Origin of the sequence: Pseudomonas svalbardensis, from assembly GCF_030053115.1 — a bacterium.
Lineage (GTDB): Bacteria > Pseudomonadota > Gammaproteobacteria > Pseudomonadales > Pseudomonadaceae > Aquipseudomonas > Aquipseudomonas svalbardensis.
In genome coordinates this window covers 1670748-1899175 of record NZ_CP125619.1, presented here as the reverse complement: position 1 = coordinate 1899175, position 228428 = coordinate 1670748, and the positions used below count along the sequence as shown (strand labels likewise).

Annotated in this window: 211 protein-coding genes and 13 pseudogenes; 88 read left to right on the top strand and 136 right to left on the bottom strand. The window is 57.4% G+C overall.

Annotated features, from left to right (window positions below; genetic code table 11):
* Window positions 1–38 precede the first annotated feature (38 nt).
* Window positions 39–497 carry an REP-associated tyrosine transposase gene (locus QFX16_RS08690; protein ID WP_283183603.1) on the bottom strand — a complete coding sequence of 153 codons (459 nt, stop codon included), beginning with the start codon at window positions 495–497 and terminating at the stop codon, window positions 39–41.
* Window positions 498–695: 198 nt separating this feature from the next.
* A complete protein-coding gene (locus QFX16_RS08685) occupies window positions 696–1136 on the bottom strand; it encodes a GlcG/HbpS family heme-binding protein (RefSeq protein ID WP_283183602.1) in 441 nt (146 codons plus the stop codon).
* 266 nt (window positions 1137–1402) lie between these two features.
* Here QFX16_RS08685 and gcl point away from each other — a divergent pair, with 266 nt between their 5' ends.
* The 9 genes from gcl to QFX16_RS08640 all read left to right on the top strand — a co-directional run bounded on the left by gcl (window position 1403) and on the right by QFX16_RS08640 (window position 12473).
* Window positions 1403–3178 carry a glyoxylate carboligase gene (gene gcl / locus QFX16_RS08680; protein ID WP_283183601.1) on the top strand — a complete coding sequence of 592 codons (1776 nt, stop codon included), beginning with the start codon at window positions 1403–1405 and terminating at the stop codon, window positions 3176–3178.
* 143 nt (window positions 3179–3321) lie between these two features.
* On the top strand, window positions 3322–4104 hold the full coding sequence (hyi, locus tag QFX16_RS08675) for a hydroxypyruvate isomerase (RefSeq protein WP_283183600.1): 783 nt from the start codon (window positions 3322–3324) through the stop codon (window positions 4102–4104).
* A gap of 67 nt (window positions 4105–4171) precedes the next feature.
* A complete protein-coding gene (locus QFX16_RS08670) occupies window positions 4172–5062 on the top strand; it encodes a 2-hydroxy-3-oxopropionate reductase (protein WP_283183599.1) in 891 nt (296 codons plus the stop codon).
* 173 nt (window positions 5063–5235) lie between these two features.
* Window positions 5236–6516, top strand: coding sequence for a glycerate kinase type-2 family protein (locus QFX16_RS08665; RefSeq protein ID WP_283183598.1), 1281 nt, complete (start codon window positions 5236–5238; stop codon window positions 6514–6516).
* The gene (pyk, locus tag QFX16_RS08660) at window positions 6506–7921 is read left to right on the top strand and encodes a pyruvate kinase (protein ID WP_283183597.1); all 1416 of its coding nucleotides are present in this window, start codon (window positions 6506–6508) and stop codon (window positions 7919–7921) included. The genes QFX16_RS08665 and pyk overlap by 11 nt, the downstream gene beginning before the upstream one ends.
* A 150-nt stretch (window positions 7922–8071) precedes the next feature.
* Complete coding sequence (locus QFX16_RS08655) at window positions 8072–8995, top strand: urea transporter (RefSeq protein WP_283183596.1); 924 nt, start codon at window positions 8072–8074, stop codon at window positions 8993–8995.
* Between the two features lie 21 nt (window positions 8996–9016).
* Window positions 9017–9841 (top strand): ion transporter, encoded by an 825-nt coding sequence (locus tag QFX16_RS08650; RefSeq protein ID WP_283183595.1) that lies wholly within the window; start codon window positions 9017–9019, stop codon window positions 9839–9841.
* 114 nt (window positions 9842–9955) lie between these two features.
* The gene (locus tag QFX16_RS08645; protein WP_283183594.1) at window positions 9956–10954 is read left to right on the top strand and encodes a sulfate ABC transporter substrate-binding protein; all 999 of its coding nucleotides are present in this window, start codon (window positions 9956–9958) and stop codon (window positions 10952–10954) included.
* Between the two features lie 313 nt (window positions 10955–11267).
* Window positions 11268–12473 carry an MFS transporter gene (locus QFX16_RS08640; RefSeq protein ID WP_283183593.1) on the top strand — a complete coding sequence of 402 codons (1206 nt, stop codon included), beginning with the start codon at window positions 11268–11270 and terminating at the stop codon, window positions 12471–12473.
* Between the two features lie 60 nt (window positions 12474–12533).
* Here QFX16_RS08640 and QFX16_RS08635 read toward each other — a convergent pair whose 3' ends face one another.
* Window positions 12534–12938, bottom strand: coding sequence for a type II toxin-antitoxin system HicB family antitoxin (locus QFX16_RS08635; protein ID WP_283183592.1), 405 nt, complete (start codon window positions 12936–12938; stop codon window positions 12534–12536).
* A complete protein-coding gene (locus QFX16_RS08630) occupies window positions 12938–13150 on the bottom strand; it encodes a type II toxin-antitoxin system HicA family toxin (RefSeq protein WP_283183591.1) in 213 nt (70 codons plus the stop codon). Before QFX16_RS08630 ends, QFX16_RS08635 begins: the two co-directional genes overlap by 1 nt.
* A 280-nt stretch (window positions 13151–13430) precedes the next feature.
* On the opposite strand from QFX16_RS08630, the gene QFX16_RS08625 reads away from it, so the two are divergent.
* The 4 genes and pseudogenes from QFX16_RS08625 to QFX16_RS08610 all read left to right on the top strand — a co-directional run bounded on the left by QFX16_RS08625 (window position 13431) and on the right by QFX16_RS08610 (window position 16564).
* Window positions 13431–14150, top strand: coding sequence for an SDR family oxidoreductase (locus QFX16_RS08625; RefSeq protein ID WP_283183590.1), 720 nt, complete (start codon window positions 13431–13433; stop codon window positions 14148–14150).
* 313 nt (window positions 14151–14463) lie between these two features.
* Window positions 14464–15393 carry an IS110 family transposase gene (locus QFX16_RS08620; RefSeq protein WP_283180508.1) on the top strand — a complete coding sequence of 310 codons (930 nt, stop codon included), beginning with the start codon at window positions 14464–14466 and terminating at the stop codon, window positions 15391–15393.
* 132 nt (window positions 15394–15525) lie between these two features.
* A pseudogene (locus tag QFX16_RS08615) lies at window positions 15526–16014 on the top strand (LysR family transcriptional regulator); the annotation flags it as partial.
* Window positions 16015–16096: 82 nt separating this feature from the next.
* Window positions 16097–16564 carry a helix-turn-helix domain-containing protein gene (locus tag QFX16_RS08610; protein WP_283183589.1) on the top strand — a complete coding sequence of 156 codons (468 nt, stop codon included), beginning with the start codon at window positions 16097–16099 and terminating at the stop codon, window positions 16562–16564.
* Between the two features lie 220 nt (window positions 16565–16784).
* Here the strand turns inward: QFX16_RS08610 and QFX16_RS08605 are convergent, their stop codons facing one another.
* From QFX16_RS08605 to ccmA, 10 genes are all read right to left on the bottom strand, one after another.
* Window positions 16785–17189: a hypothetical protein gene (locus QFX16_RS08605; protein WP_283183588.1), complete on the bottom strand. Its 405-nt coding sequence runs from the start codon at window positions 17187–17189 to the stop codon at window positions 16785–16787.
* Window positions 17190–17203: 14 nt separating this feature from the next.
* Window positions 17204–18406 (bottom strand): c-type cytochrome biogenesis protein CcmI, encoded by a 1203-nt coding sequence (gene ccmI / locus QFX16_RS08600; RefSeq protein WP_283183587.1) that lies wholly within the window; start codon window positions 18404–18406, stop codon window positions 17204–17206.
* Window positions 18399–18872, bottom strand: a complete 474-nt coding sequence (locus QFX16_RS08595; protein ID WP_283183586.1) for a cytochrome c-type biogenesis protein — start codon at window positions 18870–18872, stop codon at window positions 18399–18401. Before QFX16_RS08595 ends, ccmI begins: the two co-directional genes overlap by 8 nt.
* Complete coding sequence (locus QFX16_RS08590; RefSeq protein ID WP_283183585.1) at window positions 18869–19405, bottom strand: DsbE family thiol:disulfide interchange protein; 537 nt, start codon at window positions 19403–19405, stop codon at window positions 18869–18871. The genes QFX16_RS08595 and QFX16_RS08590 overlap by 4 nt, the downstream gene beginning before the upstream one ends.
* Window positions 19402–21390, bottom strand: coding sequence for a heme lyase CcmF/NrfE family subunit (locus QFX16_RS08585; RefSeq protein ID WP_283183584.1), 1989 nt, complete (start codon window positions 21388–21390; stop codon window positions 19402–19404). Before QFX16_RS08585 ends, QFX16_RS08590 begins: the two co-directional genes overlap by 4 nt.
* A gap of 3 nt (window positions 21391–21393) precedes the next feature.
* Complete coding sequence (gene ccmE, locus QFX16_RS08580; protein WP_283183583.1) at window positions 21394–21849, bottom strand: cytochrome c maturation protein CcmE; 456 nt, start codon at window positions 21847–21849, stop codon at window positions 21394–21396.
* Window positions 21846–22022: a heme exporter protein CcmD gene (gene ccmD, locus QFX16_RS08575; RefSeq protein ID WP_007894243.1), complete on the bottom strand. Its 177-nt coding sequence runs from the start codon at window positions 22020–22022 to the stop codon at window positions 21846–21848. Before ccmD ends, ccmE begins: the two co-directional genes overlap by 4 nt.
* Window positions 22019–22774: a heme ABC transporter permease gene (locus QFX16_RS08570; RefSeq protein ID WP_283183582.1), complete on the bottom strand. Its 756-nt coding sequence runs from the start codon at window positions 22772–22774 to the stop codon at window positions 22019–22021. Before QFX16_RS08570 ends, ccmD begins: the two co-directional genes overlap by 4 nt.
* Before the next feature lie 95 nt (window positions 22775–22869).
* Complete coding sequence (gene ccmB, locus QFX16_RS08565) at window positions 22870–23538, bottom strand: heme exporter protein CcmB (RefSeq protein ID WP_008155797.1); 669 nt, start codon at window positions 23536–23538, stop codon at window positions 22870–22872.
* A complete protein-coding gene (gene ccmA, locus QFX16_RS08560; protein WP_007894233.1) occupies window positions 23535–24170 on the bottom strand; it encodes a cytochrome c biogenesis heme-transporting ATPase CcmA in 636 nt (211 codons plus the stop codon). Before ccmA ends, ccmB begins: the two co-directional genes overlap by 4 nt.
* A 197-nt stretch (window positions 24171–24367) precedes the next feature.
* Here ccmA and fliK point away from each other — a divergent pair, with 197 nt between their 5' ends.
* The 3 genes from fliK to QFX16_RS08545 all read left to right on the top strand — a co-directional run bounded on the left by fliK (window position 24368) and on the right by QFX16_RS08545 (window position 27443).
* Window positions 24368–25942, top strand: a complete 1575-nt coding sequence (gene fliK / locus QFX16_RS08555; protein WP_283183581.1) for a flagellar hook-length control protein FliK — start codon at window positions 24368–24370, stop codon at window positions 25940–25942.
* The gene (locus QFX16_RS08550) at window positions 25939–26268 is read left to right on the top strand and encodes an EscU/YscU/HrcU family type III secretion system export apparatus switch protein (protein ID WP_283183580.1); all 330 of its coding nucleotides are present in this window, start codon (window positions 25939–25941) and stop codon (window positions 26266–26268) included. Before fliK ends, QFX16_RS08550 begins: the two co-directional genes overlap by 4 nt.
* A gap of 245 nt (window positions 26269–26513) precedes the next feature.
* Window positions 26514–27443 (top strand): IS110 family transposase, encoded by a 930-nt coding sequence (locus QFX16_RS08545; protein ID WP_283181028.1) that lies wholly within the window; start codon window positions 26514–26516, stop codon window positions 27441–27443.
* A gap of 204 nt (window positions 27444–27647) precedes the next feature.
* Here QFX16_RS08545 and QFX16_RS08540 read toward each other — a convergent pair whose 3' ends face one another.
* From QFX16_RS08540 to QFX16_RS08295, 50 genes are all read right to left on the bottom strand, one after another.
* On the bottom strand, window positions 27648–28040 hold the full coding sequence (locus QFX16_RS08540; RefSeq protein ID WP_283183579.1) for a DUF2802 domain-containing protein: 393 nt from the start codon (window positions 28038–28040) through the stop codon (window positions 27648–27650).
* Entirely contained in the window at window positions 28041–28526 is a 486-nt protein-coding gene (locus tag QFX16_RS08535; protein WP_007946765.1) for a chemotaxis protein CheW, read from the bottom strand.
* A 73-nt stretch (window positions 28527–28599) separates the two neighbouring features.
* Window positions 28600–29484 (bottom strand): CheW domain-containing protein, encoded by an 885-nt coding sequence (locus QFX16_RS08530; RefSeq protein ID WP_283183578.1) that lies wholly within the window; start codon window positions 29482–29484, stop codon window positions 28600–28602.
* Window position 29485: 1 nt separating this feature from the next.
* The gene (locus QFX16_RS08525; RefSeq protein ID WP_283183577.1) at window positions 29486–30274 is read right to left on the bottom strand and encodes a ParA family protein; all 789 of its coding nucleotides are present in this window, start codon (window positions 30272–30274) and stop codon (window positions 29486–29488) included.
* 43 nt (window positions 30275–30317) lie between these two features.
* Window positions 30318–31208, bottom strand: a complete 891-nt coding sequence (motD, locus tag QFX16_RS08520) for a flagellar motor protein MotD (RefSeq protein WP_283183576.1) — start codon at window positions 31206–31208, stop codon at window positions 30318–30320.
* A 15-nt stretch (window positions 31209–31223) separates the two neighbouring features.
* Entirely contained in the window at window positions 31224–31964 is a 741-nt protein-coding gene (locus QFX16_RS08515; protein ID WP_283183575.1) for a flagellar motor protein, read from the bottom strand.
* A complete protein-coding gene (locus QFX16_RS08510) occupies window positions 31964–33094 on the bottom strand; it encodes a protein-glutamate methylesterase/protein-glutamine glutaminase (RefSeq protein WP_283183574.1) in 1131 nt (376 codons plus the stop codon). Before QFX16_RS08510 ends, QFX16_RS08515 begins: the two co-directional genes overlap by 1 nt.
* 49 nt (window positions 33095–33143) lie before the next feature.
* Window positions 33144–35393: a chemotaxis protein CheA gene (locus QFX16_RS08505; protein WP_283183573.1), complete on the bottom strand. Its 2250-nt coding sequence runs from the start codon at window positions 35391–35393 to the stop codon at window positions 33144–33146.
* Window positions 35394–35407: 14 nt separating this feature from the next.
* The gene (locus tag QFX16_RS08500; RefSeq protein WP_046046370.1) at window positions 35408–36196 is read right to left on the bottom strand and encodes a protein phosphatase CheZ; all 789 of its coding nucleotides are present in this window, start codon (window positions 36194–36196) and stop codon (window positions 35408–35410) included.
* Window positions 36197–36226: 30 nt separating this feature from the next.
* Window positions 36227–36598 carry a chemotaxis response regulator CheY gene (locus tag QFX16_RS08495; protein ID WP_003183998.1) on the bottom strand — a complete coding sequence of 124 codons (372 nt, stop codon included), beginning with the start codon at window positions 36596–36598 and terminating at the stop codon, window positions 36227–36229.
* A gap of 167 nt (window positions 36599–36765) precedes the next feature.
* Complete coding sequence (gene fliA, locus QFX16_RS08490; RefSeq protein WP_007894214.1) at window positions 36766–37506, bottom strand: RNA polymerase sigma factor FliA; 741 nt, start codon at window positions 37504–37506, stop codon at window positions 36766–36768.
* A complete protein-coding gene (gene fleN, locus QFX16_RS08485) occupies window positions 37503–38333 on the bottom strand; it encodes a flagellar synthesis regulator FleN (protein WP_008001746.1) in 831 nt (276 codons plus the stop codon). The genes fliA and fleN overlap by 4 nt, the downstream gene beginning before the upstream one ends.
* A gap of 116 nt (window positions 38334–38449) precedes the next feature.
* Window positions 38450–39778: a flagellar biosynthesis GTPase FlhF gene (gene flhF / locus QFX16_RS08480; protein ID WP_283183572.1), complete on the bottom strand. Its 1329-nt coding sequence runs from the start codon at window positions 39776–39778 to the stop codon at window positions 38450–38452.
* Window positions 39779–39789: 11 nt separating this feature from the next.
* Window positions 39790–41919 carry a flagellar biosynthesis protein FlhA gene (gene flhA, locus QFX16_RS08475; RefSeq protein ID WP_283183571.1) on the bottom strand — a complete coding sequence of 710 codons (2130 nt, stop codon included), beginning with the start codon at window positions 41917–41919 and terminating at the stop codon, window positions 39790–39792.
* 235 nt (window positions 41920–42154) lie between these two features.
* Window positions 42155–42814 (bottom strand): hypothetical protein, encoded by a 660-nt coding sequence (locus tag QFX16_RS08470; protein ID WP_283183570.1) that lies wholly within the window; start codon window positions 42812–42814, stop codon window positions 42155–42157.
* Window positions 42815–42991: 177 nt separating this feature from the next.
* Window positions 42992–44131: a flagellar biosynthesis protein FlhB gene (gene flhB, locus QFX16_RS08465; RefSeq protein ID WP_283183569.1), complete on the bottom strand. Its 1140-nt coding sequence runs from the start codon at window positions 44129–44131 to the stop codon at window positions 42992–42994.
* 3 nt (window positions 44132–44134) lie between these two features.
* Window positions 44135–44917 (bottom strand): flagellar biosynthetic protein FliR, encoded by a 783-nt coding sequence (fliR, locus tag QFX16_RS08460; RefSeq protein ID WP_283183568.1) that lies wholly within the window; start codon window positions 44915–44917, stop codon window positions 44135–44137.
* A gap of 3 nt (window positions 44918–44920) precedes the next feature.
* On the bottom strand, window positions 44921–45190 hold the full coding sequence (gene fliQ / locus QFX16_RS08455) for a flagellar biosynthesis protein FliQ (RefSeq protein ID WP_007948918.1): 270 nt from the start codon (window positions 45188–45190) through the stop codon (window positions 44921–44923).
* Window positions 45187–45945 (bottom strand): flagellar type III secretion system pore protein FliP, encoded by a 759-nt coding sequence (gene fliP / locus QFX16_RS08450; RefSeq protein ID WP_283183567.1) that lies wholly within the window; start codon window positions 45943–45945, stop codon window positions 45187–45189. The genes fliQ and fliP overlap by 4 nt, the downstream gene beginning before the upstream one ends.
* Window positions 45945–46391, bottom strand: a complete 447-nt coding sequence (gene fliO / locus QFX16_RS08445) for a flagellar biosynthetic protein FliO (RefSeq protein WP_283183566.1) — start codon at window positions 46389–46391, stop codon at window positions 45945–45947. Before fliO ends, fliP begins: the two co-directional genes overlap by 1 nt.
* Window positions 46392–46850, bottom strand: coding sequence for a flagellar motor switch protein FliN (fliN, locus tag QFX16_RS08440; RefSeq protein ID WP_129442187.1), 459 nt, complete (start codon window positions 46848–46850; stop codon window positions 46392–46394). It abuts the gene before it with no gap.
* A gap of 72 nt (window positions 46851–46922) precedes the next feature.
* Window positions 46923–47891 carry a flagellar motor switch protein FliM gene (gene fliM, locus QFX16_RS08435; protein ID WP_008024584.1) on the bottom strand — a complete coding sequence of 323 codons (969 nt, stop codon included), beginning with the start codon at window positions 47889–47891 and terminating at the stop codon, window positions 46923–46925.
* A 9-nt stretch (window positions 47892–47900) separates the two neighbouring features.
* Complete coding sequence (gene fliL / locus QFX16_RS08430) at window positions 47901–48401, bottom strand: flagellar basal body-associated protein FliL (RefSeq protein WP_033055987.1); 501 nt, start codon at window positions 48399–48401, stop codon at window positions 47901–47903.
* Between the two features lie 205 nt (window positions 48402–48606).
* Window positions 48607–49977, bottom strand: a complete 1371-nt coding sequence (locus tag QFX16_RS08425) for a flagellar hook-length control protein FliK (RefSeq protein ID WP_283183565.1) — start codon at window positions 49975–49977, stop codon at window positions 48607–48609.
* A gap of 83 nt (window positions 49978–50060) precedes the next feature.
* Window positions 50061–50429 (bottom strand): Hpt domain-containing protein, encoded by a 369-nt coding sequence (locus QFX16_RS08420; RefSeq protein WP_283183564.1) that lies wholly within the window; start codon window positions 50427–50429, stop codon window positions 50061–50063.
* A gap of 30 nt (window positions 50430–50459) precedes the next feature.
* Window positions 50460–52166 carry an ATP-binding SpoIIE family protein phosphatase gene (locus tag QFX16_RS08415; protein ID WP_283183563.1) on the bottom strand — a complete coding sequence of 569 codons (1707 nt, stop codon included), beginning with the start codon at window positions 52164–52166 and terminating at the stop codon, window positions 50460–50462.
* A gap of 5 nt (window positions 52167–52171) precedes the next feature.
* Window positions 52172–52477, bottom strand: a complete 306-nt coding sequence (locus QFX16_RS08410) for an STAS domain-containing protein (RefSeq protein ID WP_283183562.1) — start codon at window positions 52475–52477, stop codon at window positions 52172–52174.
* Between the two features lie 96 nt (window positions 52478–52573).
* The gene (fliJ, locus tag QFX16_RS08405; protein WP_033055981.1) at window positions 52574–53023 is read right to left on the bottom strand and encodes a flagellar export protein FliJ; all 450 of its coding nucleotides are present in this window, start codon (window positions 53021–53023) and stop codon (window positions 52574–52576) included.
* A 6-nt stretch (window positions 53024–53029) separates the two neighbouring features.
* Window positions 53030–54388 carry a flagellar protein export ATPase FliI gene (gene fliI, locus QFX16_RS08400; RefSeq protein ID WP_046046383.1) on the bottom strand — a complete coding sequence of 453 codons (1359 nt, stop codon included), beginning with the start codon at window positions 54386–54388 and terminating at the stop codon, window positions 53030–53032.
* Window positions 54378–55187 (bottom strand): flagellar assembly protein FliH, encoded by an 810-nt coding sequence (gene fliH / locus QFX16_RS08395; protein ID WP_283183561.1) that lies wholly within the window; start codon window positions 55185–55187, stop codon window positions 54378–54380. Before fliH ends, fliI begins: the two co-directional genes overlap by 11 nt.
* Before the next feature lie 7 nt (window positions 55188–55194).
* Entirely contained in the window at window positions 55195–56214 is a 1020-nt protein-coding gene (gene fliG, locus QFX16_RS08390) for a flagellar motor switch protein FliG (RefSeq protein ID WP_282377484.1), read from the bottom strand.
* Window positions 56207–57994: a flagellar basal-body MS-ring/collar protein FliF gene (fliF, locus tag QFX16_RS08385; protein WP_283183560.1), complete on the bottom strand. Its 1788-nt coding sequence runs from the start codon at window positions 57992–57994 to the stop codon at window positions 56207–56209. Before fliF ends, fliG begins: the two co-directional genes overlap by 8 nt.
* A 14-nt stretch (window positions 57995–58008) precedes the next feature.
* The gene (fliE, locus tag QFX16_RS08380; protein ID WP_283183559.1) at window positions 58009–58338 is read right to left on the bottom strand and encodes a flagellar hook-basal body complex protein FliE; all 330 of its coding nucleotides are present in this window, start codon (window positions 58336–58338) and stop codon (window positions 58009–58011) included.
* 146 nt (window positions 58339–58484) lie between these two features.
* Window positions 58485–59870 (bottom strand): sigma-54-dependent transcriptional regulator, encoded by a 1386-nt coding sequence (locus tag QFX16_RS08375; protein ID WP_283183558.1) that lies wholly within the window; start codon window positions 59868–59870, stop codon window positions 58485–58487.
* Window positions 59871–59875: 5 nt separating this feature from the next.
* A complete protein-coding gene (locus QFX16_RS08370) occupies window positions 59876–61081 on the bottom strand; it encodes a sensor histidine kinase (RefSeq protein ID WP_283184535.1) in 1206 nt (401 codons plus the stop codon).
* A 128-nt stretch (window positions 61082–61209) separates the two neighbouring features.
* Entirely contained in the window at window positions 61210–62685 is a 1476-nt protein-coding gene (locus QFX16_RS08365; protein ID WP_283183557.1) for a sigma-54 dependent transcriptional regulator, read from the bottom strand.
* Between the two features lie 174 nt (window positions 62686–62859).
* Window positions 62860–63156 (bottom strand): flagellar protein FliT, encoded by a 297-nt coding sequence (fliT, locus tag QFX16_RS08360; protein WP_283183556.1) that lies wholly within the window; start codon window positions 63154–63156, stop codon window positions 62860–62862.
* Window positions 63157–63180: 24 nt separating this feature from the next.
* Entirely contained in the window at window positions 63181–63570 is a 390-nt protein-coding gene (gene fliS, locus QFX16_RS08355) for a flagellar export chaperone FliS (RefSeq protein WP_283183555.1), read from the bottom strand.
* Window positions 63571–63725: 155 nt separating this feature from the next.
* Window positions 63726–65111 (bottom strand): flagellar filament capping protein FliD, encoded by a 1386-nt coding sequence (gene fliD, locus QFX16_RS08350; RefSeq protein WP_283183554.1) that lies wholly within the window; start codon window positions 65109–65111, stop codon window positions 63726–63728.
* Window positions 65112–65192: 81 nt separating this feature from the next.
* Complete coding sequence (locus tag QFX16_RS08345; RefSeq protein ID WP_283183553.1) at window positions 65193–65543, bottom strand: flagellar protein FlaG; 351 nt, start codon at window positions 65541–65543, stop codon at window positions 65193–65195.
* Between the two features lie 74 nt (window positions 65544–65617).
* Complete coding sequence (locus tag QFX16_RS08340; protein ID WP_283183552.1) at window positions 65618–67063, bottom strand: flagellin N-terminal helical domain-containing protein; 1446 nt, start codon at window positions 67061–67063, stop codon at window positions 65618–65620.
* 255 nt (window positions 67064–67318) lie between these two features.
* Window positions 67319–68248, bottom strand: coding sequence for a ketoacyl-ACP synthase III (locus QFX16_RS08335; RefSeq protein ID WP_283183551.1), 930 nt, complete (start codon window positions 68246–68248; stop codon window positions 67319–67321).
* 311 nt (window positions 68249–68559) lie between these two features.
* Window positions 68560–70137, bottom strand: coding sequence for a flagellar hook-associated protein 3 (locus QFX16_RS08330; RefSeq protein WP_283183550.1), 1578 nt, complete (start codon window positions 70135–70137; stop codon window positions 68560–68562).
* 13 nt (window positions 70138–70150) lie between these two features.
* Window positions 70151–72160: a flagellar hook-associated protein FlgK gene (flgK, locus tag QFX16_RS08325; RefSeq protein WP_283183549.1), complete on the bottom strand. Its 2010-nt coding sequence runs from the start codon at window positions 72158–72160 to the stop codon at window positions 70151–70153.
* Window positions 72161–72182: 22 nt separating this feature from the next.
* Window positions 72183–73484 (bottom strand): flagellar assembly peptidoglycan hydrolase FlgJ, encoded by a 1302-nt coding sequence (gene flgJ / locus QFX16_RS08320; protein WP_283183548.1) that lies wholly within the window; start codon window positions 73482–73484, stop codon window positions 72183–72185.
* Window positions 73485–73495: 11 nt separating this feature from the next.
* Window positions 73496–74584 carry a flagellar basal body P-ring protein FlgI gene (locus tag QFX16_RS08315; protein WP_283184534.1) on the bottom strand — a complete coding sequence of 363 codons (1089 nt, stop codon included), beginning with the start codon at window positions 74582–74584 and terminating at the stop codon, window positions 73496–73498.
* A gap of 27 nt (window positions 74585–74611) precedes the next feature.
* Window positions 74612–75307 (bottom strand): flagellar basal body L-ring protein FlgH, encoded by a 696-nt coding sequence (gene flgH / locus QFX16_RS08310; protein WP_149418667.1) that lies wholly within the window; start codon window positions 75305–75307, stop codon window positions 74612–74614.
* A gap of 52 nt (window positions 75308–75359) precedes the next feature.
* Window positions 75360–76145, bottom strand: coding sequence for a flagellar basal-body rod protein FlgG (gene flgG, locus QFX16_RS08305; RefSeq protein WP_283183547.1), 786 nt, complete (start codon window positions 76143–76145; stop codon window positions 75360–75362).
* Between the two features lie 45 nt (window positions 76146–76190).
* Window positions 76191–76931, bottom strand: a complete 741-nt coding sequence (locus tag QFX16_RS08300; protein WP_283183546.1) for a flagellar basal body rod protein FlgF — start codon at window positions 76929–76931, stop codon at window positions 76191–76193.
* A 222-nt stretch (window positions 76932–77153) separates the two neighbouring features.
* Window positions 77154–78719, bottom strand: a complete 1566-nt coding sequence (locus tag QFX16_RS08295) for a sigma-54-dependent transcriptional regulator (RefSeq protein ID WP_283183545.1) — start codon at window positions 78717–78719, stop codon at window positions 77154–77156.
* Window positions 78720–78999: 280 nt separating this feature from the next.
* Between QFX16_RS08295 and phhA the strand changes: the two genes are divergently transcribed.
* The 6 genes from phhA (at window position 79000) to QFX16_RS08265 (ending at window position 83438) form a co-directional block, all read left to right on the top strand.
* The gene (gene phhA / locus QFX16_RS08290; RefSeq protein ID WP_283183544.1) at window positions 79000–79785 is read left to right on the top strand and encodes a phenylalanine 4-monooxygenase; all 786 of its coding nucleotides are present in this window, start codon (window positions 79000–79002) and stop codon (window positions 79783–79785) included.
* A gap of 103 nt (window positions 79786–79888) precedes the next feature.
* Complete coding sequence (locus QFX16_RS08285; protein WP_008030478.1) at window positions 79889–80245, top strand: 4a-hydroxytetrahydrobiopterin dehydratase; 357 nt, start codon at window positions 79889–79891, stop codon at window positions 80243–80245.
* Window positions 80245–81438 (top strand): amino acid aminotransferase, encoded by a 1194-nt coding sequence (locus tag QFX16_RS08280; protein ID WP_439900109.1) that lies wholly within the window; start codon window positions 80245–80247, stop codon window positions 81436–81438. The genes QFX16_RS08285 and QFX16_RS08280 overlap by 1 nt, the downstream gene beginning before the upstream one ends.
* Window positions 81439–81715: 277 nt before the next feature.
* Window positions 81716–81847, top strand: coding sequence for a hypothetical protein (locus QFX16_RS08275; protein ID WP_008156098.1), 132 nt, complete (start codon window positions 81716–81718; stop codon window positions 81845–81847).
* A gap of 74 nt (window positions 81848–81921) precedes the next feature.
* Window positions 81922–82119, top strand: a complete 198-nt coding sequence (locus tag QFX16_RS08270; RefSeq protein ID WP_046046420.1) for a hypothetical protein — start codon at window positions 81922–81924, stop codon at window positions 82117–82119.
* Between the two features lie 104 nt (window positions 82120–82223).
* Entirely contained in the window at window positions 82224–83438 is a 1215-nt protein-coding gene (locus QFX16_RS08265) for an MFS transporter (RefSeq protein WP_283183543.1), read from the top strand.
* Here the strand turns inward: QFX16_RS08265 and arfB are convergent.
* Window positions 83435–83848: an alternative ribosome rescue aminoacyl-tRNA hydrolase ArfB gene (gene arfB, locus QFX16_RS08260; protein WP_008010994.1), complete on the bottom strand. Its 414-nt coding sequence runs from the start codon at window positions 83846–83848 to the stop codon at window positions 83435–83437. The two genes, QFX16_RS08265 and arfB, sit on opposite strands and share 4 nt — an antisense overlap.
* Window positions 83849–84069: 221 nt before the next feature.
* Entirely contained in the window at window positions 84070–85491 is a 1422-nt protein-coding gene (locus QFX16_RS08255) for an amino acid permease (RefSeq protein WP_283183542.1), read from the bottom strand.
* Window positions 85492–86421: 930 nt separating this feature from the next.
* Between QFX16_RS08255 and QFX16_RS08250 the strand changes: the two genes are divergently transcribed.
* Together QFX16_RS08250 and QFX16_RS08245 are read left to right on the top strand one after the other, a co-directional pair.
* Complete coding sequence (locus QFX16_RS08250) at window positions 86422–86559, top strand: hypothetical protein (protein ID WP_008156111.1); 138 nt, start codon at window positions 86422–86424, stop codon at window positions 86557–86559.
* Window positions 86560–86628: 69 nt separating this feature from the next.
* The gene (locus QFX16_RS08245; protein WP_283183541.1) at window positions 86629–87594 is read left to right on the top strand and encodes a M29 family metallopeptidase; all 966 of its coding nucleotides are present in this window, start codon (window positions 86629–86631) and stop codon (window positions 87592–87594) included.
* Between the two features lie 148 nt (window positions 87595–87742).
* Here the strand turns inward: QFX16_RS08245 and rluB are convergent, their stop codons facing one another.
* The 5 genes from rluB to QFX16_RS08220 form a co-directional block, all read right to left on the bottom strand.
* Window positions 87743–89041, bottom strand: coding sequence for a 23S rRNA pseudouridine(2605) synthase RluB (rluB, locus tag QFX16_RS08240; RefSeq protein WP_283183540.1), 1299 nt, complete (start codon window positions 89039–89041; stop codon window positions 87743–87745).
* A 309-nt stretch (window positions 89042–89350) separates the two neighbouring features.
* Entirely contained in the window at window positions 89351–90325 is a 975-nt protein-coding gene (gene scpB / locus QFX16_RS08235) for an SMC-Scp complex subunit ScpB (protein WP_283183539.1), read from the bottom strand.
* Window positions 90326–90336: 11 nt separating this feature from the next.
* On the bottom strand, window positions 90337–91158 hold the full coding sequence (locus tag QFX16_RS08230; RefSeq protein WP_008156118.1) for a segregation and condensation protein A: 822 nt from the start codon (window positions 91156–91158) through the stop codon (window positions 90337–90339).
* Window positions 91159–91788: an L-threonylcarbamoyladenylate synthase gene (locus tag QFX16_RS08225; RefSeq protein ID WP_033056081.1), complete on the bottom strand. Its 630-nt coding sequence runs from the start codon at window positions 91786–91788 to the stop codon at window positions 91159–91161.
* 13 nt (window positions 91789–91801) lie between these two features.
* Window positions 91802–92665 (bottom strand): PHP domain-containing protein, encoded by an 864-nt coding sequence (locus tag QFX16_RS08220; RefSeq protein ID WP_283183538.1) that lies wholly within the window; start codon window positions 92663–92665, stop codon window positions 91802–91804.
* A gap of 87 nt (window positions 92666–92752) precedes the next feature.
* On the opposite strand from QFX16_RS08220, the gene QFX16_RS08215 reads away from it, so the two are divergent.
* The 6 genes from QFX16_RS08215 (at window position 92753) to QFX16_RS08190 (ending at window position 96961) form a co-directional block, all read left to right on the top strand.
* Window positions 92753–93349 (top strand): septation protein A, encoded by a 597-nt coding sequence (locus QFX16_RS08215; RefSeq protein WP_283183537.1) that lies wholly within the window; start codon window positions 92753–92755, stop codon window positions 93347–93349.
* A gap of 1 nt (window position 93350) precedes the next feature.
* Window positions 93351–93650: a YciI family protein gene (locus QFX16_RS08210; protein WP_008156126.1), complete on the top strand. Its 300-nt coding sequence runs from the start codon at window positions 93351–93353 to the stop codon at window positions 93648–93650.
* A 110-nt stretch (window positions 93651–93760) separates the two neighbouring features.
* The gene (locus tag QFX16_RS08205) at window positions 93761–94174 is read left to right on the top strand and encodes an SH3 domain-containing protein (protein WP_283183536.1); all 414 of its coding nucleotides are present in this window, start codon (window positions 93761–93763) and stop codon (window positions 94172–94174) included.
* A 7-nt stretch (window positions 94175–94181) separates the two neighbouring features.
* Window positions 94182–94859 carry a response regulator transcription factor gene (locus QFX16_RS08200; RefSeq protein WP_008010984.1) on the top strand — a complete coding sequence of 226 codons (678 nt, stop codon included), beginning with the start codon at window positions 94182–94184 and terminating at the stop codon, window positions 94857–94859.
* 250 nt (window positions 94860–95109) lie between these two features.
* On the top strand, window positions 95110–95559 hold the full coding sequence (locus QFX16_RS08195; protein ID WP_017337134.1) for an LTXXQ domain-containing protein: 450 nt from the start codon (window positions 95110–95112) through the stop codon (window positions 95557–95559).
* Window positions 95560–95626: 67 nt separating this feature from the next.
* Complete coding sequence (locus QFX16_RS08190) at window positions 95627–96961, top strand: sensor histidine kinase (RefSeq protein ID WP_283183535.1); 1335 nt, start codon at window positions 95627–95629, stop codon at window positions 96959–96961.
* Window positions 96962–97004: 43 nt separating this feature from the next.
* Here the strand turns inward: QFX16_RS08190 and QFX16_RS08185 are convergent, their stop codons facing one another.
* Window positions 97005–97568, bottom strand: a complete 564-nt coding sequence (locus QFX16_RS08185) for a nitroreductase family protein (protein WP_283183534.1) — start codon at window positions 97566–97568, stop codon at window positions 97005–97007.
* 386 nt (window positions 97569–97954) lie between these two features.
* On the opposite strand from QFX16_RS08185, the gene QFX16_RS08180 reads away from it, so the two are divergent.
* Window positions 97955–99409 (top strand): TrkH family potassium uptake protein, encoded by a 1455-nt coding sequence (locus QFX16_RS08180; protein WP_283183533.1) that lies wholly within the window; start codon window positions 97955–97957, stop codon window positions 99407–99409.
* On the opposite strand, the gene QFX16_RS08175 is transcribed toward QFX16_RS08180, so the two are convergent.
* On the bottom strand, window positions 99366–100427 hold the full coding sequence (locus tag QFX16_RS08175; RefSeq protein ID WP_283183532.1) for an AraC family transcriptional regulator: 1062 nt from the start codon (window positions 100425–100427) through the stop codon (window positions 99366–99368). The two genes, QFX16_RS08180 and QFX16_RS08175, sit on opposite strands and share 44 nt — an antisense overlap.
* Window positions 100428–100587: 160 nt before the next feature.
* On the opposite strand from QFX16_RS08175, the gene QFX16_RS08170 reads away from it, so the two are divergent.
* Window positions 100588–100899: an Mpo1-like protein gene (locus QFX16_RS08170; protein WP_283183531.1), complete on the top strand. Its 312-nt coding sequence runs from the start codon at window positions 100588–100590 to the stop codon at window positions 100897–100899.
* 27 nt (window positions 100900–100926) lie between these two features.
* Window positions 100927–101517, top strand: a complete 591-nt coding sequence (locus QFX16_RS08165; RefSeq protein ID WP_283183530.1) for an HD domain-containing protein — start codon at window positions 100927–100929, stop codon at window positions 101515–101517.
* Window positions 101518–101653: 136 nt separating this feature from the next.
* Here QFX16_RS08165 and QFX16_RS08160 read toward each other — a convergent pair whose 3' ends face one another.
* A complete protein-coding gene (locus QFX16_RS08160) occupies window positions 101654–102469 on the bottom strand; it encodes a UDP-2,3-diacylglucosamine diphosphatase (RefSeq protein WP_283183529.1) in 816 nt (271 codons plus the stop codon).
* Between the two features lie 136 nt (window positions 102470–102605).
* Between QFX16_RS08160 and QFX16_RS08155 the strand changes: the two genes are divergently transcribed.
* Entirely contained in the window at window positions 102606–103370 is a 765-nt protein-coding gene (locus tag QFX16_RS08155) for a helix-turn-helix transcriptional regulator (protein ID WP_283183528.1), read from the top strand.
* Between the two features lie 95 nt (window positions 103371–103465).
* The gene (locus tag QFX16_RS08150) at window positions 103466–104359 is read left to right on the top strand and encodes a DMT family transporter (RefSeq protein ID WP_283183527.1); all 894 of its coding nucleotides are present in this window, start codon (window positions 103466–103468) and stop codon (window positions 104357–104359) included.
* On the opposite strand, the gene QFX16_RS08145 is transcribed toward QFX16_RS08150, so the two are convergent.
* The 4 genes from QFX16_RS08145 to recQ all read right to left on the bottom strand — a co-directional run bounded on the left by QFX16_RS08145 (window position 104353) and on the right by recQ (window position 109272).
* Window positions 104353–104640 (bottom strand): Rdx family protein, encoded by a 288-nt coding sequence (locus tag QFX16_RS08145; RefSeq protein ID WP_283183526.1) that lies wholly within the window; start codon window positions 104638–104640, stop codon window positions 104353–104355. The genes QFX16_RS08150 and QFX16_RS08145 overlap by 7 nt on opposite strands.
* A 32-nt stretch (window positions 104641–104672) precedes the next feature.
* On the bottom strand, window positions 104673–106463 hold the full coding sequence (locus QFX16_RS08140) for a motility hub landmark protein FimV (RefSeq protein ID WP_283183525.1): 1791 nt from the start codon (window positions 106461–106463) through the stop codon (window positions 104673–104675).
* A gap of 128 nt (window positions 106464–106591) precedes the next feature.
* On the bottom strand, window positions 106592–107026 hold the full coding sequence (locus QFX16_RS08135) for a MarR family transcriptional regulator (RefSeq protein ID WP_283183524.1): 435 nt from the start codon (window positions 107024–107026) through the stop codon (window positions 106592–106594).
* A 119-nt stretch (window positions 107027–107145) separates the two neighbouring features.
* Window positions 107146–109272, bottom strand: coding sequence for a DNA helicase RecQ (recQ, locus tag QFX16_RS08130; protein ID WP_283183523.1), 2127 nt, complete (start codon window positions 109270–109272; stop codon window positions 107146–107148).
* Window positions 109273–109685: 413 nt separating this feature from the next.
* Here recQ and QFX16_RS08125 point away from each other — a divergent pair, with 413 nt between their 5' ends.
* From QFX16_RS08125 to QFX16_RS08105, 5 genes are all read left to right on the top strand, one after another.
* Window positions 109686–110273, top strand: coding sequence for a UPF0149 family protein (locus QFX16_RS08125; protein WP_008156162.1), 588 nt, complete (start codon window positions 109686–109688; stop codon window positions 110271–110273).
* A 10-nt stretch (window positions 110274–110283) separates the two neighbouring features.
* Entirely contained in the window at window positions 110284–110679 is a 396-nt protein-coding gene (locus tag QFX16_RS08120) for a YbaN family protein (RefSeq protein WP_283183522.1), read from the top strand.
* A gap of 231 nt (window positions 110680–110910) precedes the next feature.
* Window positions 110911–111618: a cysteine protease LapG gene (gene lapG / locus QFX16_RS08115; protein WP_283183521.1), complete on the top strand. Its 708-nt coding sequence runs from the start codon at window positions 110911–110913 to the stop codon at window positions 111616–111618.
* A 22-nt stretch (window positions 111619–111640) separates the two neighbouring features.
* Complete coding sequence (gene lapD, locus QFX16_RS08110) at window positions 111641–113581, top strand: cyclic di-GMP receptor LapD (RefSeq protein ID WP_283183520.1); 1941 nt, start codon at window positions 111641–111643, stop codon at window positions 113579–113581.
* 125 nt (window positions 113582–113706) lie between these two features.
* On the top strand, window positions 113707–116130 hold the full coding sequence (locus QFX16_RS08105; protein WP_283183519.1) for an immunoglobulin-like domain-containing protein: 2424 nt from the start codon (window positions 113707–113709) through the stop codon (window positions 116128–116130).
* A gap of 1000 nt (window positions 116131–117130) precedes the next feature.
* On the opposite strand, the pseudogene QFX16_RS08095 reads toward QFX16_RS08105, so the two are convergent.
* Window positions 117131–118030: pseudogene (locus QFX16_RS08095) on the bottom strand (type I secretion C-terminal target domain-containing protein); the annotation flags it as partial.
* Between the two features lie 22 nt (window positions 118031–118052).
* Here QFX16_RS08095 and QFX16_RS08090 point away from each other — a divergent pair.
* Window positions 118053–118553, top strand: a pseudogene (locus tag QFX16_RS08090) (EAL domain-containing protein); the annotation flags it as partial.
* Between the two features lie 130 nt (window positions 118554–118683).
* Window positions 118684–121866: a hypothetical protein gene (locus QFX16_RS08085; RefSeq protein WP_283183518.1), complete on the top strand. Its 3183-nt coding sequence runs from the start codon at window positions 118684–118686 to the stop codon at window positions 121864–121866.
* A gap of 535 nt (window positions 121867–122401) precedes the next feature.
* Here QFX16_RS08085 and QFX16_RS08080 read toward each other — a convergent pair.
* A pseudogene (locus QFX16_RS08080) lies at window positions 122402–122926 on the bottom strand (type I secretion C-terminal target domain-containing protein); the annotation flags it as partial.
* 459 nt (window positions 122927–123385) lie between these two features.
* Here QFX16_RS08080 and QFX16_RS08075 point away from each other — a divergent pair.
* Entirely contained in the window at window positions 123386–123745 is a 360-nt protein-coding gene (locus QFX16_RS08075; protein ID WP_283183517.1) for a DUF6124 family protein, read from the top strand.
* A 220-nt stretch (window positions 123746–123965) separates the two neighbouring features.
* Here QFX16_RS08075 and QFX16_RS08070 read toward each other — a convergent pair whose 3' ends face one another.
* A complete protein-coding gene (locus tag QFX16_RS08070) occupies window positions 123966–129659 on the bottom strand; it encodes a retention module-containing protein (RefSeq protein ID WP_283183516.1) in 5694 nt (1897 codons plus the stop codon).
* A 591-nt stretch (window positions 129660–130250) separates the two neighbouring features.
* On the opposite strand from QFX16_RS08070, the gene QFX16_RS08065 reads away from it, so the two are divergent.
* From QFX16_RS08065 to QFX16_RS08055, 3 genes are read left to right on the top strand one after another with little or no spacing between them, the layout of a single operon-like run.
* Window positions 130251–131609, top strand: a complete 1359-nt coding sequence (locus QFX16_RS08065) for a TolC family outer membrane protein (protein WP_283183515.1) — start codon at window positions 130251–130253, stop codon at window positions 131607–131609.
* Between the two features lie 18 nt (window positions 131610–131627).
* Window positions 131628–133787 (top strand): type I secretion system permease/ATPase, encoded by a 2160-nt coding sequence (locus tag QFX16_RS08060; protein WP_283183514.1) that lies wholly within the window; start codon window positions 131628–131630, stop codon window positions 133785–133787.
* 9 nt (window positions 133788–133796) lie between these two features.
* Window positions 133797–135176 carry an HlyD family type I secretion periplasmic adaptor subunit gene (locus QFX16_RS08055; protein WP_283183513.1) on the top strand — a complete coding sequence of 460 codons (1380 nt, stop codon included), beginning with the start codon at window positions 133797–133799 and terminating at the stop codon, window positions 135174–135176.
* Window positions 135177–135313: 137 nt separating this feature from the next.
* Here the strand turns inward: QFX16_RS08055 and QFX16_RS08050 are convergent, their stop codons facing one another.
* Both QFX16_RS08050 and QFX16_RS08045 read right to left on the bottom strand, forming a co-directional pair.
* Entirely contained in the window at window positions 135314–135910 is a 597-nt protein-coding gene (locus QFX16_RS08050) for a tRNA-uridine aminocarboxypropyltransferase (protein WP_283183512.1), read from the bottom strand.
* 4 nt (window positions 135911–135914) lie between these two features.
* Complete coding sequence (locus QFX16_RS08045) at window positions 135915–136808, bottom strand: LysR family transcriptional regulator (protein ID WP_007945995.1); 894 nt, start codon at window positions 136806–136808, stop codon at window positions 135915–135917.
* A 405-nt stretch (window positions 136809–137213) separates the two neighbouring features.
* Here QFX16_RS08045 and speB point away from each other — a divergent pair, with 405 nt between their 5' ends.
* The 6 genes from speB to QFX16_RS08015 all read left to right on the top strand — a co-directional run bounded on the left by speB (window position 137214) and on the right by QFX16_RS08015 (window position 142824).
* Window positions 137214–138164, top strand: a complete 951-nt coding sequence (gene speB / locus QFX16_RS08040) for an agmatinase (RefSeq protein ID WP_283183511.1) — start codon at window positions 137214–137216, stop codon at window positions 138162–138164.
* A gap of 9 nt (window positions 138165–138173) precedes the next feature.
* Window positions 138174–138596 (top strand): YybH family protein, encoded by a 423-nt coding sequence (locus tag QFX16_RS08035; protein ID WP_283183510.1) that lies wholly within the window; start codon window positions 138174–138176, stop codon window positions 138594–138596.
* 55 nt (window positions 138597–138651) lie between these two features.
* Window positions 138652–140163 carry a purine-cytosine permease family protein gene (locus QFX16_RS08030; RefSeq protein WP_283183509.1) on the top strand — a complete coding sequence of 504 codons (1512 nt, stop codon included), beginning with the start codon at window positions 138652–138654 and terminating at the stop codon, window positions 140161–140163.
* Between the two features lie 164 nt (window positions 140164–140327).
* On the top strand, window positions 140328–141707 hold the full coding sequence (locus tag QFX16_RS08025; protein WP_283183508.1) for a sodium:solute symporter family protein: 1380 nt from the start codon (window positions 140328–140330) through the stop codon (window positions 141705–141707).
* A gap of 84 nt (window positions 141708–141791) precedes the next feature.
* Window positions 141792–142517, top strand: a complete 726-nt coding sequence (locus QFX16_RS08020) for an MBL fold metallo-hydrolase (RefSeq protein ID WP_283183507.1) — start codon at window positions 141792–141794, stop codon at window positions 142515–142517.
* 55 nt (window positions 142518–142572) lie between these two features.
* Window positions 142573–142824 (top strand): acyl carrier protein, encoded by a 252-nt coding sequence (locus tag QFX16_RS08015; protein ID WP_283183506.1) that lies wholly within the window; start codon window positions 142573–142575, stop codon window positions 142822–142824.
* 207 nt (window positions 142825–143031) lie between these two features.
* Here the strand turns inward: QFX16_RS08015 and QFX16_RS08010 are convergent, their stop codons facing one another.
* Both QFX16_RS08010 and QFX16_RS08005 read right to left on the bottom strand, forming a co-directional pair.
* On the bottom strand, window positions 143032–143160 hold the full coding sequence (locus tag QFX16_RS08010) for a PA1414 family protein (protein WP_007914492.1): 129 nt from the start codon (window positions 143158–143160) through the stop codon (window positions 143032–143034).
* 139 nt (window positions 143161–143299) lie between these two features.
* Window positions 143300–143536, bottom strand: a pseudogene (locus tag QFX16_RS08005) (LysR substrate-binding domain-containing protein); the annotation flags it as partial.
* On the opposite strand from QFX16_RS08005, the pseudogene QFX16_RS08000 reads away from it, so the two are divergent.
* Window positions 143527–143793 (top strand): annotated as a pseudogene (locus QFX16_RS08000) (YbfB/YjiJ family MFS transporter); the annotation flags it as partial. The pseudogenes QFX16_RS08005 and QFX16_RS08000 sit on opposite strands and share 10 nt — an antisense overlap.
* Here QFX16_RS08000 and QFX16_RS07995 read toward each other — a convergent pair.
* Window positions 143738–144670, bottom strand: coding sequence for a DMT family transporter (locus QFX16_RS07995; protein ID WP_283183505.1), 933 nt, complete (start codon window positions 144668–144670; stop codon window positions 143738–143740). The pseudogene QFX16_RS08000 and the gene QFX16_RS07995 overlap by 56 nt on opposite strands.
* A 129-nt stretch (window positions 144671–144799) precedes the next feature.
* Window positions 144800–145636: a CvfB family protein gene (locus QFX16_RS07990; protein ID WP_283183504.1), complete on the bottom strand. Its 837-nt coding sequence runs from the start codon at window positions 145634–145636 to the stop codon at window positions 144800–144802.
* A 351-nt stretch (window positions 145637–145987) separates the two neighbouring features.
* On the opposite strand from QFX16_RS07990, the gene QFX16_RS07985 reads away from it, so the two are divergent.
* The 3 genes from QFX16_RS07985 (at window position 145988) to QFX16_RS07975 (ending at window position 148062) form a co-directional block, all read left to right on the top strand.
* Complete coding sequence (locus tag QFX16_RS07985) at window positions 145988–146176, top strand: PFL_1563 family small protein (RefSeq protein WP_017337097.1); 189 nt, start codon at window positions 145988–145990, stop codon at window positions 146174–146176.
* Between the two features lie 219 nt (window positions 146177–146395).
* The gene (locus QFX16_RS07980) at window positions 146396–147112 is read left to right on the top strand and encodes a TorF family putative porin (RefSeq protein WP_283183503.1); all 717 of its coding nucleotides are present in this window, start codon (window positions 146396–146398) and stop codon (window positions 147110–147112) included.
* An 80-nt stretch (window positions 147113–147192) separates the two neighbouring features.
* Complete coding sequence (locus tag QFX16_RS07975; RefSeq protein ID WP_283183502.1) at window positions 147193–148062, top strand: DUF6279 family lipoprotein; 870 nt, start codon at window positions 147193–147195, stop codon at window positions 148060–148062.
* Between the two features lie 126 nt (window positions 148063–148188).
* Here the strand turns inward: QFX16_RS07975 and QFX16_RS07970 are convergent, their stop codons facing one another.
* On the bottom strand, window positions 148189–148581 hold the full coding sequence (locus QFX16_RS07970; RefSeq protein ID WP_283183501.1) for a transcriptional regulator: 393 nt from the start codon (window positions 148579–148581) through the stop codon (window positions 148189–148191).
* 177 nt (window positions 148582–148758) lie between these two features.
* Between QFX16_RS07970 and QFX16_RS07965 the strand changes: the two genes are divergently transcribed.
* Window positions 148759–149493: a DUF899 domain-containing protein gene (locus tag QFX16_RS07965; protein WP_283183500.1), complete on the top strand. Its 735-nt coding sequence runs from the start codon at window positions 148759–148761 to the stop codon at window positions 149491–149493.
* 308 nt (window positions 149494–149801) lie between these two features.
* Window positions 149802–150077, top strand: coding sequence for a hypothetical protein (locus QFX16_RS07960; RefSeq protein WP_283183499.1), 276 nt, complete (start codon window positions 149802–149804; stop codon window positions 150075–150077).
* Window positions 150078–150147: 70 nt separating this feature from the next.
* On the opposite strand, the gene QFX16_RS07955 is transcribed toward QFX16_RS07960, so the two are convergent.
* A complete protein-coding gene (locus QFX16_RS07955) occupies window positions 150148–151494 on the bottom strand; it encodes a DEAD/DEAH box helicase (RefSeq protein ID WP_064679181.1) in 1347 nt (448 codons plus the stop codon).
* A 193-nt stretch (window positions 151495–151687) separates the two neighbouring features.
* On the opposite strand from QFX16_RS07955, the pseudogene QFX16_RS07950 reads away from it, so the two are divergent.
* Window positions 151688–152392: pseudogene (locus QFX16_RS07950) on the top strand (mechanosensitive ion channel domain-containing protein); the annotation flags it as partial.
* A gap of 278 nt (window positions 152393–152670) precedes the next feature.
* Here QFX16_RS07950 and QFX16_RS07945 read toward each other — a convergent pair.
* The 12 genes from QFX16_RS07945 to QFX16_RS07890 form a co-directional block, all read right to left on the bottom strand.
* On the bottom strand, window positions 152671–153099 hold the full coding sequence (locus QFX16_RS07945; RefSeq protein WP_283183498.1) for a hypothetical protein: 429 nt from the start codon (window positions 153097–153099) through the stop codon (window positions 152671–152673).
* A gap of 48 nt (window positions 153100–153147) precedes the next feature.
* Entirely contained in the window at window positions 153148–153354 is a 207-nt protein-coding gene (locus QFX16_RS07940; protein WP_283183497.1) for a hypothetical protein, read from the bottom strand.
* A 49-nt stretch (window positions 153355–153403) separates the two neighbouring features.
* Window positions 153404–153910 (bottom strand): hypothetical protein, encoded by a 507-nt coding sequence (locus tag QFX16_RS07935; RefSeq protein WP_283183496.1) that lies wholly within the window; start codon window positions 153908–153910, stop codon window positions 153404–153406.
* Window positions 153911–153954: 44 nt separating this feature from the next.
* On the bottom strand, window positions 153955–155382 hold the full coding sequence (locus tag QFX16_RS07930; protein ID WP_283183495.1) for a hypothetical protein: 1428 nt from the start codon (window positions 155380–155382) through the stop codon (window positions 153955–153957).
* Window positions 155379–157277, bottom strand: a complete 1899-nt coding sequence (locus QFX16_RS07925; RefSeq protein WP_283183494.1) for a hypothetical protein — start codon at window positions 157275–157277, stop codon at window positions 155379–155381. Before QFX16_RS07925 ends, QFX16_RS07930 begins: the two co-directional genes overlap by 4 nt.
* Window positions 157249–158673: a site-specific integrase gene (locus tag QFX16_RS07920; protein ID WP_283183493.1), complete on the bottom strand. Its 1425-nt coding sequence runs from the start codon at window positions 158671–158673 to the stop codon at window positions 157249–157251. The genes QFX16_RS07925 and QFX16_RS07920 overlap by 29 nt, the downstream gene beginning before the upstream one ends.
* On the bottom strand, window positions 158657–159268 hold the full coding sequence (locus QFX16_RS07915) for a hypothetical protein (RefSeq protein ID WP_283183492.1): 612 nt from the start codon (window positions 159266–159268) through the stop codon (window positions 158657–158659). Before QFX16_RS07915 ends, QFX16_RS07920 begins: the two co-directional genes overlap by 17 nt.
* Window positions 159269–160175: 907 nt before the next feature.
* Complete coding sequence (locus QFX16_RS07910; RefSeq protein ID WP_283183491.1) at window positions 160176–160673, bottom strand: hypothetical protein; 498 nt, start codon at window positions 160671–160673, stop codon at window positions 160176–160178.
* Between the two features lie 4 nt (window positions 160674–160677).
* Window positions 160678–161274: an MbcA/ParS/Xre antitoxin family protein gene (locus QFX16_RS07905; RefSeq protein WP_283183490.1), complete on the bottom strand. Its 597-nt coding sequence runs from the start codon at window positions 161272–161274 to the stop codon at window positions 160678–160680.
* Entirely contained in the window at window positions 161267–161680 is a 414-nt protein-coding gene (locus tag QFX16_RS07900; protein ID WP_283183489.1) for a hypothetical protein, read from the bottom strand. The genes QFX16_RS07905 and QFX16_RS07900 overlap by 8 nt, the downstream gene beginning before the upstream one ends.
* A 798-nt stretch (window positions 161681–162478) precedes the next feature.
* A complete protein-coding gene (locus QFX16_RS07895) occupies window positions 162479–162796 on the bottom strand; it encodes a hypothetical protein (protein ID WP_283183488.1) in 318 nt (105 codons plus the stop codon).
* 358 nt (window positions 162797–163154) lie between these two features.
* A complete protein-coding gene (locus tag QFX16_RS07890) occupies window positions 163155–164147 on the bottom strand; it encodes a hypothetical protein (protein WP_283183487.1) in 993 nt (330 codons plus the stop codon).
* Window positions 164148–164899: 752 nt separating this feature from the next.
* Here QFX16_RS07890 and QFX16_RS07885 point away from each other — a divergent pair.
* Complete coding sequence (locus tag QFX16_RS07885; RefSeq protein ID WP_283183486.1) at window positions 164900–166030, top strand: sensor histidine kinase; 1131 nt, start codon at window positions 164900–164902, stop codon at window positions 166028–166030.
* Between the two features lie 422 nt (window positions 166031–166452).
* On the opposite strand, the pseudogene tnpC (QFX16_RS07880) reads toward QFX16_RS07885, so the two are convergent.
* The 3 genes and pseudogenes from tnpC (QFX16_RS07880) to tnpA (QFX16_RS07870) all read right to left on the bottom strand — a co-directional run bounded on the left by tnpC (QFX16_RS07880) (window position 166453) and on the right by tnpA (QFX16_RS07870) (window position 168691).
* Window positions 166453–167979: pseudogene (gene tnpC, locus QFX16_RS07880) on the bottom strand (IS66 family transposase).
* Window positions 167980–168041: 62 nt separating this feature from the next.
* The gene (gene tnpB / locus QFX16_RS07875; RefSeq protein WP_010465920.1) at window positions 168042–168377 is read right to left on the bottom strand and encodes an IS66 family insertion sequence element accessory protein TnpB; all 336 of its coding nucleotides are present in this window, start codon (window positions 168375–168377) and stop codon (window positions 168042–168044) included.
* The gene (tnpA, locus tag QFX16_RS07870; protein WP_010465922.1) at window positions 168374–168691 is read right to left on the bottom strand and encodes an IS66-like element accessory protein TnpA; all 318 of its coding nucleotides are present in this window, start codon (window positions 168689–168691) and stop codon (window positions 168374–168376) included. Before tnpA (QFX16_RS07870) ends, tnpB (QFX16_RS07875) begins: the two co-directional genes overlap by 4 nt.
* Window positions 168692–168947: 256 nt before the next feature.
* Here tnpA (QFX16_RS07870) and QFX16_RS07865 point away from each other — a divergent pair, with 256 nt between their 5' ends.
* Both QFX16_RS07865 and QFX16_RS07860 read left to right on the top strand, forming a co-directional pair.
* On the top strand, window positions 168948–169175 hold the full coding sequence (locus QFX16_RS07865; RefSeq protein WP_283183485.1) for a hypothetical protein: 228 nt from the start codon (window positions 168948–168950) through the stop codon (window positions 169173–169175).
* Window positions 169176–169765: 590 nt separating this feature from the next.
* A complete protein-coding gene (locus QFX16_RS07860; RefSeq protein ID WP_283183484.1) occupies window positions 169766–170425 on the top strand; it encodes a carbonic anhydrase in 660 nt (219 codons plus the stop codon).
* Window positions 170426–170631: 206 nt separating this feature from the next.
* On the opposite strand, the pseudogene QFX16_RS07855 reads toward QFX16_RS07860, so the two are convergent.
* From QFX16_RS07855 to QFX16_RS07840, 4 genes and pseudogenes are all read right to left on the bottom strand, one after another.
* Window positions 170632–171922 (bottom strand): annotated as a pseudogene (locus QFX16_RS07855) (IS110 family transposase).
* 339 nt (window positions 171923–172261) lie between these two features.
* On the bottom strand, window positions 172262–173293 hold the full coding sequence (locus tag QFX16_RS07850; protein WP_283183483.1) for a hypothetical protein: 1032 nt from the start codon (window positions 173291–173293) through the stop codon (window positions 172262–172264).
* A gap of 302 nt (window positions 173294–173595) precedes the next feature.
* Entirely contained in the window at window positions 173596–174042 is a 447-nt protein-coding gene (locus QFX16_RS07845) for a hypothetical protein (RefSeq protein WP_283183482.1), read from the bottom strand.
* Window positions 174043–174081: 39 nt separating this feature from the next.
* Window positions 174082–175131, bottom strand: coding sequence for a hypothetical protein (locus tag QFX16_RS07840; RefSeq protein ID WP_283183481.1), 1050 nt, complete (start codon window positions 175129–175131; stop codon window positions 174082–174084).
* A 27-nt stretch (window positions 175132–175158) separates the two neighbouring features.
* Here QFX16_RS07840 and QFX16_RS07835 point away from each other — a divergent pair, with 27 nt between their 5' ends.
* Window positions 175159–175464: a helix-turn-helix domain-containing protein gene (locus QFX16_RS07835; RefSeq protein ID WP_283183480.1), complete on the top strand. Its 306-nt coding sequence runs from the start codon at window positions 175159–175161 to the stop codon at window positions 175462–175464.
* A gap of 184 nt (window positions 175465–175648) precedes the next feature.
* Here QFX16_RS07835 and QFX16_RS07830 read toward each other — a convergent pair.
* Together QFX16_RS07830 and QFX16_RS07825 are read right to left on the bottom strand one after the other, a co-directional pair.
* A pseudogene (locus QFX16_RS07830) lies at window positions 175649–175991 on the bottom strand (CinA family protein); the annotation flags it as partial.
* Between the two features lie 174 nt (window positions 175992–176165).
* Window positions 176166–176348, bottom strand: coding sequence for a hypothetical protein (locus QFX16_RS07825; protein ID WP_439900108.1), 183 nt, complete (start codon window positions 176346–176348; stop codon window positions 176166–176168).
* Window positions 176349–176554: 206 nt separating this feature from the next.
* Here QFX16_RS07825 and QFX16_RS07820 point away from each other — a divergent pair, with 206 nt between their 5' ends.
* Window positions 176555–176812 (top strand): DUF6555 family protein, encoded by a 258-nt coding sequence (locus QFX16_RS07820; RefSeq protein WP_283183479.1) that lies wholly within the window; start codon window positions 176555–176557, stop codon window positions 176810–176812.
* Window positions 176809–177054 (top strand): hypothetical protein, encoded by a 246-nt coding sequence (locus QFX16_RS07815; protein ID WP_283183478.1) that lies wholly within the window; start codon window positions 176809–176811, stop codon window positions 177052–177054. The genes QFX16_RS07820 and QFX16_RS07815 overlap by 4 nt, the downstream gene beginning before the upstream one ends.
* Window positions 177055–177306: 252 nt before the next feature.
* Here the strand turns inward: QFX16_RS07815 and QFX16_RS07810 are convergent, their stop codons facing one another.
* Together QFX16_RS07810 and QFX16_RS07805 are read right to left on the bottom strand one after the other, a co-directional pair.
* The gene (locus QFX16_RS07810; RefSeq protein ID WP_283183477.1) at window positions 177307–177681 is read right to left on the bottom strand and encodes a histone-like nucleoid-structuring protein, MvaT/MvaU family; all 375 of its coding nucleotides are present in this window, start codon (window positions 177679–177681) and stop codon (window positions 177307–177309) included.
* A gap of 414 nt (window positions 177682–178095) precedes the next feature.
* Window positions 178096–178413 (bottom strand): hypothetical protein, encoded by a 318-nt coding sequence (locus QFX16_RS07805; RefSeq protein WP_283183476.1) that lies wholly within the window; start codon window positions 178411–178413, stop codon window positions 178096–178098.
* A gap of 248 nt (window positions 178414–178661) precedes the next feature.
* Here QFX16_RS07805 and QFX16_RS07800 point away from each other — a divergent pair, with 248 nt between their 5' ends.
* Entirely contained in the window at window positions 178662–179468 is an 807-nt protein-coding gene (locus tag QFX16_RS07800) for a TIGR02391 family protein (RefSeq protein WP_283183475.1), read from the top strand.
* Window positions 179469–179527: 59 nt separating this feature from the next.
* Here the strand turns inward: QFX16_RS07800 and QFX16_RS07795 are convergent, their stop codons facing one another.
* Window positions 179528–180169: a DUF1109 domain-containing protein gene (locus QFX16_RS07795; RefSeq protein ID WP_283183474.1), complete on the bottom strand. Its 642-nt coding sequence runs from the start codon at window positions 180167–180169 to the stop codon at window positions 179528–179530.
* A complete protein-coding gene (locus QFX16_RS07790; protein ID WP_283183473.1) occupies window positions 180166–180738 on the bottom strand; it encodes a sigma-70 family RNA polymerase sigma factor in 573 nt (190 codons plus the stop codon). Before QFX16_RS07790 ends, QFX16_RS07795 begins: the two co-directional genes overlap by 4 nt.
* 75 nt (window positions 180739–180813) lie before the next feature.
* On the opposite strand from QFX16_RS07790, the gene QFX16_RS07785 reads away from it, so the two are divergent.
* The 7 genes and pseudogenes from QFX16_RS07785 (at window position 180814) to QFX16_RS07760 (ending at window position 184594) form a co-directional block, all read left to right on the top strand.
* On the top strand, window positions 180814–180951 hold the full coding sequence (locus tag QFX16_RS07785; RefSeq protein ID WP_172792167.1) for a hypothetical protein: 138 nt from the start codon (window positions 180814–180816) through the stop codon (window positions 180949–180951).
* A gap of 36 nt (window positions 180952–180987) precedes the next feature.
* The gene (locus tag QFX16_RS07780) at window positions 180988–181260 is read left to right on the top strand and encodes a BufA1 family periplasmic bufferin-type metallophore (RefSeq protein ID WP_172792166.1); all 273 of its coding nucleotides are present in this window, start codon (window positions 180988–180990) and stop codon (window positions 181258–181260) included.
* A gap of 28 nt (window positions 181261–181288) precedes the next feature.
* A complete protein-coding gene (gene bufB, locus QFX16_RS07775; RefSeq protein ID WP_283183472.1) occupies window positions 181289–182143 on the top strand; it encodes an MNIO family bufferin maturase in 855 nt (284 codons plus the stop codon).
* On the top strand, window positions 182140–182907 hold the full coding sequence (locus QFX16_RS07770) for an HvfC/BufC N-terminal domain-containing protein (RefSeq protein ID WP_283183471.1): 768 nt from the start codon (window positions 182140–182142) through the stop codon (window positions 182905–182907). The genes bufB and QFX16_RS07770 overlap by 4 nt, the downstream gene beginning before the upstream one ends.
* 20 nt (window positions 182908–182927) lie before the next feature.
* Complete coding sequence (locus tag QFX16_RS07765; protein ID WP_283183470.1) at window positions 182928–183401, top strand: DoxX family protein; 474 nt, start codon at window positions 182928–182930, stop codon at window positions 183399–183401.
* Between the two features lie 79 nt (window positions 183402–183480).
* Window positions 183481–183606: pseudogene (locus tag QFX16_RS29685) on the top strand (hypothetical protein); the annotation flags it as partial.
* A 64-nt stretch (window positions 183607–183670) separates the two neighbouring features.
* On the top strand, window positions 183671–184594 hold the full coding sequence (locus QFX16_RS07760; protein ID WP_349294211.1) for a YeeE/YedE thiosulfate transporter family protein: 924 nt from the start codon (window positions 183671–183673) through the stop codon (window positions 184592–184594).
* 6 nt (window positions 184595–184600) lie between these two features.
* Here QFX16_RS07760 and QFX16_RS07755 read toward each other — a convergent pair whose 3' ends face one another.
* The 5 genes from QFX16_RS07755 to QFX16_RS07735 all read right to left on the bottom strand — a co-directional run bounded on the left by QFX16_RS07755 (window position 184601) and on the right by QFX16_RS07735 (window position 189129).
* The gene (locus tag QFX16_RS07755) at window positions 184601–184978 is read right to left on the bottom strand and encodes a hypothetical protein (protein WP_283183469.1); all 378 of its coding nucleotides are present in this window, start codon (window positions 184976–184978) and stop codon (window positions 184601–184603) included.
* A gap of 298 nt (window positions 184979–185276) precedes the next feature.
* Window positions 185277–186566 carry a sensor domain-containing diguanylate cyclase gene (locus QFX16_RS07750; RefSeq protein WP_283183468.1) on the bottom strand — a complete coding sequence of 430 codons (1290 nt, stop codon included), beginning with the start codon at window positions 186564–186566 and terminating at the stop codon, window positions 185277–185279.
* Complete coding sequence (locus QFX16_RS07745; protein WP_283183467.1) at window positions 186563–186931, bottom strand: hypothetical protein; 369 nt, start codon at window positions 186929–186931, stop codon at window positions 186563–186565. Before QFX16_RS07745 ends, QFX16_RS07750 begins: the two co-directional genes overlap by 4 nt.
* A gap of 393 nt (window positions 186932–187324) precedes the next feature.
* Window positions 187325–188068: an abortive infection family protein gene (locus tag QFX16_RS07740; protein ID WP_283183466.1), complete on the bottom strand. Its 744-nt coding sequence runs from the start codon at window positions 188066–188068 to the stop codon at window positions 187325–187327.
* A gap of 200 nt (window positions 188069–188268) precedes the next feature.
* Entirely contained in the window at window positions 188269–189129 is an 861-nt protein-coding gene (locus tag QFX16_RS07735; protein ID WP_283183465.1) for a hypothetical protein, read from the bottom strand.
* A 384-nt stretch (window positions 189130–189513) separates the two neighbouring features.
* Between QFX16_RS07735 and QFX16_RS07730 the strand changes: the two genes are divergently transcribed.
* From QFX16_RS07730 to QFX16_RS07715, 4 genes are all read left to right on the top strand, one after another.
* On the top strand, window positions 189514–191433 hold the full coding sequence (locus tag QFX16_RS07730) for a hypothetical protein (protein WP_283183464.1): 1920 nt from the start codon (window positions 189514–189516) through the stop codon (window positions 191431–191433).
* Between the two features lie 331 nt (window positions 191434–191764).
* A complete protein-coding gene (locus QFX16_RS07725) occupies window positions 191765–192514 on the top strand; it encodes a hypothetical protein (protein ID WP_283183463.1) in 750 nt (249 codons plus the stop codon).
* A 48-nt stretch (window positions 192515–192562) separates the two neighbouring features.
* The gene (locus QFX16_RS07720; protein ID WP_283183462.1) at window positions 192563–193426 is read left to right on the top strand and encodes a ComEC/Rec2 family competence protein; all 864 of its coding nucleotides are present in this window, start codon (window positions 192563–192565) and stop codon (window positions 193424–193426) included.
* 74 nt (window positions 193427–193500) lie between these two features.
* Window positions 193501–194892 (top strand): ComEC/Rec2 family competence protein, encoded by a 1392-nt coding sequence (locus QFX16_RS07715; protein WP_283183461.1) that lies wholly within the window; start codon window positions 193501–193503, stop codon window positions 194890–194892.
* A 38-nt stretch (window positions 194893–194930) separates the two neighbouring features.
* On the opposite strand, the gene QFX16_RS07710 is transcribed toward QFX16_RS07715, so the two are convergent.
* Genes QFX16_RS07710 through mblB form a run of 3 tightly spaced genes read right to left on the bottom strand, consistent with a single transcriptional unit; the run spans window position 194931 to window position 199466 of the window.
* Window positions 194931–196148, bottom strand: coding sequence for a patatin-like phospholipase family protein (locus tag QFX16_RS07710; protein WP_283183460.1), 1218 nt, complete (start codon window positions 196146–196148; stop codon window positions 194931–194933).
* Window positions 196135–198360: an anti-phage 6A-MBL system cap2_3 protein gene (gene cap2-3 / locus QFX16_RS07705; RefSeq protein ID WP_283183459.1), complete on the bottom strand. Its 2226-nt coding sequence runs from the start codon at window positions 198358–198360 to the stop codon at window positions 196135–196137. Before cap2-3 ends, QFX16_RS07710 begins: the two co-directional genes overlap by 14 nt.
* Window positions 198361–198362: 2 nt before the next feature.
* Window positions 198363–199466, bottom strand: a complete 1104-nt coding sequence (gene mblB, locus QFX16_RS07700) for an anti-phage 6A-MBL system MBL-fold protein (protein WP_283183458.1) — start codon at window positions 199464–199466, stop codon at window positions 198363–198365.
* 405 nt (window positions 199467–199871) lie between these two features.
* On the opposite strand from mblB, the gene QFX16_RS07695 reads away from it, so the two are divergent.
* Window positions 199872–200303, top strand: coding sequence for a hypothetical protein (locus QFX16_RS07695; protein WP_283183457.1), 432 nt, complete (start codon window positions 199872–199874; stop codon window positions 200301–200303).
* A 131-nt stretch (window positions 200304–200434) separates the two neighbouring features.
* Window positions 200435–200791 (top strand): nuclease-related domain-containing protein, encoded by a 357-nt coding sequence (locus QFX16_RS07690; RefSeq protein ID WP_349294210.1) that lies wholly within the window; start codon window positions 200435–200437, stop codon window positions 200789–200791.
* A gap of 111 nt (window positions 200792–200902) precedes the next feature.
* On the opposite strand, the gene QFX16_RS07685 is transcribed toward QFX16_RS07690, so the two are convergent.
* On the bottom strand, window positions 200903–202435 hold the full coding sequence (locus QFX16_RS07685; RefSeq protein ID WP_283183456.1) for an MFS transporter: 1533 nt from the start codon (window positions 202433–202435) through the stop codon (window positions 200903–200905).
* 169 nt (window positions 202436–202604) lie between these two features.
* On the opposite strand from QFX16_RS07685, the gene QFX16_RS07680 reads away from it, so the two are divergent.
* Complete coding sequence (locus tag QFX16_RS07680; protein ID WP_038997926.1) at window positions 202605–203492, top strand: LysR family transcriptional regulator; 888 nt, start codon at window positions 202605–202607, stop codon at window positions 203490–203492.
* A 155-nt stretch (window positions 203493–203647) separates the two neighbouring features.
* Here the strand turns inward: QFX16_RS07680 and tnpC (QFX16_RS07675) are convergent, their stop codons facing one another.
* The 3 genes from tnpC (QFX16_RS07675) to tnpA (QFX16_RS07665) are packed head-to-tail and all read right to left on the bottom strand — an operon-like array spanning window position 203648 to window position 205899.
* Window positions 203648–205174 (bottom strand): IS66 family transposase, encoded by a 1527-nt coding sequence (gene tnpC / locus QFX16_RS07675; RefSeq protein WP_283183455.1) that lies wholly within the window; start codon window positions 205172–205174, stop codon window positions 203648–203650.
* Window positions 205175–205234: 60 nt separating this feature from the next.
* Complete coding sequence (gene tnpB / locus QFX16_RS07670) at window positions 205235–205570, bottom strand: IS66 family insertion sequence element accessory protein TnpB (RefSeq protein ID WP_283183454.1); 336 nt, start codon at window positions 205568–205570, stop codon at window positions 205235–205237.
* Window positions 205567–205899, bottom strand: coding sequence for an IS66-like element accessory protein TnpA (gene tnpA, locus QFX16_RS07665; RefSeq protein WP_283183453.1), 333 nt, complete (start codon window positions 205897–205899; stop codon window positions 205567–205569). The genes tnpB (QFX16_RS07670) and tnpA (QFX16_RS07665) overlap by 4 nt, the downstream gene beginning before the upstream one ends.
* Window positions 205900–205959: 60 nt before the next feature.
* On the opposite strand from tnpA (QFX16_RS07665), the gene QFX16_RS07660 reads away from it, so the two are divergent.
* Window positions 205960–208284: an AAA family ATPase gene (locus tag QFX16_RS07660; protein ID WP_283183452.1), complete on the top strand. Its 2325-nt coding sequence runs from the start codon at window positions 205960–205962 to the stop codon at window positions 208282–208284.
* A 71-nt stretch (window positions 208285–208355) separates the two neighbouring features.
* Here the strand turns inward: QFX16_RS07660 and QFX16_RS07655 are convergent, their stop codons facing one another.
* On the bottom strand, window positions 208356–208886 hold the full coding sequence (locus tag QFX16_RS07655) for a hypothetical protein (protein WP_283183451.1): 531 nt from the start codon (window positions 208884–208886) through the stop codon (window positions 208356–208358).
* Here QFX16_RS07655 and QFX16_RS07650 point away from each other — a divergent pair.
* Window positions 208804–209412, top strand: a pseudogene (locus QFX16_RS07650) (mechanosensitive ion channel family protein); the annotation flags it as partial. The gene QFX16_RS07655 and the pseudogene QFX16_RS07650 sit on opposite strands and share 83 nt — an antisense overlap.
* A gap of 47 nt (window positions 209413–209459) precedes the next feature.
* Here the strand turns inward: QFX16_RS07650 and QFX16_RS07645 are convergent.
* From QFX16_RS07645 to QFX16_RS07630, 4 genes are all read right to left on the bottom strand, one after another.
* Window positions 209460–209960, bottom strand: coding sequence for a MepB family protein (locus QFX16_RS07645; RefSeq protein ID WP_283183450.1), 501 nt, complete (start codon window positions 209958–209960; stop codon window positions 209460–209462).
* Entirely contained in the window at window positions 209957–210835 is an 879-nt protein-coding gene (locus QFX16_RS07640) for a carboxylate/amino acid/amine transporter (protein WP_283183449.1), read from the bottom strand. Before QFX16_RS07640 ends, QFX16_RS07645 begins: the two co-directional genes overlap by 4 nt.
* A gap of 359 nt (window positions 210836–211194) precedes the next feature.
* Complete coding sequence (locus tag QFX16_RS07635; RefSeq protein WP_283183448.1) at window positions 211195–211794, bottom strand: FMN-dependent NADH-azoreductase; 600 nt, start codon at window positions 211792–211794, stop codon at window positions 211195–211197.
* A gap of 150 nt (window positions 211795–211944) precedes the next feature.
* Complete coding sequence (locus QFX16_RS07630; protein ID WP_056742660.1) at window positions 211945–212274, bottom strand: hypothetical protein; 330 nt, start codon at window positions 212272–212274, stop codon at window positions 211945–211947.
* A 49-nt stretch (window positions 212275–212323) separates the two neighbouring features.
* On the opposite strand from QFX16_RS07630, the gene QFX16_RS07625 reads away from it, so the two are divergent.
* The 4 genes and pseudogenes from QFX16_RS07625 (at window position 212324) to QFX16_RS07610 (ending at window position 216543) form a co-directional block, all read left to right on the top strand.
* Complete coding sequence (locus QFX16_RS07625) at window positions 212324–213247, top strand: PA3225 family LysR-type transcriptional regulator (protein ID WP_046048083.1); 924 nt, start codon at window positions 212324–212326, stop codon at window positions 213245–213247.
* A 14-nt stretch (window positions 213248–213261) separates the two neighbouring features.
* Window positions 213262–214067 (top strand): annotated as a pseudogene (locus QFX16_RS07620) (alpha/beta fold hydrolase).
* A gap of 3 nt (window positions 214068–214070) precedes the next feature.
* Window positions 214071–214628, top strand: a complete 558-nt coding sequence (locus tag QFX16_RS07615) for a peptidylprolyl isomerase (RefSeq protein WP_046048081.1) — start codon at window positions 214071–214073, stop codon at window positions 214626–214628.
* An 82-nt stretch (window positions 214629–214710) separates the two neighbouring features.
* Window positions 214711–216543 (top strand): ABC transporter ATP-binding protein, encoded by a 1833-nt coding sequence (locus QFX16_RS07610; protein ID WP_149630928.1) that lies wholly within the window; start codon window positions 214711–214713, stop codon window positions 216541–216543.
* A gap of 42 nt (window positions 216544–216585) precedes the next feature.
* On the opposite strand, the gene QFX16_RS07605 is transcribed toward QFX16_RS07610, so the two are convergent.
* Window positions 216586–217710 (bottom strand): GNAT family N-acetyltransferase, encoded by a 1125-nt coding sequence (locus QFX16_RS07605; protein WP_283183446.1) that lies wholly within the window; start codon window positions 217708–217710, stop codon window positions 216586–216588.
* A gap of 282 nt (window positions 217711–217992) precedes the next feature.
* On the opposite strand from QFX16_RS07605, the gene QFX16_RS07600 reads away from it, so the two are divergent.
* The gene (locus tag QFX16_RS07600) at window positions 217993–219306 is read left to right on the top strand and encodes a putative porin (protein WP_283183445.1); all 1314 of its coding nucleotides are present in this window, start codon (window positions 217993–217995) and stop codon (window positions 219304–219306) included.
* Window positions 219307–219460: 154 nt separating this feature from the next.
* Here QFX16_RS07600 and QFX16_RS07595 read toward each other — a convergent pair whose 3' ends face one another.
* From QFX16_RS07595 to aceK, 3 genes are all read right to left on the bottom strand, one after another.
* A complete protein-coding gene (locus tag QFX16_RS07595; protein ID WP_283183444.1) occupies window positions 219461–220582 on the bottom strand; it encodes a beta-ketoacyl-ACP synthase III in 1122 nt (373 codons plus the stop codon).
* Window positions 220583–220893: 311 nt separating this feature from the next.
* Window positions 220894–224805 (bottom strand): ATP-dependent RNA helicase HrpA, encoded by a 3912-nt coding sequence (hrpA, locus tag QFX16_RS07590; RefSeq protein WP_283183443.1) that lies wholly within the window; start codon window positions 224803–224805, stop codon window positions 220894–220896.
* A gap of 186 nt (window positions 224806–224991) precedes the next feature.
* Entirely contained in the window at window positions 224992–226710 is a 1719-nt protein-coding gene (gene aceK, locus QFX16_RS07585; protein WP_283183442.1) for a bifunctional isocitrate dehydrogenase kinase/phosphatase, read from the bottom strand.
* A gap of 130 nt (window positions 226711–226840) precedes the next feature.
* On the opposite strand from aceK, the gene QFX16_RS07580 reads away from it, so the two are divergent.
* Window positions 226841–227749 carry a DMT family transporter gene (locus tag QFX16_RS07580; protein WP_283183441.1) on the top strand — a complete coding sequence of 303 codons (909 nt, stop codon included), beginning with the start codon at window positions 226841–226843 and terminating at the stop codon, window positions 227747–227749.
* A 97-nt stretch (window positions 227750–227846) separates the two neighbouring features.
* Here QFX16_RS07580 and QFX16_RS07575 read toward each other — a convergent pair whose 3' ends face one another.
* Window positions 227847–228134 carry a fructose-bisphosphate aldolase gene (locus QFX16_RS07575; RefSeq protein WP_283183440.1) on the bottom strand — a complete coding sequence of 96 codons (288 nt, stop codon included), beginning with the start codon at window positions 228132–228134 and terminating at the stop codon, window positions 227847–227849.
* Window positions 228135–228428: the final 294 nt, after the last annotated feature.

Below are 228428 nucleotides of genomic sequence, written 5' to 3'. Positions count from 1 at the left end.
GCCAGCCTGCTGGCGATGGGGAGGACTCGGTTTTTGGATCAAACCCAGATCGCATCCCACAGCGGATAGTCGCCAAGCCGCTCGACCAACCCGGCCCGCAACGGGTTAGCCACAACATACCGGGCAACCTTTACCAAGTCCTCTTCACGACGCAGCGCTCGATCATGAAAACTTCGCTGCCAAAGACTGGCCCTACGGCCGGCAGACAGATTCACTGCCTTGGTACTCAAAGACTTGGTCTTTTGCATCAGTCCGCACAGCGACCCCCGCTGCAATTCGATCAGCCAATGAAAATGATCCGGCATGACGACCCAGGCCAGTGAGTTTGCACAACCTTGGTCCTGCGCAGCGCGAAATTGCGAGACGACTAATCTGCCCAAGGTGAAGTCCTTGAAAACAGGTTCTCGCTCGAGTGTGTTTGTCGTTAAGAGATAGATGCGGTTTTGCTCGGCATAGCGGCCGATGCGCAGACGGTTTGAAGCTGGTAAATCCGGCATTCCATTGCCCTTTTCATGATGAAATCAAAAAAAGCCTAGTCTTGTGATGACTAAAAGGCGGGGGCAGACTTTTGGCAGGATGTGTCTGGCAGAGCACCATCGCCAGCAGGCTGGCTCCCACAGTGGATCTCTGACACGCAGATAGTCCCCTGTGGGAGCCAGCCTGCTGGCGATAGCGGTAGATCAATCACCCAATAATCAAGCAGTCACCCCAGCATCCGCCTGCAACCCCAACGCCTCAATCGCGTTGATCGCACATTGCTCATCAACATCAGAAAGATCACCGCTGATACCAACAGCCCCCAGCACGTTTCCGTCCTGATCCCGAATCAATACACCGCCCGGTGCCGGCACAACGCTGCCCTGCCCCAGACTGTTCAAAGCGGCGATAAACGCCGGTCGTTGCTGTGCGTCCAGCGCCAGCAGGCGTGAACCTTTGCCAAGGGCGATGGCGCCCCAGGCTTTGCCGATGGCGATCTGCGGGCGCAGCAGGCTGGCGCCGTCTTCACGCTGCAGGGTGACCAAGTGTCCACCCGAATCCAGTACTGCGATGGTCAATGGAGCCGCCGAGATTGCACGCCCGGCGGAGATAGCCTGATTGGCCAGGTTAACTGCGACTTTCAAGGTTAAAGCGCTCATGGTGCCGTCCTCATTTTGTTATAGGGAAAGCTGCTGGACTGCGTTTTGTTCAGAAGTCCGATGCAACAAATAGAACACAATGAGTTATTTTTTTGTATACAATAATTCTCGAAAAGCGCCACATGCGACGAAACGCCACAGTAGATCTGGCTTCCGACGAATGAAACGGCCGCTTGAGAAAATGGATTGACCTGCGCCGTCCGCCGTGAATACACTCTGCGCAAAGCCACTTGTATACAATTACAAAACGTAAGAGGCACAAAACAATGAGCAAAATGAGAGCAATCGAAGCCGCCGTTCTGGTGATGCGCCGTGAAGGAGTTGATACCGCTTTTGGCATCCCGGGCGCCGCGATCAACCCGCTGTACTCCGCCTTGCAGAAGGTCGGTGGCATCGATCACGTCCTCGCTCGCCACGTTGAAGGCGCCTCGCACATGGCCGAGGGCTACACCCGCACCAAGGCCGGCAACATCGGCGTGTGCATCGGCACTTCGGGACCTGCCGGTACCGACATGGTCACCGGGCTCTACAGCGCCTCGGCCGACTCGATCCCGATTCTTTGCATTACCGGCCAGGCCCCCCGCGCCCGTATGCACAAGGAAGACTTCCAGGCTGTCGACATCACCTCGATCGTCAAGCCAGTGACCAAGTGGGCAACCACCGTCATGGAACCGGGTCAGGTGCCTTACGCGTTCCAGAAAGCCTTCTACGAAATGCGCTCCGGCCGTCCAGGCCCGGTGCTGATCGATCTGCCGTTCGACGTGCAGATGGCTGAAATCGAATTCGACATCGACGCCTATGAACCACTGCCGCTGGCCAAGCCAACCGCTAACCGCGTGCAAATCGAGAAGGCCCTGGCCATGCTCGATCAGGCCGAGCGTCCGTTGCTGGTGGCCGGTGGCGGCATCATCAATGCCGACGCCAGCGAATTGCTGGTGGAATTCGCCGAGCTGACCGGTATCCCGGTGATCCCGACCCTGATGGGCTGGGGCACCATTCCGGACGATCACCCGTTGATGGTCGGCATGGTCGGTCTGCAAACCTCGCACCGCTACGGCAACGCGACAATGCTGAAGTCGGACGTGGTGCTGGGCGTCGGTAACCGTTGGGCCAACCGTCACACCGGTTCGATCGACGTCTACACCGAAGGCCGCAAGTTCATCCACGTTGACATTGAACCGACCCAGATCGGCCGTGTGTTCACCCCGGACCTGGGCATCGTGTCCGACGCCGCTGCCGCGCTGACCGTGTTCATCGAAGTCGCTCGCGAATGGCAAGCCGCCGGCAAGCTGAAAAACCGCAGCGCCTGGCTGCAAGACTGCCAGCAGCGCAAGGCCAGCCTGCACCGCAAGACCCACTTCGACAACGTGCCGGTCAAGCCGCAGCGCGTGTACGAAGAGATGAACCAAGTGTTCGGCAAAGACACTTGCTATGTAAGCACCATCGGTCTGTCGCAGATTGCCGGCGCGCAGTTCCTGCACGTCTACAAACCGCGTCACTGGATCAACTGCGGTCAGGCAGGTCCTCTGGGCTGGACCATTCCGGCAGCGCTGGGCGTGGTCAAGGCTGATCCGACCCGTAAAGTTGTGGCGCTGTCGGGCGACTATGACTTCCAGTTCATGATCGAAGAGTTGGCGGTGGGCGCGCAGTTCAAGCTGCCGTACATCCACGTGGTGGTGAACAACTCGTACCTGGGGCTGATCCGTCAGGCTCAGCGCGGTTTCGACATGGACTACTGCGTGCAGCTGTCCTTCGACAACCTGAACGCTCCGGAACTCAACGGTTACGGTGTCGACCACGTCGCGGTTGCCGAAGGTCTCGGCTGCAAGGCGCTGCGTGTGTTCGAACCGGGTCAGATCCAGCCTGCCCTGCGCAGGGCTCAGGAGCTGATCGAAGAGTTCAAGGTGCCGGTGATCGTCGAGATTATTCTGGAGCGTGTGACCAACATTTCCATGGGCACCGAGATCAACGCCGTCAACGAATTCGAAGACCTGGCGCTGGTCGGCAACGATGCGCCAACCGCGATTTCGTTGCTCGATTAAGACGACCTGATACCTGTAGCAGCTGCCGAGGTACGAGGCTGCGTTGCGTGTCCGCAGGACCGCCGTCGGGGGCCGCTTCGCAGCCCAACGCAGCCTCGTCCCTCGGCAGCTGCTACAGGCACCTATTTTTACAGGAGACCACCATGCCGCGTTTCGCAGCCAACCTGTCCATGCTGTTCACCGAGCAGGATTTTCTTGCCCGTTTTGAAGCCGCCGCCAAGGCCGGCTTCAGTGGTGTCGAATACCTGTTCCCTTACGACTTCAGCTCCGCCGAGATCAAAGCCACGCTCGACGCGAACGGCCTGACCCAGGTGTTGTTCAACTTGCCGGCCGGTGACTGGGCCAAGGGTGAGCGCGGTATCGCGTGCCTGCCGGACCGGGTTGAAGAGTTCCGCGCCGGTGTCGACCTGGCGATTGCTTACGCAAAAGTGTTGGGCAACACCCAGGTCAACTGCCTGGCCGGTATTCGTCCACAAGGCGTCGACGATGCCACCGTGGAAAAAACCTTCGTCGCCAACCTCACGTACGCCGCCGACAAGCTGCAAGCGGCGGGCATCAAACTGGTGATGGAAGCGATCAACACCCGCGACATCCCGGGTTTCTACCTGAACAACACCGCGCAAGCCCTGTCGATTCGCGAACAGGTCGGCAGCGCCAACCTGTTCCTGCAATACGACATCTACCACATGCAAATCATGGAGGGCGACCTGGCCCGCACCCTGCAATCACACCTGGGCGAAATCAACCACGTGCAATTGGCGGACAACCCAGGGCGCAACGAACCAGGCACCGGTGAAATCAACTACCGCTTCCTGTTCGAACACCTGGACCGCATTGGTTATCAGGGCTGGGTCGGCTGTGAATACAAGCCGCTGACCACCACTGAAGCGGGTCTGGGCTGGTTGAAAACCCATAACGCGATCTGACACAGATCCCACCCAAAGCAGCACTCCCCTATTTGCTTGAGCAACACAAAAACAAGAGGATTTTCTCATGGCTAAAATCGGATTTATCGGCACCGGCATCATGGGCCACCCAATGGCGTTGAACCTGCAGAAAGCCGGTCACAGCCTGTTTCTGTCGGCGCACCACGACCCTGCGCCTGCTGACCTGATTGCCGGTGGCGCCGTCGCCCTGGCGAACCCGAAAGAAGTCGCGCAAGAAGCCGAATTCATCATCGTCATGGTGCCGGATACCCCGCAGGTCGAAGACGTGCTGTTCCGCGCCGACGGTGTTGCGGCCGGTGTTGGCAAAGGCAAAGTCGTGATCGACATGAGCTCGATCTCGCCGACTGCCACCAAAGCCTTCGCTGCCAAAATCAACGAAAAAGGCGCTCAGTACCTCGACGCGCCAGTGTCCGGCGGTGAAGTCGGCGCCAAGGCCGCGACCCTGAGCATCATGGTCGGCGGTGATGCCGATGCCTTCGAACGCGTTCTGCCGCTGTTCCAGGCGATGGGCAAAAACATCACCCTGGTGGGCGGCAACGGCGACGGTCAAACCGCCAAAGTGGCGAACCAGATCATCGTGGCGCTGAACATCCAGGCCGTGGCCGAAGCCCTGCTGTTTGCTTCGAAAAACGGTGCCGATCCAGCCAAGGTCCGTGAAGCGCTGATGGGCGGTTTCGCATCCTCGAAGATCCTCGAAGTGCACGGCGAGCGCATGATCAAAGGCACCTTCGACCCAGGCTTCCGCATCAGCCTGCACCAGAAGGACCTGAACCTGGCCCTGGCCGGCGCACGCGAACTGGGCATCAACCTGCCGAACACCGCCAACACCCAGCAAGTGTTCAGCACCTGCGCAGCGATCGGTGGCAGCAACTGGGACCACTCGGCGCTGATCAAGGGCCTGGAACACATGGCGAATTTCTCGATTCGCGATAAGTAACATCCGCGCTACAGAGGGCCGACCTGTCCCTCTGTAGGAGCGAGGCTTGCCCGCGAAGGGATCGCCTCGGTGCAGCAGAAACACCGTGGTGTCCGGTTCGCGGGCAAGCCTCGCTCCTACGGGGGCGATGCAAGGCCCGACATCTCCAATAACAAGAAATCCGGGAGCCCGCCATGTCGGTCAATCCGCAACAATTCCTGCGCGAGCTGTTTGCCACAGCCATCGACGCGGCCCATCCGCAGCAAGTTCTCGAAGCCCATCTGCCCAAAGACCGCAGCGGTCGGGTGATCGTCATCGGCGCTGGCAAAGCCGCGGCCGCCATGGCTCAAGTGGTCGAGCGTTGCTGGCAGGGTGACGTCTCGGGTCTGGTGGTGACGCGTTACGGTCACGGCGCCCCGTGTGAAAAAATCGAAGTGGTTGAAGCCGCTCACCCGGTACCTGATGCTGCCGGTCTGGCGGTCGCCAAACGCGTGTTGGAACTGGTCAGCAATCTGACTGAAGACGACCGCGTGATCTTCCTGCTCTCGGGCGGCGGCTCTGCCCTGCTGGCGTTGCCCGCGGCCGGCATCACCCTGGCCGACAAGCAGTCGATCAACAAAGCCCTGCTCAAATCCGGCGCCACCATCGGCGAGATGAATTGCGTGCGCAAGCACCTCTCGGCGATCAAGGGCGGCCGCCTCGGCAAAGCCTGCTGGCCTGCCACTGTTTATACCTATGCGATTTCCGATGTACCGGGCGACCTCGCCACGGTCATCGCTTCCGGTCCCACCGTGGCCGACCCAAGCACCTCCGCCGAAGCCCTGGCGATCCTCAAGCGCTACAACATCGAAGTCCCGGCCTCGGTGCGCAACTGGCTGCAGAGCCCGGAATCAGAGACGGTCAAACCCGGCGACCCGAGCCTGGCGCGCAGTCACTTCCAGCTGATCGCTCGTCCACAACAGTCGCTTGAAGCCGCGGCGGTGAAAGCGCGTCAGGCCGGTTTCAGCCCGCTGATCCTCGGCGACCTGGAAGGCGAATCCCGCGAAGTGGCCAAGGTTCACGCCGGTATCGCCCGTCAGGTCGTGCTGCACGGTCAGCCATTGGCGGCGCCCTGCGTGATCCTCTCGGGCGGTGAAACCACGGTCACCGTACGCGGCAATGGCCGTGGCGGACGCAACGCCGAATTCCTGCTGAGCCTGACCGACAGCCTCAAAGGCCTGCCCGGCGTCTACGCGCTGGCCGGCGACACCGATGGCATCGACGGCTCCGAAGACAACGCCGGCGCAATCATGACCCCGGACAGCTACGCCCGCGCTGTCGCACTCGGTCTGAGCGCCAGCGACGAGTTGGACAACAACAATGGCTACGGCTATTTCGAGGCACTGGACGCTCTGATCGTCACTGAGCCGACCCGCACCAACGTCAACGACTTCCGTGCCATCCTGATTCTCGAGAGCCCTAAAAATGACGCCTGACAAGAAGGTTAAAATCCTCGCCACCCTCGGTCCTGCCACTAACGGGATCGACGACATCCGTGAGCTGGTGCAGGCCGGGGTCAACATCTTTCGCCTGAACTTCAGCCATGGCGATCACGCCGACCACGCTCAGCGCTATCAGTGGATTCGTGAAGTCGAGCGTCAGCTGAATTATCCGCTGGGCATTCTGATGGACCTGCAAGGCCCGAAACTTCGGGTCGGCAAGTTCGCCGAGGGCAAGGTGCAACTGCATCGCGGTCAGGCACTGCGCCTGGACCTGGACCCGACGCCGGGCGATGAACGCCGGGTCACCTTGCCTCACCCGGAAATCATCGCGGCGCTGAAGCCGGGCATGGACCTGCTGCTGGACGACGGCAAGTTGCGTCTTCGCGTGGTGACAAAGTACTCCGACGCCATCGACACCACCGTGCTCAATGGCGGCGAGCTGTCGGACCGCAAAGGTGTGAACGTGCCGCAAGCGGTGTTGGAACTGAGCCCGCTGACCGCCAAGGACCGTCGCGATTTGAGCTTCGGTCTGGAGCTGGGCGTGGACTGGGTCGCGCTGTCGTTTGTGCAGCGTCCGGAAGACATCCGCGAGGCCCGCGAACTGATCGGCGACAAAGCGTTTTTGATGGCCAAGATCGAGAAGCCTTCGGCCGTGACGCAACTGCGCGAGATCGCCGAATTGAGCGACGCGATCATGGTCGCTCGCGGTGACCTGGGCGTGGAAGTGCCGGCCGAAAGCGTGCCGCAGATTCAGAAAAACATCATCAGCATCTGCCGTCAGCTCGGCAAACCGGTGGTGGTGGCGACGCAGATGCTGGAGTCGATGCGCTTCTCCCCTGCCCCGACCCGTGCCGAGGTGACCGATGTTGCCAATGCCGTGGCCGAAGGTGCGGATGCGGTGATGTTGTCGGCGGAAACCGCGTCCGGTGAGTACCCGCTGGAAGCCGTGCAGATGATGAGCAAGATCATTCGTCAGGTGGAAAACGGCCCGGACTATCAGGCGCAACTCGACGTGAGCCGGCCGAAGGCTGAAGCGACTGTTTCTGATGCGATCAGCTGCGCGATTCGCCGTATCAGCAATGTGCTGCCGGTGGCGGTGCTGGTGAATTACAGCGAGTCCGGCACGTCGAGTTTGAGAGCCGCGCGGGAACGGCCGACGGTGCCGATCCTCAACCTGACGCCGAACCTGCAAACCGCTCGCCGGTTGACGGTGGCATGGGGCGTGCACTCGGTGGTCAATGATCGGCTGCGGCAGGTGGATGAGGTGTGCTCGACGGCGCTGGAAATTGCCCAGGCGCAGGGCATGGCCAAGCGTGGCGACACCTTATTGATCACGGCGGGTGTGCCGTTTGGGCAGCCGGGGTCGACTAACTCTCTGCGCATTGAGACGCTGATTTAGCGCCCATACCGGCCCCTTCGCGAGCAGGCTCGCTCCCACAGTCGATTTGTGTTGTTCACAAATCTGGCGACTGAACACAGATTCAGTGTGGGAGCGAGCCTGCTCGCGAAGCAGGCGACACGGTTTAACTGAAACACCACAGATTCCATCATGCCTGCCAACCACTTCAACACCCACTGCCCCGACTGGGCCACTGCCCTGCTCAACGGCTTCAGCCAGATCTTTCTCCAGCGCCATCCGCTGTGCGGTCTGCTGTGCCTGTTGGCCATTCTTTTCACCGCGCCCGCCCTGCTCGGCGGTGCACTGCTGGGCGGTGTCGCCGGGCTGCTCACCGCGCAACGACGCGGCTATGCCAAGGCCGATCGACAGGCCGGGCTCTTCAGTTACAACGGTGTCTTACTCGGCTTGCTGCTGAGCCTCTATTTCCCGTGGTCGGCGATGTTGCCGCCGCTGATCATTGCAGCGGGAGGCCTGAGCGCGATGCTCACTCAACAGTGGCTCAAACGCTCCCGGGTCAGCCAATACCTGCCCGCCTACACCGCGCCCTTCGTGGGGCTGGGCTGGTTGCTGCTGTGCTTCGCCACGCCGTTGACCAAGGCGCATTTGATCGAAATCAACACACTGAACATGCTCGTCGCACCACTCAAAGGTCTGGGCCAGGTGATGTTCCTCGGTCATCCGCTGGCCGGTGCGATGATTGCCATGGGTTTGCTGATCGCTGATCGCCGCGCATTCTGCTGGGCGTTGTTCGCGTCTGTCGCGGGCATGGGCTGGAGCCTGCTGCACCAAGACTTCTACAGCGCATTGATCGGCCTCGGTGGCTATAACGCCGTACTCGCCGCCCTCGCCTTCAGCTCGCAGCACCAGAAGCCTTGGCTGCCGTGGCTACCGCTCATTGGTATTGCATCAGCGCTGTTACTGACGCCGGTGTTTGCCGCCATCGGTCTGCCCACGCTGACCGCGCCTTTCATCCTCTCCTGCTGGCTGATCCGCACGGTTGTTCAAATGCTCGGCAAGACCACTGTCACCCGTCCGCCTTGCGCTCTGGAGGAGAATCAACCTAGGCTTCGCTGATCATTGGTTCAGGCGGTATCCATGGACAGCAGCAAAAACTGGCGTGAAGAGCTTTACGTCATGGTTTTCCAGAGCGACACCAAGGCCGGTCAGCGCTTCGACGGCATTCTGCTGTTGATCATCCTCGCCAGCATTGTGATCGTGATGCTCGACAGCATCGACTCCATTCACCAGAACTACGCCAATGTGCTGGCGTACATCGAGTGGGGCTTCACGGTCATCTTCGCCATCGAATATGGCCTTCGTTTGTACTGCTCGCCCAAGCCGCTGCGCTATGCGTTCAGCTTTTATGGGCTGGTGGATTTGCTGGCGATCGTGCCCGGCATTCTTGCGCTGTATTACGCCGATGCGCAGTACCTGCTGATTATCCGGATCATTCGGATGCTGCGGATTTTCCGTGTGCTCAAGCTCAGCCCGTACCTCAAGCAAGCCAACTATCTGATGTCCGCATTGCGCGGCAGCAAGCAGAAGATCGTGGTGTTTCTGCTCAGCGTCTGCACCTTGGTGACGGTGTTCGGTACGCTGATGTACGTGATCGAAGGCCCGGAGCACGGCTTCACCAGCATTCCCAAAGGCATCTATTGGGCTATCGTCACGCTGACCACCGTGGGCTTCGGCGACATCGTGCCGAAGACACCGCTGGGTCAGGTGATTTCGTCATTGGTGATGATCACCGGTTACTCGATCATCGCCGTGCCAACGGGGATTTTTACCGCCGAACTGGCTAACGCGATGCGCGGTGAACAACTGCAACATGACTGCCCGGTGTGCAAGAAAAACAACCACGAACATGGCGCAGCATTCTGCTCACGGTGCGGTAATCAGCTGTTTAAGAAACTGGAATAAGCAAAGAGCTTTTTAATCTTTAAAGGACTATGCGAGCCCCGTTATAGTCGCTGGCAAATTGCCGCTTTTAAATAAAAACTTTATGAACACTCTTTTTAAAACAAGGACTGCGCAGTGAAAAAACTCTTTGGCGCCTCATTTCTGGCCGCTGGCCTGGCACTGACCAGCATGGCTCAGGCCGCACCGACCCTGCTCAACGTTTCCTACGACGTGATGCGCGATTTCTACAAGGACTACAACACTGCCTTCCAGAAACACTGGCAAGCCGAGCACAACGAAAACATCACCCTGCAAATGTCCTTCGGCGGCTCCAGCAAACAGGCGCGTTCGGTGATCGATGGACTGCCGGCTGACGTCATCACCATGAACATGGCCACCGACATCAACGCCCTGGCGGACAACGGCAAACTGGTCCCGGACAACTGGGTCACACGCCTGCCGAACAACAGCGCGCCGTTCACCTCGGCCACCGTGTTCATCGTCCGCAAAGGCAACCCGAAAGCCCTGAAAGACTGGCCCGACCTGCTCAAGGACGGCGTGCAGGTGATCGTGCCAAACCCGAAAACGTCGGGTAACGGCCGCTACACCTACCTCTCGGCCTGGGGTTATGTGCTGAAAAACGGTGGCGACGAAAGCAAAGCCAAAGACTTCGTCGGCAAGCTGTTCAAACAAGCGCCGGTCCTCGACACCGGTGGCCGTGCGGCCACTACGACCTTCATGACCAACCAGATTGGTGATGTGCTGGTGACCTTCGAAAACGAAGCGGAAATGATTGCCCGTGAATTTGGTCGTGATCAGTTTGAAGTGATCTACCCAAGTGTTTCCGCCGAAGCGGAGCCGCCAGTGTCGGTGGTCGATAAAACCGTCGACAAGAAAGGCACCCGCGCTGCGGCCGAGGAATACCTGAAGTACCTGTGGTCGCCGGAAGGTCAGGAGATTGCTGCGGCGAACTACCTGCGTCCGCGTGATCCGGCGGTGCTGGCCAAGTACACCGATCGTTTCCCGAAAGTGGATTTCCTGTCGGTGGAGAAGACCTTTGGTGACTGGCGGACTGTGCAGAAGACCCACTTCAATGATGGCGGGATCTTTGATCAGATCTACAGCGGTCAGTAATTCCTGAATCCAATGAAAAAGGCGACCTGAGAAGGTCGCCTTTTTTGTGGTCGAACACAAAACTCTTGTTCGCTGAAGATCCCCTGTGGGAGTGAGCCTGCTCGCGATGACATTTACCCATTCGATAAATTTGTTGCCTGACACGCCGCTATCGCGAGCAGGCTCGCTCCCACAGGGTTTGCGCCAATCAGTTACATCGGCGGTGTCACGCCGTCCTTGCCCGCCGAAATCGACTGAGCCGTCAGCGTCCCTTCTGCCCATTCCGATAGCCCTTTAGCCTGCGCGCATTCTCTTTTGCTCAGCGAAACCCGTTATGACCCCAGCGACCCAAGCGCCCCAAGGCACCGCGACAATGACCCGAGGCATGGTGCTGCTATTCGCCTTCTGCTGCGGCGCTATCGTTGCCAACATCTACTACGCCCAACCGATCATCGGCCTGATCGCACCCGACATCGGCCTGACCAGCACCATGGCCAGCCTGATCGTTTCACTGACCCAGATAGGTTACGCGTTAGGTTTGTTCTTCCTGGTGCCGCTGGGTGATCTGCTGGAAAACCGCCGCTCGATGATCATCACGACCGTGGTGGCGATTGCCAGTCTGTTGGGCGCCGCGTTTACCGATCAGCCAAACGTGTTTTTGCTGATCTCGCTGCTGGTGGGATTCAGCTCGGTGTCGGTGCAGATCCTGATTCCACTGGCCGCGCATCTGGCGCCAGAGGAATCGCGTGGCCGTGTGGTCGGCGGCATCATGGGCGGTTTGCTGCTGGGGATTCTGTTGGCGCGACCGGTGTCCAGTGTGGTGGCTGAGCATTTTGGCTGGCGTGCGATGTTTGTGATTGCAGCGGTGTTGATGTCGGCGATCAGCATGGTGTTGGCGCTGACGATTCCCAAGCGTCAGCCTGATCACAGCGCTTCTTATGGTCAGTTGCTTGGGTCTCTGTGGACCCTGTTGCGTCAACAACCAGTGTTGCGTCAGCGCGCGTTTTACCAGGGGTGCATGTTCGCCACCTTCAGCCTGTTCTGGACTGCCGTGCCGCTGGAACTGGCGCGCAATCATGGCTTGTCGCAAACCCAGATCGCGATCTTCGCCCTGGTCGGAGCCATCGGCGCCATCGCCGCTCCCATTGCCGGTCGACTGGACGATGCCGGCCACACTCGCATTGCTTCACTGCTGGCCCTGCTGTTCGCCAGCCTGAGCTTCCTGCCCGCCTTCATCCACCCGGTCTACAGCGTCATCGGCCTCGCGGTCACCGGCGTGGTGCTCGACTTCTGCGTGCAGATGAACATGGTCCTCGGCCAACGCGCTGTCTACGCCCTCGACGCCAAAAGCCGCAGCCGCCTGAATGCGCTGTACATGACCAGCATCTTCATCGATGGCGCATTTGGTTCTTCGGTGGCCAGTGGGGTGTATGAACATGGCGGCTGGTTGTGGATCGTGATTGTGGGTAGCGCGTTTCCGCTGTTGGCGTTGTTGCGGTTCTTGAATGTTTCGCCGAAGCGTTCGCTGGCGACGGCATAGACACCAATAGCTTCGCGGGCAAGGGTTAGGCGCCCGCGAAGGCAATGGGTTTGATATCACTCAGTGTCGAACCAACTTCTCCATCGCCGCATCTGCCAGAAAGGAAGAGCGGCTTTTGACATTGTGCTCGCGCACATATCGATCAATGCGCTGAATCACATAGCCGGGCAGCGTCACATTGACCTTCTCGGTTTTGCCCATGTACGGCGCGATGTCCAGCTCAAGCATTCCCCAGCCCATGTCGGCAAAGTCGGGATTGCCACGGTGAACGGCAGCAGACGTAGGCATGGGAATCGACTCCCCGTCAGCCGCAATCTCCTGAAGCATGATGTGAGCAATCTCGACCGCCGCGTTATAGGCGTCTTCAAACGTATCCCCGGCCGTTACGGCGCCTGGAATATCGGGGATCTGAATACCGATGGCGGTGTTCTCGTCGCCCCACTCGATACAGATTGGATATTGCATTATGGATCTCCTGCATAACTGGCTCCCGGGCAATACAACCCGGCTCGCCTCCTGATGCTTTTGACCGTCCCTATCGGCAAATCCTTTTTCGGATGAGGGACGGGTATCGTGTACGGGTTGTATCGGTGTTTGAAGAGGTGATGGCTCCCGGTAATCCGATCCAGTATCCACCCGGCCTCCTCCAACTCCTTGATCAATAGCCTGCTCTGCACCACTCGCCTCCTTGCTCAGGCCCAAACAAAAATAACCCTAGAGTTATCTTTACTCAAGCACAAAAATCCGGAACGCGACGCTCGGTTGTCTTACAAAGTGTGATTGCGGGCCGCGGCATTCTTCCCAGGAATGAATACTTTCGCTCAGCCTGATCCGTTACCCCGCGGTCAACACGGATTACACTCAGCGTCCTGAGCCTGACGCGATGCTGGATGCGATTCGCGGCTGAACCGATCAAATGCCGCCTGACCCGCGGCATGTTCTTTCAAGGAGTGTGTAATGACCCGACGTACCTTTCTCATCACCGGCGCCAGCAAAGGCATCGGCCGCGCGGTCGCGGAGCACCTGGACCGCGCGGGTCATCGGGTGGTCGGAGTCGCCCGATCGCCCGACCTGAGCTTTCCCGGCATTCTGTTTCCGCTGGATCTGAGCGACAGGGCACTGACTCAGGAAGTGCTGGCGGATCTGGCCAGGACTTATGAGTTCGACGGGCTGGTGAATAACGTCGGTCTGGTGCGCCCGCAGGTGCTGGGCGAAATCGACCTCGATACCTTCGACGACGTAATGCGGGTCAACCTGCATTCGGCGTTGCAGGCTACTCAGGCGCTACTGCCGAACATGCGCGCCAAGGCCTGGGGTCGGGTGGTGAATATTTCCAGCCTGACTGTGCTGGGTATCACGCAGCGCACCGCCTACGCGGCGGCTAAAGCGGCGCTGATCAGCTTCACTCGATCCTGGGCGCTGGAACTGGCGCAAACCGGCGTGACAGTAAACGCCGTGGCCCCGGGACCGACCGAAACCGAACTGTTTCGCGCCAACAATCCGCCGGGCAGCGAAGGTGAAGCGCGTTATCTCGCCGGCGTGCCGATGGGGCGGTTGGGGCAGCCGCAAGAGATCGCTGCGGCGATTGCGTTTTTGTTGTCCGAGCAGAGCGGATTTATCACCGGGCAAACCTTGTTTGTAGACGGTGGCGCGTCCGTGGGCAAAGCAGCTTTCTGATAAACAACACCAATCAAATGTGGGAGCTGGCTTGCTCGCGAAGACGGACTGACATTCACCATTGATGTCGACTGATACACCGCTTTCGCGAGCAAGCCCGCTTGTGTCTTGCGCAGGAATTAGACTGAGGATGAGAGCGGTGAATGGCAAGCTGAATGCCCGGAGTGCTTAAAGCACGTGTGGGAGCCCATGCTGCCATTCACCTCTCCACTCTGGTTATTGAGCCCGAACAGTTGAACGAGCCGACCTCGAACATTACAAGCGTGGTGCCCAGCCAGAGCGCTCTCACCTTTGAGTGTAAGAGGGATCGGCTATGTTTTCCTGCGCAGGCATCGATGTTTCCAAAGATACCCTTGAAGTTCGGATTAACCCGCAAGACGTTGGCGCGAGTCACCTCAATACCGCCAGTGATTTCCTTGCGCTGATTGACTGGTTAAAGCGCTATCAGGTCAGCCGCGTATTGCTGGAAGCCACCGGCGGCTATGAGCGAGAGGTCATGAAAGCGCTTCAGGCTGCCGGCTTCGAAGTCTTGCGGATCAACCCTCGCCGAGCCAGGGATTTTGCCAAGGCCATGGGGCAGCGCGCTAAAACCGACCCGATAGATGCGCGGCTGCTCGCGCAGTTTGCCGAAGTCATAAAGTCGCCAAGCAACCGAATCACCAGCCCTGAACAGGACAATTTGCGTGCGCTGGTACAGCAGCGCGAAAATTTTGTTCAGCAGCAAGGCGACGATATACGGCGCCTTAAAACAGCCTCTGCTGACACGGTAAAACCCTGTCTGCGAAGTCATATCGACTATTTATGCCAAGCCATAAAGTCGATAGAAAAGCTGATCCGTCAAACTGCTAAAGACCTGGACAGTGATAAAACGGCCCGTTTGTGCTCGGTCAAGGGTATAGGGCTCGTGACGGCAGCCAGCTTGATGGCCTACTTACCCGAGCTGGGCGAGGTTGGACGGCACGAGATTGCAGCGCTGGCAGGCATAGCCCCCTACAACGACGACAGTGGCAAGCATGAAGGCCCCCGCCACATTAGCGGCGGCAGGTTTGCTGCGCGTCGGGCAATGTACATGGCGTGCTGGGTGGTGATTCAGCGACAGCCTGAGTTCAAAGCGCGGTATGACGCACTGCGTCATAAGGGTAAATGCGCAAAAGTAGCGCTCATCGCCTGTATGCGTGTGTTGTTGATACGGCTGAACGCCATGATCCGAGACCGAACCGAGTGGAAAGAACCCTTGGCCTAAACGGGTCGCGGTGTTCCTGTAGGGCATCGCATGGCCTAAAGCTGTGGGAGTTCAGCCGTCTATCAATATGCTTTCAAAATAAAGGTCATCAAGACAGTTGCTCCCACATTTTGATCTTCACAAGGACTTCGGATGGACCGCCTCGCCGCAATGGAAACCTTCGTCTATGTGGTGGAAACCGGCTCGTTTTCCGCCGCCGCCCGGCGCTTGAATATCGGCCAGCCCGCCGTCTCGAAAGCCATCACGCAATTGGAGGCGCGTCTCGCGGTCAGCCTGCTGTTGCGCTCGACCCGAGTCCTGACACCCACCGAAGCTGGCCTGGCCTTTTTCGAACGGTCCAAGCGTGCCATCGAAGAAGCGGACGAGGCCGACAACGCCGCTCGCGGTGCCGCCAGCGGCCTGAGCGGTAACCTACGCATCTGTGCCGCCGTGACCTTCGGCCGGCTGCCTATCGTTCCGCACCTCGGGCCTTTCCTTGATCAGAACCCGGACCTGAACATCGATTTGATGCTGGACGATCGCAACGTCAACCTGGTGGAAAAAGGCGTCGACATCGCCCTACGGATGGGCGCCCAGAGCGACTCCGGCCTCACCACCCGCAAGATCGCGAGTATGTGCAGGGGTTGCTGATAAAAGAGGTCTGATATTTCGATTAATTCGAATAGCCTGCCAACTTCGATTACTCAGAATATTGGAAACCGCCATGTCGCCTGTCATCCACCCGCCGATTACCTTGCCTATGGAGCGCGAAGTACAAGCTGCCATCGAGGGGCAGCGCGCCTTGGCGGCCTATCTTGCGACTCAATTTGAAACTCAGCACATCCAGATTTTCGACGAGCAGAATGAAGCTCACACTGTCGAATTGCCCACCTCAGCCCTCAGGTTGCTGGTCGACATTCTGGCTGAGCTAGCAGCGGGCAACGCCCTCAAAGTGGTCCCGGTTCACGCTGAGTTGACCACCCAGGAAGCCGCCGACCTGCTTAACGTCTCACGCCCGCACCTGATCAAACTGCTGGAATCCGGCGAGTTGTCCTACCACAAAACAGGCAAGCACCGACGTGTGCGCTTTGCCGATTTAATGGACTATAAAAACCGGCGCGACACTGCCAGCGAGCAAGCAATGACGCTTCTCGCCGAGCAGGCACAAGCGTTAAGGACAGGATACGAGTGAGGCAATCCTCTTTTACCGCTGTATATGACGCATGTGTTCTGTACCCCGCGCCCCTGAGCTACACAATCAAGATCAAAAGATCGCAGGCTTCGCCAGCTCCTACCTTTATCGAGTACACCCGCCGGTCATTGTCGTACACGATCCTGTAGGAGCTGGCGAAGCCTGCGATCTTTTCAGACTCCAAAAAGCAAAACGGCGATCCTTAGATCGCCGTTTCTGTTTACTGCCCGAATTGCCGTCCCAACCCGCCTGGCACGCCTTGGATGTCTGTCTCTTCCCATGGCCCGTTGGGGCTGATCGACCGGCTCCAGCCGTTGTTCCAGCGATAGTACGTGCGCTGGCGGTAGAAAGTGTTGGTCTGATCATCGAGAACGTACACGCCGAGTTTGGCGTCCCAATGGCTGTTGCCACCCGGTGGCGGCGCGAAGCTGGCGGAGGTGCGTGGCAGCGGTTTGGCGGGCTTGGCCGGGATGCTCGGCTTGCCCGGTGTCGGTGTCGGGGACGGCGTCGGACGCGGCTGCGACGGCGGGATCGGTGGCAGCCGTTCAGGCTGCTGCGGTTGGACCACACAAGCGCTTAACCCCAAAACCATACTGAGCAGGGTGATACGAGCGATGGCGGTCATAGTGGCGTTTCCTGTCATTTGTCCGGGCTGTCGATGGTCAGTGTTTGCTGCGTCGTTGTGCTGCTGGCCAGAGGCTGGCTGCGGCCGATCCATTCGCCGGCAGTGGGTTTGCCGGCGCGGGAGATGCGCGCAACCAGTTGGACTTCAGGGAAGTTCGACAGTTTCAACTGCGGCATCATTGCGTCGGCATCGCCCAGCTCGACGGTCGCCGGCAAGTCGGCCACGGTCAGGCGCTTGGCGGCCAATGGCGCAGGAGGCCCTGCGGTGGCGCGGGCGAAGATGAATACGCTGTCGCCCGGCTGGACTTTGGCTTTCAGCTCTGGTGCCAGATCCACGCGCACCTTGAGCAGTGCCGCAACCTTGGCGGCGGGCGCCTGGGCAACCTTGCCGCCGCTGGCTTCGAGTTTCTCGGTGGCCCGAGTGATGCCGCCTTGCAGCGCGGCGCGGGAACTGTCCTCCGGTGGCAGTTGCACCAGCAGGCGATTCCAGTAGTCGATGGCGTCCTGATAACGCTGACTTTCAAAGGCAGCAATACCGAGCAAGCCAAGGCTGGTGACTTCTTTCGGATCGGCTTTGAGTGCTTCGTCGGTCAGCGCCTGAACCTTGTCCGACCACTTTTTGCCGTCGGCGAAGTACTGGGCCTGCGCCCATTGACCCAACAGCTCCGGCTGACGACCAGCCAGATTCACCGTGCGCTCGAAGATCTTCGCCGCATCGCCAGGGCGATCCTGAGCCATGTACGTGCGACCGAGGAAATACAGGCCTTCAGCCGAATCCGGCTGAGCCGCGACCGCACGCTCCAGACGACGGGTCATCTCTTCCATCGACTGCGGCGCCTGGGAGAATTCGCGGGTCAGTTCGACCTTGTCGCTTGCCCCAAAATGCAGATAAAGGCCAAGACCCAGCACCGGCACCAGAATCGCCGCCAGCAAGGGCCACGGTTTGCCCAGGCGGGACACGCGTGGCGCCTCGACGCCTTCGGTGTCGGCGAGCAACTCACGGGCGGCTTCGGCGCGACCGGTGTCCATTTGCGCGGCATCGAGAACGCCCTCTTCCTGCTGAGTCTGCAACTCAGCCACGCGCTCCTGATACAGCGCGACGTTCAGGGCCGTACGATCTTCCTCAAGCTGGGCGCGACGACCACGCAGAACGGGAATCAGCAGAAAACTCAGGGCAACCAGAAGTAGCAGACCTGCAGCGAGCCAGAAATCAATCATTCTTGGTTTTATCCAACAGGTGGTCGAGGCGCTCACGCTCCTCGGCAGAGAGCTCATCCTTGGTGTCAGCGCGTTGCACGCGACGACGGCGGACGATCACGGCGATGATCACAAAACCGCCCAGCAGCAGGCCGGCAGGGCCGAACCAGAGCACAGCAGTCTTGGCGTTCAGAGCAGGTTTGTAGCGAACGAAATCACCGTAGCGGTCGACCATGAAGTCGATGATCTGCTGATTGTCCTTGCCCTCGCCGAGCATGCGAAAAATCTCTTTGCGCAGGTCGGCGGCGATCGGTGCATTGGAATCGGCAATGTCCTGATTCTGACACTTGGGGCAACGCAGCTCTTTGGTCAGCTCGCGAAAACGCTCGCGATCACCTTCTTTGGCGAACTCGTAGGTGTCGATGGCCGCGTGCGCCACGCCGACCATGCTCAAACCCAATACCGCGGCGGCTATCCAGCGCTTCATGGCTTGGCCTCATCGACCAGCGCCTGATACTTGGCCGCCAGTTTTTCGCGCCAGACCTGTTCGTCGATCACGCCAACGAATTTGTCGCGGATGATGCCCTTGGCATCAATGAAGAAGGTTTCCGGCGCACCGTAGACACCGAGATTCAGACCCAATGTGCCTGCGTCGTCACGGATATCCAGCTGGTACGGATTGTGGAATTCGTCCAGCCACTTCAACGCATCCGCGTTGATGTCCTTGTAGTTGATGCCGTAGATCACCACACCCTGCTTCGCCAGTTTGTTCAGCACCGGGTGCTCGACCCGGCAAGAGATGCACCAGGTGCCCCAGACGTTAACCAGCGCTGGTTTACCCAGAATGTCGGCCCTGGTCAGGGTCTTGTCACCCTGCACGGCCGGCAGGGAAAACTCCGGGAATGGCTTGTCGATCATCGCCGAGGGTAACTCGGCCGGGTTCAAGAACAGACCGCGATAAAGGAAAACAGCCACCACCAGAAAAATCACCAGTGGCAACAGCATCAACCAACGTCTCATGCCGTGGCTCCCGTCATGCCCAGTGCGTCACGCACGCGGCTTTTCACCTTGACCCGATAACGGCGATCGAATGCCGCCAGCAACCCGCCCAAACCGGTGAGCAGACCACCGAACCAGATCCAGCGTACGAACGGTTTAACGTGGACGCGAACGGCCCAGGCGCCATCGCCCAACGGTTCGCCGAGTGCGACGTAGAGGTCGCGGGTGAAACCGGCGTCGATCCCGGCTTCGGTCATCACCGAGTTCTGCACGGTGTAGAGGCGTTTTTCCGGGTGCAGCACGCTGATTTCCTTGCCATTGCGGATCACCCGAACGGTGCCCTTGTCGGAAGTGAAGTTCGGGCCTTCGAAATGCTTGGCGCCTTCGAACACGAACTGGTAACCGCCCAGGTCCATGGACTCGCCCGGCGCCAGACGCAGGTCGCGCTCGGCACTGTTCTGACTCGACAGCACGACGCCGAGGGCACACACGGCAATGCCGAGGTGAGCGACCTGCATGCCCCAATAACTGCGGGTCAGAGTCGGCAGGCCTTTGATCAGGCCTTTGTGGCGAGTCTTGTCGAAGATGTCACGCACACCGGCCAGCAACACCCAGGCGGCGAGCATGAACGTCGCAATCACTGCCCAATTGAAATCGCCATAAGCGACACCGGCGACCACGGCCAGCGCGGCGCTGCCGAGCAACACCGGGGTCAGCATGCTCAACAGCCATTTGACCGGGGTGTCTTTCCAGCGCACCAGCATGCCGACCGCCATCACCATCATCAGCAAGGCCATCAACGGAATGAACAGTGCGTTGAAGTACGGCGGGCCGACCGACAGCTTGGCGCCGGTCATCGCATCGAGAATCAGCGGATACAACGTGCCCAGCAGAATCATCGACGCCGCCACCACCAGCACCAGGTTGTTACCCAGCAGCAGGGTTTCCCGGGACCAGAGGTTGAAGCCCACGTGGCTCTTCACCACGGGAGCGCGCAGGGCAAACAGCGTCAGCGAGCCACCGACCACAAACAGCAGGAAGATCAGAATGAACACACCCCGTTCAGGGTCGGACGCAAAGGCGTGAACCGAGGTCAGCACACCGGAACGCACAAGGAAGGTCCCCAGCAAGCTCAACGAGAACGCGGCGATGGCCAGCAACACGGTCCAACTCTTGAACACGCCACGTTTTTCCGTGACCGCCAACGAGTGAATCAACGCCGTACCCACCAGCCATGGCATGAAGGAGGCGTTTTCCACCGGGTCCCAGAACCACCAGCCGCCCCAGCCGAGTTCGTAGTACGCCCACCATGAACCAAGGGTGATACCAATACCGAGGAAGGCCCAAGCGACGATGGTCCACGGACGGGACCAGCGAGCCCACGCCGCATCAAGACGACCGCCCAGCAGTGCAGCGATAGCGAAAGCGAAGGCCACGGAGAAACCGACATAGCCCATGTACAGCATCGGCGGATGAACGATCAGGCCGATGTCTTGCAGCAGTGGGTTGAGATCACGACCGTCCGCAGGAATCTGCGGCAGGATCCGTGCAAACGGATTAGAGGTGAGGATCAGGAACAGCAGGAAACCGGTGCTGATCATGCCCATCACCGCCAGCACACGAGCCAGCATCACTTGCGGCAACTGCCGGGAGAACACCGACACCGCGAAGGTCCAGCCGCCGAGGATCAACGCCCACAGCAGCAATGACCCTTCGTGAGCGCCCCACACCGCGCTGAACTTGTAGTACCACGGCAACGCGCTGTTGGAGTTGCTGGCAACGTAGGCGACGGAGAAATCGTCGGCCATGAAGGCGTAAGTCAGGCAACCGAAGGAGAACAGCAGAAACGCGAATTGCCCCCAAGCCGCTGGTTGAGCGAGGCTCATCCACAAACGGTCACCGCGCCAGGCACCGAACAACGGCACCACGGCCTGAACCAGCGCGAAACACAGCGCCAGAATCATGGCCAGGTGGCCGAGTTCAGGAATATAGAGTCCGGACGTCATCGATCAACCCTCCTTCGCGGGCGTTGGAGCAGATTGACCACTGTCTTTCAAAGCCTTGGTCACTTCTGGCGGCATGTACTTCTCGTCGTGCTTGGCCAGCACTTCATCGGCCACCACCACGCCGTCGGCGTTGAGCTTGCCCAGGGCAACGATGCCCTGCCCTTCGCGGAACAGGTCCGGAAGGATGCCGCGGTAGCTGATGGTCACGGATTTACTGAAGTCGGTGACGATGAATTTAACGTCCAGCGAATCGCCGGAACGTTGCAGCGAACCTTTCTCGACCATGCCGCCAGCGCGGATGCGCGTGTCTTGCGGGGCTTCGCCATTGGCGATCTGGGTCGGGGTGTAAAACAGATTGATGTTTTGCTGCAGGGCGCTCAGGGCCAGGCCGACGGCAGCGCCGACACCGACCAGGATCGCGAGAATGATGATAAGACGCTTTTTGCGCAGCGGATTCACTTGCCGTTCTCCCGGCGCAGACGACGCGCCTCTTGTTGCAGATACCGCTTGCGGGCCAGGATCGGCGCCGCCACGTTGAGGGCCAGCACCGCCAGGCTAATGCCATAGGCTGACCAGACATACAGGCCGTGATGGCCCATGGCGAGAAAGTCGCCGAATGAAGCGAAACTCATCGAGCGGCCTCCAGACTGTTCTGCACTTCGGCCTTGACCCAACTGGCGCGGGCTTCGCGCTTGAGCACTTCAAGACGCATGCGCAGCAGCAACACAGCGCCGAAGAAACAGTAGAAACCCACCACCGTCAGCAGCAGTGGCAACCACATCTCGGCGGGCATTGCCGGTTTTTCGGTGAGGGTGAAGGTCGCGCCCTGGTGCAGGGTATTCCACCACTCCACCGAGTATTTAATGATCGGGATGTTGATCACGCCAACAATCGCCAATACCGCGCAGGCCTTGGCGGCACTGTCACGATTGCTGATCGCGTTGCCCAGCGCAATAAGACCGAAGTACAGAAACAGCAGAATAAGCATGGACGTAAGTCGTGCATCCCAGACCCACCACGAACCCCAGGTCGGTTTGCCCCAGATCGCGCCGGTGACCAGCGCCACGGCGGTCATCCAGGCGCCAATGGGCGCCGCGCATTGCAGGGCGACGTCGGCCAGCTTCATCTTCCACACCAGCCCGACGATGCCGCACACAGCCAGCATCACGTAGATGGACTGGGCCAGCATGGCGGCCGGAACGTGGATATAAATGATGCGAAAGCTGTTGCCTTGCTGGTAGTCCGGCGGCGCGAAGGCCAGGCCCCACACTACACCAACGCTGATCAGCAGCAACGCCGCGACACTCAGCCACGGCAGCAGTTTGCCACTGATGCCGTAAAACCATTTGGGCGAGCCGAGCTTATGAAACCAAGTCCAGTTCATTACTGTTTCCATCACGGTTGCTGCTCGCTGTCACGAGCAGTCAAGGGTCTGCCTTTCTTCAAAAGAAGTGGTTAAAAAACAACCAGACCTCATTATTATTCGCCGACGCTGATCTTCAGGCCAGCAGCTATTGCAAAAGGTGTCAGGGTTATCGCCAGGGCGGTCAGGCTACCAAGCCACAGGAGATAACCGGTCGCCGGCATTCCCTGCAATGCCGCCTGCAAGGCGCCACTGCCAAGAATCAATACCGGGATGTACAACGGTAGAATCAGCAGCGCCAGCAACAGGCCACCGCGCTTCAATCCCACCGTCAGGGCTGCGCCCACCGCACCGAGCAGGCTCAGCACCGGTGTACCCAGCAACAACGAAAGCAGCAACACCGGCAGACAGGCGGTTGGCAAACCGAGCATCAACGCCAGTAATGGAGCGAGCAAAACCAGTGCCAGGCCAGAGAAGGACCAGTGTGCCAGTACCTTGGCCAAAACCAGAAGAGGCAGGGGGTGCGACGAAAGGACCCACTGTTCAAGCGATCCGTCTTCGAAATCACTGCGGAAAAGCCCGTCCAGCGAGAGCAAAACCGATAAAAGGGCCGCGACCCAGACCAGTCCCGGAGACAAGGTTTGCAACAATTGAGACTCGGGTCCGACCGCCAACGGGAACAGGGAAACCACGATCGCGAAGAATACGAGCGGATTGGCCAACTCCGCCGGACGGCGGAACAACAATCGGGCTTCACGGGCGACCAACAGGCCGAAAACACTCATACGGCCCAGTTCCCCAGATCAATGTCGCGATAGCCGGCCGGCATCCGGGTCAACGTGTGGTGAGTGGTCAAGACCACCATGCCGCCGCGTTCGCAGTGTGCGGCCAGGTGTTCTTCGAGTTGCGCCACGCCTTGTTTGTCGAGCGCGGTGAATGGTTCATCGAGAATCCATAGCGGCGGGCTTTCCAGGTACAACCGCGCCAACGCGACCCGGCGTTGCTGCCCGGCAGACAGCGTATGGCAAGGAACATCCTCGAAACCGCGCAGTCCGACAGCCGTCAGCGCCTGCCAGATCGCCTCATGGGAGGCCGGTTGATGCAAGGCGCAAAGCCAGCTCAGGTTTTCTTCCGGCGTCAGCAAATCCTTGATCCCGGCGGCATGACCGATCCACAGCAGGTTGCGCGCCAGCTCAAAGCGTTGCTCGTTCAATGGCTGGCCGTTGAGCAACACCTGACCGGCAGTCGGCTGCATCAGACCGCAAAGCAGACGTAAAAGGCTGGTTTTGCCACTGCCGTTGGGGCCGCTGATTTGCAACATTTCGCCACTGGCCAGTCTCAATTCGAGATTTTCGAAGAGCAGCCGAAGGTCTCGCTCACAGGCGAGGGCAACGGTTTGCAGGACTGGACTGGTCAAGAGATCACGGGCCTTTTGGGTTCAAGTCGGCAGTGGAGCGGCCGTTAAAGATATGCAGGATAAATGCATTGGCGGCCCGTTCTAAGGAGCTGGATCAAGTATTTGAAATGTTTTCAGCGCCCCGGATACAACGGGGCGGCATTATACATGCCATGCCCTACTCTAAAGAGGGCAATTTCCTCAGGTTGTGACCGCGTATGACAGGCGAAATGAACATCCTCCCGCTACCGCAGACCACCCCCGCGACTTCGCGGCCTCTGGTGGTGAGTGGCGACCTGCTGAAGTTACTGACGCCGATGGAGGGCCTGATCACTGCAGGTCAGACCGCCAAGGCCGAAGTGCTGTCCCTCAAGCAGGCGGATCAGACCTTTCAACTGTTGCTCAAGGTCACCCTCGACAGCGGCCGTCAGACCACGGTCCAGGCTACCAGCACGCAACCACTGCCTCAGGGCACCAGCCTGGCGATCACCCAGCCATCGGCGGGTAATCTGGCCGTCACCGTGCAACAGGCCATCGCCTCCAGCGTTGCCACCCTCACCCGTATCGACACGGCGCAACTGCCCGTCGGCACCCTGCTTCAAGGCAAAGTACTGACCTCTCAGGTGTTGCCGCAGGTGCCAGGCCAGCCGACGGTGTTTCGCTCGATGGTGAGCTTGCTCAACACCGCGTTGAGCGGCAGCACCCTGAGCATCGACAGCCCGACGCCGCTGCGCATCGGCACTTTGCTGAGTGCGCTGGTGCAGGACACCCAGACATTGAAGTTCGTGCCATTGAGCAGCCGCCAGGAGCAATTGGCGGTGACCCAACAACTGGTCAACCAACAGAGCCGCCAAGGCTCGCTGGATGGCCTGCTCAAACTCCTGCAAAACCTGCCGTCCTCGAACCAGACGTCCAGTGATCTGCGTGCCGCCGTCGACAAGTTGCTCGCCGGCCTGCCCGATGTTCAACAACTCAGCACGCCAAAGGGGCTGGCCCAGGCACTGGCCAATAGCGGGCTGTTCCTTGAAGCCAAACTGCTCAGTGGTCAGAACCCGACACTGGCCCCGGACATGAAAGGCGATCTGCTCAAACTGATCGCACAACTGACGCCCGGCCTGCCGGCCAACACCAATCTCAACGCGATCATTGCCGCCAACACACTGGCCCAGGCCATGCCGAACTTCGTGCGCAGCGCCCTCGGCATGCTCGGTCAGGTCAGCGCAAAACCGCAGCCAACCAGCTTCCCGCTGCCCGAGCGACTATTACAAAGCATGGACGGCGAAGGCGATCTCGAGCACCTGCTACGTTTGGCAGCAGCGGCGGTTTCACGCCTGCAAAGCCATCAACTGTCGAGCCTGGAACAGACCGGCGTGACTGACGACGGTCGGTTGATGAGCACCTGGCAACTGGAAATCCCGATGCGCAATCTGCAGGACATCGTGCCATTGCAGGTCAAGTTCCAGCGCGAAGAAGCACCCGAGAAAGAACAGCAAAACGAGCGCCGCGACGAGCGCGAACCCAAACAACAGTTGTGGCGAGTGGACCTGGCGTTCGACATGGAGCCCTTGGGCCCGCTGCAAATTCAGGCACAACTGATCAAAGGCAGCCTGTCCAGCCAGCTGTGGGCCGAACGCCCGTACACCGCCAGCCTGATCGAAAGTCACCTGGCCGAACTGCGTCAGCGGCTGCTGGCGTCCGGCCTGAATGTCGGCGATCTCGCTTGCCATCTCGGCACACCGCCACAAGGCCCTCAAACCCGTCTCGAACAACGCTGGGTCGACGAAACCGCATGAGAAACCCCAACACCCCGCGCCAAGCCATCGCCCTCAAATACGACGGCAGCCACGTCCCTACCCTCACGGCCAAAGGTGACGAAGCACTGGCCGAAGCCATTCTGAAGATTGCCCGCGATTATGAAGTGCCCATCTACGAAAACGCCGAACTGGTGAAACTGCTGGCGCGGATGGAATTGGGGGAGAGTATTCCGGAGGAGTTGTATCGCACGATTGCCGAGATTATTGCGTTTGCGTGGAATTTGAAGGGTAAGTTTCCGGCGGGGCATGATCCGAATGCGGCGATGGTCGAGAAAGATATTACTGATCGCGGGGATGATTACTGAGGTTTCGAGGACGCCTTCGCGAGCAAGCCCGCTTGTGTCTTGCGCAGGAATTAGACTGAGGATGAGAGCGGTGAATGGCAAGCTGAATGCCCGGAGTGCTTAAAGCACGTGTGGGAGCCCATGCTGCCATTCACCTCTCCACTCTGGTTATTGAGCCCGAACAGTTGAACGAGCCTACCTCGAACATTTACAAGCGTGGTGCCCAGCCAGAGTGCTCTCACCTTTGAGTGTAAGAGGATTCAGCTATGTTTTCCTGCGCAGGCATCGACGTTGCCAAAGATACTCTTGAGGTTCGGATTAACCCGCAAGACGTTGGCGCAAGTTACCTCAATACCGCCAGTGACTTCCTTGCGCTGATTGATTGGTTAAAGCGCTACCAGGTCAACCGCGTATTGCTGGAAGCCACCGGCGGCTATGAGCGAGAGGCCATGAAAGCGCTTCAGGCCGCGGGCTTCGAAGTCTTGCGGATCAACCCTCGTCGCGCCAAGAACTTTGCCAAGGCGATGGGGCAGCGCGCTAAAACCGACCCGATAGATGCGCGACTTCTCGCGCAGTTTGCAGAAGTCATAAAGTCGCCAAGCAACCGCATCACCAGCCCTGAACAGGACAATTTGCGTGCGCTGGTACAGCAACGTGAAAACTTTGTTCAGCAGCAAAGCGATGATATTCGGCGCCTCAAAACAGCCTCTGTAGACCGGGTAAAACCCTGTCTGCAGAGGCATATCGACTATTTATGCCAAGCAATAAAGTCGATAGAGAAGTTGATCCGTCAAAGTGCCCAAGACCTGGACAGTGATAAAATAGCCCGTTTGTGCTCGGTCAAGGGAATAGGGCTCGTGACGGCAGCCAGCTTAATGGCCTATTTGCCTGAGCTGGGCGAGGTTGGACGGCACGAGATTGCAGCGCTGGCAGGCATAGCCCCCTACAACGATGACAGCGGCAAGCATGAAGGTCCGCGCCATATTAGCGGCGGCAGGTTTGCTGCGCGTCGCGCGATGTACATGGCGTGCTGGGTGGTGATTCAGCGACAGCCTGAGTTCAAAGCGCGGTATGACGCACTGCGTCGTAAGGGCAAATGCGCAAAAGTAGCGCTCATCGCCTGTATGCGCGTGCTGCTGATACGACTAAACGCCATGATCCGAGACCGAACTGAGTGGAAACAACCCTTGGCCTAAAACGGGTCGCGGTGTTCCTGTAGGGCATCGCATGGCGTAAAGCTGTGGGAATTCAGCTGTCTATCAATATGCCTTCAAAATAAAGATCATCAAGACAGTTGCTCCCACAGTGGATTGGCGGCGTTTACACATTCTGTGTCCACCACCGATCCACTGTGGGAGCGGGCTTGCTCGCGAATAGCGATCTCGGCTGAATCGCAACAATCAGTTCTTGTGCAACTTACTCATCAACTCCGCCTCAGCCTGGGTCAACCCGCAGGACTGAGTCAGTTCATCGACGCTCGCGCCCATACCGACCAGTTTTGCCGCCTGGGCAAACGACAGGCTCGACGGATCGCGCTGTTCCAGCTGAGCCAGTTTGTCTGGCAACGGGCCAATCACCGCGCGCAGTTCGTGCAGGTCTTCACCCATGCGCACGATGCCGCTCTGGTAGTCGTCGACACGCTTGCCCAGATCCTTGATGCGCTGATCGCGCAGCGCATCGCCCTGAGCCTGTTGCGCGGCGATCAGTCGTTGGCCTCGTATGTACGCCAGAAACATCGCCAGCGTGCCTGCCCAAAAGAGGAACAGGACAATGACCGCCACCTCAAGAATCAATCAGATGTTCTCCAGGTCCGACCATTCTTCTTCGCTCATCATCTTGTCCAGCTCGACCAGGATCAGCAGTTCGTTGTTCTTGTTGCATACGCCTTGAATGAACTTGGCGGATTCTTCGTTACCGACGTTCGGTGCGGTCTCGATTTCCGACTGACGCAGGTAAACCACTTCGGCCACGCTGTCGACCATGATCCCAACGACTTGCTTGTCGGCTTCGATGATGACGATACGGGTGTTGTCGCTGATCTCGGCATTCATCAGGCCGAAGCGCTGACGGGTGTCGATCACGGTGACCACGTTACCGCGCAGGTTGATGATGCCCAGCACGTAGCTCGGAGCACCCGGGACCGGGGCGATTTCGGTGTAACGCAAGACTTCCTGAACGCGCATCACGTTGATGCCGTAGGTTTCATTGTCCAGCTTGAAGGTTACCCATTGCAGGATCGGATCTTCGGAACCCTTTGCAGCCGTCGCCTTATCATTCATACCCTGACCCCTCGAAAAACCGCCCTAGCGGTGTGTGTTCTGTGCAGCGGCAGTGACTGCCGTCGCGTGTTTGTTATGTTGGTTTGTGAGTCGGCGTGGTGCCGCTCATGTGCTTTGCCCCACCGCTGGCGATCAACTCGGCCAGGGCGGAAACGTCCAGCAGCGCACACATGTGCTCAATCACCGTGCCGGCGAGCCATGGCCGCTGACCTCGATGACTTCTCCATTTGATTTCGTTCGGGTCCAGGCGCAACGAGCGGCTGACCTGATGCACCGCCAGCCCCCATTCGTAGCCCTGAACCGAAATAACGTATTGCAGGCCCTGGCGGAAATCGTCGCGGTAACGGTCGGGCATAACCCAACGCGCGGTGTCCAATACTTTCAGGTTGCCGGCCTGGCTCGGCAGGATCCCGAGGAACCACTCCGGTTGACCGAACAGCGGTGTCAGCTCGTGACCGGCCAAAGAATAAATCGAGCCCAGACACACCAGCGGCACGGCCAGGGTCAGCCCGGCGACATCGAACAACAGGCATTCGAATGGCTCGGCGGCCCAGGACGGGCGACCATCGGTTTCCACTGGTGGTGGCGTGTTGCTCGGTGGCAGGTGGACTTCGACCACCGGTGGCACCAAGGCTTGCAGCAGCGGGGCGATGGTCGAGATCGGTGCGAGAACCGGCGCTGGTGCTTCGATCACGGCTACCGGTGCTTTCGCCACGGGCGCTGCTACCGGCGCGGCAACCACGGCGGGTTTCTGCGCATCGCGAGCCTGCTCTTCGAGCACCGCTGCCTGGAACTCGTCCAGCGCAGCTTCAACTTCGACCGCTTCAACAACCTCAACGATTTCAACCAGCGCTTCGATTTCCGGCGGCAACTCTTCAGTCGCCTCCATCAGCAAGCTGTCCAGATAAGACTGGAGAGCCAGTTGCGGGCGCGAGGTGGTTTTTACCGGGCGGTTCATCTCACGCCACCTGCGGAACAAGTTGTGCTGCCAGCAGATGCTTGAGCAACGCGCGATAAGCCAGCACCCCACGGCTCTTGCCGTCGAACTGTGAAGGCGTCACGCCGGCACGGCTGGCGTCACGCAAGCGCGTATCGACTGGAATGTAGCCCTGCCAGATTTCTTCCGGGTACTTGTCGCGCAATACCCGCAGCGTGCCGAGGGACGCCTGCGTGCGGCGGTCGAACAGGGTCGGCACGATGCTGAACGGCAGCGCCTGTTTACGCGAACGGTTGATCATCGCCAGGGTGTTGACCATGCGCTCCAGACCTTTGACCGCCAAGTGTTCGGTCTGCACCGGAATCACCAATTGCTGGCTCGCCGCCAAGGCATTGACCATCAGCAAGCCGAGCAACGGCGGGCTGTCGATCACGGCGTAATCGAAGTCCTGCCAAAGTTGCGCCAGGCTCTTGGCAATCACCAGGCCCAGGCCACTCTGACCCGGCGACTGCCGTTCCAGAGTCGCGAGTGCGGTGCTCGACGGCAACAGGGAAATACTCTCGTGGCTGGTGGGCAACAGCAACTGACCGGGCAGGCCTTGCGGCACACTGCCCTTATGCAGGAACAGGTCGTAGCTGCTGTGTTCCAGGCTGTCGGGGTCGTAACCGAAGTAGCTGGTCATGGAGCCATGGGGGTCGAGATCGACCACGACCACGCGCTTGCCCGCCTCGGCCAGTAAACCGGCTAAAGCGATAGAGGAAGTGGTTTTACCGACACCACCCTTTTGATTGGCGACTGCCCAGACTCTCATTCGGATTGTTCCTCCCGGTCGAAATGGTCGACCGAGAAATAGCTCAACGTATTAATGCGGGTGACGGAGAATTGACGGCACTCTCTCGTCCCGGCGACTTGACCGGGGTCGGTGCAGTTTGTGTGCCAGCACGCTTCAACGCGGCATCCGGATGCGCATTGGCCGTTCCGGTCCCCGTGAGGCTGCGGCGTACATCAAGATTTCGTGACACCACCAGCACCACGCGACGGTTACGCGCCCGCCCCTCGGCAGTCGCGTTGTTGGCCACTGGCTGGAACTCGCCGTACCCCACCGACGCCAGGCGACCGGGGTTCACACCCTGCATCGCCAGCATGCGCACGATGCTTGCCGAGCGGGCCGAGGACAGCTCCCAGTTGGTCGGGTATTGCGCGGTGCGGATCGGTTGATCGTCAGTGAAACCTTCGACGTGAATCGGGTTGTCGAACGGTTTCAGAATCGCGGCAACCTTGTCGATGATGTTGAACGCGATGTCGCTGGGCATGGCGTCGCCGCTGCCGAACAACAGGCTGGAATTGAGTTCGATCTCGACCCACAGCTCGTTGCCGCGAATGGTCATCTGGTTGGAGCTGATCAAGTCGCCAAACGCGGCGCTGATGTCGTCGGCGATGCTTTTGAGCGGATCGCTGGCACCCGCGATACCGGCGTCGACCTGCTCGGCGTCTTTAACCAGCGGCTTGGCCGGGGTCACGGTCTTCGGTCGCTCGTCGCCGATCGGGATCGGCTTGAGGGCGCGGTCGGAATCGGTAAACACCCCGATCAACGCTTCGGAAATGACCTTGTACTTGCCTTCGTTGATCGAAGAGATCGAGTACATCACCACGAAGAAAGCGAACAGCAACGTAATGAAGTCGGCGTATGAAACCAGCCAACGCTCATGGTTTACATGTTCTTCAGGTTGCCGACGACGAGCCATAGTCCATTACCCCCATCAATCCATGAAGCCCTGAAGCTTCAACTCAATAGAGCGAGGGTTTTCACCTTCGGCGATCGACAGAATGCCTTCCAACAACATTTCGCGATAACGCGACTGCCGCAAAGCGACGGACTTGAGTTTGGCGGCAATCGGCAGCAGCACCAGGTTGGCACTGGCCACGCCGTAGATGGTCGCGACGAAGGCCACGGCAATGCCGCTACCCAGTTGCGATGGATCGGCCAGGTTGCCCATCACGTGGATCAGGCCCATCACCGCACCGATGATGCCGATGGTCGGCGCGTAGCCGCCCATGCTTTCGAAGACTTTGGCGGCTTCGATGTCGCGGCTTTCCTGAGTGTAGAAATCCACTTCCAGGATGCTGCGAATCGCTTCCGGCTCGGCGCCGTCCACCAGCAGTTGCAGACCTTTGCGCGAGTAGTTGTCAGGTTCGGCGTCGGCCACCCCTTCCAGACCCAGCAGGCCTTCCTTGCGTGCGGTCAGGCTCCAGTTGACGACGCGATCGACGCCACCGGCGAGGTCGATGCGTGGAGGGAACAGGATCCAGGCCAGTATCTGCATGGAGCGCTTGAAGGCGCTCATCGGTGACTGCAGCAGCGCCGCACCGACGGTTCCGCCGATAACGATCAACGCCGCCGGGCCGTTGGCCAAGGCGCCGAGGTGGCCGCCTTCAAGGTAGTTGCCGCCAATGATGGCGACGAACGCCATGATGATCCCGATGAGGCTTAAAACATCCATCAAATACAAGCCTCGACCAGATGCTTGCCGATATCGTCCAGCCCGTACACCGCGTCGGCGAGTTCGGCTTTGACGATGGCCATCGGCATGCCGTAGATCACGCAGCTGGCTTCATCCTGAGCCCAGATCGAGCTGCCGCCCTGCTTGAGCAGACGCGCGCCTTCGCGACCATCGGCGCCCATGCCGGTCAATACGACCGCCAAAACTTTGTCACCGTAAGACTTGGCCGCGGAACCAAAGGTGATGTCCACGCACGGCTTGTAGTTCAGACGTTCGTCGCCCGGGAGGATCTTCACCGCGCCACGGCCGTCGATCATCATTTGCTTGCCACCCGGCGCCAGCAGCGCCAGGCCCGGACGCAGGATGTCGCCATCCTCGGCTTCCTTGACGCTGATGCGGCAGAGCTTGTCCAGACGCTCGGCAAAGGCCTTGGTAAAGGCAGCTGGCATGTGCTGGATCAATACGATCGGTGCGGGGAAATTGGCCGGCAATTGGGTCAGAACCCGCTGCAGGGCAACCGGGCCGCCAGTGGACGTACCGATGGCGACCAGTTTGTAGGCTTTGCGTTTCGGCGTTGGCGACGACGAGGCTGGCGCGTACGTACGCGCCGGAATCGGAGCCGGTGCCGGACGCGCAGGCGCACTGCTGCCGTAGCTGCTGACGCTGGCAGGTGCAGGCGTCGGGGCGGGTGCGGCGACAGGTGCCGGAGCGCTGTAGGTGTTGGCGCGACGGTTACTGCGCGAGATGCTGAGAATCTTCTCGCACAGCAGTTGCTTGACCTTCTCCGGGTTACGGGAGATGTCTTCGAAATTTTTCGGCAGGAAATCCACCGCGCCAGCGTCCAGCGCGTCGAGGGTTACCCGAGCGCCTTCGTGGGTCAGCGAGGAGAACATCAACACCGGGGTCGGGCAGCGCTGCATGATGTGCCGCACTGCCGTGATGCCATCCATCATCGGCATCTCGTAATCCATGGTGATTACGTCTGGCTTGAGGGCCAGCGCCTGATCAATCGCCTCTTTTCCGTTGGTCGCCGTGCCGACGACCTGGATATTCGGATCCGCTGAAAGAATTTCCGAGACGCGGCGGCGGAAAAACCCCGAATCGTCCACCACCAGGACTTTAACTGCCATAAACACTCCGTTAGACGGAGCGAGGCTCAGTCGCCCCGCTCCACCAGAATCAAATACGCCGTGCGGCGTAACGCTTGAGCATGCTCGGAACATCGAGAATCAGCGCAATGCGGCCGTCACCGGTGATGGTGGCGCCGGACATGCCCGGGGTTCCCTGGAGCATTTTGCCCAATGGCTTGATGACCACTTCTTCCTGGCCCACCAGTTGATCGACGACGAAGCCGATCCGCTGAGTGCCCACCGAAAGGATCACCACATGGCCTTCGCGCTGCTCTTCATGAGCGGCGGAGCTGACCAGCCAGCGTTTGAGGTAGAACAATGGCAGCGCCTTGTCCCGCACGATCACCACTTCCTGGCCGTCCACCACGTTGGTGCGCGACAGGTCGAGGTGGAAGATCTCGTTGACGTTCACCAGCGGGAACGCAAACGCCTGGTTGCCCAGCATGACCATCAGCGTCGGCATGATCGCCAGGGTCAACGGGACCTTGATGACGATCTTCGAGCCCTTGCCCTTGGTCGAATAGATATTGATGGTGCCGTTGAGCTGGGCGATTTTGGTTTTCACCACGTCCATGCCCACGCCGCGTCCGGAGACATCGGAAATTTCGGTCTTGGTCGAGAAACCCGGCGCGAAGATCAGGTTGAAGCAATCGGTTTCGCTGAGGCGATCCGCTGCATCCTTGTCCATCAAGCCTTTCTTCACGGCAATGCCGCGCAGAACATCGGCGTCCATGCCCTTGCCGTCATCGGAAATCGACAGCAGGATGTGGTCGCCTTCCTGTTCAGCGGACAGGATCACCTTGCCGCTGCGAGGCTTGCCCATCGCTTCACGCTCGGCCGGCTCTTCAATACCGTGGTCGACCGAGTTGCGCACCAAGTGGACCAGCGGGTCGGCCAGGGCCTCGACGAGGTTCTTGTCGAGGTCGGTTTCTTCGCCGACCAGTTCCAGGTTGATCTCTTTCTTGAGCTGGCGAGCCAGGTCGCGAACCAGACGCGGGAAGCGCCCGAAGACCTTCTTGATCGGTTGCATCCGGGTCTTCATGACCGCGGTTTGCAGGTCGGCCGTGACCACGTCGAGGTTCGACACGGCCTTGGACATGGCTTCGTCGCCGCTGTTGAGGCCCAGACGGACCAAGCGGTTACGCACCAGTACCAACTCGCCGACCATGTTCATGATTTCGTCGAGACGCGCGGTATCGACCCGCACGGTGGTCTCGGCTTCGCTGGCCGGTTTTTCCGGTGGCGGCGCGGACGGAGCACGAGCCGGAGCCGGGGCAGCAGCAGCGGCAGGCTTCGGCGCTTCGGCTTTAGGCTCGGGCGCTTTGGCAACGGGTTTCGGTGCAACAGCCTTGGCAATGGGCGCCGCAACCGAAGCGCTGGCGCCCGACGCGGTACCGACTTCAGTGAACTTGCCTTTGCCGTGCAATTCGTCGAGCAGCGATTCGAACTCGTGATCGGAGATCAGATCGCCCCCAGCCGCTTTAGCGGTGGGCGCAGCCGGGGCCGGCACCGCAGCAATGGCCGATTCCAGCGCATCAACGGCAAAGTTACCCTTGCCGTGCAGCTGATCGAGCAGTGCTTCGAACTCGTCGTCGGTGATATCGGAGCTGTCGCCTGCCGCTTTCGGGGCAGCCGGTGCGGCTGGCGCCGGGGCCACCGCATCGACGGCGAACTGGCCTTTACCGTGCAGTTGATCGAGCAACGACTCGAACTCGGCATCGGTAATTTCGTCGCTGCCCGCTGCATTGCTGCTCGGCGCCGGCACAGCCGCCGGGGCTTCTGCCTGAGCCTTGACGGCGTTCAGCGAGTCCAGCAGTTGTTCGAATTCGTTATCGGTGATGTCACCCGATTCGCTCTCGGCGGCAGGTTCTTCCACCACCTCGGCGACCGGTGCCGTTTCATCGGCGGTTTGCGGCTCGGCCAGACGGGCCAGAGCTGCCAGCAGTTCAGGCGTGGCAGCCGTGATCGGGGTGCGCTCGCGGACTTCGGTAAACATGCCGTTCACCGCATCCAGCGCTTCGAGAACCACGTCCATCAGTTCCGAGTCGACGCGACGTTCACCCTTGCGCAGGATGTCGAACACGTTCTCGGCGATGTGACAGCACTCCACCAGCTCGTTGAGCTGGAGGAAGCCGGCGCCTCCTTTTACAGTGTGAAAACCGCGAAAAATTGCATTGAGCAAGTCCGCATCATCAGGTCGGCTTTCAAGCTCGACCAGCTGTTCGGACAGTTGCTCTAGAATCTCGCCGGCCTCAACCAGGAAATCCTGAAGGATCTCTTCATCGGCGCCGAAGCTCATGTGTAGGGGTGCTCCTAGAATCCAAGGCTGGAAAGCAAATCGTCTACATCGTCCTGACCGGACACAACGTCTTCTCTTTTATCGGCATGAATCTGCGGACCTTCACCCTGAGAGAGATGTTTTTGCGGATCTTTTTCTGCCAGCATCGCTTCACGGTCATGTTCGATGCCCGCAAAGCGGTCCACCTGACTGGCCATAAGCACGAGCTTGAGCAGGTTGCTTTCAACTTCGGTGACCAATTGGGTCACGCGCTTGATCACCTGACCGGTGAGGTCCTGGTAATCCTGAGCGAGCAGAATGTCGTTGAGGTTGCTCGACACAACGCGATTGTCTTCGCTGCTGCGTGTCAGGAAACCGTCGACTCGCCGGGCCAGCTCGCGGAACTCTTCAGCCCCGACTTCGCGACGCATGAACCGTCCCCAGTCGGTGCTCAAGGCTTGGGCTTCGTTGCTCAGGCCGTTGACCAGCGGCGTGGCGTTTTCCACCAGGTCCATGGTGCGGTTGGCAGCAGCCTCGGTCAGCTTGACCACATACCCCAGACGCTCGGTGGCATCCGTGATCTGCGAGACTTCCTCGGCTTGTGGCATGTGCGGGTCAATCTGGAAATTGACGATCGCGCTATGCAGCTCGCGAGTGAGCTTGCCCACTTCCTGATACAGGCCACGGTCACGGGTCTGATTGAGCTCATGGATCAGTTGCACAGCGTCGCCGAACCTGCCTTTTTCAAGGCTTTCGACCAGTTCGACCGCGTGTTTTTTCAGAGTCGATTCGAAATCGCCCTGTGAAGACTCGTTATGCTCCATAGCTCCCCCGTGGCGCAGTGGCTTCGCACATCAACCGATGCGTTCGAAAATCTTCTCGATTTTTTCTTTTAACGCCTGGGCCGTGAAAGGCTTGACCACATAGCCGTTAACACCGGCTTGGGCTGCCTCGATGATCTGCTCGCGCTTGGCTTCAGCGGTCACCATCAGCACCGGCAGGTGCTTGAGCTTTTCATCGGCACGCACGTGGCGCAGCAGATCGATACCGGTCATGCCAGGCATGTTCCAGTCTGTTACCAGAAAGTCGATGCTGCCGCTGTTGAGAACCGGAATGGCAGTAGTGCCATCGTCGGCCTCGACCGTGTTGGTGAACCCAAGGTCACGCAACAGGTTTTTAATGATCCGCCGCATCGTTGAGAAGTCATCAACGATGAGGATTTTCATGTTCTTGTCCAATTCGACCTCCAAGCAGTCTTAAACGCGCCCAGCACCTGGACGCGCCATTTCAATCAATCCGGCAAAGCACTCAATGACTGTCTGGAGCACAACAGATCGGGACCGGTACGGTTCAACACCCCACCAGCCGCGTTCGCAGTGTCCCCACACTGCCTTCAGCGCGCTCGCCACTCCCCCAAACGCCCCCGCAAACGGGCCGCGCACTGGCTGTGTAACTGGCTGACCCGAGATTCGCTGACCCCCAGGACCTCACCGATTTCCTTGAGATTCAACTCTTCGTCGTAGTACAGCGCCAACACCAGTCGCTCACGCTCCGGCAAATTGGCAATCGCGTCCGCCAGCGCTGCCTGGAAGCGTTCATCTTCCAGATCGCGCGACGGCTCCAGATGAGCACTGGCGCCATCCTCGTGCAGCCCTTCGTGTTCGCCGTCCTGCAACAGATCGTCGAAACTGAATAAGCGGCTGCCCAGGGTGTCGTTCAAAATCCCGTAATAATCGTCGAGACTCAATTGGAGTTCGGCCGCAACCTCGTGATCTTTAGCGTCACGGCCGGTTTTAGCTTCAATCGAGCGAATGGCGTCGCTGACCATCCGGGTATTGCGGTGGACCGAACGTGGCGCCCAGTCCCCCTTGCGTACTTCATCGAGCATCGCGCCACGGATTCGAATGCCCGCGTACGTCTCGAAACTCGCGCCTTTGCTGGCGTCGTATTTGGTCGACACTTCAAGCAGGCCGATCATCCCGGCCTGGATCAGATCTTCCACCTGAACACTGGCTGGCAGACGCGCCAGCAAGTGGTAGGCAATGCGTTTAACCAGTGGCGCGTAACGCTCGATCAGCTCGTACTGCGCGTCACGTGCCGACTTCTTGTAGAGGTTGTAGCCACTGGCTGTCATAGCACGGGTCCTGCCGTTTGTTGCACGAGGCGCTCGACGAAAAACTCCAGGTGCCCACGCGGGTTGGCAGGCAGCGGCCAGGTATCGACCTTCTGTGCAATGGCCTTGAACGCCAGTGAGCACTTGGACCGCGGGAAGGCTTCGTAAACGGCGCGCTGCTTCTGCACAGCCTTGCGCACACTTTCGTCGTAAGGCACCGCGCCGACGTATTGTAAGGCGACGTCAAGGAAGCGATCCGTGACCTTGGTCAACTTGGCGAACAGGTTGCGACCTTCCTGCGGGCTCTGGGCCATGTTGGCCAGGACCCGGAAGCGGTTCATGCCGTAATCGCGGTTCAGCAGTTTGATCAGTGCGTAGGCATCTGTGATCGAGGTCGGTTCGTCGCAGACCACCAGCAAGACTTCTTGCGCTGCGCGAACGAAACTGACGACCGAGTCTCCAATGCCCGCAGCGGTGTCGATCACCAGCACGTCGAGGTTGTCGCCGATATCGCTGAACGCCTGGATCAGGCCGGCGTGTTGGGCCGGGCTCAAATGAACCATGCTCTGTGTGCCGGACGCGGCCGGGACGATGCGAATGCCGCCAGGGCCTTGCAACAGTACGTCGCGCAGCTCGCAGCGGCCTTCGATCACGTCGGCCAAAGTACGTTTGGGTGTCAGTCCCAGCAGGACGTCGACGTTCGCCAGCCCCAGATCGGCGTCCAACAGCATGACGCGCCGGCCGAGCTCAGCTAGAGCCAGGGACAAGTTCACTGACACGTTAGTCTTCCCGACGCCACCTTTGCCGCCGGTCACCGCGATCACCTGTACGGGATGCATGCTGCCCATGAATTTTCTTTACCTTGTCTTACTTAGACGGAGGCCACATTACTGGCTGCGCGTTCACTAACTGAACAATGCATGGCAGACCATCGATGTAGGTACAAAAACTGTTCATTAATACCTCAGCCGACCTGCTTGGTCGGGCTGTGGTAAATATCAGCGAACATGTCAGCCATGGCTTCTTCGCTGGGTTCTTCTTGCATTTGCACGCTGACGGCGCGACTGACCAACTGATGACGACGCGGTAGATGCAAATCATCCGGAATCCGCGGGCCATCGGTCAGGTAGGCCACCGGCAATTCATGACTGATGGCCAGGCTCAACACCTCGCCCAGACTTGCCGTTTCATCCAGTTTAGTCAGGATGCAGCCAGCGAGCCCACAACGCTTGTAACTGTGATAAGCGGCCGTTAGAACCTGTTTCTGGCTGGTGGTTGCCAACACCAGATAATTTTTTGATTTGATGCCACGACCAGCCAGGCTTTCGAGCTGCATGCGCAGTGCCGGATCGCTGGCCTGAAGGCCCGCGGTATCGATCAGCACCACGCGTTTGCGCAGCAAGGGCTCCAGCGCCTGCACCAGCGATTGGCCCGGATCGACATGCGTCACCGACACATTGAGGATCCGGCCCAACGTCTTGAGTTGTTCCTGAGCACCAATACGGTAGCTGTCCATGCTGACCAGCGCGATATTCTGCGCGCCGTACTTGAGCACGTAACGGGCCGCGAGTTTGGCCAGGGTGGTGGTCTTGCCCATGCCGGCGGGGCCGACCATGGCAATCACGCCGCCCTCTTCCAAAGGCTCGACTTCCGGTGTGGCGATCATCCGCGCCAGGTGTGCCAGCAACATGCGCCAGGCCTGACGAGGTTCTTCAATATCGGTAATCAGCGCCAGCAAATCACGCGACAACGGGCCGGACAGACCGATGCGTTGCAGGCGACGCCAAAGATTGGCCTGGGCCGGACGGCTGCCTTGCAGCTGATTCCAGGCCAGGGAGCCGAGTTGCACTTCCATCAGTTCGCGCAGGCTGTTGAGTTCGAAACGCATCGAGTCGAACGCCCGTGGGTCGACGCCACCGGAGGCAGGTGCCGCAGCCGGTGCAGGACGACGGGGTTCGGTGTAGGTTGGCTCGATCAGCGGCTCGGCGGCGGTCAGTGGCAGGCCGGCGAACAATTGGCGATTGGTGGACTTATCGCTCTCGCCATCGCTGCGCAGGCTCAGTTCGGCCTGGGCGGTGACGATCCGCGATTGGGTCTTGCGCAGCTCGTCTTCGAGTTCCATGTTCGGAACGCGCGGGGCCAGCGCCGACAACTTGTAATCCAGGGCAGCCGTCAGCTCGACACCACCGGCGATCCGGCGGTTGCCAATGATGGCGGCATCACCGCCCAGCTCATCACGAACCAGTTTCATGGCCTGACGCATATCGGCGGCGAAAAAACGCTTAACTTGCATAAACCACTACCTCAGCCGTTGGGCCCTACTGTCGCAACGATGGTCACTTGCTTGTTGTCAGGAATTTCCTGGTAAGCCAACACATGCAAACCCGGGACTGCCAATCGGCCGAATCGCGACAGCATCGCGCGAACCGGACCGGCTACCAACAGAATCACCGGTTGACCTTGCATTTCCTGACGCTGCGCCGCATCGATCAACGAGCGTTGCAGTTTCTCAGCCATGCTTGGCTCCAGCAGAACACCCTCTTCCGAGCCTTGTCCTGCCTTCTGAAGACTATTGAGCAATATTTGTTCCAACCTTGGCTCCAGGGTGATCACTGGCAGCTCGGAGTCAGTGCCTACAATGCTTTGGACGATTGCGCGGGATACGCCAACGCGAACCGCGGCCACCAGCGCGGCAGTATCTTGACTCTTGCTGGCATTGTTTGCGATGGCTTCGGCAATGCTGCGAATGTCCCGTACTGGCACCTGCTCGGCCAGCAACGCCTGCAATACTTTGAGCAGCTGCGACAGAGACACCACACCCGGCACCAGCTCTTCGGCCAGTTTTGGCGAGCTTTTGGCCAACAATTGCATGAGCTGCTGCACTTCTTCGTGACCGATCAACTCGCTCGAGTGTTTGTACAGAATCTGGTTCAAGTGGGTTGCCACTACCGTACTGGCATCGACCACGGTGTAACCGAGGGATTGCGCCTGGGCACGCTGGCTGACTTCGATCCAGACCGCCTCCAGACCGAAAGCCGGATCTTTGGCGGTAATGCCGCTGAGCGTACCGTAGACCTGCCCCGGGTTGATCGCCAGTTCGCGGTCCGGGTAAATCTCCGCTTCAGCCAGGATCACCCCCATCAGGGTCAGGCGGTAGGCGCTCGGCGCCAGGTCGAGGTTGTCACGGATATGCACGGTCGGCATCAGGAAGCCCAGATCCTGGGACAGCTTCTTGCGCACACCCTTGATCCGCGCCAGCAACTGACCACCCTGATTGCGGTCCACCAGCGGAATCAGCCGGTAGCCGACTTCCAGGCCGATCATGTCGATCGGAGTGACGTCATCCCAGCCAAGCTCCTTGGTTTCCTGAGCGCGAGCCGGCGATGGCAGCAGTTCCTGTTGACGCTTGACCTCCTGCAAAGCTTGAACCTTGACCACGTTCTGCTTCTTCCAGAACAGGTACGCGCCGCCGGCCGCCAGGGCCGCCATGCTGAGAAAGGAGAAGTGTGGCATGCCGGGCACCAGGCCCATGACCGCCATAATACCCGCCGCCACTGCCAACGCTTTCGGCGAGGCGAACATCTGGCGATTGATCTGTTTGCCCATGTCTTCCGAGCCGGACGCACGAGTCACCATGATCGCTGCGGCAGTCGACAACAGCAGTGATGGCAATTGCGCCACCAAACCGTCACCGATGGTCAACAAGGCGTACACCCGACCGGCATCGCCGAAGGTCATGCCGTGCTGGAAGATACCGACCGCCATGCCGCCGATCAGGTTGATGAACAGAATCAGCAGGCCGGCAATGGCGTCACCGCGAACGAACTTGCTGGCACCGTCCATGGAACCGTAGAACTCCGCCTCTTGGGCGACTTCCGAACGACGGGCCTTGGCCTGAGCCTGATCGATCAGACCAGCGTTGAGGTCGGCGTCGATCGCCATTTGTTTACCGGGCATCGCATCGAGGGTGAAACGCGCACTCACCTCGGAAATCCGCCCGGCACCCTTGGTCACCACGACGAAGTTGATGATCATCAAAATCGCGAAGACGACGATACCGACCACGTAGTTACCGCCGATCACCACCTCGCCGAAGGCCTGGATCACCTTACCGGCGGAGGCGTGACCGTCCTGACCGTGGAGCATCACCACCCGCGTGGAGGCCACGTTCAACGCCAGCCGCAGTAGCGTCGCCACCAGTAGAATGGTCGGAAACACCGCGAAATCCAGCGGTCGCAAGGCATAAACGCAGACCAGCAACACCACGATCGACAAGGCAATGTTGAAGGTGAAGAACACGTCCAGCAGGAACGGCGGGATCGGCAACATCATCATCGCCAGCATGACCAGCAGCAGCAACGGCACACCCAGATTGCCCCGACTTAAGTCGGCAACGTTTGTGCGAGCACTGTTGAGTAACTGAGAGCGATCCACCGGTATTCCCCGTTCCTTGAAGCAAACTTTTTGACGCCGAAAGCGGGCGCGGGACGGGTACTGCAAGAAGCCTTCCAACTTTTGCGGAGGCGGGGAATAGAGGGATTTATTGAGCTTTTGTAGCAGCTGTCGAGCGTTCGAGGCGGGATCGCGCTCGACGAACTCCTCGTAAGGTTTCACGGCTGCTGCGCCGCCGGACGCAGCCTCGCAGGCTCGACAGCTGCTACAAAAGGGATTAACGCGCCGTCAGAATCTGCTCTTTGTGGATCGGACCGAGATGAAGCGACTTGCCGACCATGTACCGCGTACCTCTATGCATTTGAAGACCTTCCACCTCTACAAAATCCTCCTCAGCGTAACCGAGCACCACGATGGTTAAAGGTGCCTTCTGACCAGAAAGGTCGTGCCCCAGCATGAGGTTAAGCGCCCATTGAAAGGGAATGACCGGCAGGTCTTCGACGTTGATCTCACGCTTGTCCTCCCAACGAAAGTCCTTGCGCGCAACAACTTGCAAACGGCCATCGACCACACTGAATTGCGGTTTGTGATAACACTCCTCCAGCCCTCCACTTGACCACTGATCCATGTAATAACGAGGGGATGTGAAGACATCGAACAACGCGCGGTTATCACCAATATTGCCAGCAGCACCGAAGAAGTAATTGTATGCATAGTGGTAGCCGAACCCGTCCAGTTCGGGGCGAATCGCATTGATAGGGCTGTTCAGATAACCCGGAATATATGCATTGGCCATCTGCACAAAATGCGTAAAGTCCAGCGTCATGCCGAACGTAGCCGAGTAACTGATCGTGCGCTCGAGCGGATCCTCCTCCAGGACTCCCGAAACAAATTCCAACGCCATCCCTTGAAGCTTTCTGTATTCACGCTCTGCCATGACCGTAACCTCAAATGCCTAAATGAACGCCCATCCATAGTGATCAATCCACTCATTGAACGACCATAGCAAGGACATCGAACGGGAGAATTCCCAAGGCCATGACAACGCTTAAGAGGAAGTGTGTCTACTGTCAGAACTAACAGGTACATAGCGTTTTCAGACGGACGGCGGCTCTCAGGAATCGCGCCGCAAATCCGGCGGAATCGGCAGGTCGTCCTTGAGCGGATCCGGGCGCTTACCCTTGCCGGCGCGATGCTGGCGGATCTGGTAGACGTAAGCGAGCACCTGGGCGACGGCAAGGTAGAGCCCGCCGGGAATTTCCTGGTCAAGCTCGGTGGAGTAGTAAATCGAACGCGCCAGTGCCGGCGACTCAAGCAGCAGCACTTCGTTGGCCACAGCGATTTCACGGATCTTCAAGGCAAGGAAGTCGCTGCCCTTGGCGATCAGCATCGGCGCCCCACCCTTGTCCGGGTCGTACTTGAGCGCTACGGCGTAGTGGGTCGGGTTGGTGATCACCACATCGGCGTCGGGGATCGCCGCCATCATCCGGCGCTGGGACATTTCGCGCTGCAGCTGGCGAATCCGTTGTTTGACCTCCGGCCGTCCTTCCTGGTCTTTGTGCTCGTCGCGCACTTCCTGCTTGGTCATCTTCAGTTTCTTGATGCTTTCCCAGAGCTGTATCGGCACGTCCACGGCGGCGATGATGATCAGCCCGCAGGCCATCCACAGGGTGCTCCAGCCGACCACTTGCAGGCTGTGAATGATCGCCATGTCCAAGGGCTCATGGGCGATGCGCAGCAGGTCATCGATGTCCGAGGACAACACCGCCAGGGCCACGAACAACACGATGAAAAATTTTGCGAGGGCCTTAAGCAGTTCCGCTATGGCCTTGGACGAGAACATGCGCTTGAGGCCGGCGCCGGGGTTCATGCGACTGAACTTGGGCGCCATGGTGCCGGCGGAGAACAACCAGCCACCCAGCGAAATCGGCCCGATCAGAGCAGCGAGCAATAAAGTGATCATCACTGGCTGAATCGCCAGCAAGGCAATCTGCCCCGAGTGCAGCAGATAGATGCCCATGGAGCGCTGATCCAACAGCACCTCCCGCGACAGCGAGAAGTTCAGGCGCATCAGTTCCATCAGGTCCTGCGCCAGCGCACCACCGAAAATCAGCAGGCCACCAGCGCCGGCGAGCATGATCGCCAGGGTATTCAGCTCTTTGGAGCGCGCAATCTCTCCCTTCTCACGGGCGTCCTTTTTCTTTTTGTCCGTGGGGTCTTCTGTTTTGTCCTGACCGCTTTCGCTCTCAGCCATGACTCAGCGCGCCCGTGCCAGTTCGCGTAACAACTGCAAGGCCTCGGAAGCCAGCGGTTGATACTGATTGATAATGTCCGCCAGCCCGACCCAGACGATGAAAAGCCCGAGTACCAGCGTCAGCGGGAAGCCGATGGAAAAGATGTTCAGCTGTGGCGCAGCCCGGGTCATCACGCCAAAGGCGATGTTGACCACCAGCAACGCAGTGATCGCTGGCAACACCAGCAACAGCGCGGCACCGAGGACCCAGCCGAGCTTGCCGGCCAGCTCCCAGAAATGATTGACCATCAACCCGCTACCGACCGGCAGCGTAGTGAAGCTTTCAGTGAGGACTTCGAATACCACCAGATGGCCATTCATCGACAGGAACAACAGCGTCACCAGCATGGTGAAGAACTGCCCGATCACCGCCACCGAGACGCCGTTGGTAGGGTCGATCATCGAAGCAAAGCCCATGCCCATCTGAATGGAGACGATCTGACCCGCGACCACAAAGGCCTGGAAGAACAGCTGCAAGGAGAAACCCAACACTGCACCGACGAGGATCTGCTCGGCAATCAGCAGCAGCCCGCTCAAGTCCAGCGCATTGACCGGCGGCATCGGCGGCAGGCCGGGAGCGATGACCAACGTAATCGCCAAGGCGAAATAAAGGCGCACCCGCGTGGGCACCAGGGTCGTGCCGAAAACCGGCATGACCATCAGCAAGGCACCGATACGAAACAGCGGCAGCATGAACGTCGCCACCCAGGTACTGATCTGGGTATCGGTCAGCTGGAGCAGCGACATGGTTTAGCCGATGACCTGAGGAATACTGCCGTACAACTGCAGGATGTATTCCATGAAGGTCTGCACCAGCCACGGACCGGCGACGATCAACGTCACCAGCATCACCAGCAGACGCGGCAGAAAGCTCAGGGTCTGTTCGTTGATCTGCGTAGCGGCCTGGAACATCGCCACCAACAGGCCCACGAGCAAACTCGGAATCACCAGCACGGCAACCATCATGGTGGTCAGCCACAGCGCTTCCCGGAAGATGTCTACCGCAACTTCTGGCGTCATGGCGATACACCGCCGAAGCTGCTCGCCAGCGTACCGATGATCAACGCCCAGCCATCCACCAGCACAAACAGCATGATCTTGAACGGCAGGGAAATGATCAGCGGCGAGAGCATCATCATACCCATCGCCATCAGGACACTGGCCACGACCAGGTCGATGATCAGGAACGGAATGAAGATCATGAAGCCAATCTGGAACGCGGTTTTCAGTTCGGACGTGACGAACGCCGGAACCAGAATCGTCAGCGGCGCCTGATCCGGCGACGCGATATCAGTGCGCTTGGACAAGCGCATGAACAACTCCAGATCGCTGCTGCGGGTCTGGGCGAGCATGAAGTCCTTGATCGGCACCTGCGCCTTGGCCACGGCATCTTGAGCGGTGAGTTTCTCCGCCAGATACGGCTGCAAGGCGTCCTGATTAACCCGGTCGAATACCGGCGCCATGATGAACAGCGTCAGGAACAGCGCCATGCCCGTGAGGATTTGGTTAGACGGTGTCTGCTGCAGGCCCAGGGCCTGACGCAGGATCGAGAAGACGATGATGATCCGGGTGAAACTGGTCATCAGCATGACGAACGCCGGGATAAAACTCAGCGCCGTCATGATCAGCAGAATTTGCAGGCTGACCGAATATTCCTGAGCGCCTTCGGCATTGGTACCCAGGGTGATCGCCGGGATCGACAACGGATCGGCGGCGAACGCCAGCGGCGCGGCCAGCATCAGGGCCAGCGTCAAGACGATGCGTAACGCACCCATTACTTCTTATCCTTCTGATCCTTGCCCATCAGCTCCATCAGGCGCTGGGCAAACTCGGGGGTCGCTTTTTCAGTCCCGCTGGGCACTTGCACCGGCTCCTTGAGCACATGCAACGCGGTGATGGTGCCGGGGCTCAAGCCAAGCAGAATCTGCTCGTTGCCGACCTGCACCAGCATCAGACGGTCACGCGGGCCGAGCGCGCGGGAACCGATCAGCTCGATCACCTGCCCCTTGCCGGCCGGCCCGGCCTGTTGCACCCGACGCAGCAACCAGGCGAGGAAGAAGATCAACCCCAGCACCAGCAGCAAACCGAACACCAACTGTGTCAATTGCCCGGCTACACCGCTGCTGACCGCGGGTGCAGCGGCGCTGGCAGCCGTCGCCACCGGCTCGGCAGCCATAACGCTGAACGGCAAGGCAAGCGCTAACCCCAGAACCTTTTTCACTCAGCGCAGCTTCTTGATGCGTTCGCTTGGGCTGATCACGTCGGTCAGGCGGATGCCGAACTTCTCGTTGACCACCACCACTTCACCGTGGGCGATGAGCGTGCCGTTGACCAACACGTCCAGCGGTTCACCGGCCAGACGATCGAGCTCGATCACCGACCCCTGGTTAAGCTGCAGCAGGTTGCGGATATTGATGTCGGTGCTGCCAACTTCCATGGAAATCGACACCGGGATATCGAGAATCACGTCCAGGTTCGGACCGTCCAGGGTGACCGGTTCGTTGTTTTTAGGCACGCTGCCGAACTCTTCCATCGGCAGACGGTTGGACGGCGAACTGGCGGCGTCGGCGGCCAGCAAGGCGTCGATGTCGTCCTGCCCGGCGTCGCCGGTTTCTTCCAGGGCAGCAGCCCATTCATCGGCCAGCGCCTGGTCGTCCTGGGTGTTCATATCGTTAGCCATCAATTTGTCCTCGGCGGGCATCCATTCAATCAGGAGCCGTCAGTTAAAAGCACAGGGGGTTTGGAGCGCCGGTTAGCGGCGCTCGATCGGCTCGATCACTTGCAACGCGAGGTTGCCTTTGTGCGACCCCATCTTGACCTTGAACGCAGGCACGCCGTTGGCGCGCATGATCATCTCTTCCGGCATCTCGACCGGGATAATGTCTCCCGGCTGCATGTGCAAAATGTCCCGCAGGCGCAACTGGCGACGGGCAACCGTGGCACCGATCGGTACGTCAACGTCCAGCACGTCCTGGCGCAAGGCGTTGACCCAGCGTTCGTCCTGATCGTCGAGGTCCGACTGGAAGCCGGCGTCGAGCATTTCGCGTACAGGTTCGATCATCGAGTACGGCATGGTCACGTGCAGGTCGCCGCCACCGCCATCGAGTTCGATGTGGAAGGTCGACACCACAATCGCTTCGCTCGGGCCGACGATATTGGCCATGGCCGGGTTCACTTCCGAGTTGATGTACTCGAAGTTCACTTCCATGATCGCCTGCCAGGCTTCCTTCAAATCGACGAAGGCCTGTTCCAGCACCATGCGCACCACACGCAGTTCAGTAGGGGTGAATTCACGCCCTTCGATCTTCGCGTGACGGCCGTCGCCGCCGAAGAAGTTGTCCACCAGTTTGAACACCAGTTTGGCGTCGAGGATGAACAGTGCGGTGCCGCGCAACGGTTTGATCTTGACCAGGTTGAGGCTGGTCGGCACGTAAAGCGAGTGCACGTATTCGCCGAACTTCATCACCTGCACGCCACCGACGGCAACGTCCGCCGAGCGGCGCAGCATGTTGAACATGCTGATGCGGGTGTAACGGGCGAAACGCTCGTTGATCATTTCCAGGGTCGGCATGCGTCCACGGACGATGCGATCCTGGCTGGTCAGGTCGTAGCTTTTGACACTGCCGGGTTCAGCAGCGGTATCGGTCTGTACCAGACCATCGTCGACACCATGCAACAGCGCATCGATCTCATCCTGGGACAGCAGGTCCTGCACGGCCATGTCGTGTTCCTACTGCAGTACGAAATTAGTGAAAAGCAACTGTTCGATGACCACTTTGCCGAGTTCTTTCTGCGCCACTTCCTGGACGCTGGCCGTGGCTTTCTGACGCAACATTTCCTGGCCGACCGGCGACGCCAGGGTGGCGAAGTCCTGCCCGGAGAACAGCATGACCAGGTTATTGCGGATGACGGGCATGTGGACTTTGAGCGCTTCCAGATCGGCCTGATTGCGACCCTGCATGGTAATGCTCACCTGCATGTAGCGCTGACGGCCGTTCTGGTTGTAGTTGGCCACGAAGGCTGGAGCCATGGGCTCGAAAATCGCTGGCTGCTTGCCGACCGGGGCGGTTTCAGCCGCAGCGGCAGGCTTGCTCTGGGCGCTGTGCATGAAGAACCAGGTCGCTCCCACGGACAAACCGATCGCCAGTAGCAGGGCCACCACGATCACAATGATCAGCTTGAGTTTGCCTTTGGTTGCGGGGTCTTTTACTGCTGCTTCGCTCTTCGCCATGCCAATAATCCGTCACTATTCGGGTTTTCACAGTCGCACGCCAAGGCAAGAGCAAGTGTTATGCCAGAAATGTCTGAGGGAAAACTGGAAGGACAGTCGACCGTGGCCGAAAATCAAAAGATCGCAGCCTCCGGCAGCTCCATTGGAATGTGTACATCCAAGGAGCTGCCGAAGGCTGCGATCTTTTAGGGGGCGCCGCGAATTATCAGGCGTAATAATCGACGGCGCTGGAGCCAATGACGCTGGTGGTGCTGGCCGCTACTTCGGCAGCTGTTGGCGCAAGCTCTTCGTCCATGGAATCGAGACGACCACCGCTGGCGTTGGTGCGTCCCCCCTGGCTTTGGCCCTGCTGAGCCTGTTCCTGCCCTTGGCCCTGCCAGCCACGGGACTGGTCAGACACATTGACGTCAACCTGGCCCATGCCCTGCTGCGCAAACATGTCACGCAAGCGATGCATCTGCCCGTCCAGCGCTTCGCGAACGCTTGGATGGGCGCTCATGAACGTCACTTGGGTCTGCTGATCCGGAACCATGTTCACCCGAATGTCCAGCCGCCCCAGTTCAGCCGGTTGCAACTGGATGTCGGCGGCCTTGAGATTGGCACTGGACAGGTACATGACCCGGTTCACTACTTCTTCGGTCCAGCCGCTCTGATGCATGGCGATCGGTTGATTCACCGGCAATGCGTTGGCGGTTTTTGGCGTGGCCGCCTGGGTCAGTGCCGCCAGACGGTTGGCGAAATCGTCGACCCGGGTATCGCTACTCGCGGACTTCAGGTCCTTGAGACCGTCATCGACAAGACCACTGAAGGCCTTGTCGCCGCCCTGGCCGGTGCTGTCCTTGTCGGCTTGCACATTGAGCATGCTCGCCATGCCTGCGGCAAAGGTCTGCGCCGAGGTTGACTCGCCGTCTGCCTGGGCCTCTGCCGAGGTCGGTGCCGCTTTGGGCTGGGCCTGACTCGCAGCCGAAATATGGCCGCCCTGCTCCATGGCCATACGCACGGCCGGCAATGCATCGAGAGGATCCGCTTCGGGATCGAAATCGCTATCCGCCGTTGCAGCAGCAACTGGCGCCGCCGTCACTGCCGCAGCAACTGGCGCTTCGACCTGCGGCGCCACGGTGGCGACCACTGGAGGGGCTTGCGGAACAGGGGTTGCCACCACTGCCTGCAACGGTGGCAGTAACGAAGGATCGAGGGCTGGATCAACCGGCGCGGTGTCGACTACCGGCGTTTCGGCAGCCTCCGACGCATCATCGCTGGCAGCCTTGTCGTCAGCCTGCGCCGGTTTATCGGCGGGCAAGGATTTGCCGCTATCGGCAACCGCAGGTTCCGGGGCGGCAGACTTGTCGTTGCTGACGTCCTTTTTGCCGGGGCTGTCCGGCGTTTTATCGCGTATCGGCTTGGCCGATTCATCACCCATTGCAGAGGGTTTGTTCCGGGCTTGATTGGCGTAGACCTGAGCGAAGCTGGACGCCTTGTCCCCAGGCTCAGCGGCCGGCGCCGGTGTATTGGCGGAAGCGGCTTGAGTCTTGGCCTGCGCGGCGGCCTGAAGAAGTATATTGGGGGTAACGGGCATGGAACGGTCTCCGCCGCACTGGGATCGTAGGTACAGTTGACGGAGATTATTGCAAAGGTCGCGCCAGGTTTGAGCGACAGGCGCTAAAAGCGCCGGACGGTCTCATTGGCAGAGAGGGAACGCTGACGCTCCGCTTCATAGAGCGGTCGCACGATGGCGAATTCGCTGTCAATTTCCCCGATCAGCTTTTCGATGCCAGCGAGGCTTTTTTGCTTGGCGCGTTGCTCCAGCTCATGGCACAACTCAGCCAGGCGAATGGCGCCCATGTTGCTGCTGCTGCCCTTGAAACTATGGGCTGCATTCATGAGTTGCGCGGCATCTTCAGCTTCTCGCAAGACGCGCAAGCGCTCTTCGGAATCGGCGAGAAAGGTATCCAGCAACGTCGGATACTCATCCTCCATGACCTCTTGCAACGCGTTCAGCACGTCGCGGTCCAGGTGTGTGTCAGCCACTTGCTCACTCCTTGATCAAGAATGCGTGGATTATGCCAGAGCCTCCCAGAAAAATTCCACGCGGGCACTTCGACCATCGTCGGACCAACTCGCATTGTGGCCCAGCTGACGGATCAGACTGACGCCACGTCCCGACAGACGGACACCATCGACGGGCCGCTCCATCACCCGCGCAACATCGAAACCCTTGCCGCTGTCTTCAACCCGAACAGTCAGGCACCCGCCCTCGCCCTTGGGTGTCACCTGCAAATGCACCCGCACGAAGCCGTCCTGCAACTCGTCCAAGCGTGTATTGCGTTGTTGATAATAGCGGGTAAAACCCGAGGCATCGCGCTTGAGCGCCGAATCCAGCCCCAGCACTCCATGCTCCAGGGCATTGGAATACAGTTCGGCCAGCACACTGTAGAGCGCTCCGCTCTGAGCCCGCAGACCGTGGACCTCAAGCAGCAATTGCAGAAGATACGGCAGCGGATTGAAGCGTTTGAGCGTGGCGGCGCGAAATTCGAAACTCACTGACCAGTCCAGCGGGCAGGACTGACCACTGTCGGAATACACCAGCGCCGGCGGGCTCAGCTGTGCGGCCTCCAGCAGACTGACCTCGACCATGCTCACGTCATCGCGGGCCTCGCCGCGAAAGTCCCGCAACGCCTGCTCGATCTCTTCGAACAACTCATCAGGCTGACGATTGGCCGCAAACACCTGCTGCAATCGCTCCACACCAAACAACTGTTCGTTGGCATCGCAGGTATCGATCACCCCGTCGGACAACAGGAAGACCCGATCCCCGACCGCCATCGGAAACACCTCGGTGCGGTCATCAAAGGATTGCGGGCTCAGCACGCCGAGCGGCAAATGCCGAGCCGTCAGCGGCGTTCGCTCTCCGCTGACGATGCTGTGCAGATAACCGTCCGGCATCCCGCCATTCCAGACCTCCACCGAGCGTCGCTGAAAACTCAGGCACAGCAGCGTTGCACAACAGAACATGTCCACCGGCAGGATGCGCTTGAGCTTGGCATTCATCTCGCGCAGGGTTTCGGACAGGCCGTAACCCTTGGCGGTCATGCCATAGAAAACTTCGGCCAAGGGCATGGCACCGACCGCGGCCGGCAAACCATGACCGGTAAAATCGCCGAGCAGCACGTGCATGTCGCCGGCCGGGGTAAACGCGGCCAGCAGCAGATCGCCGTTGAACAACGCATAGGGCGATTGCAGGTAGCGAATATTCGGTGCACTCAGGCAGCCGGAGTGGGCCACCTTGTCGAACACGGCTTTGGCCACCCGCTGCTCGTTGAGCAGGTAGTCGTGGTGCCTGGCGATCTGGTCGCGCTGCTGCAACACCGTGGCCTGCAACCGCCGCAAGCGGTCCATCGCCTTGATCTTGGCGGCGAGGATCACCTGGTTGTAGGGTTTTGCCAGAAAGTCGTCGCCCCCGGCCTCCAGACAGCGGGCCAGCGCTTCGCTTTCGGTCAGCGAGGTGAGGAAGATGATCGGCACCAGGGTTTCCCCTGCCAATACCTTGATCTGCCGCGCCGCCTCGAAACCGTCCATCACCGGCATCATTGCGTCCATGAGCACCAGTTGCGGTCGTTGCTGGCGAAACGCGTCAACGGCTTCGGCACCGTTGGCGGCCGTCAGCACCTCATGCCCCTGGCGACGAACGATGGTCGACAGCAGCATGCGATCGGCCGCGCTGTCTTCGGCGATCAGGATCGTCAGCGGTTCGAACAAGGGTTGCATGGCGGTCACGCCACGTCGAAGATTTGTTCGAAGTTGGAGATGGCGAGGATCTTGCGCACATCTGCGTTAGCGTTGGTCAACGTGATCTCGGCATTCTCGCCGCCAGCGTGATCACGCAATAGCAACAGCATGCCGAGCGCTGAACTGTCGAGGTAGGTAGCGTCTTTCAGGTTCACTTCGAAGGATTCGGGTTTCGGCTCACGATTCTCGTAGGACTCGCGAAACTCCTGATGCTTGGCGAAATCGAATCGTCCCCTGATCGATATCGTCAGCTTTTGACCATCTTGGGATACTTCTGTAACGACTGACATTGAACGGCTTCCTTGTCATTGGTGAACGTACGTGTACAAGGTTTAGCACTTGGCTGGGGCTGGAGCAAGGCGGGAAAACGGTTGAACCCTGCCTGATCAATACGGATCCTGGCGCGGCAACCGCTGGGACAACTCATCCAGCAGCTTTTGCTCACGCCGGTCTTCCAGCCGCCGCGCCTCATCCATGTAGCGCAACACCAGTTTGCGCAAGCCTTCGACCCGGGCAAACGCCTGTTGCCAGGATTCCCGCGCCTTGTTCAGGTTGTTTTGATGCCATACCAGGCTTTGCCGCTGCTGGTCGATGGCGGTCCCCAGTTGCGCCAGGAAGCCTTGATAACCCAGCAGCCATTGGCCCGACACGCCACTGCTGCCGCGCACGATCCATTGTTCCTGGTAATCGAGACGAAAGGCTTCGAGGTCGGCGAGCTTGCTTTCGGCCAGACGGACTTGCCCCTGAAAGTGCCCCAGACGCAGGACCGCGGTTTTCTCGGCCTTTTCGGCCATTTCGACCACGGGGGCCAGGCGCGATGCTCGGCTCTGGGCCATGGCCGGTTAGCCGCCGGCCGCGGGAGCGAAAATCGTGCCGAGGTAGGCTTCGCTTTCGCCCAGGCTGATGCTGTCGTTGAGGCCCTGGCGCAGGTATTTCACCAGCTGCGGTTGCAGGGAGATCGCCAGGTCGGTTTCCCGATCACCACCGGCCACATAGGCGCCGACGCTGATCAAGTCACGACTCTGCTGATACCGCGACCACAGTTGCTTGAAATACTGGGCGCGCATCATGTGTTCCGGCGTAACCACCGACGGCATGACCCGGCTGATGGACGCTTCGATATCGATGGCCGGGTAATGACCTTCCTCGGCCAGGCGCCGGGACAGCACGATGTGCCCGTCGAGCACGCCTCGCGCGGCGTCGGCAATCGGGTCCTGTTGGTCATCGCCTTCGGACAAAACGGTGTAGAACGCGGTGATCGAACCGCCGCCCTTCTCCGCGTTACCGGCCCGCTCCACCAGTTTCGGTAGTTTGGCGAACACCGATGGCGGATAACCCTTGGTCGCCGGCGGCTCGCCGATGGCCAGGGCGATTTCCCGCTGGGCTTGGGCGAAACGGGTCAGGGAGTCCATGAGTAACAGGACGTTCTTGCCCTTGTCGCGGAAATACTCGGCGATTCGCGTGCAGTACATCGCAGCGCGCAGACGCATCAGCGGCGCATCGTCCGCCGGGGACGCCACCACGACCGAACGCTTGAGGCCTTCTTCACCGAGGATATGCTCGATGAATTCTTTAACTTCACGACCCCGCTCACCGATCAGCCCGACGACGATGATGTCGGCCTCGGTGAAGCGGGTCATCATGCCCAGCAGCACACTCTTGCCCACACCCGTACCGGCGAACAGGCCAAGACGCTGACCGCGACCGACCGTCAACAAACCGTTGATGCTGCGAATGCCCACGTCCAGCGGCTCGCTGATCGGTTCGCGCTTGAGCGGGTTGATGGTCGGGCCGTCCATCGGCACCCAGTCTTCGGCCTTCATCCCACCCTTGCCGTCCAGCGCGCGACCGGCGCCATCGAGCACCCGCCCGAGCATGCTCATGCCCATCGGCAGACGGCCGGTATCAGCCAGAGGAACCACACGGGCACCGGGAGCGATGCCGGCAACGCTGCCGACCGGCATCAGAAACACCTTGCTGCCGGAGAAGCCCATGACTTCGGCTTCGACCTGCACCGGGTGATAACTGTCGTCATTGATGACCATGCAGCGGCTGCCCATGGCGGCGCGCAAGCCCTCGGCCTCGAGGGTCAGGCCGACCATGCGCAGCAAGCGGCCTTCAAGGATCGGCGCGCCTTCCAGCTCCGTGGCCTCGGCATAGCTGCCGAGGCGCTTGGCGAAGCTAGTGCGATCAAGGCGCATCGGGATCGTCCAGTTCGGGTTCGACCGGCGCGACCGCTGGCTTGTCGCTGATCGGCAGCTCCAGGCTCAGATCCGGTTCGGCCGGGTGCAAGGCCTGTTCGTGCAACTGATCGAAGAGCTTGTCCATGACCCGCGCAACGCGGGTTTCGACCGTGGCATCGATGCGACTGTGTTCAGTCTCGACCCGGCAACCGCCGGGCAACAACGCCTCGTCCTCGACGATGCGCCAGGTTTCTTCATGGCGTTCGCGCAGGGCTTTGACCTGCTCGAAGTCTTGCGGATTGATGTACAGCCGCACATTGCCCACGCCCAGCGGCAAGAGCTTGAGGGCTTCACGCATGACGTGTTCGATCTGCGTCGAGTCGATGGCCAGTTCGCGCTGAATCACCTGTTTGGTGATGTGCTGCACCAGGTCGACCAGGGACTTTTCGATCAAGGTATCCTGCTCGGCGATAGGCTCGAACAAATGCCCCATCAATTGCTCCAGAGCGGCAATCTTGGCGGCCAGGGCCACCTCCGCTTCCTGACGGACCTTGAGCGTGGTGCTATGGAAACCTTCTTTTTCGCCCGTGGCGAAGCCTTCGTTGTAGGCCTCCTGGCGAATGCTTTCGAGTTCTTCGAGGGTCAGTGGCTGGACTTCATCCAGTGGCACCTCTTCCATTTCCGGCGGCTCGGGCTCAGGTTCCGGCTCGGGTTCCGGCACGAACGGATCGAAACTGGGCAGCGACCAGACATCGAAACCACCGACGTCCTTGCCACGGATCAGGTCGGTGTTGGACTCATCATGTTTGGACGACATAGTGACCTTAGATCATCTCTTCGCCGCCCTTCCCGCCGAGAACGATTTCTCCGGCTTCGGCCATACGGCGGGCAATGGTGAGGATTTCTTTCTGCGCGGTTTCCACGTCGCTGACGCGCACCGGGCCTTTGGCCTCGAGGTCGTCGCGCAACAGTTCGGCCGCCCGTTTGGACATGTTCTTGAAGATCTTCTCTTTGACGCCTTCGTCCGAACCCTTGAGGGCCAGCACCAACACGTCGGAGGACACCTCGCGGAGCAGGGCCTGAATACCGCGATCGTCGACATCGGACAGGTTGTTGAACACGAACATGAGGTCTTCGATCTGACCGGACAGGTCTTCGTCGACTTCGCGAATCGAGTCCATCAGCTGACCTTCGATCGAGCTGTCGAGGAAGTTCATGATATCTGCCGCACGCTTGATGCCACCCAAGGTGGTGCGCGCGGCATTCGAGTTGCCGGAGAACTGCTTCTCGAGAATCTGGTTGAGTTCTTTCAGGGCCGCTGGCTGCACAGTGTTCAGCGAGGAGACTCGCAGAATGATGTCCAGACGCACCTTGTGGTCGAAGTTGCCCAGCACTTCGCCCGCCTGATCCGGATCGAGATACGCCACCACGATCGCCTGGATCTGCGGGTGCTCGTAACGGATCACGTCGGCGACGGCGCGCGGTTCCATCCACTTCAGGCTGTCGAGGCCGCTGGTGTTGCCGCCCAGCAGGATCCGGTCGATCAGGCCGTTGGCCTTGTCTTCGCCCAAGGCCTGCGTGAGCATTTTGCGCACGTAGTCATCGGAGCCGACGCCGAGGCTGGTCTGGTCGCCGACGATGTCGACGAACTCGCTCATCACCTGCTCGACCTGCTCGCGGTGCACGTTACCCATCTGGGCCATGGCCACACCCACACGCTGGACCTCTTTAGGCCCCATGTGGCGCAGCACTTGGGCGGCGTCGGTAGATCCCAGGGACAGCAGCAGAATCGCGGCTTTGTCGACCTTGGACAGTTTGGCGGCAACGGCTCGGTTATCACTCATCTGCGTTAATCCACTCTTTCACGACCTGGGCCACGCGACCCGGATCTTCTGCCACCAGACTCTTGATTGCATTCAACTGTGCGTCATAGCCTTCGCTCGGGCTCGGCAGCAGAATGCTGGTCGGGCCACCGAGACTGACGCGGTCGTTGGCCAGTTCGCCGTCCAGGCCGCCCATGCCACCCAACTCGACGTCGCTACCCAAGCCTGCAAACTGCTTGTCTTTGCCGCCACCGGTGATGTTGTTGAGCACCGGACGCAGCACACCGAACACCAGCACCAGGATGAACAAGACACCCAGCACTTGCTTGACGATGTCCCAGAACCACGGCTGGGAGTAGAACGGAATTTCGGCAATCACTTCACCGCGCTCGGCGGAGAACGGCATGTTGATCACGCTGACGCTGTCGCCACGGCTGGCGTCGAAGCCGACGGCGTCCTGTACCAGGCGAGTGAAGCGCGCCAATTCATCGGCGGTCCACGGCGCACGGGTGGTTTCACCGTTGGCCGCGTTGATCTTGACCTGGTCATCCACCACCACCGACACCGAGAGGCGATTCAAGCGGCCCTGCTGTTGTTTGGTGTGGCTGATGGAACGGTCAAGCTCGAAGTTCTTGGTGGATTGTTGACGCTTGTCCGCCGGGTACGGTGCAAGCATAGGCTGGCCGGTGGCCGGGTCCATGATTTGCTGACCATTGGCATCCAGCAGTGGCTGGCCTGGCTGCACCATGCCGGCCGACGCGGTAGCGCCACCGGTGGTTTGCGGCGCAGAGGCTGGCGCTGGTGGCTGGTTGCTCAAAGCACCCGGCACACCTTGCGGACCATTGCTGGCGGTACGTTGTTCGTTGACCGACTGCTCGCTGCGCAACGCAGGTTGGTCCGGGTTGAACTGCTCGGAGGTCGACTCGACGGCACTGAAATCCACATCGGCCGAGACTTCGGCTTTATAGCGATCGTTGCCCAGCACCGGTTGCAGAATGTTGTGCACGCGCTGAGTCAGCATGCTTTCCATGCGACGGCTGTAATCGAATTGCTTGCCGGCCATGGTCAGTTCGGAATTTTCCGCCTGATCCGACAGCAGGTTGCCCTTCTGGTCGACCACGGTGATCTGGGATTTGCTGAGCTCGGGAACGCTGGTCGCGACCAGATTGATGATCGCCACCACCTGACCCGGCTCCAGCGAACGGCCGGAATACAGCTCAACCAGTACCGAAGCGCTTGGCTTGCGTTCATCACGCACGAACACCGAGCTTTTCGGAATCGCCAGGTGCACGCGGGCACCCTTGACGTTGTTCAGGCTGGAAATGGTGCGAGCCAGTTCGCCTTCGAGACCGCGACGATAACGGGTCGCTTCCATGAACTGGCTGGTGCCCAGGCCCTGGTCCTTGTCGAGAATTTCAAAACCGATGTTGCCATCGGTGGGAGTGACACCAGCGCCCGCGAGTTTGATTCGCGCACGGGACAGATCATCGGCCTTGACCAGCAAAGCACCGGAGTTCGGTTCAACGGTATAGGGAATGTCGGCTGCGGCCAGGGTATCCATGACCTGTTTGGCGTCCATACCGGCAAGGCTGCCGTACAGAGGCCGGTAGTCCGGCTGCTGGGACCACAACACCACGGCAAAGCCAATCGCCACGCTCGCAGCCAGGCCGACCAACAGGCCTACCTGACGCAACATGGTCATCTCGGAGAGGTTTTCCAGGAAGGACAACCCGAACAGCGGCGGTTTGCCGTCTATTGGAGTGGCCTTGGCCGGAACATTATCGGCGACTGCTTCTGCCATGACTCAATTCGTCCTTAAACCGGCATCTGCATGATGTCTTGATATGCCTGAACCAGTTTGTTGCGCACTTGGGTCAACGCCTGAAAAGACACGCTGGCCTTCTGCGAGGAAATCATCACGTCCGTCAGGTCGACGCCGCTCTTGCCGATCTCGAAGGCACTGGCCAACTGACTGGACGCCTGTTGGGTGTCGTTCACTTTATTGACGGCCTGACCGAGCATGTCGGAAAAGCTGCTGCCACCCATTGCAGGAACAGCGGCAGTCGATTTCGACGCAGACATGGCATCCATTTGCATGGAGCGCATGTCCAGCATCAATCGATTGAATTCAATACCTTGGCTCATGGTCTCTCTCTTTGACGAGCTACGTCTTTGGCGACCCGCGATTTTTTTGACACTCACTCGGCGGGCAGTGAGGTGTTAGCAACAAGGGTGCCAGCTCCGTGGTCGCTCTAAACAAAAGCCATCCAGGGCTTTGCATTGCTAACGAATCAGGTGGCGAACAAATAAGCTTCCACGTCCATTCCGGCGTCACGCATCTGCGCCAGCTTGTAACGCAGAGTGCGCGGACTGATGCCCAGTCGCTCGGCGGCTTCTTTGCGACGACCACGCTCGGAGCGCAAGGTATCAATGATCATCTGGAATTCACGGCGCCGCAGGTCATCGCCGAGGGCGCCCGCCGATTCGGCGTCGACTTCTACTGCGCGCACAGTCGTTGGCGGCAATGCCGGCAACGGCGCACACGCCACAGGCCCGGCAAGACAGAAATCCTCAGGCTGTATCAATCCGCCCTGCTGCAGGATCAACGCTCGCTGAATCGCGTTATCCAGCTCACGCACATTACCCGGCCATGGATAACCGATCAGACACGCCTGAGCCTCGGGCGACAGCTTTGCCGCGGCATGCTTCATTTTATTGACGTACTTGGCCAGAAGACGCTCAGCCAACGGCAGGATGTCGGCGGTACGTTCGCGCAACGGACGCCAGGCCAGCGGAAACACCGACAGGCGATAGTAAAGGTCTTCGCGAAAACGTCCCGCCGCCACCTCACCCGCCAGGTCACGGTTGGTGGTTGCCACGACTCGAATATCCAGCGTGATCGGCTTGCGTGAGCCGACTCGCTCGACTTCGCGCTCCTGCAAAACTCGCAGCAACTTGGCCTGGAGCCCGAGGGGCATTTCCGAAATTTCGTCGAGCAGGATCGTGCCGCCATCAGCCTGTTCGAACTTGCCGGCCTGCGCCGCGATGGCGCCGGTGAACGAGCCCTTTTCATGACCAAACAACGTGGCTTCGAGCATGTTGTCGGGGATGGCTGCGCAGTTGATCGCAATGAACGGCTGACTGGCACGATGGGAGTGCTGATGGATGTACCGCGCCAGCACTTCCTTACCGGTCCCGGACTCACCGGAGATCAATACCGTGGAATCACTGCGCGCCACCCGTGCGGCCAATTCCAGCAATTGCGCACTGGCCGGCTCGAACGCTACAGGCCCCTCGCCCTCGGTCGCACCGAGGCTGCCCAGCGCATGACGCGCCACCAGATCGAGCAATGCCTTGGGCTCGAACGGTTTGACCAGGTAATCCGCTGCGCCCTGACGCATCGCATCGACTGCCCGCTCTACGGCGCCGTGAGCCGTCATCAGCAACACCGGCAGTTGCGGCTGACGAGTGCGCAGCAATCCGAGCAGTTGATGACCGTCCATGCCCGGCATGTTGACGTCACTCAGCACCAGGTTGAACGCCTCATTACCGACCGCCGCCAGCGCTTCTTCTGCCGAGCCTACGGCCGTGTAGTCGTGCCCCGCGAGCAGCAGCGTATCCGCCAGTGCTTCGCGTAGCGCGCGGTCGTCCTCGACCAGTAAAACCTTGATTGGCATGTCCTTCACTCCGCTCCCTGAGCGCTGGGCTTTTCATCGAAAAAAAGCGGCAGGATGACCTGCGCGCAAGTGCCGCGCCCCAGCCGCGAGCGCAGTTGCAATTCTCCCTGATGGGCACGCGCCACTGCCTTGACCACGGTCAGGCCAAGGCCGGTCCCGGTGGTCTTAGTGGTAAAAAACGGCTCGCCGAGTCGTGCCAGCACTTTCGTGTCGATGCCACTGCCGCTGTCACTGACAGATACGCGCAGGTTGTTGTCACGGGTATAGAGGTGGACCTTCAAGCGGACGTCACCGGCGCTGGCCTGGATGGCGTTCTCGATCAGGTTCAGGATCGCCCCGACCAGCGTGTCGCGATTGCACAGCAACTCGCCGGAATGACTGTCGCACTGCCAGCGAATCGGCAGGTCCTGCACATGGGTCAGTGCAGCCGCCTGCAGCGACTGCATCAGCACTTTGGGCGTGACGCGATCGGTCAGCGGCAGCTCGCCGCGCGCAAACACCAGCATGTCGCGAACCTGATGCTCCAATTCATGCAGACGCTCTTTCAAGCGCCCGGCAAAACGCTGCTGGGTCTCGACCGGCAACGCTTGCTCAGTCAAATGACTGGCGTAGAGCAAGGCGGCGGATAACGGTGTACGAATCTGATGAGCCAGCGAGGCGACCATTCGACCGAGGGACGAGAGTCGTTCGTGGCGGGCCAGCTGATCTTGCAGATGACGGGTTTCAGTCAGGTCGTTGAGCAACACCAACTGACCGGGCTCGGCATCCAGCGAGCGAGTGGAGATCGACAAACGCCGACCGTCCTTGAGCGAGATTTCGTGACCATCGTCTTCACGGGGCGCAAAGCAGCGGGCAATGACATGACGCCACAGCTCGCCTTCGAGGGGCAGACCGAGCAGTTCGCAGGCAGCGGGGTTGGCTTCGCGCACGATGCCTTGGGCGTCGATGACGATGACGCCGCCGGGCAACAGATCGAGGAGGTTTTGCAGCCGGTTGGCCAGGCGTTCTTTTTCCGCCAATTCCTGCATGCGCTGAGCGCTGACCACCGCCAGCTCACCCTTGAGCTCGGTGACCCGCGCTTCGAGCATGCTGTAGGAATCGGTCAATTGGCTCGACATCTGGTTGAACAGTGCAAACGCCTGCTCAAGGCCAAGCCGGCTCGCCTGCTCTACGGACGACGGTTGTCCCGAAGCGTCAGGGACAGGAGACATCTGGGCGGCTTGGGGCATCGTGCTCTCTCGCTTGGCTGACCGTCAGTTAAACGGAACGTTGCGAGGGATGTAGCAATACCCGTGCCTAAAAAAAACCGCCTACAAATGAAGGACTTGAAAAACAGGCGTCAATCATCCGCCTGTTCATCTCCATCACGACGGCTCATGCCGTACTTGCGCATCTTTTCCACCAGTGTGGTGCGACGAATACGCAGCCGCTCTGCCGCGCGCGCCACGATGCCATTGGCATCATCCAGCGCCTGCTGAATCAGCCCTTGTTCCAGACCACCGAGGTAGTCCTTCAGGTCCAGGCCTTCCGGCGGCAGCATGGCGCCGGCAGAGAAGTCCGGAGTATGACCGTTGATGGCCACGCGCTCTTCAAGATCGCTGCGCAAGCTGTCGACCAGTTGCTCGTCCTCATCGTCGACGTAACGGAATTTCTTCGGCAGCTCGACCACGCCGATCACCCCATAAGGATGCATGATCGCCATGCGCTCCACCAGGTTGGCCAGCTCGCGAACGTTGCCCGGCCAGCCGTGACGGCACAGCGACATGATCGCCGCGGAATTGAAACGGATCGACCCACGCTTCTCGTGCTCCATGCGCGAGATCAACTCGTTCATCAGCAGCGGAATGTCTTCGACACGCTCGCGCAGTGGCGCCATCTCGATCGGGAACACGTTCAGGCGGTAGTACAAGTCTTCGCGGAAGGTACCGATCTCGATCATGCTTTCGAGATTCTTGTGGGTCGCCGCGATGATCCGCACATCGACGCTTTGGGTCTTGTTGCTGCCCACGCGCTCGAAGGTGCGTTCCTGCAAAACGCGCAGCAGCTTGACCTGCATCGGCAGCGGCATGTCGCCGATTTCATCGAGGAACAGCGTGCCGCCATTGGCCAGTTCGAAACGCCCGGCGCGGCTGGTGATTGCCCCGGTGAAGGCGCCCTTCTCGTGGCCAAACAGTTCGCTTTCCAGCAACTCGGCCGGGATCGCCCCGCAGTTGACCGGTACGAACGGCGCGTCACGACGCTTGGAGTGATAGTGCAGGTTGCGCGCAACCACTTCCTTGCCAGTCCCGGATTCGCCGAGGATCAGTACGCTGGCGTCGGTGTCGGCGACTTGCTGCATCATCTGACGGACGTGTTGAATCGCCCGGCTGGTGCCGACAAGACTACGGAAAAGATTGGGTTCGCGATGGCGACCGCGCTCGCGGGCCTGGTCGTACATCTCGCGATAGACCTGGGCACGGTGCAGGGAGTCGAGCAATTTGCTGTAGCTGGGTGGCATTTCGAGGGTCGAAAGCACTCGGCGACGCTGGTCTTCTGGCAAGTCAACGGAAGAATTATCGCCCATTAACAAAACCGGAAGGAACTCATCCCAGGTTGAGAGTGTCTTTAACAAGCCCGTAAGTGCGCCAGGTGCATTGACCGTCCCGATGAGGACACAGATCACTTCACGACTTGATGACAATGAGCCGACAGCCTGCTGCCAGTCATGGCTACCGCAGGGTAAATTTTCTTCGCCAAGAAAATTTAAAATCACGGCCAAGTCGCGGCGACGGACGCTATCGTCATCAATCAGCAGAATTTTGGTTTCACGCCACATGCAATTGCAACTTCCCTAGTCAACTCAATGCCCGAAATGAGGGGGCAAGCTAGACGCTTGCAGACACGTTGATGCCTGTAGACGCCTGAAATGTTCAACCAGCCACTAGTTAAGTCAAAAAACCGCGCACAGTCAAATTTATGGCGCACTATGTTTGTATTAACTGACGGTTAATCAACCAAACAGATGGTAAACCTTTGCCGCCTTCTGCGCTTGGGTGATCTGCGACATCTCGTCGACGATCGCTTGGCGCTCTCCCATCGTGGCCGTCAACAAATCCTTGTACACCTCTAGCAACCCCTCCAGATTGGTCCGCAACGCTTCTTCATCGATCGGCGCCTCGCTCAGCACCTCATCGACGCATTCGCGACAGGCCACATCCAATTCGCCGATCGCATCCCAATTACGCGCGGCCAAGGCGTCAACCAAGGCTTCGCGTGTTTCTTCAATCCGCTGCAATGCTTGACTCATGACGTCATCCTCAGGCTCGTGGGCCTATTGATTGGCAATACCATCCCAACCGCTTTTCAGGGTTTCGAGCAAACCCGAAACCTCATCGATGATCGCCGCATCGTTATCGCGGTTGGCCTCCATCAGGCGCGTCATCATGTAGGCATACAAGTTGTCAAGTTGCTGCAGCGACGCCGGGTCTTCGGTCTTTTCCGGGTTCAGACCGTCACGCAAGCCGATAACGATGTCGACCGCCTTGCCCAGCATCAACCCCTTGAGAGCGATGTCGCCACGCTCCATTGCACCCTTGGCTTGCGCCATGCGATCCAGCCCGCCTTCCATCAGCAACTGCACCAGGCGATGTGGATTGGCTTCAGAGATCTGGGCGTGGGAATTGACCTTCTGGTATTGGCGAAGGGCTCTCATGGGGTTCATGTTTCTACCTCGTGACAGACAACAACTGAAAAAGGGATTGCTCTAATCATTATGTCGACTGAGCGATACATAACTTTAACCCAGACCCACCACCAATGAAAAAACCCAGGCACTGTCATTACAGACTGCCTGGGTTTTTTTATGCCTGATGCGGATCAGTCCGACTTCGGATTGTTCAGCGCATTGAGCGTGGTCATGATGCTGCTGCTCTGCGCCCGCAGCTTGGCCACCAGTGAGTCCATGGCGGTGTACTTGGCGGACAGGCTCGCTTGCAGGCTGGTCATGCGTGCGTCGAGGGAATCCTGCTGCTTCTTCAAATCGTTAAGACTATTGGTCAGGGTTGCTGAACGAGCAGCGAACACGCCAGTCTTGCTCAAGGCAAAGCTATCAGTGGCGGACTTCATGCGCGCCAGCAAACCGGTGTCGCCAGTAAAGATACCGTTGATGTCGGAGGCGTTGGTAAGGGCCGCGGCGTCGAACAACTTATCGTCGACGGAGAGCATCCCAGTCTTTTGATCGGTTTTAACGCCGAACTGAGCGAGCGATTTCAACTGACCCGTCCCGCCCATCGCGTTCAGCTCGGTACGCACCGCCGACATCAATGAACGCAGGGAGGCATCGCCAGTGAGGGCGCCTGACGTCACCGAACCATTGGCATTGGTGGTGACCTGAGTCTCTGCATTGGATGCCTTGATCAAGGCGTTGTAGGTATCAACGAACCCCTTGACCGCTGACTTCAACGTCGCTGTGCTCGCAGACACCGTGATGGTTGCTGGCGTCGCTGCACCACCACCGGACGGCGTCGGCGACACACCAGTCAGCTTGACCGTGATCCCGCTCACGGCATCGGCGATGGTATTGGACTTGGAGATCATCGACACACCATCCAAAACGTACGCGGCGTTCTGCGGAGGAGCAAGGACGGTGACACCTGTTTGCAGGCCTGAGTTACCCGACAGCGTCAGATCCGTACCAACACCGGTTGTGGTCGAGGTCAGTACCATACGAGAGCCACTGGCGTCGGTCAGGATGTTGGCACTCAAGCCCTTGTTGGCGTACTGCGAGTTGATCGAGTCGCGGACTTGCTGCAACGTCGCGCCGGCGGGAATGCTAACATCGAAGGTATCGCTGCCCTGCTTGATGCTCAGCGTGGTCGGCACCGAACCGGCGTTGACCACCGTAGATGCACCGCCGGCATAAACCTGGGTGGAAATCTTCGACGCAGTTGCCAGCTTGGTAACCAGCAGCGAGAAACTGCCAGCCGCCGCGCCAGTGCCGGTGGTAACGGTGGCCACCTTCTCATCGGACGACGACCCGCTCAATCCGCTGAAACTGGAGGCAGTTTTCATGTTCTCCAACGCACTGCGGAAGGCTTCCAGCGCCGCCTGAATTTTACCGATGGACGACAGCGAGGTGGTTGCTTTCAGCGTCTGATTGTTGATCTGCGTTTGCTTGGGCGCTCTTTCCGCGTCCACCAAAGACTTCACGATCGACTGGGTATCGATGTTCGAACCAATACCGCTAACCGTTGTACCCGCCATCATCTCTCTCCTTATCCAGTGGCTGCCGTTTTCTTGACTAAGCGCGTCTTAAACAGCGACAGCAACAAAATTCATGCCAGTTCAGACTTTGTCGTCAAACAACAAACTACTGGCGTCCGACAGGCTTTGTGCCAGTTTCAATGCAGTTTCCGAAGGGATCTGGCGAATCACGTCACCGGTTTCAGTGGCAATGACCTTGACCACGACCCGGCCGGAGGAATCATCAATGGAAAAATCCAGTTTGCGCTGGGCAGCCTGGACGAATTCCTGAATATCGGTCACAGCTTTCTCCAGGTCATCACGCTTGGGCTCGGAGCCCACAGACGCAACGGCTTCAACCTTGGGTTGATCCTGTTTAGCGGTAACAGTCGGCGCGACACTCTGGGGAGCAACGGCCGGATAGGACAGGTTTAACTTGACGCTCATGTCCATGCTAAATCTCCTCATCACGGAAATGACGAAAGGGCACGTAAACGCGCCCTTCCGTCAGTCACCAAGCGCTGGAATTACTGAAGCAGCTTCAGTACAGCGGATGGCAGCTGGTTAGCCTGGGACAGGATCGCGGTGGAAGCCTGTTGCAGGGTTTGTTGCTTGGTCAGCTGAGCAGTTTCCGACGCGAAGTCGACGTCCTGGATCACGCCACGAGCAGCAGTGGAGTTGTCCGAGATGCTGCGCAGGTTGGCCACGGTGCTGTCGAAACGGTTTTGTACCGCACCGAGGTCAGCACGCTGGGAGTCGATGTTGGCGATTGCCTGGGTGATCACGTCAACAGCGTTTTGCGCGTTGGCAGCAGTGGTCACGTCAGTGTTGTTGACGGTGGTTTTGGCCGAGCTGACGGTAGTACCGGCAGCCACGAACAGACCCGTTGCACCAGCACCGCTCAGCGAGTAGCTGTTGGTGGAGTTCAGCGATACCGCACCAGTCACCTGGATTGGACCAGCAGCGGCAGCAACACCAGCACCGTAGGCACCAGCACCGTTTTTGGCAGCAACGGTGATACCAGCGATTGCACCAGCGTCACCAGTGTCCAGAGTGATGTTTTCACCGGTGTCGGATTTGATTTGCAGGTTGTTGGTGGTGGCGTTGTAGTTAACGCTGATGCCCAGTTTGGCAGCGTTGGACTTCAGTTGGTCAGCCAGACCAGCGGTGTCGGTAACACCAACCATGTTGACTGCGGCGCCGCTGCCTACTTTGATGGAGAAGTTGGCGCTGGCTGGAGTAGCGGCCAGGATTGCAGCAGTGTTAACAGTGAACTGAGCTTCAGTGCTGGCAGTAGCCGACAGGCCACCGATAGCGCCGTTCAGCTGAGCAGCGGTAGCCTTGGCAGACTGACCGGCAGCAACAGTTACGCTAGCGGTCTGGCCACCACCGGTGACAGCCAGAGCACCGCCGGCAACGCCAGTTGCACTTGGCGCGATGTCCACGGACTTCAGCTGCTGGGAACCGATGTTGTTAGCCGATACGTCGCCCAGAGTCATGTTGATGGTCTGGTTTGCGTTGGCGCCTACCTGGAAAGCGGTAGTACCGAAAGAACCGTCCAACAGGTTACGACCACCGAAAGTAGTGGTGGTAGCGATACGGGTCAGCTCGGAAGTCAGAGCAGAGTATTCAGCGTTGTTCGACTTACGGTCTTCAGCGCTTGGCGAGCCGTTCGCGGAAGCCAGAGCCAGGGTACGCATTTTCTGCAGGATGTTGGTGGATTCTTGCATCGCGCCTTCAGCAGTTTGCGCGATGGAGATACCGTCACCGGCGTTCTTGATGGCAGTCTGCAGGCCGTTGATCTGGCTGGTCAGACGGTTGGAAATTTGCAGGCCGGCCGCATCGTCTTTAGCGCTGTTGATACGCAGGCCGGAAGACAGGCGTTGCATCGAAGTTTGCAGAGCGTCGGACGAACGGGTCAAGTTCTTTTGAACGTTCAGCGATGCAATGTTGGTGTTTACTGTTAAAGCCATGACGAAATCCTCGTTGGATGGATACTGCGGCTTCCGGCCCTGACATCCGTCGGGTGTGGCCTAGAGAACCTACGTAATAGTTATCGTCGTGAAGAGGCTTTGCTTGAGCGGTTTTTTTGAAATTTTTAGTGGCAGCTTGCCAGTCCTTTATTTTCAAGGCTTTGGAGCCAGAAAATCTGGCGTCAGAAAAACGCAAAACGCCCGGCAACTTTCGTTACCGGGCGTTTTTTTCATGCCATTGGCAAGGCGCTACGATCAGCCGCGATAAAGAATCGCCGAGCCCCACGACAGGCCCACACCGAAACCACTGATGGCCACACGCGTCCATTTCGAATCGAACACATGGTTCTGCAATAGCAACGGAATACTCGAAGACACCGTGTTACCGGTTTCGAGCATGTCCTTGATGAACTTCTCCGGCTCGCCCTCTTCGAAGCGCCGCGCAACGGCATCGACAATCGCCGCGCTACCCTGGTGAATGCAGAAAGCGTCGATATCGTGCGCCTGCAAGTTGGACTCATCCAGCAGCTCGTGCAAATGGGCCGGAACTTTCAGCAAAGCGAAGTTAAAGACCTGGCGGCCGTTCATAAAGAACACGCCATCGGTGACCTTGAGGTGCGGCGCACCGGAACCGTCAGTGCCGAACTTCGACTTGCCGAGCTGCCAGACAGCATTTTCGCCCATCCAGGTCGCGGTGGCAGCATCGCCGAACAGCATGGTGGTGTTGCGGTCTTCCGGGTCGACAATCTTCGAGTACGGATCAGCCGTCACCAGCAGGCCATTTTTCAGCCCCGTCGCTTCCATGAACCCCTTGAGGGCATAGATGCCGTAAACGTAACCGGAACAGCCCAGGGAGATATCAAAAGCGGCGACATGGGTTGGCAGACCCAGTTTGTCCTGAACGATCGCAGCGGTATGCGGCAGGCCTTCCTCGTCACCGTTCTGGGTGACAACGATCAAGCAATCGATGGATTCACGCTTGAGTTCAGGGCTGGCGGCGAATAGTGCATTGACTGCTTCGACGCACAGATCCGAAGTTTCCTGATCGGCACCCTTGCGCGGCAAAAACGCCGAGCCGATCTTGCCAAGGATAAAGGTTTCGTCCTTGTCGAACTTTGCACCCTGGGCGTAGTTGTCAACCCCGGCTGCCGGCACATAACTCGCTATATTTTTTATGCCAATCATTATGGCTTCCCAATAATAAACAGCTGAATATCGCCGCTCGCTGAATCGAGGGCGTCTACAGTCAGGGCTCAGCCCCCAGAGGAGGCAACGTCGGGACTCAAGGATCACCTTGAACAGACCCACCACCTTCACCGCCCGCAGACAGGATACAGTGAAGATGCGCGTTTTGACTGGCGGGTCACTCAGAGATCAGTGCTTTATTTGATTTTGTGGCACAAGCCCTGCTCCGCCCCAACCTGCCTCACTAAAAAAATGCAAAAAAAAAGCCAGCCCTCTATGACAGGGACTGGCCGCGAGCGGTCAAGACCGACTCAAAGCTTGTTGAACAGGCCCAACTGGGAAATCTTCGAGAACGCCAATTGGGCCGCCTGCAGCATGGTTTGCTGCAAGGTCAGGCGAGTCAGCACTTCCGCTGGATCGGTGTTCTTGATTCCGTTCTGCGTTGAATCGTTGATCAGGCTAGTGCTCTGGTTTTGTTCGGCCTGCATATCCATTACGTTACCCCGGGCACCGATAGCGCCACGGGCCAGGTCGACCTGATTCTTGGCGTTGCCCAGGTTGGCAAGGGCCGAAGCCACGGTGTCTTCCAGAAAGCGCTGCGCGGTCGGATTGCCCTGGGTCGGCGAGTTAAGCGCCTGACGCAGCTGACTGATGGTATCCAGCACGTTCTGGGTCTGGTGTGTATTGACCGCGATGTCGAACTGATCACCCGTGGCGGGTGCGCCGCCACTGAGGGTAAAGCTGACACCGGCCGCCGTCGCCACACCCGCCGCCACAGCCCCGGAGGTTACCGGTGTGCTACTGCTGGTCAACGGACGGGCGTACAGGTCAAAGGTCGTCGGGCTGGTGAATTTCAGAACCGCCCCGCCTTCAGGGAAAAAGCTCTGATAATCCGCAGCATTGGTCACCGAAGTCTGGCTCACCAAAGCTGTCGATCCGTTGCTCGGCGCACGGTTGCTGACGAAGCTGTCCGGCTTGGCCGTCAACTGGAAACTGTGACCGGCGATCACCGCGTCGGCGTTGGTGGCGTTGTCACCGGCCTGGAAAGTGATATCCAGTTTAAAGGTCACACCACGGAAGTTGACGTCGGAGCCGCCCTTGGCATTTGGGTCAAACACCCCGCCCTGACTAGCCTCGGCGGTCACGTCATTCCCCAAGGCATCCGTGATCGAAAACTGGGTGCTGCTGGTGAAGGCCAGGGTATACGGCTGACCACTGCGGAAACTTGCATCGAAAGCCGGGCCGGAACTCACCAGGCCTGGCGACAAGGCCACACGCCCGTCATTGACGGCCGGCGCGGTCATGGTGGTCGAACTTCGGGCGGCATTGATCGCCTGCTGGAAAACATCCCAACCGGTATCGTTAAGACCCAGCGACATCGAGTCACCGATCTTCAATTGCAGCTGCGTCTGGTCACCCTGATAGCTGTAGGTACCGTCGCTGTTGCGTGCAAAAGGCTGAGTATTGTTGCTTGCGCCGGAAAAAATGTACTTGCCGTTGGCATCCTTGCTGTTCATCAGGCTCAGCAGTTGATCTTCAGCCTGACCGAGTTCTGCCGCAATGGATTTACGGTCGTCGTCGTTCAACGAACCGCCACCGGCACGTACCGCCAACTCGCTGACTTTTTGCAGCACGTTGTTGATGCTGTCCAGCACGCTTTCTTCCTGGGCCTGAGCAGTGTTCAACGCGCTGATGTTGGTTGTGTACTGACCCAGCATTGCCTTTTGCTGATCAAGTTGCAGCAGGCGGGCCGCACCGACCGGATCATCCGCCGCGGTCTCAAGCTTCACGCCGCTGCTGGCCTGCTCGGCCGTCTTGATCGCGTTGTTGAAGTTGCGCTGATAGTTGGCAGCCGTCGTCGCATAGTACTGTGCAGTAGAAATACGCATGTTTTACGGCTCCTTAAAGGGCGTTGATCAGAGTGCTGAAAATTTCCTGCGCAGTCTTGATGATCTGCGAAGAAGCCGAGTAGTACTGCTGGTATTTGATCAGGTTGCCAGTCTCTTCATCGAGGTCGACACCCGACAGCGAGTCGCGAGAATCCCGGGCCTGGGTCAGGATGGTTCCGGTGGCAGTGGCATCCAGTTGACCCTGCTTGGTCATGGAGCCGACCGACGAAACCAGACCACCATAAGCATCGGTAAAACTCACGCCAGGACTGGTGGCATTCGCGCCGACCGTGGCCTTGGTTTGCAGGCCGAGCAACGCCTGGGCGTTGCGATTGTCAGTGCTGCTGGCAGCCGTCATCGAAATATTGAAACTGTCGTCCTTGGCAGGGCTGCCACTGACGGTCATCGCCACGCTGAACGTTTTGGCAACGCCCCCGACGTCTGTGTAAGGCACGGAAATATTCAGATTGTTGTTCTGGCCAGGCACGATGCTGCCAGTGCCGATGCTGGCGCCCTTGGCGTCGAACACTTGGTAGGCGGTGGTGCTGGTCATGAGCAGGCGAACCGGCATCGATGCCTTGACCGCCGTCTGTACTTCCAGGCGCTGGGCCGGATCGTAGATGTCCAGGACTGTGCTCAGAACCGGCTGACTGACAGCACCGGTGCCGTCATTGCCCGAGGCCTTGGTGGACGTCAGCGGAGCGGCCGTGGCCAAGGTTTTACTGTCGGTCATGACGGTCGTCATGTCCGCGGCAGAACTGCGCGTCGGGGTAATCTTGAAGGTGTCGCCGGCATTCACCGGGCCAGCGTTGAGGCTCAGGCTGAAGCCGTCGATGACCGGTGCAGGGGTAGCGCCCAGCGTGAAACTGCCCATGTCGGTATTGTCCGACAGACGACGCACGCTGTAGCCCGTGGCGCTGGTGAAGGTCACCTGGTAATCGCTGGCCGCCAGCTTGCTGGTGTCTTTGATGCTGACGTTGAGGTTGCCGGACGCCGGGGCGTTACTGCCATTGGCGATACTGCGCTGGCTGATGGCCTTTAGACTATTGATGTCGTTAAACAACGCCGAGCCGAAATTACCGTTCTGATCCAGCCCCTGCCCCAACTGTTTGTTGACCTGATCGGCCACCACCATGGCGATGCGACCCAGGCCGTTGACGGCTGGCGTCAGCACGTCGTCGCGGTAACGCAACAGGCCGCCCATCTCGCCGCCGCTGACCCGGGAAGTGATATCAATCGTCGAACTGCCGCGATCCATGATGATCGAGGACCGGGTAGGGTCATTCTTGTCAGCCGCCACGCGCAACGTATTGGCCGTATCACCGATGACCAGCGGCTGACCGCTGCCCAGATAAATATCCAGTCTGCCGTTGGTTTCGGTGACCTGCGTGCCCACCAGCTCGGAGAGCTGGCGAACAGTCTCGTTGCGCTGGTCCAGCAGGTCGTTGGGCATGCCACCCGAACTACTGACCTCGCTGATTTTCTTGTTGTAGGCCGCAACAGTCGCCGCCAGCTTATTGACCTGCTCAGCCATCGAGCCCAGCTGATCGTTGATGTACGTGCCTTGCTGATTCAGTTGCTGGGAGATGGCATTGAAACGACTGCTCAACCCCTGAGCATTGGTCAACAACGCTTGACGTGCAGTGCTGTCATTGGAGTTGGCGGACAGCGTTTGCAACGACGAGAAGAACGATTGCAGCGTTTTGGTTATACCGGTGCCACTGTCCGACAACAGCTTGTCCACTTGCGTGGCTTGCCCCAGATACGCTTGCGCATCGCTGTTGAGCGAAGTGGTGGTCTGCAGTTGTGCGTCAAGGTAGCTGTTGTACACCCGACGTACATCAGCCAGGGTCGTGCCGGTACCGATGTAGACATTGCCGAATTGCTGCGAGGCTTTGGTGCCCTGCACGGTCTGCTGGCGCGAGTAACCCGCGGTATCGACGTTGGCGATGTTGTTACCCGTAGTCATCAACGACGATTGGCTGGCTGACAGCCCCGACATCCCGATGTTGAGCAAACTCATGGTTCAGACCTTATAGCAATGCCTATAAAGGCGTGGTGGTAGCGCCCGCCGCAGCGTAGTTCTGGTAACTCGTCATCTGCTTGGCTATCTGCGAAATCTTGCTTGCGTAGTCCGGGTCGGTTGCGTAACCGGCCTTCTGCAACTCGCGCACAAACTGTTCTGGGTTATCGGCCGACTTCACAACATCTTGATAGCGATTGTTGGTTTGCAGCAGCGTCACAAGGTCATGGAAGCTGTCCTTGTAAGAGTCATAGGAACGGAACTGCGCCGTCTCCTTGACCATCTCACCATTCCTGAATTCGCTGGTGATCGCGCGCGCCGATTCGCCTTTCCAACTGCTGCTGGCCTTGATGCCGAACAGGTTGTGACTGCTGCTGCCATCCTGGGCGCGCATGACCGATTTGCCCCAACCGGTTTCCAGGGCGGCCTGTGCCACCAGGTAACGCGGATCGACACCAATGCGTTCGGCGGCCTCTTTGGCCATTGGCAGCATGGTGTTGACGAATTCGTCGGCGGAACTGAACGCTTTCTTCGCCGGTGCCAGCGGTATTTGCGCCATGGCACGACCATAAACCTGCAGACGCCCGCTGGATGTCGCATCCGCTTGCGAAGCCAGCCAATCGCCGTTGTACAGGGGGCCGGAACCGGTCTTGGTGCTCTGCGGCATTTGGATGTTGTTCTGCGCCGTCGTGACGGTCGCGGCAGTGGTCGATGCCGACGGCACCAGCCCTGCGAGCAAGCGGTCGGCCAGTTTCGGCGGCAGCGCCAGGCGTCGCTGATTGATCAGCGCCATATCATTGCGATGAGTGCCCTCGCCCGCACTGGCCGACGACTTCACCGAGCGCGAAGCCCACAACGGACGCTCGCCATTGAGGCGCGACAGCGGCCCGTTGGTGGCGACCGTACCGGCGCCAATCGGGGTTTCCACGGCGGCTTTCGCGGCCGCTTGTTTGGCGGCTGACGCAGCAGCGGCCTCGCCCGGGGCCAGCGGTTTGTTCTTCGACATCTGACGCATCAGCACGTCAGCCAGACCAATACCACCGCCCTCACGGGACATGGAAACGGCCAACTGCTGGTCGTACATTTCCTGGTATTGCTTGGCTGCCGGCGTGTTGAGCGGATTGTCCTGGCCCAGCGCGTCGGTGGCCGAGCGCATGGACTTGAGCATTTCACCGAGGAACAGCGACTCGAATTCCTGCGCAACCTTGCGCATGTTCGCGTCACTGTCCTTGTCGCCGACCTTGAGCTGGTTCAAGCGATTGAGGTCCGAATAGGAACCCGAATCGTTGCTGCTGACCCCCAATCCGCCCTTGCGCATATCCATGGTCGCCGTCCTCAGATCACGATCAGGTCGGCTTGCAACGCGCCGGCCTGTTTCAGTGCTTCGAGGATGGCCATCAAGTCACCCGGTGCCGCGCCGACCTGGTTCACCGCACGCACGATTTCGTCGAGGGTGGTGCCCGGGCCGAACTTGAACATCGGCTTGGCTTCCTGCTGGGCGTTGACCCGCGAGCGCGGCACGACCGCCGTCTGCCCATTGGACAGAGGGCCGGGCTGGCTGACGATCGGGTCTTCGGTGATGGTCACGGTCAAGCTGCCGTGGGTCACGGCGGCCGGGGAAACCTTGACGTTCTGGCCGATCACGATGGTGCCGGTCCGCGAATTGATGATGACTTTCGCCACCGCCTGACCCGGGTCGACTTCAAGGTTCTCGATGATCGACAAATAGTCGACGCGCTGACTCGGATCGAGTGGCGCACTGACGCGAATCGAACCGCCGTCGATGGCCTGGGCAACGCCAGGGCCGAGCATATTGTTGATCTTGTCGACGATGCGCTTGGCCGTGGTGAAGTCCGAACGGTTGAGGTTCAGCGTCAGGCTGTTGCCCTGGTTGAAACCGCTCGGCACCGAACGCTCAACCGATGCACCGCCCGGGATACGACCGGCCGACGGAACGTTGACGGTGATCTTCGAACCATCGCGACCTTCGGCATCGAAACCGCCGACCACCAGATTGCCCTGAGCGATCGCGTAGACGTTGCCGTCGATACCCTTGAGCGGCGTCAGCAGCAAGGTGCCACCGCGCAGGCTCTTGGAGTTACCGATGGACGCTACGGTAATGTCGACCTGCTGACCCGGCTTGGCGAACGCTGGCAAATCAGCACTGATCGACACTGCCGCGACGTTCTTCAACTGCACGTTGCCCGAACCCGCCGGCACCTTGATGCCGAACTGCGAGAGCATGTTGTTGAAGGTCTGTAGGGTGAACGGGGTTTGCGTCGTCTGGTCGCCGGTACCGTTAAGTCCGACCACCAGGCCGTAGCCGATCAATTGGTTGGAACGCACGCCGGAAATACTGGCGATATCCTTCAGCCGCTCGGCTTGAGCGTTGAACGCTGCGGACAGCAACAGGGCGGCCACCATCAGGTGTTTGAAGTTCAACGTAGCCACCTAGAAAGGGAACAGCGGGCTGAGGAAGAAACGGTCGAACCAGCCTGGCTGACTCGCATCGGCAAACGCACCGGTGCCCGAATAGGTGATCCGCGCATCGGCGACGCGGGTCGACGAAACGGTGTTGTCGGTGGCGATGTCATCGGCGCGAACGAGCCCGGCAATCCGCACCAGCTCATCACCGGTGTTGAGGGTCAGCCACTTCTCGCCGCGCACGGCGATGATGCCGTTGGGCAACACATCAGCGACGGTCACGGTGATCGAACCGGTCAGGCTGTTGCTCTGGCCGGACTTGCTGTCGCCCTTGGTTGCGCGGTCACCTTCGTAACCGACATCCAGACTCAGGCTACCGCTGCCCACTGGGTCACTGGTGCTCAGGCCGCCACCGAAAAACGAGCTCAGGCCGATGTCGGTCTTGCTGTTCTTGGCGGTTTGCGAGTTAGCGTTCTTACTGGCCTGGGTGCGTTCGTTCAGGGTGATGGTGATGATGTCGCCCACCCGGAATGCCTTGCGGTCGCTGTACAGGTTCTGTTCAAAACCGGCCTGATAGATCGAGCCGTTATTGGCGGCAGCCGGCAACGGTGTGCGCGGCAACACCGGGGCGTAGTAAGGGTCATTGGGCTTGGGCGGCGGGGCAACGCAGCCCGCGAGCACGACGGCCCCACTCAGTGCCAGAACAGATACAAAGCGATTCATGACCCTACCTCACGGTGTTGCAGGCGACCTGATGGCCGCCTCATAGACTTGATTACAGATTCTGCGTTACGAACGAGAGCATCTGGTCGGCGGTGGAGATCACCTTGGAGTTCATCTCGTAAGCGCGCTGAGTGGTGATCATGTTGACCATCTCCTCAACGGTGCTGACGTTCGACGTTTCCAGGGTGTTCTGCAGCGTGGTGCCGAAACCGGCCAGGCCCGGGGTGCCGACTTGCGGCGCGCCGCTGGCAGCGGTTTCCAGGAACAGGTTGTTGCCCACGGCCTGAAGACCGGCCGGGTTGATGAAGTCGGCGGTTTGCAGGTTGCCGATCACCTGGGATGCCGGGTTGCCGGCAACGGTGATGGACACGGTGCCGTCGCGACCGACCGTGAAGGTCTGGGCATCGTTGGGGATGACAATGGTCGGTTCCAGGGCGAAGCCGCTGGCGTTGACGATCTGACCATTGGAATCCAGGTGGAACGTACCGTCACGGGTGTAGGACGTGGTGCCGTCCGGCTGCAGAATCTGGAAGAAACCGCGACCGTCGATGGCCATGTCCAACGGCTGCTCGGTGGTTTGCAGGCTGCCGGCGGTGAAGTTTTTCTGGGTGCCGACAATGCGCACACCGGTACCCAATTGCAGACCCGACGGCAGTTCACTGTCCTGGGTCGACTGGGCGCCTGGCTGGCGCTTGATCTGGTAGAGCAAGTCCTGGAACTCGGCGCGGTCACGTTTGAAACCCGTGGTCGACACGTTGGCCAGGTTGTTGGAAATGGTCGTCAGGTTGGTGTCCTGGGCGGACAGACCTGTTTTGGCAACCCATAGAGCCGGAAGCATTCGATTCTCCTCGTGCGCCTGTTTTACGGCGCGACGTTCTGATAATTAGCTGATCTGCAAGACCCGAGCCATGGCCTGGTCGTCTTCTTTGGCGGTGTTCATCATCTTGATGTGCAGTTCGAACTGCTTGGCCAGGGCCAGCACCGAAGTCATCTCTTCCACGGCGTTGACGTTGCTCGACTCGAGGAAACCGGACACCAGCTTGACCTTGGCATCGGCTTGCGCCGGCTTGCCGTCCTTGGTGTGGATCGAACCGTCCAGGCCTTTGGTCATGTTCTTGAAGTCAGGGTTGACCAGTTTGATGCGGTCGACTTCGGCCATCACGCGAGGACCTTCGCCCATCGCACGAATGCTGATAGTGCCGTCCTCTCCCACTTCGATTTGCTGCTCGGGCGGCACGGCAATCGGCCCGCCATTGCCCATCACCGGCATACCATTGCCGGCCCGCAGCACGCCCAGGGCGTCGACGTTCAGGCTGCCGGTGCGCACGTAGCTTTCGCCGCCGTCAGGGTTCTGCACGGCGATCCAGCCATTGCCTTGCACCGCGACATCGAGGTCACGACCGGTTTCCACCAATGCGCCCGGGGAGAAGTCGGTGGCCGGTCGTTCGGACAGGGCAAACGCACGCGCCGGAAAGCTGTCGCCGAACACCGGCATCGAACGAGCCTGCTCCAGGTCTTTCTGAAAACCGTTGGTGGAGATGTTCGCCAGGTTGTTCGCATGAGCCTTCTGCGCCAGTGCATTCTGGCTGGCGCCGGTCATTGCCACATAAAGGTACTTGTCCACACTCTTTCCTCTGCATGCCGGACGTTTGCCGCCCACCGCTGTACTGCTGAGCCATAAGCAATTTGCAGACCAACTTTTTTCTGGCGGCGCAGGGACCGGCAAACAAAGGACTTGAGGGATTCAGGAGGGATTGGAGGATTGTGTCGAAGACGAAAAACCGGCGGTGTTATGCCGCTTCGCGGCAAGTGCCGATCTCTTCGGCTCAACACCGACCTACAGGACTTATGCGCTACCGGGTTCTTTACCGACCTCATACTCTCGCAATTTATTGGCAATAGTCGTATGCGAAACCCCCAACCGCTTGCCCAGTTGCCGACTGCTCGGATGCTCGGAATACAAACGCTCCAGCACCGCTTTCTCGAAGCGCCCGACAATCTCGTCCAGCCCGCCCTCGAGCGAGAAATCGCCAAGTGGCTGACGCACGCCGTAGTCCGGCAGGCGAATATGTTCGGCCTTCACCGTGCCGCCCTCGCACAAGGAAACCGCCTGGAACAACACGTTCTCCAACTGCCGAACATTGCCCGGCCAGTGGTAATGACTGAGCCGCTCCATCGCCGCTGGCGCCAGTTTCGGCAGCGGGCAACCGATCTGCCGACTGGCCTGATCGAGGAAGTGTTCCACCAGCGGCGTCAGGCCATCGAGGCATTCGCGCAGTGGGGGGATGTGCAGCGAAAGCACGTTCAAACGGTGATACAAATCCTGGCGAAATTCACCCCGCGCGCACAACTCGGACAGGTCGACCTGCGTCGCGCAGATCACCCGCACATCCAGGTAAACCTCTTCATCACTGCCCACACGACGGAAGCAACCGTCCTGCAGGAAACGCAGCAATTTCACCTGCAAACGCGGGCTCATTTCCCCGACGCCATCGAGAAACAGCGTACCGCCCGCTGTCAGCTCCAGCAGCCCGAGCTTGCCTTCTGCCCTCGCCCCTGCGAAAGCGCCGGGACCGTAGCCGAACAACTCGGTCTCGGCCATCGACTCCGGCAGACCGGCGCAGTTGAGCGCCATCAACGGTGACTGCCCCCGCGGACTCGCCAGGTGGCAGGCTCGCGCCAGCAACTCTTTACCGGTGCCGGTTTCACCTTCTATCAATAGCGGCGCATCCAGCGGTGCCATGCGCCGGGCCTCGCGCACCACGGCGGCCATCACCTTCGAGCTTTGGAAAATGCTGTCGAAACCGCGCAGCTCCTGCTTGCGCACGTTATAGATGCGCTCACCGACCCGGTCGGCGCGGTGCAGCGTGAGTACCGCGCCGGCCATGGCTTCGCTGTCGTCATGCTCCGATTGCAATGGCGCGATGTCGGCGAGAAACACGTCACCCTTGACCTTCACCCGCAAGCCGTTGATCCGCGACTTGTTGGCGCGCACCAGTTCCGGCAAGTCGAAATCTTCGGCGTAACGCGACAGTGGAATCCCAGGCACCTCATCCACGCGCACCCCGAGCAACTGCGCCGCTGCGCGGTTGGCCGCGACGATCGAGCCGCCCATGTCGATCGACAGCACCGGAAACTCCAGGGCGCCGAGCAAGGCATTGAGTTCCATGTGCCGACGCTCGCTGGGCATCAGACCTACGCGCTTGACGCCAAAAACCCCGGCAATCGATTCAAATTTCGGACGCAAAGCCTGGAACTGAATGTTGATCAGGTTCGGGCAATGCAGGTAGATGGCATTGCCATGCTCACCGCCGACCTCGCCGCGTGCGACGTTGATCCCGTATTCCACCAGCAGGTTGAGAATGTCGCGCAGGATGCCGATGCGGTTCTGGCAGTGGACTTTGATACGCATATAAAGGCCCGAAACAGGAGTGATCGAGGGCCTGAGCCAGAAATTTTCTGCGCAGGCGCCAACTTAGTCGTCAAGATTATGTGACACCTGCAAGCCATTTCAAACCCGCAAATCCCAATCTCTGCGCCATAGCGGCTGATCCGTAACGAAAACTTTACGAAAACCGACGAATTTTCCTACGCACCACGCGACTCGCGTGCTGCAACACTGCATTTCTTGAGGTATTTCTAGGTCCATAGCAGGACATAACAAGAACGAAATCCCCTAGCAGGAGAGCAGCATGAAGCAGACGCAATACGTGGCTCGCGAGCCCGATGCGCAAGGTTTTATCGACTACCCCGCCGAAGAACACGCGGTGTGGAACACGCTGATTACTCGCCAACTGAAAGTGATCGAGGGTCGCGCATGCCAGGAATACCTGGACGGTATCGAAAAACTCGGTCTGCCCCACGACCGCATTCCGCAACTCGGTGAGATCAACAAGGTCCTCGGTGAAACCACCGGGTGGCAGGTCGCCCGGGTACCCGCACTGATCCCCTTCCAGACCTTTTTCGAATTGCTCGCCAACAAGCAGTTCCCGGTAGCGACGTTTATTCGTACCCGCGAAGAGCTGGATTACCTGCAAGAGCCGGACATTTTCCACGAGATCTTTGGCCACTGCCCGCTGCTGACCAACCCTTGGTTCGCCGAATTCACCCACACCTACGGCAAACTCGGCCTACAGGCTACCAAGGAAGAACGCGTGTACCTGGCGCGTTTGTACTGGATGACCATCGAGTTCGGTCTGGTCGACACTTCAGAAGGTATGCGCATCTACGGCGGCGGCATTCTCTCCTCGCCGAAAGAAACCGTTTACTGCCTGTCGGGCGAACCTGAGCATCAGGCCTTCGATCCGCTGGAATGCATGCGCACACCGTATCGCATCGACATCCTGCAACCGCTGTACTTTGTCCTGCCGAACCTCAAGCGCCTGTTCGACCTCGCACACGAAGACATCATGGGCATGGTCAAGCAAGGCATGCAGCTAGGCTTGCACACACCAAAATTTCCGCCAAAGGCTGCGTGATCCGCAGCTTTTAGAATCAAGTGAGCCTGTCAGGAACCGACGCTTTGGTTTAGCGTGGTGAATTGACGGCCGAATTCCAATAATTCGATTTCAGGAACCCATCATGTCCACATTAAACCAAGCCCATTGCGAAGCCTGCCGCGCCGATGCCCCTCAGGTCAGCGACGAAGAACTGCCGGTACTGATCAAGCAGATCCCTGACTGGAACATTGAAGTGCGCGACAGCGTGATGCAGCTGGAAAAAGTTTTCCTGTTCAAGAACTTCAAGCACGCACTGGCGTTCACCAACGCCGTCGGTGAAATCTCCGAGGCTGAAGGTCACCACCCAGGCCTGCTGACCGAGTGGGGCAAAGTCACCGTGACCTGGTGGAGCCACTCCATCAAGGGCCTGCATCGCAACGACTTCATCATGGCCGCGCGCACTGACGAAGTGGCCAAGGACGCCGAGGGCCGCAAATAATGCATTTCGACGCCATCGGCCGAGTACCCGGCGACCCGATTCTCGGCCTGATGGAGGCCTATGCGCAGGACCCCAACCCGCGCAAATTCGACCTCGGCGTGGGCGTCTATAAAGATGCCCAGGGTCTGACACCGATCCCCCAGTCAGTGAAGCTCGCCGAGCAGCGCCTGCTGGATCGGCAGACCACCAAGACCTACATCGGTGGTCACGGTGAACCGGCGTTCGGCAAGGCCATCGTTGAATTGGTGCTGGGTGCCGATTCCCCGCTGATCGCTGAACATCGGGCCGGCGCGACGCAAACGCCGGGCGGCACCGGCGCGCTGCGCTTGAGTGCCGACTTCATCGCCCAATGCCTTCCCGGCCGGGGCGTGTGGCTGAGCAACCCGACCTGGCCGATCCACGAAACCATCTTCGCGGCAGCCGGAGTCAAGGTCAGTCATTACCCGTATGTTGGCAGCGATAACCGCCTCGACGTCGAAGCGATGCTCGCGGCACTCAAGGAAGCGCCGAAGGGCGATGTGGTGCTGCTGCACGCCTGCTGCCACAACCCGACCGGGTTCGATCTGTCCCATGACGATTGGCGCCGGGTGCTGGACGTGGTGCGCAGTCGCGATTTGGTGCCGCTGATCGACTTCGCCTACCAGGGCTTCGGCGATGGCCTGGAACAGGATGCCTGGTCGACGCGGTTGTTCGCTGCCGCGTTACCGGAAGTGCTGATCACCAGTTCCTGCTCGAAGAACTTCGGCCTGTACCGCGACCGCACCGGCGCGCTGATCGTCTGCGCGAAAACCACTGACAAGCTGGTGGACATCCGCAGCCAACTGGCCAACATCGCCCGCAACCTGTGGTCGACACCGCCGGATCACGGCGCGGCTGTGGTGGCGACCATCCTCAGTGATCCAGAGCTGAAAAGCCTCTGGGCCGACGAAGTGGAAGCCATGCGTTTGCGTATCGCCCAACTGCGCAGCGGTTTGGTTGAAGCGCTTGAACCTCATGGTTTGCGCGAACGCTTTGCGCACATCGGCGTGCAGCGCGGGATGTTTTCCTACACCGGTTTGACGCCGGACCAGGTCAAACAACTGCGCGATCATCACAGCGTTTACATGGTCAACTCAGGCCGGGCCAACGTCGCCGGGATTGATGCAACGCGTCTGGACCTGCTGGCCGAAGCAATCGCCAAGGTTTGCAAGTAACCATCAAACCCTGCACAGCCCCCTGTGGGAGCGAGCCTGCTCGCGAATGCGGAGTGTCAGTCGACATCAACATTGACTGATCCACCGCATTCGCAAGCAGGCTCGCTCCCACATTTGTTTTGTGTCGCTCTCTCTTCCAGACCTGTCTAGACAACCCCATCCGTCGCAACAATTGGATATAAAAGTCTATTTGTCATTTCTTCTGCTGTATCCTCCCCAAGCTTTTTAAAAGCGCGGATCTACCAGATCTATCAACAGACTTTGCGAGGAGCGCGATATGCACGAGATCCCTAATCTCCCCTTCCCAAGCCTGCACGAAACTGAGCAGACGCCCACGCAACAAGCCGGTGCCCAACAGCCCGAGCCGAAAGAAGCCACTGAACGCCGCAAGGCCGACAGCGAAGACTGATTCACCTGCAATGCCAGACCGTGTGGAAAGCGCTAACATGCGCTTTCCACACCGCCTGAACCCTTGAGCTCACCATGACCGACGACTTCACTCCTCCTTTTGATGAAGAGCTGCAGGCCAGCGTCTTGATCGGCACCACCGAGAAGATGATCGATATCTGGAATCGCCTGTCCCCCGAGAAACGCGCCGCGCTGCTCGCCCGTTTCGGCAGCGAAGAAAACGCCTTGGCCGCCCTGGTCACCACGCACCTGGTCGCTCCCGCCAAACCCTGATTCATCCCCGCCCGGCAAATAGTTTTACTTTTTCACGACCCGCAGCCGCTTGCGCCGCTATCATAAGCAGCCTATCTATCCTGCTTCCCCGTGGATCTTTACCCATGTCTGAAAACCAGCGCCCCCTGGCGGTCACGCTGCAAGTCGTTTCCATCGTCCTGTTCACCTTCATCGGCTACCTGAATATCGGCATTCCCCTGGCCGTGTTGCCGGGCTACGTCCACAGCGATCTGGGCTTCGGCGCGGTCATCGCCGGGCTGGTGATCAGCGTGCAATACCTGGCCACCCTGCTCAGTCGTCCGTATGCCGGGAAAATCATCGACAACAAGGGCAGCAAACTCGCCGTGATGTACGGCCTCGCCGGCTGCGGGTTGAGCGGCGTGTTCATGCTGATTTCGGCCTGGACCCAAAGCCTGCCGACCTTGAGCCTGATCAGCCTGTTGATCGGCCGTCTAGTGCTCGGCAGCGCAGAAAGCCTGGTGGGCTCCGGTTCGATCGGCTGGGGCATCGGCCGGGTTGGCGCGGCGAATACTGCCAAAGTCATTTCCTGGAACGGCATCGCCAGTTATGGCGCCATCGCCATCGGCGCACCGCTGGGCGTGCTGCTGGTCAGTCAATTGGGTTTGTGGAGCATGGGCGTAAGCATCGTGTTGCTGGCCCTCCTCGGCCTGGTGCTGGCCTGGCCGAAAACCGCCGCGCCGATTGTGGTCGGTGAACGTTTGCCGTTCATGCATGTGCTCGGTCGGGTGCTGCCGCATGGTTGCGGCCTGGCGCTGGGTTCCATCGGTTTCGGCACTATCGCGACTTTCATCACGTTGTATTACGCCACGCAGCATTGGGACAACGCGGTGCTGTGCTTGAGTTTGTTCGGCGCCAGTTTCATCGGTGCGCGGCTGCTGTTCGGCAACCTGATCAACCGCCTCGGCGGCTTTCGCGTGGCGATTGCCTGCCTGTCTGTGGAAACACTGGGGCTGTTGCTGCTATGGCTGGCGCCGGACGCTCATTGGGCATTGGCCGGTGCGGCGCTAAGCGGGTTCGGTTTCTCGCTGGTGTTCCCCGCGCTGGGCGTGGAAGCGGTCAACCTGGTGCCGGCCTCCAGTCGTGGTGCGGCAGTCGGGGCTTATTCGCTGTTCATCGATTTGTCGCTGGGAATTACCGGGCCGCTGGCCGGCGCGATTGCGGCAGGCTTTGGTTTTGCCTCGATCTTCCTGTTCGCTGCACTCGCCGCGTTGAGCGGTCTGGCACTGAGTGTTTACTTGTACCGGCAGGCGCCGAAGCATCTCGATGAAAAGTACCGGGAAGAGCGCCAAGCCCGCTAAAAATCGACCTTGCCGCGCCCGGCCTTGATACTGCCACGCTTGGTCTTGGATTCGAGCCGACGCTTCTTCGAACCGAGGGTCGGTTTGGTCGGACGACGTTTCTTTTCGACCTTGGTGGCACTGAGGATCAGCTCGGTCAGCCGTTCCAGCGCATCCGCGCGATTGGCTTCTTGCGTGCGGTATTGCTGGGCCTTGATGATCAACACCCCTTCGCTGGTGATGCGACTGTCACGCAGCGCCAGCAGCCGTTCCTTGTAGAACTCGGGCAAGGACGAGGCAGGAATGTCGAAACGCAGGTGCACCGCGCTGGAGACTTTATTGACATTCTGCCCACCGGCGCCCTGGGCACGAATGGCGGTCAACTCGATCTCGGCATCCGGCAGATGCACGTTGTTGGATATCACCAGCATGGAAAGCGTCCGTATTCAGAACGCGCAGGATACCGCGAATGAACTGAAAGAATGCGGTCCCTGTGGGAGTGAGCCTGCTCGCGATAGCGGTGTGTCAGTCAACATCTTAGTTGCCTGACACACCGCTATCGCGAGCAGGCTCACTCCTACAAGGGGTTTGTATGAATCCTGAAATGACAAACCCGGCACATGGCCGGGTTTGTTGTTTCTGCGCTTTGCACTTACTTGGCAGCGGAACCCGCAGCCTGCAACGCATGCCGGTCACGACGTTTGTTCTTGATGCCGTAGCAAATCCACATGAACGCGACCCACACTGGAATCGCATACACCGAGATCTGAATCCCCGGAATCAGCAGCATCACGCCCAGAATGAACACCACGAACGCCAGGCAGATGTAGTTTCCGTACGGGTACCAAAAGGCCTTGAACAGCGGCGTCTGTTTGGTCTTGTTCATGTGCTGGCGGAACTTGAAGTGCGAGAAGCTGATCATCGCCCAGTTGATCACCAGGGTGGCAACCACCAGCGACATCAACAGTTCCAGCGCGTTTTGCGGGATCAGGTAGTTCAGCAATACGGCAATCAATGTCACCGCCGCCGAAGCAAGGATCGAACGCACTGGCACGCCGCGCTTGTCGATCTTCGACAAGGCTTTCGGCGCATCGCCCTGCTCGGCCATGCCCAGCAGCATGCGGCTGTTGCAGTAGGTGCCGCTGTTGTACACCGACAATGCCGCGGTCAGGACGACGAAGTTGAGGATGTGCGCAGCGGTGTCACTGCCAAGCATCGAGAACACTTGAACGAACGGGCTGCCGCTGTAGGAATCACCCGACGCGTTCAGGTTCGCCAACAGGCTGTCCCATGGCGTCAGCGAAAGCAGGATAACCAACGCACCGATGTAGAAAATCAGGATCCGGTAGATCACCTGGTTGATGGCTTTCGGGATCACGGTTTTCGGCTTGTCGGCTTCAGCTGCGGTGAAACCGAGCATTTCCAGGCCGCCGAAGGAGAACATGATGATCGCCATGGCCATCACCAGGCCGCTGACACCATTCGGGAAGAAGCCGCCGTGGGCCCACAGATTGGTCACCGACGCTTGCGGGCCGCCGTCGCCGCTGACCAGCAGGTAGCTACCCAGCGCAATCATGCCGACGATGGCCACGACCTTGATGATCGCGAACCAGAACTCGGCCTCACCAAAGACTTTGACGTTGGCCAGGTTGATCAAGTTGATCAAGACAAAGAAGCCGGCTGCCGAGACCCAGGTCGGGATGTGTGGCGCCCAGTAGTGGATGTATTTGCCGACCGCGGTCAGCTCCGACATGCCCACCAGAATGTACAGAATCCAGCAGTTCCAGCCCGACAGGAAGCCCGCGAAACCGCCCCAGTATTTATGGGCGAAGTGGCTGAAGGAGCCGGCGACTGGCTCTTCGACGATCATTTCGCCTAGCTGGCGCATGATCATGAAAGCAATGAAGCCGCAGATGGCGTAGCCGAGGATCATCGACGGGCCGGCGGATTTCAGTACACCGGCCGAGCCGAGGAACAGCCCGGTACCGATCGCGCCACCGAGGGCGATCAGTTGAATGTGGCGATTTTTCAGGCCGCGTTTCAGCTCGCCTGAATGCGAGTTTTGTCCACTCATGAAAAGGGTCTCACGCAAGGTTTGATGATGTTCGTTAGACGTTGCTGCTCGGTTGCGATTTCAAGCAGCGCCGATCAAACCCCAGCGAAGGCAAAAGGAGTTCAGCGTTTTTACAACGGTCATGCGTCACCTGTTTGTTTTTATCTGTGACGAAATCGAACCCGACACGCTTGTGGCGAGGCGGAGTGAACAAGGCGGATAGCCTTGAGGTTTGCGCAGATGCGCAGGAGGTCACAGTTAAAACGCGGCGCATTGTACACCTGTAACCCCCTGCTGCCAGACACCGCTGGATCAGCGTGTCATTTGCCGGGATTGCCTGTGTCCGCCTCGAGGGTCTCGGGCGGCTGCAAAAATAGAGTCAGACCTTTGCGGGTCATCGACGGGAACGGCGGAAAAACCGCCCCACGGGGAGAAATGGAGATGAATCACGGCGTACATTGCGCCTCCTTCTTGTTATGCACCTGCACGACAGGCATGGGGCGCATCTCACCCTTCAACCGCGCCTGAAACAAGCGGGCCAGAGCCTTGCGGAAGGGTTGATTGGCTATTAGGCGGAAGGTTTTCCTTACATCCCTTCCGCAAGCGTCAAACCAAGGGCTTTGAGGCTTGATTTCGTCAGTATTTCTTTACATGCCGTAACGTAAATTTTCCGAATCAGATCTGACTGTAGGCTGACTGCAAATTGACGGTAGGACGTTTCCTTAGGGAAAGGTCGAGTTAGTTTTTTGTTTTTTATTAACAAATTGCTTAACTAAAAACAGAATAAAAAGTTCAAACAAATCTTATTTGATTATTTTGTTGCAATTTAAAAACCTCTGAACTAGGTTTTCAGCGACTTGCCGAGACGCATCAATCAGCAAGTTGGCGGGTTATTCAATGACTGAAAACGCGCCGCAGCACTTACCGAAAAAGTCATCTAGGAGATTCACAATGCAAGCACTTGAAAAAGACTTGGAAACTGAACTGCAACTGGACGATTGGTTTGAAGCACCGACCCATGACGCCGCCGTTGAAATGATGCAAGCCGATGCGGTTGTTCCGTTCGGCACGGCGATGTGGCCTCTGTAAGACATCCCGGCAGGCACGATCCGGCCGGTTGTGCCTGCCACTTTTTCTCGGTTTGTCAGGGAGGACTACATGGATAAGCAACGCGCCATTTCGCATTTCCTTTACTACCTCGAACATCACCCTGCCCTTGCCGGCATCAACCCGGCGAAGGTCTTGCTCGGCCACACGGCTGATTACCAGGCACTGACGGGCGCCATCGCCGAACAGGTCGGCAACAGCCCACGGTTCAGCTTCAGCGCGATGCGACTGGACCTGGAACCTACGGAATTGCTGGCCCAGGCGATTACCGACAGCGATCTGTACATTTTCTTCTACGACTCTTCCACCCTGCCCAACCCACGCCCCGACGGCCCGGAATTTGTCCGCGCGCTGCAAGGCGTCATGGCCGATAACTGGAAGAAGTCGCTGCTGTTCAAGGATTACGGCGATTACTTCTACGACACGTTCAGCGTCACCCCGCAGCGCATTGCCGGGTTGAACAGCCATTTGATCCAGCGCATGTCCCATGCCACCACGTTAAGTTTCAAAGATGATCACGGCTCGTGGTTCGAAACACCGTTGAGCAGTATCAAGAAGTGGACCGACATCAACGGTGTCGGCAACTTCGATCTGGCGCCCGGTGAAATTGCCACCCACAGCGAGGCCATTAACGGCCGGGTCAAGTTCATGGGGACTTTTCTCAGCACCATTCCATTTGCCCGCAAATACGGGGTGCTCGAGTCGCCGCTAGAGTTGTGGATCGAGAACTCGACCATCAGCAAAATCGCCACCGATGTGCCGGGGCTGGAACATGACTTCAACAAGTACCTGGAGGCCAATCCATCCAATCGGCGGATTGAGGAGTTGGGGATTGGCACCAATGAAGGCGTTAAGGCGTTGTATGCGCGCAATGCAGGGTTTGAGGAGCGCCATTGCGGGTTGCATCTGGGATTGGGGGGGGGCGCGAAGGGTAGCCATCATCTGGACCTGATCTTCTCCAGCGGCGTGTTGGCGCTGGATGATGAGCCGGTGTTTGATGGGCGGTTTGTGTTCTGACTGATCGTTCCCACGCTCTGGTCTGCACCCCATCAGTTGTGTCCAACTTTTGGGGTGCAGACCAGAGCGTGGGAACGATCAACCAATTTTGCCAGACCAAAAAAAACGCCAACCCGAGGGTTGGCGTTTTTCATGTGGCGCTTACCGATTACTCAGGTTTGCGACGACCGAAGCCTGGACGTTGGCCCGAACCGGCTGGCGCACCACGGCGTTTGCCCGATGGTGCGTCCTTGTCGACCAGAACGATGCCTGGACGCTTCTTCGCCGGTGCCTTGGCCGGACGCTTGGTGTCGGAAGGACGGTCTGCCACCGGGGTACCGCGACCCGACTCACCACGAGACTCGCCACGACCGGCTGGAGCACCGCGATCGCTACGACCACCGCTTGGTGCACCACGGCCTTCGCCGCGCTCGGCGCGACCATTGGCCGGACGTGGCGTGCGTGGACCGCGCTCGCCGTCAGCACGAGGTGCTGCTGGCTTGCGGGCGGGGCGCTCGCCTTCGATTTGCGGTTCACGGGAGTCACGCGGTGTAGCAGCGGTCTGGTTACCGATGGCTGGACGCAACGAACGCACGCGCTCGGTCTTGCCCATTGGACGCGACGATTTACGCTGCATGCGGTCGAGCTTGTCTTTGCTCTTGGCGTTCATCTGCGGCATGGCCACAGGCGTCAGGCCAACTTCAGCACTCAGAATGTCGACTTCGTACTGGCTCATTTCGCGCCAGCGGCCCATCGGCAGGTCGGAGTTGAGAAACACCGGACCGAAACGCACACGCTTCAGACGGCTGACCACCAGGCCCTGGGATTCCCACAGACGACGAACTTCGCGGTTGCGACCTTCCATCACCACGCAGTGGTACCAGTGGTTGAAACCTTCGCCGCCTGGCGCCTGCTTGATGTCGGTGAACTTGGCCGGGCCGTCTTCGAGGACGACGCCTGCTTTCAAACGCTCGATCATCTCGTCATCGACTTCGCCACGCACACGTACCGCGTATTCACGGTCCATTTCGTAGGAAGGGTGCATCAGGCGGTTGGCCAGCTCACCGTCGGTGGTGAACATCAGCAGGCCGGTGGTGTTGATGTCCAGACGACCGATGTTGATCCAGCGACCTTCTTTCGGGCGCGGCATCTTGTCGAAAACGGTCGGACGGCCTTCCGGATCAAGGCGGGTGCAGATTTCGCCGTCCGGCTTGTTGTACATGATCACGCGGCGTACCGACTCGGCGGCTTCTTCGCGCTTGATCACCTTGCCATCAATGGTGATGGCGTCGTGCATGTCGACGCGCTGCCCGAGGGTGGCGTCTTTGCCATTGACCTTGATGCGGCCGTGGCTGATCCAGGCTTCTACGTCACGGCGCGAGCCGACGCCGATACGGGCGAGGACTTTCTGCAGTTTCTCGCCTGCTGGGCCGATTTCCTGGTCGTCTTTCTGGTCTTTGATACTCATCTGGGCACCTCCCGGTGTGGTCTGTTCAGGCAGCTCTGAAGTGAGGGTCCTGAAGAGTTGAAAGCTGGTACTTGGGCGAAGGGATCGCCGAAGGGTCGCGAATCATACGCTCATGGGAGCGTTCGCGCATCAGAGACTAGCTGATCAATGGAGACTTACTTGTTTTTCCGCCGACCGGTGGCGCCAATTTCGAATTCAATACAGATCCAATGTGGGAGCGAGCCTGCTCGCGATAGCGGTGTATCAGGCAGCAATGATATTGACTGACACTCCCTCATCGCGAGCAGGCTCGCTCCCACAGGATCCGAGTCAATCTTCGAACTGACGACGCTCGGCCTCGATTGCTTCTGCCAAAGCTTTGGCTTCGGCTTCTTCGTCGGGCAACTCGGGCTCAGGTTTCGACTGTTCGAGCGCGGCGACAGCGGCCAGGAGTTTTTCGCGAGCCTCGGCAACGCCAAGCACATCATCTTCTTGCTCTTCTTCGACCGTGGCTTCGGGCTCGACCTGAAGTTCAACTTCGATGTCAGGTTCAGATTGATCCACGACCTCTTCGGTCTCGGTCACCTCACCATCGCGCAACAAATCGTCGAAATCGGTCTTGAGCCCCTCCTCCATGGTGTCCAGCTCCAGTAATAGCGTATGGAAACTGGTTTCTTCCTTCGGTTCTTCCGGCTCGGCGCTGGCGTCGGCCAACTCCTGCAGTCCGGCAGGCACCGGCGCGTCGTCAAAGTCGAGCACCGGATCAGGCTCAAGCTCGCGCAATTCGGCCAACGGCGGCAAATCGTCGAGGTTTTTCAGGTTGAAGTGATCGAGAAACGCCTTGGTGGTCGCAAACATCGCCGGCTTACCCGGCACGTCGCGGTAACCGACGATACGGATCCACTCGCGCTCCAGCAAGGTTTTGACGATGTGACTGTTGACCGCCACGCCCCGCACGTCTTCGATCTCGCCCCGTGTGATCGGCTGGCGATAGGCGATCAGCGCAATGGTTTCGAGCATGGCGCGGGAATAGCGCTGCGGCCGCTCTTCCCACAAACGTCCTACCCACGGCGAGAACTTTTCGCGGATCTGCAGACGATACCCGGAGGCCACTTCCTTCAGTTCGAAGGCCCGGCCGTCGCAGGACTTGGCGAGAATCGTCAGGGCTTTCTTGAAGACTGGCGGCTCCGGCCGCTCGCCCTCTTCGAAGAGTTCGAACAGGCGTTCAAGCGATTGCGGTTTTCCCGAGGCCAACAGAAAAGCTTCAAGCAGTGGCGCCAGCTCGCGGGGTTCAGTCAGGTTCATGATTCAACTCGTTATTCGGCTCGGGCCCGCACGTGGATCGCTGCGAACGGCTCATTCTGCACCAGCTCGACCAAGGATTCCTTGACCAGTTCGAGAATCGCCATAAAGGTTACCACCACCCCCAGACGTCCTTCTTCAGCGGTGAACAGCTCGGCAAAGGGCACGAAACCGCCGCCCTTGAGGCGTTCCAGCACATCGCTCATGCGTTCGCGGGTGGACAGCGCCTCGCGGCTGACCTGGTGACTTTCGAACATGTCGCCACGGCGCAGGACCTCGGCCATGGACAACAGCAGCTCTGAAAGACGCACGTCTGGCAACAGCTTGCGTGCCCGGGCTTCCGGGGCGTCGAGCTTGGGGACGACCACGTCACGACCCACACGGCTCAGGCCATCGATGCCTTCAGCAGCAGCCTTGAAGCGTTCGTACTCTTGCAAGCGGCGGATCAGTTCAGCGCGGGGGTCGTCTTCTTCGGCCTCGATCGTTTCGGCACGCGGCAGCAGCATCCGCGATTTGATCTCGGCCAGCATCGCGGCCATGACCAGGTACTCGGCGGCCAGTTCCAGGCGCACCGATTGCATCAACTCGACATAGCCCATGTACTGCCGGGTGATTTCCGCCACCGGGATGTCGAGGATGTTGATGTTCTGTTTGCGGATCAGGTACAGCAGCAAATCGAGGGGGCCTTCGAAGGCTTCAAGAAAAACCTCAAGCGCGTCCGGCGGAATGTACAGGTCCAGCGGCATTTCCATGACTGCCTGGCCATAGACCATCGCGAAGGGCAGCTCTTGCTGGGCTCCGGCCTGACTGTCGACAACGGGTTCTACTGCAGACATCTACGCCTCGGCCATGAACGGCGTCGGGTCGCCGCAACCAACGCGGATCACTTCCGGCTCGCCGTCGGCGAGGTTGATCACGGTGGACGCCTTGATCCCGCCGAAACCGCCGTCGATGATCAGGTCGACCTGATGCTCGAGCAACTGGCGCATTTCATAAGGATCGGTCATCGGGTCGGTGTCGCCGGGCATGATCAGCGTCACGCTCATCAGCGGTTCGCCGAGTTCTTCCAGCAGCGCCAGGGCAATCGGATGGCTCGGTACGCGCAGGCCGATGGTGCGTTTTTTCGGGTGCAACAACAGCCTCGGGACTTCACGGGTGGCGTTCAGAATGAAGGTGTAAGGCCCAGGCAGGTGAGCTTTAAGCAGGCGGAAGGTGCCGGTATCGATCTTGGCAAACAGCCCCAGTTGCGACAGGTCGCTGCAAATCAGCGCGAAGTTGTGTTTTTCGTCCAGCTGTCTCAACCGGCGCACGCGCTCCACGGCATTCTTGTCGCCGATCTGGCAACCAATGGCGTAGGACGAGTCTGTGGGATAAATCACCACCCCGCCGCTGCGGATGATCTCGACAGCCTGTTTGATCAGGCGCGCTTGCGGGTTTTCCGGATGAATCTGGAAAAATTGACTCACATTCTCTACCTGTTCAGACGGCGGCAATAATTGGGTCATGTTTGAATCGACACCACAGTGGTGGCAAATCCTCCGGAAGCGGGCGGTATTCACCGATCTCGGACCAGCCTCCAGGGCCATGAAAATCACTGCCGGCGCTGACCAGCAGACCGAATTCACGGGCGAGAATCGCCAGGCTGCCCACTTGCTCGGCGGGCTGATGGCCATTGACCACTTCGATCGCGTGGCCCCCTGCTTGAATATAGTCGGCAATCAGCCGGCGACGTTTGCTGCGAGTGAAATCGTAGTGCCACGGATGCGCCAGGCTGACCCAGGCCTTGGCAGCGCGCAGGGTTTCGACCGTGTCTTCCAGGGTCGGCCAGTGTTGCTTGACGTCCCCCAGCTTGCCGGCGCCCAACCATTTGCGAAACGCTTCGGCGCGATCCTTGACGAAACCTTCACGCACCATCCAGTCGGCGAAATGCGGGCGGGCCGGCGCATTGCCGCTGTCGCCCAGTTCCTGCTGGATGGCCCGAGCCCCTTCGAGCGCGCCCGGCATGCCTTTAAGCGCCAACTTGCGGCTAATTTCTTCGGACCGTAACCAGCGGCCATCGTGCAATTTTGCGATGGCCTCGACCAACGGCGCGGCATTGACATCAAATCCGTAGCCCAAAACGTGAATGGTCGCGCCGCCCCAGGTGCAGGACAATTCGACGCCATTGACCAATTGCATCCCCAGCGCGGTCGCCGCACTGCGAGCCTCTTCGAGGCCTTCAAGGGTGTCATGATCGGTTAAGGCCAGGACTCGCACGCCTTTCTCGAACGCACGCGCAACCAGTACTGCAGGCGCGAGAGCGCCATCGGAGGCCGTGCTATGGCAGTGCAAATCAACATTCACAGGACTTTTTTACCTCAAATCAGCTGGCGCTATCGCGCGCCCATATGTTTGTTATTATGCCGCCACATCCTGCTTCTGGCTGCCACTGTGAAACAATTCATCGATTTCATCCCGCTTCTGCTGTTCTTCATCGTCTTCAAACTCGATCCCCGGGTCGTCGACATTGCCGGCCACGAGGTAACTGTAGGCGGTATTTACAGTGCCACCGCCATGCTGATCATCAGCTCCCTGGTGGTTTACGGCACGCTGTTCATCAAGCAGCGCAAGCTCGAGAAGAGCCAGTGGCTGACCCTCATCGCCTGCCTTGTCTTCGGCAGCCTGACCCTGGCGTTCCACAGCGAAACCTTCCTGAAATGGAAAGCCCCGGTGGTGAACTGGCTGTTCGCCCTGGCGTTCATTGGCAGCCACTTCGTCGGTGAGCAACTGCTGATCAAACGCATCATGGGCCACGCGCTGACCCTGCCGGAGCCGGTCTGGACCCGCCTGAACATCGCCTGGATCGGGTTTTTCCTGTTTTGCGGTGCCGCCAACCTGTTCGTCGCGTTCACCTTTCAGGACTACTGGGTCGACTTCAAAGTCTTCGGCAGCCTGGGCATGACGCTGCTGTTCCTGGTCGCCCAGGGCATTTATTTGTCCCGCCACCTGCACGACGCCGATACCACAACGCCAAAAACCGAGGACTGACATGCTTTACGCAATCATTGCCACAGACGTCGCCAACTCCCTGGAAGCCCGCCTGGCCGCACGGCCTGCACACCTTGAGCGCCTGCAAGTGCTCAAAGGTGAAGGTCGCATCGTGTTGGCCGGCCCACACCCGGCGGTCGACAGCAATGATCCGGGCGCTGCGGGTTTCACTGGCAGCCTGATCGTCGCCGAATTCGATTCCCTGAGCGCCGCCCAGGCCTGGGCCGACGCCGATCCGTATATCGCGGCAGGCGTCTACGCCAACGTTTCGGTCAAGCCGTTCAAGCAAGTCCTGCCTTAATATCCCTCCAGCGCGATGAACCTTATCGGTTCATCGCGCTCTCAACGCTCATTATTCTCGTTTACCGGCCGACAACCTGCCCAATACTCGTATTGGAATCAGGAGTGGCGATGCGCAAAGGTCCGTTGTGTCTGATGTTGGTGACGTTGTCGATTGTGGCCCCTGCCCACGGTGAAGAAAGCGTCGAGGGCGGCAGCTCGACGCCGCTGTCGCTGAGCGCCGGCAGCCAGATCACCGAGTTGCAACAGCGCTTGAAGGTAAGCGAACAGCAACGAGAAGAACTGAGCAAACAACTGCAAAATACCGATGCCGAACGCGAAAGCGCCCAGCTGAGCCGGTTGCGCCAAGAGAATCAGCGCCTCAAGCTGCAACTCAAGGAAGCCCAGGCCAGCAGCCCGCTGCCGCGTCTGTTGACCGATCAGCAACAGTGGTTCGTCATCGGTGCCGGAGTAGCGCTATTGGCGCTGCTCTGCGGTATCTTCGCCAGTGGTGCCACCAGAAAACGTAGGCAATGGCTAAATTGAGTGAGTCATGAGCGAGCTGTTATTAATTGATGATGACCAGGAGCTGTGTGAGCTCCTGAGCAGTTGGTTGAGCCAGGAAGGCTTCCAGGTCCGCGCCTGCCACGATGGTCAGAGCGCCCGTCGCGCACTGGCCGAAACGTCGCCGGCAGCCGTGGTACTGGACGTGATGCTGCCCGACGGCAGCGGCCTGGAACTGCTCAAGCAATTGCGCAGCGATCACCCGGACTTGCCGGTGCTGATGCTCTCGGCCCGCGGCGAGCCGCTGGACCGCATCCTCGGCCTGGAGCTCGGCGCCGACGACTACCTGGCCAAACCGTGCGATCCACGGGAACTGACAGCCCGCTTGCGCGCCGTGTTGCGCCGCAGTCATCCGACAGCAGTCTCCAGTCAGCTCGAACTGGGCGACCTGTGTTTCAGCCCGGTACGTGGCGTGGTCAGCATCGATGAACAGGAATTCACCCTCACCGTTTCCGAAAGCCGTTTGCTCGAAGCCTTGCTCAAGCAACCTGGCGAGCCGCTGGACAAACAGGAACTGGCGCAAATCGCCCTCGGCCGCAAGCTGACGCTGTACGACCGCAGCCTGGACATGCACGTCAGCAACTTGCGCAAGAAGATCGGCCCGCACCCCGACGGTCGCCCACGCATCGTGGCCCTGCGCAGCCGTGGTTATTACTACAGCCTCTGAAACCCAACGCGCCCTCTTGTAGCAGCTGTCGAGCCCCAGCGAGGCTGCGCAGCCGAACGCAGCCTCGCGGGCTCGGCAGCTGCTACACAAGTTATGTTTCGTTAGATAAATCGGCGAAAGTGTTGGATTTGTCAGGCCAATCTGAAATCGTCTTTACCCAAGCTTTACGCTCCGCTGACCGCCGCTGACCTTGATCTCCGTAATCTGTACTCATCCGGAACGTACCGGGAACGAGACAAGGAGATTCACCATGCGCAAGACTCTTATCGCTCTGATGTTCGCTGCCGCCCTGCCGACCGTTGCCATGGCCATGCCTGAAGGTGCCGGCCCGATGGGTGGCCCGATGGACGGCTCACGCCATGGCGGTCAGATGCACGGCATGCACGGCAAAGGCCCGTACAGCCAGCTGGACCTGAGCCGCGAACAGCGCGAGCAGATCCGCAAAATCATGGGCGAGCAGATGCATGAGCGTAAGCAAGTGGTCGACAAGTACCTGGAAAAACTCTCGCCAGCCGACCAGAAGGCCATGAAAGATGAAATGGCGGCCAACCACAAGAAAGCAGAAGCTGACGTGCGTGCCTTGCTGAAACCGGATCAACAGAAGCAATTCGACGAGATCCAGAAAAAACAGGCTGAGCGTCGCGCCGAATGGGCCGAGTTCAAGGCCTGGAAAGCGCAACAGCCGCAAAAGGCGCAATAATGTTTTAGCGTCATACAACAGCCCAACGGTTAATCGCCGTTGGGCTTTCTTTGCTTGAGGATTTTCTGTGCGCTCATTGTTCTGGCGTATTCTGGCCAGCTTCTGGTTGGCCATCGCTCTGGTTGCAGGGCTCTCCATTCTGCTGGGGCACATGCTCAACCAGGACGCGTGGATTCTCAGTCGCCATCCCGGCCTCAACACCTTGGCCGAACAGTGGACGCAAACCTACGAATCACAGGGTGAAGACGCGGCCCAGGACATTCTGGAACAGCGCAAGCGCCAGTATCACATCGACGTTCAAGTGCTCAACGAGAGCGGTGATCCGGTAGTGCGCGGCACCTTCCCACGCAGGGCGGCTGCCTTCGAAGCGCGGCAGAACAACGATGATCGCCGCCTGCCATGGCGTCGTCTGACCGCGGAATACACCAGCGAAAAAACCGGCGACACCTACCTGCTGATCTATCGAATTCCGCACCCGGAACTGGACTCATGGCATCGCGAAAGCCTGCTCTGGCCATTGAGTGCGCTGGGTATCGCGCTGGTGGTGCTGACCTTGTTCAGTCTGTTGGTGACGTTGTCCATTACTCGCCCACTCAACCGCTTGCGCGGCGCGGTGCATGATCTGGGGCAAACCACTTACCAGCAGAACAGCCTGGTGAAACTGGCCAACCGCCGCGATGAGTTCGGCGTGCTGGCCAACGACTTCAACCGCATGGGCGCGCGTCTGCAAAGTTTGATCGGCAGTCAGCGGCAGTTGCTGCGGGATGTATCCCATGAGCTGCGTTCACCGCTTGCCCGGCTGCGCATTGCGCTGGCACTGGCCGAGCGGGCCAACCCTGAAGAACGGGAAAAACTCTGGCCGCGCCTCACTCGGGAGTGCGACCGACTGGAAGCGCTGATCAGCGAAATCCTGGTACTGGCGCGGGTCGATGCCGACAACGCCAGCGCCGAAGAGGTTGATCTCAATGCGCTGCTCAACACACTGCAAAAGGATGCTCAATTGGCTTCGCCCGAACAGAACGTGCGCCTTGAGGCCGAGCCGCAGCTGAACCTCAAAGGCTGGCCAACGATGATCGAGCGCGCCGTCGACAACCTGCTGCGCAATGCTCAGCGGTTCAACCCGGTGGGGCAATCGATTGAAATGCAGGCGGTGCGTCAGGGTGAGCGGATTGTGGTCAGTGTGCGTGACCATGGACCGGGCGTAGAGGCTGCGCATTTGAGCCAGTTGGGTGAACCGTTCTACCGGGCGCCGGGGCAGACGGCGGCCGGGCATGGTTTGGGATTGGCGATTGCGCGGCGTGCGGCGGAACGGCATGGCGGGAGTCTGGTGCTGGCCAATCATCCGGATGGCGGGTTTATCGCCAGCCTGGAATTGCCTCTGGTGCCGGGAGTCGCCTCTTAGGTGATCGTTCCCACGCAGACCAGAGCGTGGGAACGATCCTTACTTACCTTCCGGGCCAGACGCTGACAAATTCCGCCAGATCAACCTTCTCCGCCACCCGCGGTTCCTTCTGCGGCGTGCCGAGATAAAGAAACGCAATCACCTCTTCCCCTTCAGCCAGCCCCAACCCCTTGGCCACATGCGCCGAATACGCCAGTTCACCCGTGCGCCACACCGCACCAATCCCTTGCGCATAAGCCGCCAGCAAAATCCCGTGAGCCGCACAACCCGCCGCCAGCAGTTGTTCGGACTTCGGATACTTGACGTGATCCTGCAACCGCGCGATCACCACAACCACCAGCGGCGAGCGCAGTGGACCGTTACGCGCCTTGTCCAGCGCCGCCTCGGACACCTCACTGTCCTGCAGCTTCGCCGCTTCGGCCAGCAACTCGCCCATTTGCTCGCGCGCCGCGCCTTCGACTGTCAGGAAGCGCCAAGGCTGCAAGTGGCCATGGTCTGGCGCTCGCATCGCAGCGCCAAACATCACTTCGCGTTGTTCTGCGGTCGGTGCCGGTTCGAGCAGTCGTGGAACGGAAACACGGTTGAGCAAAGCGTCGAGAGCCTGCATCGGCCACCTCCTGAAAAAAATGTTTGGCTATTCTAGGGCCTGCCATCAATTATTGCCTGCGCCGCGTTGTCGCCTGAAAGCGGGCCAGGCAAGGCGCAGTCCGCCGGTAATGGTCGTTCCCTTGCCAAGGACTGCAACGCAGCCTGGCCCGCTTTCAGGCACAACCCGAAGGGCCGGGCCTGCTGTTGTGCAGGGCTGCGTTGCTCGGAGCTTATTTGGAATGACCAAACTACGCTCCTCGCGCCTTGCCCTGCACAACAGCAGACCCGGCGCGGCACAGGCAATAATTGATGGCAGGCCCTGCAACTGCGCAGGCGGCGCCGGTTTACATGCCCTGCCCCGCAGGTAGAATGGCGCCCTTCCCTATTCCAGCCCGAGCGGACTTCATGGCGTTGCCGACCTTACGGATTATTGGTTTCATCATCGGCATCTTCCTGATCACGCTGGCCATCGCCATGGTCGTGCCCATGGCCACCCTGGTGATTTTCGACCGCACCAGCGACCTGCCATCGTTCCTCTGGGCGAGCATGATTACCTTCGTCGCGGGTTTGGCCCTGGTCATCCCCGGTCGTCCCGAACACATTCACCTGCGTCCGCGAGACATGTACCTGCTGACCGTCAGTAGTTGGGTGGTGGTGTGCATCTTCGCTGCGCTGCCATTCCTGCTGACCCAGCGCATCAGCTACACCGACTCGTTCTTTGAAAGCATGTCCGGCATCACCGCCACCGGGGCGACGGTGCTCAGCGGCCTGGACACCATGTCCCCCGGCATCCTGATGTGGCGCTCGTTGCTGCACTGGCTCGGCGGCATCGGCTTTATCGGCATGGCGGTAGCGATTCTGCCACTGCTGCGCATCGGTGGCATGCGGCTGTTTCAGACCGAGTCGTCGGACCGTTCCGAAAAAGTCATGCCCCGTTCGCACATGGTGGCGCGTTTGATCGTTGCGGCCTACGTCGGCATCACCATTTTCGGCAGCCTCGCGTTCTGGTGGGCCGGGATGAGCCCGTTCGATGCGATCAACCACGCGATGTCAGCGATTTCCACCGGCGGTTTCTCAACGTCCGATCAGTCTCTGGCCAAGTGGCCGGAGCCTGCAGTGCATTGGGTCGCGATCGTCATCATGATTCTTGGTGCCCTGCCGTTCACCCTGTATGTCGCAACGTTACGCGGTAACCGTCGGGCACTGATCAAGGATCAGCAGGTTCAAGGCTTGCTCGGCATGTTGCTGGTGACCTGGCTGGTGCTCGGCACCTGGTATTGGTGGACCACCCAGCTGCATTGGCTGGAAGCCCTGCGGCATGTGGCGTTGAACGTGACCTCGGTGGTGACGACCACCGGTTTCGCGCTCGGGGACTACAGCCTGTGGGGCAATTTCTCGCTGATGCTGTTCTTTTACCTGGGTTTTGTCGGCGGCTGCTCGGGCTCGACGGCTGGCGGGATCAAGATTTTCCGCTTCCAGGTCGCGTACATCCTGCTCAAGGCCAACCTTAACCAGTTGATTCACCCGCGCGCGGTGATCAAGCAGAAGTACAACGGTCACCGCCTCGACGAAGAGATCGTGCGTTCGATTCTGACCTTTTCCTTCTTCTTCGCCATCACCATCTGCGTGATCGCGCTGCTGTTGTCGCTGCTCGGCGTGGACTGGATGACCGCCCTCACCGGCGCGGCCGCCACGGTCTCCGGCGTCGGTCCGGGACTGGGCGAGACGATTGGCCCGGCGGGCAACTTTGCCACCCTGCCGGACGCCGCCAAGTGGATTCTCTCGTTCGGCATGCTACTGGGCCGACTCGAGATCATTACGGTGTTTGTTCTGTGTATTCCGGCGTTCTGGCGTCACTGACAGGCGCAGGCGCGCCCATCAGCCGCGTCCGGTACTCGCCGGGGGTGGCGTCGAACCAGCGGCGGAAAGCGCGGAAGAAGTTGCTCGGATCGGCGAACCCCAGCAGGTAGGCAATTTCCAGCAGGGTCATGGTCGGTTGCGCCAGGTATTGCTCAGCCAGTTCACGTCGCGTGTCGTCCAGCAACGTCTGAAAACTCGTGCCCTCTTCCTGCAAGCGTCGCTGCAAGGTGCGTTGCGACAGGTGCAACGTCTGCGCCACGGTATCGCGCTTGGGTTCGCCCTGGGGCAGCAAACGGCATAGCACCTGCCGCGCCTTGTGGGTCACGCGACTCTCGGAAAACCGTGCCAGGTACTCACCGGCAAACCGGTCATGCAGCAGCGCCATCGCCTCGTTGGCGGTAGGCAGCGGTGCTTCCATGTCGGCGCGCTCGAAGATCAAGGCGTCATAAGGCGCGTTGAACACCAAAGGCGCATGGAAGGCTTTTTTATAGGGTTCGAGATCGGCGGGTTCATCGCCCTGCACCAGCACCTTGCGCGGTTGCAAGGTGCGCCCGGTCAACCAGCCGCACAGCGCCAGGGCACAGGCCAGTGACGCTTCGGCACTCTGCCGGGTCGGTGGCAGATGGTCACCGTGGACCGTCAGAATCAGCGCGTAGCCTTCTTCCAACAATCGGAAACTCAGGTCGGCACTTTCCGCAATGATCCGCTGATAGCGCACCAGCCGTTGAAAGCCTTCAGCCAGGGTCTGGCTGGACATCAAGGCGTAGCCCGCCACATGGAAGGAGGCCGGTCGCACCACCTTGCCCATGTTCAGGCCAATCGCCGGGTTGCCGGACAGCTCAACCGCGCGCTGCCACAGTCGTGTCATGGAATCTTGCGGGAAGCGCGCGTCTGGATCATCCAGTGCCGCGTAGTCGAGCCCCAGCTGCTTGAACAGAACCCGGCAATCCAGGCCGTCCATCTCCAGTGCTTTGACAATCCCCATCGCCCAGCTTGCAGAAGTCGTTCGTTCGCTCATGTCGTCCACTTACATGATGAGCCGCATGCTACGGCCAATTTCCGAAGGATACTAAAGTGGCGCCTATAGTCACTGGCTGATGCCAATGATCACTCTAGACTCAAATAAGCTACCCGCAGAACAACTTGCAGTCAGAACAATAACCACAGAGATCGCAGTCGTGGAAAACATCAAACGTTTCAACAGCTTCGCTGAGTTCTACCCGTATTACCTCAGCGAACACAGCAACAGCACCTGCCGACGATTGCACTTTATCGGCACGACGCTGGTTATTTTCATTCTGGCCCTGACCATCGGCAAAGGCGCCTGGCTGCTGTTGTGGGCTCTACCGCTGGCGGGTTACAGCTTCGCCTGGGCCGGACATTTTTTCTTCGAGAAGAACCGTCCTGCGACCTTTCAACATCCGTATTACAGCCTGCTCGGCGATTTCGTCATGTACCGAGACATGATTCTGGGTCGCGTGCCGTTCTAGGCGCAATGAACCACAGGAGGACAGCCGATGAATGCCCATGCCCGTTTCACCCACATGCAGGACGGCACGCAGGAAGACTGGGCGATCATCGCCGCAGACTTCAGTGCCTATGCGAGGCAATTGCCGACACGGATTGTGGCGCACCTGAAATTACTGGAGGGTGATTTTGGCGGCTTCCCGGTGGATCGTCTGACCCATTCCCTGCAAACCGCCAGTCGTGCCTGGCGTGATGGCCGCGATGAAGAATACGTAGTCTGCGCGCTGCTTCACGACATCGGCGACACCTTGGGTTCCTACAACCACCCGGACATCGCTGCGGCAATCCTCAAGCCGTTCGTCAGCGCCGAGAACCTGTGGATGGTCGAGAAACACGGAATTTTCCAGGGGTATTACTTCTTCCATCATCTAGGGATGGACCGGCATTTGCGCGAGCAATTCAGCGGGCATCCGCAGTATCAGGCGACCATTGAGTTTTGCGCCAAATATGACGCTGCAGCGTTTGATCCGGCGTATGACACGCTGCCGCTGAGCTTCTTTGAACCGATGATGGAACGGTTGTTTGCTCAGCCGAAGTATTCAATTTACAAGGCGGCGATGGAAGAACATTCGCCAGCCTGAAAACTGCTGGGGACTGCTGCGCAGTCCATTCGCGAGCAGGCTCGCTCCCACAGGTGACCGAGTTCTTTCAGGAAAATACGATCAAAAATGTGGGAGCGAGCCTGCTCGCGAAGAGGCCCGTCCATACACCTTGTTCTTAAGCCGGCTCCGCGACCTTAATGGCCTTCAACTCCGCCTCCCGCGCCTGGGCTTCCGCCAATCGATACAACTCGATTGATCCGTCCCAATGCTCGATCAGCGCGGTGCACGACTCCACCCAATCCCCGCAATTGAGGTAATCCACCCCGCCGACCTTGCGAATTTCGGCATGGTGAATGTGCCCGCACACGACACCGTGCAACTCGCGTTTGACGCACTCGTGAGCGATGGCTTCTTCGAAATCGCTGATGAAGCTGACCGCGGTTTTGACCTTGTGCTTGAGGTAGGCCGACAGCGACCAGTAACCGTAGCCATAGCGTGCGCGCCAATGGTTGAGCCAGCGGTTGAGGGTCAGGGTGAATTCATAGGCCGAGTCGCCGAGAAAGGCCAGCCAACGGTGATACCTCGTGATCACGTCAAACTGGTCGCCATGAATGACCAGCAGATGGCGACCATCGGCGGTCACGTGCACGGCTTCATCCACCAGTTGGATATTGCCCAGAATCAGCTTCGAATAGCGGCGCAGGAATTCGTCGTGGTTGCCGGTGACGTAGATCACCTCGGTGCCGCGCTTGCTCATGGTCAGCAGGCGGCGGATCACATTGGTGTGCGCCTGAGGCCAGTACATGCCGCCGCGCAGCTTCCAGCCATCGATGATGTCGCCGACCAGATAGATCTTGTCTGCGTGGTAGCCCTTGAGAAACTGCGACAGGTGTTCGGCCTGGCAATCCCGGGTGCCCAGATGCACGTCGGAAATCCACAAGGTTCGCACACGTTGCTTACGACTGGGTTTGGCGAGCTCGGCGCTGGTCATGGGCAACCCTCTGCAAAAGTTTTTGCAACTTTGCGCCGGTCGGGTTAATTGCCCATGACAGTGGCGAGTCAGTCCTGTGACAGCGTCCCACGATTACCCTCGGTGTAGACTGGCAGCCAAGCCCTGGAGACCTGCGATGAGACCGATCCTCACGCTACGCCAATACACTCATGACCTGATCGTCCATAGCCACGACCACGCGCAACTGGTGTTCGGGCTGTCAGGCTCGCTGGATTTCGAGGTCGACGGGCGTGGCAGCCAGGTGGTCCAGCAGAGTTTCGTGGTGGTGCCGTCCGGTTTCCATCATGCCTGCGGTAGCGCCAATAGCAGCCGTTGCCTGGTACTGGATGTGCCCAGCGACCAATGGGTTTCTCAGTCCCTGGGTGATCACGCCGAAGCCAGTCGTCGTTTACTCGACAACGCCGGTCGCCTGTCGCTGGATGCCGGGCAAAGCCAATTGGTCAGTTGGTTGGCGGGCAGTCAGGTCAGCGATCCACTGATCGCGCAACAAGGCGCGGTGTTGCTGCTGGCCAGCCTCAACAACGCCAAACTCGAGATCGTCGGCGGTCGGCGCCTGCCTTATGCGGCGCTGAATGCGCACATCGATCAGTACGCAGCCTATCCACTTCAAGTCGCCGATCTGGCGCGTATCGCCGGTCTGTCCAGCGCTCGGCTGCATGCACGGTTCGTTGCTGAATGCGGGCAGACGCCGATGGATTACATCCGCAGTCGACGCTTGCACATGGCCGTGGGCTTGTTGCGGGATTCGGCGCTGCCGATCGGCGAGATTGCCAGTCGGGTCGGTTACAGTTCGCAGAGTGCCTTTGCGGCGGCGGTGTTGCGGGAGTTTGGTGCATCGCCCGGCAAGTTGCGGCGCGAGGCTGGCGACAAAAGGCAATAGTTTGCCGACAGACACAACTGGGGTTTTCACGGTTCAATGCAGGAGCTGCCGAAGGCTGCTCCTACATCTTTGTTCGCTTGTTGTTAAGGATTGCAATGACTCCCCGTACCGCCCTTGGCGCTTTGCATATTGGCGCATTGATGTTCGGCCTCACCGGCGTCTTCGGCAAACTTGCTGCCGCCTCCCCCGCTGTCATCGTCTTCGGGCGTGCCGCGTTTGCCGTGCTGGCGTTAGCCGTTTTTGCGCGGTTCGCCAGCACTACTCGCTGGCAGAAACTCGAGGCTGTGGACTGGCGCCGACTGTTGCTCAGCGGTTTGCTGCTGGCCGGACACTGGGTGAGTTTTTTCATTGCAGTGAAGGTCGCAGGCGTGGCAATCGCGACCCTGGGTTTCGCCAGCTTCCCGGCGTTTACCGTGATCCTTGAAGGGTTGATCTTCCGCGAGCGAATTCGCGCCAACGAAATCCTGCTGGTAGTGCTGGTCAGTGTCGGGCTGGTGCTGGTCACCCCTGATTTCGACCTGGCCAGCGGCGCCACCATTGGTCTGCTGTGGGCGGTGGGCTCAGGTTTGCTGTTCTCTCTGCTATCGCTGACCAACCGCGCCAGCTCCGGGCGAATCCCGGCGGTGCAGGCTGCGCTGTGTCAGAACGTGGTGGTCGCGTTGTGCCTGCTGCCGGTGGCGGCACCGCAGTTGAGCGAAGTGAGCGCCATCGACTGGCTGTGGATCGGCTTGCTCGGGGTGTTCTGCACCGGCGTCGCTCACAGTCTGTTTGTCGCCAGCCTGGCAGTGATCAAAGCGCGGACCGCGGCAGTGGTTTTCGCTCTGGAGCCGGTTTACGGCATCACCGTGGCCTGGCTTCTGTTTGATGAAGATCCGACACTGCGCATGCTGATCGGTGGCGCGTTGATCATCGTGGCGATAGTGGTCTCCAACCGACTCTCGGGCGGCTCAAGCAAGAAGACCGTTGCGGCAGAAGCCGCCTCTCACTGAGTGCGGTCGTTGTGCCCCAGGTCGCGGTCCGGATCAATTTGATCACGGACCCGCTGCTTCAGCACTTTGGCCTCCGGGAAACCGCCATCACCCTTGCGCTCCCAGATCTGCACATCGTCACAGAAAATGTGGAACACCCCACCGGTGCCAGGCACCAGCGACACTTTGCCAAGGTCGTCACCAAAGGTGCTGAGCAGTTCCTGGGCCAGCCAGGCAGCACGCAACAGCCACTGGCATTGCGTGCAATAAGTGATGATTATTTCCGGTTTGCGTGAAGTCATGATCGGCGAAACTCCTGAGCCAGAGGTCGCCGCTATGATAGCCCGGCAAGCATGTTCCGCGCTGTTTGCTTAAGCGGCTCGTTACCTTCCTTGAGCAACTCGTTGAGCAGTTCGATGGCACTGTCCAGATCGCCGTCATCGATGCAGGTCTGGGCTTGTTCCAGTTTGCCGGCGCTGCTCGGCTCGGCTGGTTCCAGGTTCAACGGTTCCAACTCCAGCGACTGGCCGGGATCGCTGAACTCGTTGAGAAAGGCGTCATCCAGAGACTGCGAGTCAGGCTCGGCGACCCATTCAAGTTCGGGCTCGACCGGCGTCGACTCGTCGGGCATTTCAAACACCTCGGGCAAGACGTGCAGGTTCGAGATAAACGGCGGCTCGACCGGCGCGGATTCGCTCGATGGCTTCGCGGCGGACGGCGAGTGTTCAAAAGGGCTGATCAGGTCCCAACTCGAATCCATCGACAGGTCATCCAGGTTCAACTGAAACTCATCGTTGGGCGCTGCTTCGGGTATCGCAGCCTCGGAGAGAGTGATTGGCGCTGCGACAATCAACGCTACCGCACTGCGCAATTTCGGGTGTCGGGCGCGAATATTCTGAAGTTCTTGCAGGTCGTATCCGGTGTCACGCAGGTTGTTTTCCTGTGCTTCATAGGCGGGTACGTCACCCTGTTTACCCAAGACTTCCAACAGCTGAACTGCTAGATCCGTGCGTTGCGGCTCCTTGATCAGCGCCTCTCGCAACAAACCGGCCGCTTCGGAAAAACGGCCATAGGCCAGATAGATATCAACCCCTTCAAGCACATCGCCTGCAGGCGACTCTTCACCCGATTCAGTTGCCGGTTGCAACTCTGACGATTGGGCAACCGGTTCTGCAGTGCGATTGAGCACCGGTTCATGCCGTAACGGTAAAACCGGTAAAGCTTCGGGCAATGCCTGAACCTGTTGTCGTTGGCGCCGAACGAACACCCCCAGCAACACCAGAGCCACCACCGCCAGCAACCCGAGCATCTGCAGCCAGTTAGCAGACTCAGGCTCTTCAACAACGGCCGGTGCTGGAGCCGCAACGACAGGTGCAACCGGCTCCACCGCCGCTGTTTTGATTTCCGCCAATTGGGTTTGCAGTTCCGTCACCTGCTTTTTCTGACCGGCGACCTGCTCCTCCTGGGCCTGAAGCTTCGCAGTCAATTCATCGATAGTTGCTTGCAGCTGCTGGTTTTGCAGCACGCTGGCGGCCAGTTGCTCGGCAACCGGATCACTCACAGGCGCGGCGGCAGGTTGATCGACGCGAGGAGCAGGGGGCTTTTTGCCCTTCGCCGCAGGTGGCTTCGCAACGGCCGGCTCAACCGTCGGGAATCCAGAGGACTGAACGTCGGTATTCGGCTCGTCAGTGACGGGAGCAATCCCCGGTGAACCCGGCGGATCGATCAGCACCGTGTACTCGCGCAGCACGCGCCCGTTGGGTTGATTGAGCTGCACCAGGAAATTCAGGAAAGGTTCATTGACCGGTTTGCTGGAGCTCACCCGGATCAGGCTGCGGTTGCCGCGCAGGATCGGCGTGAATTTCAGATTATTGAGGAAGAACACCCGATCGATGCCGGCGCGGCTGAACTCGTCCGCTGTCGCCAGGCTTACCGAGAGTTCACCCTCCTCCAGACCTGCGGCATCTTCGAGTGCGATGTCGGCGCGCAACGGCTGATTCAGCGCCGAATGCAGGGTGATCTCACCCAAGCCCAACGCGGGCGCCAATGCCGAGTAAGTGACAGCACCACCGACCAGAAGCAGCCTGGCGCAACACCGCAAAACCATGTGCCAACTCTCGAGCATGAGCATCCCTTAGATAACCAGAACCATCTTGTACGCGTTCGCACATCCGGTACGAACACGATATTGCCAAGTAGTTCTTTATAGTCTGCCCGACGGGGTATCTCAAAAGTCCTGGGTGCGTTTATGCCTCAAGATTTTTCCAGGTTGGCCAGAATGTGCCCGTGGACCCGCATGCAGACCTTCAAGTCCGCCTCATCGACGCCGTCGAACAATTCGTGGCGCAGTTGGGTGGCAATGGTTTCAATTTGTTCGATCAAGGGAAGGGCCGGGGCACAGAGGACGATTTTCTTCGCCCGGCGGTCTTCCAGCACCGACTGACGTTGCACCAGTCCCTGGCTTTCGAGGCTGTCGAGCAGTCGGGCCAACGTCGGCCCTTCAACGCCGACGCTTTGCGCCAGTTCACGTTGGGTCGGGGCATCCTCGAAACGCGCCAGGTGCAGCAGCACCAGCCAGCGCGCCTGGGACAGACCCAGGCCAGCCAGACGGCGGTCCAGTTCGGCACGCCAGCCGCGCGACATCTGGGCCAGTTGCATGCCAAAGCGGTGTTGGTCGGTAAACGGCATAAAAGACTCATGATTAGACTGAAATAAAGAAAAACTAATTATTAGTCAGCTAAGCATGACCCTTGGCCAGAGGCAAGGCTTGCTCTGTACTGAATCGTTACATCTATGTGGCAAATCACCTAAATCTCGAATTCGGATTGCAGCGCCGCCCGAACACAGTACAAAACGCCTTCCGGCACTCTCCCGGCAAACAGTGCAGTAATCTCCGACACGGGCGGCAATTCGCCCTCGCCGTCGAGGAACGCATCCTGGATTTCACCCATCAACTCTTCGGGCAGATCCAGCGCTTGTTCCAGCGACAACTGCTGCTTGCCAATCGCTTCGGCGAGCAGGGTGTAGACGTTCTTTTCCGAGCATTGCAGCTGACCGGCGATCTGCAACGGTGTCATGCCGGCTCGGGCCAGTGTGATCAGTTCGTGGCGCAAGTCGGCCACCACTTTCGGCGCCTCGACTTGCCCGCCGAGGACTTCGAGGAAGGCCTCGCCGTAACGCTCCAGCTTGCGCGCGCCAACGCCGCTGACCGTGGCCATTTCCGACAGCGAGGTCGGTTGGCTGCGGAGCATTTCCAGCAGTGTCGAGTCGGGGAAGATGACGTACGGCGGCACGCCATGCTCTTCGGCGAGTTTTCGACGCAGGGCGCGCAAGGCTTCCCACTGTTCGCGCTCTTCGCCGCGAACCAGTTGGCTCGCCTGGCTCTTGCTGCTTTTGGCCGTGGTTTGCGGCTTGAGGTCGCGACGCAGCTCCAGGGTTACTTCGCCCTTGAGCAGCGGTCGACAGGTGTCGCTCAGGCGCAGGCCGCCGTAGCCTTCCAGGTCGATGTCCGCCAGACCGCGGGCAACCAGCTGACGGAACAAGGAGCGCCATTCGCTCTCTCCCATCGCCTTGCCTACACCAAACACCGACAGATGTTGATGGCCGAAGCTGCGGACCTTTTCGTTGTCCTTGCCCAGTAACACATCGACCAAATGCCCGACGCCATAGCGCTGGCCGGTGCGGTAGATCGCCGAAAGCGCCTGACGGGCCGGCTCGGTGGCGTCCCAGGTCTGCACGCCATCGACGCAGTTATCGCAATGGCCGCACGGCTCGGGCATGTCTTCGTCGAAATAGGCCAGCAGCGTCTGGCGACGGCAGCGGGTTTCTTCGCAGAGCGAGAGCATGGCGTCGAGCTTGTGCTGCTCCAGGCGCTTGTGGCGCTCGTCGCCCTCGGAGTTCTGCAACATCTGCTTGAGCATCACCACGTCTTGCAGGCCGTAGGCCATCCAGGCGTCTGCCGGCAGACCGTCTCGGCCGCCGCGACCGGTTTCCTGGTAGTAAGCTTCAAGGGATTTTGGCAAGTCGAGGTGAGCGACAAAGCGCACGTTGGGCTTGTCGATGCCCATGCCGAACGCCACGGTGGCGACCATGATCAGGCCTTCCTCATTAAGGAAGCGCTTCTGGTGGTGAGCCCGGGTATCGTTGGGCAGACCGGCGTGGTACGGCAGCGCCGGGAAGCCTTGCTCGCTGAGGAACACCGCCACTTCGTCGACTTTCTTGCGCGACAGGCAATAGACGATGCCGGCATCGCTGCGCCGCTCGGCGAGGAACGCCAGCAACTGCTTGCGCGGCTGCTCTTTGGGCACGATGCGATAAAAGATATTGGGGCGGTCGAAACTCGACAGGAAACGCTCGGCATCCTGAAGATGAAGGCGGTCTACGATTTCTTCCCGGGTACGCTTGTCGGCGGTCGCGGTCAGGGCGATACGCGGGACGTTGGGGAACAATTCCGCCAACTGGCCCAGTTGCAGGTATTCGCGGCGGAAGTCGTGGCCCCATTGGGACACGCAGTGGGCTTCGTCGATGGCGAACAGGGAAATTTCAAGGCTTTGCAGGAACGCCAGCATCCGTGGCTGAACCAGACGCTCAGGCGCGAGATAAAGCATTTTCACTTCACCGCGCTTGATCCGTGCCGCCAGGTCGCGCTGCTGCTCGGCGCTGAGCGTGGAGTTCAATGCCGCCGCAGCGACGCCCAGCTCTTCGAGGGTGGCGACCTGGTCGTCCATCAGGGCGATCAGCGGCGACACCACCACCGCCAGGCCTTCGCGCAACAGCGCCGGCACCTGGAAGCACAAGGACTTGCCGCCACCGGTAGGCATCAGCACCAGAGCGTCGCCGCCACTGGCCACGCGCTCAATGATTGCACCCTGACGGCCACGGAAACTGTCGTAGCCGAAGATGTCCTTGAGGACGCGTTGAGCCTGTTCGAGCATAGAAACTCCAAAAATCACAAAAACATCCCTGCAAGGCTGGTTCAGAACCACGAAGGCTGCACCGACAAATCGTAAGTGCGCATTGCATGACGCTTTACATTTCAGCCGCGACGCCGGCAGGGCGTCACAAAACGCGGGAGTATACCCGACCCCTGTCCGGCAAAGGGCGCCGCTGAGAAGACACACGAAGGTCAATGCACTGCAGAACCTGTGGGAGCGAGCCTGCTCGCGAAAGCGGAGTGTCAGTCGACATTAATGCTGGCTGGCACACTGCCTTCGCGAGCAGGCTCGCTCCCACAGGGGTTGCGGTGTTTCGCAGGGCCGCGATGGGGCAAAAATGCCGCGCGGCTGGCCCAAGCGCTCAAGAAGGCCTAGAATTCCCGCATCTGTTTAATTCCCAAGGTAGCCCTTTAATGTCCTTCGCTGAGCAACTAACCCGCCTGCAAGTCTTCCTCGACGCCGACGAACTGCATGACGAGGCGCTGGACTACGTGGCCGCCCACGGCTACCTCACTGCGCTGTCGATCTGTTCCGAAACCGTTCCCGACCGTGAGTGGATCGACGCCCTCTTCGCCGAAGAGCCGCATTACGCCGACGACACCGAGCGTGAAGCGATTGAGTCCACCCTGTTGGCCCTCAAGGCTCACATCGCTCGCCAGCTGGCGTCCGATGAAGAGTTCGAGCTGCCCTGCGACCTGGACCTGGGCGAAGAGCCGGACGATTCCGACCTGCGCGGCTGGTGCATCGGTTTCATGGAAGGCGTGTTCCTGCGCGAAGCAGCCTGGTTCGAAACCGCCGAAGACGAAGTCAGCGAAATGCTGCTGCCGATCATGGTCGGTTCGGGTCTGTTCGACGAACAGCCTGAGTTCGAAGACATCGCCAAAGACGCCAACCTGATGGACGACATGATCGTGCAGATCCCGGAAGCCCTGACCGCGCTGTACCTGCTGTGCCAGGCGCCAGACGAAAAACCGGCGATCCTCAAGCCTCGTCACCACTAAGGTTTTGCCTATGGACAACCCCATAGGCAACCGCTCCCTGATGTTGCGTTACGTGCTGCTGTCCATCGGCTGGCTGAGCGTAGCGCTGGGGGTAATCGGGATTTTCCTGCCGGTGTTGCCCACCACGCCCTTCCTGCTGCTGGCGGCCGCCTGCTTCGCCCGCAGTTCGCCGCGTTTCTATCATTGGCTGGTTGAACATCCGCGGCTTGGGCCGTGGGTTCGCGATTACCTGAGCGGCAACGGCATCCCGCTCAAGGGCAAGGTCTACGCCATCGGCCTGATGTGGGCGAGCATCCTGCTTTCCTGCTATCTGGTACCCCTCCCGTGGGCGCGGGGTGCCATGCTCACCAGCGCCGTTCTGGTGACGATCTACATTCTCAAGCAGAAAACCCTGCACAAACCCTGAAAACGCCACAATCTCTGTAGCAGCTGCCGAAGGCTGCGTTCGGCGGCGAAGCCGTCGCTAGTCCATCCGCTGTGGTCTATCAGGCAAACCGCATGTACAGGGTTTACGACTGCTTCGCAGCCGAACGCAGGCTTCGCTAGCTGCTACAAGTCCGCGTACCAACCGACGATCTGTCCTGCCTGGCTGAAAACACCGCCTAGACTTCAGGCATCTGCACCCGAGCGGCCAGACATGTCCCGCAGTCCGCGTAGTCCAGGATGGTCAACGCTCCGACTTCGGCTCGGCGGATGGCTGTTGCTGATCACTTTTCTGTTGGCCGGGCTGGGCAGTGTCTGGGCCAACTGGAGTTTTACGCTGATTCTGCAAACCGCCGAAGTTCGCTACGGCACCCTCGGCCCGGGACGGGGAAGGATCGAGGCCTGGAGTCAGATGCTGCAAAGCGAAGTCAACGCCCCCGAGCGCGAGCAACTGAACGCGGTCAATCGCTTCTTCAATCAGCAATTAAGCTTTCTGGACGACACCCGCATCTGGCACCAGACCGATTACTGGGCCACGCCCGTCGAATCCCTGATCAAGGGCTCCGCTGATTGCGAGGACTACGCACTGGCAAAATATTTCAGCCTGCGCTACCTGGGAATTCCCAGCGAAAAACTACGCATCACCTACGTGAAAGCCCTGACCCAGAACCAGGCGCACATGGTGCTGACGTTCTACAACAGCCCCACGGCCGATCCGCTGGTGCTGGACAACTTGATCGGCGAGGTCCGCCCCGCCTCCCAACGCAAAGACCTGCTGCCGGTGTACGCCTTCAATGCCGAAGGTCTGTACTTGCCGGGAGCCAATGGCGGCAAACGCAGCAGCGACTCGAAAAAACTGTCGCGCTGGCAGGACGTACTAAAAAAGATGCAGGCCGAAGGGTTCGCCGTGGGCGACGGCTAGCCACCTGAGCAAGGAGCGATTTATGTCACTGCGTAAACAGTTGTTTCTCGCCATCTGCCTGTTCTTGCTGGTGGCGTTCAGCGGCAGTTTTTTTGTCAGCCTGGAAAGCTCTCGCGACCAGATGCTCGGCCAGTTGCGCTCCCACGCCCAGGACGCCGCCACCGCGTTGGGTTTGTCGTTGACGGTACAAATCGATGACCCGGCCATGATCGAATTAATGGTCAGCTCAATTTTCGACAGCGGTTACTTCAGCAGTATTCGAATCATCAACATCGAGGATGCGCAGGTGCTGGTGGAGCGCAGTGCGCCGAGGCAAATCGAGGGCGTTCCCGCCTGGTTTGTGAACCTGGTCAACCTGCACCCACCCGGTGGCGAAGCGCTGATCATGCGCGGCTGGGTCCAGGCGGCACGGGTCGAAGTGTTGAGCAATCCGCAGTTCGCCCTGGCCAAACTCTGGGACAGCACCCTCGGCAGCCTGATCTGGTTACTGGTGTGCGGCCTGCTCAGTGCCGTGTTTGGTGGCTGGTTGCTGCGCCGGCAATTTCGTCCACTCGACACCATGGTCAAACAGGCCGAAGCCATCAGCAAACGCGAATTCCTCAGCCTTCCGGAACTACCGCGCACACCGGAGTTGAAACGCGTGGTATTGGCCATGAACCAGATGGTCGAGAAGCTCAAGGCGCTGTTCGCCGAAGAGGTCGCACGCAGTGAAAAACTGCGGGCCGAGTCCTATCAGGACAGCCTTACAGGCCTGGCCAATCGACGCTTGCTGGATGAAGAGTTGGCCGACGAGTTGCTGGTCTCCGAGCAGAGCAGCGACGGCCATTTGCTGATGCTGCGAATCAACGATCTGGTCGGTCTCAACCAACGCTTGGGCGGCCAGCGCACCGATGCGCTGATCAGCGCCGTCGGTGAATTACTCAAGCGCCTGACCCAGCCACCGGAACGTCGCACCTGGCTTGCAGCGCGCAATCGTGGCGGTGAATTCAGCCTGCTGACGCCTGGCCTGGACAGCACCGACGCCGCACGCCTGGCCTGCGAAATCAGCGCCACCCTGGAAAACCTGCGCCTGACTGGCGCCAGCGACTCCATGCCGGTGGCACATTTGGGGATCGCCCCTTACCACCCAGGTGAGCCGGCCAGTGACGTGCTGCTGCGACTGGATCAGGCGTTGACCGAAGCTCGGCAACATCCCGAGCGCCCGTGGGTCCACTTGGCCGATTCCATCACCGCACCGAACCCGTCCCAAAACGACTGGCAAACCTGGATCGACGACGCCCTGAACCAAGGCAAGATGCAACTGTATTTCCAGCCGGTGGTGCAATGCGCCGACACCAGCCAGGTGATGCATCACAAAGTCCTCGCGCGCCTGATCGACCCTCAGGGCGAGGCCATTGCCGCCGGGCACTTCCTGCCGTGGATCGAGCGACTCGGCTGGTCGGCCCGGTTCGACCTGGCCATGCTCGAAGCCACCCTCGACTACCTCATCGTCAATCGTTGGCCCCTGGCGTTAAGCCTGTCCGGCAGCACCCTGCGCGATCCAGCGCAGCTGCAACACATCCTCGACATGCTCGAATCGCTGCCCGAACTCGCGCCGTTGCTGATTCTGGAAATCGACGAACGCCAACTGCCACCTCAGGAAGAACTGCAACGCCTGAGCCACAGCCTGCTCAACACCGGTTACCGCATCGGCCTGCAGCATTTCGGCGGCAGCTTCGGCCAGATCGGCAACCTGACTCAACTGGGGCTGGCTTACTTGAAAATCGACGGTGCGTACATCCGTCACATTGATGAGCAAAGTGATAAAAAGCTGTTCATCGAGGCGATTTTTCGGGCGACCAACAGCATTGATTTGCCGTTGATTGCGGAGATGGTCGAAACCAAAGGGGAACTAGAGGTGATCAGGGAGTTGGGATTGTTTGGGGTGATGGGCCGGTTGATTGGGCCGCCGGAGCCGATGTAATGCGGTTAGACCGTTCGTCTTAAACGTGGGTTTACCTGTCATATATGACAGTAGACAGCTCTCCTTGCCGGGTGCCTGATACCGCTTCAGCCCCTCTTCCGCCTCTTCAGGCAAGGAACCCTCCCATGGACAACGATCTAACCGAAGCGCTTGAAAACACGGTGTTCACTCTATATGCACCGAGGCTTCCCGAGGCCACAGTTCCAGTCGTGGGTGCACATGCAGGTGTGTCGTTGCGGATTTATGACCTGCCCCCCATGGGTGCCACTGTTGAGGTTGACCCATATCAGGGACAGCAACCGGGTGACACCGTCACCCTCAATCTCAACGGCCAACCCGGCATCGACAGCCAGCAGACGGCGTCCGATAGCAGCACCACCACCCTGTACATTTCGAAAAAGCTGCTGCTCGGCGACATCACCAACCGCCTCACATATTCAGTGACTCGCAACAGCCAGAACATAGGCACTTCCGAGCCACCACTGGAGTTGCTGTACAACGCCATCCGGCCTGGCAATCAAGACACCAATCCCGGAGAGGACGGCCACTCCCGACTGGAGTTACTGTTACCCGACGCGATCAAGAACGGTGTCGGACCGGACTTCCCCGCAGCGGGCGCGCAGGTATGTGTTTCCTACCCATATTGCCGGGCTTACGACCGCATTCGTCTGAACTGCAATGGCCACGACGTATTCCACACCGTCACCGCGTTGCAAGCGCCCAAGCCTGGCTCGGACGAGCCGGTCACCGTGTGTTTCACCGTTACCCGTGCAGACCTGGAAAGCGCGAAGGACCATCCGCAATTCAAATTTTCCTACACCGTTACCGACCAGCTCGGCAACGGCCCGGACACCGACTCGCCCTGGTCGGCGACACAAACCGTGGACATGGACCTGGCCGGTAATCGCTTGCCGGCGCCGATCCTGCGGGAAACCCTAAACGACCCGACGGACGATCCTGGCACCATCGACCTGGAAAAACTCGGCAAGAATCCCCTGTTGCTGATCGTCCTGACCAACGACCATCGCTTCCTGCCGGGCGACACCCTCAATACGACCTACACCGCAAAAATTACCGGCCAGCCCGACGTGGTGGTGACGGCAACGGGTGACGTCGAAGCAGACGAGTTCGGGCAGAAGAGGCCCAGCGTGCTGCAAGTGGCCAACGACAAGGTTATTGCCGGCAGCGTGGTGACGGTGACGTATCAGTCGCTCAGAAATGACGCTGTACTGGGCAGCTCAAGAGTGGCCACAGCGCGTGTCATCGGTGAAGGGCTGCCGGACCTGAAAGCTCCAAGGTTGCAGAAGTCGGTCAATGGCGTACTCGACCCCCTGGACGCCGCCAACTTGCAAGGCGCCAACGGTCAAGTGGAGGTTCTGGGTTATCGTGCGGGCGACACCGTGCAGCTCATTGTCAAGGGCGCTCCCGGCGCCGGCTCGCCGACCTTTGTCGCCAAGCCGCTCAACGTCAACAGTCGCGCCAACTTTGCGCTGGACAAGGCCTTTATCGCGGCGAACATGGGTAAGCCGGTCGAGCTGAGTTATGTGCTGATTCGCGGCGGCAAGCCATTCCCGTCGCTGCCCCTGACCGCCTCCGTCGGCACGATTCCGGATAACCATCCGAGTCTGCCGACACCAGCAATGGACGGCGCGATTGGCAACAAACTGGACGTGACCAAGATGCAGGCCAGCGCTCAGCTGCGGGTGGGTGAATGGCCGCAGCAAGTGAGCAGGCAGTGTGTCTGGTTGCGCTATGACGGATTCGCTGCCAATGGCGTAGCGATCTTTTTCGAGGACCGCAAAGGTGAGCCGCACAGCACGCTGCCGGGCCTGATCCGGCCAGCACCGATTGAGTGGTTGAAGACGCTCAAGGACCGGAGTGTGCTGAACATCAGCTTCAGGGTGAACTTTGACGGTATCGTCAATACAACGACGGCGGTGACTTTCCCGCTGCGTACTTATACGGTGAAGGTCACCCCCGAACTTATAGTGGACACTACTCCACTAAACCTTAACGGACAAAATATCTCAATCCAAGGCACAGGGCTTCCTTGGATATCCAAAGGAGTCGACCCTGTCGGAACTGCTGCAGACCGTTCAGCCTCCGGCGGTACTCTCCCATACAAGTACGAATCATCTGACGAAAGCATAGCCTCAGTCGACAACAATGGGGTCGTGCGAAGCGAAGGGAATGGTTCGGCAACTATTACCGTGTCTGACGCAGCGGGCCAGGAGAAAAGCTTCACTGTTGATACAACGAACGTCATCCGCATGCTTCATAACCCAATCCCTTCCAATTTCGCTCAGGCGAAACAATGGATCATTAGCCAGGGTGGCGTATTCATGATCCAGTACGAATCTCCAAATAGACGGGAAATTATTAATTATAAGTATCTGTATAGGGGTCAACTTCAGTGGCACACCGGATCTGATTATGGTGCTGGTATATATTACTGGAGGTTATGGTATATCCCACAATTAGGATCCTTGGAGCTTGGCGGTTATTATACTTTCGACGAGAAGCACCCAATAGTGGCTTATGATTCATAGAGACTCTGTCACATTAACTGAACGAGGTGAGTGAGCGAAACTGAGCAAGCCCTGCTTCAGGCGGTCAACCGATATATCGATCTGCCGGGGACAAACTGTCCCCGGTTAGATTTGGAAACCGCCCTTTACGTAACATACAACTCGATAACGGTCAGCTACGTTTGTGCCCGGCGAGAAGATTTTCAATCCGGCATTCGACGTTTGATGTTTGATGTTTGATGTTTGATGTTTGATGTTTGATGTTTGATGTTTGATGTTTGATGTTTGATGTTTGATGTTTGATGTTTGATGTTTGATGTTTGATGTTTCGCTGGTCCTGCCTATCAGGTTATACAGGTATTTATTTTGGCGAATGACGATCGCGGCGTCGTTACTTTTTAGTTCATTGCTTTCGGTCAACGCTGCGTAACGGCACCACTTCTATCAACGTTCACCACGGTCGGAGAACCGTGTTGCGGAAGAATCACTGGGCGGCCGCGGCATCCCGCTTGGAGGTCAATAGAAAGTCGTTGGTACGGCCAGACGTATCAACGGTCCGGGACAGGTAACTACACTGGCCTAGGTCACATATTGCTCGGGGTGATCGGGTCAGATACGGCCAGATACGGCGTAGTCTGCTAGCGATTTGCTCAACAAAAGGGGACGCATCTATTTATCCGTCTGATCTATCGATGCTGAATCCTGCGTGAATAATAAAAGGAGATGTTTAATAGACATCTCCTGACACTCACTCAGGCACGCCGGCTTGCGCGCCTAGGGGACGGGCTGTATTGCTTGCCGGTCGCTGGCGAACCAGCGATCAGGTTTAGCGGCGCCGAACCTTGTAGGCACAGCAGCGCTCCAAACTCTCTTGCAGATTGTTCATGCCTGCGATTGATGTCGTGGCGGTTGTGCGTGGGAGCCTTCAGGTCTGTCGGATTCCGTACTGAACGACGAAGCTACAAACACCAAAAAACCCGCCATCCCTTTCCACAGGAATGGCAGGTTTTGTCATTTCAGATCACACAGTATCCACCTTCAACGAATGGTCATTAAGCATCCCGTTGATAATCGTCGCCGTATCGTGCCCACCGGCAATCACCCCACCCGCCCCCGGCGTTACGCCGTAATGGCTGGCCAGGTTCACACCCGCCAAATCAATGGTCTGATTCGGCCCAGCGCCAGCCATGGCGCTGACGTCGATGCTGGTGACCAGTGAATCGCCGCTGCCGGTGACTTTGAAGTGCAGGTAATCATCCAGCGACGCTGCGGTGCTGTTTTCCCCTTGCAGCAGTTGCGACAGGTCGAGTTTGTCGATGCCCGGCGTGAAGTCGGTGACCACGTCGTGGCCGCTGTTGCCTTTGAGCCATTGGAAGGTGTCGGCACCGCTGCCGCCGGTGAGGGTGTTGTTGCCCAGGCCGCCGATGAGGAAGTCGTCGCCGCCCCCGCCATTAAGCATGTCGTTACCCAGGCCGCCGTTGATGATGTTGCTGTGGTTGTCGCCGGTGAGGGAGTCGTTGAAGCTGGAACCGGTGAGGTTTTCGATCGCTGTCAGGGTGTCGGTGCCGGCGCCTATGGTGTTCTGCGCACCAAGCACGCCCAGATTGACCGTAACCCCGGCGGTGGCGTGGGCATAGCTCGCGGTGTCGACGCCGGTGCCGCCGTCGAGCAGGTCGTTGCCCGCACCGCTGTACAGCAAGTCATTGCCGGCGCCGCCGTGCATTTCGTTGTTGCCGGAACCGGCGGTGAGTACGTCGTTGCCGTCGCCGGCATTGATCACGTTGTTACCGGCGCCCGCCACCAGTACATCGTCGCCCGCCGTGCCGGTGAGGGTGTGGCCGTCCTGATAGGTGACGGTCACGGCGGCGCGGGCGGTGTAGGTGCCGTGGACATCTGGCGCGATGTCGTGGGCGCCGGCGTGCCGGAAAAGGGGACGCATCTACTTATCAGCCACCCTCGACTACCTCATCGTCAATCGTTGGCCCCTGGCGTTAAGCCTGTCCGGCAGCACCCTGCGCGATCCAGCGCAGCTGCAACACATCCTCGACATGCTCGAATCGCTGCCCGAACTCGCGCCGTTGCTGATTCTGGAGATCGACGAGCGCCAACTGCCGCCTCAGGAAGAACTGCAACGCCTGAGCCACAGCCTGCTCAACACCGGTTACCGCATCGGCCTGCAGCATTTCGGCGGCAGCTTCGGCCAGATCGGCAACCTGACTCAACTGGGGCTGGCTTACTTGAAAATCGACGGTGCGTACATCCGTCACATTGATGAGCAGAGTGATAAAAAGCTGTTCATCGAGGCAATTTTTCGGGCGACCAACAGCATTGATTTGCCGTTGATTGCGGAGATGGTCGAAACCAAAGGGGAACTGGAGGTGATCAGAGAGTTGGGATTGTTTGGGGTGATGGGACGTTTGATTGGGCCGCCGGAGCCGATGTAAGGGGTATGACCGTTCGTCTGAAAGTCACGCCTACCTGTCAGATCTGACAGTAGTCAGTCTTCCCAGCCTGGTGTGTGATGAACCCGCGTCCCGAGAAGACTCAGGGCCGGTCACCTTCCAGGAGAACATGATGGATATCCAGTCCGCCGCGTTTAGCGAATTGTTTGTGCTTTTTCCCGTAATCATCCAGGGCTGGGTGTCCCCGGTGAAACCTGCCGACATCGCCCACGGCGGCATTCCCAAAGCCCTTTATGATGGCCAGGCCCAGGGCCTTGAATGCCTGGTCGATCCCTGGACCGAGCTGCGATTGCGCTCCTGGATCATGGCGGCCGATGATCGCGTGGATTTGTATTGCAACGGCGATCTCGTCCCAGGAGCAGGCCAGACCGTCAAGCCGGGGGAGGAAACGCTGCGCCAGCGTCTGTACCTGCCACACGGGAATTTGATGCATGGCGTCAACCGTCTGCATTACGTGGTCACCCGTGTCGGGGGGAACTCCGAACCCTCTCGGGATCTGCTGGTGCTGTATCACCTACGGCCTGTGGACAACCTGGATCTGGTGATCCCGGCCGACGTGCTCAAGGACGGCGTCAGCGCCGCACGGGCGGCGCAAGGGGTGGAGTTTGGGTTCACCTATGCCAACCGGCGCAACCACGACCGCATCGAATTTCTGTTGGGCGACACCCAGGTCAGGTTCGACGTCCCCGACGGCACGGCGCCGATCACCCACAAACTGTTCACCGACACGTTCCAGAAGGCGGGCGACAACCCAAGTGCGGTGGCCGAGTTCTATGTCGTCGATCAGTTGGGCAACCGGGTCAAATCCCCGGAGAAGCGGCTGGACATTCATCTCGACCGACTTGACCTGTCGGCCCCGACCGTCAAGGGCATGACCGGCACCAACTTCAGCCCGACCGAGCCGGAAGTCCGGGTGCTGGTGCCGCAGGGCTCGCTGCTGCCCGCCGACAAGCTGAGCGTGATCTGGCAAGGCGCGGCCGGCACACCGGTGGCGGGCTCCTACACCAGCCCGCAGCGGCTGGTCAGCGCCGGACTGGAGATCGCCGTGCCGCGCTCGGTGCTGGCCTACAGCCTGGGCAAACAGGTGACTGTCACCTACGTGGTCGAACGCGACGGCAAACCCACCCCCTCATTGCCTTTGCTGCTGAACATCCTGACGCTGCCGGCGACGGCGCTGATCCCGCCAAAGATCGTCGAAGCCGACGCCAACAACTTTCTGGACTTGATGGCGCTTGGCAGCAACAACGCGACCATTCACGCTCTGCTCCACACGCTGATCGAAGCGGACCAGCCGTGCTGGCTGAGCCTGGAAGGCAAGAAGGCGGACGGTACGGCGCACAACCTGACGCTGTGGAATGGCCTCCCGGCCCGGGTCAACGCCACCTGGATCAGTCAAGGATTCTGGGCCACCGCGCTGGCCAACAGCTATCTCAAGCAACTCGGACACGGCACCACGCTGACAATCAAGTTCAAGGTGTCGCTGGACAAGAGCAACAACCCGGCCACGGCCACGGTGTTTCCGGATCGGGTTTACACCATCAAGGCAGTGATGTTGGTTGTCCCGACACTGGACAACGTACTGGATACGGCTGGCAACGAAGTGCCTGAGGCGAGTCAGACTGTCAGCACAACGCTGACGCTGCGCGGCACCGCCAGCACTGGGCTGCAAGTCGAGATTTTTGACGGCAGCGGCGCGAGCGCGGTGTCCAAGGGGATTGCTACCGCCAACGCGACAACGGGGATCTGGGAACACACCATCACCGTGCCGCAGGGAGCTCGTCGGTTGTACGCAAAATCCCTGTATAGCGCTGATACCTTCTCCAATGTGCGAACACTGACGGTGACCGCTGCAACGGCACCGACCATCACCTCGCTCAAGGGCTCACCCAGCAACGTCGAAATTCCCAATGGCGGCACCACCGTCGAGACCACGGTGATCCTGACCGGCGCGGCGGCCAAGGGGCAGAAGGTCGATGTGCTGGATGGCACCGTGTCGAAAGGTCAACCGGTTGCAGATGCAACCACCGGCATCTGGACCTTGAACGTATCCGGGCTGACCGTCGCGGCGCACAGTTTCACGGCCAAGGCGATGTATGGCTCGGGCGCCACCTCGGCGGCGCGCACCCTGACGGTGACCGCCGCAACCGCACCGACCATCACCTCGCTCAAGGGCTCACCCAGCAACGTCGAAATCCCCAATGGCGGCACCACCGTCGAGACCACGGTGATCCTGACCGGCGCGGCGGCCAAGGGGCAGAAGGTCGATGTGCTGGATGGCACTGTGTCGAAAGGTCAACCGGTTGCGAATGCAACCACGGGCATCTGGACCTTGACCGTATCCGGGCTGACCGTCGCGGCGCACAGTTTCACGGCCAAGGCGCTGTATGGCTCGGGCGCCACCTCGGCGGCGCGCACCCTGACGGTGACCGCCGCAACGGCACCGACCATCACCTCGCTCAAGGGCTCGCCCAGCAACGTCGAAATTCCCAATGGCGGCACCACCGTCGAGACCACGGTGATCCTGACCGGCGCGGCGGCCAAGGGGCAGAAGGTCGATGTGCTGGATGGCACCGTGTCGAAAGGTCAACCGGTTGCAGATGCAACCACCGGCATCTGGACCTTGAACGTATCCGGGCTGACCGTCGCGGCGCACAGTTTCACGGCCAAGGCGATGTATGGCTCGGGCGCCACCTCGGCGGCGCGCACCCTTACTGTCGCCAAGGAATTTATTTTTGATGAACGCCCAGTGACTTTAATTGATGACTGCATATATTCTTCATTCTTTACTCTACGACATCCCTATGTGGATGTGACTTATACTCGTAGCCCAACACAGGGAACCCCCAATTACAGCTATAGTTCTTCCAACATTAACGTTGCCCGAGTGACACCATCTGGGAACGCATGTTTAGTAACTGGTATTAGAAACGGCTCAGCAGTCATTACTGCGCGAGACGGAACTGGGCAACAGAGAACTTTTACCGTAGTTGTAGACAAAAAAGAATACGATTTGATTCAGGGCCCAACTGGAGCAATATCTGGATATTTGAGTTGGCTACAAAATAATAATCTGATATCCACACGCCTAGGGCAAAGTCGTCCCAGCGTGGATATTCTCTTTAAGCACTTCGCTTCAAAAACACCCGGCACCCAGTACTTCCCAATGAAGTTAGGCGAAGCTACTCCAACATCTGCGATATGCTTGTTTGATTACCGACAGCTGACTTTTACGTATTCATACGTTTATGCCGGCGATCGACCTCTGCGTATTTATTTGGGACTAAGAGCACGTTAAATGAAATTTAAATTTTTATAACAGCTAGGAAACAGTTGACATATTTATTTAACAAACTGAAAAAAAGCAAGGTATAAGTTGCCGAAGGCTGCGGTCTTTTTATCTTTATTTTTTTGGCAAGATCAAAAGATCGCAGCCTTCGGCAGTTCAGTTCCTACGGGATCGGTGTCAGGTCCGGAAGATGCCTACAGGCAACGCAGCTATATCCGGCCTTGCGCCGATTGACTGCCCCGCCCTCACTCCCTATCCTCACGCCCGTCACGACTCATTCGTGATCGGGTTTGACGGCTCGGAGGAAAAGGGAACGCATTTATTTACCGGCCCAAGTTGTTTGGTCGAGTTACACCGACCTGAAAAATCGCGTGAAACTCAGGTTTTTGAGTTGTTTCATAACTTGAGCCACGCACGGTCAGTCCCCTCTCCCTCTGGGAGAGGGTTAGGGTGAGGGATGGATTCCGAACTGAACGACGAACCCACAAACACCACAAAACCCGCCATCCCTTTCCACAGGAATGACGGGTTTTGTCATTTCAGATCACACCGTATCCACCTTCAACGAATGGTCATTGAGCATCCCGTTGATGATGGTCGCCGTATCGTGCTCCCCCGCAATCACCCCACCCGCCCCCGGCGTTACGCCGTAATGGCTGGCAAGGTTCACACCCGCCAGGTCAATGGTCTGATTCGGCGCGGCGCCAGCCATGGCGCTGACGTCGATGCTGGTGACCAGTGAATCGCCACTGCCGGTAACTTTGAAGTGCAGGTAATCATCCAGCGACGCCGCAGTGCTGTTTTCCCCTTGCAGCAGTTGCGACAGGTCGAGTTTGTCGATGCCCGGCGTGAAGTCGGTGACCACGTCGTGGCCGCTGTTGCCTTTGAGCCACTGGAAGGTGTCGGCACCGCTGCCGCCGGTGAGGGTGTTGTTGCCCAGGCCGCCGATGAGGAAGTCATCGCCGCCCCCGCCGTTGAGCATGTCGTTACCCAAGCCGCCGTTGATGATGTTGCTGTGGTTATCGCCCGTCAGGGAATCGTTGAAGTTGGAAAGGATAAGGGGACGGATCTATTTAATATTGAGCGTTTAAAAAGATCGCAGCCTGCGACAGTTCATACAGCGGATTGCATTTGATCCTGCTGGAGTTGCCGGGGGCTGTGATCTATTGCTTTTAAGCTATGGCGTTTAAAAACACTTCCAGACACGCCTTCCAGGCTACACATCCTTGCGCCATTGCCTACAGATACGCCAGAATCCGCCGGCTTGTGCGCCGTGGGGGTGGGCTCTATTGTGGTCCGGTCGCTGACGAATCAGCGATCGGGTTTAGCGACCTGATTCTATGTAGGCGCATCAGCGCTCCAAACTCCATCGCAGATCTCCTGATTGCGATTGGTGTCATGGCGGCTGTGCGTGGGAGACCTTCGGGTCTGCCGGGCGCCTACACCCGGTTCGCTAACCTGCGTCCAGCCGCCACCTTTATCTGTTTAGCGACAGGTTTTAGTGGCTCCACTTTGTAGGAGCTTCTCCATGTTCAAACCCACACCCAACCCGCCCGAAACCGCCCCCACCTCCCCCTACGAATCCCTCGATTCGAAAAAACTCCACGAAGCCGCTGACCGCGCGCTCGACCACTACCTCTGCCCGCCCGGCTCCACGCCGCCCCCACGTAAAACCCGCGGGATGTATGCCGTGACCGCGGACACAAAAAACGAGGAACTGTTGACCGATGCCTGCGAAACTCTCGCTTCGGCAAAGACCATCGCCCAGGACTTCGCCGGCCAGTTGCCGGGGCCGCAGCGCCGGACGGTGTTGGGGATTGCGCAGTTGATCATGCTCGGGGAACTGGCGGTGAATCGGGTGCTGGATAATCTGGAGTTGCCGGGCTGACCGAGGCCTGAGTAACACTTACTGATTGATTCGGTGTCCATTCTGGCCCCTTCGCGAGCAAGCCCGCTTGTGTCTTGCGCAGGAATTAGACTGAGGATGAGAGCGGGCTTGCTCGCGAAGGCTGACTCACCGACGACACATCTTTTCAGACAGAAAAAACCCGCCGCCCCGTTTGATCGGGCAGCGGGTTTTGTCGTTTCAGGCTCGAATCAAAAGCCGATCACACCGTATCCACCTTCAACGAATGGTCATTAAGCATCCCGTTGATAATCGTCGCCGTATCGTGCCCACCGGCAATCACCCCACCCGCCCCCGGCGTTACGCCGTAATGGCTGGCCAGGTTCACACCCGCCAAATCAATGGTCTGATTCGGCGCAGCGCCAGCCATGGCGCTGACGTCGATGCTGGTGACCAGTGAATCGCCGCTGCCGGTGACTTTGAATTGCAGGTAGTCATCCAGCGACGCCGCGGTGCTGTTTTCCCCTTGCAGCAGTTGCGACAGGTCGAGTTTGTCGATGCCCGGTGTGAAGTCGGTGACCACGTCGTGGCCGCTGTTGCCTTTGAGCCACTGGAAGGTGTCGGCACCGCTGCCGCCGGTGAGGGTGTTGTTGCCCAGGCCGCCGATCAGGAAGTCATCGCCGCCCCCGCCGTTGAGCATGTCGTTACCCAGGCCGCCGTTGATGATGTTGCTGTGGTTGTCGCCGGTGAGCGAGTCGTTGAAGTTGGAACCGGTGAGGTTTTCGATCGCTGTCAGGGTGTCGGTGCCGGCGCCCACCGTGTTCTGCGGGGTGAGCAGGTTCAGATCGACGGTGACGCCGGCCGTAGCGTGGGCATAGCTCGCGGTGTCGACGCCGGAGCCACCGTCGAGCAGGTTGTTGCCCGCACCGCTGTACAGCAAGTCATTGCCGGCGCCGCCGTGCAACTCGTTGTTGCCGGCGCCCGCCACCAGTACATCATCGCCCGCCGTGCCGGTGAGGATGTGGCCGTCCTGATAGCTGATGGTCGCGGCACCGCTGTCGCTGCCGCCATGGCTGTCGTTGGCAGCGTAGGTGCCGTGGGCATCTGGCGTGATGTCGTGGGCACCGGCGTAGTTGAGGGTCATGGTCAGTTGATAGTCTTCCGCCCCCTTCCCGCTGCTGCCCGGACCATCGATGTCGATGTTGGTGATGTGAATCTGGTACGTGCCGTCCGCTGCGGCAGTGATGGTCTGGCCGTCGGCGATGGCAATGAAGGCCCCACCGTTGACGGAGTACTCCATTGCGATGTGACCGCCCGCGAGGTTGTGATCCAGGTTAAGGGTTTCACCCTGTTTGAGGTTGACGGTGATGCGGTCCTCATCATTGGCATTGGCGACAGCGCCCAGATAGCCGCTGACCACCAGCAATGCGGTCATGGTCGCGACGTTGCCGGCAAAGGCGTTCCGCACATTTGCCAATGCCTGGTTCGCCTCGTTGTTGGTGCCGTAGAAATTGATCGCTCCGCTGCCGGTGAAGTCCGCACCTTTGGCAATCCAACCGGTGTTTAAGGTGGTCGGCGACGCGCTGAGCGCTTTGATGCAGCTGTCGCTGACATCGATAGTAATAGTGGTGGTTCTTTCGTCACCATCGCCATCGCGCAAAGTGTAGGTGAACACGTCGGTCGCACCGGGACCGTTCACGGCGTCCGGGTTGCTGTGATAGACCGCGTTGCCCGCTGCATCCAGCGTCAGGTAACCGTAGGTGCCATTGATGTGGCTGTTCAGGCCGCCGATGACCGAGGTCGAGGTGTCTGAACCGGCGCGCACGCCGACCACCCCACCCCCATCGGCGTCGCCGAAGTCGTTCGCCAGCACGTTGCCACTGACGATACCGCCCTCCGCTACCGAGGCTGCATCGGGGTTGGCAGTCGGCAGGTCATCGACGATTTTGACCACGATGGTGCTGGTGGTGGAATGGCCCAGGGCGTCGGTGGCTTTGTAAGTGAAACTTTCGCTGAGGGTATTCTCGCCATCGTCGGCGGGCGGCGTGGTGCTTGGCGCCGAGGTCAGCGTGTAAGTGTAGGAGCCATCGGGATTGAGGAGGATTTGCCCGTAGGTGCCGGTGGCGCTGCCGACCAGGGTGTAAGTGATCGCACCGCTGGCACCGGTGACGGAGCCGACCAGAGTGCCACTGGCGGTTTCAACCGTGCGGTCTGGCTGGCTGCCGGTGACGGTGCCCGCCGCCAGATCCTGACCGTCCTTGTTGAGATCCAGGGCTTTTTCGTAGACGGTCACGTCGCTGTCGCTGACCGCGCTGATGCAGCTGTTGAGCACGTCGATGGTGATGGTGGTGGTGCTTTGGTCACCGTCGGCATCGCGCAGGGTGTAGGTGAACACGTCGGTCGCGCCAGGGCCGCTTACGGCGTTCGGGTTGCTGTGGTAGACGGCGTTGCCGTTGGCGTCCAGCGTCAGGTAACCGTAGGTGCCATTGATTTGGCTGTTGAGGCCGCCGATGACCGGGGTGGAGGTGTCTGAACCGGCACGCACGCCGAGCACCGCTCCTGCGGCGAGGCCATCGGCGCCGCCGACGTCGTTCCACAGCACGTTGCCGCTGACGATGCCGCCTTCGGCGACTGAAGTCTCGTCGGCATGAGCAGTCGGCAGGTCATCGACGATGTTGACCACGATGGTGCTGGTGGTGCTGTTGCCCAAGGCGTCGGTGGCTTTGTAGGTGAAGCTTTCGCTCAGGATGTTCGGCCCGTCGTTGGCGTTCGGCGTGGTGCTTGGCGCCGACGTCAGCGTGTAGGTGTAGGTGCCGTTGGGATTGAGCAGGATTTGCCCGTAGGTGCCGGTAGCGTTGCCGACCAGGGTGTAGGTGATTGCACCGACCGCGCCGCTGACCGAACCGACCAGCGTGCCACTGGCGGTTTCGCCGGTGTTGCCCGGCTGACTCCCGGTGACGGTGCCGGCCGCCAGATCCTGGCCGTCCTTGTTCAGATCCAGGGCTTTTTCGTAGACGGTCACGTCGCTGTCGCTGACCGCGCTGATGCAGCTGTTGAGCACGTCGATGGTGATGGTGGTGGTGCTTTGGTCACCGTCGGCATCGCGCAGGGTGTAGGTGAACACGTCGGTCGCGCCAGGGCCGCTTACGGCGTTCGGGTTGCTGTGGTAGACGGCGTTGCCGTTGGCGTCCAGCGTCAGGTAACCGTAGGTGCCATTGATCTGACTGTTGAGGCCGCCGATGACCGGGGTGGAGGTGTCTGAACCGGCACGCACGCCGAGCACCGCTCCTGCGGCGAGGCCATCGGCGCCGCCGACGTCGTTCCACAGCACGTTGCCGCTGACGATGCCGCCTTCGGCGACCGAAGTCTCGTCGGCATGAGCAGTCGGCAGGTCATCGACGATTTTGACCACGATGGTGCTGGTGGTGCTGTTGCCCAGGGCGTCGGTGGCTTTGTAGGTGAAGCTTTCGCTCAGGGTGTTCGGCCCGTCGTTGGCGTTCGGCGTGGTGCTGGCCGGCGAGGTCAGCGTGTAGGTGTAGGTGCCGTTGGGATTGAGCAGGATTTGCCCGTAGGTGCCGGTGGCGTTGCCGACCAGGGTGTAGGTGATCGCGCCGCTGGCGCCGCTGACCGAACCGACCAGCGTGCCACTGGCGGTTTCGCCGGTGTTGCTCGGCTGGCTGCCGGTGACGGTGCCCGCCGCCAGATCCTGACCGTCCTTGTTGAGGTCCAGGGCTTTTTCGTAGACGGTCACGTCGCTGTCACTGACCGCTCTGATGCAGCTGTTGAGCACGTCGATGGTGATGGTGGTGGTGCTTTGGTCACCGTCGGCATCGCGCAGGGTGTAGGTGAACACGTCGGTCGCGCCAGGGCCGCTTACGGCGTTCGGGTTGCTGTGGTAGACGGCGTTACCGTTGGCGTCCAGCGTCAGGTAACCGTAGGTGCCATTGATCTGACTGTTGAGGCCGCCAACGGCTGAAGTCGAGGTGTCTGAACCGGCACGCACGCCGATTACCGCCCCTCCTGCGGCGAGTCCATCGGCACCGCCGACGTCGTTCCACAGCACGTTGCCACTGACGATGCCGCCTTCGGCGACCGCGGTCGAGTCGGCGTGGGCGATCGGCTGATCATCAACGATTTTGACCACGATGGTGCTGGTGGTGCTGTTGCCCAGGGCATCGGTGGCTTTGTAGGTGAAGCTTTCACTCAAGGTGTTGGCGCCGTCGTTGGCGTGCGGCGTGGTGCTAGCCGGCGAGGTCAGGGTGTAGGTGTAGGTGCCATTGGGGTTGAGCAGGATTTGCCCGTAGGTGCCAGTGGCGCTGCCGACCAGCGTGTAAGTGATCGCGCCGGTGGCACCGGTGACCGAACCAACCAGCGTGCCACTGGCGGTTTCGCCGGTGTTGCTCGGCAGGCTGCCGGTGACGGTGCCGGGCGCCAGATCCTGGCCATCCTTGTTCAGGTCGAGGGCTTTTTCGTAGACGGTCACGTCACTGTCGCTGACCGCCGTGATCGCGCTGTTGTGCACGTCGATGGTGATGGTCGTGGTGCTTTGGTCACCGTCGGCATCGCGCACGGTGTAGGTGAACGTGTCGGTCGCCCCGGGGCCGCTCACGGCGTTCGGGTTGCTGTGGTAGACGGCGTTGCCGTTGGCATCCAGCGTCAGGTAACCGTAGGTGCCATTGATCTGGCTGTTGAGGCCGCCAACGGCTGAAGTCGAGGTGTCTGAACCGGCACGCACGCCGACCACCGCGCCTCCTGCGGCGAGGCCATCGGCGCCACCAACGTCGTTCCACAGCACGTTGCCACTGACGATGCCGCCCTCCGCGACCGCGGTCGAGTCGGGGTTGGCGGTCGGCAGGTCATCGACGATGTTGACGTTGATTTGCCCGGTCGCCGTACTGCCGTCCGTATCGGTGGCAACGACATCAAAATTCTCGGTGATGCTGTTGGCGCCGTCACCGGCCGGATGGGTTTCATTGTCGTTGAGGGTGTAGCTGTAACTCACAACCCCCGTGGCCGGGTTGTAGCCGGTGACGGTCAGGGTGTTGCCCAACGGGGTGGTGATCGATTGCGGGAAGCCAGCGGCAACGCCACCGCTGATCACGTTGATCCCTCCGATGGTCAGGCTGGTCAGCCCGTCAGGAGCAGACACGCTGAACGTGCCGGTCTTGGTCAGTGCCCCAGGGTTGGGGGCCGAACCGTCGGCCAGGTTGGCCTCATTGAGGGTCAGTTCGCCCCCTGCCACCGACAGGCCGGTGAGGGTCACCGGATTGTTCGGCACTTCAGGAACAACCGGTGTCACAGGAACAATCGGTGTTACAGGAACAACGCCTGAACCGCCTGAACCGCCTGAACCACCCGAACCGCCTGAACCGCCTGAACCTGCACCGTTGTCGCCGTTGTCGCCGTTGTCGCCGTTGTCGCCGTTGTCGCCGTTGTCGCCGTTGTCCGGGTTTCCGGCCAGCCGCTCCAGGGGAAACTCAGGAATGCCGTTGAAACCTGCGGTAGGAAAACCAATGGTCGGATCGACCCGCCCGCCCACCTCTTCAAGCATGACAAACGTGTGGCCGCCGCCCAGTGCACCGGGTGCGCCGGTCGATCCCGGTCCGGCCGCCGTGGCTTCAGCGGTCTGGGTCGGGTCGTCGCCGGCAGCGATCGCTTTTTGCAGTTGCTCGACATCGGTCAGTTGCGCCTGAGTCGGCGTCACCGCTTCAGCAGTGTCCACATGGGGAGACTGATGCACGAGTAACTGGGGCGTCATCTCCATACTGCTGCCACGCCCAAGTGTCAGTTCCTGGCCATTCTGCAGATGAACCGCTACCGCGCCTTCGGCCCCGGTGACCAGTTGATCGCCGGCGAATAACCGGTCCCCCTCGACCAGCGCGCGTCGGGTGCCATCGCTCGCAACCGCGAACACCTGACCAATGACCTTACTGACAATACCGATGAGCGTAGCCATGTGCACTTCCTCCGCTGCCAACCGCTGTCGGCATCCTGTTTTTGCGAAGAACGTGCTCCTGGCTCCAACGGGTTGCCTGGCGGAATCGCCTGCTGGCAGCGGTTACCTGAAGTAAGCCGCTGCCCTGGCGCCGTTCTCGCCAAGCGTGCCGCTCGCGGGCGACGTGTCTGCTGCGGGATAAAAACCCTCTGCAATCAATGGCATCGGGATCCACTTGCGCAACAAGTCGCCCTTTGAGCGATGCGTAACGGTTTTGATCCACAAAGGTGACAAAAAACCGTCACCTTAAAACCGTCCGCTCCCCTCCCCTCCAGCACTTCCCCGCCCTATGTCGATTGTGGTTTGAAACTTTCCTCAAGCCCCGCCGAGCGCTCTAAGGCTCATAAATCAAGGGCTTTCGCAGTGAACAATGTGCTGGATTTTGCGGAGCGCATAAGTTTTTTTTTGCATAAGCCTTATGAAAAATTCTTCTATGGTTCTCTCCAGAATGTTCTTAGCTCTGTTGTTACAAGCATGAAACGGTTTTCACTATAAATTCCGTCAAATATTTGGCGACTAATAAGCACCATTAGGAATCAGGGAGAGGCACCCATGCGCGTATTAACCCCCCTCTGCAGCGCAATTTTGCTGGCCATGGCCTGCACTTCTCAGGCTCAAGCCATGTCATTGACGGAGGCGATTCAGAGCACCATCGCAACCCACCCGGAGCTGGCGTCGCGTGTAGACAGCCGCCTCTCGGCCGATGAACAAGTGAAAGTCGCCAAGGGGGGCTTTTATCCATCGGTTGATCTGAATGCCGCCTACGGGCGCGGGTACAGCGATAACACCAGCACCCGGGCATTCGGTAATCACCACACCGAAATCCTGACCTACACCCAATCGGAATTGCGTCTGCGGCAAATGCTCTTCGATGGTTTCAACACCTCCAACGAAGTCCAGCGCACCAAAGGCGTGGTCAATTCCCGGGCCTATTACGCTCAGGGCACCGCTCAGGATCTGGCCCTGCGCACCATCGAGGTCTACCTCGAAGTGCTCAAGCGCCGCGAACTGGTGACCCTGGCCACGAACAATCTGCAAGCTCACATGCGGGTCAACGATCAGATCGGTCTGCGCACCCAGCGTGGTATCGGCAGCACCGCAGACTCCGACCAGTCCGTCGCTCGCCGGGCACTGGCACAAAACAACCTCGATACCGCTGAAGTTGATCTGGCGGATGCCGAGTCGAACTTCTACGCCGTCGTGGGGCGCCTGCCCGATGAACTCGAAGCCCCGCCCTCGACCCGCGGCGAACTGCCCGCCACCCTGCAGGAAGCCCAGCAAAGCATGGTCGAAAACAACCCGTACCTGAAATCCGCCCAGGCCGATGTGCAATCGGCCGAGAGCCAGTACGAAGTTGCCAAGTCGCCGTTCTACCCTCGCTTCGACGCCGAAGCCGCCGTGGGTGCGAACAATAACGTGCAGGGCGATGAAGGCCACGACAACGAGTGGCGAGTCGGCGTAGTGATGAACTACAACCTGTTCCGCGGTGGCAGCGACAAGGCTCGCCTGGCCTCCAATGCGCACCAGATCAACCAGGCGCTGGACATCCGCAACAATGCCCTGCGCCAACTCAACGAGAACATTCACCTGGCCTGGAACGCCATGGTCAACGCCAAGAAACAAACCCCGACCGCCCGCGAATACGCGGACACCAGCGGGCGCGTACGCGTGGCGTATCAGGACCAGTTCGGCCTCGGTCAACGCACCCTGCTCGACCTGCTGGACAGTGAAAACGAGCTCTACAACGCCAACCGCCGCTACACCGAAGTGCGCTACACCGAGGAGTACTCGATGTACCGTGTGCTGGCGAACATGGGTCAGTTGCTGAGCAAACAACGGGTGGTGTTGCCCGCCGATGCGATCGCCTCCTCCGAAGTGAAAAACGAAGCCCGTTTGCCTGAACTGAAGTAGGCCTATGGAGAGACCAATGTGACCAGCATGGAAACCGGCAACATCAGTGTCGATCCGCGCTTGAGTTTCGATGACCCGCTTCTGGACGGTCTGTTGATCCTCTGCAAACTCCATGGCGCGACGGTCAGTCGCGCCAGCCTGAGTGCCGGGCTTCCCCTGAACAAACAACGCTTGAGCCTGGACCTGCTACCTCGCGCAGCGGCCCGGGCCAGTTTGCAGGCGCGATTGCTGCGCCGTGAACTGGCGGACATTTCCGCCCTCAACCTGCCTGTGATGCTGATCCTCAACAACGGCCGCACCACCATTCTGCGACGCTTCGGCGATGACGGTCAGTTGCTGATTCTGCCGAGCGAAGCCGACGGCGGTGAACAATGGGTCAGCACGGACGAACTGGCCGAAAATTACAGCGGCCAAGCCTTGTTCGCGCGGCCGCGGCATGAACTCGAAGACTTGCGCTCGCCGCTGGTGCCGCGGGTGGAGGCGTGGTTTCGAGACACTTTGAAGCTGTCGAAGTGGCTGTACAGCGACGCGATTCTGGCGAGTTTTCTGATCAACCTGCTGGGGTTGATGGTGCCGCTGTTCGTGATGCAGACCTACGACCGGGTGGTGCCGAACCAGGCCACGTCGACGTTGTGGGTGCTGTCCATCGGCTTGCTGATCGGCACCGGTTTCGAACTGGTGTTGCGGGTGGTCCGCGCGCACCTGCTGGACACCGCCGGGCAGAAAACTGACGTGATCCTTTCGGCCACGTTGTTCGAACGCATTACCGGCATGGCGATGAAAGCGCGGCCGGCGACCATTGGTGGTTTCGCCCAAAGCATCCATGACTTCCAGGGCCTGCGGGAATTCCTCACCGCCGTAACGCTGACAAGCCTGATCGACCTGCCCTTTGCCGTGCTGATGCTGGTGGTGATCGGCCTGCTCGGCGGCTGGCTGGTGGTGATTCCGTTACTGGCGTTTCCGATCACGATCCTCTTCGCGATGGTGATTCAGGTGCGTCTGCGCGATACCGTGCAGAAAAGCCTGACCCTGGGTGCCGAACGCCAGGCGCTGCTGATCGAAACCCTCGGCGGTCTGGAAACCCTCAAGGCCTGCAGCGCCGAAAGCGAACGCCAGCACACATGGGAAAGCACCCACGGCGCCCTCACCCGCCTCGACAGCCATGCGCGCAACCTCTCGGCACTGGCCACCAACGGCACGCTGTTCATCCAGCAATTCTGCGGCATGGCGACCATCGTCGCCGGGGTCTACAGCATCATCGCCGGCAACCTCAGCGTCGGCGCGCTGGTGGCGACCTACATGCTCGGCAGCCGGGTGCTCGCGCCGCTGGGGCAGATTGCCGGTTTGATCACGCGCTATCAGCAAGCGCAACTGACCATGAAAAGTACCGATGCGCTGATGTCCTTGCCGCAGGAGCGTGACGTCAAACAACGGCCACTGGAACGCACACAACTGCAAGGCGCAATAGACGTCAGCAGTGTGACGTTCCACTACAACGGCCAGAACGCTGCGGCGTTGGCCAACATCAGCTTCAGCGTGAAACCCGGCGAGCGGATCGGCATCATCGGTCGCAGCGGCTCGGGCAAAAGTACGCTGGCGCGGCTGGTGATGGGTTTCTACGAACCGGAAGAAGGCCAATTGCTGCTCGATGGCCTGGACTTGCGGCAACTGGACGTCGCCGACCTGCGCCAGCAAATCGGTTACGTCGCCCATGACCTGCCGCTGTTGGCCGGCAGCCTGCGCGACAACCTGACCCTCGGCGCACGCTACATCAGCGATTCACGGATGCTCGAAGTCGCCGAACTGACCGGCGTCACCGAGCTGGCGCGTCAACATCCGCAAGGCTTCGACCGGCCGGTGGGTGAACGCGGACAACTGCTGTCCGGCGGTCAACGTCAGGCGGTGTTGCTGGCTCGCGCCTTGTTGCTGGATCCGCCGATCATGTTGCTCGACGAACCCACCAGTGCCATGGACAACAGCAGCGAAGACGTTCTGCGGCAAAAACTCCACCGCTGGGTCCAGGGCAAAACCCTGCTGCTGGTAACCCACCGCACCTCGATGCTCAGCCTGGTGGATCGGCTGGTGGTGCTGGACAACGGGCGGATCGTCGCCGACGGTCCGAAAGAAGTGGTCATCGATGCACTGCGCAAGGGCCGTGTCGGCTCTGCGGCTGTCTAGGAGCTAGCCATGGCCCGTTCATCATCCGACGCGTCGCGCTCTGATTCGAAGCCGCGCGGCTACTTTGGCAGTTTCAGCAAAAGCGCCGAAAGCGAATTCATGCCGGAAACCGCCGGCGCCTCGTTGCAGGACTCACCACGCTGGTCGCGGATCACCGTGTGGCTGGCGGCTGCGCTGATTATCACGGCGGTGGTCTGGGCCAAGTTTGCGGTGCTGCAAGAAGTGACCATGGGCGAAGGCAAGGCGATTCCGTCGAGCAAGGTTCAAGTGATCCAGAACCTGGAGGGTGGCATCGTCACGGAGATCTTCGTGCGCGAAGGGCAAATGGTGAACAAGGGCGACACCTTGCTGCGCCTCGACGACACTCGATTCCTGTCGAACAAGGGCGAAAGCGAGGCGGATCGGTATGCGCTGACCGCGCAGGTCGAACGGCTGTCGGCCGAAGCGGAAGGCCGGCCGTTCAAGCTCTCCCCGGAAGTGATCGCCAAGGCGCCGCAAGTGGCCGAAGACGAGCGCTCGCTGCACGAGCAACGACAACGTCGACTGGCCAGCGAACAGCGCACCTTGAGTGAGCAACTTCGGCAAAAAACCCAGGAGCTGGCAGAGTTCCGCTCCAAGCAGGGCCAATACAGTTCAAGCCTGGCATTGCTGCAACAAGAAATGAACATGTCCGCGCCGCTGGTAGGCAGCGGGGCGGTTTCGCCGGTGGAAATATTGCGACTCAAACGCAGTGCGGTGGAGATTCGCGGTTCATTGAACGCCACGACCCTGGCAATTCCCCGTGCGGAATCGGCGATCAATGAGATCAAAAGCAAGATTGATGAGTCCGAACAATCCTTCCGCTCCGACGCGGCGAAAGAGCTGAATGAAAAACGCACCGACCTGTCGAAAATCACGGCATCGAGCATTGCTATCGATGACCGCGTCACCCGCACCACAGTGGTGTCGCCGGTTCACGGGATTATCAAAGTGCTGAAGGTCAACACCATCGGCGGCGTGGTCCAGCCGGGCAGCGACATGGTGGAAATCGTGCCCATTGAAGACAACTTGCTGATCGAAGCCAAAGTGCGGCCGCAGGACGTGGCGTTTCTGCACCCGGGGCAGAAAGCGATGGTCAAGTTCAGTGCTTACGATTACACGATTTATGGCGGGCTGAGTGCGAAGCTGGAGTTGATTGGGGCGGACACGATTACGGATGACAAGGGCAACAGCTTTTATCTGATTCAGGTACGGACGGATAAAAACCATCTGGGCGGGGATGCAAAACCGTTGCTGATTATTCCGGGGATGGTGGCGACGGTGGATATTATTACTGGGGAGAAAAGTGTGTTGGATTACTTGCTCAAACCGGTGCTCAAAGCCCGGACCGAAGCGATGCGCGAACGATAGTTCTGGTTAGGTTTATTGGTGATTGTCCATCGCTTTCGCGAGCAGGCTCGCTCCCACAGTTGACCGAGTTCTTCCAGAAGAAATGCGATCCACTGTGGGAGCGAGCCTGCTCGCGATGAGGCCCGCACAGGCAATGATCATTTCGGCCCATGATTGCGCTGAAAAGTCTCCTCCCCCATCGCCGCAATCTGCCCCTCGATCAACGCTTCGAACGGCCGCAGCAAAGGTTCGAAGGTGGTCGGTGCTTCGAGGGTCTGCAACGCCTGAACAATCGCCTCCACCGTCGACAACGCGCCCGGCCCCGGTGCTTTTCGCAATCGATATCTCGATACCCCGCCCTGCGCCAACGTCACCCTCGGCAGCGCCGCCAGCAACGGGTTGAGGTGCAGCATCTTGCGCGCCTTGCGCCAGGTGCCGTCCGGGACGACCAGCAACAATGGTTGATCAGTTGCCGTGTAAGCCTGCAACGGCTGCGCATCGTCAGCAGGAAACAGCAGCCGAGCCTGATAGCCCGGTTGATTCAACAATGCCGGTAAATCCTCGAACACCTCGCCCACTATCAACTCGGCATTCTTCAACCCCAACGCCGCCAACCGTGCGGTGTTCAGCGCATGGTTCACTTCACTGGGATGCTGCAGCAGCAACACCCGGGTGCGGCTGTCGAGGCTCGGAATCAGTGGACACAAACAGTGAGTTTGCGGACGCAGGCAGCGCGGACATTGGATTCTGGACATTTTTTCAAGCCTGATTCAGTTGTGCTTTGAGCAAGTCGCGGAAGGTCTGGATCAACGGCTCGCGGCTGCGGCCACGACGCACGATCATCGAGAACGGCGCCTGATACCCGAAGGTCGCCGGCAGCAGCACCCGCAAATCGCCCTTGTCCGCCCACGCCTGGGCGTAGTGCTCCGGCAGGTAACCGATGTAGGCGCCGGACAGCACCAGAATCAGCTGCGCTTCCATACTTTCCACCGTCGCCGCGCTGTGCTTGAAACCGTGGCGTGCCAGTTCCGCCTGGCTCCAGTAGCCGCGGCCAACCATGCGTTGCTGAGTGATGACTTGCTCGGGAATGCGCCGTTCGGTGAACAGCGGATGACGGCTGCTGCAATACAACCAGTGTTGTTCGCGGTACAGCGGCATGTACACCAGACCGCTCATGCGCGTGGAGAACGCGCCGATGGCCAGGTCGAGGCGGTTGTCCTGCACGCCGAGTTGCAGCTCGTAAGGGCTCATGACCGACAAATGCAAATGCACGGCCGGGTGTTCCTGGCTGTAGGCGCCAATGGCTTCGGCGAAGGGCAAGGCCTTGTCGCTGACGGTGGAGTCGATGACGCCGAGGTTCAAGGTGCCGCGCAGTTCGCCCTTGAGCGCCGCAGCGTATTGTTCGAAGCCTTCGAGTTCGCCGAGCAGACGCAGGGTTTCCTGGTGAAACAGCTCGCCTTTGCTGGTCAGGCTGAAACCACCGCGGCCGCGATGGCACAGGACCAGACCGAGGGCGGCTTCGAGCTGGCTCATGTAAGTGCTGATGGCCGAGGTCGAGAGGTTGAGCTCTTGCTGGGCGTTGGCAAACCCCTGATGGCGAACCACGCTGACGAAGATGCGCAACAGTTTCAGGTCGGGTAATGCGTTGGCCATGGGGGCTCCGGGCTTTAGAAATGTGTTGCCTGTTGAATCCACCCCTCACCCCAGCCCTCTCCCCAAGGGGAGAGGGGGAAAGGGAGCCGATCTCCATGGCTTTCAAATCCTGAGTTCGACTCTATATTTCAGGTCGATGTAATTCCCGAGAACACCTCGGTCAGTCCCCTCTACCCCCTGGGGAGAGGGTTAGGGTGAGGGGTCGTTCTTGAGCCGGCCACAAATCTCAATGCCGCAAAGTCTAATCCCCCTCCAGCCATTAGTTTAGAAAAATCTGAACTAAGTATTTGTCCGTAGCGATTCTTCCCGGCCACTACATTTCGCAGAATCGCCCCACAGCGGTGCCTGCGTCTCTCCGACCTGCGCAACCGACATAAATAAAACAACGACGATGAGGCCTTACCCGTGGACAAGATTCTTCACCAACCACTGGGCGGCAATGAAATGCCGCGCTTCGGCGGCATCGCCACCATGATGCGACTTCCCCATTTGCCAACCGCTGCCGGTCTGGATGCTGCCTTCGTTGGCATCCCGCTGGACATCGGCACTTCCCTGCGTCCCGGTACCCGTTTCGGACCTCGCGAAATCCGTGCTGAATCGGTGATGATCCGCCCGTACAACATGGCTACCGGCGCTGCACCGTTTGACTCGCTGTCGGTTGCCGACATCGGTGACGTGGCGATCAACACGTTCAACCTGCTGGACGCGGTACGGATCATCGAAGAGTCCTACCACAAAATCCTCGAACACAATGTGATCCCCCTGACCCTCGGCGGCGACCACACCATTACTCTGCCAATCCTGCGTGCAATTCATAAGAAGCACGGCAAGGTCGGCCTGGTGCACATCGACGCTCACGCTGATGTGAACGACCACATGTTCGGCGAGAAAATCGCCCACGGCACCACCTTCCGTCGCGCTGTCGAAGAAGGCCTTCTGGATCCGGACCGCGTGGTGCAAATCGGTCTGCGCGCTCAGGGCTACACCGCTGACGACTTCAACTGGAGCCGCAACCAGGGCTTCCGTGTGGTTCAGGCTGAAGAGTGCTGGCACAAATCCCTGGCACCGCTGATGGCCGAAGTTCGCGAGAAAGTCGGCGGCGGTCCGGTGTACCTGAGTTTCGACATCGACGGCATCGATCCAGCCTGGGCGCCAGGTACCGGCACCCCGGAAATCGGTGGTCTGACGACCATTCAGGCGATTGAAATTGTTCGCGGCTGCCAAGGCCTCGACCTGGTCGGCTGCGATCTGGTAGAAGTCTCGCCCGCTTACGACACCACCGGCAACACCTCGCTGCTGGCCGCCAACCTGCTGTACGAAATGCTCTGCGTACTGCCTGGCGTGGTCCACCGCTGAGGATCGGTCATGAACGAACGTGATCAGGTACTCAAGGCCGCTGCCGATCTGGTGTCAGCCTTTGCCCGTAACGATCGCGAGGCCTACTTCGGCGCGTTCAGCGCCGACGCGAGCTTCGTGTTCTACACCCTCGAACAGCCCCTGCTGTCGCGCGATGCCTATCAGGCGTTGTGGGACACCTGGCGCTCGGAGGATGGCTTCGAGGTGCTTTCGTGTACTTCAAGCAACGCCTTTGTCAGCCTGCAAGGTGACGTGGCGATTTTCATCCATGACGTGGCCACCGAGCTGCGCATGCAAGGGGAGCAACACTTCAGCCAGGAGCGCGAGACGATTGTTTTCAAGAAACAAGCGTCTGGCCAAGAACAACAAGGCCTATGGCTGGCCTGCCACGAACATTTGTCCGCAATGCCGGAAGGGCTGCCACCCCCTTAGCCAAAACAGGTGACGCTCACGCACGATGAGCGCGCCTTTATGATCGGAGCAGATCATGAATAACAACAACAAAGACCAAAGCCTTACGCAGATTGAAACCCACGGGGTCGAACAGATCCCGGATCATGAGCGCGACGCCCGACCCAGCGACCTGTTTCGCTTGATCTTCGGCGGCGCCAACACCTTTGCTACCGCCGTGCTCGGCAGTTTCCCGGTGCTGTTCGGCCTGTCGTTCCAGGCCGGTGTCTGGGCGATCGTGCTGGGCGTGTTACTCGGTGCGCTGATCCTCGCGCCGATGGGCCTGTTCGGCCCGATCAATGGCACCAACAACGCTGTGTCTTCCGGTGCGCACTTTGGCGTGCACGGGCGGATCGTCGGATCGTTTTTGTCGCTGTTGACCGCCATCGCCTTCTTCTCGCTCTCGGTGTGGAGTTCGGGTGATGCGCTGATCGGTGGTGCCAAACGCCTGATCGGTCTTCCGGAAACCGACCTGACCCTGGGGCTGGCCTACGGTCTGTTCGCGATCCTGGTACTGACCGTGTGCATCTATGGCTTTCGCTTCATGCTGTGGGTCAACCGCATCGCGGTGTGGGCGGCCAGTGCCCTGTTCCTGCTGGGCATCTTCGCCTTCGCCCCGACCTTCGATAGCCAGTTCGCCGGCACCGTCGCCATGGGCCAACCCGGTTTCTGGGCCGCCTTCATCGGCGCGGCGCTGGTGGCCATGAGCAACCCGATTTCCTTCGGTGCGTTCCTCGGTGACTGGTCGCGGTACATCCCGCGCGAAACCCCAAAAGGCCGGATCATGTTCGCCGTGATCGCCGCGCAAGTCGCCACCTTGATCCCGTTCCTGTTCGGTCTCGCCACCGCCACCATCGTGGCGATCAAGGCACCGGACTACATCGCAGCCAACAACTACGTGGGTGGGCTGCTGGCCGTCTCGCCGAGCTGGTTCTTCCTGCCGGTGTGCCTGATCGCAGTGATCGGCGGCATGTCCACCGGCACCACCTCGCTCTATGGCACCGGGCTGGACATGTCCAGCGTGTTCCCTCGTGTGCTGTCGCGGGTCAAGGCCACGCTGCTGATCGGCGTGATGTCGATTGCCTTCATCTTCATCGGGCGCTTTGCCGCGAACCTGGTGCAGAGCGTGTCGACCTTCGCCGTGCTGATCATCACCTGCACCACCCCGTGGATGGTGATCATGATCATCGGCCTGCTGGTGCGTCGCGGCTTCTACTGTCCGGATGACCTGCAAGTGTTCACCCGCGGCGAGAAAGGCGGTCGTTACTGGTTCACGCATGGCTGGAACTGGCGTGGGCTGGGTGCCTGGATCCCGAGCGCTGCGGTGGGCTTGTGCTTTGTGAACCTGCCTGGGCAGTTCGTGGGTCCGCTCGGTGAACTGGCCGGCGGCATCGACATCAGCTTGCCGGTCACCCTTGGCCTGGCGTCGCTGGTGTACCTGGCGCTGTTGAGCCTGTTCCCGGAATCGGCCGCGGTGTTCGGTCCAAACGATCCACGCAGCAAGGGTGCCAGCACAATCAAGAAATCTGAAATACGTCAGCCGGCTTGAAACCGCTTCCCCTGTGGGAGCGAGCCTGCTCGCGAAGACGGCGGCACATTCAACATCAATGTGACTGATAGACCGCTTTCGCGAGCAGGCTCGCTCCCACAGTGAGCAGCCCCACAGAACCATCTTTGTTTCACCATAAAAAAGACAATCGGAGACACGCCATCATGGCATTGGATTTATTCGTCGTTCTCATTTACGCCGCCGCGATGCTGGTACTCGGCTACTTCGGCATGCACAAGGCCAAGACCAACGAAGACTACTTGGTCGCCGGTCGTAACCTCGGCCCTACCCTGTACATGGGCACCATGGCCGCTACCGTTCTGGGCGGTGCTTCTACCGTCGGTACTGTGCGTCTGGGCTACGTCCATGGCATCTCCGGTTTCTGGCTCTGCGCCGCACTGGGTTGCGGGATCGTGGCGCTGAACCTGTTCCTCGCCAAACCGCTGCTGAAGCTGAAAATCTACACCGTTACCCAAGTGCTGGAAAAACGCTACAACCCGATGGCCCGCTCGGCGAGCGCGGCGATCATGCTGGCGTACGCGCTGATGATCGGCGTGACCTCGATCCTGGCAATCGGCACCGTGCTGCAAGTGCTGTTCGGCCTGCCGTTCTGGATCTCGGTACTGCTCGGCGGTGGCGTGGTGGTGATCTACTCGGCCATCGGCGGCATGTGGTCCCTGACCCTTACCGACATCGTCCAGTTCGTGATCAAGACCGTCGGCCTGATGTTCATCCTGTTGCCGATCTGCCTGTACCGCGTCGGCGGTTGGGATGAGTTGGTGTTGAAACTGCCGGAAGCCGCCTTCAGCTTCACCACCATCGGCTGGGACACCATCATCACCTACTTCATGATCTACTTCTTCGGGATCCTGATTGGCCAGGACATCTGGCAGCGTGTGTTCACCGTCAAGAGCGCCAAAGTGGCTCAGGTTGCCGGTACTTTCGCGGGCATCTATTGCATCTTCTACGGTTTGGCCTGTGCCCTGATCGGCATGGCCGCTCATGTACTGATCCCAGACCTGGACAACGTCAACAATGCCTTCGCCGCCATCGTCAAACTGTCCCTGCCAGACGGTATCCGTGGCCTGGTGATCGCTGCTGCACTGGCCGCCATGATGTCCACCGCCAGCGCCGGCCTGCTCGCCGCCGCCACCACCCTGACCGAAGACCTGCTGCCGAAACTGCGCGGCGGTAAACAGTCGAGCCTGGGCATCAACCGCCTGTTCACCCTGCTGACCGGCATCGCCGTGCTGGGTATCGCGCTGGTGGTGAACGACGTGATCAGCGCCCTGACCCTGGCCTACAACCTGTTGGTGGGTGGCATGCTGATCCCGCTGATCGGTGCAATTTTCTGGAAACGCGCAACCACGGCCGGCGCCATCGCCAGCATGGGCCTGGGCTTCGCCACAGCGCTGGTGTTCATGATCAAGGACGGAATGGACGCCAACACCCCGATCTACTACAGCCTCGGCGTGGGTCTGGTGAGTTTCGTGGTGGTCAGCTTGCTGTCCCCTCGCCCTGCAGCGGTGGCCAGCGCCGCCTAAGCTGAACATAACGACTTGATGCTTTCTTCGACGGGTGTGGCGTCGGTTGCCACATCCGTTTTTTTTCGTCTGGAGAAAACCTTGATGAAGATTGTTTCTCGCGATCAGTGGTTTGAAGTCAAACAACTCAGCGACAGCATTCGCCTGATTCACGAGCCTTACATCCGCCCCTTCTATCGCTGCAACCTCTGGCACATCCAGGGACGCGACAAAGACTTGCTGCTCGACAGCGGCTCCGGGTTGGTCAGCCTGCGCGAGCAACTGCCGTGGATCACCGAGCGGCCGCTGGTCGCCGTGGCCAGTCATTGCCATTTCGACCACATCGCCGGACACCACGAATTCCCTGAGCGGCTGGTGCATCCGGCTGAAGCGGACATCCTCGCCGCACCCGACGGCGACAACGATTTGAGCAAAGCCTTTGTCGGCGACGACATGTTCGAGGCTCACCCCGACTGCCCACTGTGCTACGCCGAATACCGGGTCAAAGCCGCGCCAGCCACCGGCCTGATCGAAGAAGGCGACGTGCTGGATCTGGGCAACCGCACGCTGCAAGTGCTGCATACGCCGGGGCATTCACCGGGCGGCATCAGCCTTTACGAAGCAGCGACCGAAACCCTGTTCAGCGGCGACATCATCTACGACGGGCCACTGATCGAAGACGCCTACCACTCCAACCTCGACGACTACGCCCGCAGCCTGCAGCGTTTGCGCGAGTTGCCGATCCGCACGGTGCACGGCGGGCATTTCGGGAGTTTTTCCGGGGAACATTTGCGCACGATGATTGACGAGTGGCAGCGCTTGCACGCCTGAAGCCTGCTGTACTCAGCCCCAGGGACAACAACAATAACGCCCTCGAAGAACAACCATGAAAAGAGCTGCCGTTCGTGCTGCCGTGCATCGTTTCATCCGCCGCCTGCTGGAGAGTCAGGATGACTTCGACGACAACGCGAGCCTGGCGCAATTGGGATTGGATAAAGAAGATATCGAAGAGCTGATCTTCCATCTGGAAGATGAGCTGGGTTTGACGGCATTTACGGCGGAGGAAGATCAGATGCTCAAGACCGCCAGAACGGCGAATGACTTGAGCCGGTTTTTGATGGAGATTGGGCGGCATTGAGTTTGCCACCTCTTGAGCTAGCGCGCCCCTGTAGCAGCTGCCGAGCCTGCGAGGCTGCGTTCGACCGCGAAGCAGTCGCAGAACATACAATTGCATTCCGTCAGTATTACGCGCGCGCACCGAACCTACGACTGCTTCGTCCGAACGCGGCCCGAGCCGAACGCAGCCTCGCGGTGCTCGGCAGCTGCTACAACGGCTGCGTTACGCTTACCGGCGGCGCTGCTGGCGTCGGCGTTGTTCGTCGTCAGTGCGAATAGGCACAGGTTGCAAAGGTGGTTCGATCAAACCGAGTGCAACACCCAGGTCGTGCAGCCAGTTTTGGATTTTCTCTTTCATGGTGCCCCCTTCAGGGTAGTGCCGAGTGGCCAAAATTCTGTAGCCACTTCGCACTGATAATAGTCCGAAGTCCTACGTAATGCTCGCCCAAAGTCGCAATGATCTGTTACTGAATTGATCAAAATACTTGACCGATAGTTCAAGCCAACGCCCGAGCCTGACTCGGCGCCGACGGATAGACCCATTTTTGCTGCTCAAGCCACGCATTCAAGTTCGTCCCGACCATGCCTTTTCGCCACATCAGCCACGTGGTGGCACTGGCAAATGGCTCGGCCAACGGATGCACCGCCACGCTTTCGCGGCCCGGCAGGCTGGCGAGCATCGACTCCGACATCAGCGCCACGCCCCAGCCGGCGATCACGCAGGCAGCTGGTGATGCAACGTTCCCGGGAACTGGCGCCCCACGCCACCCAGCGCCACCCAGCGCAACGCCGGGCTGCTGACGGCGTGCTTTGCGGTGGGTCAGCTCAGCGGGCCGTTGCTGGCGGCGTTAAGCAGCCACTTCAGCGGTGGTTTGCAGCCAGCGCGCTCGCTGGCTGTGGTTTGCTGGTGGCTGGCGGTTTACTGCTAAGTCCGGTCAGCTCTGCCCAAGGGCTTTGCGCAAGCGACGGCGCACCCACTGCTCAGCGCTGACAAACGTGATGCCCAACAGCACCAGCACCGCGCCGACAACGAAGTTGAAGCTCAGCTCTTCGCCCAGCAGCACCACGCCGAACGTGACGCCGAACAGCGGCGTCATGAACGAAAACACTGCCAGATTCGCCGCCAGATAACGGCGCAACAGCCAGAACCAGGTCAGGTAGCTGAAGAACGACACCACCAATCCCTGAAACAACACACTGGCCACCGCCACGGTGGTCAGGCTGACGTGGGTGACCTGGCCGCTGAGGATCGCGATCAGCAACAGGCCAACGAAACCGACAATCAATTGATAGAACAGCGTTAGCGTCACCGGCGCTTCCGACAGGCGCGAAGCGCGCACCACCACCGTGGTTGCACCCCATGACGCGCCAGCCAGCACGCCCAAGGCATCGCCCATCAACATGCGGTGATCGAGGTTGTCCCACGACACCCCGCCGGCAAAGGCGATGGCAATCCCGACGAAGGCGAGGAAAATCCCCAGCCACTGGACCGGTCTTAAACGCTCACTCGGCAAAAGCCAATGAACGCCCAATGCGGTGAAGATCGGCGCGGTGTAAAGGAACACCGACATGTGCGCGGCCGTGGTCAGTTGCAGGCCTTCGGAAATGAAGAAGAACTCCAGGCCAAAAAGCGCGCCAGCCAGTAGTCCACCGCGCCAGGTGTTGCCCATTTGATCCCAGCCGCCCTTCCAGCAGATCAACAATCCTACAAGTAACGCGGAAATACCCGAGCGCCCGGCGGCCTGCATGACCGGCGCGATGTCTGGCGCCGCCCACTTGATCATCACCTGCTGAATACCCCAGATCAGGCACAACCCAATCATCACTTGCAGGGCAAACCCATCGGCGCTGCGCCGGGTGGCGCTCACCGGAACACCTCGACAACACAAAACATGGCAGACACTCGACAGTAAAAAGCAAAGCCCCGACACAGGGCCGGGACTTTTTCATCACAGTCCAACCCGATGCAATCGCGTTACATGAGGGCGGGCGCGAGGTCAGCTCAGTTCAATGCGATCGGCATGAATAACGATTTGCCCGTTCTTGTACAACGCACCGATGGCCTTTTTGAAGTTGCCCTTGCTCACGCCAAACATGCTGGTGATAACCGTCGGGTCGCTCTTGTCGCTGACCGGCAGGCTGCCATTGTTGTCGCGCAGCTTGGCGAGAATCTTCGAGTTCAGGCTGGTGGCGGCTTCTTCGCCGACCGGTTGCAGGCTCAGGCTGATCTTGCCGTCGGAGCGGACTTCTTTGATAAAGCCCTTCTCTTCTTTACCGGCGCGCATGAACTTGAAGATTTCGTTCTTGTGAATCAGGCCCCAGTGCTTGTTGTTGATGATCGCCTTGAAGCCCATGTCGGTGGCTTCGGCAACCAGCAAATCAACTTCCTGGCCAGGGGTGTAGTTGGCCGGGGTCTTGTCGAGGTAGCGGTCCAGACGCGCCGTCGCGGTGATGCGGCGGGTGTGCTTGTCGAGGTAGACGTGCACCACCACATACTCGCCGGCGGTCATCTGACGCTTTTCTTCGGAGTACGGCAGCAACAGATCCTTCGGCAAGCCCCAATCCAGGAAAACACCGATGCTGTTGACTTCAACGACTTTTAAACTGGCGAATTCACCGACTTGAACTTTCGGCTTTTCGGTAGTTGCGATGAGTTTGTCATCGCTGTCCAGATAAATAAAAACGTTGAGCCAGTCTTCATCTTCGCTGGGAATATCTTTGGGAATATAACGATTAGGCAGGAGGATTTCGCCATCCGCGCCACCGTCCAGATATAAACCGAAGTTAGTGTGTTTAACCACTTGCAAACTGTTGTAGCGCCCGACTAAAGCCATTTCCAATACCCTCATTGCGTGGGCGGCATTCTACCCGGTTTTGCGGGATGCGTTCGCTGGCCAGCCCGGTGGCGCAAGAAAATCCTCTGAAGGGCTTAATTTTCCTGGGCTTTACCGCACGCACCAGGCCGCTCGTCAGGCCGTTCTGGAGATTTTCGCACCTGTCCGCCAGGCGGAAAACTGTAATTTTTCACGATTGTTCTTAGTTAAAACAGCAGCTTAGAGGCCTATTCAGAATAATAACTTGTGATTAATTCTTCATCTGCTCTGTGCATTTCGGGGGGATATTTACCAAGCAATTGTCAAGTATTTCCTGTACGATGCCTGGCCAAGTTAATTTTCTATAGGTTAATGGCCGCCATGCGTGTAAAAGCATCCAACAGCAAAGCAAAGCCAGCTCCAGCCGTTGAAACCAGCGAATCGATCAACAACCAGATTGCTGCGTTCCTCAAGTCCGGCGGAGAGATCCAACAAATTGCCAAAGGCGTCAGCGGCCAGACGTTCGGCCCGTCCAAGCAGATCACTCTGGGCAAGAAGTAACGTCCCCAAGATCCGCCGCGTCACCTGGTCCCTAAGCGCTTTGAGCTTCGAAGCGCTTGGACTGGAACCCTCCTCGCAACACCCCCGCAAACAAACCAATATTTCAAAAATCGACGAACGGCCCTCGATGCCGAGCATTCGCCGGTATGCTTGCACACGTCTAGATCAAGCGTTTCAGTAGGTTTTTAGTGCCTGCACCTCGCTGTCATGGAGTGACGCATGCTCAAACCCTCCTATTTATTGCTCGGCACCCTGCTGTCGTGTTCGGTCGCCAATGCGCAAATCTTTCAGCGTGAATTGGGCGACTTCGATCTCAAACTCGGCACTACCCCCAGCCGCAGCATGGCCCAGGGGCTGGTCAAACCTTCCAGCACCGGCTCGTTCCACGGTGGTCTCGACCTGAGTCACGACAGCGGTTTTTACGTGGGCCAATGGGCACCGAGCATGGGTTTAACGCCTGGGGCCAACCTTGAAGTCGACTCCTACATGGGCTTTAAACAGCCTTTCGATAATACCCTCGGGTACGAAGTCGGCATGATCCGTTACAGCTATCCGAAAGTGGACACCCTCGACAGCCAGGAGCTTTTCGGTGGCCTGACCTTTTTGGGCAGCCGTTTCGGCGCAGCCTTCAGCAATGACCCGGACAAACAGAACAGCACCGTATTCGCCGACCTCGGTGGCAATCAGCCCTTCGGCATCGGGATCAGCATGAAATACACCACCCACCAGCTCAACACGCCGGTGTCCGTAGACGGTGGGTATGTAGGCAGTTTCACCGACTGGTCAGTGCAACTTTCCCGCCCGTTCATGGGCGTCGATCTGGACCTGATCTACAGTGACTCCAGCTTGAGCGGCAACAGTTGCTCCGCCTATTCCGGGCACAACAGCCAATGCGACGGGCTAATCACCCTCAAGGCCGAACGCGCCTTTTATTGATCGGCTGAACTGCGAGGCTCATCCTGCGTTCACATAGAAAAGCCCATTAAAAAAGCCAGGCCTTCGCAAAGGATTCGCCCATGTCGCGCTGGTTGAAGTGTCTCGCCGTCGTTATCACCCTCAGTCTCGCCCTCGGTGCGTGCAGCCGCGTGGGCCTGGCCTATCGCAACCTCGACGTGATCATCCCGTGGACGCTCAGCGACTACCTGGACATGAACGGCGAGCAGAAAGGCTGGTTCAACGAGCGCCTCAAGGAACACCTGAGCTGGCACTGCACCACGCAACTGCCGGGCTACCTCGACTGGCTGGACCGCTTGCAGGTCATGGTCGAGACCAACCAGGTCACCGACGCTGCGCTGCAAACCCGCGTCAAGGAAGCCAAACAGGCCATCGCCCAGACCGCCCGGGAAATCACCCCGTCGGCCATTGAGCTGTTACAGGGGCTGGATGACAAGCAAGTCGCAGAGATGAACGACGCCTTTGTCAAGGACCAGAACAAGCGCCAGGAGCGATACCTCAAACCGTCTCTCGATCAACAGATCAAGGCGCGCAGCCAGCGTATGGAAAAACGCCTGAATGACTGGCTCGGCCCGCTCAGCGCAACCCAGCAGCTACGCGTTGTTGCGTGGTCCAACACCTTGGGTGACCAGAATACGCAATGGATCGCCAACCGTGCCCATTGGCAGAAGCAATTCAGTGCGACGGTTGCGCAGCGCCAGAGTCCAGAATTCCCACAGCGCATCGAGACGCTTCTGGTGAATCGCGAGAGCTTGTGGACGCCCGCTTATCGCCAGGCCTACGCCAGCACCGAAGCCCAGGCACGGGGACTGTTTGTAGATTTGATGGCCGAAAGCACACCGGAACAGCGCCAGCGGTTGTTGAAGAAGATCGAGGGTGTGAGGAAGGATTTCAATGATTTGAAGTGCCTGAAGGCAGCGCAACAGAGCTAAGCGCAACACAAATCCAATGTGGGAGCGAGCCTGCTCGCGATTACGGTGTATCAGTAAACAATGATGTTACTGATGTACCGCAATCGCGAGCGGGCTCGCTCCCACAATGGGTTATGGGGTGATTCGTCAGGCAATCTGCGCCCTCGACGCTATCTCATCAAACCTCACCTCATCCAGCGCATCTTCCTGCTCATCCAACACCTGCCGCGGATGGTCATTCCCCGGAATACTGCTGTCGATCAGGCTCAATAAACTCGAGCCCCGTGGCGTCAAAATGTAATTCGAACCGTTGCCACCTTGATCATCAGGCCGAGGCTCAATATAGCCGCGCGCCAACAGTAACTTTTCATATTCACCAGCCACTGCTTTCAGATGATCCAGGTTCTCAATCGCCTCGCCGTTCGCCGCTTTCTCCGCCGCGTACTGTTCGGCGTAGGGCCGTGGCGTAAAGCTGTGGCCGGCGCTGTTCTGCACCTCGTGCAACAAGCGTTCAATCAAATCCCAGTTATAAGTCGTCATCCTGATTCAACCTCCAAAGCCAGAGAGTGAGATGGCCTTCATAGGTTGTGACCGGCGCGGTTCGTAGCCGTTCAGCCGAGGTTTTGAACAGCACCGACCGGCGGTATGTCGAATTGGGCGTAGGTCAAACGACTAGGTTGTGTAAGTCACCTCCCAGCACCCCGCAGGAGAATCCCAATGAACATTCAGAATCATCCCGTCGTCTCCCGAGAAGAATGGCTCGCCGCCCGTAAGCAACACCTGACCCACGAAAAAGCCTTCACCAAAGATCGCGACAAACTCAGCGCCGAACGCCGCGCGCTGCCCTGGGTGAAAATCGACAAGGACTACCGCTTTCAGGGCCCGAACGGCGAACTGAAACTGGCCGACCTGTTCGGCGGCCGTAGCCAGTTGGTCATCTACCACTTCATGTTTGGCAAAGGCTGGGACGAAGGCTGTTCGGGCTGCTCGTTCCTGTCCGACCACATCGACGGTGCCAACCAACACCTGGCCCACCATGACGTCGCCGTGGTGGCGGTTTCCCACGCACCGTTCGCCGAATTCCAGGCCTTCAAACGGCGTATGGGCTGGAAATTCGATTGGGTGTCGTCAGAAGGCTGCGACTTCAACTACGACTTCGGCGTCTCGGCCCGAGCAGAAGACGTCACCGCCGGCAAAGCCACCTACAACTACGAAAAATCCGACGGGGCCGAAGAAGAACTCCCCGGCCTCAGCGTGTTTTATCGCAACGATGCTGGTGAGATTTTCCACACCTATTCCACTTATGCCCGCGGTCTGGACATGTTGGTCGGGGCTTACAACTACTTGGACCTGACGCCCAAGGGGCGCAATGAAGAGGAAATCATGGAGTGGGTGAGGCTACATGATCAGTATGACGACAAGGCAGCGGCCAGTTGCTGCCATGGGGGATAGACCACAGAGCACATTGGATTTGTACCGAACACACTATCTCCAAATACCGAAAATCCACTGTGGGAGTGAGCTTGCTCCCACAGATGTTGACAGTGTTTAGTCATCAGCAAATTGCCTGAGACTATCCGACCGCACCAGGACATTTCCCCTACATCAAGTTCAGAAACGGAGCTCTGTACCGCTGGGCGGCTGATCCTTATAGTCAAACCGACGCCCAAAAGGCGACCGGGTTTGGCGTCTCTGAACTTTTTACGCCCTTCAACCCTCAACCGGATAACCCGTCTTAACCGGAAATGAGGCCCACCCCAATGAAAACCCTGCTGAAACTCACCCTCGCCGCCACCCTCGCCTGCGCCCTCCCCGCCTGGGCTTGCACCCCCGAGGAAGCCACTGAAAAACGCGAACAATTAGCCAAGGAAGTGACCAAGCTCACCGAACAAAATCCGGCCAAGGCCAAGGAGATCAACGCTGAGCTGCAGAAAATGGATCTGGAGACGGCGAGCAAGGATCTGCCGGACAAGTGCCAGTTAATTGATCAGCGATTGAAGGAACTGAGTTCGGCGGAGAAGAAAGCCGAGAGTTAATCAAGCTCAGGAATTTCAGGCATAAAAAAACCGGACATTGGTCCGGTTTTTTATGGGTCGCTAAAACTGCTTATTCAGCAGCCGGCGCTTCCGGCTTGCGGCGCTTGAGCGGCGCCATGCCGTCCTTGCTGACCAGCGACAGGGCGTCGGTCTTCGGGCGGTTGGCGATTTTGCGTTTGGTCGGTGCCTTGGCGCCGGTTTTCTTCTTGTCGCCTTTGGCGTCGACTTTTTTCTTCTTCACGCCAACGGCTTTGCCCGAGGCCTTGACCTTTTTCGGTCCGCCGTAGGTGCCTTTGACTTCCTTGATGGTACGGCGCTCGAAGCTCTGCTTGAGGTAGCGCTCGACGCTCGACATCAGGTTCCAGTCGCCGTGGCAGATCAGCGAGATGGCCAGGCCATCGTTGCCGGCACGGCCGGTACGACCGATGCGGTGAACATACTCGTCGCCGCTGCGTGGCATGTCGAAGTTGATCACCAGGTCCAGGCCGTCCACGTCGAGGCCGCGAGCGGCGACGTCGGTGGCAACCAGGATTTTCACGCCGCCCTGCTTCAGGCGGTCAATGGCCAGCTTGCGATCCTTCTGGTCTTTGTCACCGTGCAGGACAAACGCTTTGTATTCCTGCGCCACTAGACGGCCGTAGATACGGTCAGCCATGGCCCGGGTGTTGGTGAACACGATGGCCTTCTGGTAGGTCTCGTTGGCCAGCAGCCAGTTCACGATCTGTTCTTTGTGCTGGTTGTGGTCAGCGGTGATGATCTGCTGACGGGTGGTCGCGTTCAGATCGCTGACGTTGTTCAGCTGCAGGTGCTCAGGGTTGTTCAACACCTTGGCGACCATCTCGCGCAGGCCCGAACCACCAGTGGTGGCGGAGAACAGCATGGTCTGCTGGCGGTTGGTGCACTCTTGCACCAGACGCTGGACGTCTTCGGCAAAGCCCATGTCGAGCATGCGGTCGGCTTCGTCGAGGACCAGTACTTCGACTTCTTTGAGGTCGAGGTTGCCGGCGTTCAGTTGCTCGATCATCCGGCCCGGCGTACCGATCAGAATGTCCGGCACCTTGCGCAGCATGGCAGCCTGGACCTTGAAGTCTTCACCGCCGGTAATCAGGCCGGACTTGATGAAGGTGAACTGAGCGAAACGCTCAACTTCCTTGATGGTTTGCTGGGCCAGCTCGCGGGTCGGCAGCAGGATCAGGGTCTTGATGCTGACGCGGACTTTAGCCGGGCCGATCAGACGGTTGAGGATCGGCAAAACGAATGCAGCGGTTTTGCCGCTGCCGGTTTGCGCTGTCACCCGCAGGTCACGCCCTTGGAGCGCCAGCGGAATAGCCGCTGCTTGCACTGGCGTTGGCTCGACAAATTTAAGCTCGGCCACGGCTTTGAGCAGGCGTTCGTGCAGGGCGAATTGGGAAAACACGGGTGCTACCTCGAAGAAATACAAAAAAACAGCTGCATAGGGTAACGGTTTCGAGCGCTCAGGCCGAGTTTCTTTATACAAACGGCGCTAAACAGTGGTTTTTTTGTTGCGTCTTTTGTCCTCAAACGTCATCCAAAGCGTCTTAAATGCTCTAATTGCCCCGTCGCGTCCTACAGAAGAACCGTTTTTACCCATGGATATCAAACAGCTCTGGCTCAACGTCCAAGACCTTTGGGGTGCGCTCGATCAGCACCCGCTCCTGCATTCCAGCCTGGCGCTGATGGTGTTGCTGGTGATTGCACTGGTCCTCGGACGAGTGGCGCGTTACCTGATCCTGCATGCGACCAAAATGCTTGGCCGCCAGCCGGCGCTGCACTGGGTCAACGATTTACGCCACAACAAGGTCTTTCATCGCCTGGCACAGATGACGCCGTCGCTGGTGATCCAGTTCGGCTTGCACCTGGTGCCGGAGCTGAGCAAGACCAGCCTGATCTTCCTTGGCAATGTGGCGCTGGCGTTCACCATTCTATTTCTGGTGCTGGCCATCAGCGCCGTGCTCAACGCCCTGCTGGACATCTACGCGCGCACCGAACATGCCCGTACCCGCTCGATCAAAGGCTACATACAACTGGCGAAAATGGTCTTGTACGTGTTTGGCGCGATCATCATCGTTGGCACCCTCATCGACCGTTCGCCGCTATTGCTGCTGTCGGGTCTGGGCGCCATGTCGGCGGTAATTCTGTTGGTCTACAAGGACACCCTGCTGTCGTTCGTCGCCAGCGTGCAGCTGACCAGCAACGACATGCTGCGGGTCGGTGACTGGATCGAGATGCCGCAAGTCGGCGCCGACGGTGACGTGGTCGACATCACGCTGCACACGGTCAAGGTGCAGAATTACGCGTGAGTTACAGCCATTTTTTCAATATCGTGAGTTGGCGCATGGACATGGACATCCCTCGCAAAGCACAAGATTTCCTTGGTCAACCCTCCACAACATTACTGCGCTTGCAGCGCAAAGCATCGCTAGGCGTGCTTTGGCGTAATGGACCGGGAAGAGAGAAGGAATGTTAAAAGAGGGAAATGATGGCGCAATCAGTAAGGGAGCAGCATTGGACAGCGGATATCACCGAGGGAAAGAGTTACGAGCGGGAATGGACAAATGGACAGCCCGAGGTCTCAGTCTCCTTGATGTCCATCGCGCGGTCGAATAGGAACCACATTGCTGACTTTCCTGAGACTCTCCTCTGCCTTGTCCAGTTGCATGAGAAGCATAAGCTCGCGTGCTAATCCGGCTTTGTACATTTCCTTAAAACTATCAGCTGTGGCCTTTTCCTTTGAGGCTTTATCTTTCGCTTCACTTACCTTAAACGAACCTGGGGCGCGTGCTTCCATCTGTTGCCGCGCGCGGACTTTTATTTCTTCTATCAATGCTCTATAAACTGGTCGGCTTTTCTTGATACTGCCTTCGCTTTTTCCGGCTTCCAACGCAACCGAATTCAGCGTTATTTTACTTCCCGCCGGAACAATTAAGGTTTTATTTTCAACCAATCGATTGAGGGCTTCATAATAAGGAAGCAGCGTTGACGTCAGCTCATTACTATCCACAACACAGCCCTCATCAAATAATAAACCTATAGGACACGCATTTACCCCCTAACTCCCCTTCTCATCAGAAGGCGTAGTATCAATAGAGGTTAAGTGTTTTCCCTTAACACGATTTTTCTGTTTACCAGCCCAGCAAGCAACCGAATGGATCGTAGGTGTACTTTTAGTTGGAACAATAAACTCTTTACCTTCAAGCAGGCGCCGAAGAGCTGCGAGATAAGGGAGCAGCTTTGATTTATACTTGTCAGCTTTCATGTCATTTCCTCACTACAGTTAACCAATAATATAGACGCGATAGACGCGATTATTTACCGGCCTTGCTCAGCACCAGCTTTTGAACGTTTTTGTAGTCTTCCAGATTTCTCAGTTCCGCTTTGTATTCTATGGTTCCCGGCTGTAACTCCGCTAAATCCCACTCGACCAGCTTGATAGTCTCTTCTATTTTATCTGGATCTAAAACACTCTTGGGACAGCCAGGACAATCGATAAAATTGCCATGAGCACGCTTGTTACACGGCGTAGTAGAGGCGCAGCCGCCGAAGGGCGTCTCCTCATAAGCTAATAAGCCTAGCCTAACTTGTTTCGCGGTAGCCTCCGGAGAATCGTACAACCAAGGCGAATTAACTCTATCCTGCATCACTCGGCTTCCATGAAACCCATACAACTCACGTTCTGAGCGTATAACATCACGAATGTACATTGCTGTATCGGCATCCCCCTTAGCCCGCTTCATTTCCAAAGTCAAAACTGGGTTGAGCAGTCCGAAAATGTAGTTATTGGCAGAGCATCCTTTCATGTAGTAAGTAGCCATCACCTTGGTCAAATGATTAAGAAGACGCTTAAGTGAGGGTAGAGTTATAAGTCCACTCTGGCCGGCAAACACAGCGATTGATCGGCAAACTGGTGAGAAGTAATTCTCCAAGGTTTTCCGATTTGAAATTTCTTGTCTGCGCGCCAATTTCGAAAGGGATCTATAGCTTCAAGTTCGAAGATATCATCCTCTGTGATCAGGACTGGCGAAAGCTTGGATTCGCAGTTAGCACCGCTTACCAGCTTACCATCCTGAGGGTCGACACCGTTGCTAAAGGGCAAAACGGAAACGGATATAAAAAGCCTATCGCGATTATCTTCATTTTTTACAAATGGAGAAAGCAGCGAATTGATTACAGTCAATATTTCAATTGGTTTCACTATAGCGTCAATTGTGATCCATTTGTTCGGAGCAGCCGTGCTCGTAAGCTTCGTGGATATGCTTGCCACATACAAGGCATCGTTGTTCCAGCCCCTAACAGACTCCAAGCAGTCTGTGCATAACTCTAGCGCCTCATGGTGCCGCATGAGCGTGTAAATATGTATGAGAGATTTACAACAGTACTGAACCAACGATAGAAAACTCGATACGTTTCCGACGTGCCGCCATTTATATTTTTTCTGTAATTCCTGAAGCCCGAAGTCATCAATCGCCGGTAAGAAATCAGTATATGAATCCTGATTGTCCAGGGTCGATTTTTCTGAGAAGTCAGGATCGCTAGAACTTCCGTCGGGCTTGTATCTACGCGCATAATATGGATTGCGGCTAACTTTCTGAATAAACTCGACTAACTGATGTGAATGCTTATCAAAATCCGCCAGACAGGTGTTGTACTGAACATATTTTGTCCAAAGGATCCTACTAGGAATGACAGGGTGTTGGTCGGCTTCCTTAAAAGCTTCAGCAAATCTCTTTTTTATAGAAAGAAGAACCATCCCGCTCACGGAAAATCCCAGATCCGAAATACTGAGCCTATTCATGGTGCGTATCAGCAGCTTCACTTCTTTGAACAAACTCACAGGTAATGTATCAGCAAACGTTTCGAAGTTTGAAGACTCCAAAAAAACTGCCTGCACACTTACAGAGTGCTGCTCGGAAAAATCAAACAGCTTGCGGAGCAAGAGTCCCATTACATGCATGCTGGGAAGCCTGATGGGCTGACCACTTTTGGAGCCTGGAAAAAACATACGCATCAAAAATATTTTCTTGCAAAAAAAAGTACTAGTCAAATCGACACTGGTGTCACGCTTCAAATATGAAAAAGAAAAATCGCATTTATCTTTTAATTGGAGCTTATAAGCGGGGAAACTCCATTCGTAATCCTCAAAATGACAAATTGGACTACCTGTTGAATCTCTTGAAATAACCAAACCAGGCCCGATTCTTTTGAAGTCCATCCCATAAAAAACGTCTGTATTGAGGTGCTCAACTCTAACTGGAAACGGCTTTGCCTTCTCGGTTACGCCTTTCATTTCATCACCTTCAGCTTGATTAACCTCTCATATTGCCGCTCCCAATAGGGGGTAAGCTCGAAGTTATCGTTGATTTCATTCCTAATAATGTTCACCAAATCAGCAACATCCGGCCGTGCGGCCAGCAGCTCCGCAATGATACGGTCTATCTGTTCGATTGCTTGGCCGTGAACTCTCCGAAAGTGATCGTGATCAGTGCAGGAGGCCATGTACTCATTGATCACAAAACGCATACTTAATAGTTTTCTGATATCCTCCGGAGTTACATGCGTCGTGAAATTTTCACAGAACAAGCACCCCACAAAAGATTTACAATTAGGCTCATATCCTTCAGGAGTTTGGATTTCCGCACTTGCATGACCATTGTCGGAGCAATCACCCGCAGGGGTTTTTTGGCCGGTGTAGTCATCGAGACAATTTTTCAACCGATGCATCATTGAAGATATCTCATCGATTGCGGTGTTTTCTTCGGCGTCTGAATAGCTGGTCAATATCGTCGCTTGACTGGTTTGCATGACGGCAGACACAGTTGCGAGCGAATGCTTTTCAGATAGCAGGTAGTGGCTTTTATATTTCCTAAGCTCTCGATAGCCTAACCCCTTAAAATCAGGATCCACGTAATTAACAACGCGTTCATTAAAATTTTTGATCGCATCAACTTGCAGCTTGCCCCTCACTCCGTACCCATGGCACTTCATTCCTAAAAAAAGGTATGGACAATCGACGCCAGCGCATAGATACCTCCTGAGCAGAAGATATCGCTCGAAATGCTTTATGAAGGTTTTTTTAACGTGGATGCTCACCAGCATACCGCCAGCTCTCATCTTTATCTCACAGAAGCCGTGCGTCGTTGAACTTTCAACTGAGTAACTGTTATTCCATCGGATCTTTCGTGTTTGTGTTTCGCTATATCCACTATTAGCCACAAACAGCGAAACAAAAGCATCATGAGCGAGTTTGCCCAACCTGAATCTCTTTTCGTGGTAGAAGTCACCGTTTGCGTCTTTGATCAGCTGTTGGGCACCTGCGTGCTGTCGGATTATCTGATCATCCCGTTGCGAGCTAAGAGGAAAACAGTCCTTTAATGGCCGCAAGCGCCCCTTCTCATAATCCCAGAAAATGTTCGACGATATTTTCTTTTTGTTTTGATCAATAAATTTTTTAGTAACGAAAGGATATTCAGCAGGCAACAACCAAACATATTCACCGAGCATCGGCATACGATACGGAAAATCATTGAAATCGAGTAAGAATTTTGTTACTTCACGGAAAATTGAATCACATAACGTCAAGTGCTCGGCCATTTTTGATGCAGAAGGAACCGTTGTACTATTTTTGTCACTTCCAGAAACAGAGATAAAAGGGATATCACTATAAAAATTCACCTTACAATTAGGAAAAAAGTCATTGCCGCTTTTTAATGCGGTACTCTGAAGAAGGCTGGCAGTAAATTGTTTGATTTCGCCCCGATCCAACCTCATAAGAAGATGATGGGTGTAACTCGCTAAAGCTTCCTTGTATTGTTCTGGTGCGAGTAGAAGATCCTGAAAATCATTTTTATCGCACCAAGTAACCATTGAATTGATCTTCAATATATTGGCGTAAAACGTCAGATTGCTAGATTCTGTGTAATAGTCGGTCACGTGGGCAGAAAGAAAATTGTTGATTGCGGTGCATCTATCAGTTCTGAGACTGTCAGGTTCTACGAATTTAACGACGGCACGTGCGAACTTGAATCTATTGGTATAGCAAAGCGCACCAATATCGAAACGACGCGCATCGGTGAACTTCAGCACTAGATCTTGAGGAGGTATTGCGCCTAGTACTGGCTGGATGCTGTCCATATCATGGAGCCTAATGTCAACTTCATGAAAGGTCCGATCGTTCTCTCTCATGCTTTCTCCTCTGACTGGTAATCATATCTTTCAAATGATCTTCGAACTGAGATTGCGCTTGCGCCACCAACTTGTGGTCCTCGCGAAATTTCAGGTATCGCATAGCAACCTTAATGCTATTTTGACAAAGCCGAGTTTTAACCAAATCTATTAACTGAAGCATATTGATCGAGCCGTCGGCCACCAGCTTAATGTTATCCTCGACAAGGTTCATTCCAAAAGTTGCGCGCAGATCATGAAACCTAAATTTCAATCCTTTCCCTAACTGCAAGAGCTTGTCAATCATTACTTTTTGAAAAGCTCTGATCGCGGAGCCGTCTTCATCACTGAATCCGTATAGTTCTGAATCACACTCTGCTATGTAATATGGCATTCCAGACTTGGTGAAAAACACATATTGATCGCCTTCGGAGGTAATTAAAGATTTTGCAGCCCTATTCTTATAACGTGCGGAGTTTATATAACATGTTAACTCGTGATGCACCCATTCAGGTATCAACACGGCTTGCTCCTTTCGCCACTTTGTGTCGGTCATAGTCCCAGGCCCGATAGTAACGGGTATAAGAGCGCGCCCACCTTCACCTGCTCCCTGATCGACCATTCGAAACCTGAACGTCAGTATTGATTGAATCCGCATACCAGTCGTCAATGCGACCATGTAAATGAGCTGCATCTCCGTGTTTTCTAAGAGAATCAGAACTTCAATTAGCGCACGCTGATGTTCGCGCTCAATGGGATATAGTTTTCCTCCATCTTCGATATAGTCACCGGTGCCGATCGAAGCTGCATTTTTGAACGTTAAATCGGTTACCATAATTTGCTTGGAGTGACTAAAACCATGGCGATCGAGATAGACAATGTTTCTTACTGAAGATTTCCACATAGGTTGCTGAGGAACAAAATGCCTTACTTCTGTCATGAACCTATACATTCCGACAACGCTTGACATTTTTCTATTGCCCGTTCCCCTTACAATGCTCCCGTTCATTATTAATTTTTTTAGCTCAGATTTATAAAAATACGTAGGCCGCTCTGATTTCGGCCCTTCGAATTTTAAAAACTCCCGCCCGCCCGCGTCTAAGGTGTTCATATAGTCAGCTAGATCACTGGCAATGTTAGAACATGTCTTAGGATTCGAGCCCTCAACTGATCGATGATATAAGTAAATACTGCCCTCCTTCCATAGAGATCCATCAGGCTGAATAATTACATACAACTTCTCTATGAACAGAGGAGTGAACGGAATCGTTTCAATGGGATAAGGCTCAACGACGACCTCCCCCACTGAGAATCTTCCAAGCCAATCCATTGCGTTCAGTTCATGAGTTCGAATCCAGGTACGGACATTGGTGAGTTTGACCTTTCTATAACCACTTGAATTATTTTTCATGGCCATAATTGTGAAACTCTTTAAGACAGTACGAGATCCAAGATTCTTTTATCGATACTCTATATGCAAATGAGTCATGACCTAACTCGCAACAATAAACGATAGTGCTGATAAGCCTGTGATAGACGTCATAGCTGCTAACATTATGGTGCAAAAAATTACTAGCATTCGATACCGTCACACTCCACTGCTCTCCATTTTCGCAATATGCAACATTGCTCCAAGCATTATTGAAATTCACATCATGCTTGAGTTTACTCTGAGCATTCAGAAATAATTCCAAGGAGTCCTGGTGTACGCTTACACAAAGTACTGGAGAAAGAATGCCTCGTACAAGTGCTTTTTCCAACATTTGAATTACGCGCATATCATGATGTCGCCGCCAAATAATCGCTAAACGCTGGAGCTTCGCCTCAGTGCTGTAATTTAAGTTTTGATCCAGCCATTGAATATTGGAAAATACAGTTAAATTTTTTTCCGGCACAAATTCATCTGTCGGAAAACCTTCATCATATTCAGTGATAAAAATCTCGGAGTAGTTGTGGAGATTTCGCATATCCCACCATCCATAAACAAAATCGAAACCAGAAGAAAAACTCATTTCGTCGAATCATGCAAATCCTTGAAATCAGGTAATACCAACGTAGCTTTCAAGTCCGCACGTGTCCAGCATTCCAAAAACACACGCATTCACCGTCGACCCTTTCATTAGTTACTTTTCGCTGCGCAATGAAGAATAATAAATAACTCAATATTATATAGTCGCTATCTACTTGCAGTGTAGATCAGCTGCGTTAGGGGATATCTCATGCCGATCATCAGCTTAGCTCCATACTGAACAATGGACATCACAGAACAACCGTTAAGTTGTCAAACACATAAACTTTTTCTAATGAAATCGTGCATCCACAAAATCAAAATGTTGCAGACGAACACTGTCGATTCTTAGGATTACATATCGAGATCCATGGAACAGTCGCGAGGAAAATGTTGTGCCGTTCGTCCGGTATCTAACGAAAACGCTCTTAGCGGAAAGAGCATTGGCAACCAAGTTAGTGAACGGGCAGCTTAGAGCTGCTGACTTTTTATCAGTCCGGCTTCGCCGAAATAAGCCAGATGGGGGTTGGCTTTGTTCCTCGCGAGTATCGAGATGCTAACGAGGCGGTCAGATCCTTCTTAAACGAATCGCTTTCTGACATTAGTTGCTTCACATCGAGATAGGCACTTGGCTCAGCCCTCGCTGTGTCCGAAAACGACGAAGCGGACTTACTTAAACTCCTCCACCGCCTAATGACGCTGGCAAAACTAGGCTTATGATGTACCTCGACAAGCTCGAATAGGCCTGTTCCTTATGCTTCAAAACTGGACCCGGTAGAGAAACCTTCGGCCTGCAATGCGCTCAAGCCCATAGAGCCGTGCAATCTCCCAGCGCGACGCAGAAGTGCAACCGACTCATCGCGCGGTCACCTCAGCATTAAAATCGCTGAGGGAAATTTTGAAGGTAGTTCTCAAAACTCGTCGGTATAGAAACCCCATTTGCCGACCAATTCATCTATCGCGAGCGAAATCCTCGACTCCGCCATCAGCTCCGCAGGCGTATAACTCAACGCCACCGCGACCGCCATAGCAAACTCATTCAGCTCTCCTGGCTCGAATGGCCAGACTTGAAGTTTCATCACCGACGCGTCACTGGCACTGTATTTATCGACAACCTCTACCGTGCCCTCCAAAAGCAGATAATTCGTGAGCGATATAGCCATGGTTTTTTGAGGGTAGTCCGCCAACAGCGTGCGCGAATCCAAAAACGTGTCGCCAGCTTCGGCTAATGCGGAATGGCTGAAAGCACGGACGAACAACGACCTCAACCTCGGCGAGGATACGAGACTTCGCACATACCGCAAATCTACAGGACCTTGGCTGAATTCCCATTCCAGTTCGCGGCGCAAATGATCCTGGAGATTTGGATGATTCGCCATCACCACAGTTGGAGCAGTTATCAGTTCCATAAAGTCACACGCCAACCCCGTGTTCTAAACGTTTCAGAAAAGTGAAAATCGTCTGACACCCCTCCTCTGTCGCCAGCATTTCGCTGGGTCGCCGCCCTGCAAAGGCAGTGCGTTTTTCTTGTACCCAACGCACTGCGCCTGCTCCGAAAAATGCCAAAATCGTGTCAACGGCTTGTATGTAGCTGGTGATGTATTTTTCATCCGCGATGTGGGCTTCAATCGGATCTAGATGCCCCCTCCCGGAATGATTGCCGCACCGAGCTACGAGCCACCCCTCAAGACTTACCACTTCGCCAGGATTGCCGCACAGCTCACAGATATAGCCTGAGGCAAGCTGCGCAATTTCGAAAACTGAACCAATGATTTCATCGCTTCCGCTGTGGTAGATCCGGAGTTGACCGAATTTCTCTTTCGCCTGGGTGACCGTCACGTCTAGCGCCTTCAGTTCCGCTTGTTGCCGGGTTAGCCGAAGAGTCGCTTCGATGAGATTCGTCCACCCGTCATTGCATTCAAAACCGAATGTAGACTGTCCGCAGTAGTCCTGCGGGAAGAGCAGAGATCGGTAGTGGGTGACGAGGTGCATTTCGATGAAATTATTCATTATCCATGGCCCTTTTTGACCACAAAGGGACGCGGGTCTGACTGAGCAGTTTTGATGGATAAACCTGTCCGTCCATCAGCTCGTAGCAGACCCGCTCGTCCACTTCCTGAATCTCCCGAATTGGCTCCATCAGCCATTTACCCTTTTGGTTCAGCCAAGGGGGCGATACGAGCTGAACCTCATGAATGAACTGCCCGGGCGTATCTCTTGAGGCCAAATCCAAGAGGAATTGTACTTTCGAAATCATGAACTGCTGCTGCGAAGAACCCTCCTCGCCTGCTACTTCATATGTGACAAAAAACCACTCGTCATTCGCCGTTTGCGAGATGTACTTCCAGCGGCTTGCGCCTTCTTCAAGCACGAAGAATGGATTTTTCACACGCGCTTGCTCGTGAGTTTCGAACATACTGATTCTCCAGATAACTCATTGCTTTAGGCGGCTCACCCTCACCGCCACACCCCGCTATCGATGCACATCGATCAGGTGTTGTTACGGCGAGCAACAGGCGCATTAGCAACGTTTTTGGCCCAAGACCTGAACCGTCTCCCTATGGAGTTTTCAGAAAGGCGCCTACTTGAGCGCTTGTGAGCCGCTGATTTGAAATACCGACTAAAGCTACCAAAATGGTAGCTTTTAGAAAAGCAGCAATCGCCCAAGGCGCCACTGATTCACGAGAAAACACCATGACCAGTAGTACGCTATCAATCCGGCTTAAGGACCCGCGATTACGTGCCAACCTCTCAGGAAGAGCTGAGCACACGCATCGGACTCGATACCTACTCCGCAAGCACGCGCATGAATCGATAGGAGCTTGGTAAGCGAGTGCCGACCCCAGAGCTGATTGAACGGGTCGCATCTAACCCGATTACTTTTACGCCTACCGTCATGATGAAGCTTGAGCATTGCTTCCGGCTTACCGATGCTGGCAAAGCACGTTTGATGTCCTATCAGACCAAGTTGGAGCAGACCTGCGAATTGCGCCTCGAAGAGATCCAGTTGGGTCGGTCAAGACCGCGTGACTTAAGCTGCGATCTGGTTCAGGGATCGATCTCAGGCTCGCTCAAAAGAAAAGGCTGTTAACGGTTGTGGCGCGCCTCAAGCAGCACCACTGGTTCGAATGTGGCAGGAGAACAGTTTTGCCATCACAGGTACTGTCGTGGCTGCTGATACATAGCGAATTGAAAGCCATGCGAGCAAGAAATTTTAAACAGACTCGATCGAAACCAATTCGAAGTACTTAAACTTGCGTTTCTTCGCCTCTGCCTTGGCTTGCTGCTCTGCAATGAGGCTGCTGAGCGTGCTCGACTCGTGAACAAACGTCTCTGCTTCGCCCTCAAACTCTGCCATCACACGGAGCGTTACTCTCAATTTCGGCGAGCGAGAAATCGGGGCACGCCGGGCTTTCGAGACATGCTGCTGATCTGACGTAATCCTCAGATCAGGAGCTTCCGTTACGGCCTTATCGTTCGTAGTGCCGAAAAGCGCTTGGCGCATTTCTTCTTCGCTCAGATTCTCTTTCATGCAGTTGTCTCGTGTGCTCTTTTGGGGTAACCAATATTGAATGTCTAAGAACTGAGCATCGACTGTAGCGTGTCAGGAGCAACAGCCCGATCGATCTGTTTTTTCTTGAGCATTCTAACTGATCGTTGGCGCGACCTAACCGTGGAGCGTTATGTGTACTGAGGGCGCTCGGTCCGTTTGGGACTGATGATGCCCCTTGGAAAGCAGACAAACTGCCATGTCTTCCAGTTATGGAAATTCACACTCCAACCGCCAAAACGAGCATCCTTCAGTTTGTCTGTGCTCGCGTTCGCGTGCAGAACGTTAAGCGAATGGGGCGGCTTCCATTTCCGCGCCCATCGGACGAACCGGGAACTCGTTAGGACGCGATGCGAATGCCATCTGCCGAGTGCTGACGCTGAAGCGCCTGATCAATATCTGCAACAAACCTCTGAGACGAAGTTTTACATTGCTGACCAATGAGCAGATGGGCTGATTCAACCGCTTTGGCACGAAGCTCCTTGTTGGAGGACAGCTGAATTAACAGCAACAGGTTTGCCGGGCCAGCAAAGTCAGACAATAGCTTTGATTGCGCGTTGAGTTCTCGATCGATGACCGACAGCTCGGCGACATTTTTAAAAGTGACTTCAGCCTGATCTAATTCAGCTTGGGACAGCTGCTTCTTTACTGGGATACCTTCGAGTTGACGCAGAAAGTCGTAGAGCTTGGGCGTGTACGCCTGCTCTTCCAGCTCCAGCCAAACCCCGAGACCTTTGATCTTGCCATAAGAATGGGGGTACCAAGTCTTCTCCTCATAGGGTTTACCCTTTTCGTCCTTGGCTCGCTTGACGATCATGTACTCCCAAAACACTTCGATGGAGTTCCGCTTCCACCGATCAACAAGATTGGTCACCACCTGCGACGGCAACGTGCAAATGAAACGGTTGGCCTGCCCCTGCACCACCCGAAGCAGTTTCAGGGTAGCTTTAACGCGCCCAACGAGCTGCGACCGTTGGCCAAGCATGGTTTCAATTCGATGCCGGCGAATGTTCTGGCGCTCGATGCTGCTGAGGCCTTTAAGACGACCAACAATCTCCTCGTCATTCAGTCCCAGGTGATTCAACGCGCAGCAATTGCCGATCAGCACCTGGGTTCCATTTGTGCACTCAACGATATAGCCGTGCTGGTGCTCTTGGGCGCACCGTTTACCTTTCTTAAGGTATTGGCACTTTGCGTCCGGCTTGATCAGCCGATAGGGACGGATGGGGACGGCGTAGGTTTCTTTGGTAAGGATGCACACTGGGTCAATCAAGTAGTGATCGTTGATTTCATCGAGGGTTCTGATCTCTATGATGCCGTTCGTTGGGGTCATAAATACTCCATGAGTGCAGGCAGGCAGTTGCGTCACATGTATGAATACCCAGTGATTATACATCCAGTAGAACTGATAGTGGCCATCCAGTCTCAGACGTCAACTGTCAGCAGTGAGTAGCGCATCGTCCTCAAAAGCCCGATGCTGAAATGACACACTCAAATGTGATGCAACGCGGCCCCGGAATGCATCGATAGCGTCGTTTTGCCGGTGCGCATAGAAAGAATTCATGCCGCTGAAAACCGCTCGCAGGAAACTGTACAAAAAATCTAAGATTGTACAAATCTTGTCGAGCTTTTGATCATCATGACTCCTTCAGAACGACTGATCGTTTGGCACCATAACTGGAATCTTTCAAAGAAAGTCGTCACTTGCAGGTCGTGCGGCGCCTCGCAGTCTGAGCTGGAAAGGGGGAGCGACTTCCCTCACGACCTCAAGTGTCCGAGAGCGCTCGTTCAATCACGTCCCTGGGACGAGCTTGATGAAATCCAACCTGCCAAGCCCACTCGTCCATGCTGATACGCCTTACCAACCTCCGACAAGAATCGCCGGCTGCGGAGACGCTGCTCAACGCTGCAAAGTCCCCTGAGTGGGCTTGCACTCATGCAGGGGGTTTGTGACTTACATTGAAAGTGAACAGGCCTCTATGCTGGCCATTCATGCCAAGTGACTAAATCGGTGCTCTAATTCAACTCTAGTTGTTTCGCTCCCGTTTTCGACCTCGATTACGACTCCATACCAGGATCAACGGCATGCGCCTGTCTGACTTCATCATCAAAAACCTCGAACCGATTCTGCAAGCGTGGGAAGACTTCGCAAGAACCATTGAGGTCCCTGGCGAAGCTCTGGACTCCAAGGCTCTGCGCGATCACGCCGAACAGATGCTGCGTGCAATAGCGATAGACCTGTGCACGTACCAGTCTGCGCAGGAGCAAATTGCCAAGGCCCAGGGTAACGCTCCTATCGAGGAGTTTGAAACCGCTGCCGAGACCCATGCAGTCACGCGTTTAATGGCAGGCTTCACGCTGGATCAGATGGTCTCTGAGTATCGTGCGTTGAGGACAAGCGTCCTCAGTCAATGGTTGGGTCAGATGAAGGCAGGGACCGTTCTGGAAGTGGACGATATGATTCGCTTCAACGAAGCCATTGATCAGGCACTCGCTGAATCGATTGCGAGCTACTCACGCGCGGTAGAGGCTTCACGCAACGTTTTTTTGGGCATCCTTGGCCATGATTTGCGCACGCCACTGGGCGCTATTTTGCTCGGTGCCGATGTGTTGCGGCGCTCGGTTGATATGGGGGCACGTAAGACTAAAATTGCATTGGGAATATATACCAGCGTCAGACGAGCCAGTCAGATCGTCGGCGACTTGCTGGATCTAACCCGCTGCCAAATGGGCCCTGGGATTCCTGTCAAAAAGGAAAAAATTGACCTCGCGCCACCGTGCACACGCATCGTTGAAGAAATCCACACCGCTAATCCAAGCGCGGAAATCGTCTTTAAAGTGGAGGCATCGGCTCGCGGTGAATTCGATGGCGCCCGCATGGAGCAAGTATTTTCCAATCTACTCAGCAATGCTGTGCAGCATGGCGATTTGCAGTTTCCTATTAAGGTTTCACTGGAGGTAAAAGACGGCAGCGTCATTTTCGTCGTCCACAATTTTGGGGAGCCGATCCCGAAGGATATTCTGCCCTTCATTTTCAACCCCATGGGACGGTTCTCTCAACATGCTTCACTTGAGCTAGGCCCTAGCACAGGCCTGGGCTTGGGCCTATATATCGCCTCCGAGATCGTGGCTGCTCACTCAGGGACTATCGACGTAGTCTCCGACACTGAGAGCGGAACTACATTCCTCGTAAAAGTGCCGACAGGGAGATACTAGGTCCAGCCACCGGCAATAGTGCGTGGGACAGGAATGTAAATGATCGGTTGCTTTACCGCCGGCAGTAACTGCGAGGCAGGGAAAGCCCGATGCCAGTTCCGAAGCAATACCTGAAGAATACTCGTGACCTGATGTTCAAGACTAAAACATGAGAATTAAGTTTTCTTAGCACAAATGCTCAAGAAATTATCCCTAAGGCGTAGGCGTTACGCGGACAAGGTCAAAAGTGTCGCGATGATCCGGACGGTGGAGTAGATGGCTGATCTAATAAAAGGGCTCGACGGACCCAGAACCGCCCAGCAGGAGCTGTTTTATGGCCTTGAGGACTCTGCCGCAATCATCAGTTGGTCGGTGATTGAGCTGACAGACATGGCTAGTAAGTCCAATGAAGGTAAGCGTCCGCCGAAGTCACCTTGCATGACTCAGGCAGATACCCACTGATGCGGCAGCAGTTGGTCGATCTCACTCGCCCGCTGCGTCGGCAGCCGCGTCAGCACATCTTTGAGATAGGCATACGGATCGTGCCCATTCATACGTGCCGACTGGATCAAACTCATAATCGCCGCTGCCCGTTTGCCGCTGCGAAGCGATCCAGCAAACAATCAGTTCGAGCGTCCAAGTGCCCACGGCCTGATCTGGTTTTCGACTGGATTGTTGTCTATGGGCACCGCCCCATCGACCAGGTAGCGCGTCAGCGCTACCCAGCGTTTAAGGCTGTAATCCAAGGCTTTGGCCGTTGCTGATCCATTGGGCACAAGATCGCGCTGGGCCAACATCCAGTCGTGCAGTGCTTTGGCCAGCGGCGCCGCTTTTTCTTGCCGTATTCGACAGCGATCTCCATCACTCATGTCTCGCACTTGCCGCTCAACTTCGTACAAACCGCCAATCGAGTGCAGCGCCTGTTCTGCCAACTGACTTTTATTCGCGACATGCAGATCGAAAAACTTGCGGCGGGCGTGAGCCATGCAGCCGATTTCGATCATGCCTTTCTCAAACCCAGCTTTGTAACCAGCAAAGTCGTCGCACACCAGCTTGCCATTCCACGCGCCGAGGAAGTTACGCGCATGCTCACCGGCGCGGCTCGGGCTGAAGTCATAAACCACTGCCTTAAGCGCCGAAAACGGCGTGGTGCAGTAAGCCCAGACATAAGCGCGGTGAGTTTTCTTCTCTCCGGGCGCAAGCATCTGCACCGGCGTCTCATCGGCGTGGACAACTTGCTGCGCCAGGACGGCTTCTCGCAAGGCATCAACTAATGGCTGAAGCTGTACACCTGTTTGTCCAACCCATTGAGCTAGTGTGGAGCGCGGGATCGCTAAACCAGCGCGCCCGAAGATTTTCTCCTGCCGATACAGCGGCAAGTGGTCAGCGAACTTCGCCACCAACACATGCGCGATCAGGCCCGCAGTTGGGATGCCCTTGTCGATCACTTGGGCCGGTACCGGTGCCTGGATCAGTGTTTCGCACTGACGGCAGGCCCACTTCCCACGCACATGCTGTTCAACAGTGAACACGCCCGGCGTGTAATCGAGCTTCTCGCTGATGTCCTCGCCGATGCGCTGGAGTTGGCAGCCGCAAGTGCACTGAGTGCTTTCTGGTTCGTGATGAATGACGGTGCGTGGAAACTGCGGCGGCAGTGGCGCGCGCTTTGGTTTTTGGCGCGCCTCTTCTGGAGCAGGAGCCGGAAGCAGTGCCGTCAGCTCGGCGTCGATAGCCTCAAGGTCGGTGTTGAGCAGATCGTCGAGCAAGCTGCCTTGTTCAGGACTGATCTGCTCGCTGCGTTTGGCAAACCGGTGCCGCTTGAGGATCGCGATCTCGTGGGTCAGCTGTTCGATGATGGTTTGATCGCGGTGGATCTTTCTGCCCATGGTGTCGACCTTCGACATCAACTGCGCAGCGAGGGCGCGCAGTTGGTCGGGGGTCATTTGGTCGAGGTTGGGCAAGGAAGTCATGCCGTGGATTTTACCAAAGCAGACCGCCTACGGCAGTAGGCCAAGAAGCAAAATTAAAACTTTTAAAGCAGTGTAATTACGCCGCCAACGCCAACACGTTGCCAAGGTAGACCGAGCACCAACGCCCGAAGTTGCTCGGCATCCAGCTCCATCTCGCAACCTTGGCGAATGCCTGGCCAGTGGAATTTGCCTTGGTTCAACCGCCGTGCCGCCAGCCAAACACCAATTCCGTCATGAACCAGGACTTTCATTCGGTTAGCCCTGCGATTGGCAAACAGATAAGCACAGTGCGGCTTCGCCGCACCGAATACTGCGATCACTCTGGCCAGCGCAGTCTCGGTACCCGCGCGCATATCCATGGGCTCGGTGGCGAGCCAGATGGCGTCTATGCGGATCACTTGGCAAGCTCTCGAATAAATCGAGCGCACCCATCAGGATCGGAAACTGGCCACTTCACTGCGATGGCTTGTTCGCCAACGGGTATCTCGATGATCGCCGATGCCTCCGACGGCCGCTTAGGCGGAGCCTTCAACGGGACAAACGCAGGCAACGCGGCAACTGAGGTATGCCGGTAAAGCGGCAGCCATTTACGAATGACGTTGGCGTTGATGCCGTGAGCGATGGCAACGCTTGAAACGGTGGCCCCGGGCTGAAGGCATTCCTGAACGACCTGGGCTTTGAACGGTTTGGGATAAGAGCTTCGTTGGCGCATGGAAATCCTGGCGATTAAGGGTGATCGCGTCCGCTTAAAAATACGCGGACACCATCGCCCTTAATGCTGGAGTTTTGAAGGTGACATGGCCGGACGCTTACCAATGAAGGCCAATCTGCCTTTTTTATGAAAGTTTGCAAGATGTTGAAAGCCGAGCAGGACAAGCTCCGCGGCTATGCGGCAGAAGTGAAGGCTGGAACAATTGTGCGCGCCAAACCCGAACAAGTGGCGCGGTAGGAATTTTTACGAGGTAATCATGGGGCCAAGAAACCCTGCGGTGGGACTGAAGCGTGACCTTAAGGACATAGCTGATAATTTGGAGCTTGTCTCTGGTGAACTGAGCAAGCTGGCTGAGCGCATTGATGGAGTGGATATCACGGCCGTCCTCAATCTGATGTCGATGCTGTACAGCGACGCAGACAAACTCAGGGCTTATGCGGCAGAAGTGAAAGCGGGGAGGATTGTGCAGGCCAAGACGGGGTGAAAATCCATTCCGGAGCCCTGACCGGCGTCTTTTTTCTAACGCCCTGGCAAGATGCAAGTGTTGGTATAAACTTTTAGTTGATCCTCATGACTTTTTATAGCCCGTCTCCCCTTGACGGGCTTTTTTTATTTCTACCCTTTGCGCCCTTGCCTCAAGTCGCTCACTCGCTTGAGCAAAGACCGAGCCGGAGTGATTGTTCAGCACGAGCTATTGTTCCAGTGATCAGTTTTTCTTCAATCGCAGCTACCATATCCTAGCAGTTCGGCACGCGTTTCAGGGCCTGGCAGACAGAGCATCAGATTATTCCAACCATGCCCTCCTAGATTCAGTTAGATAAAGTCCCCTAATGTTCGTTTTCCGTCTGTCGCGGTGTGCAGTTCTTGACCCACACTCGCCTTTCAGGCCAGCGAAAGATAAATGGCGGCTACCAGTGGAGGGGTCGGTCATCCGCCGCGCTGGTCGTGGCTCGAAGTCCATCGCTGATCGGGTACAGTCAACGCGCGCGACGTCTGCGATAATGACGACTGAAGTGGCGCGATGGCATATCGAGTGCTCGTGCCAGCATCCGGCATTCTGGTTTGGAGGATTCCATGCGTGACATTATTGACGGCTTTCTGCGCTTTCAGCGCGAGGTTTATCCGCAACGCGTCGAGCTTTTCAGGCAGCTCGCGACTACACAAAATCCGAAGGCGTTATTCGTCACCTGCTCGGACAGTCGTGTTGTGCCCGAACTCCTTACGCAGCGCGAACCGGGCGAGCTGTTCGTGATTCGCAACGCCGGCAACATTGTACCGTCGTATGGTCCCGAACCCGGCGGCGTCTCGGCCACCGTCGAATATGCCGTCGCAGTGCTCGGCGTACAGGACATCGTGATCTGCGGCCACTCGGACTGCGGAGCGATGGGCGCGATTTCACGCTGCACGTGTCTGGATCATCTTCCGGCAGTCGCTAACTGGCTACGTCACTCGGACGCCGCGAAAGCGATTAACGCGGCGCATGAGTTCGACACACCCCGCGCGAAGCTCGATGGCCTCGTGCGCGAAAACGTGATCGCGCAACTGGCGAATCTGCGTACGCATCCATCGGTTGCCCTCGCGCTGGAGCAGGGAAAGATGAATCTACACGGCTGGGTCTACGACATCGAGGCGGGGTGCATCGATGCGCTTGATGGCGCGACACGACAATTCGTTCCACTTGCTGATTCGCCGACCACCGTTGCGATCGCTGCGCGCAACGGCAGACAGGTGTAATGGCTACAGACACTTGAGGGTGGCCGCTGCATTACTTCCGAAATACTTTCGCCCCCGCTAAGGTTAGCGAAGCGGCATTGCCCCTATCGGGCAAGTTTTGGAGCGGACCAGCCGTTCGAATGATTGCTCGGCGGGAATGGCGAACGACCAGAACTGGCCGAATTCTGCCGATGCTGACAAACAGCTTCACGCCCTGAGGAAGTCAGTCAACCTATATCGAGGTTCTTAAGGAGCGGTGAACAGCGCTTCCTCAAGGCATTCAAATAGGTGGTTCCATGGTAAAGCGTCCTAGTCTGCCAGCATCGATACAGAATCCGAATCCACTTAAACGCGAGTGCGCGTACAGCAGCTTGGTAGGTGCTCCCTTTGGCGCGTTGCTGCCGGTAGAAAGCTCCAGCCCAAAGGATTTATCGATGGTCTGCTTCACCCATTCCACGAATGGTCTGACGAAGAAATGTTGGACATTACCAGCGCCAATGCCCCCCTTCTTACCACTCCGCTCCGTCACCGGCGCTATGCCGGAATACATTTGCAGTTCGTCCGCACGATGGAAACGCTCACGTTGCTCTCGAAGGCTGCGAGTAAGCGTGGCGCTAGATGCGGGCCTGCGCCCGGCAAGCCACAAAACGATGCGTCATCCGGTGGTGCAGAAGCCACCCGCTCGATTTCCTTATCGAAGCGATCGATCGCCATGAGGACGGTGCTTAGTTGCTCCACCAACGCGAGGACGTGTAAGCGGCCAGGCTCGATAATGCGGGCATCTTCAGCGAGCGCAGATGCCGCACGGATCGTCGCTAAACGCGCCTCGAACAATGTGGCGCGACGCCCGTTGTGAGCATAAAAGAACGCTTCAAGCGTGGTTTTACGCGCCCGTTTGGCTGACAGGAGTGTCGGCCAGCGAGTGAGGAAATCGCAAAACAACAGAGTGCCTCGCTGCTCGAACCCTTCCAGTGCCTGCGGGTAATGTTGCTTGATGGTGCTGCATAAACGGTTGGTAAAACGCGTCTTGTCGTTGACCAGATCGCGGCGCTGTTCGATCAGGCTAAGCAGCGAACGCATGGCCACACTCTGCGGCCTGAGCGCGGTGAACCGTTCAGGATGGCGAAGCAGTAGATCGAGATCCAACTCCGCTTCGGTGGATCATCCTTGGCGCGACGTGGCTTGAACGCCACGCGATATTTGGCAAGCGTCGAGGGATTGATCGGGAACGGCACGAAAAAGGCATACTTCAGCAGGGCCGACACAATAGGCCTTTGGCTAACTCCAGAGCTACAGCGATAGGGCCACCGAAGCAAGGTGCAATGCCTTGGCCCACTCATCAATGCGATCAACCTGGTGCGGAATACAGTCGAACTGGCGATGATTGTCATCCCCAGCCTGTAGGCAAATATCACGTTTGGTATCTGCCCAATCGATGCCGACATAAGCTGTGAAGTGCTGAGTCAAGGACGCTGTCACGTGAACCTCCGCAAGCGATAAAATAGCTGCTAGGGACATGCATGCTTGCGTTCAGCGAAGGCAATATAGTGAGCCGGTGCGACGGCGAACCCTGAGTATTCGTTATCGAGCGCAAGCGCACTTGTAGACTCGGAACTAAAGCTGCAAACGTCATGCGTTTGGGTCGTTTTATTCGTAGTCTACAAGTGCATGTTCCACCCTCGCTGACAGCTACCTGCCAACCGTTACCAGTATCGGTGAAGGTGGGACGGACTATCTATAATGGGTCGAAAGCAGACGGTCGCGCCAAGCCAGACGCAGCCATTTGACGCACGGTGCCGAGGACCAAACCTTTAATTTCGCGTGCAACATGAAAATCTACGCGCTTGACGCATCTCGTCAAAACTTCAGCTTAAAGTGCGTCAGCGGTCCATCCTTCAAACGATTCAACACATGGGCAGTGACCTCCTCCATTTGACGGCGATCTTCTTCAATGTCTATTTCTGTTCCCTGGAAAGCCTTCAGAGTAGAGCGTCCTAAGGCATCTTTGATCGATGTGCAATATGAAATGATTTTCTGTTCCCAATAGTCATCCCCAGCTTTCACGTCGTCAAATTTTATTGACCTGCCTAATCTATCGAAAGCAAACACACCTCCACCTAGGAACGTGCGGATGCGATTCGTGGGGTGGTGATACTCGGCAGAACGCGCTGACATAGCTTTCAATAATGTTCCCAATAGGTAGGAGGCTCTAATGAGGCGCCTGTACATATCCTCTTCGGATTTAGGCTTCCTGTAGGTCGCAGGCAGTTGCCAAACCCAAACCCCAAACATGGTACCTGCATTGAAATCCGCGTCTGACTCTAACGCCCTTGCTTCATCATCGTTTTTCGGTGTGTAGTCACAATGTCCGTGGATCGCGTGAGCCAACTCGTGAAAATACAGCAGAAGACAGGCATCCAGTGCCAGCCCCAGCGCCTCAAATCCCGCCTCATCAGGATTCTGCACTCCCGGGAATAAACAGTGAATTGAGTTCTCTCCTAGACGATACTGATTTGCCAAGCCGGCGGTGCTGCTGCCCTCTTCAAGAGCACATAATTCAATAGCGGTCGACAGGACCACAAGCAATGTTCCAGCAGCAATGTCAATTCGGTACTGACCCTCACTGCCTCCAACCATAGCTTGAAAGGTATCATTGCCCCGAAATTCCCTGTCTATCGTCCAGCCCTGCTTGTTTAGCCTGTTCTCCCGCAACCCATCCATCAAAAATTCGATCTCTGAATCGAATTCCCTAAACATCTTTTCTGACAAGGCTAGTCTGCCGTCAACCAGATCGTGCGTTTGAAAAATGGCGTTGAGGGTGTCGCCTTGCGGGTACGCGCGTAGGGAAATACCAGCGGACTGAGGAGATTGCCCATCTATTAGATACATGACGTTTTCAGCCCTTTCCTGTTAATTTATTGGCGCAGGTCGTTCTACCGAGTCCCCCCTTAGGCCGTAGAATTATCGCCTACCCAGCCCTATGTGCAGGTTCGGGTGATCACCCTAAACTGTTTTAGACGGCTATACACCGCTGAAGCCCCAACGGAAATGGTCATAAGTAATCGGCGAGCCAAAGCGAAAATTGAGGTGGGTTGAAGAAATGATTACAATCGTTGAACGCTACAGGTAGAGGATGGTTGCATGATGAAAATCATACAACCGTTACAGCAGCGCAGGAGCGTTGAATATCGTTAACGAGTGATATTGAATACTTTGCGGGCTTTGAAGTGATCTTTCATTACGAAATACGCAACCCCCATTCCAGTTCCTACCAATATTATTAATGAAACCATGATCGAGTGAGTAGCGCGCAAAATAGCTATGAATATTGGGCTCATCAAAAGGGTAAAAGCGAATCCAAGCATTATTACCCAAGCGATAGCTAGCCCCTTACCTTTCGCAACTATCTCACCGTCTTCAAGCTGTGCGGAGTACAAAACATGCACACCCTGAAGTCGACGAACGAGCGCGAGCTTAACCGTTCGCCCCACCACTAAAAATGAACGCATGTAGTCGTCGCAAATGACATCTTTTACGCGAACACCGTTTATTTTTACAAACGAGATAATTCTTTGTCCTTCAATGTAAGAGCCGAAGCCAATTTCTTGAATGACGCCGTCTAGTATTACAAGTGCCATATAATACACCACCTTCGTGAAAGACATTAATTTCTTATATCAAATGTTCTTCGAGTAAATTATCTTCCCATTGGCATCTTTTAAATCAATGCGCTGTGGGCCGATCAATACAAATCGCTGAGGACCGAACTGTCCGGCGAAACGCTCTCGCTCCACAGACTTCACGTAGCCGTAGATGTCGATTTTCAAGCTTTCTTTTGTAGCTTCTAAGGTTCGAGCAAGTGCTTCATCTGGAACATCTAGCAGTAACTCAGAGCCACCTTGAAAGCCGAGGTAGTAAGAAGTTGGGCCAGGATTTATGTAGCAGCGAAGCTTGGGAGCCCGCGCCATAGAAGTAGAGTTGCGCTTTTCTTCATCTGAATATTCCAACTTATCCGAAAACAAACAGTTATCTATTCGAAAACCTTTCGCTTGCTGATCATAGTTGCTCAGTGAAATTGGCGTCCAATCATCAGAGCTTAATTTGACCAAATTATACTGCTTTGATTTTTCGGCCTCCTCTCCAACCAAGACGCCAAGCGCTGTCGTTAGATCTTTCTTCTTAAATGAATCTTGCTCAGACAGTCTTTCTGACGCCAACCGATAAAGCTCGGGATTTGCTTTCCGGAGATTGAACGCATCGGCAATGGACTCAGCAATATCCTCGGGTGATTCGTTCCAATCGCGTTTCGCGTTGTACAAATTGAATGTCGTCATTGGTTGCTTGGCGTCAAGATAGGCATTTGGATCTGCCAACCCAGGGTCTTGGAATACGACGACACGCGGAGCGTTTTCTTGAGCGAGTTGTTGCAAGACCGCTTGGTCAGACGCCTTCGCGTCAACCGCCGCAGGGCTTGCAGAAGCCTTAGAGTTTTCAGCTCTAGGCGTCTCACTTTCTCCCCCACATCCTGCTAACAACATGCAGCCGGCAGGTATCGCGAGCGCAAGCAGCCTGCGCCCTAGCTGCGAATATTGGCCAAGGACCATGAATTGTATCCCTATAAATTTTCCAGAATGACGGCCAATTGAGCGCTTCTGAGCCACTGATTTGCCATCGCCGGCCAAAGCTACCAAATCGGTAGTATTTAGAAAAGCAGCAAATTGCACCATGACGTCACTGATTTACTAGAAGACCTCATGAGCACCAGCACGCTATCCATAAGGCTCAAACACGCACGATTAAGTGCTGGGCTGTCGCAAGAAGAGTTAGGGATACGAATCGGCCTTGAGCCTGCTTCGGCGAGCACGCGTATGAATCGCTATGAGCTTGGCAAACGCGTTCCAGCCCCTGAGCTGATAGAAAGAGTCGCAGTTGAGCTGGATCTGCCCGCGGCATACTTCTACGCCTACCGTCATGATGAAGCGGAACTGCTTGAGCGTTACTTTCGGCTTAGCGAGTCTGGGAAGGAGCGGTTGATGGCTTATCTCAATAAACTTGAATAACCCCTGCCTCAATCACTTTCCGAAAAGATCCAGCAGGGGCGCTCAAGACTGCATACCTGCGTGCTGGTTGAGAGGCCATCGAAGGATGGCTGCGGACGGCTGTAACGTCTTCGATGCAAGTACCACTGGCGCTAATTAGGCTAAAGCTGAGACAGCAATTGTCGAGAAGCCCACGTTAAGCGGGCTGACCGGACAATACGCTCTGTCCAGGTTCGGTTTGGAAGGCCCATGCGAAACAGATGATGCCCGCCAGGATGCCGTCGATATCGTCCGGGCCTAGGTTACCGGTTGATGCCAAAGCAACATTCGCGGGACTGTCGCATAACGCACCCAACGCCATTTCTCGGGAACCCTCGCAGCGGGTCAGGTTGAATGTCTCAATGGTATTGGGACTGACATTTAATAAGCGCTGTTTGGCCTCAGGCCAATAAACCATATAACCCCTTTAGATCAGTTCGCCACTGCCTGCGACTTCAGACAGCAGCGCGACGATCTTGCCCCACCGTGCACGATTTAGCAGTCGTCAATCATGATGCGTGCTCGCGAAGGTAAGATGCAGTGAGGTCAGCATTGGACATACCCACATCTCCGCAAGCGAAGAAATGACCATGGTGGCTTGGACTGATTCGGATTCATGTGCGGTAGTCCGCACCTGCCACAGCCTCCATGTAGGCTTTATCGGCCTCAATTCGCAGGTCACGTCACTCCTGCCAAGTCACGATACCCAGTCGATCCATTTCATCAGCCTGACGCAAGAGTTTGTCATGGTAGGCATCCGGACAGTCCATCCGCATCGAGCAGTCGTCCAGCGCTCGGTGCCAGCGATCATAGGCGCGAAGCTTGGCTTCCTGGTCGGGAGAGAAAAGGCTTTTACAGGTGTTCATGGCGATGATCTCTTCGACATGATTTGCCAGTTGAACCTGCTAATTTCGAGACAGTTCAGGGAAGCCGACCAGAGGACAGACCGAAGCCTTGGAGAATCGCTTTTTATGCGGAAAGGACGGCATTACAGGAAAACCAAAACAGGTAATTTTTTTGGAATTTTTCATCAGCGGATTGCTCCTTTGCATATGAGCAAAAGGAGGGCCTCATGAATCGCACTGATCTGTACGTCATTGAATACCGGCTTCATGGTAAGCCGAAATCGTTTGTTATTCGCTCGCCAAAAATGCGGAACGCGGATGCTTGGCATTGGGCATGTTGCGACGCGGACCTGGCACCTATTCCCAAACCAGGGAAGGCACCACTCAGGGTGTTCAGCAAGCCCATGGCTGAAAGGTTCGGGGTGACGGATGTGAGATGGCGCGAGACCACCAAAGTGGATTGGACGGAGGCCGTTACAACATGAATCAGGAGACGCCGCCGGTGATATCGCAGGGCGATGATGAACTGGCTCGTAACGCGGCCCTCTTTTTCGAAGCAGACCGGCTGGAGGCGTACGCCTACAGCCTACTTGAGGGCGATTCGACGAGTGCCATTTTCTGGGAGCGTTTTACTGAAGCTAAGGCTCTGGCCGATGCTAAACGTACGGAAGCGCAGCAGGATCTGCTGCGCATTCACGGGCAACTTATAAACTCCACTTTATCCTGAACAGTCGCATGATGCGTTGGTAGCTAACCGTCCAGTATCGTGAAAATGCCGTCTCCAGCACCTCTATATAATCGCTCTATAATTCCCTATAAATTCTGCTTACGGCGCCACCCATCCCTGATTGCCTGACTATCAATTCTCCTGAACGTTCAGGCAAAAAAATCGAGGCTACTGGGAGCCACCGCAGTCATTCCAGGCCGATTTCGGACCAGAAAAAAGGCCCCACAGGGCCTTCGGTCATAGTCGCGTTCTTTACTTCTTGAGCCACGACTCGACGGTCGCAGACCCATGCTCAGATTTCCATTGCTTCAAAATCTTGTGGTTACCACCTTTTGTTTCAACGCGCTCACCCGTTTTGGGATGTTCATAGATTTTCACCTCGCGCGCTCGCCGAGTTCCTCCTTTCGGCGCGTCAGTAGCAGCGCCAGCACCGCGACGTCCGCTTTTTGGGTCCAAAAGGTTAACGACGTCCTTGAGACTGAACCCATATTTCGCAAGTAAGTCGCGAAGCTTCGTTTCAAATTCAATTTCTTTTTTCAGTCCGGCGTCACCCTTCAGTGCTTCAAGGGCCTCTAACTGCTCGGCCAAATGTTTTTCTAACTGACGATATTCTGCAAGCTTGGACATGTAATGCTCCTCAGGTCGAATGGTCACTGCTAGTTAAGTTTGCTTTCGCGCGACGTGAAAGCTGCTCCAGCCAAGTGGTAAAGGTAATCTAGCAGGTCTTGCGCGGCTCATTACTGCATCTATCCTGAGCACCGCCCGATGCCGGAGACTGCGCTCTGAACAAACAAAGGCAAAATGGAAACCCGCAAGTCGCTTTCAGTTGATGTTATTTAAATGACTGTGGCGAGATTGGAAAATTCCCATCTGACCTTTCTATGCGAGCGAACCGCTTGACTGGTTTCGGCCATAGCCCCGGACGATATACAGCTTTTTCACTACCTTGCTTGGTACTCAACAATGCATCAATAATTTTTTGACGGGCCCTGTCGCAGCTGCTGGTTGAAACGAGAATTGAAGGCGATGCGAGCAAAGTAGTTAAACAGATTCAATCGAAACCAGTTCGAAGTACTTAAACTTGCGCTTCTTCGCTTCCGCCTTCGCTTCCTGCTCAGCAATGAGGCTACTCAGCGTGCTCGCCTCGTAAACAAACATCTCAGCTTTGCCCTCAAATTCCAACGCTACACGGAGCGTCACCCTCAATTTCGGTGAGCGAGAAGTCGGGGCCCGCTGGGCTTTCGATACGTGCTGCTGATCAGACGTAACCCTCAGATCCTGGGCTTCTGGTGCAGCCTCATTGTTCGCAGTACCGAAAAGCGCATGACGCATTTCTTCTTCACTCAAATTATCTTTCATGCAGGTGTCTCGCTTGCTTTGGCTGGATGACCAGTACTAAGTGGAGAAAACTCAGGACCATACCGCTGCCTACAGAAACGGCAGCCCAATTGATCGGACTTGTTCGACGCATCTAACTGAACCACTGAGGCGACTTGATGGAGGGCTAAAAGTCACAACGCAAGAAACGCTAGGAGATACTCTCTTTTGCTAGGCTTCGTTTCACCGGCACGGTGCCCGTGTGGCCCGTTCATATTTCGGCATCACGGATGAAAAAAATGGCCCTATTCTCCCAAGATCAACTCGAAGCGATCGCAAATGCCCTCGGCGACACAGATACGGGTCTCACTGGTCCTGAGATAGAGCTGTTTCTTGCATCAGCCAAAATGAATGATCCGGGCAAAATCACAAAACGCATCAGGATCTATAACGCATTTGTCGAAAGCCAAAATACAAAGTGTAATCGCACTCACGTACTGGAGTTTATACGCCTAGCAATGAAGCCAGCTCGTTATAGTCGATCACCCGAACGCTTCGAGCCAATGCGCGCACTAGTCAACGAAGCGCTCGCTTTTGCATCGCTCATGGTGGATCAAGCAGGTCATCTTATCCCGGCAGAAGCGGTGCAGACGCTACCTGAGGCCCAGCGCAGAGCACGCGATCTGCGTGCGGACATGGAAAATCGAGGGGTCCATCCCGACGTTCTGAGGTTTTGTCGCTCGGAACTGTTAGCAGACAACTACTTCCACGCTGTTCAGGAAGCCGTGAAGAGCGTTGCAGCAAAAATGAGAGAGCGCACAGGTTTGACGGATGACGGAGCCCCGCTGGTAGACCGGGTGCTAGGGGGCGATCCGCCGCTTTTAGCCATCAATCCACGCTCCACAGTTAGTGAGAAAAGCGAGCAAAGCGGTTTTGCAAATTTGGTTCGAGGTACATTTGGGATGTTTCGAAACCCAGTTGCCCACGAGGCTCGAATACATTGGAATATGACGAAAGAGGACGCAGAAGATTTGCTGACAATCGTTTCTCTAATTCATCGGCGTCTGGATATAGCCTATATGCCGCCTAGGCTGTGAATTGACCATGCAGAGAGTCAGTGGTGGAGTCGCTGGATAACTAGCGATTTTCAACCCCACTACCATTGAAGCCAGCGCGGTCCGAGCAGCGCACCGATAACGGTTGGTATCAACATGCCAAGCAAGTACCAGACGCCCCAGAACGGGACTTCCATTTCAGGGCAATGCAGGCAATAGGCAATGGTAGCCATCGCCCCTGAAAGCAGCCCGCCGCAGGCTCCGGCCAGTCTCAGGTGAGTAGGTGCCAACCCGCGCAGCGCCCAAAAGACCGCAATGAACCCCGGAATCGAAAGCAAGATGATGTTCAGCGTACACACGCGCCAGGTTTTACCGAAGATCATCGAAGCACGCACGTCCGGGGCTGCTGTCATCAGGACATAGAGGGCGCCGGCCCACACCGCTGCTACCGCAGCAATGACCAGCAGTTGGCCGGCGCCTGGCGTAAGTCCGGGTCTCGCCAGGCGCACAACCTGGCTCAACGCCCCGACCATAAGGCACAGGGGTAAGGCAATCTTTGCCCAGAAAATCGGAGTTGCCGCCACTGCGGCCAGATCCGGACGTGCGCCAAACATGACCATCACCAGCAAGAAGGCCGTTATCAGACCGACCAGCACCGCGACGCCGAAACGCTTTGCGAGCGCATGCCGGTCGATCGGTGTAACACCGGTCGCCAGCATGGAAATAAGATCGTCAGTTTTCATCGTGTACCTCTAATTCTGTCGGCCAACGCCTTAAGCCCGCGATGGATGCCAATCTTTACCGCTGACTCCGAAAGCCCGGTCATTTGCGCGGACTCGGCGACCGACAAGCCTTCAAGCTTCACCAGCTGGATCGGCAAGCGCTGCCGCTCAGGCAGTTGCTCAAGTAACTTGCCGAGGTCGCGATGGGCCTGCTCCGGCTCCAGATGTGGCTCGGCAAACAGCTCCGCCACATCGTCGAGCGAGTAATTGAGCACTTCATTGCGCGACCTGCCACGAAAAAAATCCGTGAGTTTGTAGCGGGTGATGGCAAACACCCAGGCCGTCAGCGGTTGGTCCGCACGGTACGTTTGTCGACCGTTATGGACGGCCAGTAAAACCTCTTGCAGCAAATCCTCGACTTCACCCGGTTGTCGCTGAAGTCGGGTTCGAACAAAGCCGCGAATATGACCGCTCAGCTCCTTGAGGAAAGTGCCATAAGCCCGCTCGTCTCCACCCAGGCCCGCAAGGAACAAGGTCTGAAGATGAATTTCCCGGCTGCGCAATGCGTCGTTATGTGTAGTTCGTTCCATCGTCCACTCTGGTTACACGAGGATGAAAGTATTCTGTACTTGCATAACGCCAGCGCCAATAACGGGCGATGGATCATGCTTGCCGCCAAAGCCATAAGGCAACAAGCAGATTCATTTTGCGGTTCTAAAAAATATTTTGCGATGGCTGTAACCGGATTTGAAAACTCAGCGAACTACCTTTCGGATCTGAAGCACAGCGCACTCCTGCACTGATGCGACGACCCACCCTCATGATCCCGGAGAATAACCATGAACAATCTGAAGCTTGCTGCCATAGCCGTTGCCTTTTCCTCCTTTGCTGCCGGCGCCATTGCCGCCGAGACCCCAGCCGCCGCAGGCGCCATGGAAAAATGCTACGGCGTCGCCATGGCCGGTCAAAACGATTGCAAGGCCGGTGCAGGTACCACCTGCGCAGGCACCGCCAAAATGGATTACCAGCCGAACGCCTGGAAAAACGTTCCAGTCGGTACTTGCACCACCATCAAGACGCCAAAAGGCACCGGCAGCCTCACGCCTATGTAACGTCAACACCACGGGGCACACACTAATCATGAACAAACCATTCCAGATCGGGGCCGGACTCGGCCTCAAACCGAACCATTATCAGGAGGCCCACGACTGCACGGTCGAAGGGCTCTGGTTCGAAGTTCATCCGGAAAACTACATGGTTGGTGGTGGCCCCCGCTTGGCGTGGCTGGAGGCCATTGGCGACCGGCACCCGTTGTCGTTGCACGGGGTGTCACTTTCGCTGGCGGCTGATTGCCCGCCGGACCCGGAGCACTTGAAACGCCTGAAACAGCTCGCTGATCGCGTTCAACCGGCATTGATTTCCGAGCACCTGGCCTGGTCAGCCTGGCGCGAACAATACCACCCCGACCTATTGCCTTTTCCCCGAACAAACGAAGCGTTACAGCGTATCGCAAGCAATATCCAGCGCACACAAGACGCCCTCGGACGTCGCATTGCCATCGAAAACCCGACCCATTATTTGCACCTGAACGGGCATGACTACAGCGAACTGGAATTTCTCACCGAATTGAGCACGGTGACTGGCTGCGGCTTGTTGCTGGACGTCAACAACGTGCACATCAGTGCGCACAACCTGGGTTTTAACGCCGCCGATTATCTGGATGCCTTTGCGGCCGACGCCATCATGGAGATTCATCTGGCGGGGTTCACCAAGGATCCGGGTAAATCCACGTTACTGATCGACAGCCATGATGTCCCTGTCGCCGAAGGTGTCTGGTCGCTGTACAAGCGGTTGATTGAGCGGATCGGCCCGCGTCCAACACTGATCGAACGCGACGACCATATCCCCGCTTTCGACGTTTTACTGGCCGAGCGCAACCGAGCGCAGACGTTATTGAACCTTGGGCAAAATCAGCGAATGAAGGTGGCGATATGAAGCCCTCTCTCGCAAGCTTTCAGGATGCCTTCGTCGATGCGTTATACGGCACTGAATCATCCACGATGGATTCGCTGACCCAACAACCAGGCTTTGCGGTCTATCGCAATACCGTACTCAAAGGCACGACGGATGCGTTGCTAGCCAACTTCCCTACCGTAGAGCGCCTGGTGGGCACTGCCTGGCTTAAAAGCGCCGCCGCCATACATGCCCGGATTTCACCGCCAACAGATGCACGTTTACTGAATTACGGAGCGGGCTTCCCCGACTTTCTCGACAAATTCGAGCACGCGCAAGACATGCCGTATCTGGGCGACGTCGCCCGTCTGGACCTGCTCTGGACACAGGTTCATTGCGCCGCTGATGAGCCTGGTCTTGGGCTGAACGACTTGGCGCAGATTCCCGCTACGGAGTTGGGCAACTTGCGGCTTAAACCACGGGATGCCGCTCGTTGGGTCTGGTTGCCGGACTGTCCCGCCTACACAATCTGGTGCGTTAATCGCGAACAAAGGGAAATGCCTGAAAAACTCGAATGGCGAGGTGAAGGTGCACTGCTGACACGCAAGGCCGGCCGCGTGCATTGGCAGGCTGCGAGTGCCGCAGAGTGTGCCTTTCTCGACGCCTGCGCGGCGCACCTGCCCCTCGATGTCGCTGCTGACTGGGCCATTGGTGTCGAGCCTGACCTGAACCTGGAAAACCTCATTATTCGCCTGGTGAGTGCTGACGCGTTTGTAACGGCGGAACTCCCGACAACCAATTGCTGAAGCCATCAACGGAGCACAGCATGGATACCATCCACACCCGCCCACCTGTCGACGACAATTCCCTGCGTGGCCTTTGGAACCGCGTTGCAACCCGATTGGGCGATCTGATCAGCGATTCGTTTCTGGTGTTGGTGGCGCGCATCGCCATCGCCGCCATTTTTTTCATGTCAGGGCGCACCAAAGTCAGCGACATTCTGACGATTACACCGAGTACCTACGAACTGTTCCGAACGGAATACGCCTTGCCCCTGATCTCTCCAGAACTGGCGGCACACCTTGCGACTTACAGCGAGCACCTATTTCCACTGCTCCTGGTGCTCGGCCTGTTCACCCGTTTATCCGCCTTGGCATTGCTGTGCATGACCTTTGTCATCCAGGTTTTCGTTTACCCCGATGCTTGGCCGACTCATCTTTCCTGGGCTGGCTTGCTGTTGCTCATCGTCGCGCGCGGTGCAGGAGCACTTTCGCTGGATCGCAGACTGGGCATCCGGTGAACGATTCACATATGAAGAAACTCTTGGGCAAGAGTATGCGATTAGTTAACGGCACCCCGACGGCACACATCCAGCGTGAATCGTTGGCTGCAACGTTCAGACAGCGGTCGATACGCCGCACCATTTGATCGTTGTGTATGAGGTGACCAACGTCGGTTCCGACCGCGATCAACTCAGCTCGATGGCCAAGCAGGCCCGCGAGGCGACACAAGTAGCCTGATCGAGAGCTACGCTAATTCCTAGTGAGGCCTGGTCCATCCAAATCAGCAGTGGCACACGAAATGGTTTTCTCTTTACTGATGGCGTTGGTATTAGCGTTCCTGATTGGCTGGGTTTCGCAGCGCATGGGCATGTGCCTTGTCAAAGCGAGCGAACAATTGCTGGCGGGGCGCCCGACGTTGTTTGTGGCACTGACATCGTGTGGATTGTTCGGGTTGCTGCTGGCCCCGCTCTATCGTTTCTCCGAGGTCAGCCTGCCGCTGTACTCGCCGGGTATTTCCTATCCTTTACTGGTTTCGGGAGGCTTGTTGTTCGGGGTGGCATCGGTGCTGAACAACGGTTGCAGCGTAGGTACGCTGACCAGGTTTGCCAGTGGCAATTTCAATAAACTGTTCACAATGATCGGCTGGGTCCTGGGGATCGTGCTCTGGTATTACATGCGCATGATGCCCGAACAGAAGACCATTCTGATGCCGGAAATTTCCAGCCGGCATTACTGGCTGTTGATCGGTGTAGTGGCGCTAGTGCTGACTTTTTTGGTCTGCATACATGGTAATAAACACCTGGTTTTCTCCAGCATGCTGCTGGGTACGTTGACGAGTGCGCTCTATACGTTCGACCCGTTATGGACACCGAGTGTGTTCTTTTACAATGTTTCGCAGTTGTTCTGGCAAGCCGATATGGCAATCAGCGCCCGGCGTATTGCTGTGTTTGTCATGTTGCTGGCAGGCATGCTGAGTTTTACCGTGTACAGGAAAATGTTTCGTTTCGAGGCCTTTACCCCATCAAAGGCTGGCGTTCATTTGTTGGCGGGTACTTTGATGGGGATTGGGGCTTCGATGATGCTCGGCGGTAACGACTCGCAAATACTGTTGGTGTTTCCGACACTGAGCGTTGCTTCAAGCATTCCAATGGTGTCGATTGCCACAGGCATTCTGGTGTCATTGTGGTGCAAAAAACGCTTTACGAATTGAACACTCTCAAGATGGTTCCGCTTTCGACTCAATAATATAGACAGTGATGATAGACAGAAACAGCCCAAAGGGACCATTCAAGTTACCCAAATTAGATTCATACCTGAAAGATTCACATCGACAAACAGCTTGAACTTGCGGCTTGAATTGAAAGGTGGAACGCAAGGCAATAGGCCCTTCTGATGAGCGGCCCGCCCCTACTTGGACAGCAGAAAACGCAAAGGCCAGTGGTGCATAGAGAGATCCGTGTCTTTCCAAACTCCTTAACGAGCTTAGATAGATGTCTTTCAAAGATTCTTCGGTCACGCTTTTCCCCGCCAACACGGAAACGATCTCCCCGACGCGAAGCTTAAACACCCGGGTCGCCATCTGGATGGCTTCCACTGTGTTCTATTCGAATAGCGGGATTGGCGTATTACGCGACCGGATCTATCGAAGGATATTTAGGCACAGCCTTGTTCATTTGCGATTAAAGCCCCATTGTCGGCTAATCCCAAATAAACAACTTCGGACAGGACACCACCGCCTGGCAATAACAAGCATTTGTTGATCACCGCCAGACATGGCGCCAGCCTGCTGCTTGCGTCTTCCCTTCAATATCGGGAATAGCTGGCACATATTCGCGATATCTTCAGCCATGGCTTTGCGAACTACCTCTCGTCAACTCACGAGACGCCATAAATTAGCAGTCATCAATATCAACTATACAGTTTCTACCCCTGGATTTTGCTTGGTAGAGCGCGCTATCGGCTGAGACTAACAACTGCTTGAGAGTGGATCGCGATTCACTCATCGAGGCACACCCAATGCTGACTGTGATTTTGATTTCTTCATCACAAGCATCGACACTAGATGCTTCAATGCTGCTCCTTAGTCGCTCAGCAATCACTGAAGCCTCGACGCTATTACTCTTAGGCAACATGACGATAAATTCTTCGCCTCCAAACCTAGCTATAGTATCTCCGGGACGAAGAACTCCCTCGGCAATTTTGACTATAGACTTAAGAACTTCGTCGCCAATGGGATGCCCCCAACTATCATTAACATGCTTGAAGTGATCGGCGTCTAGCATGATCATCGATATTGAGTGCTCGTATCGACTTGCCCGAGCCAACTCTTTCTCTGCCAAGTTAAAAAAGTGAGCGCGATTAACTGCGCCTGTGAGGTGGTCTTTAGTGAGCAAATTGGCCAGATTATCACTCGACACTTTTCGCTCAGTGATATCTCGAAATACAACGGTATAGCCAGAAAACTCATCACTTTCGTCGCGCAAAACGGCAATCATTGTTTGAGCAAAAAAACTGTGTCCTGATTTGTGCTGGCAAAGATAGTCTCGTGAATGCCAACCTTCTTCACGTGCAAATGTAAGTTGTTCCTTCAAAACATCAACTTCCAAGGCGGACAAGCTATAGAAGCGGCCCAACGCCTCACCAATAGCCTCGGATTCCGTGTAACCGGTTAAACGCTCTGCCGAAGGGCTCCAACTGTTAATTACTCCCTGCTTGGTCAAGCCGAGGACTGCGAAATCGTTAACAATCGTATAGATGGCGTCCAGCCATGAGTCTGTCTGCCTTAGTCTCCTTTCAGTTGCAACTTGAGAAGAGATATCAGTTAGAACTGTTATCAGGACGTCGTCGTTAACCTTTACAATAGTACATGCGAGTACAATACCTCCGTCGGCTGCGGACGACACGTGGATTCTATGGTTTACACATATTGATCCGCACGACTCTCTAAAACTCGTTACAAGGTTACGTAACTCAGGCGCCACTGAAGCAAGCGTCTCAAATAAGTTTTCAAGTCCTAGAGAATTAACTAACGGCATTAACAATTGAGTTGCCATGGGATTGAGCATGTCAATCTTGCCGTATGGGTCGGTTCTTACCAGCCCTACGGGCGATAGATACATAAATGACAGTAGTGCCTCATACTCTGATTCAATTGAACCATTGTCTTGTTCATCACTAATCATTTTGAAGCTGCCCGATCAACTAATAGAAAGCGGGTGCTAGCATCACTTTCTTTAAGCAGTCTTAACCTAACGGGGATTGGCCGCATTCTAAGCGCCAGAACGTAAGAAATGATCACGTCTAACGCAGTTTCATTCTCAAATCTGTGAGCGACCATAGCGTTATTCATGCAGGGCGCAATTTCCAAAAATAAATTCTTACCTAAAACACGTTCCTGTCGTAAGGCAGCGCTTTTAGCTTCAAAAGTATTGTAGATTAGCACTTCCGAATCTTCGTTAAAGCCAATTATGCCGAAGTTCAGAGCATCTAACTGATCAGGCGCGCTCAACAATGCTTGTATCGATGTTTCTTCGAATGTAAGATTCATTTCCCTACTCACTCGCAAAGTATAACATTAATATTTAAACACCCAGACGCGCCATCCTCAACCTCTCATATAGCAACACCCCAATTTAGCACTCAATTATGAAATACGGATAGCCACCTTCCGAATTAATCTTACCCCCTGCTCCAATGTTTCGTATCCAAAGCGCCTACCTTTGAAACGCTTCAAAAAGAATCTACTATCAAATCAAGAATAGCTACTCATTTTTATTGTGCAGCCCACCAACTGCATTTTAGCCAATGCCTGACTATTCACCTTGGGGTTGGTTGGGTGCACTCGAATTGCTGTTTTGGGCCGATTTCTGTCTGTGGACAGCGATTGGCAACTCCCTTCGCTGAAGTTATTTATCCGCCCCCTTATTGAGCAATGCCCCCCTCAATCCCCGTTCTTTGCCTCCCATGTGGCGAGCAAAAAAAGCGCAGTCGAGCCGGCAAGATTCACTGCCAGTTCTGCATGCCGTGGAGCAGCCTTCACCCCGCCCTTTCCTTTTCCATGGGCATCGCTCAAACGATTCCGAAGCGCCCCTAAACCCTCTATAACGGCTGTGCACCCTCCAAGAATTTGCTTGAACACAACTTCCTCATGCTGTGCCTTTGTCAGGTTTAGAAGCGTAGCCGTTTGCTTGTAGAGCCTGTTCAGGTCAGGAGTCGTCTCATGGTCGCTCGCTCCGGCCTCGTCAAGAATGTGTTTGCATACCGATTCCAGGAGCGTTCGAGCCATTGTGATAGCTCCCTCGGGATCAGTTGAGCGCCTTTCAAGCGCCTTGGTCCATGCGATACGAACGTGCTCAGCGTCAATGCGATCCAGCGCCTCTGAAACAACGATATCAGAGGGGTGGCCCCCAGCTGATTCAGCGAAGTCAACGAGCAACCGGAACTCATCCCAGATGAACTTCCTCCGCTCGGCGTACTTCGGAAATTTCGGCTGGATGAATCCCCAAAATTGATCCAAGTTCCTGTGACGGCGCACCCATCCGGGAACCAGTGACGTCACACGAGGATCATCAAGAACGCTCTGTCGGTACAGAGGATAATCTCGCTCATCGTCGTCATTCCCGTTTCCGGTAGCACGATTGATGTAAATCGATTGCAAGCCGTCAACGTCATCAATGAGAGCCATAGCTTCCGCACCTTCGCCGTTTGGAGTTCCAACCGTTATAGCAGTCCAATCATCGTGTGTGACCAAGCACATAGGAGCCATGAAGCTTCGCGCACCCTGTTGTGATGAGCACATGGCCAAGCTCATGGAACCCCCCAAATGCTCGGGTATTAGCGCCAGCGCGAATCGAGCAGCTCTACCTCCGGAACGCTTCAGGCTGCTCATGGGATGGTGAACGCTCTGAGCGCCGCGATTCGGCCTGCCAAATCGGCTTCAAGCTGCCGAACTCCTTGCTCATTTCCCAAATAACGTATGTGCCGGAGATGGGCGATATCAAAGGGGATATCTACTGGGTTCTGAGTGATGATTATCACTTCTTTCCCCAGCGCGTGAGCTATTCCCATTTCATAAAAAACGTTCGCGTTTTTGCCGGTGCAGTCACACACGACAATTGCTGCTTGGTCTATTAGATCGACGACGTCTTGGATTATTGAGGGGTGGTCCCAGCGGTTGTCTGCTCGGCCGCTCTCCATTCCATTTGATGTAGCTGCGCGTTGGATCGCTTCCCAAATCGCATCGAAGCCCGCGAAAGGCATCATTGCAGACAAAAGATTAGGGCGTACTCGTTGCGGCGCGTCCAACTGGAAGACGACAGGTTGACGGACCGGCTCACGCCATTCGGTCAACAACACTTTAAACAAATTGGCGTCTTTGATCGCCCAGTGACTATGTGCGAATGGGCCGAACCCTCTTCGCGGAATGTGAATTCCTAACGCAGGAGCGAGTGCGATCAGATCCATTTGGGGGATTGGCGGAATGTCAGGGTCGTATCGGTATTCGACTACTACAGTGCCCCCCTGGATACGCGTGCTAATGATTTCTCCAACACGCGCAACCTGGCCTGCACCATCTCCGTAGGTTTCAGGGGCAAATACGGCGGGTAGCGTTCGCATCAAATCAAAATTGGGGAGATCCCCGACCTTCCACTGCTGCTCCTGCGTCTGATCGATATAAACACGCCCTAGCGCAACATCATCACGACGCCCGGTCCATCCTCCTGCCATGACCAAAAGATTGAACATGAATCCACTCCTGTGTGAGACACCCTCGGCATCTAAATGTTTGGCTGCGTAATGCAACCGAAAGCTGAGCGCCTCTAGTACGGCTCCAACTGCCCACACCGTTTTCCCAGACCAACTGGCAGTAATGACTGGCTGACATATCCAAAGAATAGGGTTGCAAGTCTGACAACGGAATGGAAAAAACGCCCCCCCTGGAGCCGCACCTCTTGGCTGGATTCAAGAGTAGCTGGATTTAACAATTTTCTAGAGAGAACACCACGCTCTGGCTGTCTCCCTCTTAGCTCTCACCGCCATTGGCAATTTGATAACAGACATCAGGACGCTTCGTGGTGGCCAAATCATGGCATCATACAAAGCATATTTTGCCTTTGATGATCAAATTCGATGACAAAACCTAGCTGGTATTTACCGCTCAGTGAAGACCTGAGCGCTGCGCTCTCTAGCGGTAACAGTCCAGATATCGCGCTTCTGTCGCTCTACGAAGTCGCGGCCATATTGTATTTGCACCAGCTTCCCAAGCTTCCAGTGAGCGCGCCTCTGGAGATGGAGCGGTCGTTCGCCAGCTTATTGCCTCGTGACATCGAATTGCTGAAATCGGCGTTGGCCAGCCATTTTAACCGAAGTGCATTTACCGCCGGCCTCATGCTGGCACCCTCATTAGACATTGGCCTAATGAGCCAAGAGGCAATTGCTAGTCGTGAGTACGTTCGTCATGACGGCTCATGGGATTTCGACTACGCCAAAAGGCAACACATTGTCGTGGGAGCTTTGAGCCATGAGCATGTACGGCCTAACGGCAGGATCGTACGTGTGAGCGATCACCAGCTGCGGATGATCCATACCATCCGAGCTAACCAGGAGGACTCGATCGAAGCACAGGCTCATGCGGGGACAGGAAAGACATTTGCTATTGGTGAGATATTGGAACTGATGCCACAACGGCGATTCATGCTTCTCGCTGATACAAGGCCCAAACTCCAGCCAATCCGAAATAGATTTTCGAAGGACCAGATAAAAACAAATACATTCAAAGATCTGGCGGTAGAGATACTGGCTAGGGGAAACAGAGAACTCCAGAATAAAATGACTGCGGCGTCGAGAATCCAAATCCCATATTCAGTCCTCGCGGAACAGGTGGGACTTGGACCGATCGGTAAGCGAAATTCTTTCCAAGTCGCGGCGCTGTGCTGGGGCGTGCTCACAAAATTTTGCTCCTCCTCCGATCCTTACATTACGAGAACACACATTCCTCGCAACCAAATTCAATGGCTATCGTTGATTGAGCAAGAGGCTGTCGCAGCAGCAGCGGCCAAGCTTTGGATGAGAATGACCTGCCTTGATGTTGAATCTGAGGCCCTTCCAGTTCGCGGGTATCACCGAATCAAGCAGGTGGCTCTAGCGGGACTTTCAATCCCCGAATACGCGGACACGATCCTTGTCGATGAGGCGCAGGATCTATCTGGCCCGGTTGTTCAGTTGCTGGATGAATCGGGTCACACAGTAATCTCTCTCGGCGACAGATTTCAAAATTTGCAAGGTCGCTACGTTAGCCACAAAGCCACCATTCGTCACAACGATATGGCCATTTCACTGCGCGCTGGACCTGCGTTAGCAGATTTTGTAAATCCACTAATAGGTGCGTTCCCCGAAGCGAGCGCCTTACCTTTTGTTGCTGACAAATCGAAGGAAACGGTGGTCGCAGAGTACCCGTCCAACTCCTTCCCTCCTGAGTCCACAGTAATCTTGGTCGCTGACGAATGGGGAATTTTCGACTGGCTGATCCGCAACCGCGATATGCAGCGAGGAGCCGCAGTCGTCGATTGGAACGAAAAAACGGAGTCCTTCTTGAATTCATGCCTGATGTTATTTCAGGGGGACCGCCCCAGACATGAAGCTATAGCTGGGTTCCGAACGTGGGATGATTTGCGCAAGGTGATGAGCTGGAACGATGCATTCCTCAGAGTTGAGAAGTGGCTTGAAACGGTTGGAGTAAAATTCGGCGTGACCGAGCTTTATCAATACGCGCCCATCGCTGAATTGAGTCACCCCTTGCCGTTGCGGCCGTTACTGGCGACAGTATTCACAGCAAAAAACTTCGAATTCAAACGAATGGCAATCTCAGAAGACCTTTACTATTTTTCAGATTTGCGTGGAAAAACAGCGCTGTCGAAACAGCTAGCTTTTTTGTACACAGCCATCACGCGAGCGTCTGGAAAAATCTATTTTCCAGACACCCATAAAGAGCGGCTTTCGTTGATACTGAATTTCGAGAGGAACAGTTCGAAACGTATATGGATGGAGTAAGCGTTAAACGGGAAATCCAACGCAATAACTGCCAGATGCGGTAGCAAGGTGCATCGCATCTATCAAAAAATGGTGATTCATGACGATGAGTGGGGTGGCATACCCTAATCATATGTATCGCAACTTCGTTGTCCGTTTACAGCGTCTGATACCCAGAACCTACTTGGTATAACAGTAATTATGGCCACTGGCCATTCACTTGGTTATCGTGCGATCATCGCAGCTCGCTGTCATGTGTTCAGTCCTGCCAAAGCCGCTCAGTAATCGTGAGTAGCCTCATGCACCCAGAAACGCGCTGCGAGATCGTGGTATGGAAGGCACGGAGGAACACATGGAAATTTTCAGTCAGTTCGATACCTACAGCCTTAAAGCTCGTGTGTTTCCAGCATTAATTGCTGGCTTACCTACACTGACCCTTCTGTTCATCATTGTGCCTTGGGATCACTTAGACCTTTCGCATGTGATCGCCGTCGCTATGGGCGCGGTATTGCTTTTTGCCTTTGCAGACATGGCAAGGCACCGCGGTAAAAAAGTCCAGGAGAAACTGGGCACGGGCGAGACGCCTGATCAATGGCATAGGGATAATCCAGACGTGCCAGAGGGATCCAAGGATCGATACCGTGAATTCGTTGCCGCTCAACTGAACCAATCCGCACCAACGGTAGAAGATGAGAAACTCCGTCCGCAGCACGCAAACGACTTCTACCGAAGCGCTAATGCTTGGCTAAGGGAGGAATCGCGAGATCACAGCACGTTCAACCTGCTGTTCAGCGAGAACATTACATATGGATTTCGTCGTAACCTCTTAGGTCTGAAGACTACAGCTTTATTTTGCAATTCGGTTGTGCTGATCCTCTGCGTCGGCATCCTTTATTTTGGTCCCAGTTACTTCGCCTCACTCCCCAAGATCGATGAAAAGATCATCATAGTCATAACTTCCGTGGTCCTGCACTCGGCTTACATGATGGCCGCCGTTCATGCCGCAGTTGTCCGAGAAGCTTCGCGCGCTTATGGCCGCCAGTTAATTCTCAGCTGCGAAACACTGATCCGCACCAAGAAGTCTAATTCAACCGAAAAGTAAGGATACCCAATGTCAATGATTAGATCGTTCACTGTTGGAAACGGTGACATGTTTTACATTAAGCACGACACAGACAACTTCACAATTATTGATTGCCAACTATTTGGCGAGCACAAAGAGTGGCTAGTCGACGAATTGATACAGGAATCCAAAGAAAAGAGTATCACTCGTTTCATCTCAACCCATCCTGATGAAGATCACCTTCAAGGAATCGAGCATCTTGATAAACGGATGCCGATAAGTAATTTTTATGTGGTTAAGAATGATGCTCACAAGCCTGATGAAACTGTCTCATTCAAACATTATTGCAAGCTTCGAGACGGTGATAAAGCCTTCTACGTGCACAAGGGTTGTACTCGAAAATGGATCAACCAAGGTGACGAAGAGCGAGCTGCATCTGGCATAAGCTTCCTTTGGCCGGACCTGAAGAACGAAGATTTTCAAGAAGCGCTGCGTGCGTCAACCGATGGTAAGGAGTTCAATAACACGTCGTTGGTCGCGCGCTACTCAATTAAGGGCGGGCCCAGCTTTCTGTGGTTGGGAGATCTGGAAACCCCATTTATGGAGAAGATTTTTGATCACATTGAGCTTCCGGAAACCACTATCGTATTCGCACCTCACCACGGAAGGGACTCGGGGAAACTGCCAAATAAATGGCTTGAGAAGTTGAATCCAAAAATCATCGTCATTGGTGAGGCACCAAGCCGACACCTTAATTATTACTCAGGCTATAAAAAAATCACTCAAAATAAAGCTGGCGACATCACATTCATTCCAGACGGACGCAAAGTTCATTGCTATGCATCTTTGGAAAGCTACGGAAAAAAAGACTGGTTAACGGATGAAGACAAGCCAAACGAAAATTTTGGTGTCCGAGATCTGGACTACTACATTGGAACCTTGAACTTTTAAAAAGCGGGGCAGGCTCGCCCTGCTCTTCCATTGAACATACGTCAAACAAGTTATACGCCCTGTCGAGCCTACCAATGACAATTAAAATATCACAACTGTATCACCCAGCTGGCCATGGCACCTTTCACACAGGTACGGCCTGGGGTAAAAAACACGGTATGTTCAGGTGGGCCTACGACTGCGGTTCTAAACGAAAGAAGCATTTATCTAATCTAATTGACGATCTGACGTATTGGTCACCAAGATGGAGACACGGCGCGGCTGTCGACTTGCTCGTTCTCTCACATTTCGATGATGACCATGTAAATGGCGTAGAGTTGTTCTTGAAAACCTGGAAGGTTAAATGGCTCGCTTTGCCATACACTCATTTATCTCAAAAGCTTGAAAATGTATCTGATCATGGTGGAGCATCTTGTTCAGCTTCCACCGCATTGTTACAGCTGGATCCAAAACAATGGCTGGCCGCACGAGGATTAGAGGGCCAGGTAATGAATATATTGGAGATCAAAGGCGGCTCGATGGATGACCCTGACGAACATCGAGCGTCTGACATTGACAGAGTTCCACCAAAAATTGGACCTAACGAACTGCCTTATGGTAATGAAAAAAGGTCAGTTATGGAGCGGGAGTACGGTACTTGGCACGCGGACTCTGAGCTAGACATTTTCGCAAAACCCAATAGTGAATCTAATACAAAGAGCAATCATTCTCCAAAATTTTATTCTATGAACCACCATCAAGCCTTTAGGGCATTAAACTCAAATCTTGAGTTTATGTTCTACAACTCTGATGCCCCCACAATGTGCACACTACTTGACTCTGGAAAGGTATTGGCCAAGCGATCTAAATCCGACATGGACGAAGTATCACGGCAAATCCAAGATATAGTCAAACAGTATAGAATTGGATTTACCAACGAGCAACCGAAGACAAATTGGCGTAAAAAGCTTCGCTACGTTTACGATCACCATTTTGGGAAAAGCAGTAAAAAACGAAACAACATTTCCCTCTGCCTATATGTTCGCCCGATTTGCGATTATCCATGTGCCTACAACGATTGGAAAGGTGAATTCGAGGATCGTTATAGCAGCCTCTCTCTCGGAGACTTAACAGTAAACCCGTACACCCTAAACTCATTGAAATCACATTTGGGCTTTGAAAGGTGGGAATCACTTGCTACAGTTCAAGTTCCTCACCATGGGTCAAGGCATTCTTGGCATCAAGGCGCAGCTGACGTTTTTGCAGCTTCTTACTTTATCCAATGCGTTCCTAATAGCTCCTCATATCATCCTCATAAAGAAGTTAAAATCGACTTGAAGGGGCATGTTAAGCTATTTGCCAACTACCGAGTCGGCGCAGGGAGCTTTTTTAAATTACATGACATATACGATGCTGCTCCTGGAAATATAAACTTAAACGTCCAGAACTGGAGATGCCCAGCTATCCTAAGTAAAGCGCACAGGTAACAAACTGTGCGCCACCTAGAGTCTCCAGAGCGCAGATGCTAGAGTTTTTCAACCTCTTGCGTCTGCGTTGGTAAGGCCGAAGGCCAGTGTTCTTTGACCTGAGCATGGACAATCTGCTCGCCCCGCCTCACCAGTCGCTCGATCCACTCCTTATCCATTGCGTTAAAATTAGTGGGATATCCGGCCGTAACCTCACCACTAACCATATTGGTATTGGTAAATTTCAGACTGCTATCCTTCTGCCCAAGATACGGCAGCAGAAATCCTTTCAACTTACCTGCTTCCTTGAGGTCGAATAGACGTTTAGTAGAAAGGTTTTGAGCCCTTGCGAACACGCTTTCAAACGCAGCGCCCATTCGCGACATCCAAACGGAAGATGGCTCAGTCACATCGAGACTATATCCAGCCCTACATGCGATGATCCGATCATGCCGATTTACGTGCATGCTTTCGGAGAAATCGCGGTCAGGCCATATCGGAGCTAGACCAAGGTTGTCATAAACGCCGCCATCAGTCAGCGTAATGCGGTGAGCCGCTTTTACACCTTTTTTGTTGAAGACCAATCGCTGATCTAGGGCAGGCAAAGCCGCCGGGTATGCCGCCGAGGCCACAACGGCGTCTGCAAGCTCCACCCCGTCTGCACTCGCTGAACCATACCGCCAGCAGTGAAGACTTTCTCTCGTAAAATAAAACGCAGCCTTAGCTCGTAGCTCGCACGCGATGACAATTAGGGTAGGACGATCTTTGCGGAGGTCCTTCAGCATGCAGCCATTGAACGTTTTGCTGAAAACATTGCGCAGAATCGTCGTCCGGCTGGCTTTCCGCAAAAAAGGCGCCGAATTCGGCCAATGCTCACCGGGCTTAGACTTACCACATAGCCACAAAACCAAGCGGGCGATGAACGCTACTGATCGTTCAAATAGCAGCGCAGTGGCATATGCCACTGCTTTCATGCCATCGGCGGAGGTCACGACTCTCTTAAGGGCCTGCATGACAAAGCCTTGCCTCAAGACCTCACGCACTTTCGCCTCAAATGACTCAAAATCTCCAGGGTAGCTGCAATACAACCCAGCAAGAACGCTACCACCTGAAACCGCGGTTATCGTGGACACCCGCTGAAGTATCCCCAAATCATGCAAAGCTCGCAGGCATCCCAAATGGAATGCCATGGCCCGAGCCCCTCCCCCGGACAGAGCCAGCGCAATGGTATCGGAGCTGTCATCATTCGAGACTAACAAATTCTCATTCATACCCATGGGTAACTACTCCTTCCAAATCGCCACGCTCCTGCCATCCAGCTCGAAGCCAACTTTCCCTATCGCCGCAGATCGCCATTACATAGGGCGTCCCAGCGGGACCCATATGACTTTTCAAATGGGCATAAACTTGTTCGTCATCGTTACTCGGTCGGGCAGGCACGCCGCCAGGGTGGCTGTGCCATTCGCCAATGTAATGGAGCCTTCCAGCTGAGGCTTCAGCCAACCGTTCTATTCGAGGCTTGAGATCTTTCATGCCGCGTACAAAATATGTCGGAGCCTGCTTACTATCAGAAGGTGCAGTCAGCGCCGCTACGACGTGCAACACATTGCGCACCAGATCAAAGGTGCCCAGAAGAACCCCACCGGTTTCATTCCTGCCAGATTGGCGCCGAAGCTCCCGCATCGTTCGCACCACCTCGTCAGAAATTGTCACACGCATCTCGCCGGTATGGAACCGGCGGACGGGCTGCACAGGAACACAGACTGAGTCGACTGCGCCTGACCCTGTTTCCAGTCTCCAGACCCGGAAGCTGGCATCAGCCTCCTCAATGATTTGCGCCAGACGTCCCGCAGCCAGGCCACAGAGGGTGTGGACCTGCCAAGGGGGCAGAGGGCGAGATAGGTCTTGGCAGGCGTTTGCATAACGAATCCGATCCATACGAGCCGCAGCCAGATGATCTTTCAACTCTTCGTTAACCGCTACCGCCCAAAAATACTGCGCTTCAATCTCATCGATCCTGACATCTCTGGACGAGCCTTCCGCGAGTACTACCAGGTCAGATCCACTGGGGCCGAAGAAGGCACTTACCGCACGATTCACCGGTTGCTCTGATAGCCAACTCAACACGGCGGGGGACGCGCTGAAATCGACAGCAACTTCGGCGCTGCGCAAAGCGGAGTCCAGTGCCTGCGCTTCACCAGCGGGATTGAAGACGTCCACCGCAATGAATGCGTTTCCGGTTTCGGCTAAAACATTATCAAGCTCATGTCTCAAGACTTCTGCCTTGCCGAAACCCACGGTACCGTTTCTCTGTACCTGTCGAACGGTGTTATGCGGCAGCAGAATGTCCCCGTCCACGATTGTCCAGGTACCCAACCCTGAACGGGTTGCGATCATGGCGACGTTCGAACCGATTGCCCCCGCGCCTATTCCGAGGAGCCTAGTATCCGCGCCTCTGCTCACCCCCGAAAAACGTCTAGCCGCTGCTCTATCCAGCCGAGGTACTACTCGCCACGGTTCCAGGCGGATAGCGGCCAAATCAACACCATTAGGACTGCCAAGAACTGTGATAGTCGTTGCGCCGGCTTCCGTTGCCGTGATGTTAAGACGTTCACCCAGTTCAGCCAGCGTGTGACCGAAGCTGTAGCACCAAACCTCGACTTCTTCGTCCTCTGCGTCGTCAAATCGCCGCTTGGGAACGGTTAAAATCAGCATGGGAAGACGTTGTGACGCATTTGCTAGCTGTACGGAATCCTTCAACCAACTAGAAAGGTCCTTGATCAAATCAAAGCCCAACTCAATGCACAGCTGGTGTAACGCACCCAAGTCATAAGGCGTCAGAGCCAAGCCCCGATGTATCTGTGAGGGCATACGTGGATTGTACAGAGCGAAGTTGTTTCCAAAGACCTCTTTTTCCGGTGGTTTAGGGCCCATTGCGACAGCCAGCCGTCCGGCATGTTCTGAGACCAATTGAACGTGCCAAGGACCTTGAACCCGACCCGGGGGAATGATGAGCGTATTAGAGCCGGTATGGATCAGCGGCTCCAGACGCTGGTCCACATCATGTATCGTCCCCGCAGCCATGGAGGAGAACCATGCCCTGATGCGCTCAATTAGAATCTGTCCAGTGAGGTTGGTGGCAAGGTCTGACCAGCTCTCCTCCCAAATGCAGAGACAAACGCCACCATCGACGTCCGGATCTAGGTTGGTATGAACCATTCCTACTGGGAAGCCATCGCGTTCAGAGCGCACTCGGGGAGACCATGAGTCATCATTTGCCATGAAAACGATACTGATGGGCTCCCTGGAACAGATAGGCACCTGGCGGCGCTGATTCAACTCAAGCTCCAGCTCGATGTCTAGCACATCATGAGTGCCTTTTCGCTGGACGCCAACAAGGGTCGCGTAAGGGTAGCTCTCAGACTGCGACAGATATTGCACGACCGATCTTGCAAGCCGCGAACGAGGCGCATCGTACTGCCGGCTCATAGTTAAATCCCTGCGCGAGGTGCGGGAGTCGCGATGACGATATTCCGCGCTTCCTTTCGGATTTTGTAGCCGGTGCTCTTAATTTCGATGACCAAGGGTTCTGGCTTAGTTTTGATGGGATGCTCCATCGAGACGATCCATTCACCACCCAGTTGACGGGCCACCCCTTTGTAATACGCAGCTGCCTGGCGATGGGGTGGCTGCTTGTCCTCATCATCGCTGGGGATGGACTTACTGGTGGAGACCAGGAGACCACCGGGTTGACCGGCTTCTTCATAAAGCCACTTCGAAGCCTCAGACGGTTCGGTCTTTTCATCGCCTTTTTCGTCAGACAAAGCAGTGTAGCTACAGTGGTGAGGTATGTTGTTGATGTCCCATTCCAGCCGAGACTGCCGATCATGGTATCGAGTAACCTCAACGATATCGTCGATAACCTCATGAGTGACGTCAGCTGACAGGATCAATTTGGTCTGCTGCCCGTCGACTTCGAATGTCGCTTGCATGAACAAGGCGTCGTTGTTGCGGACGCGGACGATATTATCTTCGTTACGTTTACCGAAGGGCGAGTGAACGAAGAATTCCACGCCATCGTGTTCGCGATTGAATTCCGGACACAAGGTGCCCGCATCGCTGATCAGATTGCGGCGCTTGGCCGGTTCAATGTCACGATCAGTAAGGAAATCGTCCAGTTCTTCAGGACGCGAGAACACGCGCACCCCCTCCCCCTTAAGGAAACGATGCCGAGCTTCTGCACGCAAGGTGCGCGCCTGGCCCGTCACGCCTGTCTCCAATACCGCATGAGCCGGCACCCAGAGCGTCTTGATCTTAATTCGATCGTCGTCCTGATACTTTTCAGCGTGCTCCAGGTAGAAGACCTCTTTCGCACGATTACAATGGTCTTTGTCCAGATGGGTGAAGGCCACCACGTCGATGGTCTTGTCATCCCCAAGAATCTCACGCAGTTCTTTTTCCAAGTCGCAGCGCTTGTCATCGGGGTCACTGGAGTTGTGCATGTCGGCAAAATCGAAGAGGATTCGACGGCCATTGGCAAGCTCGATCAGGCAGGTATCGGCATTGCCGATGGGGAAAAAACGAACAATATGCATACTATTTCCCTTAGGACAAATCGTCATTCGAATGGCGTAGGGCCACTATTTTTGCCGCAAGGCAAAAATACTACATATTGTGCAAATTCAGCAAGCGAACCACAACATGATCGATAAATTTGGATAAAGGAGAGAATACTAAGGGTGCTGAAGCACAAAACAGTTCACTGTTTCGAGGGGTAGCGTTGGTTATGATTTGACTGACTAGATAGGGAAAAGAGTGCAAGACGCTAGAGCAGGACTAAACGGTGCTTCGGAATGGCTTGAAGTCCGCGCCTACGAGATGTGGATTCCGCTTGTCGCTTGCAGGAGCAGCTAAAGAAGACAGTATCGCGATCCAACAACCATGGTCTGTTTCCGGTAAAACCGGGTAATCTGCGAAGTCAATCAAGTGAAGGGATGCACATGACCATTGTTAATGGAGTAACACTCGCCCTGGCCTTGCTGGGCACGGTTTTGGGGATCATCAACACTTGGCATGCACTGGATAAGACTAGCGTAAAACTCCGTGTTAGACCGAAGCATGCGATCCCCTTCGGGGCGATGGATGAGCGCTTAACATTCTGCATTGAAATTACAAACCTTGGCGCCTTTGCGGTCACAATTGAAGAGGCCGGGGTTTCCCTCAAAGCGTCAGATGAACGTCTCGCGTATACAAATCCTGTCTTAATTGACGATGGAGGTTGGCCCCGCCGTCTCGAACCGAGGACCTCGGTGACAATCTATGGGCGCGCCCCATCTAGAGACGGCCATCGCTTGAAATGTGCATATGCGACGACTTCGTGTGGCGTGACCAAGGAAGGAACAAGCCCTGCGTTTAAGCAGCTAGCAAAGTGACCTGCGTAAAAAGTCATTGGATGCGGCGAAAAGACCGCTGGGCTTGCCAAAAAAGGGTAGAGACCCATTGCAGCCTCAAGCCGCGTCTATGAAACTAGGCCGCATCATAGAAAGGCAAGGCAAAGCAGTAGATGGCAAGGATGATACCTGAGCACGGTCCCCACGATACGGACAGCTATGGCGAGCGTGATCTCTACTGGATATTGAAAAAAGACCTGCCAGAAGACTACACAGTAATTCACAGCCTACCGTGGCTCTGTTCTGCCGTGAAGAAACTCGACTCCAAAGCTAAGCCCACGGGGGAAATCGATTTCCTTATCATCCATCCGGAAAATGGCGTACTGGCCCTCGAAGTCAAAAGTGGTGTGTATCGCGTAGAGAATTCTTTATTCGTTCACGTCCGTAACAACTTCGTAAGCGTCCGGCGAACACGGCTTGGCGAGTCAATAACACATGTCTCCAGCGTGGGCACGGAGAACTCCGGGTAGCCTTCCATTGGGGTGATGAAACCGAAGATGGGCCGAGCCTTCCCCGCTGGATACCCGCGCATAGCCGATGCTATGTGCGGTCGGGGGGCCGAGAGCCTGTCCCAATCGGATTCATGCCGCGGCTCCCACTTCTTCATGCGCACGCGATCGACCCAGCAAGGCGAACACTAGCAGCGCAGTCAGTGCCGAAGATGCAGCCAGGATGTACAAGACCCAGCGGAATGCCCGGTCGTAGGTCGCCAGCAGCAAGGCGCGCTCGCCGCTGACAAGGGCACTGGCATGCGCCAGATCGCCGAGCGCGGCGCGATTGGCGGCCTCGATCACAACGGCTGGATCGGCCGCGGCTAAAGTGCCGAGCAATCCGCCCTGAATTAAGAACGCCAGCATCGCGCCCGCCACCGCGATGGCAATCCCATCGGCCGAAACACGCACGCAGTTGAAGATGCCGGTCGCCATACCTGCACGTTCTGTCTCCACCACGCTCACGGCCATGCCATCCATCAGCCCCCAAGGCAGGCCAATGCCTGCGCCGATCAACGCCAGCGGCGCTACCAGCGCAGGGCCGGCCCCGCCGGACAACACCTGACCCACCCAGACCAGTCCGGCCGCCACCAGCAGCAGCCCGACGCCAGACAGCATGCCGGAGGTGAACCAGCGCGACAACAACGCGGTAAGGAACGGCACGACCAGCAGCGGCGCAGCTAGGGCGATCATCATTTGGCCCGCTTCCAATGCGCTCAGTCCGTCGATTCCGATGAAGCGGCCCGGCAGCATCACGATCAGTGTGACAAAGAAGAAGGCCGGCGATGCGGCCAACACCTGCACGCCGACGAAGCGCCCACTGCCGAATAACGAAAGGTCGAGCATCGGGCGCGCGACACGGCGTTCGATGCGTACAAATGCGATGAATAGCACGACTGAGGCCAATAACGTGCCGAGCACCGAAGCGCTGCGCCAGCCTTCTTCCGGCGCCAGCAGGATGCCGTAGGTGAACAAGCTCAGCGCGGCGGTGAAGCTGAGGGCGCCGGGCCAGTCCAGGCCGGTAGAGTCTGGGTCTCGGGACTCTGTGGCGCTGACCCACACCAGCAGGAAACCGGCCACGCCGATCAGCGCCGTCGCCAGGAACACCCAGCGCCAGCCCGCCACCTCCACCAGCCAGCCTGCCGCCAGCGGGCCGAAGGCCAGGCCGATGCCAAACGTGGTGCCGAGCAGGCTGAACACACGTGTACGGATCGGGCCGTGGAAGGTCTGTGCCAGCGAGGACATGGCGCCCGCGAAGGCGGCTGCGCCGCCCAGCCCTTGCGCCAGGCGCAGCCCGTCGATCCAGCCGACCGTCGGCGCCAGCGGGATTAAGAACGTTATCAGCACGAATAGCGCCAGGCCGACCAGCCACACGCGCTTGCGGCCATAGGTGTCGGTCAGGCTGCCGGCCGCCATCATGGCGCTACCGTAGGTCAGGATGTAGCCGTTGACCACCCAGTTCAGTTGCACCGCCGTCCCGCCCAGTTCCTGACTGATGGACGGCAGCACGACGGCCGGCCCGGTGAAGCACAGCGGGATCAGGATGCCGGTAAGGCAGGCGGCAAGCAGTTGCAGCCAGTCGCGTCCGGTGGTACCGCTTGTGGCGGTCAGGGCTTGTGTCATGGGAAACATCCGCAAAGAGTCATTAGAGGGTCAGGCAGGCGTCCCATATCTCGAAAGCCAAGACAGCCGCATCCAACCTGTGCAGCCGTCAGAGTAAGTGCGGGCTCGATTAAGAAAAATGGGCTAAGGTTCCGAACATATCGGACAAATTTTCTTAGAACGGTGAAGAATGGACTCCCTCAATGGCATCGCGTTCTTCGTGCAGGCGGCGGAAGCCCGTAGCTTTTCGGAAGCCGGGCGCGTGCTCGGCGTCTCGTCTTCCGCCGTGGGCAAGAGCGTGGCCCGGCTGGAGGAGCGGCTGGGCGTGCGCCTGCTCCACCGCAGCACGCGCAGTATCACGCTGACCGCCGAGGGCACGCTGTTCCTGGAGCGTTGCCGGCGCATCCTCTGCGAGGTCGAGGCGGCGGAATTGGAACTGTCGGAAACCCGGCAAGCGCCCCAAGGCAAGCTGCGCGTGAGCATGCCGCTGGTAGGCAGCTTGGTCATGCCGGCGCTGACGGCCTTCATGCACCGCTACCCCGCCATCGAACTGGACGTGGATTTCTCGGATCGGATGGTCGATGTAATCGAGGACGGATTCGATGCCGTCATTCGCACCGGAGAACCGACTGATTCCCGGTTGATGTCCCGTGCACTGGGCACTTTCAAGCTGCTGCTAGTTGCCTCGCCCCGGTACTTCACCGCGCGCGGCACTCCGCGCGAGCCCGCCGACCTGACGGGCCACGCCTGCCTGCAACATAAGTTCCCGAGTACCGGCAAGTTCGAGTCGTGGCCCTTGCGCAGGCAGGAGGGCGAGGCAGAACCCGTCCTCTTGGCCTCGATGGTATGCAACACCACCGAGGCCCTGTTTCACGTCGCCCGCGATGGCCTTGGAATCGCCTGCCTGCCGGACTTCATGGTGCGTGATGCCATTGCGGCCGGCGAACTGGTGACGGTGCTGGACGACTTCAACCAGCATCAGGGCACCTTCCGCATGCTTTGGCCATCGAGCAAGCACCGGGCGCCGAAGCTGCGCGCATTCATCGATTTCATGGGCGCGGAGCTTTTCAAAACTTGATCCGGACTGGGCCACGTAAGCGCCGATGCCCATCACCTGCGCCTATCCAGGAACTTCGACGCGATGCGCTGACGCCTGCCGCGTCTGCTAAAGCATCAGTGCGATCCCCAGGCCCACGGCAACCGTCAGCGTGCCGTCAACGCACTTTGCGAAAGTCAGATAGGCACCCACTGATGTGGCAACAGTTGCCCAATCTCACTCGCGCGCTGAGTTGGCAGGCGCGTGAGTACATCCTTCAAATAGGCATACGGATCATGCCCGTTGAGCCGCGCAGACTGGATCAAGCTCATGATCGCTGCCGCCCGTTTGCCGCTGCGCAACGAACCCGCAAAGAGCCAGTTCTTGCGCCCAAGTGCCCACGGACGGATCTGGTTCTCGCACCAATTATTGTCGATGGGTACGGCCCCGTCATCGAGGTAGCGCGACAGCGCTGCCCAGCGTTTCAGGCTGTAATCCAACGCTCTGCTGATAGCCGAACCCTCGGGCACAAGATCTCGCTGGGCGTTCATCCAGGCATGCAGCGCATCCATCACCGGGACGGCTTTTTCTTGCCGTATTCGACGCCTTAAATCCGGTTCAAGGTCGCGCACTTCACTTTCGATTTCGTACAGCAACTGGATGGAACGCAGGGCTTGCTCGGCGAGCTGGCTCTTGTTAGTGGCGTGCAGTTCGAAGAACTTGCGCCGCGCATGAGCCATGCAGCCGATCTCGGTCACGCCGAGTTCGAAGCTAGCTTTGTAACCGCCAAAATCATCGCAGACTAGCTTGCCACTCCAGTCTTGCAGGAAGCTGCGAGCATGCTCACCGGCACGGCTGGGGCTGAAGTCGTAGACGACAGCTGCCGTTTCGCAGAATTGGCTGGTGGCGTAGGCCCAAACATAGGAGCGGTGGGTTTTCTTTGAGCCTGGCGCGAGCATCTGTACCGGTGTTTCATCGGCGTGGACGACCTGCTGCCCGAGCACTACGTCGCGTAGTGCATCGACCAAAGGCTGCAACTGCACGCCCGTCAAACCTACCCATTGAGCCAACGTTGAACGTGGAATCGCCAAGCCAGCACGACCAAAAATCGACTCTTGACGGTAAAGCGGAAGATGGTCAGCAAACTTCGCGATCATGACGTGGGCCAGCAACCCGGCCGTCGGGATGCCCTTGTCGATGACCTGCGCCGGAACGGGTGCCTGGATCAGCTTTTCGCAGTCATCGCATACCCACTTGCCACGGACATGGCGTTCAACGGTAAAGACGCCGGGCGTGTAGTCCAGCTTTTCGCTGATGTCTTCACCGATGCGCTTGAGTACGCAGCCACATTGGCAGTGAGTGTTGTCCGGTTCATGGTGGATCAACGTGCGCGGAAACTCTGCCGGCAATGCAGTGCGTTTGGGCTTCTGCTTTTTTTCGGTTGGTGCTGGAGCCGTTTGCAAGGCTTGAAGCTCAGCCTCAATCGCCGCGATATCGGTATCGATCAGGTCATCGAGCAAGCTGGCCTGCTCAGGATTCATCTGCTCGCTGCGCTTGGCAAACTTCAAGCGCTTGAGCTGCGCAATCTCGTGGGTCAGCTTCTCGATCACCGTTTGATCTCGGGTGATCTTCTTGCCCATGGTGTCGACTTGCGACAGTAACTGCGCAGCGAATGCACGCAGTTGGTCAGGGGTCATTTGATCGAGATTGGGTGAAGAAGTCATGCCTTGGATTTTACCAAAGCAGACCGCTCGCAACAGCAGCCAAGAAGCAAATTACAGTTTTTAAAGCAGTGTGATTGCCCCGCCAGTTCCAACACGTTGCCAAGGCAGGCCGAGCACCAAGGCCTGAAGTTGCTCGGCATCCAGCTCCACTTCGCGACCTTGTCGAATGCCTGGCCAGTGAAACTTGCCCTGGTTCAACCGGCGTGCAGCCAGCCAAACGCCAATCCCATCGTGTATCAGCACTTTTATGCGATTGGCGCGGCGATTGGCAAACAGATAAGCGCAGTGCGGCTTCGCCGCACCGAACACCGCAACCACCCGCGCCAGCGCGGTTTCAGTGCCAGCGCGCATATCCATGGGCTCGGTGGCGAGCCAGATAGAGTCGATGCGGATCATCGCAACAGGTCTCGAAGAAAGGTCGCGCAAGCGGCTGCGCTGTTGGCTGGCCAGTTCACTTTGATCGTGCCGCGCGGGTGTGGGATTTCGAGGCAGATAGTCAATGACGCGGCTTCCGACCTTGCCCCGATAGGCTGCATGGGCAGCGGAATGAAAGCAGGTTGCAGCGCCATGGTTTTCTGCGTTTGCACTCGAATCCATTTATGGACGAGGTTCGCGTTGAGGCTGTGGGTCAGCGCAACATTGGCAATCGAGGCACCGGGCTGGGCACACTCTTGAATGACCTGGGCCTTGAAGGATTTGGAGTAGGAACGGCGTTGTGGCTGCATGAAAGACCCGCTTAAAAGGCTAGAACTGGTGTCCACTTAAATTTAAGTGCACACCATGTCTTGGCTTTGCAGGCCGGGATAGATGACTTCGCCGGACGGATACACAACTTCACCATCGATCCAGTCAGCCAAACGAGGAAGAATGTGCACGGCTTGTCCTCTTGGCTAGGGGGAACCCCCTCCCTCTTCCTGAAAATTGGATACGGATTTATCTTCCCCAATTCTGACTTTCGAGCAGTGCCTACCTCCCCCGGCATGTACGACACGACAGCTAATCCACCTCAACCGTTGTACATCGACTACTTGGGAATGCCCGATGTCGCGCAGCACGTTATACAGCTGATGAAATACTGGAAAGGTGCACTTTCAAATTCAAATTTAGGCGCCGCTAAAGTTGCGGAACTCATCAATTTTCTCACGCCCACCATCGATGGACAGCCTCAATGGGGTAGTCGTGTGCTGTTCGACAACAAAGTATGGCTCCAGCTTACCGACGAGCAAAGCCAAATTGTGCGAAACGTTTTAAGAAGCCAAAATTCGCTGATCACCGGATGGCCAGGGACAGGCAAAACTTTGATCGTGATTGAGACAGCTAGGAAAATGTCCATTAACAATAAGCGCGTCTTGGTCATTTCGTTTAATAACCGGCTCACTGAATATATTCGCAGTCAACTTTCAGAATACAAGTCTTGTACAATATCTACTTGGCATGGGCTCTGTAGACAAGCCGCTAAAGCTCTTGGGCGCCCTCATGACATGGAAGACTGGTATAAGGTCAGTTGTGTCAATGACCTAAGAGAGGCAGTTAACCAGAACTTACTAGACGAATATGATACTCTCATCGTCGATGAATCCCAAGCGCTGAGTGCCTCATGGTGTGAGGCCTTAGCATTGTGGTTCAAGGGAAAACAAAAAGCATACTTTTGTGATGAAACGCAAGTATTCCCCTTTGAGCGCGAAACCGTATCGCTGACGGATCTTAGCGAGCTATTAGGTGTAGATCCTTTCCCCCTCACGATTATTCTAAGAATGCCTAAGGCAGTAACGGAAATTCTCTCTGAGGTTGTGCCACCCAAAATCCAGCACTATTCTCCCAGAAGTTTGGAACATGACACAGCCCTTGAAGTGATAACCCTCACCCCTTGTGAGGATCTGGTAAAAATCAAGCAAGATCTGATCGACGACGGAGTGAGCAGCGAAGATATAATCGTTCTGACGGGATCGATCATAAGCAAGTTTTATAATAACTTTCTTCACACCGGAAAAATTCCTAGCGAAACAATTGCAAAATTTCGCGGATTAGAAGCGCCTATTATTTTAATCCTTGGGGCGGAACAGCTTGGAACGGCAGAATTATTTAGCGCTTACTCCCGTGCAACGTCTAAATGTATCGCTTTTTATAATGCGCATAACCGCTACTGGATCGAAAACGATGGATTTAAAGCACGCCTGCAAAGCAGGCCTGAAAGTAATGCGGCCCTCATAAAAAAACAGGAAGAGCTGCGCATAAAAAACCTAGTAGATGGCAGCACAAGCTCCACTCCGTTAAATTTGCAAAGCTTAAATATCTCATGGGCTGTAGATTGGAACGCCTGGTTAATAGAAATCGATACTGACGAAACTCCCATATTGCTATGGATTGACCACCTCTGCAAAAATTTATCTCATCCAATTTTCTTTTGGTATAAAGATACGTTAAATAGATTTTACCGAGCTTCTCTGGTTGAAACAAACGAGCGAGAAAGCATTAGCCACCTGCCTGTATCTCTTCAAAGCTGCGACGACTGCGACCGTCTTACGCCGCACACCTACTCCCGGGCATACCATTGCAGTCTGTGCGAGACGAAACACATTCAAACAGGAGTAGCTGACGCCAGTGTTATTGAAGAAATAAATCTAATAGACAAAGTCATAACTTTACAACTACCCAAAGATTTTATACTCGAATATCAGCCGAAGCTGCCGATAGCTCTGGCAGCAGCTGCGGCATTTTTGCATGCAAAACGACGCCAACAGAGAACGAACGCCCTCAATGTTCCGCTCCCTGACGGGCGGAGTTTATATCTCGCCGCATTTACATTCGCGCAATCAAGAATTGCGACGCATAAATCCAACGAAGTGATGTCAGTGAATTCGTTGGCAGACGAAATTCATGAAAGGTACGCATTTCTGAAAAAAATAGATCCTTCCGAATGGCGGAAAATTTTTGCCAATGCGATGGGCCAATTCTTTTCTAAGGGCTACCTGAGCAAGTCGGGGAAAGGTCAATATCGCCCAGTGGAAGACGACCTCGCACCCGTCCCATGGCACCTTGCTCAAAGAGTCAAAGTGGTTGTCGACGAAGAATCTGACTCAATCTTGCTCACTAATACAGAGACACTTTGATGTCACCGCGACACGAAACTAAGCATGGCAGGAGCAAGGACCGAATAGTTGAAAATCGGCGCGCTGGATGATTAGCTTTTGCGCTGGCATCTAGACCGTATCGATTCCTGAATTACATGAGCGTCATCAATCTTGCTTGCAATCAACTTAAGCTCTTCCAATGAAAGTGCTGTAATAATATCAACATCACAATCCGGAAACATCGGATCTTGATTTACAGTCAAAGATACCACCCTTGCAGTTTCTGCCACGACAGCGGTGAAATCCAAGACATCATGGATGCATTCGGCACGAAAATAATATTTATTCATAATATGTCCCTTATATCGTTGCGGATATTTCTGTGAAGTTGAGCGCGTTTTTCTCGCATCGAGCGGGGCGATCCGAGGATGACGGCTGACTACCGAATTCGCCACGATGCCATCTGTCCATCCAAATGCAGAAAAATGGACAGGACGGAAAATCTGGTAAGTCGTTGAATGTATTGAAGTCCATTGTCCATTTTTTGGTTCCAACTCACGGATGCAAAACTTCGACAAGACCATCGTTTCGATTCCAACCTGGCGCCTGATGTCCGAGTCGTTCAAGAACTGGCGCGGCATGCAGCAATCCGGTGGACGACGGATCAAGCGCAGCCTGTTCATCGACGCCAGTGGCGTGCGGTTCATCCGCGATGATGAAGAGCAGAAGCTGTCCCAGGTGCATCTGCTGACCGACTACATCAGTCGCAAGCAGGCTGAACTCAAGGCCTGGAACGAAGCCCAGGGTAATGTGGCGGCGATGTCGGCCAACCGTCGGCGGATGACCAATATCGGGACCTTCCGCGCGTATGCACTGGCGTATTTGAAGAGTCACCCGGAAATCCAGCCGAACATGACCTGCATGGTCCGCCAGATGCAGACCACCGCGCAGGGTATTCCGCTGGAAATCTACTGCTTCACCGGCACCACGGCGTGGGCGGATTACGAGCGGATTCAGGGGGACATTTTCGATTACCTGCTGGCGGTGCTGCCGGAGTTTGGCTTGAGCCTTTATCAGCAGCCCAGTGGCGGGGATTTGCGGGCGGGGTTGTTACCGGCAATGTTGGGCGCAAGCCATATTCCCGAGACTGAAAAACACGTCATGTAACACCGCAGTATCCTGTGGGAGCAAGCTCGCACACAGGGGTTTAGTGTCTATTTTTTGAAGAGTCGGCGCACCTGAACGGGATCGGCATGACCGCTTTGGTCAAGCGCAAGGAAGTATTTGAGCTGCCATTGCTGCGTCTTCATCGCTTGTTTGGCGACGGGTCTGGACCATGGCGGATAGACACGAATCGCCCGCTTGCCACCTTCGCCATCAATCGACATGACACCCTTGGCGGCCAGTATCTTCTGGTCAAACACAAACTGCCCGCGATGGGTTTCATCAGCAACACTCACCACCACAAAGGCGACGCCATCGCCGGTGTCGAGCGGTGCAATTTCGCTGGCAGGCGTTGGCCGCTTCCAGAGCGTGACGAATTGGCCAATCTTGGTCGGCGTGGTTTTCGCCACTCGGAAGACAATCACCTGGCCATCGAGGCCGAAGCGGCAGGCGCCGTATTCGGCACTCTCCTCCTCGCGCCGAGCTTCATCCGTTAACGTCATACCTGCAGGCTTGTAGATCTGCTCGATGGCGGCGATCAGGTCCGTCATGGCCGTTCCCGCAACGGCAGCATTTCTCGCCTGACGCCCAACCGACTGATCCACATCGCCAGCAAAATCACCGACCCGCCGAGGAACAACCGCCCCAACTCTTCATGCTGATTCCAGATCAGCAAATTGATCAACAACCCCACCGGCACATGCAGGTTGTTCATCACCGCGAGCGTCCCGCCATTCACCAGGCACGCGCCCTTGTTCCACCAGTACAACCCGAGCGCAGTCGAGACCAGGCCGAGGAACACCAGCACGCCCCATTGCAGAGGCGCTTGGGGCAGGAAGTTCTGTTTGCCGAACAGCAGAAACGCTGGCAACGCCACCGCCAATGCGCCGAGATAGAAGTAACCGAAGCGCCGGTAATGCGGCAAATCACTCGGATGGCGGGCCACCAGATGCTTATAGAGCACTTGCCCGGCGGCGTAGGTGAAGTTGGCCAGTTGCAATAGCAGGAAGCCCATGAAGAAATCGGGGTTGATCCGGTCGTAGCGAATCACCGCTGCGCCCATCACCGCCACCAGTGCCGCGATCAAAGCCCACGGATTGAAGCGCCGGTTCAGCGCGTCTTCGATCAAGGTCACGTGCAGCGGCGTGAGGATGGTGAACAGCAACACCTCTGGCACCGTCAAAACTCGAAAGCTCAGGTACAGGCAGACGTAGGTCACGCCGAACTGCAACGCGCCGATCAGCAGCATGCCACGCATGAACGCCGGTTCAACCGAACGCCAGCGGGTCAACGGAATGAACACCAGCCCCGCCAGCACCACTCGCACCAGCACCGCAAAGTAACTGTCGACATGACCGGCCAGGTATTCGCCGATCAAGCTGAAGGAAAACGCCTGAATCAGCGTGACAAAAAGTAGATAGCCCATGCTCGCCTCGTTTCGAATGGCGGCGACGATAGCGGTTTTTGCCCGTTATCGCGAACAGGCAGCCAACACAAAACCCTGTGGGAGCGGCGGTGCGGCGATCCGACTTGCTCGCGAAGAGGGCATGCCAGTCGTTATCAATCTTGAATGACGCACCGCATTCGCGAGCAAGCCCGCTCTCACAAGGTTTTATGCCCGTCCATCAAATCGCGGGCAAAAAAAAGCCCGATCTCGCTAAAGCGTTCAATCGGGCTACAGCACTCAGGAGCAACAAGTGCAAAGGGAGGTTTGATGCGCGTAAAGCCATGAAGGGGTTGCGCCAGGCCACTTGAACATCAAGGGATTATCTGGCGATTAAAGCCTCAGGCGACGAGGGAAAGCTTGGCGTTGGCCTGGCTCAGGCCTTTCTCCTGGAAATCACCGCCCAGGTTCATGCCTTCGGCGTGGATGAACGTCACGTCGTGGATCCCAATGAAGCCCAAGACCTGACGCAGGTACGGTTCCTGGTGATCCGCGGTGCTGCCGGCGTAGATCCCGCCGCGCGCAGTCAGCACGTAGGCACGCTTGCCGCTGAGCAAGCCTTGCGGGCCGGTGTCGGTGTACTTGAAGGTAACACCGGCACGCAGCACATGGTCGAGCCAGGCTTTGAGGGTGCTCGGGATGGCGAAGTTGTACATCGGTGCGGCCATGACCAGTACATCGGCGACCAGTAGTTCGTCGGTCAACTGGTTGGAGCGTTCCAGGGAAACCTGTTCGATGTCGTTGCGCTGCTCGGCAGGTTTCATCCAGCCGCCCAGCAGGTTGATGTCCAGATGCGGCACCGGGTTGACGGCCAGGTCTCGAACGGTGATTTGGTCGATCGGGTGGGCGGTTTGCCACTGGCTGATGAAGGTCTGGGTCAGTTGACGCGAAACCGAGTCTTGCTGACGAGCGCTGCTTTCGATGATCAGAACGCGGGACATGGGATGTAGCCTCCATCTGAGAATGCTGTAGGTCGATGGAGTGAAGGTTAAACAGAGTTAAATCGATGAAAAAGCGCAAATAACTGCTATAAACTATCAATAAATTCGTTTATAAGCGGAGCATGCCTGGCGGGCGTGCTCCGTTTGGGGTCATTTGGGGGTGCAGGTCAGTTTGATACGCATCTTGATGATGCTCCGGTTGAACTTGGCGGTGGCATTTTTGTGTTTACCAGCGGCCACTTCGATATTGCGGGTGCGTGGCGCTTCCGGGCCATTGTTGAAAACCACCTTACAGGCCGCATCGGTGGTGCCGTAGTTGTTCACCTGAATGGAGGCGATGTCGCTATCCGTGTCATACGCGTTGTAGTCGATGCTCAAGCCGTTCAGCTGTTTTTCAACGTCGATCGGATAGGCAAACGCCGTCAGCGGCAGCATCGCCAGCAGCACACAACCCGATACCACACAACAAAGCTTTTTCATTCAGCAGTCTCCAATAAGGACTGCCAGCTTAGGACAAGAGGAGCTATTCATGAAAGCGCCCCGCGTGACCCTTGATCAATGGCGAACGTTACAGGCCGTGGTCGACCACGGCGGTTTCGCCCAGGCCGCCGAAGCGCTGCACCGCTCGCAATCATCGGTGAGCTACACCGTGGCGCGCATGCAGGACCAGCTCGGCGTGCCACTGTTGCGCATCGACGGCCGCAAAGCGGTGCTGACCGAAGCCGGTGGCGTGCTGCTGCGCCGTTCGCGGCAACTGGTGAAACAGGCCAGTCAGCTGGAGGACCTGGCCCATCACATGGAACAAGGCTGGGAAGCAGAAGTGCGGCTGGTGGTCGACGCCGCCTACCCGAGCGCCCGCCTCGTCCGCGCCTTGACCGCGTTCATGCCACAAAGTCGTGGCTGTCGGGTGCGTCTGCGTGAGGAGGTTTTATCCGGCGTAGAGGAAGTCTTGCTCGAAGGCGTGGCCGACCTGGCCATCACCGGCCTGAGCATTCCCGGTTACCTGGGTGCGGAATTGAGCGACGTAGAGTTTGTGGCTGTCGCTCACCCCGAACACCCACTGCATCGTCTGAACCGCGAACTGAACTTCCAGGATCTGGAATCCCAGATGCAAGTGGTCATCCGCGACTCCGGTCGCCAGCAGCCACGGGACGTCGGCTGGCTCGGCGCGGAACAGCGCTGGACCGTCGGCAGCCTGGCCACCGCGGCAACTTTTGTCAGCAGCGGTCTGGGTTTCGCCTGGTTGCCTCGGCACATGATCGAACGGGAACTCAAGGAAGGTCTGCTCAAGCTGCTACCGTTGGACCAGGGTGGCAGCCGCAACCCGAGCTTCTACCTGTACTCGAACAAGGACAAACCCTTGGGTCCGGCCACGCAGATTCTCATCGAACTGCTGCGCACTTTCGACACTGCGCCGCTGGATGCACCTTTCGCCGCCCCTGAACAAGCCTGACACGGAGTGTACGCATGGCCTATTTTGAACACGAAGGTTGCAACCTGCACTATGAGGAATATGGCCACGGCACGCCGTTGCTGCTGGTCCACGGGCTGGGTTCCAGCACCCTGGACTGGGAACAGCAGATCCCGGCGCTGTCGGCCCGCTACCGGGTGATCGTCCCGGATGTACGCGGCCACGGTCGCTCCGACAAACCCCGCGAGCGCTACAGCATCGCCGGGTTCAGCGCCGACCTGATCGCCCTGATTGAACACCTGAACCTCGGCCCCACTCATTACGTGGGCCTGTCCATGGGCGGCATGATCGGTTTTCAACTGGCCGTGGACCAGCCGCAATTGCTCAAAAGCCTGTGCATCGTCAACAGCGCGCCCGAGGTCAAACTACGCAGCCGCGACGATTACTGGCAGTGGTTCAAGCGCTGGAGCCTGATGCGCGTCCTCAGTCTGGGCGCCATCGGCACGGCCCTGGGCGGCAAGCTGTTTCCCAAACGCGAACAGGCTGACCTGCGACAAAAAATGGCCGAGCGCTGGGCAAAAAACGACAAACATGCTTATCTCGCCAGCTTCGATGCGATCGTTGGCTGGGGGGTTCAGGAACGACTTTCGCGGGTCTCCTGTCCAACCCTCATCGTCAGCGCCGACCGTGACTACACACCGGTCTCGCTGAAAGAAACCTATGTAAAACTGCTGCCCGATGCGCGGCTGGTGGTGATCGCCGATTCGCGCCACGCCACCCCGCTGGATCAACCCGAAATGTTCAACCAAACGCTGCTCGAGTTTCTCACCGCAGTCGACACCACCTCACTCAGGATCACTGACCCATGCTGAAAAAAATCGCCCTCGTCGCTGGCTCCGTTCTGTTTGCCGCCAACCTGATGGCCGCAACGCCCGCCAAGGCGCCGCACGTGCTGCTGGAAACCACTAACGGCCAGATCGAGATCGAACTGGACCCGGTCAAGGCGCCGATCAGTACCAAGAACTTCCTTGATTACGTCAACAGCGGCTTCTACAACAACACGATTTTTCACCGTGTGATTCCGGGCTTCATGGTCCAGGGTGGTGGTTTCACTCAACAAATGCAGCAAAAAGAAACCAAGGCACCGATCAAGAACGAGTCCAAAAACGGTCTGCATAACGTCCGTGGCACGCTGTCCATGGCCCGCACCTCTAATCCTGATTCGGCCACTAGCCAGTTCTTCGTCAACGTCAAAGACAACGACTTCCTCGACAGCGGTGACGGCTATGCGGTCTTCGGTAAAGTCGTGAAAGGCATGGACGTGGTGGACGTCATCGTCAACTCGCAAACCACCACCCGTGGCGGCATGAAAGATGTGCCAGCCGACCCTGTGTTCATCAAGTCGGCCAAAGTCATCGACTAAGCTACACAGGAAGTCTTGAGCGGCTGCCGGAGTGCGCCGCTCACACTGTTCAAAGGAGAGCCCGTGCGCGGGCGGAGAACTGATGCTTTATCGCCGTTTCGAGAAACTGATCGACATTTTCCGCGATGCCCCGACGGCCGCTCCGCCGGATCGGGTTCTCCCTTTTTATACCTATTACTTGAAGCAGGTCTGGCCGAGTTTTGCTGTCCTGCTGTTCGTCGGTCTGATCGGTGCGCTGATCGAAGTGGCGCTGTTCAGTTACCTGAGTCGCATCATCGACCTGACCCAAGGCACACCTAACGTCGATTTCTTCAAGGAACACGGCATCGAGCTGGCCTGGATGGCGGTAGTCGCCCTGGTTTTTCGGCCGATTTTTGTTGGCCTGCATGACCTGCTGGTGCACCAGACCCTGAGCCCCAGCATGACCAGCCTGATCCGCTGGCAGAACCACAGTTATGTGCTCAAACAGAGCCTGAATTTTTTCCAGAACGACTTCGCCGGGCGCATCGCCCAACGCATCATGCAGACCGGCAACTCGCTGCGCGATTCGGCTGTGCAAGCGGTGGACGCGCTGTGGCACGTGCTGATCTACGCGATCAGCTCGCTGGTGCTGTTTGCCGAAGCCGACTGGCGCCTGATGATCCCGCTGCTGACCTGGATCGTCGCCTTCATCAGTGCCCTTTACTACTTCGTGCCACGGGTCAAGGAACGCTCGGTGGTGTCCTCCGACGCGCGCTCCAAACTCATGGGGCGGATCGTCGACGGCTACACCAACATCACCACCCTGAAGCTGTTCGCCCACACCAACTTCGAGCAGCAATACGCTCGCGAAGCGATCAAGGAACAAACCGAAAAAGCCCAACTGGCCGGCCGGGTGGTCACCAGCATGGACGTGGTCATCACCAGCATGAACGGCTTGCTGATCGTCGGCACCACCGGCCTGGCCCTGTGGCTGTGGACGCAGTCGCTGATCACCGTAGGCGCGATTGCCCTGGCGACCGGCCTGGTGATCCGCATCGTCAACATGTCCGGCTGGATCATGTGGGTGGTCACCGGCATTTTCGAAAATATCGGCATGGTTCAGGACGGTTTGCAGACCATTTCTCAACCGGTCAGCGTCACCGATCGAGAGCAGGCCAAACCGCTGGCGGTCACCCGTGGCGAAGTGCGTTTCGAGCACGTGGATTTCCACTACGGCAAGAAGAGCGGGATCATCGGCGACCTCAACCTGACCATCAAGCCCGGTGAAAAAATCGGCCTGATCGGTCCGTCCGGTGCCGGCAAGTCAACCCTGGTCAACCTGCTGCTGCGCCTCTATGACGTGGAGGGCGGACGCATCCTCATCGACGGCCAGAACATTGCCGAAGTCGGCCAGGAAAGCCTGCGCGAGCGCATTGGCATGATCACCCAGGACACGTCCCTGCTGCATCGCTCGATCCGCGACAATTTGTTGTACGGCAAACCCGACGCCACCGACGCCGAACTTTGGGAAGCGGTACACAAGGCCCGCGCCGATGAGTTCATCCCGTTGTTGTCGGACTCCGAAGGCCGCACCGGTTTCGATGCCCACGTCGGTGAACGCGGGGTGAAACTCTCCGGCGGCCAGCGTCAGCGGATTGCGATTGCTCGCGTGCTGCTCAAGGACGCGCCGATCCTGATCATGGACGAGGCCACCTCGGCGCTGGATTCGGAGGTCGAAGCGGCGATCCAGGAAAGCCTCGAAACCCTGATGCAGGGCAAAACCGTGATAGCCATCGCCCACCGGCTCTCGACCATTGCCCGCATGGACCGGCTGGTGGTGCTGGAAAAAGGCAAGATCGCCGAAACCGGCAGCCACGCCGAACTGCTGGCCCATGGCGGGTTGTATGCGCGGTTGTGGCAGCACCAGACAGGTGGGTTTGTCGGGATCGATTGAATCTTCCTGCCTGATCGTTTCCCCGCTCTGGTCTGCACCCCATCAGTCTTGCCGGTAAGGCAAGGCTGTCCTCGCTTCCTCGGCATACGCCAGCACGCCAACGCGCTCTTGCTGCAGGAAGTCTTTGACGGCAGCTTTCAGGCCGGGATGACGCAAGTAGTGCCATGAATGAGTGATCACAGGTTCGAACCCGCGAATCAACTTGTGCTCGCCCTGGGCACCGGCATCGAAACGCTGGAAGCCATTGGTAATCGCGTAGTCCATGCCCTGATAGAAACAGGTCTCGAAGTGCAAACGATCAAACTCCGCCAGACAGCCCCAGTAACGACCGTAAAAACTGTCGCCGCCCACCAGACTGAAGGCCATGGCCACCGGCCGTGAGCCCTGCTTGGCCAACACCACACGAATCGACTCTGGCATGCGCTCGGCCAGCAAACTGAAAAACTCCCGCGTCAGGTACGGCGCTTGCCGACGCACTGCGTAGGTATTGGCGTAGCAGGCATAGACAAAATCCCACTGTGCCTGATCGAGTTGCTTACCTTCAAGCCATTCGAAATCAATGCCCTGCCCCGCCACTTGTTCGCGTTCCTTGCGCATTTGCTTGCGCTTGCGCGAACTGAGGACGTCGAGGAAGTCTTGAAAATCCCGATACCCGCGATTCTGCCAGTGGTACTGACAGCCGATTCGCTGTAACCAGCCCGGCTGCTCGGCCAATGCTGCGTCAGTGAACGGGTCGGTGAAGTTGATGTGGGCACTGGAGAGTTGTTCGATTTCAAGGTAGCCCGGCAGGCTTTTCAACAGTTCGAAACCGTCCTCGAGCGTGGCCGCCAGCAAACGCGGGCCGCTGACCGGACTGAACGGCACAGCCGTCAGCAGCTTGGGGTAGTAATCGATACCGGCACGCTCACAGGCATCGGCCCAGGCGTGATCGAACACGTACTCGCCGTAGGAATGCCATTTGCGGTAACTGGGTAACGCGGCGATCAGGCGATCGCCTTCGATGTGCAGCAAATGCTCGGGTTGCCAGCCGGAATGAGGGCCGACGCTGCCGCTGTCTTCCAGTGCGCTGAGAAAGGCGTGGCGCAGAAAGGGCTGATTCTCGGGCACCAGGGCGTCCCACGTCTGCGACGCGATTTCGGACAGACTTTCCAGACGTTGCAGCGGCATCAGTTCTTCCCTACTTCTTTGCGTGAAAGCCCGGCGAGTATCGCCCATCGCCAAAAAATCCACACGAGCAATCCGCCGACAGGGCTCTGGGCCAGGGTGTACGCCATATTTGTATCGTCATCGAGACGCCATCATCTTGCCACTGCACTGTCATAAACCATCGCGATACTGGCGCCTGTTTTTAGAGCGCCGGATTCTATAGCCGGCCACTGTTTTCCGTCCGTCAACGGTCGGTTGTGTCCTGGATGGCTCAGTCATCCCATTACATCTTCGGAGATTGATATGCGTCTTGCTTCCACGAAAACTGCGGCGGCCTTGTGTGGTGGGTTGCTGCTGGCCATGAGTGTTCCGGCCAGCGCCGCAGTCGACGCCAAACTGCTCGACATGCTCAAGGCAAACGGCTCGATTTCTCCTGCGCAGTACACCGAACTGCAAGCCGAGCTGGCCAGCGATCAGAAAGACCAGCAAATCGCCCGTCAGGCTCAGCGAGAGACCAACGAGCAGATCGCGGCGACCGCGAAGAAAACCAATGAACTGAGCACCTTCGACCAGAAACTGGCGTGGGCTGCCAAGACCCAGTTCAAGGGCGATGTTCGTTTCCGTCAGGAAACAGTCAAGAACGATGGTGTTTCCAACACTGGCGACCAGGACCGTCAACGCATTCGTGTCCGCCTGGGTGCCTACACCGAAATCAACCCGCAAGTCGACACCGGCATCCGGATCGCCACGGGCAGCGACAACGATTCGCGCTCCACCAACCAGAGCCTGGACAACAACTTCACCAAGAAGGATATCTGGCTGGACCAGGGCTACGTGGATTACCACCCGACGGCCATCAAGGACCTGCACTTGATCGGCGGCAAGATGCCGCAACCGTGGGTGAGCACCGGCGACATCATCTGGGATAGCGACATCAGCCCTGAAGGTCTGGCAGCAACCTACAAGCACGCGCTGGGCCCTGTCGAGATGTTCGGTAGCGCCGGTCACTACACGCTCAAGGACAACGTCGACGGCGAAGGCAAGCAGTTCCGTCATGACCTGCGTCTGTATGCCGGCCAGTTGGGCGCGCGTTTCGCGATCACCGACTACTTGAAAATGACTCTGGGCGGCAGTCTCTACGCCTACGACAACGACAACGACATCAACAATACGTGTGCCGCGGCAACATGCCGACTGGCCGTCAACGGCAACACTGCGAACGAACAGTTCAAACTGTACGAAGGCTTTGGTCAGCTCGACATCGGCGGCCTGCCAATGCCGCTGTCGCTTTACGGTCAAATCGTCACCAACGACGATGCCAGCAACGATCAGGACATGGGCTGGCTGGCTGGCGTCAAGACCAAGTTCTACGGCTTCGGAGTGGACTACAACTACCGCGACGTACAGCGTAACGCGGTGGTCGGCGCCTTCACCGACTCCGACTTCGCCAACGGTTTCACCGGTTCGCGTGGCAGCAAGCTGAAAGTGAGCTACGAGATCGACAAGAACTTCTCCCTCGGCGCGACGTACTTAATGGCTGACTCCGACTACACCAACGCCACCCTGCGGGATTCGAAAATCAACACCCTGCAACTGGACGCAGAAGCCAAGTTCTGATCCACGCTACACGGCTCGGGCAAGGAAGCCAGAGCTGCTTTACCAAACTCGCGTTGCTGTATCGGTCCCCATCATCCGTCCGATACAGCAACGCGAGTTTTTTTGTCTGCGCAAAAAAAATCGTCCGAACTCGGACGATCTTTTTTTGACGAACTCAGCGCTTGCGCAGAATCACGCTACCAATCGAGTAACCGGCGCCGAACGAGCTGAGCACAGCCAGCGAACCGGCGGCCAGACCGTCCTGGTTCTTGTGAAACGCGATCACGGAACCGGCGGAGCTGGTGTTGGCGTAGGTGTCGAGAATCACCGGGGCTTCTTCTTCGGTGGCTTCGCGGCCCAGCAGCTTCTTGACGATCAGGTGGTTCATGCTGAGGTTGGCCTGATGCAGCCAGAAGCGTTTCACGTCGCTGATGTTGAGCGTGTTCTCTTCCAGGTGCGTAGCGATCAGCTCGGCGACCATCGGGCAGACATCGCGGAACACCTTGCGGCCTTCCTGCACGAACAGTTTGTCCTTGGCACCGATGCCCTCTTCCGCCGCGCGATTGAGGAAGCCGAAGTTGTTGCGGATGTTGTTGGAGAACTTGGTCAGCAGCTTGGTACTGACGATATCGAACTGGTACTTGGACGTCGCCAGGTCAGCACGTTCGATGATCACCGCAGTCGCGGCGTCGCCGAAGATGAAGTGGCTGTCACGGTCGCGGAAGTTCAGGTGCCCAGTGCAGACTTCCGGGTTGACCATCAGGATCGCCCGGGCCTGGCCCAGTTGCACGCTGTTGGCCGCCGCCTGAATGCCGAAGGTCGCCGAAGAGCAGGCGACGTTCATGTCGTAACCGAAACCCTGGATACCCAAGGCTTCCTGGACTTCGATGGCGATGGCCGGATAGGCCCGTTGCAGGTTGGAGCAGGCGACGATCACGCCGTCGATGTCCGCGGCGGTCTTGCCGGCGCGCTGCAAGGCTTGCTCGGCGGCACCGATGGCCATTTGGCAAAGCACCGACCACTCGTCATTCGAGCGTTCCGGCAGGCGTGGCGCCATGCGTTGCGGGTCGAGAATGCCTTCCTTGTCCATGACAAAGCGGCTTTTGATGCCAGAGGCTTTTTCAATAAACGCCGCGCTGGACTCGGTCAACGCTTCGATTTCGCCGCGCGCGATGGCGTCGGCATTGTCGGCGTTGAATTGCGCGACGTAAGCGTTGAAAGACTGCACCAGCTCTTCGTTGGAGATGCTGTTGGCCGGGGTGTACAGGCCGGTGCCGCTGATGACGACGTTATGCATGGTCGTTTCTCTAATCTGTTCAGGCAGAAAGTGTTGGCACCGACGTACCAACACACAAAGGATCTGCTCCCGTCAGGGGGAGCAAACCTGGCATCGCTTTATTCCGATCCGCCCAGACCTGTGAAAGCTCAAAACCGCGGGGCCGGCGTTTATAGGCGCGAAGTTTGCCATAAACATTGGGGTTTGGCGCCTTTTGCGAGAGCAACGCGTACCTAATGTAGGAGCGGGCTTGCTCGCGAAAGCGGTGTATCAGTCAACATTGATGTTGAAGCTGACGGCCCCTTCGCGAGCAAGCCCGCTCCCACAGGGGGTTACGGTTCGACTTGGGTCCATTGCTTGTTCAGGCGCTTGTCGGAGATCGGCACCTTGGTCCCCAATTGTTGGGCGAACAGGGAAACCCGGTATTCCTCCAGCCACCAGCGATAGAGCTCCAGTTGCGGATCGCGTTTGCCTTCTTGGGCATGTTTGTTGGCGCGCGTTTGATATTGCGTCCACAGGCCAGATAACTCGCCACTCCAGACCCGGTCCCTCTGCACCTGAGCGCCGATTTTCTCGAAGCGCTGCTCGACCGCTTTCAGATAACGCGGCAGCTCCTTGAGCCACTGCATCGGGGTTTCACGGACGAAGCCCGGATACACCAGATCACTGAGCTGCTGCTTGATGTCGTTCAGGGCCACGGCTTGCGCCAGGTCGATCTTGCCCTTGAAGCGTTTTTGCAGGCCGTGCCAGAGCTTGAGGATTTCCAGCGTCAGCTTGGCCAGGCGCTCGGCGTGCTCGGTCCAGCCGCCGCGCTTGCGTTCGGCCAGTGAGGCCAACCCGGCGCCATCACGAGGCAACGGATCTTCGCCATCGAGAATGCAGCTGTCGAGGCTGGCCAGCAGGATGTCTTCGACCAGACTGTCGATGCGCCCCATGTCGCGGTACATCAGGCCCAATTCGGTCAGCCCCGGCAACTTGCTGCGCAGGAACTTCGCAGGTTCGGCCAGTTGCTGCATCAGCAAACGCTGCAAGGCCCGACGATGTTGAAACTCGGCTTCGGCCGGCGTCGAGAAACGTCCTTCCTTGACCGTGCCGCCCTCTTCCACCAGCGCCGGATACACCGTCATCGACAGCCCGGCGATCTTCTGCTGGGTTTTCTCGGCGACGGCGGCAAACACTTTCGGCTCCACAGGTTGCTGGTTTTTCGCTGTTTGCGGCACAGCCAACGCGGCCTGACTGGCTTCGGTAAAGCGTGCGGTCAGTTCCGCCAGATCACGCCCTTCGCCAAGGAACTTGCCCTGGCCGTCGACGATTTCCAGGTTCATCCGCAAATGACTGTCGACCTGCTGCGACGCTTCCGCCCAGGCTTCATCGCTGACCCGCGCACCGGTCATGCGCAACAGTTCACGGCCCAACGCTTGAGGCAACGAGCCCTCGGCGAAGGTCATGCGTTGCAATGCGGCTTTGACGAAGTCCGGCACCGGTACGAAATTCTTGCGCAGGGCTTTGGGCAGGTTGCGTACCAGCGCGATGCACTTGGCCTCGATCACGCCGGGAACCAGCCACTCCAGACGTTCCGGCGGCAGCATCGGCAACAACGGCGCCGGCACACGCAGGGTCACGCCGTCACGCGGGTGGTTAGGTTCGAAGTGGTAGCTCAGCGCCAACTCCAGATCACCGATGTGCAAGGTGTCCGGGTAATGCAGCGCGGTGACTTCACTCGCCTCCCGGGCCAGCACGTCTTCTTCGCGCATGATCAGCAGCTGCGGGTCTTTCTGGCTGTTGACCCGATACCAGCTGTCGAAGGTCGCGGTCTGGTGGATCTCCGCCGGCAGTCGCGCATCGTAGAAGGCGAACAGGGTTTCTTCGTCCGCCAGAATGTCGCGACGGCGAGCCTTGGCTTCCAGTTCGTCGAGCTGTTCCAGCAGTTGCGCATTGGCCGTCAGGCACTTGGCCTTGGACTGAATCTCGCCGCGTACCAGGCCTTCACGAATGAACAATTCACGAGACACCACCGGGTCGATCGGCCCGTAATGCACCGGCCGGCGACCGACCACGATCAGCCCGAACAAGGTGATTTGCTCGAACGCCACGACTTGACCGCGCTTCTTCTCCCAATGGGGTTCGAAGTGGTTTTTCTTGATCAGGTGCCCGGCCAAGGGTTCGATCCAGTCGGCGTCGATCTTGGCGACCATGCGCGCGTAGAGCTTGGTGGTTTCCACCAGTTCGGCGGCCATCAGCCATTGCGGACGCTTCTTGCCGAGGCCCGATGACGGGTGAATCCAGAAACGCCGCTGACGGGCGCCGAGGTAGTCACCGTCTTCGGTTTTCTGACCGATCTGGCTGAGCAGCCCCGAGAGCACGGCTTTGTGCAGTTTCGGGTAATCCGCCGGCTCTTTATTGAGGCTCAACTGCATGTCGCGGCAGATCAGGCTCAACTGCCGATGGGAGTCGCGCCATTCGCGCAGACGCAGGTAATTCAGGAAGTTCTTGCGGCACCAATTACGCAGCGGGCTGGCGGTCAACGCCTGGCGCTGTTCTTCGAAACCACGCCACAGATTGACCAGCCCGGCGAAGTCCGAGTCCACATCCTTCCACTGAGCATGCGCCTGATCCGCCGCTTGCTGACGTTCTGGCGGACGCTCGCGCGGGTCCTGAATCGACATGGCGCTGGCGACAATCAGCACTTCCTGCAAGCTGCCGAGTTTCGCCGCTTCCAGCAACATGCGGCCCATGCGCGGGTCCACCGGCAACCGCGCCAATTGGCGGCCAAGCGGGGTCAGCTGGCTGTTGCGGTCGACCGCCGAGAGTTCTTGCAGCAGGTTGAAACCGTCGCTGATGGCTTTGCCATCCGGCGGCTCGATAAACGGGAAATCGGTGATCTCGCCGAGACGCAGGTGCAGCATCTGCAGGATTACGGCGGCGAGGTTCGTGCGCAGGATTTCCGGGTCGGTAAATTCCGGGCGACCGATGAAATCTTCTTCGCCGTAGAGGCGGATGCAAATGCCCGGTTCGACCCGTCCGCATCGACCTTTACGTTGGTTGGCGCTGGCCTGGGAAATGGCTTCGATGGGCAGGCGCTGGACCTTGGCGCGGTAGCTGTAACGGCTGATGCGCGCGGTGCCGCTATCGATCACGTAACGAATGCCCGGCACGGTCAGCGAGGTTTCCGCGACGTTGGTCGCCAGGACCACGCGACGGCCTGGGTGCGACTGGAAAATCCGCTGCTGTTCGGCCGGCGACAGCCGCGCGTAGAGCGGCAGAATCTCGGTGTGCTTGAGCTGGGCCTTGCGCAGCATGTCCGCCGCGTCGCGAATCTCACGCTCGCCGGGCAGGAACACCAACACATCGCCGGGGCTCTTGCGCTCGCTGCGTTCGAACGCGGCGATTTCGTCGAGGGTGGCAAGAATCGCCTGATCCACCGTCAAGTCATCCTCGACGCGGTTGCCCTCTTCGTCCTGCTCCAGGGTCAGCGGGCGATACCAGGTTTCCACGGGGAAGGTGCGGCCGGAGACTTCGACAATTGGCGCATCATCGAAATGCTTGGAGAAACGCTCCAGGTCGATGGTCGCCGAGGTGATGATGACTTTCAGGTCCGGACGACGCGGCAGCAGGGTTTTCAGGTAACCGAGCAGGAAGTCGATGTTCAGGCTGCGTTCGTGGGCTTCGTCGACGATGATCGTGTCGTAGCGTTCGAGGTAACGGTCGTTCTGGGTTTCCGCCAGCAGGATGCCGTCGGTCATCAGCTTGATCAGGGTGTTGGAATCGCTCTGATCTTCGAACCGCACCTGATAGCCGACCAACGCGCCCAACGGCGTCGCCAGTTCTTCGGCGACCCGGCTCGCCACGCTGCGGGCGGCGATTCGACGGGGCTGGGTGTGGCCGATCAGGCCATGCTGACCGCGACCGATTTCCAGGCAGATCTTCGGCAACTGGGTGGTTTTACCCGAACCGGTTTCACCGGCAATGATCAGCACCTGATGCTTGAGCAGCGCTGCTTTGATTTCGTCGCGCTTGGCGGCGATCGGCAGGCTGTCGTCGTAGCGAATAACCGGCAGGCTGGCCCGCCGCGCCAGCACCTGATCACAGGACGCCTGCATGCGCGTTACCCATTGGGCCAGCTTGGCCTCGTCAGGTTTTTTACGCAGCTCAAGCAACTGCCGCCGCAGCCGGTGGCGGTCGGCGAGCATGGCGTGATCGAGGTTTTTCAGCAGTTTGTCGATGGAAGGCGATTCGTCAGTCATCAGGTACGCAATAAGTCGTCTAGTGGCGCAGGGGGCGGATTGTCGCAGATTTTACGACCGCTGCGCGGCCGATCGCGAGCAGGCTCGCTCCCACATTGGATCTATAGCGACCACAAAATCGGGGGCACCACGGTCAAAGGTGGGAGCGAGCCTGCTCGCGATCGATTGCGCAGCAATCGCAGAGAACTACTCGTTATCCAACCCCTTGCGCCGATACGGGAACACATCAATCACCTTCCCGGCGCGAATGGCTTCCTGAAGGCTTTTCCAGTAATCGGCGTTGTACAACTCACCATGCAACTGATCAAACAACTTCCTTTGCCCCGAATCAGCAAACAAAAACGGCGGAAACTCTTCAGGAAACACATCCAGCGGCCCGATCGAATACCAAGGCTCCGACGCCATCTCGTCTTCCGGCGTGCGCGGTAGCGGGATGTGCCGGAAGTTGGCCTCGGTCAAGAAGCAGATCTCGTCATAGTCATAAAACACCACCCGCCCGTGACGGGTAACGCCGAAGTTCTTCAGCAGCATGTCGCCGGGGAAGATGTTCGCCGCCGCCAGTTGCTTGATCGCCAGGCCGTAATCCTCCAGTGCCTCGCGGACCTGAGCGTCGTTGGCGTTCTCCAGATACAGGTTCAACGGCGTCATCCGCCGTTCGGTCCAGCAGTGGCGGATCAGCACGGTGTCGCCCTCTACCGACACGGTGGATGCTGCCACTTCGAGCAATTCTTCCAGACAGGCCGGGTCGAACTTGCTCAACGGGAAACGGAAGTCGGCGAATTCCTGGGTGTCGGCCAGACGCCCCACCCGGTCGACACTTTTCACCAAACGGTACTTCTCGATCACCGTGGCGCGGTCGACGTTCTTTGACGGCGAGAAGCGATCCTTGATGATTTTGAATACGGTGTTGAAGCCCGGCAGGGTAAACACGCTCATCACCATGCCACGCACGCCCGGGGCCATGATGAACTGGTCGTCGGTGTTGGCCAGGTGATTGATCAGCGCCCGGTAGAACTCGGATTTTCCGTGTTTGTAGAAACCGATCGAGGTATACAGCTCGGCGATGTGCTTGCCCGGCAGAATGCGCTTGAGGAAACCGATGAACTCCGCCGGCACCGGCACGTCGACCATGAAATACGAACGGGTGAACGAGAAGATGATCGACACGTCCGCTTCATCGGTGATCAGCGCATCGATCTGAATCCCGCGACCTTCGCGGTGCAGCAGCGGAATCACCAGCGGCCATTGTTCGTCCTGGGTGTAGATGCGCCCGACCAGGTACGCGCCTTTGTTGCGGTAAAGCACCGAGGAAAACAGTTCGACGCTCAACTCCGGATCCTTGCAGACCCAGTCCGGCAGGTTCTCGCGCAATTGCCCTTCGAGTCGAGACAGGTCGCCCGCCAGGTTGGCGTAATCCTCGCTGAAGCGGTAGTCGGCAAAAATGCTCGCCAGCATCCCGGACAACTGGCCCTGGGGCTTGTACGTGCGGGTTTGTGCGGCGCGGGCCCGGCGCAGGCTCGGCCGGGTGGTGTGGATGAACATGCAGCCGTCGCTGATCAGGTCGTGGCTGAACAGCCCGCAGAAGATCGAGTTGTACCAGGTTTCGGACAGTTCATCGTCGAAGCGCAGGTCGATGAGCGTGATGTAAGCGCTTTTGACCAGCGGCCAGCAGCTGACATCCAGCGTGTCGTCGTCGAAAGCGATGTGTAGCCGCCCCACCGTTTCGCTGACTTTTTCTTCGTAGAGATTGATCCGCGCGGCCGACGCCGATTGCGTCTCCTGCCACTTGGCCTGCTCGAAGCGGGCCCGGGCGCCGTCGGTGATCTGGCGGAAATGCTCGCGATAATCGTCAAAGCCATCGAGGATCATTCGGGCGATGTCGGCGGCTGGCCATTGCTGCGGCATAGGTAAAACCTCGGCGGCTGATTCTTATCGTTGGGGCCTGAGCTTAGTGGCCCTTTGTTACGCAACGCAACCATTGCCTTGCGTCCTGACTGGCGCGACACTTGCGCGCCAATCAAGGAAGGAAAGCGCTGTGAACCCCGTCGATACTCTGCGTTTGTTGTCGCTTGCCGCCATTTGGGGCGCGAGCTTTCTGTTCATGCGCATCATCGCCCCGGTGATTGGCACAATCCCCACTGCTTTTTTCCGCGTGTCGATTGCCGCGGTCGGTCTGTTGGTGATTCTCGGGCTGATGCGCATCAGTTGGGATTTCAAAGGCAAACTCAAAACCGTGATGCTGCTAGGGGTGATCAACTCCGGGATTCCGGCGACCCTCTATTCGGTGGCCGCGCAAGTGCTGCCGGCCGGCTATTCGGCGATTTTCAACGCCACCACGCCATTGATGGGCGTGCTGATCGGCGGTCTGTTCTTCCATGAAAGGCTTACCGCCGCCAAACTTGGCGGTGTGTTCCTCGGGCTGTTGGGCGTGGGCATCCTGACCCGAGCCGGTCCGGTGGCGTTCGACATGGAACTGCTGATGGGCGCCCTCGCCTGCCTGCTCGCCACGACCTGCTACGGTTTCGCCGGGTTCCTCGCGCGCCGCTGGCTTGATCAGGCCGGTGGTCTCGACAGTCGTCTATCGGCGGTGGGCAGCATGCTCGGCGCGACGTTGTTTTTGCTGCCGCTGTTCGGTTACAGCGTGATCAGCCAGCCACCGGAGAGCTGGGGCGGCTGGAGTGTCTGGTTGTCGCTGCTGGGTTTGGGACTGGTGTGTACGGCGCTTGCGTACATTATTTACTTCCGGTTGCTCAGTTCGGTCGGGCCGGTGAAGTCGATGACCACGACCTTTCTGATTCCGCCGTTCGGGGTGTTGTGGGGGGCGTTGTTGCTGGATGAGCCGTTGTCGATGGCGCACATCTATGGCGGGGTGTTGATTGCGGCGGCGTTGTGGTTGGTGTTGAAGACGGCGGTGGTGAAGCCATTAGAAGTAGCTGCCCGGTAGTGGTGCAGTGCTGCGGATAATGTCATCGCGAGCATGTGCTGGCCAAATAGAAAACCCGCAGAAATGCGGGTTTTTATTGCCTAAAAATCAATCACTGTTACTTGGGCGTATCAAACCCGCGCTGCTCAATCACCCGAAACACATCGTTCACATCCTGGATCATGATCCGGGCGATGTTGGTGACGGTGTTGATGTCGTTCTCGGCGTAGTCCGGCAGGCTGGTGCAGGCCATGAGATTCAGATATTTGAGGACGGCGTTGAGGCGTTCGCTGACGCAATTGTGGAGTTCGCGTAGCGGGGCGTCGCTGTCGATGAGCAGGACGGGGTAGTCGGTTGCGAATTGGGACATGGGGGTGAAGCGGCGTGGCGGGTTATTCATTGGCATAAGTAAATCTTCCTGTACATAAAAGAAGAGCTACTACCGTTCGCTGCGAAACGAATGGGTGGTAGCTGTGTGCGGGTTCGCAGACCGAGGCACAGGAGCCCGGCAGACCCGGAGGTCTCCCACACACAGCCACCATAGAAAGAACGGATTCCGGGCGCTGATGCGACCGTCGTTGCTTATTATGGTGCTGGTTGCTGCCTGTGTTGTAGGGCTGCGAAACCCTATCGCCGACTGTTGCCGGCAACGGGGCGAACTATAAGCGTCGACTTTGGCGGCTGCAACCGGGGATGTAGG

Excerpts from the sequence above, each read along its gene's own strand:
- QFX16_RS08690 (WP_283183603.1), bottom strand. The coding sequence starts at position 497 with ATGCCGGATTTACCAGCTTCAAACCGTCTGCGCATCGGCCGCTATGCC.
- QFX16_RS08685 (WP_283183602.1), bottom strand. The coding sequence starts at position 1,136 with ATGAGCGCTTTAACCTTGAAAGTCGCAGTTAACCTGGCCAATCAGGCT.
- gcl (WP_283183601.1), top strand. The coding sequence starts at position 1,403 with ATGAGCAAAATGAGAGCAATCGAAGCCGCCGTTCTGGTGATGCGCCGT.
- hyi (WP_283183600.1), top strand. The coding sequence starts at position 3,322 with ATGCCGCGTTTCGCAGCCAACCTGTCCATGCTGTTCACCGAGCAGGAT.
- QFX16_RS08670 (WP_283183599.1), top strand. The coding sequence starts at position 4,172 with ATGGCTAAAATCGGATTTATCGGCACCGGCATCATGGGCCACCCAATG.
- QFX16_RS08665 (WP_283183598.1), top strand. The coding sequence starts at position 5,236 with ATGTCGGTCAATCCGCAACAATTCCTGCGCGAGCTGTTTGCCACAGCC.
- pyk (WP_283183597.1), top strand. The coding sequence starts at position 6,506 with ATGACGCCTGACAAGAAGGTTAAAATCCTCGCCACCCTCGGTCCTGCC.
- QFX16_RS08655 (WP_283183596.1), top strand. The coding sequence starts at position 8,072 with ATGCCTGCCAACCACTTCAACACCCACTGCCCCGACTGGGCCACTGCC.
- QFX16_RS08650 (WP_283183595.1), top strand. The coding sequence starts at position 9,017 with ATGGACAGCAGCAAAAACTGGCGTGAAGAGCTTTACGTCATGGTTTTC.
- QFX16_RS08640 (WP_283183593.1), top strand. The coding sequence starts at position 11,268 with ATGACCCCAGCGACCCAAGCGCCCCAAGGCACCGCGACAATGACCCGA.
- QFX16_RS08635 (WP_283183592.1), bottom strand. The coding sequence starts at position 12,938 with ATGCAATATCCAATCTGTATCGAGTGGGGCGACGAGAACACCGCCATC.
- QFX16_RS08625 (WP_283183590.1), top strand. The coding sequence starts at position 13,431 with ATGACCCGACGTACCTTTCTCATCACCGGCGCCAGCAAAGGCATCGGC.
- QFX16_RS08620 (WP_283180508.1), top strand. The coding sequence starts at position 14,464 with ATGTTTTCCTGCGCAGGCATCGATGTTTCCAAAGATACCCTTGAAGTT.
- QFX16_RS08610 (WP_283183589.1), top strand. The coding sequence starts at position 16,097 with ATGTCGCCTGTCATCCACCCGCCGATTACCTTGCCTATGGAGCGCGAA.
- QFX16_RS08605 (WP_283183588.1), bottom strand. The coding sequence starts at position 17,189 with ATGACCGCCATCGCTCGTATCACCCTGCTCAGTATGGTTTTGGGGTTA.
- ccmI (WP_283183587.1), bottom strand. The coding sequence starts at position 18,406 with ATGATTGATTTCTGGCTCGCTGCAGGTCTGCTACTTCTGGTTGCCCTG.
- QFX16_RS08595 (WP_283183586.1), bottom strand. The coding sequence starts at position 18,872 with ATGAAGCGCTGGATAGCCGCCGCGGTATTGGGTTTGAGCATGGTCGGC.
- QFX16_RS08590 (WP_283183585.1), bottom strand. The coding sequence starts at position 19,405 with ATGAGACGTTGGTTGATGCTGTTGCCACTGGTGATTTTTCTGGTGGTG.
- QFX16_RS08585 (WP_283183584.1), bottom strand. The coding sequence starts at position 21,390 with ATGACGTCCGGACTCTATATTCCTGAACTCGGCCACCTGGCCATGATT.
- ccmD (WP_007894243.1), bottom strand. The coding sequence starts at position 22,022 with ATGAGTTTCGCTTCATTCGGCGACTTTCTCGCCATGGGCCATCACGGC.
- QFX16_RS08570 (WP_283183582.1), bottom strand. The coding sequence starts at position 22,774 with ATGAACTGGACTTGGTTTCATAAGCTCGGCTCGCCCAAATGGTTTTAC.
- ccmB (WP_008155797.1), bottom strand. The coding sequence starts at position 23,538 with ATGAGTGTTTTCGGCCTGTTGGTCGCCCGTGAAGCCCGATTGTTGTTC.
- fliK (WP_283183581.1), top strand. The coding sequence starts at position 24,368 with ATGACAGGCGAAATGAACATCCTCCCGCTACCGCAGACCACCCCCGCG.
- QFX16_RS08550 (WP_283183580.1), top strand. The coding sequence starts at position 25,939 with ATGAGAAACCCCAACACCCCGCGCCAAGCCATCGCCCTCAAATACGAC.
- QFX16_RS08545 (WP_283181028.1), top strand. The coding sequence starts at position 26,514 with ATGTTTTCCTGCGCAGGCATCGACGTTGCCAAAGATACTCTTGAGGTT.
- QFX16_RS08535 (WP_007946765.1), bottom strand. The coding sequence starts at position 28,526 with ATGAATGATAAGGCGACGGCTGCAAAGGGTTCCGAAGATCCGATCCTG.
- QFX16_RS08530 (WP_283183578.1), bottom strand. The coding sequence starts at position 29,484 with ATGAACCGCCCGGTAAAAACCACCTCGCGCCCGCAACTGGCTCTCCAG.
- QFX16_RS08525 (WP_283183577.1), bottom strand. The coding sequence starts at position 30,274 with ATGAGAGTCTGGGCAGTCGCCAATCAAAAGGGTGGTGTCGGTAAAACC.
- motD (WP_283183576.1), bottom strand. The coding sequence starts at position 31,208 with ATGGCTCGTCGTCGGCAACCTGAAGAACATGTAAACCATGAGCGTTGG.
- QFX16_RS08515 (WP_283183575.1), bottom strand. The coding sequence starts at position 31,964 with ATGGATGTTTTAAGCCTCATCGGGATCATCATGGCGTTCGTCGCCATC.
- QFX16_RS08510 (WP_283183574.1), bottom strand. The coding sequence starts at position 33,094 with ATGGCAGTTAAAGTCCTGGTGGTGGACGATTCGGGGTTTTTCCGCCGC.
- QFX16_RS08505 (WP_283183573.1), bottom strand. The coding sequence starts at position 35,393 with ATGAGCTTCGGCGCCGATGAAGAGATCCTTCAGGATTTCCTGGTTGAG.
- QFX16_RS08500 (WP_046046370.1), bottom strand. The coding sequence starts at position 36,196 with ATGGAGCATAACGAGTCTTCACAGGGCGATTTCGAATCGACTCTGAAA.
- QFX16_RS08495 (WP_003183998.1), bottom strand. The coding sequence starts at position 36,598 with ATGAAAATCCTCATCGTTGATGACTTCTCAACGATGCGGCGGATCATT.
- fliA (WP_007894214.1), bottom strand. The coding sequence starts at position 37,506 with ATGACAGCCAGTGGCTACAACCTCTACAAGAAGTCGGCACGTGACGCG.
- fleN (WP_008001746.1), bottom strand. The coding sequence starts at position 38,333 with ATGGGCAGCATGCATCCCGTACAGGTGATCGCGGTGACCGGCGGCAAA.
- flhF (WP_283183572.1), bottom strand. The coding sequence starts at position 39,778 with ATGCAAGTTAAGCGTTTTTTCGCCGCCGATATGCGTCAGGCCATGAAA.
- QFX16_RS08470 (WP_283183570.1), bottom strand. The coding sequence starts at position 42,814 with ATGGCAGAGCGTGAATACAGAAAGCTTCAAGGGATGGCGTTGGAATTT.
- flhB (WP_283183569.1), bottom strand. The coding sequence starts at position 44,131 with ATGGCTGAGAGCGAAAGCGGTCAGGACAAAACAGAAGACCCCACGGAC.
- fliR (WP_283183568.1), bottom strand. The coding sequence starts at position 44,917 with ATGTCGCTGCTCCAGCTGACCGATACCCAGATCAGTACCTGGGTGGCG.
- fliQ (WP_007948918.1), bottom strand. The coding sequence starts at position 45,190 with ATGACGCCAGAAGTTGCGGTAGACATCTTCCGGGAAGCGCTGTGGCTG.
- fliP (WP_283183567.1), bottom strand. The coding sequence starts at position 45,945 with ATGGGTGCGTTACGCATCGTCTTGACGCTGGCCCTGATGCTGGCCGCG.
- fliN (WP_129442187.1), bottom strand. The coding sequence starts at position 46,850 with ATGGCTAACGATATGAACACCCAGGACGACCAGGCGCTGGCCGATGAA.
- fliM (WP_008024584.1), bottom strand. The coding sequence starts at position 47,891 with ATGGCCGTGCAGGACCTGCTGTCCCAGGATGAGATCGATGCGCTGTTG.
- fliL (WP_033055987.1), bottom strand. The coding sequence starts at position 48,401 with ATGGCGAAGAGCGAAGCAGCAGTAAAAGACCCCGCAACCAAAGGCAAA.
- QFX16_RS08425 (WP_283183565.1), bottom strand. The coding sequence starts at position 49,977 with ATGCCCGTTACCCCCAATATACTTCTTCAGGCCGCCGCGCAGGCCAAG.
- QFX16_RS08415 (WP_283183563.1), bottom strand. The coding sequence starts at position 52,166 with ATGCAACCCTTGTTCGAACCGCTGACGATCCTGATCGCCGAAGACAGC.
- QFX16_RS08410 (WP_283183562.1), bottom strand. The coding sequence starts at position 52,477 with ATGTCAGTCGTTACAGAAGTATCCCAAGATGGTCAAAAGCTGACGATA.
- fliJ (WP_033055981.1), bottom strand. The coding sequence starts at position 53,023 with ATGGCCCAGAGCCGAGCATCGCGCCTGGCCCCCGTGGTCGAAATGGCC.
- fliI (WP_046046383.1), bottom strand. The coding sequence starts at position 54,388 with ATGCGCCTTGATCGCACTAGCTTCGCCAAGCGCCTCGGCAGCTATGCC.
- fliH (WP_283183561.1), bottom strand. The coding sequence starts at position 55,187 with ATGTCGTCCAAACATGATGAGTCCAACACCGACCTGATCCGTGGCAAG.
- fliG (WP_282377484.1), bottom strand. The coding sequence starts at position 56,214 with ATGAGTGATAACCGAGCCGTTGCCGCCAAACTGTCCAAGGTCGACAAA.
- fliF (WP_283183560.1), bottom strand. The coding sequence starts at position 57,994 with ATGGCAGAAGCAGTCGCCGATAATGTTCCGGCCAAGGCCACTCCAATA.
- fliE (WP_283183559.1), bottom strand. The coding sequence starts at position 58,338 with ATGAGCCAAGGTATTGAATTCAATCGATTGATGCTGGACATGCGCTCC.
- QFX16_RS08375 (WP_283183558.1), bottom strand. The coding sequence starts at position 59,870 with ATGCCAATCAAGGTTTTACTGGTCGAGGACGACCGCGCGCTACGCGAA.
- QFX16_RS08370 (WP_283184535.1), bottom strand. The coding sequence starts at position 61,081 with ATGTCTCCTGTCCCTGACGCTTCGGGACAACCGTCGTCCGTAGAGCAG.
- QFX16_RS08365 (WP_283183557.1), bottom strand. The coding sequence starts at position 62,685 with ATGTGGCGTGAAACCAAAATTCTGCTGATTGATGACGATAGCGTCCGT.
- fliT (WP_283183556.1), bottom strand. The coding sequence starts at position 63,156 with ATGAGTCAAGCATTGCAGCGGATTGAAGAAACACGCGAAGCCTTGGTT.
- fliS (WP_283183555.1), bottom strand. The coding sequence starts at position 63,570 with ATGAACCCCATGAGAGCCCTTCGCCAATACCAGAAGGTCAATTCCCAC.
- fliD (WP_283183554.1), bottom strand. The coding sequence starts at position 65,111 with ATGGCGGGTACAACGGTTAGCGGTATTGGTTCGAACATCGATACCCAG.
- QFX16_RS08345 (WP_283183553.1), bottom strand. The coding sequence starts at position 65,543 with ATGGACATGAGCGTCAAGTTAAACCTGTCCTATCCGGCCGTTGCTCCC.
- QFX16_RS08340 (WP_283183552.1), bottom strand. The coding sequence starts at position 67,063 with ATGGCTTTAACAGTAAACACCAACATTGCATCGCTGAACGTTCAAAAG.
- QFX16_RS08335 (WP_283183551.1), bottom strand. The coding sequence starts at position 68,248 with ATGATTGGCATAAAAAATATAGCGAGTTATGTGCCGGCAGCCGGGGTT.
- QFX16_RS08330 (WP_283183550.1), bottom strand. The coding sequence starts at position 70,137 with ATGCGTATTTCTACTGCACAGTACTATGCGACGACGGCTGCCAACTAT.
- flgK (WP_283183549.1), bottom strand. The coding sequence starts at position 72,160 with ATGAGTTTGCTCAACATCGGGATGTCGGGGCTGTCAGCCAGCCAATCG.
- flgJ (WP_283183548.1), bottom strand. The coding sequence starts at position 73,484 with ATGGATATGCGCAAGGGCGGATTGGGGGTCAGCAGCAACGATTCGGGT.
- QFX16_RS08315 (WP_283184534.1), bottom strand. The coding sequence starts at position 74,584 with ATGGTGGCCGCCCTGTTGCTGTCCGCAGCGTTCAACGCTCAAGCCGAG.
- flgH (WP_149418667.1), bottom strand. The coding sequence starts at position 75,307 with ATGAATCGCTTTGTATCTGTTCTGGCACTGAGTGGGGCCGTCGTGCTC.
- flgG (WP_283183547.1), bottom strand. The coding sequence starts at position 76,145 with ATGCTTCCGGCTCTATGGGTTGCCAAAACAGGTCTGTCCGCCCAGGAC.
- QFX16_RS08295 (WP_283183545.1), bottom strand. The coding sequence starts at position 78,719 with ATGCGTATCAAAGTCCACTGCCAGAACCGCATCGGCATCCTGCGCGAC.
- phhA (WP_283183544.1), top strand. The coding sequence starts at position 79,000 with ATGAAGCAGACGCAATACGTGGCTCGCGAGCCCGATGCGCAAGGTTTT.
- QFX16_RS08285 (WP_008030478.1), top strand. The coding sequence starts at position 79,889 with ATGTCCACATTAAACCAAGCCCATTGCGAAGCCTGCCGCGCCGATGCC.
- QFX16_RS08280 (WP_439900109.1), top strand. The coding sequence starts at position 80,245 with ATGCATTTCGACGCCATCGGCCGAGTACCCGGCGACCCGATTCTCGGC.
- QFX16_RS08275 (WP_008156098.1), top strand. The coding sequence starts at position 81,716 with ATGCACGAGATCCCTAATCTCCCCTTCCCAAGCCTGCACGAAACTGAG.
- QFX16_RS08270 (WP_046046420.1), top strand. The coding sequence starts at position 81,922 with ATGACCGACGACTTCACTCCTCCTTTTGATGAAGAGCTGCAGGCCAGC.
- QFX16_RS08265 (WP_283183543.1), top strand. The coding sequence starts at position 82,224 with ATGTCTGAAAACCAGCGCCCCCTGGCGGTCACGCTGCAAGTCGTTTCC.
- arfB (WP_008010994.1), bottom strand. The coding sequence starts at position 83,848 with ATGCTGGTGATATCCAACAACGTGCATCTGCCGGATGCCGAGATCGAG.
- QFX16_RS08255 (WP_283183542.1), bottom strand. The coding sequence starts at position 85,491 with ATGAGTGGACAAAACTCGCATTCAGGCGAGCTGAAACGCGGCCTGAAA.
- QFX16_RS08250 (WP_008156111.1), top strand. The coding sequence starts at position 86,422 with ATGCAAGCACTTGAAAAAGACTTGGAAACTGAACTGCAACTGGACGAT.
- QFX16_RS08245 (WP_283183541.1), top strand. The coding sequence starts at position 86,629 with ATGGATAAGCAACGCGCCATTTCGCATTTCCTTTACTACCTCGAACAT.
- rluB (WP_283183540.1), bottom strand. The coding sequence starts at position 89,041 with ATGAGTATCAAAGACCAGAAAGACGACCAGGAAATCGGCCCAGCAGGC.
- scpB (WP_283183539.1), bottom strand. The coding sequence starts at position 90,325 with ATGAACCTGACTGAACCCCGCGAGCTGGCGCCACTGCTTGAAGCTTTT.
- QFX16_RS08230 (WP_008156118.1), bottom strand. The coding sequence starts at position 91,158 with ATGTCTGCAGTAGAACCCGTTGTCGACAGTCAGGCCGGAGCCCAGCAA.
- QFX16_RS08210 (WP_008156126.1), top strand. The coding sequence starts at position 93,351 with ATGCTTTACGCAATCATTGCCACAGACGTCGCCAACTCCCTGGAAGCC.
- QFX16_RS08205 (WP_283183536.1), top strand. The coding sequence starts at position 93,761 with ATGCGCAAAGGTCCGTTGTGTCTGATGTTGGTGACGTTGTCGATTGTG.
- QFX16_RS08200 (WP_008010984.1), top strand. The coding sequence starts at position 94,182 with ATGAGCGAGCTGTTATTAATTGATGATGACCAGGAGCTGTGTGAGCTC.
- QFX16_RS08195 (WP_017337134.1), top strand. The coding sequence starts at position 95,110 with ATGCGCAAGACTCTTATCGCTCTGATGTTCGCTGCCGCCCTGCCGACC.
- QFX16_RS08185 (WP_283183534.1), bottom strand. The coding sequence starts at position 97,568 with ATGCAGGCTCTCGACGCTTTGCTCAACCGTGTTTCCGTTCCACGACTG.
- QFX16_RS08180 (WP_283183533.1), top strand. The coding sequence starts at position 97,955 with ATGGCGTTGCCGACCTTACGGATTATTGGTTTCATCATCGGCATCTTC.
- QFX16_RS08175 (WP_283183532.1), bottom strand. The coding sequence starts at position 100,427 with ATGAGCGAACGAACGACTTCTGCAAGCTGGGCGATGGGGATTGTCAAA.
- QFX16_RS08165 (WP_283183530.1), top strand. The coding sequence starts at position 100,927 with ATGAATGCCCATGCCCGTTTCACCCACATGCAGGACGGCACGCAGGAA.
- QFX16_RS08160 (WP_283183529.1), bottom strand. The coding sequence starts at position 102,469 with ATGACCAGCGCCGAGCTCGCCAAACCCAGTCGTAAGCAACGTGTGCGA.
- QFX16_RS08155 (WP_283183528.1), top strand. The coding sequence starts at position 102,606 with ATGAGACCGATCCTCACGCTACGCCAATACACTCATGACCTGATCGTC.
- QFX16_RS08150 (WP_283183527.1), top strand. The coding sequence starts at position 103,466 with ATGACTCCCCGTACCGCCCTTGGCGCTTTGCATATTGGCGCATTGATG.
- QFX16_RS08145 (WP_283183526.1), bottom strand. The coding sequence starts at position 104,640 with ATGACTTCACGCAAACCGGAAATAATCATCACTTATTGCACGCAATGC.
- QFX16_RS08140 (WP_283183525.1), bottom strand. The coding sequence starts at position 106,463 with ATGCTCGAGAGTTGGCACATGGTTTTGCGGTGTTGCGCCAGGCTGCTT.
- QFX16_RS08135 (WP_283183524.1), bottom strand. The coding sequence starts at position 107,026 with ATGCCGTTTACCGACCAACACCGCTTTGGCATGCAACTGGCCCAGATG.
- recQ (WP_283183523.1), bottom strand. The coding sequence starts at position 109,272 with ATGCTCGAACAGGCTCAACGCGTCCTCAAGGACATCTTCGGCTACGAC.
- QFX16_RS08125 (WP_008156162.1), top strand. The coding sequence starts at position 109,686 with ATGTCCTTCGCTGAGCAACTAACCCGCCTGCAAGTCTTCCTCGACGCC.
- QFX16_RS08120 (WP_283183522.1), top strand. The coding sequence starts at position 110,284 with ATGGACAACCCCATAGGCAACCGCTCCCTGATGTTGCGTTACGTGCTG.
- lapG (WP_283183521.1), top strand. The coding sequence starts at position 110,911 with ATGTCCCGCAGTCCGCGTAGTCCAGGATGGTCAACGCTCCGACTTCGG.
- lapD (WP_283183520.1), top strand. The coding sequence starts at position 111,641 with ATGTCACTGCGTAAACAGTTGTTTCTCGCCATCTGCCTGTTCTTGCTG.
- QFX16_RS08105 (WP_283183519.1), top strand. The coding sequence starts at position 113,707 with ATGGACAACGATCTAACCGAAGCGCTTGAAAACACGGTGTTCACTCTA.
- QFX16_RS08085 (WP_283183518.1), top strand. The coding sequence starts at position 118,684 with ATGGATATCCAGTCCGCCGCGTTTAGCGAATTGTTTGTGCTTTTTCCC.
- QFX16_RS08075 (WP_283183517.1), top strand. The coding sequence starts at position 123,386 with ATGTTCAAACCCACACCCAACCCGCCCGAAACCGCCCCCACCTCCCCC.
- QFX16_RS08070 (WP_283183516.1), bottom strand. The coding sequence starts at position 129,659 with ATGGCTACGCTCATCGGTATTGTCAGTAAGGTCATTGGTCAGGTGTTC.
- QFX16_RS08065 (WP_283183515.1), top strand. The coding sequence starts at position 130,251 with ATGCGCGTATTAACCCCCCTCTGCAGCGCAATTTTGCTGGCCATGGCC.
- QFX16_RS08055 (WP_283183513.1), top strand. The coding sequence starts at position 133,797 with ATGGCCCGTTCATCATCCGACGCGTCGCGCTCTGATTCGAAGCCGCGC.
- QFX16_RS08050 (WP_283183512.1), bottom strand. The coding sequence starts at position 135,910 with ATGTCCAGAATCCAATGTCCGCGCTGCCTGCGTCCGCAAACTCACTGT.
- QFX16_RS08045 (WP_007945995.1), bottom strand. The coding sequence starts at position 136,808 with ATGGCCAACGCATTACCCGACCTGAAACTGTTGCGCATCTTCGTCAGC.
- QFX16_RS08035 (WP_283183510.1), top strand. The coding sequence starts at position 138,174 with ATGAACGAACGTGATCAGGTACTCAAGGCCGCTGCCGATCTGGTGTCA.
- QFX16_RS08030 (WP_283183509.1), top strand. The coding sequence starts at position 138,652 with ATGAATAACAACAACAAAGACCAAAGCCTTACGCAGATTGAAACCCAC.
- QFX16_RS08025 (WP_283183508.1), top strand. The coding sequence starts at position 140,328 with ATGGCATTGGATTTATTCGTCGTTCTCATTTACGCCGCCGCGATGCTG.
- QFX16_RS08020 (WP_283183507.1), top strand. The coding sequence starts at position 141,792 with ATGAAGATTGTTTCTCGCGATCAGTGGTTTGAAGTCAAACAACTCAGC.
- QFX16_RS08015 (WP_283183506.1), top strand. The coding sequence starts at position 142,573 with ATGAAAAGAGCTGCCGTTCGTGCTGCCGTGCATCGTTTCATCCGCCGC.
- QFX16_RS08010 (WP_007914492.1), bottom strand. The coding sequence starts at position 143,160 with ATGAAAGAGAAAATCCAAAACTGGCTGCACGACCTGGGTGTTGCACTC.
- QFX16_RS07990 (WP_283183504.1), bottom strand. The coding sequence starts at position 145,636 with ATGGCTTTAGTCGGGCGCTACAACAGTTTGCAAGTGGTTAAACACACT.
- QFX16_RS07985 (WP_017337097.1), top strand. The coding sequence starts at position 145,988 with ATGGCCGCCATGCGTGTAAAAGCATCCAACAGCAAAGCAAAGCCAGCT.
- QFX16_RS07980 (WP_283183503.1), top strand. The coding sequence starts at position 146,396 with ATGCTCAAACCCTCCTATTTATTGCTCGGCACCCTGCTGTCGTGTTCG.
- QFX16_RS07975 (WP_283183502.1), top strand. The coding sequence starts at position 147,193 with ATGTCGCGCTGGTTGAAGTGTCTCGCCGTCGTTATCACCCTCAGTCTC.
- QFX16_RS07970 (WP_283183501.1), bottom strand. The coding sequence starts at position 148,581 with ATGACGACTTATAACTGGGATTTGATTGAACGCTTGTTGCACGAGGTG.
- QFX16_RS07965 (WP_283183500.1), top strand. The coding sequence starts at position 148,759 with ATGAACATTCAGAATCATCCCGTCGTCTCCCGAGAAGAATGGCTCGCC.
- QFX16_RS07960 (WP_283183499.1), top strand. The coding sequence starts at position 149,802 with ATGAAAACCCTGCTGAAACTCACCCTCGCCGCCACCCTCGCCTGCGCC.
- QFX16_RS07940 (WP_283183497.1), bottom strand. The coding sequence starts at position 153,354 with ATGAAAGCTGACAAGTATAAATCAAAGCTGCTCCCTTATCTCGCAGCT.
- QFX16_RS07935 (WP_283183496.1), bottom strand. The coding sequence starts at position 153,910 with ATGGCTACTTACTACATGAAAGGATGCTCTGCCAATAACTACATTTTC.
- QFX16_RS07930 (WP_283183495.1), bottom strand. The coding sequence starts at position 155,382 with ATGAAAGGCGTAACCGAGAAGGCAAAGCCGTTTCCAGTTAGAGTTGAG.
- QFX16_RS07925 (WP_283183494.1), bottom strand. The coding sequence starts at position 157,277 with ATGAGAGAGAACGATCGGACCTTTCATGAAGTTGACATTAGGCTCCAT.
- QFX16_RS07920 (WP_283183493.1), bottom strand. The coding sequence starts at position 158,673 with ATGGCCATGAAAAATAATTCAAGTGGTTATAGAAAGGTCAAACTCACC.
- QFX16_RS07915 (WP_283183492.1), bottom strand. The coding sequence starts at position 159,268 with ATGAGTTTTTCTTCTGGTTTCGATTTTGTTTATGGATGGTGGGATATG.
- QFX16_RS07910 (WP_283183491.1), bottom strand. The coding sequence starts at position 160,673 with ATGGAACTGATAACTGCTCCAACTGTGGTGATGGCGAATCATCCAAAT.
- QFX16_RS07905 (WP_283183490.1), bottom strand. The coding sequence starts at position 161,274 with ATGAATAATTTCATCGAAATGCACCTCGTCACCCACTACCGATCTCTG.
- QFX16_RS07900 (WP_283183489.1), bottom strand. The coding sequence starts at position 161,680 with ATGTTCGAAACTCACGAGCAAGCGCGTGTGAAAAATCCATTCTTCGTG.
- QFX16_RS07895 (WP_283183488.1), bottom strand. The coding sequence starts at position 162,796 with ATGAAAGAGAATCTGAGCGAAGAAGAAATGCGCCAAGCGCTTTTCGGC.
- QFX16_RS07890 (WP_283183487.1), bottom strand. The coding sequence starts at position 164,147 with ATGACCCCAACGAACGGCATCATAGAGATCAGAACCCTCGATGAAATC.
- QFX16_RS07885 (WP_283183486.1), top strand. The coding sequence starts at position 164,900 with ATGCGCCTGTCTGACTTCATCATCAAAAACCTCGAACCGATTCTGCAA.
- tnpA (WP_010465922.1), bottom strand. The coding sequence starts at position 168,691 with ATGCGCCAACGAAGCTCTTATCCCAAACCGTTCAAAGCCCAGGTCGTT.
- QFX16_RS07865 (WP_283183485.1), top strand. The coding sequence starts at position 168,948 with ATGGGGCCAAGAAACCCTGCGGTGGGACTGAAGCGTGACCTTAAGGAC.
- QFX16_RS07860 (WP_283183484.1), top strand. The coding sequence starts at position 169,766 with ATGCGTGACATTATTGACGGCTTTCTGCGCTTTCAGCGCGAGGTTTAT.
- QFX16_RS07850 (WP_283183483.1), bottom strand. The coding sequence starts at position 173,293 with ATGTATCTAATAGATGGGCAATCTCCTCAGTCCGCTGGTATTTCCCTA.
- QFX16_RS07845 (WP_283183482.1), bottom strand. The coding sequence starts at position 174,042 with ATGGCACTTGTAATACTAGACGGCGTCATTCAAGAAATTGGCTTCGGC.
- QFX16_RS07840 (WP_283183481.1), bottom strand. The coding sequence starts at position 175,131 with ATGGTGCAATTTGCTGCTTTTCTAAATACTACCGATTTGGTAGCTTTG.
- QFX16_RS07835 (WP_283183480.1), top strand. The coding sequence starts at position 175,159 with ATGAGCACCAGCACGCTATCCATAAGGCTCAAACACGCACGATTAAGT.
- QFX16_RS07825 (WP_439900108.1), bottom strand. The coding sequence starts at position 176,348 with ATGAACACCTGTAAAAGCCTTTTCTCTCCCGACCAGGAAGCCAAGCTT.
- QFX16_RS07820 (WP_283183479.1), top strand. The coding sequence starts at position 176,555 with ATGAATCGCACTGATCTGTACGTCATTGAATACCGGCTTCATGGTAAG.
- QFX16_RS07815 (WP_283183478.1), top strand. The coding sequence starts at position 176,809 with ATGAATCAGGAGACGCCGCCGGTGATATCGCAGGGCGATGATGAACTG.
- QFX16_RS07810 (WP_283183477.1), bottom strand. The coding sequence starts at position 177,681 with ATGTCCAAGCTTGCAGAATATCGTCAGTTAGAAAAACATTTGGCCGAG.
- QFX16_RS07805 (WP_283183476.1), bottom strand. The coding sequence starts at position 178,413 with ATGAAAGATAATTTGAGTGAAGAAGAAATGCGTCATGCGCTTTTCGGT.
- QFX16_RS07800 (WP_283183475.1), top strand. The coding sequence starts at position 178,662 with ATGAAAAAAATGGCCCTATTCTCCCAAGATCAACTCGAAGCGATCGCA.
- QFX16_RS07795 (WP_283183474.1), bottom strand. The coding sequence starts at position 180,169 with ATGAAAACTGACGATCTTATTTCCATGCTGGCGACCGGTGTTACACCG.
- QFX16_RS07790 (WP_283183473.1), bottom strand. The coding sequence starts at position 180,738 with ATGGAACGAACTACACATAACGACGCATTGCGCAGCCGGGAAATTCAT.
- QFX16_RS07785 (WP_172792167.1), top strand. The coding sequence starts at position 180,814 with ATGCTTGCCGCCAAAGCCATAAGGCAACAAGCAGATTCATTTTGCGGT.
- QFX16_RS07780 (WP_172792166.1), top strand. The coding sequence starts at position 180,988 with ATGAACAATCTGAAGCTTGCTGCCATAGCCGTTGCCTTTTCCTCCTTT.
- bufB (WP_283183472.1), top strand. The coding sequence starts at position 181,289 with ATGAACAAACCATTCCAGATCGGGGCCGGACTCGGCCTCAAACCGAAC.
- QFX16_RS07770 (WP_283183471.1), top strand. The coding sequence starts at position 182,140 with ATGAAGCCCTCTCTCGCAAGCTTTCAGGATGCCTTCGTCGATGCGTTA.
- QFX16_RS07765 (WP_283183470.1), top strand. The coding sequence starts at position 182,928 with ATGGATACCATCCACACCCGCCCACCTGTCGACGACAATTCCCTGCGT.
- QFX16_RS07750 (WP_283183468.1), bottom strand. The coding sequence starts at position 186,566 with ATGATTAGTGATGAACAAGACAATGGTTCAATTGAATCAGAGTATGAG.
- QFX16_RS07745 (WP_283183467.1), bottom strand. The coding sequence starts at position 186,931 with ATGAATCTTACATTCGAAGAAACATCGATACAAGCATTGTTGAGCGCG.
- QFX16_RS07740 (WP_283183466.1), bottom strand. The coding sequence starts at position 188,068 with ATGGCTCTCATTGATGACGTTGACGGCTTGCAATCGATTTACATCAAT.
- QFX16_RS07735 (WP_283183465.1), bottom strand. The coding sequence starts at position 189,129 with ATGTTCAATCTTTTGGTCATGGCAGGAGGATGGACCGGGCGTCGTGAT.
- QFX16_RS07730 (WP_283183464.1), top strand. The coding sequence starts at position 189,514 with ATGACAAAACCTAGCTGGTATTTACCGCTCAGTGAAGACCTGAGCGCT.
- QFX16_RS07725 (WP_283183463.1), top strand. The coding sequence starts at position 191,765 with ATGGAAATTTTCAGTCAGTTCGATACCTACAGCCTTAAAGCTCGTGTG.
- QFX16_RS07720 (WP_283183462.1), top strand. The coding sequence starts at position 192,563 with ATGTTTTACATTAAGCACGACACAGACAACTTCACAATTATTGATTGC.
- QFX16_RS07715 (WP_283183461.1), top strand. The coding sequence starts at position 193,501 with ATGACAATTAAAATATCACAACTGTATCACCCAGCTGGCCATGGCACC.
- QFX16_RS07710 (WP_283183460.1), bottom strand. The coding sequence starts at position 196,148 with ATGGGTATGAATGAGAATTTGTTAGTCTCGAATGATGACAGCTCCGAT.
- cap2-3 (WP_283183459.1), bottom strand. The coding sequence starts at position 198,360 with ATGAGCCGGCAGTACGATGCGCCTCGTTCGCGGCTTGCAAGATCGGTC.
- mblB (WP_283183458.1), bottom strand. The coding sequence starts at position 199,466 with ATGCATATTGTTCGTTTTTTCCCCATCGGCAATGCCGATACCTGCCTG.
- QFX16_RS07695 (WP_283183457.1), top strand. The coding sequence starts at position 199,872 with ATGACCATTGTTAATGGAGTAACACTCGCCCTGGCCTTGCTGGGCACG.
- QFX16_RS07690 (WP_349294210.1), top strand. The coding sequence starts at position 200,435 with ATGGCAAGGATGATACCTGAGCACGGTCCCCACGATACGGACAGCTAT.
- QFX16_RS07685 (WP_283183456.1), bottom strand. The coding sequence starts at position 202,435 with ATGACACAAGCCCTGACCGCCACAAGCGGTACCACCGGACGCGACTGG.
- QFX16_RS07680 (WP_038997926.1), top strand. The coding sequence starts at position 202,605 with ATGGACTCCCTCAATGGCATCGCGTTCTTCGTGCAGGCGGCGGAAGCC.
- tnpC (WP_283183455.1), bottom strand. The coding sequence starts at position 205,174 with ATGACTTCTTCACCCAATCTCGATCAAATGACCCCTGACCAACTGCGT.
- tnpB (WP_283183454.1), bottom strand. The coding sequence starts at position 205,570 with ATGATCCGCATCGACTCTATCTGGCTCGCCACCGAGCCCATGGATATG.
- tnpA (WP_283183453.1), bottom strand. The coding sequence starts at position 205,899 with ATGCAGCCACAACGCCGTTCCTACTCCAAATCCTTCAAGGCCCAGGTC.
- QFX16_RS07655 (WP_283183451.1), bottom strand. The coding sequence starts at position 208,886 with ATGCCGCGCCAGTTCTTGAACGACTCGGACATCAGGCGCCAGGTTGGA.
- QFX16_RS07645 (WP_283183450.1), bottom strand. The coding sequence starts at position 209,960 with ATGACGGACCTGATCGCCGCCATCGAGCAGATCTACAAGCCTGCAGGT.
- QFX16_RS07640 (WP_283183449.1), bottom strand. The coding sequence starts at position 210,835 with ATGGGCTATCTACTTTTTGTCACGCTGATTCAGGCGTTTTCCTTCAGC.
- QFX16_RS07635 (WP_283183448.1), bottom strand. The coding sequence starts at position 211,794 with ATGTCCCGCGTTCTGATCATCGAAAGCAGCGCTCGTCAGCAAGACTCG.
- QFX16_RS07630 (WP_056742660.1), bottom strand. The coding sequence starts at position 212,274 with ATGAAAAAGCTTTGTTGTGTGGTATCGGGTTGTGTGCTGCTGGCGATG.
- QFX16_RS07625 (WP_046048083.1), top strand. The coding sequence starts at position 212,324 with ATGAAAGCGCCCCGCGTGACCCTTGATCAATGGCGAACGTTACAGGCC.
- QFX16_RS07615 (WP_046048081.1), top strand. The coding sequence starts at position 214,071 with ATGCTGAAAAAAATCGCCCTCGTCGCTGGCTCCGTTCTGTTTGCCGCC.
- QFX16_RS07610 (WP_149630928.1), top strand. The coding sequence starts at position 214,711 with ATGCTTTATCGCCGTTTCGAGAAACTGATCGACATTTTCCGCGATGCC.
- QFX16_RS07605 (WP_283183446.1), bottom strand. The coding sequence starts at position 217,710 with ATGCCGCTGCAACGTCTGGAAAGTCTGTCCGAAATCGCGTCGCAGACG.
- QFX16_RS07600 (WP_283183445.1), top strand. The coding sequence starts at position 217,993 with ATGCGTCTTGCTTCCACGAAAACTGCGGCGGCCTTGTGTGGTGGGTTG.
- QFX16_RS07595 (WP_283183444.1), bottom strand. The coding sequence starts at position 220,582 with ATGCATAACGTCGTCATCAGCGGCACCGGCCTGTACACCCCGGCCAAC.
- hrpA (WP_283183443.1), bottom strand. The coding sequence starts at position 224,805 with ATGACTGACGAATCGCCTTCCATCGACAAACTGCTGAAAAACCTCGAT.
- aceK (WP_283183442.1), bottom strand. The coding sequence starts at position 226,710 with ATGCCGCAGCAATGGCCAGCCGCCGACATCGCCCGAATGATCCTCGAT.
- QFX16_RS07575 (WP_283183440.1), bottom strand. The coding sequence starts at position 228,134 with ATGCCAATGAATAACCCGCCACGCCGCTTCACCCCCATGTCCCAATTC.